Source organism: Shewanella sp. BJSY2023SW001 (genome assembly GCF_047314685.1).
Taxonomy (GTDB): Bacteria; Pseudomonadota; Gammaproteobacteria; order Enterobacterales; family Shewanellaceae; genus Shewanella; species Shewanella indica.
The window spans coordinates 1-177,476 of sequence record NZ_JBKORF010000019.1; the positions used below are offsets into that span (position 1 = coordinate 1).

The following is a 177,476-nucleotide window of genomic DNA, read 5'->3' on the forward strand; positions in this document are numbered from 1 at the left end:
GATAGAGCCTATCCACGTGCGTTAAAAATGAGTAAAAACAAGTATCCCATTAAGCCTAAGAAAAATGCCGTTCACACTAAGTGAACGGCATTAGGGGGACTGCGGACTTTACCCGGACAAGCACTCAGCCATAGCGTCTAATCGCTATGGCTGAAGCTGTAGATTAAGGATTCAGCGGCGCCAGCGCCGAGGCCGAATCAGCCGCCTTGGAGTATTGGCTCTGGAAGCGTTCAAAGGCTTGCAACAGCGCCGGGAAATACTGAGCGGGATCGCTGCCTTGTCTGCCATAGCGACTGGCCTGAATTTTGGCGACCACGACGGCCAACTCAGGTGCCAGTTTAGGCAGTTCATCGAGTGTGACGCTATGGCCCGTGATATCACTGAGTTCCTGTAGCAATGCCTTGAATACCCGGCTCAAGTCCCCTTGCTGACAAGCCTGAGCCAACCCCGGCCGGGTTTCGCTTGTTTGAGCTTGCGGCTCTGTTGACGGAGCGGCTATCGCTTGTTGTTTACGCGCCTTTAGCCACAGCACACAGGTGGCCAGCCACAGCAACGCAAACAGGGCGGTCAACCAAGGCCAGAAGCCGGCACTGAGGTTTGGTTCTTCCTGCGGTGGGTTGATGACGGGCTGTGGCATATCGGCAGCGGGGGCCACCTGGATAGTGCGCGCCGGCAGCAGGGCGAACTCCTGCTGCTTTAAATGCGGATTCCACCAAGGCACCTTGATCTCCGGCAGGGTATAACTCCCCGGTTTGGAGGGCACTATGGCAATGGTTTGGGTCAGTTGAGACACAAGTTGGTTGTCGCGAACGAAGGTCTTGCGCTGCGCCTTTTCCGGATAGCTCTTGAGATTGTCCGGCAAGCTCAGTTTCAGCTCCGGCAGGCTGGTTTCATCGGCATTGGATGCCAGCAGTGTCAGGTTGCGGGTAATAGGGCGACCCACTTCAAAAGTCTGCTTGTCGTCCCATTCCTCTTTGAGCATCACCAGATCCGATACCAGCCAGTCGCCGTGATATTCGGCCGGGATCGGCTTGATGCTGACCAGCATGCTGTCACTCTGGGCCTGCATGGGGCGACTTTCCTGAAAGGCGAACATGCCGCGTCTTGGGGTATCGACCAGCACATCTCCCGAGAAGTTGGCACCGGAAATCGCCAGTTCGCCGGGTTCATCGGCTATGATGCCGTAGCTGCGCTCTATCACCCGAAAACGGCGACCGTTGACTATTTCACTGCTTTCTTTATCCTCGCCGAGCTGTTTTATCTGGGCACCGCTGATGGAGGGGGCCGACAACACTCCACGCTGCAGCTCAACGGCCAGAAAGAGTTTTACCTTGTAGGTGAGCAGCTGGCCGACATAGGCCTCCTTGGCCGAGATACTGGTACGCAGGAACAGGTATTTTTGCGCCTCCGGGCGGCTACCGGCCGGCATTACCTTCAATTCGATGGCATCGCTGCTGACGCCATCGATACTCAGGGCCGGAATAGTGACCTGACCTGTGGTTTTGGGGGTCAGCATCACTTGCCAACGGGTTTCCTTGCGGGCATCAAAATTGATGATTTGGGTACTGCGACTGACGCTGGTGCGGCCGACGATAAAGTCTTTCAACAGGGCCGAGGTGTCCAGTGCCTGGGCTTCGAGTTCATCATCTGCCACCACGGACAGCATAAAGTACTCGCTCTCGGTCACGGGATTGCGATCGACCGAGGCCTGAAGCTGTGTCAGTGCCAGTGCCTTGAGCGGCAGCAGGCACAGAAGCAATAGAGGAATAAGTCTAGTTACCACTGTTCATTGTCCTTGGGTGTCTCGCCGCGCTGGCGGCGTTTTTGATACTCGAGTTGCATCTTGTTGCGCAGCAAAGTGGCCGGGTCATCCACCAATGCCTTCAGCGCCCGCTCCATTTCGGGGGGCAGGGGCTCGGTGTCATCGAGTGACGAGGCGGCAACTTGTGCCTTAACCTGATCATCGCTTTGCTCATCGTTTGGCCCCTGTTGTTGTTCGGCAAGACTCGCCGAGTTGGCCTTGTCGGCATCAGACTCAGAGCCATCCTGCTTAGCTGCACCGTTTTGACCTGCAGCTGTGCTTGACTCATTTTGCGGCTCTTGCTCTTGTGGCAATGAAGCCTGCATCTCAGGCTCAGAGTCTGCGCCGGTGTTATCCTCGGCATTCTGCGGGTTCTGAGCGCCTTCGGCGTCCTTCTCGGCGGCATTGTCAGCAGCATTTTGCGAGTCGGCAGCGGATGGAGCGCTATTCTCTTTGTTAGCGTCTTTATCTGAGCCCTGGTCCGAGTCCTTGCTTGAGCCTTGGTCGGCTTGGCTGTTTTGACCTTGCTCTTTGTCCTGGTTTTGGCCCTGGCTGTTGTCACCCTGGGCGCTGTCCTGACTGTCCTGACTGTCCTGACTGTCCTGACTCTGATCCTTGCCGGACTGAGAACCTTGTTGCTGTTGAGCCTTTTGTTGCTCGCGCAGTTCATCGGCTAAGACCTTATTTGCAGCAGCATCCTGCATTTGGGGATCTTTTTTCAGCGCCTCTTTGTATCTCTTGGCAGCCTCCTCGAATTGGCCAAGCTGCATCAGGGCATTGCCTTGGTTGTATAAGCCTGTGGCACTGCCATCTTGCTCGAAGGCTTGCAGCGCACCCTGATAATCGCCGCTGCGGTAGCGGGCGCTGCCTTGCCAGGCGGGGTCAATAAACTTGTCGGCGGCAGTGGCAAAATCCTCTTGCTTGAATGCCTGCATTCCCTGCTGATCTCGGGTTTGCCAAAGGTCATCCCAGCCGCTTGCCTGGCTAGATGGGCTGACAAGCAGGCCAAGGCTCAAGGGCAGCAATAGCACCGGCAGGCCGCTGCGAAAGCTTAAAAGCAGCGGCAACAACAGCAAGAATGCCAGATAGGGGCCAAGGTCGACCCAGGTATCGCCGGCAAGATCTGTTTCTGTGGCATCCGAGCTGGTGGCGAGCCACTGCACCAGCGTTTGCAGATCCTTGCCGTCGTTGCTGTAGGGCACCAAAATGCCGTTCCCGGCACTCGCCAGCTCGCTGAGCATGCCAAAGTCGGTGGCCGGTACTACCACTTCATTTCGGCTGTCCTTGAGCAGTTGCCCATCCGGCAGCCTTATCGGTGCACCCTGGGATGAACCTATCGCCAGAATGCCCAAGCGGTAGTGACTGCCCTCAATCGCCTGTCTGGCGGCGTTGAGCTGACGGCTGCCGACGCCATCTGTCATCAAGATGATATCGCCCTGCAGGTGGCCGCCCTGGCTGAGCAGCTCCTTGGCTTTCTCCAGCGCCGCGGTTAAATTGGAGCCGCGCACTGGCATGATGGCCGGGCTCAGGGTTGGCAACAGATTGAGCAGGGTGTTGCGATCCCGGGTCAAGGGGCTGATGACAAAGGCGTCACCCGCGTAGGCCAGCAGGGCGGTTTCCCCCTCATTGAGTTGCCCCAGCAGATCCGTGGCGCGGAACCTGGCCTGGGTCAAACGGTTGGGGGCGGCGTCTGTGGCATACATGGACAAAGACATATCCATCACCAGCACCCTTCCTGTGCTGCTGGCAAATACCGGCAGGGGTTTCTTGTAGAGCGCCGGGCCGCTTAAGGCCAGTACCGCCACCAACCAGGCCAGACCAAGCCAGGGCAGGCGGTTTTGGCGACTTTTGCTGCCTTGGGTCAACAGCAGTGGCGCCAGATGCGGCGCAATATAACGATCCCAGTCAGATTGACCCGCTTGGCGGCGACTTTGCAGCACTAACAGCAATGCCAGTGGCACTAAGGCCCACAGCCATTCGGGACGGATAAAGTGCAAACTCATGATTTCCTCCCCCAAGGCCTTGGCCAGACGCTGAGCAACAGGCTTTGCAGCTGCAATAGTACGCTCAGCGCCAGCGCCAGTCCCAGCGGCCAGTAAAACAGCTCGGATTGCGGCCGGTAACTGAGGGCGTCACGGCTGACGGGCTCCAGCTTGTCGATTTCCTGATAGATCTGTTCCAGTTCTTCGGTATTCCGGGCACGGAAATAGCGCCCCTTGGTGGCATCGCTTATCCGTTGCAGCTGGGCTTCATCCAGATCCATCGAGGGGTTGACCCGCTCACGGCCAAACAGGGTGCGACGCTCCATCACATCGGCGCCCACACCTATGGTGTAGATGGTGATGCCGCGCTTGGCGGCAATGGCGGCGGCCTGATCCGGCACTATGCTACCGGCATTGTTGGAGCCATCGGTCAAGAGCACCAACACCCGGTTGCTGTCTTTGACCTTATCGAAGCGTTTTACCGCCAGGGCAATGGCATCGCCAATGGCGGTCTGTTTGCCCACCAGGCCGATTTGAGCTTCCTTGAGATACTGAGCCACAGAGCGTCTGTCCTGAGTCAGTGGCGCCTGCAGGTAGGCGGCATCGGCAAACAATATCAGGCCGATACGATCGCCGGCGCGGCGCTCGATAAAGTCGCTGACCACTTTCTGGATCAGGGTGAATCTGTCTACCGCTTTGCCATCGAGCACCATGTCTTCAATCTGCATACTGCCGGAGAGATCCACCGCCAGCATCAGGTCCCGCCCCTCTGTGGGCAGCTCTATGGGCTCGCCGAGCCACTGTGGCCGGGCGATCGCCAGTAATAACAGGCACCACAACAGCCAGAGACTCAAGGGCGCTCTGCGTTTGCTTTGTTGCTGCTCGCGGGCATGGGCATCGACGCCGGGCAGTTGCAGTTGACCACCGCTGTTGACTGCGGGGCGATAGGCAAGCAGCAGCGGCAATGGAATAAGCAGCAGTAACCAGGGCCAATGGAGGGTCAGCATCTTGGTTTACCTCCCTTGGCAAAGTGTTTCGGTGCGCACTTGAGCCAGCAAACACAAAGCGCCCGCAACTCGGCAGGGGCTGCGCTCGGTTGACCACTGTATTGATTTTCGAGCAAAGAGGCGAAGCGCCCACGCAGCTTGGCTGGCAGTGCGTTATCCAGATACTCGGCCCAGGGGTTACCGCTGAGTCCGGCCACCTGGGCACGCTCACCATAGCTGATGGCGGTGCGTTTCAATAATGCACTCATCTTGGATAGCAGCTCCGGGTCCTGGTCCTGCAACTGCATCAGTTCAGTCATGGCGGCTTGAGCCACCGCCTTGTGAGCCTTGGCTGTCTGCAGGCGCCGATAGCCAAAGAATGCCGCGGCGCCAAGCAGTAACAAGGCCAGCAGCATCAGCAGCCAAATACCGGGAGCCGGAGGCCAAAAGGGCACCTCGGCCGGTAGTTGAATATCCTTGAGCGCACTCAGCGCCGGATTGGCTTGATTGGGATTCATCTTAACAGTGTCAATTGTTGATTGAGGCGCCGGCCGGCATCCAGAGTGCGAACCGGGACCTTGAGTTGTTGCATCAGGGTATCAAACTGCGTCAGGTTGGCGCGCTGACGACCGAGCCAGGCATCATAACCGCTGCGATCCAGGATCAGGCTGCGGCCCGACTCCCGTACCGGCAGGGCAAACTGCCGCGGCAGCTCGAGTGTGCCTTGGCGCATGGGATCTGTTACCACAAAGGCCGCCAGCTCGCAGTGGCGTTTGAGTTCCGACAGCGCCTGCTGACATTCGCTGCCAAAACCGTTGCCGTCTGTGATTATCCAGATAAGGGAGCCGGGTTTGGCCAGTCGTGCCAGACGTTGACAGGCCTGGAGCATTAACGCCTGACCATCTTCATGGGGGCTGTCCAGCGCTTCGAGCTGCGACTTGTGTACCGCCACCAGCGCCGATATCAGTGCCAGGATCCCCTGGTTGCGTGCTCTTGGCTTAAGCTCTCTGTGGGCGCTATCGCCCACCACCAGCGCGCCGAGACGGTCGCCCTGCATGATGGCATTCCAGCCCAAGGTCGCCGCCAGATGCGCCGCCTGTACCGACTGTAATAATAGCTGGGAGCCGAAATAGAGGCTGTGCTTCATATCCACCAACAGCAGAATAGGGCGTTCACGCTCCTCGACAAACAGCTTGGTATGCGCCTTGCCGGTGCGGGCTGTGACCCGCCAATCTATGGTGCGGACATCATCACCCTGTTGATAGTGGCGCACTTCGGCAAATTCCATGCCGCGGCCCTTGACCAGGCTGGCCCTGTGACCGGCCATGGCCGCGCGGGCTTTTCCCTGCCTGTCACCCAGAGCGCGGGCGATATTCTGGCAGGCAAGCAGCTCGGCCTCACACAGGTGGAGGCCGTCGGCAAACAGTGGCAGTGAAGAGTCTGTTGTTGCGGCTTTCATCAGGGAACGGCCACCTGATTGAGCACATGGTCAATCACCTGATCGCGGCTGACCCCTTCGGCCTGCGCCTGATAACTCAGCAGCAAGCGGTGGCGCAGTACATTGGGCACCACGGCTTGAATATCTTCAGGGGAGACAAAGTCACGTTCATATAACCAGGCGCGGGCGCGGGCGCAGCGCTCGATGGATTGGGTCGCCCGCGGGCTGACGCCGTATTCCAGCCACTTGGCCAACTGGTCGCTGTAGCGCTGAGGCTGACGGGTCGCCATCACCAAGTCAACAATATAACGCTCCAGCGGCTCGGCCAGATACAGCTCCAGCGCCTGCTCCCGGGCGAGGAATACTTCCTGCTGGCCTATGGGAGTGACTTTCTCCATGCCGTGGGTCTTGGCTTCGCTGCGGGACAAACGCAGGATCTCAAGCTCAGTGTCTGCTTCCGGGTAATCCAGGTTCAGGTGCATCAGGAAGCGGTCAAGCTGGGCTTCCGGTAGCGGGTAGGTGCCCTCGTTTTCCAGCGGGTTTTGGGTCGCCATCACTAAAAACAGCGGCGGTAACTTGTAGGAGTGCTTGCCCACTGTCACCTGGCCTTCGGCCATGGCTTCCAAAAGGGCCGACTGCACCTTGGCCGGGGCACGGTTGATTTCATCCGCCAGAATAAGGTTGTGAAATATCGGCCCCGCCTCAAATTCAAAGGTCGCGGTTTGGGCGCGATAGATGTCGGTGCCGGTCAAATCGGCCGGCAGCAGGTCCGGGGTAAACTGAATGCGATGAAAGTCGCCTTCAATGCCATCACACAGCGCTTTAACGGCCCGGGTCTTGGCCAGCCCCGGTGGTCCTTCCACTAACAGGTGGCCATCGGCTATCAGAGCGATAAGCAGGTTTTCGGTCAAAATTGGCTGACCTATGATCACTTGATCCAGATAGGTCCGCAGTGCATGAAATCGACTCAAAGGCATGATGCTACTCGTTTTATTTTAAGGCCCAACTATAGACAGCGGTTATGGTAAAGAATTCCCTGCGCCCTTGGCTAGTGTTAAAAAAACAAACAAGTGTTTAAAACCGGCCAACAAGAAGTTAGAATCAGATCACACTTTTAATGGTCAGACCTGTTTAGGGCAGTACGGGTCTCTTATGGAAAAACAATAAAGCGCAGTGTCAGGGCCATTTTCGGCGTGCGCTGCTTAATAAGAGGGTGACAAATGAGTGACAGACAACAGGTAACCAATGCCAGGGGCGAGCGGATTGCCATAGTGGCCGGTCTGCGTACCCCGTTTGCCAAACAGGCGACGGCGTTTCACGGCGTGTCGGCGCTGGATATGGGCAAGATGGTGGTCAATGAGCTGCTCAGTCGCAGTGAATTGGACCCCAAGCTGATTGAGCAGCTTGTCTACGGCCAGGTCGTACAGATGCCGGCCGCGCCCAATATTGCCCGTGAAATTGTTCTGGGTACCGGCATGAATTTGCACACAGATGCCTACAGTGTTACCCGTGCCTGTGCCACCAGTTTTCAGTCCACTGTCAATATTGCCGAGTCGATCATGACGGGCAATATCGAAATAGGCATAGCCGGGGGCTCGGATTCCTCCTCTGTGCTGCCTATCGGGGTGTCCCGCAAGTTGGCCCATGCCTTGGTCGATCTCAACAAGGCCCGTACCCTGGGACAGAAGTGGAACATAGTTCGCCGTCTGGGGTTTAAAGATCTCTTGCCTGTGCCGCCTGCTGTGGCCGAATATTCTACCGGCCTGTCCATGGGGCAAACCGCCGAGCAGATGGCCAAGAGCCACGGCATCAGCCGTGCCGATCAGGATGCGCTGGCCCACCGCTCTCATACCCTGGCGAGCCAGAGCTGGAATGAAGGCAAGCTCAAGGATGAAGTCATGGTGGCTCATGTGCCGCCCTACAAGAGTTTTATCGAGCGTGACAACAATATCCGCGACAACTCGTCCCTTGAGTCTTACGCCAAACTCAGACCCGTATTCGACCGCAAACACGGCAGTGTCACTGCCGCCAACAGTACCCCGTTGACCGATGGCGCCTCTGCGGTGATCCTGATGAGTGAAGGCCGAGCCAAGGCGCTGGGTTACACCCCCATTGGCTATATCAAGAGCTATGCTTTCAGCGCCATAGATGTCTGGCAAGACATGCTGATGGGGCCATCCTACGCCACGCCACTGGCGCTGAAACGCGCCGGTATGCAGCTCGAAGATCTGACCCTGATAGAGATGCACGAAGCCTTTGCCGCCCAGACTTTGGCCAATATGAAGATGTTTGCCTCGAAGAAGTTTGCCGAGGAAAAACTCGGTCAGAGCCGCGCCATTGGTGAAATCGATATGAGCAAGTTCAACGTGCTCGGCGGCTCGCTGGCCTATGGCCATCCGTTTGCGGCCACGGGTACTCGCTTGATCACCCAAGTGTGTAATGAACTGAAGCGCCGCGGTGGCGGTACGGGTCTGACAACTGCCTGTGCGGCCGGTGGTCTGGGTGTGGCAATGATAGTGGAAGTGGAGTAATTGCAGATGGAAAACAGCAACAAGAGTTTTAGCCTCAACCGCCGCGACGACGGCATTGCCATTCTTTCCATGGATGTACCCGGCGAAAGCATGAATACCCTCAAGGCCGAATTCGGCCCTGAGATCAGTGCCTTGCTGAGCGAAATCAAAACAGACAGCAGTATCAAGGGCTTGGTGATCATTTCAGGCAAGCCCGACTCCTTCGTGGCCGGCGCAGATATCTCCATGCTCGATGCCTGTCAAAGCGCCGCCGATGCCCGCGAGCTGTCGAGCTCAGGGCATAAGGTGTTTGCCGAACTGGAAGGGCTGAAAATTCCTGTAGTCGCAGCCATTCACGGCGCCTGTCTCGGTGGCGGCCTCGAGCTGGCACTGGCTTGTCATCTGCGGGTGTGCAGTGACGACAAGAAAACCATGTTGGGGGTGCCGGAAGTTCAGCTCGGTCTGCTGCCGGGCGGTGGTGGAACCCAGCGTCTGCCACGCCTGGTGGGGATCACCACAGCGCTGGATATGATGCTTACCGGTAAACAGGTACGCCCCAAGCAGGCGCTGAAGATGGGGCTGGTGGACGATGTGGTGCCCAAGTCGATTCTGCTGGAGGCGGCGGTTGAACTGGCATTGGCTGGCAAAGCCAAGCGCGGTAAAGGCAAAAATAATCAACCTATGATGAACAAGCTGCTCGAAAGCAACGGCTTTGGGCAGAAAATCATCTTTGATCAGGCCCGTAAACAGGTTGCCAGAAAAACCCAGGGTAACTATCCGGCGCCGGACAAGATCATCGACTGTGTGCGGGTGGGGATGAGTCAGGGGATAGAGGCAGGTTTGGCCACAGAGGCGCGCCATTTCGGCGAGCTGGTGATGACGCCCGAGTCGGCGGCGCTGCGCTCCATCTTCTTTGCCACCACAGAAATGAAAAAGGAAACCGGCGCCGAAGGTGCTGAGCCCAGTCCGGTTCACAAGGCCGTAGTGCTCGGCGGTGGCCTGATGGGCGGCGGTATCGCCTCAGTGACCACTACCAAGGCCAAAATCCCGGTGCGGGTCAAGGATATCAGTGAGCAGGGACTCAGCAATGCGCTGGGCTATGCCTATAAGTTGCTGGATAAGGGCGTCAAGCGTCGGCATATGACCCCGGCGGTGCGCGATAAGCAGATGGCCTTGATGACGACGACTACAGACTATGTTGGGGTCAAGGATGCCGACATAGTGGTCGAGGCGGTATTTGAGGATCTCAATCTCAAGCATCAAATGGTGCGGGATATCGAGCGCGAATGCGGTGAACACACTATTTTTGCTTCCAACACCTCGTCGCTGCCCATAGGTCAGATTGCCGAAGCCGCCGCCAGACCGGAAAACGTCATCGGCCTGCATTACTTCTCGCCGGTAGAGAAGATGCCGTTGGTGGAAGTGATTGCCCACGATAAAACCTCGTCCCAGACGATAGCCACCACAGTGGCCTTTGCCCGCAAACAGGGCAAGACGCCGATAGTGGTGAAAGATGGCGCCGGTTTCTATGTTAACCGTATTCTGGCGCTCTATATGAATGAAGCGGCGCAGCTGCTGCTCGAGGGCAACAGTGTCGAGAGCCTGGATAAGGCGCTGGTGAAGTTTGGTTTCCCGGTCGGCCCTATCACTCTGCTCGATGAAGTGGGTATTGATGTGGGCGCCAAGATTTCGCCGATACTCGAAAAAGAGTTGGGTGAGCGTTTCGCTGCCCCCTCTGCTTTCGATAAGCTGCTCGCCGATGACCGCAAGGGGCGCAAGAACGCCAAGGGCTTCTATCTCTACGGTCCCAAAGCCGGCAAGAAGAAGGAAGTGGACAAGAGTGTTTATCAGGTGCTGGGGATAGCGCCGGGTGTTGGCGCCGAAAATGCCAACCTGGCAGAGCGCTGTGTGGTGCAGATGCTCAATGAAGCGGTGCGGTGTCTGGAAGAGGGCATCATAGCCTCTGCCCGCGATGGGGATATTGGCGCCATCTTCGGCATAGGTTTCCCGCCTTTCCTCGGTGGGCCTTTCCACTATATAGACACCATGGGCGCCGATCAGTTGCTGGCTAAGCTGGAACGCTTCCAGAGCCGCTTCGGCGACAGATTCGCCCCGAGCGAATTGCTCAAGACCATGGCCGCAGAAGGACGACGCTTCTTCGACTGACACTGATTGGAATGGCTGTTCTTCGAATCGCCTTTGAGTAACAGCCTTTGAGTAACAGCCTTTGAATAACAGCGCTGCTTTAGTGTAAAAGCGGCCTCAGGCCGCAAACCTCCAACCAAACGCCCCGGTAAGGCTGTAAATCACCGGGGCGTTTTTTTATATTTTTCGCAGTCTGGAGTGAGCTAAAAATGAGATCGGCACAGAGTAGACAAGGGGAACCAAGACGAAAAAGGGAACCAGGACATCCTCGAAATAAGACTGTGGATGCACTCAAGGCAGAAGAGTTGAAGCAATGGAAGTTGATGAATAACTGCCATCTGCGCTCCTTGTCCGAGAGCGCCATGTATCGCGATAAACAACTTATCAGTGCCAAATTAAGCCTGCGTGATTATAACGGACAGGTGGGTGAAGCATTGGCTGGCGTTAAGGCATTAAACAAAGTCATAAGACTTGGTAGGCCTGTTCGCCCGACAATCTTTTTCAGGAAGGGGAAAACAAGTAAGAAACTGGGCCTAGAACGGCCCAGAACTTGTTACTTAACGTTGGGTTTCATGTTTACCATTGCCATTACCAATATAGCGTTGCGAAAACAAAGTAGTCTGCCATCCACTACTGGTATAGAGCTGTTCCCAGGTATATACCCACCCTCCACGAGTTTGCACTATTGTCCTTTTATCTCCTTCAATAGGAGTGTTTGGAACCGGAACTGAGAGGGTATCCACTTCTTTTGGCGATGATGTGCAAACCTTCCCTGAATAAGTAACCTGGACCTCAATACTTGGGTCAAAGTTTGGGTCGTCTATGCCATCCTGCACGGAGTAACCACTGGCTACAAACTCTGTATCGTTGGTAAGGCAAAGTCTATTGTCGCTCGCTAACGTGGTTTGAGAGAACACAACAGCCGAAATCAATGCCATTGCCACACTTATATTTTTCATATCAACTCCTTATGATTAACTAAAGTGCAACATCATGCTATCCGCTGTATGCTTTTTGTCCATATCACTAAAGTATTATCTCAGTAACACTTTGTATCATCCTACTGATATTTAAGCCCTTTAGCGGATAGCTTTAGTGGCCAAATTAAGGTGATATTCTGATCGGAATAGGTACAAAAAAGAGTACAGCCTCAGAAAGTAAAGGCGCGTAATATCATGAATTAAAATGGTTTTTTGTGAGCGGGCTGGTTTAAATGGCTTTGGTCGTCAAATCCTGAGTCCTGTGGGATCTGAACGGGTAAATCCCTAGGCGCCGCCGCTTCCGTGCCCGACCCAGTAAATGGGGGGAGGACTGGTTTGCTTGTCCTCCCGAAACATAACAGCAGCCAAAAGTAGAATTTTCTCGTGTATTAGCCGCTTGAGTCTCGGCATGAAAAAATCGCAATGTTTCTAACGATATTTCTAACGATGTTTCTAACATAGGATTCGCTATTTCCCAGGAGTGGCACCTTGTATCCTAGTCTGTCAATCTATGCCGAGCATACACAAGATTTGCTGGTATCTTCCCCGCTACTGCCACCCTTACGGCGCCTGTTCTTATCCAGCGGGCAATCGGCGCACATTGGGGTGCAGGGAAGCTTGTGCCGCAGGCAACAGGCGATACGCGGGCTTTGCTGCTGCTTGAGCCTTAGCTTACGCCAAAACGGATGGACAATCGGTGCAACATAGGTACGTGGCTGCAGCTCAGCTTGCTCGAACATCTCTCTTATCAATTGCTTCCGCCAACTGACGGGCAGTGACAACTCACCCAGATACCAATGCACAATATAGGCTTGATGGCTGAAGTGCAGCTTTGATGGCACTGGCCCCAGCGCTGCCAGACGCTCGACAATCGGAATAAGCAACCGCTCTAGTAAGCTTTCCCAACTGGCAAGTTGCCCGGCGGGAGCCGGATGGCTGACATCCGCATCAAGCAGCAGATAAAAAGTTTCTGCCCGGCCGTTATCAAAAGGTTCAAGGTACCAGTTGTCACTGCAAGCTGCTGATGTTATGGCGCGGTTAAGTGCGCTGCCGGGCTGACTGGCAAATAACCACAGCAGTAGGGGTGGCAGTTGCAGGCCGAAAAACCACTGACTCCACATGGAGTGCAGTGCCCGGGCGTCGATCTCGGGCTTTGTGGCACAAGTCGTGGACACCTTGGTTTGATAACTCAGGGCAAATTGCTGCAGCAGCGCCGGGTAATATGCCTGGCTCAAGACCGAGTTCAAGCTGATGGCTTCTTGGGGTAACTGCTCCAGACTCTCTATGGCCTTGAAATGCTCGCCATAGAAGGCGGCTTTTTGCGCCAATAGTTGGTTGAGCTCGCTGGCAATATTCATTCCCATGACGGCAGTCCTCCGGTGGCAGTGTTGGTCGAATCCTCGCCGTCATGGCGTCCGGCAGATCTGGGGCGGGCTCTGGGCCTGGGGATAATCATCGGGCAGTTGGCCTCGGGATCTGTGATTATGCTGGCATTGATATCGAACACCTGTTCCAGTAGGGCCTCGGTCAACAGTGACTCGGGTGCGCCGCAGGCAATCAGCTTGCCATCACGCATCAACAGCAAGTGATCGCCGTAGCGCAGAGCCTGATTGATGTCATGCAGCACCAATACCAAGGTGCGCCCCTGATCCACCAACGCTCGGCAAAAGTCGAGTACTGCCAGCTGGGCGCGGATATCGAGAAACGAGGTGGGTTCATCGAGCAGCAGCAAGTCGGTTTGCTGCGCCAGCACCATCGCCAGCCAGACTCGCTGTTGCTGGCCGCCCGAGAGCTCGGCCACAGGCCTTTGTGCCAGTGTCGTTAACCCTGTGGCAGCCAGGGCTTGGGCAACCGCCAGCTCATCTTGCTCTGACCATTGGTGCCACAGGCTCTGATGAGGGTAGCGGCCGCGACTGACCAGCTCCTGCACATCTATTCCTTCCGGCAATTCCGGCTTTTGCACCAGCAATGCCAGCTCCCTGGCTCTGGCCTTGTTGCTCATCTGCGCCAAAGGGGTGTGACCCAAGATGACCTGGCCGCGTGTGGGCGGCAGTACCTGGCTCAAACACTTGAGCAGGGTCGACTTGCCACAACCATTGGGGCCAAGGATCACCGTCAGCTTACCCTTGGGGATGGCCAGGTTCATGGCGCTTATGATGGGCCTCTGGCCGTACTCGAGATAAAGCTCATGCCCACTGAGGGCAATGTCATAGTCAGGGTATTGGGTCATGATTTTTCTCCTTTCAGTCCCTTGGCCAGTTGCGGTTGTCCCCAGATTTCGCGGCTCAACAGTAGCGCCAGATAGACGCCGCCGATGAGGGCGGTCAATACGCCCACCGGCAGCCTTTGGTTGCCCGGCAGCAATAAGGTGAGGGTGTCGGCCCCTAGCAGCAACAGCGCGCCTATCAGCGCCGAGCGCAGCAGTGCCAGTTGACGATTGCCAAAGCGGGCCAGATGTGGCGCCACCAAGGCGACGAAGGCTACAGGGCCGGCGCAGAGTACGGCGCCCAGCGCCAGCAAGGTGGCAAACAGCAGCGCCAGTGTTTGGCTTTGGCGCACCGGGTTGCCAAGCGCCTGAGCCAGTTCCTGGCCCAAGCTCAGCAGTGACAGACGGCGGGAGAGCAGCAACAGAGCGGGCAGCGCCAGCAGTAACACTGAGGTTATCAGCAGCACATCACCCCAGGTGCGGTGTGCCAGACTGCCGGACAGATACCCCAGCATCTGCTGCGCTTGCTCTCTTTGCACCAGTGTCAGTACAAACTGCACCAGGGCGATGGCAAAGGCGTTGATAGCGATGCCCATCAGCACCAGATTGCGGGAAAACTGCCATTGGCGTCCGAGTCCTGCGAAAAACAGCAGGAGCACAACCCCAGTGCCCAAGAGGGCGCCGGGCAGCAATGGCAGTTCCGGCAGCCATAATAACCAGAGGACGGCGCCGGCACTGGCGCCGGCATTGACCCCGAGAATATCCGGGCTCCCCAGCGGGTTACGGCTCAGACTTTGAAACACGGCGCCGGAGAGTCCCAGCGCCATGCCGGCGCCGAGGGCGCACAGGGCCCTTGGCAGGCGTGATTGCCACAAAAGCCAGTTTTCATAGTCGGAAGCTTCGGCAAACAGGGCCTTGGCAAGGATCACCGGCGCCAGGCCCTGATGTCCCAGCATCAGGCTAAGTAGCAGTGCACCGACAAGCAAAAGTACAGCCAGCAAGGCAGCCCTTATGGCGCCGGTGGAGGGGGCTCTTAAGGTTATCGGGCCCCATTGCCAGATGGGAAAACGGGTGTGTTTCATGACGCCTCCTTGAGGTTTTGGCCTCGGGCCATCAGGTACAGAAACGGCGCTCCCAGTAGGGCGACCATGATGCCGGTCAGCAGTTCGGCCGGCGGCATCAATACCCGCGCCAACAGATCTGCCAGTAACACCATGGCGCCGCCTATTAAAGCGGCTCCCGGTAATAGCAGGCGGAAATTGAGTGTCAGATAACGCCTGGCCAGATGGGTACTGGCCAAGCCGACAAAGGCCAGCGGGCCGACAATGGCGGTGGCTGCGGCGCACAGCAAGGTGGCACCCAGCCAGGCGAGCAGCCCCTGCCAGCCCTGGGAGGCACCGAGCGCCTTGGCGGTATGATTATCCAGCAGCATCAGATTCAGCGCCGGTGCCAGCAGCCACAAGAGTGCCGCGGCGGGCAGCAGATAGGGCCAGAGCGCATGAAACTCCGGCCAGCCCAGTCCGGATAGGGAGCCCGCCATCCAATACCTGAAACCATCAAATAGCTGCGGGTTCAGCAGCACTCTGGCCTGGACATAGGCCCCGAGCACGGCGCTGATGGCGGCGCCGGCCAGGATCAGCCTGACCGCAGCGGATTGCCCCTGGGATTGCTGCGCCCTGGACATCAGATACACCAAGGCGCTGGCCAGCAGTGCCCCGGGCAAGGCCTGCCAGAAGAGACTCAAACCCGCTGTTGCGCTCCACAGCCCCAGAGTGACCAGAGAGGCACTGGCGCCGGCATTGACGCCGAGCAGGCCGGGATCCGCCAAGGGGTTGCGGCACAGCGCCTGGATAACGCAACCGGCCATTGCCAATGCCATGCCGGCCAACATGCCGCACAGCAATCTTGGCAGCCTTGCCTGTAACACCAGCGACAGATGATCGTCTGCGGCCGGTTGCCAGAGCTTGCCCAGCATAGTCAGCGGTAGCGTGCGGGCGCCAAAGAGCAGGTTGGCCAATACCAGCAGCGCCAGAATCGTCAGCAGCCCAAGCAGGGCTAAGGTGTTACGTCCAAGACGGCTCGGGGACTGGGTAGCTCCATGTTGCAGAAAAGTTTTTGGGTGTGTCATCCCGGCCTCCCGTTTTTATTCGATGGCGCGCCTGTATCTGCACCTGAATGGGCGCCTGTATCTGCACCAGTTTGTGTGTCCGACGGTCTGTTTGGGCGAGGGTTTTCTTGTTGCCCTGCCAGGGTTTGTTGCAGTTGCGGCACCAGCTTGGGAATAGCCCATTTAACGCTTAGCAGCGAGCCGTAGGAGCTGGCCATCACCAACGCCGGGTCGGTTATTGCCAGATACCGACCGCGGCGCATGGCGGGCAGACGACGGATAACCGCCATGGCTTCCACCTCGGCTCTGGCCTTGTCCGAGCTGTACCAGCTGAGCAGCAGCTCGGCATCGTCCAGCATGTCGGCGTGCTCCAGTCCTATGTGGGCGGCGAAGTGGCCTCGGCTGGCATTGAGCCCAAAAAGTTGTGGCGGCAATACAAACCCCAGCGCCAACAGCAGATCCACTCTGGGATCGCCTGTGACATAAACCGAGAGATTGCCAACTCGACTGGCGGCATTGATATAGGCCAGGCGCACGCCATTGAACTGAGGATTTTCGGCGGCGACTCGGGCGATATAGGCCTGTTGCTGTTTCAAAAGTGCTTTGGCCTGCGCTTCTTTGCCGAGCGCCTTGGCTATCAGTTCCACCTGCTGCTTAACCGGTGTCAGCCAGGGTTTGTCCGGATAGGCGATGACGGGGGCCAGAGCGCTCAGCTGCAAAAAGCTTTCGCGGGTGATACCGGACTGGGGCGCCAGAATAAGATCCGGTTTCAACGCCAATAATCGCTCCACATCCAGTTCGGGGTAACTGCTGATGATGGCGGGCAGCGGCAGCTCTTGCGCTTCCAATGCCTGGCGAAACCAGGGCAGATAACCCTCTGCATCGCCGCCCCAGTAATGGGGTTCAATGGCGATGGGGACAACCCCTAAGGATAGGGTCCAGTCTTCGGCCCCGGCTCCCAGGGTCACTACGCGCTTGGGCGGCGACTCGATACAGCTGGTCCCGTGGGCCGTGGTAATGCAAACAGGATAACCGTTTTGCGGCGGTGTTTGGGCTTTGGTTTGCTGAGGGTCATAACAGCCCGTCAGCCCCAGGCTCAGAAACACGACAAGCGCCAACAGGCGCCTTGCTTCACACAACATATTTGTTATTCGCCCCGCAGTGCGGGGCGCTCCTTATGATGGATAATTTCACGGCATAACGCGGCTCAGAAACGGTAGTCCAGGGTGACGCTGAAGTTACGCGGCGCGCCGTACTGGTATTGGTCATAGAAGCCGAGCTGGCTGTAATAACTCTTGTCGAGCGCGTTATCCAGATTGGCCCTCAGGCTCAATTGTTCATTGAACTTGTATCTCGCCATCAACTTCACCAGGGCATAGCTGCCTTGTTCCACTTCAACCTTTTTCCCGTCCGGTTTTGAGACTTGGCTATAGATGCGGCTCTGCCAGTTGACCCCGGCGCCCAGCTGCAATCCGTGAAGCCAGCCATCAAATTCATAAGTGGTAAAGAGTTTGAGCTGCCGCTCCGGGTTGGTGGTGTTGATCTTTTGGCCTTGGGGGTTTTCGGTATCAAACTGGGTGTAACCCAGGTAAAGATCCCAGTTGTCATTGATGGAGCCGTTGACCTCAAACTCGAAACCCCGGGTCTTGGTGCCGTCGACACTGAGATAAATAGGAATAGTGCTGTTGGGCAGGCTTTCGCCTGTTCGCTCACCAACATTGTCCTGACGTATCTCAAAGGCGGCCAGTGACAAGTCCAGCGCCTCATCGAACAGGCTGGCCTTGATCCCGGCCTCATAGTTGCTGCCCTTGATGGGGTCCAGGTAACGGCCATCAGCCTGAACCTTATTTTGCGGAGTAAAAATGTCCGTGTAGTTGGCATACAGGGCATATTCGTCGCTCAGGGCATAGGTCAGTCCCAGGTAGCCGGTGAACTCACCATCGACCTTATAGTCATGTTTGGCACCAAAGTTATCCTGATCTGTCTCCCAGTTATCCAGGCGGCCACCGAGCACCATGGACAGGGCATCGGTCAGTTCAAGCTGGGAAGCGACATAGACAGATTGTTGCTTGGTTTCACCCCAGGAGCCGTAGAGCACCTTATCGCTCCATTGCGGCTTTGGGTAATCAAAGCCCGGTTGGCGGAAGTCTCCCAGAGGTGGCCTGGCGCCGAGTGCGCCATAGTAGGGGTTGGCAAAATCCTGTTTTTGTTGATTGGCGCCGGCCACCAGTTGATGGTTGCGGCCAAAGGCGTTGAAGTTGCCGGACAGCTTGAGATCAAAGGTGTGCTGAGTGCGACTGCCGTCGATAAAGGCCAAAGAGCCGGGGACCATGCCTTCATTGGTGACGGGAGCCGGATTTTTCATGGGCCAGAGCACATCAAACTCCAGGCTGTTGTCGCCATAGATATAGCTGCCTTTAAGGGTCCAGTCTGAACTGAAATGATGCTCCAGAGTCACAAAGCTATTGAGCGCATCTGTCTTGGCGGAGGCCCAACTGGGGGCGGTGGATACATGGCGGTCGTAATTGGTGCGGTTGCCATCACTGTCAAACAGCGGCAAGCCGCCGGACATGGTGCCTTCCGGCCTGGTATGCTGGAAATCACTGCCCAGGGTCAGCAGAGTATTGGCTCCCAAATCAGCCTCCAGGATGCCATACAGGGTTTGCCGCTGCTGCTCATATCTGTGTTGCCAGTTCTCCCTGTCCTGATAGGCCAGCACCACTCGGCCACGGATGCTGGCATCCTGATTGAGGCCGCCGGAGAGATCGACCACACCGCGCAGCATATCCCAGGATCCGCTGCTCAGGCTGACGCTGCCTTGAAACTCGGCAGTGGGCCGTTTTCGCACCAAATTGATGGCGGCGGAAGGGCTACCGGCACCCAGCATTAAGCCGGTGGCACCGCGTACCACTTCGATGCGCTCGTAAAGGGCGCTGTCCATCAGGTTATCGCCATAGTTGAAACGGGTGTCATAGGTGGTTGCCACACCATCATAGAGAATGCTGCTGACCGAGATCCCGCGGGCGCTGATGGAGTATCTGTCGTTGTCCGAAGGGCGGGCGTTGATCCCGGCGACACTGGTCATGACATCAATGACAGAGTTGAGCTGCTGATCTTCAATGGCCTTGGCGGTGACGGCTGTGACAGACTGCGGCGTTTCGAGAAACGACAGCTTCATGCCGGTGGCCGTGCTCATGTCGCTCGCCTTGTAGCTTGCGGTTTTGTCTTTGGCACCGACGATTGTCAGTACCTCCATCTCTTTCTCATGGGCCTCACTCTTGTCGGCGGCGAACGCCGGGGCGCTCAATAGCACAGAGCAGAGAAGGGCGATGGGAGTCGGTTTGAAGCCATTGAGGGTTTGCATATTAATATCCATTTCCTGTTACTTCCTGGAAGGGTTATAAGGCCGGGTCTGCAAGACGCTCGGTCTGGGTTGATGTAATGCCAAAGCTGTGGCTGGCGGCAAAGGGGTGCAGCGGATTGTCGATATCGCCGGCAAAGCGCAGGTTCTTCTCCCTGTCTTCGAGATCTATCATCTGCTGGTTGTTATTGAGTTGGATCCGGTTCAGGCAGGTACGGACAAAGGTCGGCTGGAACAGATCGTAGCGGCGATACTTATCGGCAAACTGGGGGTGGGAGGCCTGATAATCACGTACCTTTCCAGCCACCAGAGCCCAGAATCCCTGTTCACTCAGGCTGGTGTGGCTATCGAGCAGCGGCGCCATAAAGCGGAAGATACAGTCGAAAATATCCAGCAGTATGTAGTTGAGTTTCATCTCCTCTTCGAGGGAGACCGCCAGTTGCGCCACTCGTCCCGGCAGCGGCGCACTGCCGTTGAGAATTGCGACTTCTTCGCCTATGTCCTTCATCAATATGGTGACAGGCACCTTGTCATCCAGCACCAGAATAAGGTTCTCGCCATGGGGCATAAACACCAGATCGTAGGCAAAGAAGGCGTGCAGCAAGGGGGTAAGGTAGAGATCCAGCAGCCGGCTCATCCAGTCGTGGGCGCTCAGGGGGGATGCTTTGATAAGCGCCGCCAGCAGGCTCTGCTGCTGGCTATCCTGGTGCAGCAGCGCCGCCAGGGTCATCAGTTGCTGGCCGGGTTTTACCAAAGGCTCGCCCTGGAAGCTCAGAGCATAAGGGCTTTCACGCCACAGTGCCGAGAGCATCTTCTTGTAGGGGGTGTCTTTCTCCAGAGCCTGCTCATAATACTTGTGGTGATAGCCTATGGCAGCGATTTCCCTGAGCAGCACAAATCTTTGCTTGGCAAAGAAAGGGTCGCTGTCGATAAGCTCGGCGACAAAGGCGTTGATCTCCGGGGTGCGGCTCATGTAGTAGGGCGATAAACCCCGCATAAAGCCCATATTGAGAATCGACAGCGCCGTCTTCACGTAACAGCGCTTGGGTTGGCTGAGGTTGAAGAAGGTGCGGATGGATTGCTGCACCTGATATTCATCATGGCCTTGTCCCAGGTAAATGAGGCGATCGCGGGCCAGATCGGCGGCAAATATGCGGCTGATCTTTTCGCGCCACTGCCATGGATGAACGGGCATCAGAAAATAATCGTCCGGGTTTTTGCCCTGTTGCCGTATTTTCTGCTCAAATCTGAGCAGCAAAGCATCGCCCAACTCATCTTGCAGCAGTTGGCGATAGTCGAGCCCAGCTATCAACGCCAGGCTGGTATGTTCACTGCTGACCGCCAGCCACTCGAGTTGCAGCGGTTGGCCGCTCTCCGGCGTAAAGACACGCCAGTCATCGACATCAAAACCTATGCGGCCATTGTTGGCGACAAACACAGGGTGGCCTTCGGTCATGGCCGCTTCTATCTGTTGATAGTCGCAATCCACCAGCTCCTGCACCGGCTTTGCCTGCCAAAGGAGTTTGAAGGCCTTGCTGTAGAGGGTGCTGGTGATCTCTTCAAGATAGGTGGGCAGCAGTGTATCGCTTATGCCGAGTCTCTCCTTGAGGGCGATGATAAGCAGCATGGCGTCCGGCTGTTGCTGCTCGCCATCTTTGAAACACTCGATGGAGTCCGGCGCTATCTGCAGCTGATCCAGCTGATAACGGCGACCGCTGAAGCGGTAGCAGAGCTGGCCATCCCGGGTATCCAGCTTGAGCTGCCAACAGGCCTCTTGCTCTGCCTTTGCTGGCAATAACAGCTCTGGAGCTATTAGCTTTTCATGACTGAATTCACTGAGAATTTTCGCCAGCAGATGGCGGCTTGCCTGGTTCCAGATGGCAGGCGTCAGATGGCTGAAACGGGGCTGTTCGATAATGGATGCTGTCATTGTGTGGCTCCTGTTGCCAGTGCGGCACTGAACCCAGGCAGGGTGCAAAAACCCAGCATGGCTTGTTTGTTTTCCAGTTGAATGGCGTGGCTGTAACAGATGCCTACCGCACGGTTCAGCGGGTGTATCTTGTGGTTGTTGATATCCGGCTCTACCACCAGGCGGGCAAAGCCCAGATGCTGCAGTATCAGAGACGCCACAGCTGTGATGGCCTGGCGGCTGAAACCGCGCTGCGGCTTAGTGGGAGGAGCCAGCAGCAAATGCATGCCGCAATCGCCGTGTTGGCAGTCAAAGTGTTGGCCCACTTCATCAAAGCGGGGATCGTACAGCTCGGTATAGAGCACAGGCTCAGCGCCGCGATAGGCCATCAGGCCAAACTTATCTGCAGCGGGGGCGAGCTCAACGCGGCGCTCGGTGGGCGTCAAGGATTGCATGCCCCAGAAGGCGGCATAGTCGCGGCCGAGCCAGTCGCTCAGGATGTCAAAGTGCTCGCTTTCCTGATAGGCGCAAAAATCAAAGTCGTTGATCTTGAGGCGCTTGCCCGGCGCAAAGCCGTATCTGGCGCTGAAGCCGGCTGTGTCGGCAGCCGGATTGATTGCTGTTTGAGAGGCCATCAGCTGGCCTCCCGCTGCAATGCGTGATTGCTGCTGTGCCGGTGTTTGGGTGCACTGGCGTCTTGCTTGGGAATACCAAAGCTCTGGAAGGCAATTTGCTGCTCTATCTCGTACGGTGCTTGGCCCAGGATCTGCCGCAATATGGTGGCGTTGCGATAGCAGCCCATTCCCAGATCCGGCGAACACAGCCCGTGGGTGTGCAGCCCCAGGTTCTGAACAAAAATTCGCCCGGCCTTGTCTATGTGATAATGACGCTGGACATCGGGATCGCCCTTTTGATCGAACAGCAGCTGCGAGTGGAGCGGCTCGAGAAAGTCCGGCAGTCGGTAGCAGTAGCCCGTGGCCAGCACCAGTGCCGAACTGGTCAGTTCGAACTCCTGTTCAAGCTCCGTATGTTTGCAACTCAGCAGCAGTTGCTGTCCGTCGCTGTGAACGCTTTGCAGTGCCGTGTTGGTCAGCAGCTGTACATCAAAGTCACAGTGCAGGCGTTTTTGGTAAAGCAGATCATAGATGCTGTTGATCAGATCGGCGTTGATCCCCTTATAGAGGCTCTTCTGTGAGCCGATAAGCTCTCGGCGCTGCACCTCGGGCAGGGCGTGGAAATAGTCGATATATTCTGGCGAGGTCATCTCCAGTGTCAGCTTGGTGTACTCAAGCGGGAAGAATCTTGGTGAGCGGGTGAGCCAGCGCAGGCGATAACCGTATTTGTCGATATCCAGCAGCAGATCTTCGAAGATCTCTGCCGCGCTCTGGCCGCTACCGACTATGGTGATGTCATTTTGGCTCTGCAGCGCCTGTTTACGGTGCAGATAGTTGGCCGAGTGCAGTACCCGCTTGTCGGCGCCGGGGCAGAAGTGGGGCATCCAGGGTTGGGTACCGGTTCCCAGCACCAGGTGGCGGGCGCGCAGGCTTAGCTCTTGGCCACTGACTCTGTCCTGCCCCTTGACCAGATAGGTGTCGGTTTCGGCATCGAAACTGACCCGGGTGACCTTGAAATTGAATTTAAGGTTACTCAGCTCGGCGCAGACCCATTGGCAGTAGCGATTATATTCCTGCCGCGGCAGGAAGAAGCTTTCGCGGATGTAGAAGCTGTAGAGTCGGCCTGTCTGTTTGGCGAAGTTCAAATAGCTGTAGCGGCTGGTGGGATCGGCCATGGTCACCAGGTCCGACATAACAGGGGTCTGCAATCTGGAGGATTCCAGCAACATGCCGGGATGCCAGTCGAAACCGGCGCCGGCATCGACAAACAGACACTCAAGACCGTCAAGCGGCTCGGCCAGGGCCGCCAGGCTCAGGTTAAAGGGGCCGATGCCTATACCCAGGATATCGTAAATTTTGGTTTGCATCAGTTCCTCCTCAGGCGCTGCAAAGCGCGCTGGTCTTGTAGTGACGGGCCTGCTCGCGACCGATTTTGCAGATGTCGGTCAATACGGCTTCGATATCCTCGAGTCGGGTGTGAGGGTTGAGCAGGGTAAACTTGAGATATTGGCTGCCGGCCACCTTGGTCGCTGCAATCATGGCGCGGCCTTCGCGGGCCAGACGAGCGCGGATATGGCGATTACATTCATCCAGTTCGGCGCTGCCCAGTGCCGGGTCGTTGAAGCGAAACACCAGGGTGGTCAGCGACGGGCGCTGCGCCGTCTGCAATTCGGGGAAACGGCTAAAGCTTTTATAAAGCTCGGCTGTGGTGGCAATCAGGGTATCGAACATCTCGCCTATGGCATCCGGCCCGGCGGCTCTCAGGCTCAGCCATAGCTTGAGGGCATCAAACCTGCGGGTGGTCTGCAGGCTCTTGTTGACCAGATCCGGTACTCCGGCCTGGGCCTGGGATTCAGGGTTGAGGTAATCGGCATGGTAGGTGAGGTAACCGAGCACGCCTTTGTCCTTGACCAACAGCGCCGAGCAGCACACGGGCTGGAAGAAGGACTTATGGAAATCCAGGCTGACAGAGTCGGCCAACTCTATGCCTTCGAGGCGTTGGCGTTGGGTAGGTGACAGCAACAAGGCGCCGCCGTAGGCTGCATCCACATGCAAATAACAGCTGAACTCGCGGCAAAGGGCAGCGATGGGCGCTATGGGATCTATGGCGCCAAAGTCAGTGGTCCCTGCGGTAGCGACCACGGCGATGGGGATCAGTCCTGCCGCTTTGAGCTGCCTGAGTTTGCCCGCCAGCGCCTTGGGATCCATGCGCCGATTGGCATCACAACCGACACTCACTACCGCCTCGTGTCCCAACCCTAAAAGTGCGGCCGCTTTTTGGATGCTGAAATGGCTGAATTCAGAGCAGAGAATGCGGTAGCGGTGAGCATTGGTAGCCAGACCGGCCAGAACATTGCCTCTGTGACCCGGCTCAAGGCTGCCGGCTAACTCCCTGGCAAGCAGCAGCGCCATCAGGTTGGACTGGGTGCCGCCGGTAGTGAAGACACCGTCAGCAAATCCCTGATATCCCACGCGCTCGCAGGCCCAGTCGATAACCTTCTGTTCAATCAGAGTCCCGCCGGCGCTCTGATCCCAGGTTTCCACCGCAGTATTGATGGCTGAACTCAACAGCTCGGCCAACAAGGATGTGAGCATCACAGGGCAGTTGAGGTGGGCCAGATAATCCGGGTGTTGGAAATAGATGGCGTGGCTGAGATAGAGCTTGTCCAGTTCGGCCAGAACTTGCTTCATGTCCCCGAGGGGGCGGTTGAGATTGATATCGGAAAATGCGCTTTGCAGCTCTTCGGGGCGAATGCCACTGCTGGGGCCATCCAGCCGTTCAAGGCGGTGTTTCAGGGTATCCATGCCCAGTTGCATCAAGCGGGAGTAGTGGTGTTCGGGTGCGATACCAAAGAGTTCAGTGTGGGGAGCGAACGGCAGATGGCCGGCGGCATCATAGCTCGGGTCATTGCTCGCCTGTTCAGGCTCCATGCTGGGGTGGGTCACTTTTGCCTCCTTTGCGACTGACATGAGGTCAGTCATCAATGACAAGTCACCCAGGGATAAGGAACTACTTCGGCCTTTCCCTGGGCCATTCCTTTTTTGCTGTCATCCTTTTCTTAACGACAGCGGCGACAAATTAGCACGCACTCAAATACAAATGCAAATGATTCTCACTTGATTTGTGTAAAGATGTAACCGCCTTGATTGGACCCCTGTATCAATCACAACAAATTGCTCAGATAAAGACTGAATAGAGAGTGGCGGAACTGACTGTGGTGGGATTGCCGGCGATTGAGTCAAGAGTGACGGAGTTGGCGCAATCGGCGGCGAGGCAAAGGGTCGAGTCCAAGGAAGGTGCGCACAAGTCCTATGTGTGCTCTTTGTCGGCTTACAGACCGGAATGCAAGAATTCCCTAATACAGCGGAGCAAGCTTGCGCAAATATCCTTCGAACCGGGCCGACTAAATTCCTCAACATAGGCATGAATGAAGAATTAACTCACTGCCATATAAGCACTAAACTGAGTATATTCATCACAAGAAGAATTTTTGAGGAGCAGGGGATGAAAGCCACAGCCGGTCGTCCTAAAGGCCATTCGGGGGCCCGGGATGCTTTGATAGAAGCCGCGCGCAGTTGCTTTACCGTGAAGGGGTATGAGCGGGTTTCCACCCGAGAGTTGGCGCGCAAGGCGGGAGTGGATGCGGCGATGATCCGTTATTACTTCGGCTCCAAGGCAGGCCTGTTTGAGGCCATGGTCAGAGACACTATCGCCCCTGTACTGGAAGCCTTCAAACACTACAATAATGCCGCGCAAAGTCGTCAATCTGCCTCTGAGGGCTTTGCAAACAGCCCTGAGCTTGGCAATAACAGCCCTGAGCTTGGTAACAATAGCCCTGAGCCGAGCAACAAAGGTTCTGAGCGGAGCAAGATGAGTCTTGATCCGAGCAAGAAAAGGCCTGAGCCAGGTTTTGGCGGGCCATTTGAGTTGATGCAGGTCTATTACCGCGCCATGGCTGCCAACCCGGCCTTGCCCGGGCTTATCATCCAGGTATTGAATCACAGAGAAGGCAGTGAAGCCTTCGATGCCCTTGCCAGCGTGTTCAGTGACATGCTCAGCCGCTCGAGGCTGTGGATCCGCCAGCTTGGGCAAGATCAAGGCCTTAATCCCAACCTGGACCCTAGCTTGGCGCGGCTGAGTTTTGTCAGCCTGATGGTGTTTCCGCTGATCGCCCCGGCCCATCTGATGCGGGACTTCGGCGTCGAATTGAACGAAACCTGGCTCAAACAGCTGGCAGAGCACAATGCCAAAGTCCTGCATCAAGGCTTATTGCGCCAGGATATTGCCGCCAACCCGGGCAGTGAGGAACCCCAATGAACAAGATATCCCTGATACTGACAGCGACACTATTGCTGTTGCAAGCTTGTGGCGACAGCGGCGAAAGCCGCGCCATGGGCACTCTGGAGCGGGATCGTATCCAGCTTTCAGCCCCCGTTGCCGAGCAGATAGCCGATATCCATGTGGCCGAGGGTGACAAGGTCGAGGCGGGGCAGTTGTTGCTGCAATTGGACAGCCGCAGCGCGGCAGCCAGAGTGGCACAGCGCCGCGCCGAATTGGCTGAGGCCGGCGCCAGGCTTGATGAGCTGCAACAAGGTGCCAGGGTAGAAGAGCGGCGGGCGGCCAGAGCCGCCATAGAGGCGGCAACGGCAGCCGCGACCGAAGCCAGACTCAGATATCAGCGCACCCGCGAGCTGTTTATCGCCAAAGTGGTGGGGCAGGCGGAGCTGGATGCGGCCATCGCCGAGCGGGATCACACCAAAGCCTTGGTCGAGCAGGCCAATGAACACTGGCTGCAACTGGAAAACGGTACCCGCAGCGAACAACTGGCCCAGGCCGAAGCCAGAGTGGCAGCCGTAGCGGCGGCGCTCAAGGCCGAGGAGAAAGCCTTGGACGACCTCAGTCTCAGGGCGCCGCTGGCATCAGAGGTGGACATATTGCCCTGGAAGAGGGGCGATCGAGTGGCTCAGGGCACTCAACTTGTCGCGCTTTTGGCACTGGATAAACCCTATGCCAGAGTCTATCTGCCGCAAACGGCCATCAGTAAGCTTTCCCGCGGCGACAAGCTGGAGGTCTGGGTCGATGGGGTGGCGCAGCCGCTCAAAGGCACTGTCAGAAATATCCGTTCCCAACCTGCCTTTACCCCGTTTTATGCCCTCAATGAGCGCGATCGTGCCAGATTGATGTATCTGACGGATATCGATGTCGAGGGCGCCGAGTCTCTGCCCTCAGGGCTGGCGCTGGAGGTACGACTGCCATGACTCAGTCAGCTGATGCCGGTGCTTCTTCGGCCACTCAAGCCACCTTGTCCATTGATTCTTCCAAGGCCATTGAAGCTCCCCTAGCCATTGAAGCTCATGGGCTGACCCGGCGCTTTGGTGAGTTGACCGCGGTGGATAATCTCAGTCTTGCTATTCCCCGTGGCAGTATTTACGGCTTTCTCGGTCCCAACGGTTGCGGCAAGTCCACTGCGATCCGGCTGCTTACCGGCCTGTTGTTGCCGGATGCCGGTGAGGTGACCGTATTGGGAGAGCCGCTTGCCGGTAACGAAGAGGCGCTCAAGCAACGTATAGGTTATATGACCCAGAAGTTCTCTCTCTACGATAATCTGTCTGTGCTGGAGAACCTCAGATTTGTCGCCAGTATTTATGGCTTGTTCGGCCGCCGAGGCAAGGCGCGCATCGAAGAGCTGCTGCATCTGTATAGCCTGGAGGGCAGGGAGTCTCAGTTGGCCGGTTCCATGAGTGGTGGTCAGAAGCAGCGTCTGGCACTGGCCTGCGCCACACTGCACTCCCCCGAGCTGTTGTTTCTCGATGAACCCACCTCGGCGGTCGATCCGGAAAACCGCCGCGAGTTTTGGGAGCGGCTGTTCGATCTCTGCGCAGCCGGGACCACTATTTTGGTGTCAACCCATTACATGGACGAGGCGGAGCGCTGCCATGCATTGGCAATCCTTGAGCGCGGCGCCAAGCGGGCCGATGGCTCCCCGGCCGAATTGATGCAGCAGATGGGCGCCAGCGTGGTGGAAGTTAGCGGTGAGCAGCTAAGGGCGCTCAAACAGCAGCTGGTGGCCTTACCTGAGGTTGTTTCTGCCGCTCAGGTAGGCACCCGGCTCAGGGTGTTGGTGCGGCGTGATGCCACAGATCCCATCGCCTTTCTCAGCCCCTATTGCGATGGGCACAAGCTCGCCATGGCGCGCCCCAGTCTCGAAGATGTGTTTGTATCCTGCACCGGAGGTCGACATGTGGGCTAGGATATTGGCAATCATGCTCAAGGAGCTCAGGCAGTTGTCGCGGGATAGAATGACCTTCGGCATGATAGTGATGATCCCTCTGGTGCAGCTGCTGCTGTTTGGCTACGCCATCAATACCGATGCCAGGCATCTGCCCGCCGGCTTGGTGGATATGTCCGCCAGCAGCTACAGCCGGGCCTTGGTGCAGGCGGTAAAGGCCACCCAAGTGGTGGACTTCAAGGCAAAATATGCCTCTATCGAGCAGGCCGAGGCGGCCATCACCTCGGGGGAAGTGCGCGCCGTGCTCTATTTGCCGGCGGATCTCAATGCCCGTCTGGTGAATCATCCAGCCTTCGACCGTCGTCAGAGCGACAGCCAACTTACCCGGCCCGTGGCCCAGTGGCTGGTGGATGGCTCGGATACGGTTATCGCCGCCGCGATCCGTAGCCTGAGGAGCATGCCGCTGGATGAAGTGGCCGGTTTCAGCAGCCAAAACCGGGTGCCAAGTTTTGAGGTGGTGCAGTATTTCAACCCGGAGCAGCGCACTGTGGTTAACATAGTGCCCGGCTTGCTGGCAGTGATTTTGACCATGACAATGATCATGTTCACCTCTGCCGCCATTGTCAGGGAAAGAGAGCAGGGCAATATGGAGTTTCTGATCACCACCCCGGTCAAACCCATGGAGCTGATGGTGGGGAAAATCATCCCCTATGTGCTGGTGGGGCTTATTCAGGTGAGTATTATCCTCAGCGTGGGCCACTTCCTGTTCGGTGTGCCGGTGCGCGGCGGTCTGGACAGCTTGTTGCTGGCCTCTTTGCTGTTTATCTTTGCCAGCCTCAGCCTGGGCCTGGTGATCAGCACCATTGCCAAGACCCAATTGCAGGCGATGCAGCTGACGGTATTTATCCTGCTGCCCTCTATTTTGTTGTCAGGCTTTATGTTTCCTTACGAAGCTATGCCAATTGCGGCGCAGTGGATTGCCGAAGCGCTGCCGGCGACGCACTTTATGCGTATGGTGCGCGCCATAGTCCTGCGTGAGGCCGATATCCTGATGTTGGCTAAAGATGCCTTTTGGCTGGGGGCGTTCACCCTGGGAGGCGTGTTGCTCGCTTCATTGAGGTTCCGTAAGCGTTTGGGATGAGCGCTGTGGTTCAGCGCTCTTCATCTCGGAGGGGCAGCACTTCATAGCCGGTATCTGTCACCAGTATGCTGTGCTCCCACTGGGCCGAGAGTTTTTTATCCCGGGTCACTACTGTCCAGCCATCTTTCTTGGTCTTTATTTTGGCGCCGCCCTGGTTGCTCATCGGCTCTATGGTAAACCACATACCGGCTCGCAGTTCCAGGCGTTTGGCCAAAGACGATGCCTGTGGCATCAGGTACATCTTGCTGGAGTCGGCAATAAAACCATCTTTTTCGAGGGTAATATCCAGATTGACAATATCGCTGGCCTTCAGCAACTGCTGCTCCGACTGAACCCCGTGACACACGACTTCATTGACCGAGCTGTTGAGCACATAGGCATAGCCGTATTGGCCCTTGCTGGCCGGGCGCGCCTTAAGGAAAGGGCTTAAGGCTTTCTTTAGACAAGCATAAGCAGCCTTGGCTCTCTTTGGGAGGGGGAAGCTGATGGGCGGGACAATGTTAACAAGCCTGCTTGGGGAAGCAGGCTTGAGATTGAGGGGGAAGGTGAAGCTAGAGAAGTGTTTGCTGCTCGCCTTCAGTTGGGCTGAAAGCGAGAGATGGTTTTTAACAGCCCTGATTTTTAACCGCCCTGATATTTAACCGCTTTGGTTTATAACGGCTTTGGTCTTAACTTGTTGCCAGCGGCAGATGGGCCTTGCTGCCCCAGTCGGCCCAGGAGCCATCGTAGAGTATCAGGGCATCGAGGCGTACCTGATAGGCCGCCAGGATCAAAATACAGGCGGTGATCCCTGAGCCGCAACTGAAGATCAAAGGTTTGCCGCTGCGTCTGGCGTCCATGGCACCCAGATGCAGAAAAATCTGCTCCAGTGTCGGCTGAGGTTTCAGGCTGTCGCCCTCCAGCACTTCGGCAAACGGCAGATTCACGGCGCCGGGAATATGGCCGCTGCGCACGCCTTCTCTGGGTTCGGGACTCTGGCCGAGAAAGCGTAAACTGGCCCTGGCATCCAGTATCATGGCCTGCTTGCCTGCCAAGGTATCCAATACCTGGGGGGCGTTACAGACCTTTTCCGCTTGATATTGCCCACAGGCGTTACCGCGCTGAAACTCGGTCGCCGGCTTGTCGGCACAGGGGCGCTGCTCTTTGAGCCATTTGGGCAGACCGCCGTCGAGAACAAACACCTGCTCAAACCCCATGACCTTGAAACACCACCAGCCGCGGGGTGATGAGTAGATACCCTGGTTGTCATAGATGACGACAGTGCTGTCCTGGTCGATGCCGAGCCGCTGCACCAGCTCGGTAAACTGGGCCTGACTCGGCAGGGCGTGTAACTCGCTGGACTGCAGATCTGTGCACTCCCGCTCCAGATCCAGCCGCCGGGCACCGGCAATAAAGCAGGGCTCATCGTAGACTATCGGCTCGCGGCCTATCACCTTGTCCATGCTGGCATCCAAAATGACCAACTTGGGATCAGAAAGATGAGCGGCCAACCACTCGCTGCTTACCAGTGCAGATTGCATCTCGACTCCTTAAAGCTCGGTAATGGCACCAAGCAATGAAACTTGGCCCAAATTACTGGAGCGCTACGGATTTCTCAAGCGGTTACTTTATCAATGGCTAGGTATCTGATGGTTTTATCGCCGTTATGCCGGCATAGACGGTTATGGATTCAGTCTCTGAACTCTTCGTCATAGGCCAGGCCGCTGACATCGGCCAGTTCTTTACCCAGCTCCTGCATGGCGGCCTTGCCCTTACGTCTCAGCAACGTCACTCTCTGACCATCCTTGAGCATCAAGATCAAGTCCCAGTATCTGGGCTCGCCGAAGTGAGGGCAGAGGCAAAATCCGCTGATTTCGGCCAGTGGCACCTTGAGTTGCCCTATGGGGTAGATACTGCGAATGCTGTGCTCCAGCACACAGGTATTTTTGTCTATCAAGATTTTATGGCGACAGAACAGCGCGTGCCAGCCGAGTGTTGCCCCCATGGCCCAACCGAGCAGCAATTCAGGGTTAAGCCCGAAATACACCTGTGCCAGAGTCAGCGCCGCCAGCGGCAGGCCGATTAACCAGGTCCAGCGGCCAAACACCAACTCGGCCCTTTGTGAGGAATACTTGTTCCAGTGCGCCATGGCTCAGCTCCCTAAGCGTGTCATCAGCAGTCCGAGCAGGGCAAAAAGCGGCAGCGGCAGTGCCAGTTTCCACATCAGGTGTTGCTCCCAAATGGGCCGGTACTGACTGCTGGATTGGCCAGTTTGAGTCGCGGCTTTCAGAGGCTTGGTTTCGGTATGGGGGGATTTTGCGGTCTGGCTCTCGGCCTCCGGCGCCGAGTTGCTTGGAGCTGTGTCAAAGGGCACGGCTTTCAACTCGGGCCAGGCAGTGACTTTTTCATAGACTTCAAGTTCATAGACTTCAAGTTCATTGACTGCAAGCGGGCCGGCGCAGCCGCGCAAAAAGCCTATCAATGCCAGTGCTTCAGCCATATCTGTCAGGGTGTGGCGCTGTCCGAGCAGCACCAGCTGTACCCCATTTGGCGTTTGCGCCAGTGGGGTAATATGAATAGAGAGTTGACTGTAGGGCAGGGTTTTGCGGGGCTTGGCTTTTATACGCCACCAGCCGGTGTATTCTTGAATCTCAGCGCTTTTAGGGTCAAACAGCCAACGCCTTCTTACCCCCAAACAGCCAATTGCCAGGGTTAACAACAGCAAGGCCGAGACGGCATGAAATACCTGTGATTTACCTGTCAGCACCACAGCCATTAAACTTGAGGCCGACAGGGGAACCAGCATGATAAAGCCCCAGATTGTAGCCAGGGTTTGCTGTCTGCCAATAAAGTAGGCTCGCCCATGGGCATCCAGCTTTAAGTGCCAACGAGCGCCGCGGGGCAGAGCGCGATATTTTTTGTTTAACTCATCTTCCTTGGACATCAATCAGTTACCCTTTTGAGGTATCAAGCGACAGATGCAAAATAGGGAAGGGCTTACCCATGGCATCGAGTGCCGAGCGGGAGATCTGTTTAAAGCCTCTATGCCGGTAGGATCCTGTCACCATAGGTTATTGCCCGGCTTGCACCATTTGCAGAATTTTGTGGGCCTTCTCAAAGTGATCCAGTTTGTGGGTCTGGATCCACCAGCTAGCGGCCTCCATGAGCAACTCGGGATCATCATTCTTGTTGGCAAAGAAGGCATAGAAGGAGACGCCAACATTCTCGCCCTTCTGGGCGATTTTTTGCTGGCAGACATGGATAACTTTTTGTCGCAGGCTGGCACGCATCTTGATTGTTCCCTCAATCTGAAAAGTCATTTTTAGGTGTTTTGCTGTTGCAACTGGGCTTGTTGCGCCTGGGTCAGTTTACTGACAACCAGAGCGTAGGATGCCTCAATCAGGTCACGGAGCATATCCTCGCTGACCTCACCATTCAAGGTTAGCGTGAACCAATGCTGCTTATTCATGTAATAGCCGGGCACTATCGCCTCAAAGCTATCGATCAGTGCCTGTACGTCGGCAGGTTTGGCCTTGAGTGTCACCCTAGGGGGCGTTTCCTGCTCGGCCAGCAGGGCAAACATCTTACCCATGACTTTATAGACTCTGGCTTCAGGACCAAAAGGATAGTCGGCAGTGGCGTTGGGGCATTGCTGTAACAGTTTCTTGAGTAGTGTCAGTGTCATGGCGTTCTCAGTCATTTGGGGGGAGGAGCATGATAATACCGGCTTCAGTCGACGTTTTGTTGAAGGGGAAGGGCATGTCGCAGCCTGGCCTTCAGCCATTGAAGCGTTTACACATAAAATACCTGTCCGGGCTGCCGGGAATTCCACTGACCGAGCCGACAACTTCAAACCCTTGTTTGGCATAAAATGCCGGCGCCTGAAACGACAAAGTGTCGAGCTGCGCAGCCAGGCACCCCCGTTTGATTGCCTCTTGCTCGCACAGAGCCATTAAGCGGCTGCCAAGACCTGAACCTCTATGCTCCTTCGCGACCCAAACCACCTCAATCAGCAACTGGCGATAGATGCTGCGGCCACTCACGCCACCAATGAGTTGCCCCTCGGAATCGCGGGCGATGGCGGCCAGGGGTTGACTGCTTTCGTTTATATAGCTGTGATTATAGGTTCTGAGTTTGTCGATAAGCTCATTTTGCAGGTCGTCATCAACTTGCTGTAAAAGGTCAATCTGCATACCGATTTCCTTGAGTTGTTATTGGTTGTTTTGGATTCAGTCTTAATTAAATCCGGGGTCAAGGCTGTTGCTCAAGGTTGAGTGTCGCGTTATCTATCAAAGTCAGATATCCCTGATCTTCGGTCAGTTTGATCAAAACCGACAAGGTAATTTCCTTCACTGGCTTGCTCATCTCATCAAGACCTGCATCAATAGAAAAGCTATATTGGGTAGGTGTCTCGGTATTTATCAATGTTTGTACTTGCTGGAAGCTGTTTATTGCCGTATCAGTGAGTGCCAATTGATAATGATTTTGTGCGGGACTGCTGCTGAAAAGGCCCTCATTTTGGGGGATAACTTGAATAGACTCCAATTTGAGTGGGAAACTATACCGGGATACTCCCTGGCTGGTATCCAGTTCCAGGGTCAGTTCAGTGGCATCAATCTTGAGTTTACCCGGTTCATCGATGAGGATCTGCGATCTGATAACTCGCGGGTTTAATTCGGCAAAATCCTGCTCATCGAAAGAACTCAGGCTGAGCATGGTGCCGAGTGGTATATTGGCACAAGCGTTAATAAAAAATATTACCCCAAGGACTGTTAAACTCCTTCTTATCATAATTATTATTCCCTTTAATACGATATTTATAATGATTTTTTGATGTTGGCACCGCGTCCATCTTTTATTAGTGCGTCGCTCAGTTAGCCATAAAAATGATAGCTTGCCAAGCTTCTTTATCAGCAGGTAAGCCGGTTTTATAGACATCAAAATAAATAGTTAAATTCGAAGGAATTCGAAGCAGAGTAACCCTTGCTTCGTCAATCAGTGTGACTTTCCGCTATAGGTATTTGCTTTGTCATAGCGTCACTATCACTAGCATGAACAAGGAACGACAGCTCTGGGAATTAACTGCTATTGTTTGAGGAGCAGGAGGGGATTCAAGCCGGATAAGGGTCTTGATTGGCGTCCAGAAGACTGAGGTAAAGTCTCAATTCAAATTCCAACTGATGATAGTCCGGCTCCATATAGGTGCACAGCTTGTAGAAGGCTTTGTTGTGCTCTTTTTCCTTCAGATGCGCCAGTTCATGTACCACCAATATCCGCAAGAAGGCTTCGGGTGCCCGTTTCAGCCGGGAGGAGATACGGATTTCATTCTTGGTCTTGAGTTTGTGCCCTTGCTTTCGGGCGGCGTAGGTATGCAGCCCCAGCGCCTGATGGCTGAGGCTGATTTTGTCGTCAAAACACACTTTGGCAAGCGGGTTTGATTGACGCAGATAAGTTTGCTTCAGCGCTTGGGTATAGTCCCAAAGCGCTTTATCACTGCGGATCTGGTGTAACTCAGGATGACGTTTTCGCAGGTATTCAGCCAGTTTGCCCGCTTGGCTAAGCTGCTGAACCTGTTGCTTTATCTCGTCGCTGTAGTGGGCCAGATAATCAAAACCGCTCAAGGGCTCAGACCTTCTTGTAGATCCGCATCTGCTGGAAGGCGTAAGCGGCTTCAAAGGCATTCTCCTGGAACTTTTTCAGTTCCAGGCCGCTGAAGTCCACTTGTGGTGGATTGCGTTTCAGCTGCTCTTTAATGCTTTGAGGTGTCAGCATTGTTACCGGTAACTTACCCAGTTGAATGGCCGCCTCGAACTTGAAGCTGACAGAGCTGCCGGCCAGCTTACCCTTGTATTCGCGCTCAATAATCACGACGTGTTCGACCTGATAGTCTTCCATCAGCTTATTGAAGGCGAATTGGAATTCTCTAATTGCTTCCTGGCTGGCAGGGTTGCTCAAGGTAAATGAGTGACGGCGGCAATCAGGAACGTTGAATACGTCCCCCTGGGCGCTCAGTAAACAGATGACGGCTTCGCCGCCTTTTAATTCAACCGCACAAACTTTCATGGTATTCCTTGTAGTTCATCATGCCGCACCGGCGGCTAATGTTAATCTTATGATTCGGAGTCGCTTTCATTGCCGTTATTTACTGGAGCGGGTTTACGCCTCATCGGGGCATCGCCCACATCCACCCCGGTAATAAAGCGCTTGTCTCTGCCTGACTTGGCCTTGCCCGGTTTAGCCGCTGTTTTGCTGCGGCCCTTGGGTTTGCTGGCTTTGGTATTCTTTGGTTTGCTGCTCTGGCGTTTGGGATCGGCCAGGCCACTGAATTTGGGTTCGAGCCCCTCCAGGGAACTGAACTCGAAGCGGCGACCGAGAAAGCTCTGCACCTTCTTGAAGTTGAACCAGTCCTTGGGGCCCACCAGAGACAGGGCGTCGCCCTTGGCGCCGGCGCGGCCGGTACGGCCGATACGGTGGACATATTCTTCGGCAAACTTGGGCATGTCGAAGTTGACCACCAAGGAGACGTTCACCAGATCCAGACCGCGGGAGGCCACGTCGGTTGTCACCAGAATTTGCTGCTGGCCGCGGCTGAACTGATCCATTATCTGGTTACGGGCACTTTGGCGCAGTTCACCACTGAGCGCCACCGCGCTGTAGCCTTGTTGCTTGAGCTTTTCGGCTAATCTGTCGGTATCCTGGCGGGTAGCGGTGAATATGATCACCTGACGCTGTTGTTCGCGCTTTAGCAGTTCAATCAGCAGCGTCTCTTTATGATCCAGATGGTCACAGAGGAAAATCCGCTGGTGTATGTCCTGATGCTCGGCATTGGCGGCGCCAATGGCCACATGTTGCGGGTCATTGAGCAAGGTGGCGGCGATATCATTGACCTCTTCATGTTCCAAAGTGGCCGAAAACATCAGGGTTTGCCGCCGTCTATGGTTGGCGGCGTCGTTGATTGCCTTGAGTTGTGGTGCAAAGCCGAGATCCAGCATGCGGTCGGCTTCGTCAAGAATAAGCAGTTCCAGCCCTTCCAGATACAGATGGCGTTGTGACAGGTGATCGGCAATCCGCCCCGGGGTGGCGACGATAAAATGCGGATCCCGCGCCAGCGCCTTGGCCTGATCGTTGAAATTTTCCCCGCCAAGCACACTGATGGCCCGGTACTGGGTATTGGCAACCAGTAGACGCAACTGAGCGTAGACCTGGTTGGCCAGCTCACGGGTCGGCAGGAGTATCAGTACCCTGGGATCGCGCTTGCTGAGCGCCTTGGTGGAGATCACCCTTTGCATCGCCGGCAGCAAAAAGGCCAAGGTTTTCCCCGAGCCCGTCTTGGATGAGGCCATCAGGTCTTTCCCGGCCAGCGCCACGGGAATCGCTTCACGCTGAATCTCTGTGGGCTCATCGATACCCATATGTTTAAGGGTTTGCAGCAGACGCTGATCCAGCGAAAAATCGGAAAAATGCAAAGGTGAAACTCCTCAATAAAAACGACCGCATATTATAACGGCTTTTACGCTGTGGGGCATGTATTTAGTCAATAGAGTGTCGAAATGGTTGCTGACTGGTTTTAAAATGTCTTGAGTTAACCACAACAGGCTCCAGGGATAAAATCTGGAGCAGCTCCGGCTTCGGGTGTATGCTGCTTTGGCTGATTGAGCTTAGGCTGCGTGATTGGTAGAAAATATTAAGGAGAGAGGATGGCGCAGAGTCATGAACCCTGTATCGGAGTTGCTCTTGGAAGCGGCGCCGCCAAAGGATGGGCCCATATAGGTGTACTCAAAGGCTTGGCAGCAATGGGAGTAAAGCCAGATAAGGTGGCCGGTTCATCTATAGGTGCCCTGGTCGGTGCGGCTTATGCCAATGAGCGCCTCGAAGAGCTGGAAGACTGGGTGCGCAGTTTTTCCAGCTGGGATGTGTTGGGGTTGATGGATATTAGTTGGGGTAAGGGCGGACTCATCAGTGGTGATAAGGTATTCAGTGCCATTCAAGATCGCATCGGTGATCTCCTGATTGAAGAACTTAAGTATCCTTTTACTGCTGTATCAACCGACCTCTACTCAGGGCAGGAGATCTGGTTCCGTCAGGGGGATTTACGCCAAGCCGTCAGAGCTTCCTGTTCCATGCCGGGGATCATGTCGCCAGTGCGTCAGGGGCATCGCTGGCTGGTGGATGGCGCTGTGGTGAATCCCATTCCTGTGTCTGTGGCCAGAGCTATGGGCGCGAGTTTGGTGATAGGCGTCGATTTGCATGGTCATAGGCGCGAGCAACTGCAAGTGTTGCCGGTGGCGCTTAATAGCGAAGAACCTTCATTGCAGAGCAAAGTGGCGGAACACTCCTCTGAGAGTGGTTTTATGGATCTGTTGGCCAAGGGCAAGGATTATATTTCCGGCCTGACCGACAAGTTCTCTCTTGGCAATAAGGCTGAACCCGGTATGTTGGCTGTGATGTCACAGTCGATGGATATTCTGGAGCAGCGCCACAAGCGCGCGCGTTTAATGGGAGATCCACCGGATATCTGTATTGTACCTAAGGTGTCGGATATAGGCACTATGGAGTTCCACCGTGCCAGTGAAGCCATTGCCGCCGGTGAGAAGGCGGTGCAGCAGGCCTCGCATCTGATTGATGCGGCGTTGGGGCGTCTCTGAAGCAGGCGCTTTTTATTAATGCTTGGTGTGGGCACATTTTCTGCGGTGTGGGCACACTTTCTGCATAGTTCAGCACATCATTAGCATCAAGGCGCTCAAAGGGCGTTTTTCTGACATTTCTCAAGCAATTTTGTCTTAAAAACAACCAATAGAACGTCGATATGACGGAAAACTGACATGCAGCCAATCCATTCTTCTGTGGATCCCAGATTGTCCGGGGTCGATGCCTATGGCGTCAACAATCGTTTGACCAGCGGCAGCGGCCTCTCGGTTGTCGACACTGAAACTGTCAGTGACAACAAAAGCAAGGGCTCAACCTCGGCAAATATAGGGCAGGACAGCATATCCCTCTCCAACGATGGCAAAAGAGCCGCACGGGTGCAGGAGTTGGCCAAGGAGTTTTTCGGCTCAGGCCAGTTCAGCAGTGCCGATTTGCCCAAGCTGTTGGCGCGCCTCGGCGAGGAAGGGCTGTTGTCTGAAAGTCAGATGGTCAAATTGCAGGGCAATGGCCTGATGGGAGTTGATACCAAGGATAACGTCAGCCTCAAGGAGTTTATTCAAGGCCAGATTGGTTTGCTCAGACAACAGGCCAGCCAAAGCCCTTTGCTCAATGCACTTGAGGGAGCGGACAGTCTTATGGGCAATATGGGGATGATGTATACCCCATCGAGCTCTTTGGCGGCCAACAAGGTGGCGGCTCAGTTGGATGCCGTGCTCAAGGGCGAAAACCAAACTGCCAAGAGCGCAGAGAGCGGCAATGGCAGCAGCAAGCTAGCGGCCAAGGTCGACTCCGCACTGCAAGAGCCGCAACTGTTATCCCGGCTCAGTGGTGTCAGCGCGCTGATGCGCACCGCTGCAGCCATGGGCAGCCAGCAGCAGGGCAGTGGGCAAATCAACAGTTATCTGGCCTTGGTAAAGAGGTACTGACTAGCGGCCGTTTGGAGCCCGGTCAAGGGAAAAATCTCCACAAGTTGTGCTCGTCGGCACTAATCCCATAGTGTTGTTCATCCTCTTCAATACCATGATCCAGATCATGGTATTGAAGAGCGATTTGTCGCTTAATCTCCACATATAGTGCTTGGTTAATAAAACACCACTATATATGGTGTTAAATAAACAACATGGAGATTAAAGAAATGCCGGTAGTGATTAAGCGGGACGGGTGCCGTACTCAGTTCGACGAAACAAGGATAAGGGATGCGGTGCTGGCGGCCTCTAGCCACTGCGGTATAGAAGATGCGGACTATGCGGCCACAGTTGCAGCTTTGGTCACCCAGGCGGTAACCGACAAGGCCGAGGTCAATATCCAGGAGTTGCAGGACAGGGTAGAAAATCTATTGATGGAAGGGCCGTACAAGCAAGTGGCCCGTAGCTACATAGAATATCGTCATGACAGAGATATCTGCCGTGAATCCAGCAGCCGCCTGAATCTGGAGATCCGCGGCCTGGTCGAGCAGAGTAACGCGACCTTGCTCAACGAAAATGCCAATAAAGATTCCAAGGTGATCCCCACCCAGAGGGATCTCCTGGCCGGTATTGTCGCCAAACATTATGCTAAACATCATATCCTGCCCAAGGATGTGGTTGCCGCCCATGAGGCCGGTGAGATCCACTATCACGATCTCGACTATTCACCTTTCTTCCCTATGTTCAACTGTATGCTGATCGATCTCGGTGGCATGTTGACCCAAGGGTTCAAGATGGGCAATGCCGAGATTGAAACGCCAAAATCCATCTCGACTGCCACTGCAGTTACCGCGCAGATCATCGCCCAGGTCGCCAGCCATATTTATGGCGGCACCACAATCAACCGCATAGATGAAGTGTTGGCCCCCTTTGTGGCCAAGAGCTACGACAAGCATTATCAAACGGCGCTCAAGTGGGGGATTACCGATGCCAAGGCGTTTGCCACAGAGCAGACCAAGAAAGAGTGTCACGACGCCTTCCAGTCGCTGGAATATGAGGTCAATACCCTGCATACCGCTAATGGTCAGACGCCTTTTGTTACCTTCGGTTTTGGTTTGGGTACCAGCTGGGAGTCACGGCTGATCCAAGAGTCTATTTTGCGGATCCGTATGGAAGGCCTTGGCAAGAACCGTAAAACAGCGGTTTTCCCCAAGTTGGTGTTTGCCATTCGTGATGGTATTAACCACAAGGCCGGCGACTGCAACTACGATATCAAGCAGTTGGCGCTCGAATGTGCCAGCATCCGCATGTATCCGGATATTCTTAACTATGAGCAGGTGGTCAAGGTTACTGGCTCATTCAAGACTCCTATGGGTTGCCGCAGTTTCCTTGGCACCTATGAGGAAAACGGCGAGCTGCTGCATGAAGGTCGCAACAACTTAGGCGTCGTCAGCCTGAACCTGCCGAGGGTGGCGCTGGAGGCCAAGGGCGATGAAGCCGAGTTTTATCGCATTTTGGATCAAAGGCTGGAGATGGCCCGCAAGGCATTGGATACCCGCATCGAACGCCTGGCCAACGTCAAGGCCAGAGTGGCGCCCATTCTCTATATGGAAGGGGCTTGCGGCGTGCGCCTGCGCGGTGATGACAACATTGCCGAAATCTTCAAAAATGGCCGAGCTTCCATCTCTCTGGGCTACATTGGCCTGCATGAGACAATCAATGCGCTTTATGGCACAGACACTCATGTGTTTGACGATGAAGCATTGAGGCAGAAAGCGGTTGCCATAGTGGCTCACCTCAAGGCGGCCACTGTGCGTTGGAAAGAGGAAACCGGTTATGGTTTCAGCCTCTACAGCACACCGAGTGAGAGCCTGTGCAGCCGATTTGCCAAGCTGGATGTCAAGCGTTTTGGCCTGGTTGATGGTGTCACCGATAAGGGCTATTACACCAATAGTTTCCACCTGGATGTAGAGAAGAAGGTGAACCCTTACGACAAACTCGATTTTGAACAGCCGTATCCTGAGCTCGCCAATGGGGGGTTCATCTGCTATGGCGAATACCCGAATATGCAGCACAACCTGGAAGCGCTTGAGAATGTCTGGGATTACAGCTATAGCCGGGTGCCTTACTATGGAACCAACACACCGATAGATGAGTGTTACGACTGTGGCTTTACTGGTGAGTTTATCTGTACCAGCAAGGGCTTTACCTGCCCCAAATGCGGTAATCATGAGCCCAGTCGGGTGTCTGTGACCCGCAGGGTTTGTGGGTATCTTGGCAGCCCGGATGCCAGACCCTTTAACCACGGTAAGCAGGAAGAGGTCAAGCGTCGGGTTAAGCACCTCTAACGAAAGGAAGATGTAAAACAGTACTCTGTGTACTTACGCTTGCATTTTTGCCCCTTTCCCTAAATAAAGGCGCCCCTTGGGGCGCCTTGTGGATATAGCTATGAACTATCATCAGTATTACCCCGTGGATGTGGTCAATGGACCGGGCACCCGGGTAACCCTGTTTGTCTCCGGTTGTGAACATCAGTGCCGGGGTTGTTATAACCAGTCAACCTGGGATCCCCGCTCCGGGCATCCTTTTGACCAGGCGATGTCTGACAGGATTATTGCCGATCTCAATGACAGCCGGATCCCGAGAAGGGGCCTGTCACTCTCCGGCGGTGACCCACTGTATCCGGGCAATCTTGACGCCATCAAGGCCTTGCTGTTGCGGGTGCGCGACGAATGCCCGGGAAAGGATGTCTGGCTCTGGACTGGTTATCGTCTCGATGAGCTCAGTCCTGCGCAGCGGGAATTGCTCGGGCTTATTCATGTGTTGGTGGATGGTAAATTTGTGCAGGAGCAAGCGGACCCCTCATTGAAGTTTCGCGGTTCGGCCAATCAGGTGATACACCTGCTCAAAGCCCCTCAATAAGTACAAAAGTGAAAACTGGTTAACACAATTGCTTTTCCCTGCTAAAAAACCCCGTCACCTGAGCTTGAGTTGCTGTTATACTTCTGTCCGGCACATTTACGGCAACCAGGCCGTCCATTCTCAGGGTGCCGGGATTTTGTAAGGTAACAGAATGAATTTGAAGCAGGAGCTGCAACAGCTCAACGATAAGCTGGATCAGTATCGCCGTAAATTGGCCGCCGCAGAGCAACGTGGCGATGGTCCTATCATTGCCCAGTTTCAGCGGGAAATCGCCGCCGTCAGTAAGCGGATTGCAGCCATCAAGGGGCAGCAGAGTCGTCAGCTTGGCAAACAGGGGCAGTCTATTCGCGATCTGCCGTTTAGCCGTGCACTCACCAAGGCCGAACAGGCCGATATGGGCAAGCTCAAAAAGTCGGTTCGGGGGTTGGTCGTTGTGCATCCCATGACAGCGCTGGGCAGAGAAATGGGCATTACTGCCGTTACCGGGTTTGCACCCAAGGCATTTTAACTGCCGCCGTGACAGCAAATAATAACCAATGAATTCACTTGGGTATTTCGGTCGGTGGTAAAAACGCATAAAATGACCGGCCTGAGTACTGAGCGCGCTTCACTATTATCTTGATTTTGAAGGATGTTAACCGTCTCAGGGAATGAGAGCAGTCGTTAAGGTTAATTCATGTCTATTAAATTTATCGCCACCGCCAAATTGCCAACCCCTTGGGGGGTGTTTGCCATGCATGGTTTCGAGGATACCGAAACCGGTAAAGAGCATGTGGCGCTGACTTTTGGTGAGCTCCAAGCCGATAAACCCATGCTGGGACGGATCCATTCGGAATGTCTCACCGGAGATGCCCTGTTCAGCCTGCGCTGTGACTGCGGCTTTCAACTGCAGACCGCGATGCAAAATGTCGCTGAAGCCGGTCAGGGCTTTATTCTCTACCTACGTCAGGAAGGTCGTGGCATTGGGCTGTTGAACAAAATTCGAGCCTACGAGTTGCAGGACGATGGCGCCAATACAGTGGAAGCCAACGAGCGCCTGGGCTTTCCGGCCGATATGCGCAAGTACGATATGATTGCGCCCATGCTGGAAAAAATCGGTGTTCACAAGGTTAGGTTGATGACCAATAATCCGCGCAAGGTGCAGGCGATGAAAGATATCGGCATTGAAGTCGTCGAGCGGGTACCGCTGCAGGTTGGCAAAAACCGTTACAACGAAGCCTACCTCAAGACCAAGTCTACTGAGCTTGGCCATATGATGTCTGAGTATCATTTCACCGAAGGTCATCAGGACTGAGTCGGCAAAGATGAAGTCACCGGGGAAAGCATCAACCCAAGTTGGTTTATTGAGTGTGTCTTCCCTGGGGCTTTTGCTGCTTGCAGCGCCAATCTATGCTCAAGAGTCTCCCGGCCACGCTCGGCCACCGGACAACTCCCATTATGCCTTTGGCAGCTATCTTGGCAGTGGGGTCTATCGCGCATCCGAGCAGGATGCCACAGTCATCAGCTTACCGCTGGACTTTACGTTGGAGCAGAGTGAGGACTCGGAGTTCTTATTGCGCCTGCCTATCTCTGTAGGCTTTTTCAACTACAGCCTTGAAGATGCCGGTGAATTTGAACTGCCATCCAGTGTTGGTACCTTGACCGTGACCCCCGGCTTTGAAAAGCGTTGGCGTCTGGATGAAAACTGGCGCATGGAGGCCTATGGCGATCTCGGTTTTGGCAGTAATTTCGACCAAGGCGGTAATGTCGCCATCATGGCTGCCGGCATCAGTGGCTTACGTCATTTTGAACTGTGGCAGGCAGATTCTTTGTGGGTGACCCGGTTGAAATTTGCCGCCTACAGTGAACGGGCGTTCAGCATTAGCCAGAGCTTTTCCGTATTGCAAACCGGGGTAGATATCGGCTTGCCTTATCACTGGTCCTGGCAGGGGTTACAGATGCAGCCCAGGGTGTTCGCTTTGGGTTATTGGTATTTTGACCAGTTACAGTTTGCCGGCGACCTCAATCAGGACACCTTGGTGTCCGGCAGTATTGAGCTGGGCGCCACCCTGGCCCTTGCCAAGCCCGTACTTGGCATAGACAGATTGGGGCTCAGTTACCGCAGTGGTGATGGGCTGGAGATCTGGCGCCTGCTGTTCAGCATGCCTATCTGAGCGGCATCAGCCCTCAGTGGCAGCATTCTTGTCCTGGTGGGTTTTCTCTTTGATTAAGGCGACCAGTTGACCACTGACGGCGGCTATCTGATCCTGCAGCAGTTTACGCTTTATCTCGGCGGCCTCTGAGTCATCACCATTCAACTGCTGCAACTCCTGCTGCAACTCTTTGAGCTTGTTCTGCAGTTCCTTAATCTTCTTGTCAATTTCAGACATACCCGAGGTATCTTCCTCGGCGGCTTCCTGCGCTTCTGAGGTTTGCGCCGAATTATTTCTGTGCAACTGACCGCCCACATCATCCGCCAGTGCTTTGTGACCGGCAGAAGAGATATTCACTTTATCTTGGCTGTCGGGACTTGTGGCAGCGCTTTCCTTAGCTGTGTCCTTGGCGACCACAGTGACTTCACTCAGGCTTCGGGGACCTGTTCCTTGAGTGGCGAGTTGACCTAAGCCTGCAATGTTCATCATTAACCTCCCTGGCGGCATCTATTCGTGCTGATAGTCGATAACTGCTTATCGGCTGCATTGAGAGAGACTTTAGCAATTTTGAGGCAAAATTGTTTAAAAATATAGCGGGTTGCGTGCTGTATCTGGGCCTGGTTAGTCGGTTTTTTTGCCCCAGATATGGGCATTGGTCTGAGGTTTGTCGGCACAGATTTGTTTGGCCGGCTTTTCCCGTGTTGCCGGGGTTGAACTGTCCAGCAGGTGAGGCGGAATGGGCAAGCCCTTGCTGGTCAGATAGAGGCGTTCCAGTTTTTCCCTGGCCCATTGGGTCTTTCGCAAAAAAGTCAGGCTCGATTTAATGCTGGGATCATGGCTGAAGCAGCGCACTTTTATCCTTTGTGCCAGGCCATCAAAACCGTACTGCTCCACCATTTCTGTGAGTATCGCCTTGAGGGTCAAGCCGTGCAGGGGATCTTTGTTGGTTTGAGGGGAGTTGGGAGCTGTCATCAATGGGCCTTGGTAGCTGGTGTTATAAAAGCGGCGCCAGTATAACCGAGAAGCTTTTCAAATGCCTTGCAAAAAGGTTGAAAAAGTTGCGTCAAACTGTCCGGCAGCTCTTCAGCCAAGGGGAAACCATAGAGAGAGAGGAAAAAGGGGCCGTAGCGACCCCTTGAAAGAGAGATTACTTAAAGTGTAGTGACCAGCTGTCGATGTAGCCTAGGTCACGGCGACCCGAGTCGACGGCCTTGAGCAACCAGGTACCACTGGACTCGACACCTGTCATATCGACCGAATAGCTCTGGTTGATATTGTCTGTGTCTTTGCCTGTGTTGTCGTGCAGCACGGCAATCCGGCCATTGGGGCTGTGCAGTTCAATCTGCAGATCACCAATGTAAGGATGCACTATGCTGACATCCACAGTGACTACGCCCGAATCACCGCTGCGGCTGACACTGATGGGGCTGGTAATGCCAGTGCTGTTGTTGTCGGGAATATCGATATTGTCACCATTGGTGTAACTCGCTGCGCCACCTGGATTTGTGCTGCTTGAGCCTGTGTAGCTAGTCACCAGGCTGGCACCGCCGAAGCTGCTGTAACCGCGAACCATCACATAGTAAGTACCGGCTTGAGGACTGTTGACCGAACAGCTTTCAGTGTTGCCGCTTTTCCAGGGGCGACAATCGAAGCTGCTGGTGGTTGGAGCCGCGCCGTACTGCATGTAAAGGTCGGCATCACCAGTGCCGCCACTCAGGTTGAAGCTGAGATTGGAGGCGCCGGCAGGCACATCGAGGAAGAAGTGCAGTTCATCGTCTTTGGCACCGCTTAGGTTATTGACTGCCACACCGTTTTCCAACTGACCATCGCTTGGTGTGCCGGGATCGCTCGGGCCATTACAGGAGGCATCCAGGTATTCCTTGGCGGCCACGGCATTGACCAGACCATAGCCGGTGCGATCGTCACGGCCGGGCACATCCAGATCTTCGGCGGTAGCTTTCAGTGCCTGACGCACCTGGGCGGCGCTACACTCAGTGTGATAGCTCCATACCAGAGTCGCGACGCCGGATACGTGTGGCGTCGCCATGGAAGTACCGTTGTAGTACTCATAATCTTCGCCAATGGTGTTGGATACGCTGGCCTGCTGACCGATTTGGTTACGCAGCGCCAGACCGGTTTCACGGTCTACCGACACAGATGCCTTGGTCAATTCAGTGTTTGAGTCCACCAAGAAGGGGTTTTGCAGTCCGGGCAGAGTGCTGTTGGAGTAGACAATAGTCGCTGCCGCACCGGCGTTGTTACAGGCGCGAACCGCATTGATCTCGGGATAACCGGCACCTTGGTTTTCCAGACGCTGCACCAAACAGACTTTGCCCGTCATGTTGCCGCAGTTGTAGTTGCTGCCGCTGGTGTCACACTCGGCCAGTTCGCCGCCGGCACTGGCGCTGATGGGCGAGGGCACATAGTTGCTGCCCGATGGTACAAGGCGGTTGTGAGGCACCACGCCTTCGGCAAACAGCGACTGACCGGCAATGACAATATCAGCCAGACGTCCTTCGCCGCGAGTCACGGTTGAGAGGATAGCTTCACCCGGGCCGGAGATTTCGACCTGATTGGTATACTGTGAAAAGGCCGAATGGTCTTTGTTGCTGTCGACCGAGGCCACAGACATTACCGCATCATAGGAAGCCGGGTAGCTGTGGGTATTGTTGCCGGCATTACCGGCTGCAGCAATCAAGAGCACGCCGTTGTTAAAGTGGTTGGTCATGGCATTGCGCTCAGTGGTGCTGGATCTTGGGCCACCCAGGCTCATGGTGACCACATTGGCGCCATTGTCGACACAGGTATCCACGGCAGATACCAATGAAGAGGAGTAACCCCAACCTGACTCGTTGAATACCTTGATCACATGGATATTGGCGTTCTGATTCGGCATCACCCCAACCACGCCTTCATTATTGGCGATGGCGGCTATGGTGCCGGCAACGTGGGTTCCGTGGGCATTGTTATTGCCCGGCTCGAACCAGTTTCCGGTGCCCGAGTTGTTGGTACCTGTGACATTGTTGCCACTGAGATCCTGGTGGGCACGATCATAGCCGGAGTCTATGATACATATGGTGCGATTACCGCTGAGATTATCGGCCAACTGAGTCGAGCCGACATAGGTTTGCCCCCAGGGCGTGGTTTCACTCAACAAGCGGCGGGGCATATCTTCTTCGACATACTCCACATCGGTGCGGGCACGTAGCGCCTTGAGTCCGGGGTTATCCAACTTGACGCTGTAGCTGTGGCTGCGACCAATGCGCTTCATTTCGCGCGCCTTAACGCCGTTAAGCGCTCTGTGCTGGCCGAATACCTGATTCAGTTCGCTTTGACCATTCAGGGTTTGCAGGCCGTTGTTGTCCTTGAACTTAACGATATAGCGTTTGGGCAGGGGCGACTGCTGTGACAGATCATTGGCTTGAGGCTGGAAAGGTGCACCATGAACACCGGCAGAAACTGCCAGGGCCAGCATGGACAGACTCAGGACCAGCTGTTTATTTGTTATTTTTTTCATACTTGTCTTCCGTGTAACAGATCTTGGTTTATTGTCCTCGGGCACTTCAGCGTTCACTTAAATGACCCTTTTGCAATCTACCGTCACGAAAAAACCATGTAAAACAAATGTTAGCGGTATGGTGTTCTGATTTCGTTTTGCTGTATTTCATTTTTTGTGAATAAAAATTCAATCAAGCGTTTAGTGTTACCAAATGTATCATTGTCGGGTGCATGAAATTTTGCCGGTTTTGAATAAGCCTGGATGCGAGGTTGGATAGGGTTGTAAGCTGTGAGGTATGTGTAGTTTATTGATTTGTATGTTTAATTGTGCCAGATATTCCAATTTATCATAATAAATTACTTTTAAGAATAATGGTTGCGAAAAGGATACTTTAGTATGAGGTAAAGGCGGTTTTTTGACTGGAGGTGCATTTTTTGACGCTTGTCCGTTATCTTTGGTTTCTGGCTTTTGTTAATTTTTTGTGTTGACTGTTTTGTAAAAAGGCCCACTTGAGTGGGCCTGGTTGCATGAGTGGCGCAGTAGTTAATGGCTATCTGGTCAGCTAGTTGCCGGCGCTGGCCTTGAGGCTATCATAGCCGCCACCATTGTAGACTTCCTGATAACCGGCTTTTTCCAGTGATTCTTTGGCAATGCCTGAGCGGCGACCGCTACGGCAGTAGACAACCACAGGGGTGTCTTTGGCAATGCCCTGTTTGGCAAAAGCTTCGGCTATCTGCTCAAAGGGGATATTAACCGCCTCTGGCAGATGTCCCTCTGCATATTCCTCCGGGGTTCTGACATCCACCAGCATGGCGCCTTGGGCGACCTTGGTCAGCGCCACCTCGGGAACCATCTGCTCAGCGCGAACACTGAGGCTCAGCAGTACAGCAAACAGCAGAGTTGTCAGCCACAGGAAATGGCGTTGGGTACGGGTTATTATCTTCACTTGCATTCCTTAATCAGTGGCCTTGGCCTGTTCAGCCTCTGTTTTCATACCGAATTTACGCATCAGCATGCTGGCAGGACAAAAGCCGGTAAAAGCACTTTGGAATAGGTTAGCGCCAACAAACAGAGTTAGCCATACAAAATTGTGATGGACAGTGGCGGTTAACAGTAATGACAACATCACCATAAATCCGGCAAAGGCCATAGTGGCACGTTCTACAGACATTTTAAGCTCCTTTGGCCACCTGGGCCTGGTTGATCACTGAGTCGATGCGCTTGCGCATCAGGGCATAGTAAAGTACCGGGATCACCACCAATGTCAGCAGGGTGGAGATCAGGATCCCGAAGATAAGACTGATGGCCAGACCGTTGAAGATAGGGTCATCCAGAATAAACATGGCGCCTATCATGGCCGCCAGGGCGGTGAGCATAATAGGTTTGGCCCGCACGGCGCCCGAGTGAATGACCGCCTGTTCAAATGGCACTCCGGCAGCGGTTTCCTGGTTGATAAAGTCCACCAGGAGTATGGAGTTACGCACTATGATCCCCGCCAGCGCTATCATGCCTATCATGGAGGTGGCGGTGAACTGGGCGCCGAACAAGGCGTGTCCCGGCATGACCCCGATAATGGTCAAGGGGATAGGCGCCATAATGATCAGCGGTACCAGATAGGAACGGAAGTGGGCCACTACCAGGAGATAGATGGCAATCATACCGACCCCATAGGCCAGGCCCATATCACGGAAGGTTTCATAGGTGATCTTCCACTCGCCATCCCAGAGTACGCTGATGGCATCCAGACCATCGGGTTGGCTGAAATAATGCTGGTTGAAGCCAAGGCCACCTTCTGAGTCGATATCTGCCGCCATTTCAAACATGCCGTACAGCGGGCTGTCGAGCGGCCCGGCCATGTCGGCAATCACCATGATCATCGGGATCATGTTTTTGTGAATGATGGGCGCGTCTATCTGCCCCTTGCGGATTGTCACCAATTCGGCCACGGGCACAGTGCCGCCATGGAGGCTGTCGAGGCGCAGGTTGAGTACTGAAGTCAAATCCAGTTTGTTGGCCTCCGGCAGTTCCAGGCGAATGGGCACCGGGCGTTTCTGCATCGGTTTATGCAGCACATTGATATCCTTGCCGCCGACAGCGGTGGCCACCAGATCCACTATGTTGGCGTAGGGTACGCCCAGCAGACTGGCCTTGCTGCGGTCGATAAGTACCTGCCATTTCTGCTGTGCCGCAGGCAGGAAGATATCGATATCCACCACATCCTCGGTCGTCTGGAACAGGGACTGCAGCTCGCTGGCCGCCTGCTGGCGAATATCCTGGCTGGGGCCATAGACCTCGGCCACAATCGGCGACCACACAGGTGGGCCGGGGGGCACTTCCACCACTTTGACATTGGCGTTGAAGCCCCGGGCGATTTGCTGCAGCGGGCCGCGTACTGCCAGGGCTATGCTGTGGCTGTCTCTGTCCCTGTGCTGTTTGTCACTGAGATTGACCTGAATATCGCCAAGCTCCTGACTGTTGCGGACAAAGTAATGCCTGACCAGGCCGTTGAAGTTGATCGGGGCATGGGTGCCGGCATAGAGCTGCAGATGCTGCACTTCGGGTACAGTCACCAGATAATCGGACAAGGCCTTGAGGACTTTTTCCGTCTGCTCTACCGGCGTGCCTTCCGGCATATCCACCATCACCTGGAATTCGCTCTTGTTGTCGAAGGGCAACATCTTGAGCACCACCAACTGGCCAACGGGCAGGGCAACGGCCATGCCTATCAGCACAAACACGCCGGCCGCCATGCCTACTCGGGCCTTGCGGCTCTCGAGGAATGGCTTGATAAGCCGGGTAAACAGCTTGAGCATTACAGGGCTGGCGTTGTCGCTATGCCCCTCGCCACCCTTGTGTCTGAGCAGTTTGTGACTGAGCCAGGGAGTGACCACAAAGGCCACCGCCAGGGAGATCAACATGCCCATGCTGGCGTTGATGGGAATAGGGCTCATATAGGGGCCCATCAGCCCCGAGACAAAGGCCATCGGCAGCAATGCCGCAATAACGGTAAAGGTCGCCAGAATGGTGGGGCCACCCACTTCATCCACGGCGGCGGGAATGAGTTCACTCAGGCTGCGTTTGCCCATGGCCATATGGCGGTGGATGTTTTCCACCACGACTATGGCATCGTCCACCAAAATACCTATGGAGAAGATCAGTGCAAACAGGGATACCCGGTTGAGGGTAAAGCCCCAGGCCCAGGAGGCGAAAAGGGTAATCGCCAGGGTAATGACAATCGCCACACCCACCACCAGTGCCTCGCGCATTCCCATGGTGAACACCACCAGGATAACCACAGCGGCGGTTGCAAAGATCAACTTGAAGATCAGAGTGTTGGACTTGTCAGCCGCCGTCACGCCATAGTTGCGCGACACGGTGACATTGACATTGTCCGGAATAAGCAGGTTACGGCTCTTTTCCACCTTGGCAAGGATTGCATCGGCGACATCCACGGCGTTTTCACCCGGTTGTTTGCCTATGGCTATGGTCACTGCCGGAAAGACGCCTTTAGCTTCTGCTTCGGCGCTGTGACCGTTCTGATGCCAGGCGCCATAGAGGGGCACGTCGGCCTTGAGGCTGATATCGGCAATATCACTGAGGAAGACAGGGGCGGCCTTGCCTTGGCTGTCATTGTGCACCGCGACCACCAGTTGCTGCACATCCTCCAGCGAACGCAGGAACTGGCCGGTCTGCACCTTGATCTCCTGGTTATCCTGCACCAGAGACACGGGCATGGAGACCGCATTGTTGGCGCCGAGCGCCCGGTTGATGGCATCGAAGCTGACACCATAAAAACTCATTTTGGCCGGATTGATGCGCACATTGAGCACCAACTCATGGGACCCCATGGACTCGACATCTCGGGTGCCGGGAATGCGTTTGAGTTCGGTTTCGAGCCCATGGGCCACATGAGTCAGTTGCTGAGCCGAGACACCGGGATCCTCTGACCAGAGAGTCAGGCTGACAATGGGCACATCGTCTATGCCCATGGGTTTTATCAAGGGATCGCCCACACCCGCGGCTCTGGGCAGCTTGTCCAGGTTGGAATAGATTTGATTGTAGAGTTTGACTATCGCCTCGTTGCGGGGCACACCCACCTCAAAGATGACGATGATCATCGCGCCATCGGGCTGCGAGAAGGAGTAGAGGGTATCTATGCCTTTTATCTGCGAGATCACTTCTTCTGCCGGCAGGGTCACCAGCTGCTCGACTTCGGTCGGTGTGGCGCCGGGGAAGGGGATAAACACATCGGCAAAGGTCACATCTATCTGAGGCTCTTCCTCCTTGGGAGTGACCATAATGGCAAACATCCCCAGCAACAAGCCCAGCAGGGCCAGGAGCGGCGTAATGGCACTGAGCTGGAAACTGGCGGCAATGCGGCCGGAGATGCCGGTGTTATTTTCGCTGTGATTAGCCATGAGTTCCCCTTACTTGGCCTGGCGCTGCTCGAGCAGCAACTGATAGGCGTTGGCGGCGACTATGTCTCCGGCTTCGAGTCCTGCCAGTATGGTCACGCCATCGTCACGCACATCTCCCAGACGTACCTGTTGCAGGACAAAGTTATCGCCGCGCTTGAGGTAGACGGCCGACAGCTCATTGACGCTGTAAAGCGCTTCTTTGGGCAGCACTATCTCCTGGCGTTTGTCTATGGCAAAGCGCACCTTAACGAAACTGCCGGGTAGCAGATCGCCTGTGTTGGCCGGCAGTGGCAGTCTCACCTGAAAGGCGCGGCTCTGCTCATCACTGAAACCAAAGACCTTGGGGGTGGTAACGTCAAAACTGCGGCCATCGGCTAGGATAACCGTCATCTTGTCTGTGGCTTTAGCGGCCTGAAGAAAACGCTGCGGCAGCTGCATCACCACCCGCATCTCATCGTCGGCAAAACCGGACAGGAGCGGCTGACCGGGAGCGACTGTCTCTCCCTCTTCCACATGCCTGGCCGTGACTATGCCAGCATATGGTGCGCTGACGACTGTGTATTTCAGTGATTCTTTTGCCTGAATGATCCTCGCCTTGGCCGCGCTGGCCGCTTGGGAGGCTGACTTGGCATTGGCTATGGCCTGATCCATTTGGCCGCGGGAAATCGCGCCCTTGGGAAACAGTTCCTGATAGCGCTTTAGCGTCAGCTGCGCTTCGGTATCCAAGGCTCTGGCTTTGGCGTATTCCGCCTCGGCCGCCGCCAGGGACGCGCCTTGTTCTTCACTGGTGATCTCAAGCAGCGCCGCCCCGGCGGGGACTCGGTCGTTGACATCAAAGTAAAGCTTTAGGATCCGTCCCGAGGTTTGGGCCGACACGGTTGCGGCCTTGACCGCCTCGAGCCTGCCGTCCAGAGTCAGCAACTGGGTGTGCTCTGTCTGGCGGACAGTCACTGTGGCCGGCTCGGCTGCCTTAACGGGTTGAATGAGCAGCAGCGCGGGCAGTAACAGGGTCAATATTGGCGTTATTCTGGGCATGGAACTGTTCTCAAAAAAGCATCTATGAGAAAATTCTAATGAATAAGGTGGTCGCCTGCAACTATTATTAGAAAAATATGATTAAATAAGGCGTGGCTTGAGTAACTGACTAGACCTTGAATACCCAGGCCAGAATATACACAGCCAGAATACAGATACGAAAACAGGCGGCCTTGGCCACCTGTTTATATTGAAAAATCCGTTTCAGGTTTGCGCTTCAAAAGTTCAGTCGTTGAGATAGTAGGTGAGGGTAGAGACGATTCGCACCTTCTTGATGTAAGGCGTATTACTGTCGCGATCGGAAATGGTGAAGGTGCCCTGGCTGGCTTGTTTGATCTTCCCAAGTACCGAGTCTGAATCTTTGGCAAACTTCTCGGCCACTTCACGGGCATTTTGGGTAGCTTCCTGCACCATGGACGGCTTGATGCTGTTGAGTTCGGTAAACAGGAATTCGGTGCGACTGTCATAGTCCTGACTGGCGATTGCAATGCCTTCTTTGGCCAGGGCCAGCAGCTTGTTACGGCTCTCAAGCAGCAGATCCACCTGGTGAGTATAAAGCGACACTGTCACCCGGGCTGCGTAGCGATACTTAACATTGGGATCGACATAACCCTGGGCTTGCCTGTCTTCTATGGAAGGCAGAGAGACAGAGATTTCATCCTTGTTGAAACCTTGCTGTTCAAGAAAAGCTACCACTTTGTCTGTCTTTTGCTGCACTGTCTGATACAAGGTGTTGAGATCGTTATCCACCTCATTGAAGCGAATCGGCCAGATGGCTATGTTGGCCTTGACCTCACGCTCAGCCAGACCTTTGACCGCCACGGTTCGCTCCATACCTTTCATTGCCAGCAGGCTATTTCCAATACTGGTGCCAAGCAGCAGTAAACCGGCACACATAAATCCCCCAAGCAACAGGGCCGCCAGAGAATAATTCTTACTCATTTCGAAATCCTTTTGTGACATAGGAAAGGTACGAAGTACGCCTTATATCCGGCCTTGTAAGTCAGCCGATGCAGCGCAGTTTACACCTTCCATAAGATAACCAAGTCTTGGCGAGAATGCATCTGTGAGCTTGAATGCTGCCTGAACAACTTGTTGTTAATCAACAAAAAAGCCGCCCTGGAGGGCGGCCTTGTCAGCTTAAATTCATTGGAGCTTTGGCTCAGAATTGATAGCTGTACTGCACTGAGTAGTACATGGCTTCTGATTTGGTAATGGCGTTAACCGGGCCAACTACTGCACTGTTTTCTACCAACTCAACCTCTTCACCTTTAACAAAGGCCATGCCGAAGTCGATGGTTTGATGCTGGTTGATGTGGTAGCTCAGGCCTGCAGTGAACCATTGACGGTCAGAGTCTGGAATGGAGATAGAGCTGATTTCATCGACAACACCATTGTCGAACATGTAACCGGCACGCACGGTGAACTGCTCATTGATGTCGTAAGTTCCGCCTACACTCATCAGCCAGGAGTTTTTCCACTGATACTGCTTCAGAGGAGCATTGACATTATTGGCAATCACAGTACCTGTACCATAAATGCTGCTGACACCATCTTTGGCAGTAATTTGATCAAAGTTACCCCAGCGGGTGTATTGAGCCGTGTAATGAACCGCAAAGTTTTCGGTTAACTGGTGGAAACCGGCCAACTGGAATATGTCAGCCAAAGGCACTTCCAGCTCATCAAACAGGGTTGAAGCAAAACTGTTTGTTTGGCCTGGTAAAGGTGTCAGTGTCGCAATATGACCACTCACATCGACATTGGGGCTGTAACGGTAGCTCAGGCCAAAACGGTTGTTCTCATTTAGCTCAAGTGTGGCACCAACAATACCGCCAATGCCCCAACCATCGGCATCCACATCGACCAAAGGCATTTGATTGTAATAGCGATCAAGGTTGCCTTCGCCATAAACCAAATCCAGTCCGACGCCCAAACTCAACATATCATTGATGCGGTAGGAAACACTGGTGTTGAAGTTGATGGTGGTTACTTCGGTATTACCTATCAGATCATAAGGAGCCGCAACTGTTTTGCTATTGACCAATGATGCGCTGTCTGTGCCGGTACCGAAGTTGGAAAAGGCCGCAAAACCGACAGCCCATTTATCGTTCAAAGGCTGGATGTAATAGATGTTGGGGATCCATTTGACGCTGCCTGCATCATCAATACCACCCAGATCCACCTGGCCGCCCATGAAGTTAACGTCTTTGATATCTACCTGGACGTCAACAGTGGTGACACCAACCGAAATAGCGGCTTTGTCAAACAGTGCCATGGCGGCTGGGTTACGGGATAACACGGATGCGTTGTCTGCAATCACGGCGTCACCGGCAAAGGCACGGCCGATACCTGTGGCTGATTGGCTGTTGAGCTGGAAACCGGCTGCCAGGGTCTGGCCACTGATCAGCGCGACAGAAACTGCGATAAGAGTCTTGTTGAAATACTTCATTATTATCTTCTCTTTTATGTTTGCAGGTTGGCTGTCAGTCTTTAATACCCCACAGGCACCCGCTTATTAGTCCAGTGCATCTTATGGATGCTCCAGTGTGTCAACAACTCCGACCAGATGTGAAAAATTGTAATATTTTGGTTAATTTCTGCAAATGTGCTGCGAACGTGTCACGAACTGAAAAGTAGGTAGTTGACAGGAAAAGCAGTGATAACTGTGTTTTCAGCGATTGAAAACAACCATTGACAGTGTTGCCAAGCTGTAAAAGTTAGAGACACAATAAATTACAAACTGCGAACGCGTTTGGCGTACAAGTGTACGCCAAACTATGGCGGCGGCATAAGTATCGTGGTTAGAGGCTCTGTTTGAAGCGACTGAATTGTGTCTGTGTAGCCTCGGATGGCGGCGACAAACGGCTAACTACAATCCCGGCCAGAGTTGCCAGAATGAATCCAGGCAATATTTCATAGAGGGCGAAGATACCGCTTTCCAATTGTTTCCAGATGATTACTGTCAAGCCGCCAACTAGGATGGTGGCAATGGCGCCGTTGCGGCTGTAGCCACGCCAAAACAGTGCCAGGATGACCACAGGGCCAAAGGCGGCACCGAAACCGGCCCAGGCATAGCTCACCAGGCCCAGTACACTGGCTTCCCGATCCAGGGCAACAACCACTGAGATAATGGCAATGGCCAACACGCCGATACGACCGACCAACATCAGCTCCTTGCTTGAAGCCTCGGGCCTGAGCCACTTGCGGTAGAAATCTTCGGTGATCACGCTGGAACATACCAGCAGTTGCGAGTCTATGGTGCTCATGATGGCCGACAAGATAGCGGCGATAAGCAGGCCTCCAATCCAGGGGTTAAAGGCGACCTGAGTCAGATGGATAAATACAGTTTCCGGATTCTTGAGCGGCTCATCGGCAAAGTAGAGCGCGCCGGCAATGCCGGTCGCCAGGGCGCCGATCAGGGAGACAAACATCCAGCTCATGGCGATGCGGCGTGAAACCGGCAGATCCTTAACACTGTTAATCGCCATAAAGCGTGACAGAATATGGGGCTGACCAAAGTAACCCAGCCCCCAGGCCAGAGCCGACAGCAGACCTATCAGGGTCAGCTTATCGCTCCATAACGACAGCATGGCTGGGTCCAGGGTATCCAGGCTTTGGTGGCTCTCTGGTTGGGTAAACATGCTGACCGGGACTATCAACAGGGCGATTAACATCAAGCAGCCCTGGAAGAAGTCTGTCCAACTGACTGCAAAAAAACCGCCGACAAAGGTATAGGCCACTATCACAGCGGAACCTATCAGCAGCGCCGTCAGGTACTCGAAGCCAAAGACATTGCTGAACAGCACAGCGCCGCCCACCATGCCGGAGGAGGCGTAAAAGGTGAAAAACAGTAATATGGTGACGGCAGATACCAGTTTCAGGAGGCCGCCCTCGTCGTTGAAACGCTTCTCAAAAAAGTCTGGCAGCGTGAGAGCATTGTCGGCCATCTGGGTATAGATCCGCAGGCGTTTGGCCACCAAGAGCCAGTTAAGCCAGGCGCCCAGTAACAGGCCTATTCCCATCCAGGCTTCGCCCAGACCGCCGAGATAGACGGCGCCGGGCAAACCCAGCAGTAGCCAACCGGACATGTCGGAGGCGCCGACACTGAGAGCGGTCACCGCCGGGCCCATCTTGCGACCGCCGAGAATATAGTCATCGACCGAATCGGTCGCCTTGTAGGCCCAAAGACCTATCCCCATCATCAGAGCCAAATAGCCCAGAAAAGTTATCATTACCGGGGTTTCAATATGCATGCTGGTTTACACTTTTGTGTTGTTGTTTGGCGCGGATACTAGCAAAAGTTTGCCAAAGCGCCCATTGTTGACGGACTATGTGAAGCAGATCTGACCAGTCCTGGAAAAGATGTTCCGAAAAGTTTGCAGTAGTGAGTGTTAATTTACTCAAAAAAGGTGGGCTTAATTGGCTGAATCTTCACTAGAATTTAAACTTGCGGCTCATATTGACTTGTTTAAGGGCAAAGAGGGACTCTTGGAGCGCGGATACCGGCGTCAGGCTTTTTATATTGCAATTGTTGTATCTGCAATTTGTGCTTTGGGAACCATGCTCTGCCGCCCCGGTACGGATCTGACAGAGATGCAAACCTTCGGCGAAGGATAATATAAGGAGTATGCCTATGGCGCTGCCTCTCCTATGGCTCGGTTCTGCAGCCCTCGGCACCATTTGGCTTGCCGATGAAGGACTGAAGCGTAAGAAGATCGCCCAGAATCGATTACTCAAGGATCTGCCGGTACAGCGCGTCAAGGGTCAGGCGCGGTTGACACCCAGTGAATGGTTTCACAGCCAGAGTGTCAAACGAGTGCAGCCCGGGATGCTGGTGTGCTGCCACGTATTCGGGGTCATTGAACACACAGGTATTTGGCTCGGCGACGGTATGTTGGCCGAGCTCCACGGCAGTGGCCTTGTACGGCCTGTGTCGGTGAAGCGTTTTCTGGCAGGTCGCAGCGGCAGCAAGGTGTTTGTCGCCTGCGATCATCAAAGAATGCCTTTGGTCAGTGAACAAGCACTGGCCCGCGCCGGCGAGAGCCTGTTTCAATATCGGGATTATGACCTGTTTGATAATAACTGCCACAGGTACGTGTGGCACTGTATCAGCGGCAAGCCGCAAAGGGTGAGTAGTTTTTCGCGACTCAATCAACTGTTGGAAGACTTCTTTGGTCAGGGCATCTATTGGGATCAACTGCCGCTGGAACCCTTTGGGGACGAGTGAAGATGATTGTCGCCGCAAGGGCACTTAAAAGTTAACCATGAATTATTCTGCGTGGATCGCCATTTATGCAACTCAATCGCTTTGAAAAATCGATAGTCAGGCATCCGCTGCGTTTGTGGCTGCAAAGGCGGCTGGAGCGGCGGATGTTGCTGAAGCTGTTTGCCAAGCCTTTACCGGCTTTTAGTCGCGCCTTGGAGATAGGTTGCGGCTTTGGTGAGGGAATCGCTCTTGTGCGTCAGGAACTGGGGGCGCAAGAAGTATGGGCGCTCGATTTTGATTCCGACATGGTCAGCCACTGCGCCGGGCGGTATTCGGATCAAAACTGGTTGCATCTGTGCCAGGGTGATGGCAGCGGCTTGCCCTTTGCCGATAGCCAGTTTGATCTTGTGGTCGATTTTGCCGCCTTTCATCATATTCCGGACTGGCAACAGGCGGTGGTCGAAGTGTACAGAGTGTTGCGCCCTGGCGGCTATTTCGTCATGGAAGAGCTTTATCGCGCCGCCATCTGTAATCCTTTGAGTCGACGTCTGTTTGAGCATCCCCAGGAAAACCGTTTCAATCACGCTGAACTCTTGGCTGTTGTTGAAGATAGCGGCAACTTTGAGATTATTCGTCAACACCAGTTGTCGGGGCTGGCGGGCATCATCCTGGCCCGTAAAACCTTCGGCAAGCATGAGCGGGATAATGACGTGTAGTCAGGGAGCGTGCGTGGGCTTTTGCTGTAGCCCAGCTTAACTCTATGAAGGCAGATGTTTGTAACGGATATAACAGTAGCCAAGTGCATATCATTTAAGACAATTTAGCCTAAATTTGCCCTGAAGCATGGTTTGTTCCGCCGCTTTACCACTATAATCGACGTAATATTCAGCAGTAGAATTGGACAAGTAGTTGTTATGGCAAATGTATTGGAATCAGTAGATCAACGAACCCAACTCGTCGGAGAGAATCGGCTGGAGTTACTGCTGTTCAGGATCAGTTCGACTCAGCTGTTTGCCATCAATGTTTTTAAAGTTAAAGAGGTAGTGAAACTGCCGGAACTCTCGACCATGCCAGGCAGCCACCCAGCCATCAGTGGTGTCGCCAATATCCGTGGCGTTTCGATTCCCGTTATCAATCTGCGCAGCGCTATAGGTTTCTCGCCCATGCCTGTGGGCGAAGACGCTAACCTTATCATCACAGAATACAACCGTAGTGTGCAGGGGTTTCTGGTGGGCAAGGTTGAGCATATAGTCAACATGACCTGGGGCGATATCATGCCACCGCCGAAAACCGCCGGCCGCAATCATTACCTTACAGCCATCACTCGGATGGAAACCCAGGGTAAAACTGAGTTGGTGTCGATTATCGATGTAGAGAAGGTACTGGCGGAAATCATCCACTATGACGTGCGTCTCTCAGAAGGTGTGTTGGATGAATCCTTGGTGGCCAAGATGCCGGGACACAAGATTTTAATTGTTGACGATTCGCCCACCGCCAGACGCCAGGTGCGCGATACTTTGGGGCAGCTGGGGCTTGAAGTGATTGAACGCAGTGATGGCCGCGAGGCGCTGACGCTGCTCAAGTCCTGGTGCGATCAGGGGCTCAAGGTGACAGAGCAGATTTTGATGATGATCACCGACGCTGAAATGCCCGAAATGGACGGTTACCGTCTTACCTATGAGGTGCGTAATGACAAGCGGATGGCCGATCTTTTTATTACCCTCAATACCTCCCTCAGCGGCAGTTTCAATAAGGCGATGGTAGAAAAGGTGGGCTGCGATCGTTTTATTTCCAAGTTCCAGCCGGATCTGTTGGTGGAAGCGGTGCAGGACAGAATTCGCCAGCTGGGCTGATTAACGGCTGTTTTCCTGCTCCAGTTCGCGGATAAGTTGCTTTTTGGTGCGTTTGTCCGCGGCGATGTTGAGCCTGGCCAGGCGCACGGCGAAGGCAAATCTGTCGCGGCCGCAGATCGCAGTCAAGGCCTGCAGAAAGTCTTTATCCAGTGCAAAGTTTTTGGCGTAGTGCTCTATGGCGGCAAACACTGAGCTGTAGTGCAAGCCATCGAAGTCAAACCCGGTATTTGGGGTTTCGTCGCTCAGCGGAACTCCCTCGATGCACAGGGGCCAGCCCTTGGCATTGATCCTGTCCCTGGCCACTTCATACATAAACCAGGCGCTGCGTTTAAAACCGCCAAGAATTTTGCAGGAAAACTCAGATTCTTCCAGCTCTTCACGGGTCCAATTCAGCCCTATGGCCAGATGTTTGGCGTAGCGCTTCATCAATGCATCTTTAACTGCAATACGGCACTCGTATATCGAGGTGAGAGTATGTTGGCGGGCCAGCGTCAGGCACTCCTTACAGGCGGGCACGCTCAGTGAGGCATGTTCTGCATGGGGGGAGGCCTCAAAGGTGAAAATGTGCTCGCAGGGCTCGGCACAAAACCAGCAACTGTGACGGCAATTAAAGGGGATGTCGACCAAGGGACAGGGCATAGGGTTGTGCAGATGCTGCTCTGAGTCTTAAAAGAAGTCGGGAGTCTTGGTGACTCCCGACCTGATAAAGCTTATTCGGCTTCCACGTCCACCAGGAACTTGGCCAGCTCTACCGGCTCAACTTCGGGACATTCCTGCTCTGCGCGCCAATCGATACCAATCAATACGCCATCTTCGTTGAGATCTTCAATCCAGAACTCCAGCAGCTCTTCCAGTGAAATCGCTACCGGTGCGAAGTTGACCCACTCCTCGGTGCAATGGCTTTGGGCCACTGCCTGATCAGACCATAAAGGCATGACATCTGTGTCTTCATATTCGCTGGAGTCACACACCACCCAGCCTTCGCCGGAGTCGTCCTGCAAGCCCCACACCTGCTGGTGCGCTTTGACGTTATCGATAAATTGGCTCAGTGCCGGCGCTAAATCAGTCATGATCTCTCTCTTGAGCAAGGGTTAGTGGCGCCATTATACGGCATAAGCACTGGAGTCCAAGTGAATCTTAACCTCAGATGAACAAACAGGAATAAATGCTTAAAAATCGACTCAACGACAGGGAATTATGCCTGCGGGGCTTAAAAAACGCTGAGCGACTGGTTAGGATGGAACTCGATGGGGTGTTTAATTTTTTAAGGAGTCGGAAGGTGTTCAGAGTATTATCCTGGTTTCCCCTGCTGTTGGCCACGCAAACGCTGGCAGCCCCCCAGAATGAGGATCCTGTAGAAGCCCTGATAAAGGCCGGAGAAGCGGCTTTTCCTCAGTGTATTGTGGCGATGCAGGACAAGGCCCTGAAAGAGGGGATCAGTCAACAGACCATCGACTCACATCTTAAGCAACTCAAGTTTGTCCCCAGAGTGATAGAGCTGGATCGCAGTCAGCCCGAGTTTACCCAGACATTTGCCAACTATTTCGATAAGCGGGTAACAGATTGGCGGGTTTCCAAGGGCAGGGAACTGCTGGTTGAACACAAAGCGCTGCTGGATAAGCTCAAGCGCGAGTACGGTGTGCCGCCGCAATATCTCTTGTCTTTCTGGGGCATGGAGACTAATTACGGGGGGTACAAGGGCAAGATGCCGGTGTTGGATTCGCTGGCAACCCTGGCCTGCGACTCCCGCCGTTCGGGCTTTTTTACCCAGGAGTTGATGACAGCGTTGAAGCTGAGCCAGAAATATGGTTTTGCTGCGGCTGATATGCAAGGCTCCTGGGCCGGGGCCATGGGACACACCCAGTTTATGCCCAGTGCCTATGCCAGTTATGCCGTCGACGGTGACGGTGATGGCAAGGCGGATCTCTGGAACAGCATAGATGATGCCCTGACCTCGGCGGCAAACTTTCTTGCTCACCTGGGGTGGCAGCGCAACGAACGCTGGGGCAGGGAGGTTCGCTTACCTGAATCATTTGATTATCAGCATCTGGGGCAGAAAAAGTCTCTCGCCGACTGGCAGGCGCTGGGATTGACCCAGAGCAATGGCAAGGTGCTGCCACAGGCCCAGATGGAAGCCAGACTCTATCTGCCCGCCGGGCACGAGGGACCTGCGTTTCTCGGCTACGATAACTTCCAGGTGATCCAGCGTTGGAACCGTTCTGAGTTTTATGCCATCTCAGTAGGCCATTTGGCCGACAGAATAAGTGGCGCCGGTCGGCTTGCCAAAGCACCGCCGCAGCAAACCCGCTTGAGCCGCGCTCAGATAAAGGCACTGCAGCAAAAGCTCAATGAGCAGGGGTTTGATGCCGGAAAGCCGGACGGTATTCTCGGGCGTAACTCCCGCGCCAGTTTACAGGCGTTTCAGCTCAGCAAAGGCTTGGTGGCCGACGGTTTCCCTTCTGCCGAAACTTTTAAAGCCCTGGGACTCTAGTTCTGCTAATCAAAATGATTGCCGGTAGCCAAGGGATTGGCTAATGTTAGTTTATAAAGGCGCCAAGCAACTGCCCGGATAATGCCGGCAGCAGAGTTTGGCGTTTTCCTGCACCGATTTGAACTCAGGGAATGATATGCGCAGCGAGATGAGCAACATAGACACGTTGAGTCACGGCCAGCGTCAGCGTCTGGCCTTTATCGATTTCAGTTTGCAATATTTTGGTCAGGTCAGTCGTCAGGATCTGATTGCCAAGTTTGCCACCGGATTGGCGGCCGCCACCCGCGACTTCAGCCTCTATCGCGAGCTGGCGCCACAGAATCTTAAGCTGATGCATCCCAGCCGTCATTATCAGCGCCAGCATGAATTCAAGCCCTTGTTTCATCACGATCCTGAAGCCATTCTCTCGGGTCTGGCCCGTGGCTTTGGAGATGGTTTGTCACAGCCCCTGGTGCCCAGCCAGGTATGTTTCGATGCGGTGCGGCTTATTCATCCGGATACCGAGATTATCGCGGCGCTGATGCGCTCGATTCAACAAGGGCTGGCGCTGGCGCTGCAATATGTCTCCACCTCAAGCGGCGAAACTTTTCGTGAAATAGTGCCCCATGCCCTGGTCAACAACGGTCAGCGCTGGCATGTGCGGGCATTTGACAGACTGCATGGCAAGTTCAACGACTTTGTGGTGACCCGTATCAAGCAGGCCAGAGAACTTGAAGGCTCTCCCTTGCCCAAGGAGCAACCGGCAGCCGACAACAACTGGTTGACGCCGGTGGAACTGGTGTTGGTTCCCCATCCGAGCCTGAAACACCCGGAGGCGATTATGCTCGACTATCGTATGGAGGATGGCGAACTCAAGGTGGCCAGCAATGCGGCCTTGGCCGGATATCTGCTGCGCAGCTGGAGTGTGGATTGCTCTGTTAAGCATCAAATTGATGGTGGTGTTTGTCAGTTGGCATTGAAAAACCACCAGGTGCTGGAGCGACTCGAGCACCTGGCGATAGTGCCGGGCGCCGGGCGTTAATCCAAAGCAGTGGAGTGCAGGCGACAGTTTTGTTAAGCTGCGCCGGAATCATGAATACTGAGGACTCAGAATGAGCGTTAAAGAAGATATGGTGGTGCAGTTCAATTACACACTGCGCGATGAAAAGGGTGAAGTGCTGGAAACCAACGAGGGGCACGATCCCATCGCCTATCTGCACGGCCATGACAACATGATGCCTGGAGTCGAGAAAGCCATCGAAGGCAAAGAGATAGGTGCCAAGTTCAGTGTGACCTTGCCTGCCTCTGAAACTTACGGTGAGCGGGTTGAAGGCGCTGAGCAGCGCGTATCGGTAAAACACCTGATGGGCGCCAAAGTATGGAAGCCTGGCATGCGCGCGGTCGTCAATACAGATCAAGGTCAGCGTCAAGTGACTGTGGTCAAGGTGGGCAAGTTTATGGCCACTGTGGACATCAATCACCCATTGGCCGGTCGCGAGCTGACCTTTGATATTGAAGTGGTCTCAGCCCGTGAAGCCAGCCATGAAGAGATAGCTCATGGTCATGCCCATGGCGTCGGTGGTCATCAGCACTGAGTTTGGCCTTAACTGAAAACGCCCGCTTTAGCGGGCGTTTTTGATTGAGAAACCATTGGGAGGAGAGGGGATGAAAATTAACTGCGAGCAGGGGCGATTGCTGCTGAGTCCCAATGAGCTGCAAGTTCGTTTGCCGGCCATGCAGACAGTGTTGATGGCGCTGAGCGACGATATCCGTTTGCTCAAAGGCCCTTGCATTCTGCTGGCCGATGCCGGCGCCGTGCGTTGGCAGCTGCGGCTCGACTCAGATGAACAGCTCGAGCAACTGGCAGACTTTTACGGCCTGACGCCCGAGTGATTTACTATTCCAGTCTGTGGCGTTGATGGCTGCGCTGATAGTCTAACTCGGGGCCCTGGGGCACGATGCGACTGGGGTTTATCTGTCCATGGCTGTAGTAGTAGTGCTGCTTGATATGTTCAAAGTTGACCGTGGCGGCAATACCGGGGTACTGATACAGATCGCGCAGGTATTGGCTCAGCGCCGGGTAGTCTTCAATACGGCGTTTATTGGTCTTGAAGTGACCCACATAGACAGCATCGAAACGGATTAAGGTGGTAAACAAGCGCCAGTCGGCCTCAGTGAGTTGTGAGCCGGTGAGAAAGCGGCGCTCACTCAATTGCAACTCCAATCTGTCAAGGGCACTGAACAGCTGCTCAAAGGCCTCTTGATAGGCTTGTTGTGAGGTGGCAAAACCGGCCCGGTAAACCCCGTTATTGATATTGGGATAGATGAACTCGTTGAGCGTATCTATCTCCTCTCTCAGATGGGGCGGGTAAAAGTCCAGGTTATTGCCGGTCAGATGATCGAAGGCAGAGTTGAACATACGGATGATTTCCGACGATTCATTACTGACTATGGTCTGATGATGTTTGTCCCACAAGACAGGTACTGTCACCCGACCGCTATAATCGGCCGCGGCGAGCTGGTAAATTTGGTAGAGGAATGCTTTGCCAAACAAAGGGTCTTGCTCGGCGCCCTGGATAGGGTGGCCGCCCTTGGGGCCCGCCTCTGTGGCAAATTCCCAACCATTTTCCAACATATGGGGCTCGACCACAGTCATTGAGATAAGCGCCTCCAATCCCTTCAAGGCGCGAAATATCAAGGTTCTGTGGGCCCAGGGGCAAGCGAGTGAAACATAGAGATGGTAGCGGCCCGGTTCGGCCTTGAATCCACCTTGACCACTGGGGCCCGGGCTACCATCCGGGGTGATCCAGTTTCGCAGCTTGGCATCTTCACGGACGAACTTGCCGCCGCTTTTGTCTGTCTGATACCACTGGTCGACCCATTTGCCCTGCTGCAATAATCCCATTTTTCGCTCCTTTAACCGCTTTGCCCTATGGCTCGCATTTCAGTCTAGGTGGTGGTTATTTATGGGTAAAGCGCGAAATACACGTGTTTTTATTCGAATTTTTAGAATGGTGCTGGCAAGGAATTATTAGCCTGATATGATGTCGGTCACATTTTTGCCTATCAAGAAGGATGTTGTTATGTCGTCAACTACCCTGGACGCCGTTGTTATTGAACCCCGGGAGCCGGCCACCGCCTGCGTTATCTGGTTGCATGGTTTGGGTGACTCGGGTGACGGCTTTGCCCCTGTGGTGCCGGCATTGGGACTGCCGGCCGATCACTCAATACGCTTTGTGTTTCCACATGCGCCGGAGCAGGCTGTCACTGTCAATGGTGGCTATGTGATGCGCGCCTGGTATGACATCAAGAGCCTCAATCTCCATGACAGAGCCGATATGGCTGGGGTACTGCAATCCGAGCGTTTGGTTCGACAACTCATAGAGCAGCAAGTCGCCCAGGGCATTGCCGCCAACCGCATTGTGCTTGCCGGCTTCAGCCAAGGTGGGGTGATGAGCCTCTTTACCGCACTGCGCTACCCCGAAGCGTTGGCCGGTATTATGGCGTTGTCCTGTTATTTGCCGGGGGGTGAGCAGCTGCCGGAAGACTTGAGCAGCGCCAACCGTGATACACCAATCTTGCAGTGTCATGGCGAGCAGGATGATGTGGTTGCTCTCAGTGCCGGACGTATGGCCAAAGAAGCGCTCGAGCAGGGAGGATATCGGCTCGAATGGCATACATTCCCAATGGCGCACGGCGTGGTGCCGCAAGAGCTGAATCTCATCAGTCAGTGGCTGCAGGCGCGTTTGAATTAGGGAAGGTACGAATAAGTTCTAGCGACGTCCTTATTGAGAGAGTGGCTGACACAGAATTGGCATTCAAAGCTACTGCCTGAAGGCATACCTGGGGTTTGACTGGGGTGGATAACGCAGAGTACAGGTGGAACTTGTTCACACTTTCCTAATATCCAGTTTTAATTTATTGAAAAATAAGTCGTCCCATAATGGAAACGGCCTTTCAGGGGGTGTTTCCATTATCAAACAATAGCCTGCCGCTGCTAATACTTTAGTTATTTTCATATATATCAGTGCGATAGGTTTTATTGTGTGCCAAGTGCACTTTAATATCAGCAGCAGAATACGCTAAAGTATGAGAGCTCCCTGGAAGCCTATTCTAAATTGTGAACAGTTTGTGTTGTTTCCCGCCTTAAAATCATGCATTTAACTCCTGTTTGTTAATAAAAGTGACATGTTTTTGACTTAATCTTGCTAGTATGTCGGGCGCGGGAAGTTCGCTTCTCCGCTTATTAATGATGATGGTAAAAATAAATAAAAACATGGGGTTGATTTAACAATGTCTAATAAACTGATGAAAGGACTTTTGGCGACAGCCATTCTGGCTGCTCTCGCCGGTTGTAACAGTGATGACAAGGATCCGGCACCGGAAGTCTGCGGCGCCGATAACTGCACCAAGTTCACCATTTTACACACCAATGACAACCATGGCCGCTTCTGGGAAAACAGTGACGGTGAGTATGGTATGGCAGCCCGTAAGACGCTGGTTGAGCGCTTACGCAACGAAGTGGAAAGCAACGGCGGCCAGGCTCTGTTGCTCTCAGGTGGTGATATCAACACAGGTGTGCCTGAGTCGGATCTGCAAAACGCCGAGCCTGACTTTATCGGCATGAACTTGATTGGCTATGACGCCATGGCCGTGGGTAACCACGAGTTTGATAACCCTCTGAGTGTGTTGGATATGCAGCGCGAGCTCGCCGAGTTTCCTATGCTGGCTGCCAACATCTACAAAAAAGATGGCAGCCGTTACTTCGAGCCTTACAAGGTTTTCGATATTAAAGGTCTTAAAGTGGCTGTCATAGGTTTGACCACAGAAGATACCGCCAAGATAGGTAACCCTGAGTTTATCGGCGAGCTTGAGTTTACTGATCCCAAAAAAGAGATCAAAAAGGTCATCAAAGAGCTCAATGATAACAAAGCCGCCGATATCATAGTGGCAACCACTCACATGGGGCACTATGCCGATGGCCAAAACGGCAGCAATGCCCCGGGTGACGTGGCCATGGCTCGCGCCCTGGAAGAGGGACAGCTGCAGGTCATCATAGGTGGCCACTCACAGAATCCGGTTTGTATGGAACCCGGTAGTCAGAGCTATGCCGACTTCAAACCCGGTGATGATTGCCTTCCTGATCAGCACAAAGGCACCTGGATCATGCAGGCCCATGAGTGGGGTAAATATGTTGGCCGCGCCGATTTTGAATATTATGGCGGCAAACTGCACTTGGCCAGCTACAAGCTGATCCCGGTCAACCTGAGAAAACTGGATGCAGAAGGCAAGAAGACAAAGGAACTGGCCGGTGAGCCGATCCCTGCCGATACCACAGTGAAGGCTGTACTGCAGCAATATCAGGACAAGGGTAGTGAAAAACTGGGCGAAATCATCGCCACTACCGATGGCAAACTGGAAGGCGATCGCGGCGTGGTTCGTGGTCAGCAGACCAACCTGGGCCGTTTGCTCGCCATGGCGCAGGCCACCAAGGTAAATGCCGATATCGGCGTGATGAACTCGGGTGGTGTACGTGACTCTATCGCCGCCGGTGATATCAGCTACCGTGATGTCCTGACAGTGCAGCCTTTCGGTAACATGATAACCCTGAGCACTATGACAGGTGCCGAGCTCAGCGATTATCTGGGTGTAGTGGCTACCATGCAGCGCGGTTCAGGGGCTTATGCCCAGATAACGGGCGTGAAAATGACAGTTGACTGTCAGGCCAAGTCGGTCGCTATCAGCGAAGTCAGCGGCAAGGATTACAGCGCAACAGATAGCTACACCTTCACTGTACCCAGCTTCAACGCAGCGGGCGGTGACGGCTATCCCAAGCTGGATCCGGTACAAACTGGCTATGTTGATGCCGAAGTCTTCTACAGCTTCCTGAAAGAGAAACAAAGCATCAAGGCCGTTGATTACGAGCCGGTAGGCGATATCGTTTATGAAAACTCCAACAGCCCACTGGGTTGTGAAGTGCCTCAGTAAATAGCACTTTAAGTCACTTTACAGGCAGCCCTTCGGGGCTGCTTTTTTGTGGCAAAAGAGCAGGGCAGCCATGTGGCTTTGAGTGATTTTTAATCAATTAATTCTACCGACACTTGAAATACTTTTGCCCGACCTTATCTATTGAGTGTCGGCAGGGAAAGTGCCTTGACCGATAAATGAAAGGCCGTGCCATTGGGCGGCCAGTGAAACCTAGGGTGCGATGATTCGGCCCGACACTACATATTGCTTAATCTATGAGGATATGACTATGCGTAACTATGATTTGACTCCCCTTTACCGCAGCGCTATCGGTTTTGATCGTTTGGCCCGTTTGGCCGAACATGCCGCCGCCAACAATGGCAATGCCGGTTACCCTCCATACAATATCGAGCTCTTAGGTGAGAACCGTTACCGGATCACCATGGCGGTTGCAGGTTTTGCCATGGATGAGCTGGAGATCACCAGCGAGGGCGAAAAGCTGTTGGTGAAAGGCACCAAGGGCGAACAGGCTCCGGAGCGTAAATACCTGTATCAGGGCATTGCCGAGCGCGGCTTTGAACGTACCTTCCAGTTGGCCGATTATGTGACCGTCGAAGGCGCCCATCTGGAACACGGCCTGCTCAATATAGATTTGGTGCGCGAGATCCCTGAAGCCATGAAACCGCGCAAAATAGAGATAGGCTCAGGTAACCGCCTGATAGAAGAAACTCAGGCCTGAAACCGCGCTGATAAGCTCGACCCCGGCTTGTAAAGCAGGCCGCTAAAGCAAAAAAGCCAGTCTGATACAGACTGGCTTTTTGTATTCAGGGCCATCATTCCCCAAGGCAGTGCTTAGAGTACCATGGCGGCAATCCAGCCGAAGATCAGCAGCGGGATATTGTAGTGAATAAAGGTTGGAATCACGCTGTCGCGGATATGGTCGTGTTGACCATCGGCATTCAGGCCGGCGGTGGGGCCGAGCGTCGAGTCCGATGCCGGTGAGCCGGCATCCCCAAGCGCTGCGGCGGTGCCGACCAGCGCGATAACCGCAGGCACAGAGAAACCAAAGTTCAGCGCCAGCGGCACATAGATGGTGGCAATAATAGGGATAGTCGAGAAGGATGAGCCAATACCCATGGTGATCAACAGACCCACCACCAGCATCAACAGCGCGCCAAGGCCCTTGTTGTCACCAATCAACTCACCTATGGCACTCACCAGAGTCAGCACTTCACCGGTTTGTTTGACCACGGCGGCGAAACCGGCGGCGGCTATCATGATAAAGCCTATGTTGGCCATCATGCGCACGCCTTGGTTAAAGATATCTTCATCGGCCACATGTTTGAGCGCGCCGCTGAATGAGAAGATCATAAAGCCGACCAGTGCGCCGAAAATCATCGAATCTGTCTGCAGCTGCACCAGCAGAGTCGCCAGAATGGCCAGCACGGCAATGGTGATGTTGCGCTTGCTGAGTCCGGTTTCCGGCTCGGCGGCGAGGATCTGCTCTTCCCGGTACTCTCTTGGCTTGCGATAGCTGATAAACACGGCCGTCAACAGTCCGGCCAGCATGCCGGCGGCCGGAATAAGCATGGCTTGGGGAATATCCCCTGACTGGGCCTCTAAGCCGTTGGACTGCAGGTTTGCCAGCAGTATGTCGTTTAGAAATATGCCGCCAAAGCCCACAGGCAACACCATATAAGTGGTGACCAGGCCGAAGGTGATAACACAGGCGACCAAACGCCTGTCCAGCTTGAGTTTGGACATCAGATGCAAGAGGGGCGGCACCAGAATGGGGATAAAGGCGATATGGATCGGCAGAATATTTTGTGAGCTGATAGCCATGGCCAGCAGCGACAGCAGCAACAGGCTGCGAACCCACTTGAGATTTTGACTATCGGGATCTTTGCCAAGGGCCTTGATCACAGTAGTGGAGATCAAAGTGGTCAGCCCGGAATGGGACAGGGCCACGGCAAAGGCGCCGAGCAGGGCATAACTCAGGGCTATCTGGGCACCTCCGCCCAGGCCGGTATTGAATGCCTCTATGGTCTGGTGGATGTCCAGTCCTCCCATCAAGCCGGCGACCAGGGCACTGATCGTCAAGGCGATCACCACATTGACCCGGGCCAGGCTGAGAGCGAGCATCAGACAGACGGCAATCACAACTGCGTTCATAGTAAAGTCTTATTCGCTAAACAAAGGGGCTATTTTTGACTGGGGGGGCTTGGATGTCCAGCTGCAATCAGTGTTTGCGGGAAAAAATCTCTCTTTGTGAACTGGATCCTGAGGTTATCGAGTCGCTTTGTGAGCCAGGTTATTGCCGTGGCCGCACACTTGCCGATTTCTTACCCAGACAAGCCTTAAAATGCAGCAAAAGCGTGATATTGATCCTAAATAGGTTGTCAGGTGCATGGCACCTCTTATAATGGCTTGTAGTTAAAACGGATTCTGTTTTATTCACAGCTCAATCCATAGATGGAGGTATAAAATGAGCGTATTAGTAGGCCGTCCGGCTCCGGACTTTACTGCAGCAGCTGTTCTGGGTTCTGGTGAAATTGTTGACAGCTTCAACCTGACAGCAGCAATCAAAGGCAAGCCTGCGGTAGTGTTCTTCTACCCACTGGATTTCACCTTCGTGTGCCCATCTGAGCTGATCGCCTTCGATCACCGCATGGAAGAGTTCAAGAAGCGTGGCGTTGAAGTGATCGGTGTTTCTATCGATTCTCAGTTTACTCACAATGCATGGCGTAACACCCCAGTGGAAAAAGGCGGTATCGGCCAGGTTCAATACACTCTGGTAGCCGACGTTCGCCACGATATCTGTAAGGCTTACGACGTTGAACACCCTGAAGCCGGTGTGGCTTTCCGCGGTTCTTTCCTGATCGACAAAGAAGGCATGGTGCGTCACCAGGTCGTTAACGATCTGCCTCTTGGCCGTAACGTCGATGAAATGCTGCGTATGATTGACGCGCTGCAATTCCACGAAGAGCACGGTGAAGTTTGTCCTGCAGGTTGGGAAAAAGGCAAGAAAGGCATGAAAGACAGCCCAGACGGTGTTGCTGCCTACCTGTCTGAGAATGCTGAAGAACTGTAATATAGTTTAAGTCTGCATCTGCAAAAGCAGTCTTAAAGTACAATGCCGTTCAGTTATGCTGAGCGGCATTTTTTATCTCGATTGATTACCTGTGTTGGTTCATTTGGAATGTTATTCGTGGACGGGCGTTCCATTCAACTTAAACGGTTTGACGAGCTGTGGCCGATGCCAGAATGGCAATACTGTCGGCTAATGGATATAGATTATCCATGGATGCGATAGTTTCTGAGTGAGGCTTTGATAACAGCTTCCTCTATTAAGCTCGGTTTGCCCATGCATGTCTTGGTTAATTCATTCAATATTAAAGCGCTTTACCCTTGATAAGTTTGCGCATCCACATCCGGTTGGGATTAAGGCGCTGCAGCAGCGTACTGCCTACCGGCAAGGGTTGATGACAAAGCTCTGATGCCAGAATTTCCGCCGCCAATGGACCTGTGCTGAGGCCGCGTGAGCCCAAACCACCAAGAATATAAAGACCGGGATGCACAGGCGCCAGTGTCTGTTGCCAGTAGCGGGCACTCTCGGGTGTGTGCTGATGTTGCTGATAAGCCTGCATTAGTGCACCGACATCCGGTGCTTGCCCCAACATGGGAAAGTGATCCCGGGTGACCATACGCACCCCTACTCTGGCATCTTGTCCCATCACCAGCCCCCGGTGCCAGTCGGCATCCGGATAACTCATGGCGATTTTTTGCAGGTTTTCTCTCTGCTCGGCGTCGCTGTAGGCCAACTGCTCGGGATCTTTGATATAACTGGCTCCCAGGCAATGAATCCCCTCCCAGGCCGGAGTGAGGTATCCCTTGGCGCACAGCACTGCCTTAAGCGCTCCCAACCCGCCTTGGGTTGCAACTTCACTGACCTGGCCGCGAAAAGGTGAGGCGGGTAGGGCCGAAGTTTGTGGCAGCGCCGTCAGCGAAGCGCCGCTTGCCAACACCAGCTTCTTGAATGGCCCAAAGCGGCGACCATCGGCAGCACTTAACCACCAGAGGTGATCCTCTCTTGAAATCGCCTTGATATGGGTTCGGGGTTGAAAGTCACAGTAACTCGAGTCGACGGCGTATTGGATGGCGGCGCGGCACAGTGCTCTGGGGCAGACCCAGCCACCCAGAGGGTAAAAAAGGCCATCTTCTTCTATATCCAATCCCGCAAGCTCAGTAGCTTCAAAGCTGTCGATCCGGCGCAGAATATCCGGGTGCCAGTTTTGGCCCTCGGCAATCTTATCCAGGCGGGCGCGGCTTCGCTCATCATAGCCCGTGTGTAACACACCGCAAAAGTCATGGGCGATATCGAACCCGGCGGCAGTCAGGGCGGTTATCCGCCGTCGACTGAAGAGAAAACCTTGTTGGAACAGGGTGTTGAGCTCTGATGTTTCCGGCGTCAACAGCGGGTATAGTGCACCTTGTCGGTTGCCGCTGGCACTTTCACCCGCGTTATCCTCGCTGCAAAATACCTGGCTGGCTTGTTGGCGCTCTGCCAATGACAATGCCAGCTGACTGCCGGCCACACCGGCGCCAATAATGGCAATAGATTCATCATCTGCAAGCATAGGCTCCCGGTAGAGCGGCCAGGGCGCCAGTCTGGCATTGCTTTGGCGCCGCAAGGCAAGGCGTTCTGCCTTGGCGATGGGCTCGAGCTCAGTTTGTTGAGTCAAAAGCAGTGCTGCCGGCCCGTTAAAATCTACTATATTGAGCCCGCTATTGACCATAATAGAGGCAAGAGCGCTTCTCTTACTTGGCAGGCACAGCAAGGAGGCGTAGTCTTTAGCCAAGCGCGCCATCTGCCAGACCGCTGCCTGAGAGGGTAAGGACTCTGCAAGCCAGAGCCAGTTGTCTATCCAGCCGTTATGGTTTACCCCAGGCAACTCTTTGAGCAAGGTGGCGTCAAATTCAAGGTAGAGATCCAGTGTCAACCTGCCACCATCGAGCACAAAACGTTGGCAGCCGGGGATTGCCAGAGGTTTACCTGCCTGCAGCTCGGCAAGAAGCGCCATTACTGCGCTTGTTTGATGTTCGGCGAATGCCGTAGCTTCGGTGGTCTGCCATAATGGCAGTTTGCTTTGCAGGACCTTGAGCGATTCTGCCCGGGAATCTTTATCGGCGGCAAACAGCAAGAGTTGTAACACAAGCTTGGGATAATTCTGTCGTAGTTGGCTCCAGAGTTGCAGCAGCGGCAACAGGGCTTCACTGCCTACCGCCGCCAGACAAATTTGCCGCCCGAAGGGCTTGTCACCGAAACGGATTTGTTGGTAGGGCGCAAGAGTCGCCGTCGGGGCTTGTGTTGTTTCCACAGATGTGGGATTTTGACTGCAAGTTTGCGTATTTTCACTGCCGGATGGCCGAAGTTGTTCCTGTTTCACGGGCAATTTTTTACTCTGGAGGCCTTGTTCGGCATTATTTTACCCAAGTTTACGGAAAGCTGACCACTTAAATGCTGTAAAACGGCTAACATGGCGTCAGCAAAAGTAGGTACTGAATTGTACGGAATGGATAGTAAAACATGAAAAGAGTCGTGATCACCGGAATTGGCGTTGTATCAAGTATCGGTAATAACAAACAAGAAGTGACAGAATCTCTCAAGGCTGGCCGCAGTGGTATCACCCACTCAGATCAGTTTGAGGAGATGCAGCTGCGCAGTCATGTCTGGGGCGACATCAAACTCAATCCCGCCGAGCATATCGATCGCAAGGCGTTGCGTTTTATGGGGGATGCCGCAGCCTACGCCTATTTGGCTATGCAGCAAGCTATTGAAGACAGCAGTCTGACCGAAGAGCAGTATTCAGATCCTCGTGTAGGTCTCATTGTTGGTACCGGTGGCGCTTCGTCTTCCAACCAGGTTCAGGCGGCTGACACCCTGCGTGCTAAAGGCGTCAAGCGCGTGGGTCCTTATATTGTGCCGCGGATAATGTCTTCTACTGCCAGTGCCTGTCTGGCGACGCCCTTCAAAATCAAAGGGATGAATTACTCCATCAGCTCAGCCTGTGCCACCAGTGCGCATTGTATCGGCCATGCGGTGGAACTGATCCAGATGGGTAAACAGGATATGGTCTTTGCCGGCGGCGCGGAAGAGATCGATTGGACCCTGACCATGGGCTTTGACGCTATGGGCGCCTTGTCGACCAAGTATAACGACACACCGGAAAAGGCTTCCCGCACCTATGATGCCGACCGTGATGGCTTTGTTATCTCTGGCGGCGGCGGCATAGTGATTGTCGAGGAGCTGGAGCACGCGCTGGCCCGCGGCGCCAAGATTTATGCTGAAGTCATAGGTTATGGCGCTTCATCTGACGGTTATGACATGGTAGCCCCAAGCGGCGAAGGTGCGGTGCGTTGCATGAAGATGGCGCTGGAGTCAGTAGATACACCTATCGATTACGTTAACACTCACGGCACTTCTACCCCTGTCGGTGATGTGCGAGAGCTGGAAGCCCTGCGTGAAGTCTTCGACGGCCAGATGCCGGCGATTGCCTCAACCAAGTCACTGACAGGCCACGCCCTGGGCGCAGCCGGTGTTCATGAGGCTATATACAGCTTGTTGATGCTCGAACAAGGTTTTATCGCGCCATCAATCAATATCGACAACCTGGACGAGGCCGCAGAAGGTATGCCAATTGTGCGTGAATACCGCGACGCCGAGCTCAACACTGTTATGAGCAATAGCTTCGGTTTCGGTGGCACCAACGCTACCCTGGTGATGCGTAAATACAAGTAAACGCCTTGTTTCACTGAATCAAGAAGGAAGCCAAATGGCTTCCTTCTTTGCTTATGAGCTGACACAGAACTTGTTAGTAGCTTCCGCAAATGTGCGCCGGACTCAGACAAGCATCTAGCTCGCTGATAGAATAGCGGTTTAATCCACAACAGAGCAGGAAAGTCGATGAAGTTGGTGGTTGATGAAAACATGCCCTATGTGCAGCCCTTGTTTGCCGAGCTGGGGGAGATAGTAGCCGTCGATGGCCGTCATCTGGATGCGGCCACAGTAGCCGACGCCGATGTTTTGCTGGTGCGCTCGGTCACCAAGGTCAATGAGGCACTGCTGGCAGGCGCACATAAACTTAAGTTTGTCGGCAGTGCCACCATAGGGACAGATCATGTGGACAAGGCTTATCTGGCGTCCCGCAACATCCCCTTTTTCAACGCACCCGGATGCAATGCCATCGCGGTTGGCGAGTATGCTTTTATCGCCATGTTGGAGCTGGCCAACAGATTTGACACTCAGCTTAAGGGCAAAACCGTTGGCATAGTCGGTGCCGGTAACACAGGCTCGGCACTGGCGCGCTGCCTGGAGGCATACGGAGTTAATACCTTGCTCTGCGATCCCTTACTGGCCAAGGCCGGCGACAGCCGCCGCTTTGTTAGCCTGGATGAACTGATTGCCGGTGCCGATATCATTAGTCTGCACGTACCTCTGACCCGAGATGGCGAGCATCCTACTTGGTATCTGTTTGACGAGCAGCGACTGGAAACGCTGAAACCCGGCTGCTGGTTGCTTAACTGTTGCCGCGGTGAAGTGATAGATAATCACGCGCTGATCCGGGTCAAGGCCAAGCGACCGGATCTCAAGTTAGTGCTGGATGTTTGGCAAGGGGAGCCTAATCCCATGCTGGAGCTGGTGCCTCTGGTGGAGTTTGCTACACCGCATATTGCCGGTTACAGCCTGGAGGGCAAGGCCCGGGGCACTTTCATGTTATATCAGTCCTTGATGGCGATACTCAACCGCCCGGCGGACAAGTCACTTGGGGCGTTATTGCCTGAGCGTTGGAGCTCCCGGCTCGATATCAGTAGTTCGCCCGATGAAAAGGCATTATTGTCCTTGTGCCGATTTATTTATGATCTGCGTGATGACGATGAAAAATTCCGGAAAATGCTGAAAAACCCCACAGGTTTTGATGACATGAGAAAAAATCACCGCCATAGGCGAGAATTCAGTGCTTTGACTCTTTCAAATGTCGGCGGTTCTGGGGTAGATTGGTTGTCTCATTTAGGTTTTTCAGGAGTCGGTCTGTAAATGTCGCAGGAATTTAACGTTGTCGTATTGGGTGCTTCAGGAGCCGTGGGTCAAACCATGATAGAAATCCTCGAGGAGCGTAACTTCCCGGTGGCGAATCTGTTTCCACTGGCCAGTAGTCGCAGCGCCGGTGAAACCGTGAGTTTTCACGGTAAACAGGTGGAGATCCTCGATGTAGAAAGCTTCGACTGGACTCAGGCGCAGATAGGCTTCTTCTCTGCCGGCGGTGACGTCTCGGCGAAATGGGCGCCAATTGCGGCCGATGCAGGTTGTGTGGTGATAGATAACACCTCTCACTTCCGTTACGACCTGGATATTCCATTGGTTATTCCAGAGGTCAATCCACAGGCGATTGCCGACTTCCGTAACCGTAATATTATTGCCAACCCCAACTGCTCGACGATTCAGATGTTGGTGGCGCTCAAGCCAATCTATGATGCTTTTGGGATCAGCCGTATCAATGTGGCCACGTATCAGTCGGTTTCCGGTACAGGTAAAAAGGCGATTGAAGAGCTGGCGGGTCAATCTGCAAAGTTGTTGCAAGGCTTGCCTTCAGAACCCAAGGTTTATGATAAGCAGATAGCTTTCAACGTGTTGCCGCACATAGACAGGTTTATGGAAAATGGCTACACCAAAGAAGAGATGAAGATGGTTTGGGAGACCCATAAGATCCTCGGCGACAGCGAAGTTCTGGTGAACCCTACTGCGGTGCGGGTCCCTGTGTTCTATGGACACTCGGAAGCGATTCACATCGAGACGCTGCAGCCGGTTGATGCTGCCGAAGTCAAGGCAGTGTTGCGGGATGCCGAAGGCGTGGTGCTGTTTGAAGATGATGACGATTATCCGACAGCTGTTACTGAAGGCGCCGGTAGTGATCCTGTGTATGTCGGCCGGGTGCGCAAGGATATCTCCCACGATCTGGGTATAGATCTTTGGGTGGTCTCTGACAATATCCGTAAGGGTGCGGCGCTCAACAGTGTACAGATAGGTGAGATCCTGATCCGCGATTATCTCTAAGGAAGGTGCGAGTCAGTCCCACGAGGGCTCTGCCTGTGCTTTCAGACTTACATGCAAGGCTGGAAGCACTTTTCCTAAACGCTTTGTTTCTGTTGAAAAAGCCTGCAGTTTGCAGGCTTTTTTTGTTTTGCAAATGTGAACAGTAGCAGGGCGGACATTTCTGGTTTATAGTAATCTCAATAAATACAAATGCCTAAAGCCAGTCGTCAGCCGGCGAAACCAGCGCTTGAAAGGGAAGAATGGATGAACTTTCGCACTTCATATCTTGTTGGCCTGATGGCCGCTTTTTTTGCCCTGAACCCAAGTAGTCTTATAGAACCCGCCCATGCAGAAGGCCTGAAAATTACCGGTCCCGACGGTCAAGTGCGCCAGCAGGTGCGCCAGTATGGCCCGACGACAACATCGGACACCTTTTGGAGTATTGCCCAGAAAGTCAGACCGGATCCCAGTGTCAGTATCTATCAGGTCATGGCCGCGATTTTTGAAGCCAACCCGCACGCTTTCTCATCCAATAACTACAACAGCCTCGAACGGGGCATGATACTGCTTATCCCTTCCAAGGAGGTGATGCAGGCTATTCCTTTGAGTATGGCCAGAGCTCGCGCCGAACAGGATGATAAGCGCTGGTCTTCCGGTAAGCCGCTAAAAGCAGATAATGGCAAAACTGAAACCGCTAAAGCCCCAGAGCATTCAAGCCAAGCCGTAAAAGAGCCAACGACGGCCACCCAACCTCAACCTGCGACGCAGCTATCCAAGGTGAGTACAAGTGTCAAGGATAACAGTGAGCAGCCCAAAGTCAGTGAGTCATCCACTGAACCCACTCAAGTGGCTTCTACTAAATCCTCAAATACAGTAACAGAAGCAACCCAAGAAACGGCAGACGATAACAGCATTGAAGCATTGCAGAGCCGCAACCTGAGTCTGACCGATGAGCTGGGGCGTGCTCAGGATCAACTCTTGGTGGCCAATACGGATAACCAAGGGCTGCAGGCGCAAATTGATGAGCTGAATCAGCGTCTATCGGTATTGGAAGAGTCACTACAGGCCAGTAAAAAACAGGAACAGCAACTCAAGGCCGAAAATGCTGATCTCAAACAGCAGCTTCAAGTCGCCAATGCTACGGCGAATGAGCCGGACGACCTCTGGCGCAGTTTGATGGATAACCCATTATTGTTGGTGCTGGCTGCCGCAGTACCCGCGGTATTGTTGTTGTTGCTGCTGTGGAGCATGTTGCGCCGCAAGCGTAAGCAGGCTAATGGTCAAGCGCCACAGACAGATGCTGCTCCAATGGCAGCCGCAGCTGTTGCCGGCGCGGCCACGGCCGAGATGGCAAACGCCAACGATGAACTGGCCGTGCGTCTGGACGATGATCCGGACGATTCCATTGATTCATTGCTGGATGTCGACAGCTCAGCGCTGCAGCCTGAGCCGGAAGTTGAGAGTGACAACGAGCAGATGGATATGGCGCAGGAGATGTTCATCGACTCAGGCGAAGGGGATACCAGCCAAGAGGCTGAAGATGAAGGTCAGTCGCTCGATGATCTCTGGGCTGAAGCTATGGGTGAACAAGAGGCCGGTGAGCAGGAAGATGCTGGCGAGGAAGACTTGGACTCATTGCTGGCTGGCTTGGACGATACCGATAAACAGGAAGTTATTCCTGAAGATTGGCAGGCCGAAAGTGTTCCAGCATCAGAGCCTGATCTGAGTGAAACCCTACCGGAAGATGTGACTGCTGCTTTTGAACAGGGTTTTAGCCAAGAACTCGATCAAGAGTTTGCTTTTGAACAAGACAAAGAGGTGATTTCAGAGAGAGAAGCGAAGGCAGAGCTGGATGAAGATCTCAGTGCCGCTATCGCCGCCGAATTGGCCGAAGATGAGCAGGCTGACGAGACTCTGGATGAGACACAGGAAGCCGATATCGATGCGCTGCTGGCCGGGTTTGACGTCAAAGAAGACACAGAACCTCAAATTGAAGCCAGTGCTCAAGTTGAAGACGATAGTAGGGCTGAAGCCGAGGAAGATCTCAGTGCTGCCATAGCCGCCGAGCTGGATGAGGATGACTCAACTGGTACCGAGCTGGGCGAAGAAGCGGACATAGATGCTTTGCTCGCAGGATTCGACTCGCCGGTAGAACTGAATTCTGAAGAGGAAGACTTAAGCGACGTTATCGCCGCCGAGCTTGAAGATGACAAGGTTGCCGTAGACTCCAGCGATACAGAGGCAGACATAGATGCCTTGCTGGCAGGTTTCGATGACTTGGACGAAGCTGTCGAGACTCAAGCAGCAGAGCCGGTTCAAGCTGAGGAAGAGAGTGAAGATCTGGACGCCTTGTTGGCAGGGCTTGCGGATGATGTTGTTGCGCTAGACAACCCTGATGAGGCAATCGCTGAAACAGACGAGGAAGATAGCTCAGAGGTTGAGTCTGATGATGCCACTGAGCGCAGCGATGCCGAATTGGATACCATGCTGGCAGGCTTGTCGCAGGCTGAGGACTTGGACGAGCCTAAGAAGCCTGATGAAACCGATATTTTGGCCGATGAGAGCAGGGATAGCGATAACGAGCTGCAAAGCGGTCAACGCAGCGACAAGGATTCCGGCTTCTTCGACGATCTCAAGGCCGGCGGCAAAAGCCATGATCCCCATATGCTTGAGTGGGAGCCCTCCGCACCCAAAGAGCCCTTGGTTGAGGAAGAGCCTTCAGCGAAAAAAGAGCCCTCGGCGCAAGAAGAGCAACAGCCTACAGCCATAGAAGAGCTCTTGACTCAAGAGGAGCTCTCAAGCCAGGAACAGGCTGTTGAAGTTGAAGACAGCCTAACAGATACCGAGCAGGCTCTGGATATCGGCCTGGCCCAGGATAGTGACGACAGTGATAAGAGTCTGAGCGACGATGATCTGTTGGCCGCTTTCTCTGAAAACGTTGTCAACGAAGCCGAGGTGGATGAAGAATTCAGTCTTGAACTGGATGATGATGACTCGCTGGATCTCGAAGATCATAAACTGACAGTGGATGAAGCGCTGGCAGCCCTCGATGCCAAAGCAAAAGGCAAGGTCGCTTCCAGCATGGTGCCGGAGCACGATCTCAGCGCCTTCCAGAAGGAAAACGGATTTATCGATATTGAGCGCCTGCTCAGTGAAGCCGATGAAGGCAACAGTGATACCGACCCCTACAAGGAACTGGACGTGGATATGGCCGAACTCGATTCCCTCGTTGGCGCCGCCGCTATGGTCGACGTCGATGATGAGGAAAACTCTGTCAACGCCAAGCTGGACTTGGCGCGGGCCTATATCGAAATCGATGACAAAGACAGCGCCAAGGCATTGCTTAAAGAGGTGGAGCTTGATGGTAACGCTCGCCAGCAAGAGGAAGCCGCAGCCCTGATAAAAACCTTGGGCTAGAGCTCAGTCAATACTCAAACGGCGCCCAGGCGCCGTTTTTTATGCAGTCCGTTTATTGTCCGGGCTTTTTCTTGGAGGCGAATGCCTGCTCTGTGGTAGAATTCGCCGCCTTGAGATCAGGGGAGAAACAGATGCGTATTGCGTTGGGTATCGAATATGACGGCAGCGGCTATTATGGTTGGCAGCGCCAGGCCGAAGTGGATTCAGTTCAGGGGCAGTTGGAGCGAGCTTTGTCTCTGGTCGCCAATGAGCCGATAGCACTGCAATGCGCCGGTCGCACCGATGCCGGGGTACACGCCACCGGGCAAGTGGTGCATTTTGATACTTCTGCCATTCGTAAAGAAGGCGCCTGGACCCTGGGCGTCAATGCCAATCTGCCGGACAATATTGCGGTGCGCTGGGCCAAAGAGGTAGACGACAGTTTTCATGCCCGCTTTTCGGCAACTGCTCGCCGCTACCGGTATATCATCTACAACCATAATTTCCGTCCCGGCATTTTGCGTGGTGGCGTCAGCCATTATCACGGTGACCTCGACGAGCAGAAGATGCATCAGGCGGCCCAGTATCTGCTGGGTGAGCGCGACTTCACCAGTTTCAGGGCGATCCAATGCCAGTCGCGCACCCCGTTTCGCAATGTGCACAGGGTCAGTGTGACCCGCCAGGGCATGTATGTGATAGTGGATATCGAAGCCAATGCCTTTTTGCATCACATGGTGCGCAACATAGTCGGCTCGCTGCTGGAAGTAGGACTTGGCAATCAGCCGCTGGATTGGCTGGGACAGTTGCTGGAGCTCAAAGACAGAACCCAGGCTGCCCCCACGGCTAAACCTAATGGCCTCTATCTGGTGCATGTCAGCTATCCTGAGCAATATCAACTGCCCAAGTTGGCCATGGGCCCACTGTTTATGCCGGACTGAAACCATTAGCATGCTGTTGCCGCCACGCTTTTGCTTGCGGCAACATCAAGATTTAAGGGAAGAATCAAATGTCGCAATCATCCGCTCATCTGCCGCCACTACCTGGAGCCGATGCTCCTTTGTCAGTTTGGCTGGACTACCTGCTGGCTATTCATCCGACTGAAATCGACATGGGGCTCGAGCGGGTCACCCAAGTTGCCACCAGGCTCGGGGTGCAGTCACTGGGCAGCACCAAGGTGATCACAGTTGCCGGTACCAATGGCAAGGGTAGCACTTGCCGTATGCTGGAGCAGATCATGCGCGCGGCGGGTTATCGGGTCGGAGTTTACAGCTCGCCCCATATCCTCAATTACAATGAGCGGGTGCGGATAGACGGTGTCGATGCGCCGGATAGCGACTTTATCTCGGCCTTTGAAATCATAGAGGCGGCCAGAGGCGACACCTCGCTGACCTTCTTTGAATATGCCACCCTGGCTGGATTACTGCTGTTCAAGCAGGCCAAGCTGGATCTGGTTATTCTGGAAGTGGGCCTGGGAGGCCGGCTGGATGCTACCAATATCATAGATGCCGATGTCAGTGTGGTAACCGCCATAGATCTTGATCATCAGGCGTATCTTGGTGACACCCGGGAACTGGTTGGCCGTGAGAAGGCCGGCATCTTCCGTCACAACCGCCCGGCGATAGTAGGCGATGCCGAGATGCCTGCCAGCGTGGTTGAGGTTGCCAATGAAAAGGGCGCCTTACTCAAGGCGGTGGGGCAGGCGTTTTGCTACAAGCAAACCAGCACTGGCTGGGATTTTTGCGGTGAGCACTGGCAGTTTGAGGGCTTACCCAGGCCGCAATTACCTCTGCCCAATGCCGCCACCAGCTTGGCGGCGCTGGAACAACTCTGGCCTGAGCTTTCCGAAGCGGCGATTTGCTCAGGGCTCGCCAGTGCCAGGCTCAGCGGCAGAATGGAGCATATCTGCGAGGCGCCGCTGATTATTTTGGATGTGGCGCACAATCCCCACGCGGCCCGCTATCTGGCGCAAAGGCTGGATGAACTGCAGGCCAAGGGGCGAGTCTATGGCGTTTGCGGTATGCTCAAGGACAAGGATATCGAAGGCGTAATGCAAGCGCTGGCGCCTAGCATAGACAGCTGGTTGTTGGTGACCTTGCATAATGAGCGTGGTGCCGATGCCGGCCGTTTGCGAAAAGCCCTGCCGGATGGCTGTGACGCCCGGGAATTTGAACAGATGCAAGATTGCTGGCAATACCTCAAACCCAAACTCGGCGCCGAAGATGTGGTAATTGTCTTTGGCTCCTTTTACACTGTTTCGGGCTTTAAAGCGCTTATCTAAGACTGGAAGGAAGATATTTTGTCGACTCAGTTTCATAACCGTCTGGTAGGTACCGTAGTATTGGTCGCCTTGGGGGTGATCTTTTTACCTGACATTCTCGATGGCAAGAAAGAGCGCCAGCAAGAGCAGTTCACTGAAATTCCGCTGCGGCCGGATACCGAATCGCAATTGGCGGAGCCGGGGGAGTTTCAAACCCTGGATGTCGCCGAGACTCTGGACTTGGCGCAGGAGACAGACGAGCCTCAGGTTGAAGTCGAACCCGCTCCCGAGGTGAAGGCTACCGAAAACAGTGTTTCCAACACCGCCCAATCCAAGCCGCAGGAGGCCAAAAAGACTCCCGAACCCAAGGCCAAACCCAGTGATGCGGCCTGGACTTTACAGCTCGGCGCCTTCAGTAATGCGGCCAATGTCAAAGCCCTGGTGGCCAAATTGCGCAAGGCCGGATTCAGCGCCTATACCTTGCCGGATAAGCCTGTGGACGGCAAATTGACCCGGGTGTTTGTCGGTCCGGATGTCTCCAGCGAACGCATCAAACAGCAACAGCAGAAAGTGGAACAGCTGACCAAACTCAAGGGTAAAGTAGTTCGCTATAACCCACAGGAAAGATGACAGTTTGCCCCGAGTCGGCAAGCAATTATTTACGCCCCGGGGGTGAGAATGCTTGCCTTCTCTGGTAGAATCCCGCCGACTTAAATCTTCACCGGATACTTCTACCCATGGTTTGGATAGATTACGCCATCATAATAGTTATCGGATTATCGACTCTTATCAGTCTGATCCGTGGTTTTGCCAAAGAAGCCATGTCGCTGGTGGTTTGGTTCGCCGCCTTTTTCATCGCCAGCCAGTTTTATCAAGACCTTGCCGTTCATATCACCCAAATCAATGATGAGGTGCTGCGAAACGGGGTTGCTATCACCATCCTGTTTGTTGTCACCCTGATAGTGGGGGCCTTGGTGAACTATTTGATAGGCCAGTTGGTCTCCAAGACAGGGCTCTCGGGAACGGACAGAATTCTTGGCCTGTGTTTCGGTGCGCTGCGCGGCGCATTGATAGTCAGTGCCATACTCTTTTTTATGGATGCCTTTACCGGCGCGCCCAAAACCGATTGGTGGCAGGGTTCGCAACTGGTGCCCGAATTCGGGGTGGTTATCCAGTGGTTTTTTGACTACTTGGAAAATACCTCAAGCTTTGTACCCAAAATATAAAAAATACAATTATCAGAACATCTTACAATGAGGAAGCTTACCCATGTGTGGTATCGTCGGAATCGTTGGCCGCTCGGCGGTCAATCAGACCATCTATGATGCACTGACAGTGCTTCAACACCGTGGCCAGGATGCTGCAGGCATAGTGACTATCGATCAGAATGCCTTTCGCCTGCGTAAGGCCAATGGTCTGGTCAAGGACGTATTTGAACCCAAGCATATGCAGCGGCTGCAGGGCAACGCCGGCATAGGCCATGTGCGTTATCCCACCGCCGGCAGCTCCAGTGCCTCTGAAGCCCAACCGTTTTATGTGAACTCTCCTTTCGGGATCTCTCTGGCGCACAACGGCAACCTGACCAACACACTGCAACTGGCCGAAGGGCTGCGCAACAAGCGTCGCCATGTGAACACCACGTCCGATTCTGAAGTGCTGCTCAACCTGTTGGCCGATGAGCTGGACAAAACCGACAGCCTGACCTTGAGCCCGGATGAAGTGTTCGATGCCGTTTCCCGGGTGCACGCCGATACCCGCGGTGCCTACGCCGTGGTGGCTATGATTATTGGTCAGGGCCTGGTGGCATTTCGCGATCCTTTCGGTATTCGTCCTCTGGTGCTTGGTAAGCATGAGACAGCCTCTGGGACCGAGTATATGGTGGCTTCAGAGAGTGTGGCACTGGATGCCGTTGGTTTCGAAGTGATGCGCGATGTGGCTCCCGGCGAAGCCGTGTATATCACCACGGAAGGTGAGTTGTTTACCCGTCAGTGCGCCGAAGCGCCAAGTTATGCCCCTTGTATCTTCGAATTCGTTTACTTTGCCCGTCCGGACTCCACCATAGACAAGGTGTCAGTCTATGCCAGCCGGGTCAACATGGGTGCCAAGCTGGGTGAGAAGATCCGTAAGGAATGGTATGACCATGATATCGATGTGGTGATCCCTATTCCGGAAACCTCCTGTGATATCGCCCTGGAAATTGCCCGTGGCATGGATCTGCCTTACCGTCAGGGATTCGTGAAGAACCGCTATATCGGCCGTACCTTCATTATGCCTGGGCAGCAGGAGCGCAAGAAGTCGGTCAGACGCAAGCTCAATGCCATCAGCGCCGAGTTCAAGGATAAGAATGTGCTGCTGGTGGACGACTCCATAGTGCGTGGTACCACCTCAGAGCAGATCATCGAGATGGCCCGTGAAGCCGGCGCCAAGAAGGTGTATTTCGCCTCGGCTGCGCCTGAGATCCGCTTCCCCAACGTTTACGGCATAGACATGCCAACCTCCAATGAGCTGATTGCTCATGGCCGTGATGCCGATGAAATCGCCCGTATCATTGGCGCAGATGGCATCATCTTCCAGGATCTGAGCGATCTGGTGGAAGCGGTGCGAATGGAAAACCCGGATATCAAGCGCTTTGAAACCTCAGTGTTTGATGGTCACTACATCACCAAGGATGTGGATCAGGCCTATCTGGATCATCTGACCCAGCTGCGTAACGACGATGCCAAGGCCAACCGCAACAAGGATATAGGTACCAACCTGGAGCTGCATAACGTCTGCCATCCTTGATAAGGGAAGCTGCGAATAAGTCCTCTCTGATAAAGCCAACCCTTGAGGTTGGCTTTTTTTTGTGCCAGTCAGTATGCTGAGCCTCGACTCTTGATGGTGCAGGGAGAGAAGCACAATGGATAAGTACCGGGAAACCGTGGCAACCTTTGACAAAATGGCGCTTTCCTATCGGGATAAGTTTGCCGGCAACGATTGTTATGACTCGGCCCATAACCGATTCGCCTCTTTGCTGAAGCAGTATCAGGCCTGTGCCGGGCGGCGCCTGCGGTTACTGGATATAGGCTGTGGCCCAGGGCATGTCAGCGGCACGTTGGTAGACAGGGTGCCTGAGCTCGAGATAGTGGGTATAGATGCGGCGCCGGCCATGGTGGCGCTTGCCGGTGAATTGTTGCCCGAGGGACGTTTTTATCGGCTGGATAGCCGCAAGCTTGGTTGTCTGACGTCGCTGCTTGAAACTGATGCCGTGCAGGCTATCGCCCCCCTTGATGTGTCTGAAAACACTGCTGCGCCCGTAAGTATTGGGGTTTCTGATGGCTCTAATACCCTTGATGACCTAGAAGACTTAGACACGCCAGAGGGTTTTGATGCAATACTTCTGCTCTTCGTCACGCCTTATCTTGAACGTCAGGACGTGATGGCCTTACTGCAAGACTGCCGTGCGCTACTGAATGACGGCGGGCTCCTGTATCTGGCCTCGATGGAGGATGACTATCAAGCGTCCGGCTATCAAAGCTCCAGTTCCGGAGACAGGGTCTTTATCCACTATTATCCCGAAGTGTTTTTCGTCAGTGAGTTGGCCGCGGCCGGGTTTGAGCTTATTGATAGTCTGCGTAAACCCTATCTGGAGCAGGGCGAAGTCAAGGCCACAGATCTGTTTCTCTACGCCAAAGCCGTGTAAAAACCAAAGGCGTTTCAGAGGCAGATAGCGCCTGGACTTTTCAGGCAAAACATTTGTTTTGCCCATCACTTTGCCTCCGTTAGCGAACCGTTTTACGAATAAACTCCAGCAGGCGGTTGTTGGCGGGCATGGCATGATCCTGACAAAGCTCAAGCCCCTGGGCTGCGGCCAGCATCATGATCCACTCCTGATCGCGAATGCCGCTTTGCGGATCGCGCTGCCTTAACATGGCATCGAACACCCGGTTGGAGTCGCTGCTGTAATCGCCTCGGTAGTTGAAGGGGCCATAGAGGCAGAAACGGCCGCCGCTTTGCAATACTCTGCCTATGCCGGCAAACATCGCCTCTACCATGGGTTGACTCATGATATGCGCAGTATTGGCGCTATAGATGGCATCCGGTGCCGGCTCAGTTGCCGCCTGCGGCCAGGGGGAACACACCTCCAGAGTGATCACCTCGGCCAGATTACTCGCTGGGAGTTTGCTATGCCAGGCGCGGATCCCATCAAGATACTGGGGTTGATCGCTGCATTGCCACACCAGGTGCGGTAACTCTGGGGCAAAGTAGACCGAGTGCTGACCGGTACCACTGCCTATCTCCAATACCCTGCGGCAGCCTGAGAATGCCTGTTTGAGAATCCTGAGTATCGGTTCGCGGTTGTTTTCACAGGCTTGGGAGAAGGGCGCGGGTATCGAAGACATAAAAGATTTCCTGCAATCTTGCCGTCGTGACGGCTGAGTGAGTCTGGTGTTTTACTGTACTTACTTTATAACATTGTCAAAGGCTTAAATCATGGCAAGTTTAATCTGTGAAGAAACATAAAAAGCGCCCCTGAGGGCGCTTGGTTCGTTTTATGTCTCAGCTGACAGCCTTATTGGGCAGGCTTGAGATCTATGCGGTAGACGGCAAAGCCCAGTTCATCGGTACTTAGCTTGGTCATGGTCCTTTGCTGGTTGGCCTGGATGAAGTTGGCGGCCTTGTCACTGTCCTGGGTGACAAAGCGGATGTCCAGAGCAACATTCGTATCTATATTCCTGAAGTCCCAGTTATAGTCAGCCGTGGGATTAACCATGGCGTCATACTTGTCGGTTTCAGGATTGTACTTGGATTGCTCTGTGATGTAAGCCGCCAGAGCTTCACGGTTGGTGTCCGGTAGTTCCAGTACCACGTGCTCGCTGCCGGTGCCGGCAAACTTTCCGCCAAAGGCGCGGTAGTTGTTGGAGGCGACGATAAACTCCTTGGCCGCCAGGGTTTCACCTGTATAAACAGTGCCTTCGTTGTCGGTGAAAGCCAGATCTATAATCCGCGAAGCATCGGCATTGACCAGAGCACAATCGGCGTCGAATTTGCTCGGTTGAGTCACGTCTATCTTGTAGGTCACGCCATCAATAACATCAAAGTTATAGGTGGGGTGGTTATAGTTCACCAGCTCTTGCGGCTCAGTGCTGGCTGGATCTATTTGGTTAAACTGGTTGGCCGAACACTCGAGCCAGTCTTTCAGCTCAGCGCCGTTTAGCTTAACCGCCACCATAGTGTTGGGGTAGAGATAGAGATCGGCGGCGTTCTTGAAGGTCAGCGGCCCTTTGTCCACCATCACATACTGATCGGCATCACTGGTGGTGCTGTGACGGCCACCGGCCTTGAACGGCGCGGCTGCAGAGAGCACCGGCAATGACTTGAGTGCTTCCGGCAGTTTGGCCTTGACGTTGGCTATCTGGGCGTCGGAGACAATTTGCACAGTCGGGTCGTCCTGCACCAGCGTCAGGAAACTGAACATGTCGGCGGCGGCGACCCCGATTGGCTGCTCGACAAAGTCCATAGTGCCCTGGTGTTCCAGCTCAACCGCGTCGTGAATGTCCTTATCGGCTTCCACTAGAGGCGTCTTGTTGGTGCCGTCATAGATGGGGCGTGCCTCGGTGCGGGCCGAGAGCACTGTCCATTTGCCGTCTTTAAGCTGCAGTTTGAAGTCGACCAGGCCCATGTTGTCGCCCCAGCGACCCGGCATCACGGCGGGGACACCGTTAAGCAGGCCTTTTTCCACATCTGTGTTGGGCAAGTCGCCATAGCGGGCATCGGGGAAGATGGAGTGGCTGTGGCCGAACATGATGGCATCAATGCCGTCGACATAGGTGAGGGCATAGGTGGCGTTTTCGGCAGCAGGATCGCCTGGGTTTTCGGTGGAGCCAATGCCTGAGTGCGGAATGGCGATAATGATATCGGCGCCTTCAGCCTTCATTTGCGGCACAAATTTCTTGGCGCTCTCCACTATGCTCTCGGCACGTACCTTGCCGGTGAGGTTCTGCTTGTCCCACAGCATAATTTGCGGAGGCACAAAACCTATATAACCAATCTTGAGCTTGTGGCTGTTGCCGTCAGTGTCCTTAACCTCGGTTTCCTTGATAAGGTATGGGGTAAACAGGTTGTCACCTTTTTTGATCCCGTTCCAGCAATCATCGGCATCACAATAAACGTTGGCGTTGATATAGGGGAACTGCGCGCCGGCGAGGGATTTTTCCAGAAAATCCAGGCCGTAGTTGAATTCGTGGTTGCCTATGTTACCCACGGCATAATCAAGCAGGTTCATCGCCTTGTAGGCGGGGTGCACTTCACCATCGGCGATACCCACTTTGGCCATATAGTCGCCCATAGGGCTGCCCTGCAGCAGATCGCCGTTATCGACCAATACAGTGTTGGTGACTTCTTTGCGGGCGGCATGGATCAGGCTGGCGGTACGGGCCAGACCTATAGTGGGGTCTTCCTTGCCGCTGTAATAGTTGTAATCCATGATGTTGGTGTGCAGATCTGTGGTTTCCAATACCCGCAGATTTACGCTGACCGTTGGTTCATCATTGTCGTCGCTGTTACAGGCACTGAGTCCCAGTGCGGCGGCAATCGCCAGTGTGATTAATGTCTTGGTTTGCATTGTTTACTACTCTTGGTTTTTATTATTGACCCCGGGAGACTTTCCCGCCATCACCTTGTCAACCTGTTGTTAATCATATGATTAACCTGGTTAGGCGAGGCGCAGTATAGCGAAAGGCGAAGACATTTATGTGACATTGGACGGTAAAAGCCAGTGACAATTTGTGACATTGGGCAGGTTGGTGCCACCCGATGCTGTGGCAGGCGCACACTTTTCTTGTCTAGACAGATAAGCCTGAGTTATCGGCGGGACGCATGCGCATTCATATCGAATTGACGGTAAGTGAGCAGAATTTCTTACAGTTAAGTCATTGTCCAAAGAGCGGAAGAGTTGTTAAGGTAGGGGCGGGAATCAACAGGGCTGTTGCCCCGCCGAGACAGGTGTCCCGGGTAGCAAATTATAACAATGGAAGGTGCGAACAAGTCCTATGCAGAATGCCATGAGGACTGATTCGTACCCTCCCTAAGCAATAGCCTGCCGTTAATGGAGTCAAGATGCGTAAGACATTAATCGCCACCGCCATAGGCGCTGCACTGGTGCTGAGCGCCTGTGCCGAACAGCAAACCAAAGAAACTGTCAGCAATACCCAGGTAAAACAAGTGAGTCAAAGTATGCCAGAGGCAAAAAGTGCTGAGCAAACCGCAAGCAATGTGCTGCTCAGCCCAAGTCCGCTGCAATATCATGCGCCGCAGTTCGACAAGATAAAGACAGCAGACTATCTGCCGGCCTTTGAAGCCGGGCTCAAGGAACACAAGCAGCAGATCGCCAGTATAATCAACAACAGCGAAGCCGCTTCGTTTGATAACACTATAGTGGCTATGGAAAAGAGCGGTGCTCTTCTCAACCGCACAACAAGAGTGTTTTTCAGTATGGTGAGCTTGCTTTCCAATGATGAGCTTCAAGCCATTCAAGGGGAAATCGTTCCCAAGCTTACCGAGCACAGCGACAATATTTTCCTCAATCCCAAGTTGTTTGCCCGGGTTGAAGCCGTCTACCACCATAAAGATAGCCTGAGCACGCAAGATCAACGCCTGGTGGACTTCTATTACAATCAATTCGTTCGTGCCGGCGCCAAATTGAGCGAAGCCGACAAGACCCAAATGCGTGAGCTCAACGGTGAGCTGGCTACATTGTCGACCGAGTTTTCGCAAAACATTCTCAAGTCGTTCAAGGATGATGTGATCCTGGTGACCGATAAGGCGCAGCTCAAAGGCTTGAGCGAGGATGAGATAGGCGCCCTGGCCAATGCCGCCAAGGAAGCGGGTAAAGAGGGCTACCTGATAAGCCTGGTGAATACTACCCGCCAGCCACTGCTGTCGAGCCTGGAGGACAGAGGCCTGAGAGAGAAAATTTGGCAGACTTCGGCCAATCGTGCCATGGCCAGCAATGGTCCTATCGTACTCAAGCAGGCACAGTTGCGCGCCGAAAAGGCCAAACTGCTGGGTTATGAAACCTGGGCTGACTATGTACTGGCCGATCAGATGGCTGCTAATCCGGATGCGGTATTTGCCATTTTGGATGACCTGGCACCCAAGGCCGTTGCCAAGGCTAAGGCTGAAGGCAAGGATATCCAGGCGCAAATCAAGGCTAGTGGTGCCGACTTTGAGCTGCAGCCATGGGACTGGGCCTTCTATGCCGAGCAGGTTCGCAAGGCCAAATACGATCTGGATGAGAGCCAGATCAAGCCCTACTTCGAATTCAATACCGTGCTGAATGACGGCATGTTCTACGCCATGCAGAAGTTCTACGGCATCACGATGAAAGAGCGTAAGGATCTGCCGGTATGGCAGGAGGATGTCCGCGCCTGGGAAGTATTCAATGAAGACGGCAGCTCCATCGGGCTTTTCTATCTGGACCCTTACGCCAGAGTGGGCAAGAGCGGTGGCGCCTGGATGGATGAGTTGGTGACCCAGAGTTTCCTGTTGGATAACAAACCTGTGGTCTATAACGCGCTCAATATTCCCAAACCAGCCGAAGGTCAGCCTACGCTGATGACCTTTGATGAAGTGACCACCATGTTCCATGAGTTTGGCCACGGCATTCACGGTTTGTTCTCGCAGGTGAAATACCCAAGCCTGGCTGGTACTGCTACCCCGAGGGACTTTGTTGAGTTCCCCTCCCAGGCCAACGAGGATTGGGCCACAGATCCGGATGTTTTGGCTCACTATGCCAAGCACTACAAAACCGGCGAGCCGATTCCGCAAGCCTTGCTGGAAAAAGTGCGAGCAGCGGCCAGCTTCAACCAGGGCTATGACACGGTAGAGTATCTGGCCGCAGCGCTGCTTGATATGGAGTGGCACTCCCTCAAGGCCGGTGAACAAGTGGCGGACGTTAAATCCTTCGAAGCCAAGGCTCGTGCCAAACATGGCCTGGATTACGCGCCTGTGTTGCCGCGTTACCAGTCGACTTATTTCAGCCATGTATTCGGTGGTGGTTACTCGGCCGGATATTATGCTTACCTGTGGACCGAAGTGTTCGCTGCCGACGCCTTTGCCCATACCATGGCAGAAGGCGGCCTCAAACGAGCCAATGGTGACAAGTATCGTCAGGCAATTCTCTCCAAGGGGAACAGTGAGGATCTGATGCAGGACTACATCCAGTTCCGCGGCCAGAAACCCACAGTGGATGCGCTGCTCAAGCGCCGAGGTCTGGTAGACTGAACCCTTTGATAACACCCGCCAAAAGGCGGGTGTTTTTCTAAGATAAGATGATAAAAGCTATGGAAGCTATTCGTTATCCCATCAAGGGCAGTTGCCAGTGCGGCGCTGTCAGTTATCGCTTGTTGGCGCCGCCGCAGATGGTGGTGGCCTGCCACTGCAAGGAATGCCAGAAGCTGTCCACCAGTGCCTTCAGCATTACGGCGATTGTCAGAGCCGAAGATATAGAATTCAGTGGCGAACTGAGCCATTGGCAGCGTGGTTCGGCCAGCGGCAATATCAGCGCCGCCAAGTTTTGTGGTCGTTGCGGCAATCGTATCTATCACTATAACCCGGCGGAGCCGCAGAGCATCAAGCTCAAGCCCAGCAACCTGGAAGATACCCGTATCATTGAGCCGAGCGCCCATGCCTGGGTCAGTGAAAAGCAGGACTGGTTTGTTATCCCGCCCGGAGTCAAGCAATACACCGGTCAGCCTTGAGAAAGCCCAGTCTTGAGAAAGCCCAGCCCTGAAAAAGTCCAGCCCTGAGAAAGAACAAAAAAGCCGTTCACTCAGCGAACGGCTTTTTTGTTTGCGTGGCTGGGCATTACCAATCCGGCAAGCGTTTATTCCGCCAGCAGGCCGCGGTTGCGCAGTAGTGGCTCAATGGCGGCTTCCTGACCACGGAACGCCTTGTAAAGTGCCATAGGATCTTCACTGCCACCGCGCTCTAGGATGTTGCTGCGAAAAGCCTTGGCGGTAGCCGGGTCAAAAATACCGTTTTCCTTGAAGGCCTCAAAGGCATCGGCGCCAAGAATGTCAGACCAGATATAGGAGTAATAACCGGCCGAATATCCTCCGGAGAAGATGTGGCTGAAGTAGGTGGAGCGATAGCGCGGCGCTATCTCAGAGATCAGCCCCATTTTGCTCAGCGATTGTTGCTCGAAGGCGGCCGCATCCTGAGGTTCGGTGACGTTGCTGCTGTGCCAGTCCAGATCCAGCTTGGTGGCTGCCATGTATTCCACTGTGGCGAAACCCTGGTTGAACTTACTGGCGGCGCGGATCTTGTCTACCAAACTCTGGGGGATCACCTCGCCGGTTTGATAGTGCTTGGCAAAATGCGCCAGCACATCCGGTTGAGTCATCCAATTTTCCATCACCTGTGACGGGAACTCCACGTAGTCGCGGGGCACAGAAGTGCCGGACTGGGAACGATACTCCACCTTGGACAGCAAGGCGTGCAGCGCATGGCCGAATTCATGGAACAGGGTACCGGCTTCATCGAAGGTCAGCAGCGTCGGCTCATTGCCACTGGGACGAGGGTAATTGAGCACGTTGACTATGATGGGCTGCTCGTTGACGCCATCGACCACCGCCTGACGGCGATAGGCATTGGACCAGGCGCCGCCGCGTTTGCTGTCACGGACATAGTAATCGCCAAAGAAGATACCGATAACGCTGCCGTCTTTGTCTTTCACCTCGAAGGTACGTACATCCGGGTGATACTTGGGCAGATCGTCACGCTCGGTGACACTGATGCCATAGAGGCGGTTGGCGGTGTAGAACACGCCCTTGAGGGTGTTTTCCAGCGAGAAGTAAGGCTTGGTCTGCTGTTCGTTGAAGCTGTACTTGGCGACACGTATTTTGTCGGCATAGTACCACCAGTCCCAGGCGGCCAGTTTGAAGTCCTTGCCTTCACTGTCGATAAGCTTTTGCATCTCGGCCTTTTCGGCTTCGGCCTGGGCCAGGGCGGTGGGCCAAATTTTATCCAGCAGGGCATAGACATTTTCCGGAGTCTTGGCGGTACGCTCTTCCAGCACATAGTGGGCGTGGCTCGGATAGCCCAGAAGCTGGGCTCGTTTGGCTCTAAGAGCCGCCAGTTCTGCCAGCACCTTCTTGTTGTCGTGGGCGTTGTCGTTGTTACCGCGCTCGATATAACCCTTGTAGAGTTTTTCTCTCAGCTCACGATTATCGGCATAGGTTAAAAACGGGGTGACGGAGGGGCGTTGGGTGGTAAATACCCACTTGCCGGAATGGCCGCGCTTGATGGCCGCCTGGGCGGCAACGTCAATCACATCCTGCGGCAGACCGGCCAGATCGGCCTGTTTGTCTATCACAAGTTCAAAGTCGTTGGTTTCTGCCAGCACATTATCGCCGAACTCCAGGCTCAGCTTGCCAATCGCCTCATTGAGCTTTCTAAGCTCCGCCTTGCCGGCGTCATCCAGGTTGGCACCGCCGCGGCTGAAGCGTTTGTAGGTGTCTTCGAGCAGTTTCTGCTGCGCCGGGTTCAGTACCAGCTGATCTTTTTGCTGATAGACAGCCTTGACCCGCTGAAACAGGGCGTTGTTCAGGTAAATATCATCGCGACTGGAAGACAACAGCGGGGATACTTCCTTGGAGATCTTCTGCAGCTCGGCGGAGGTGTCGGCGCTGGTGAGGTTATAAAACACCCCTGACACCTTGGTCAGCAAGGCGCCACTGCGCTCCATGGCTTCTATGGTGTTGGCAAAGTCAGCGGCGGCCGGATTGTCTATGATGGCCTGAATCTCTGCCTTGCGCTCGGCAATCCCTTGTTTGAAGGCCGGCAGGTAATGCTCGGACTTGATGCGATCAAAGGCGGGGATTTCAAGGTAACTATTCCAGGGCTGGAAGAAAGGGTTGTCCCGGGTTTGTTCGGCCTTGGCTGCGGCTGGGTTGGTGCCCGTGCCATTCTGGAGCGCAGGCGCTTGGGATTGGGCAGATGTGTCGCTCTGGGATACAGGCTGGTTGTCGCAGGCGCTCAGTGTCAGCGCCAGTCCCAGGGCCAGAGCCACTGGAGAGAGGGTCATTCCCTTCATTGTTATTCCTCTATGCTGGTGTTTATCTCCCGTATGGCGCGGCGGGCCGCGCCGAAGCCGTCCTTAGTAACATGGCGTATTGAAAAAGGCCAATTTTGTCCTGTTTAGTTTGTAACAAAATTTAGCGAATGCAGTATCGAAACTGTATCTGTGGCACACTCTCAGGCCTTTGATAATAAAAGATAACAAAAGCCACCCTGCCATGATGATAAGAACAGTTTCCCGTTTATCCCTGTCGCTGTCCCTGTGCTTGTTCGCTCCTTTTGTAAGCGCAGAGAGCGGCTTTACGCCTCAGGCTTCGAGCCAGACTTCAAGCGTAAGCGCTGCCCAAGGTACTGAGTCTGCATTGAGTAAAGTCTCGCCACTGTCGAAAACCTTGGCCCAGTACAGTCTTGACCGCTACGGCAGCGAGATGGAACAGAGCCTCGCCGAGTTGGTGTACTTCAATACCGAGGCTATCCCAGGGTTGACGCCCGACACCAATCCGGAATTCATCGGCTTCAAGCAGGCGCTCAAGGCCCAAGCGGAGCAGTTGGGGCTGGATTATGCCGATCACGGTTATGTGCTCTTGATAGGCCTTGGCGAAGACAGGGGCGGCGGCGCTAACAAGCTAGGCATTATTACTCACGGGGATGTGCAACCGGCCAATTCAACCCTTTGGCACCAGAGTCCCTATCAACTGGATACTCAATCGCAACCGGGCAAGCTGATAGGCCGCGGCACCGAAGATGACAAGGGGCCGATAGTCACCGCCATGTACGCCATGAAGGCGCTCAAGGACAAGTCGGTAAAACTGAATCGCCGCATTGAGCTTATGGTATATCTGGCCGAGGAGTCGGACTGGGAGCCGCTGAAAGTGTTTCTCAAGGACTATCAAGCGGCCGATATGAATATCACCATAGACGCCGAATATCCTGTGGTCACCGCCGAGAAGGGCTGGAGTCAGATAAAACTCACAATACCTGAAGCCAAAGTCAAGGCGCCTAATTTCGATAAACCGCAGCTGCAGCATTTCAGCGGTGGCTCCTTTGCCAGTCAGATCCCCCAGCAGGCCTTGGCCCTGATCCGCGGAGCCGACAGCGCCATGGTCAGCCGTTTGCAACGCGCCGCAGACTCCCAGCATGGGATGCGCTATGATTTTACCCTGGATTTCGACAGCCTGGAGATCGCCGCCAATGGCAAATCGGCCCATTCCTCAACCCCTGAAGATGGTGTCAATGCAGTAACGCATCTGGCTGCGCTGTTGGAGTCTGAGATATTCGCGCCGAGCCAGTCGGCATTAACCCTGGCATTTATCAATGAAATGATAGGCTTGGACCTCTATGCCCAGCGTTTTGGTGAGCTGGGCTATAGCGATGACTTTATGGGGCCTATGTCGCTGGCGCCGACTGTGGTGGAGTGGGGGCAGGGGGGGACCAGCATTACGCTTAACCTAAGGCGCCCCGTAGGCAAGAGCCCGGAAACTTTGGATAAACAGCTGTCTGCGGCGCTGGCCGGTTGGCAGCAATCCCACGGCGTGACTCTGGTCGATGTCAGCAGCTATTGGGGCGAGCCCAAAGTGATGGATAAGGCGCCGCATCTGCAGACCCTGCTCAATGTGTTTGCCGAGTTTACCGGTATTGCCGACCCTAAACCTGTTGCTATTGGCGGTTCCACCAACAGTAAACTGTTTCCCAATGCCCTCAGTTTTGGTCCGGCCATGCCGGATGTCGAGTATACAGGCCACAGTGAACATGAGTTTATCACCCGCGAGCAGTTGCAGCTGAACCTTAAGATGTACACCGCCGCCATGGTGGAGTTGGCGGTAAACCCGGGATCATAAGTCTCAGCTTTCTAGGTAATCGCTGCTGAGATAACCGCTTCCGAGTCAAGCACCGCTACGCGGACTGGCAGTAGGCGCCTTTATCACAGTGCTGTGCCCTATACTCTTAAACCGGGCCATGCTCCAGGCAGGGCACTTGCTCCAAAGCCTGATCCCAAGCGGCGCGCGCCTGACAAAAAATATGCGCCTGGGGAGTCAGCCCCGGCTCATCGTCCAGGCTGCCTGCGGGTATTTGCAGCAGGCGGCCACCCTCGACCGCTTGGGGCAGCGCCGAGCCGCAAACGGCGCAAAAGTGGCGGCTGTGGCGGGTACCGGGTAGGGTAAACGCAGTAATGGCGTCCTGGCCACTGAGCCAGGTTAACTCGGCGCTGTCTGAAAACAGATTGGCACTGTGGGCCGAACCTGAATCCTTGCGGCAGCGACTGCAGTGACACAAAAAGAATTGCTGCAGCTCAGCGTTGATTTCAAAACGAACCTTGCCGCAAAGGCAACTGCCTCGATAGTGCTTCATACCTCCTCCTTGGTGTTGATAGGTTACTCCCCTTCGAGCCCTTGCCAAAATCTTGGTTGCCCCTCCAGGCTCACTGGAGCAAGGAATAAGCAAACGAGTTCATTCTAATGGCGTCGGTTGCCTGTAGTGTAGGTCACCGAATCAAACCGCCAGTGTTGTACTTTGGCTTTGAATCCGGGTTATCAGTTACCTGGGAGTCACTTTTTACTTCATAGTGTTGAAAAGTAGCTATAAAAAGATTTGAGCTGTGATTAGCTGCCAGGCTTTATTACTCAGCACGATTCTCTGTTTTGCACTAACAATGCACGCGATATGGCGCAAACTCGGACAGCAACCAGTCGATAAACAGCGCCGACTTACGGGGCAGGCTGCTGGACTTGGGGGTTAACAGATAATAGCTGTAGGGGCTGACAAAGGGGGCTTCAAAGGGGATCACCAGAGTGCCGGCCTTGAGCTGATCTTCGATAAAGAAACGCGGGATCAGCGCCGCCCCCATGCCGCTGGCGGCGGCCTGACTCAGCATATAGAAATGCTCGACGCCAAACTTCTGCTCTGTGGTAAGTTTTATCCCCAGTTGCCTGGCCCAGTAAGGCCAAAGCTCAGGACGGGTGGTGTGTTTCAGCAGCGTCACCTGGTTGATATCTTCCAGTTGCTTTAGCTTGGGAGCCAGCAGTGGTGAGCACACCAGACACAGCTCTTCATCCATCAGTTTGATCACATTCACTCCCTGAGGCTCACTGGTGGCGGAGCGAATGGCGATGTCGTAGCGACCGCTGGCAAAGTCGACGGCGAAGTCGCCTATGGTGAGATCCACATACAATTGCGGAAAGCGTGACTTAAATTCCTCCATTCTCGGGATTAACCAGTTGATGGTCAGGCTGGGCAACACATTGATAGCCAGGGTCTGCGCCTTGAGACTTTGACGTTTCAACTCGGCGGTGGCATTGGCCAGGGTCTGCAGTGCCGCCTGCACCTGCGGCAGGTATTGCCGCCCCTCATCAGTGAGCGCCAGTTGCCTGTGTTGACGCACAAACAGACTGAACCCCAGAAAACTCTCGAGTAAGCGCACCTGTTTGCTGATGGCACCGTGGGTCACATACAGCTCCTGCGCCGCCAGGGTAATGCTTTGTAGCCTTGCCGCCGCCTCGAATGAACGCAGGGCATTGAGAGGCGGTAATTCCTGAAACATGTTTTCTCCGCTGTTTATTGTGTGAGAAAATCTCACGTGAAAACGAGAATAACTCCTTTGCCTTTTGCGGGCAAACTGCGTCTAATAGCAATCCTTCAACTCAGTATTCGATAACATAAAAATGGCATTTGAACTCACTCTGCAATTGGCTACGGTTCTGTTTTTGGTTGCTCTGGTGGCGGGCTTTATTGACTCTATCGCCGGTGGCGGTGGCCTGTTGACTATTCCGGCGCTTATGTGGGCCGGACTGCCTCCGGCGACTGCGCTCGGCACCAACAAGCTACAGGCCTGTGGTGGCAGTTTCTTCGCCAGCCTCTACTTTGTCCGTAAAGGAATGGTGAATTTGGGTGAGATGAAACTGGCAATTGGCTGCGCCTTTGTCGGCGCCTCAGTCGGTACGATTTTGGTTCAGTTGATAGATGCCAGTGTGCTGGAGTTGATGCTGCCGTTTCTTATTTTGGCTATTGGTTGTTACTTCTTGTTTTCCAAAAAAATCACCGAAGATGACCGCGCCAGGGTTCTGACACCTGGGGTATTTGCCTTTACCGCCGCACTCGGGGTGGGTTTGTATGACGGCTTTTTCGGCCCGGGCACCGGCAGCTTCTTTGCCCTGGCGTTTGTGTCTTTGGCGGGGTTCGGTCTGGCCAAGGCGACGGCTCATGCCAAGGTACTGAATTTTTCCACCAATATTGCTTCGCTCATCTTTTTTGCCCTCGGTGGCAAGGTGGTGTGGCTGCTGGGGTTGGTGATGCTGGCAGGGCAGGCCGCCGGGGCGACTCTGGGCTCTCGTCTGGTGATCACCAAGGGCAGCAAGATCATCAAGCCGCTGGTGGTGGTCATGTCTCTGGTGATGAGCCTCAAGCTGCTGGCCGATCAATATCAGTGGAGTTTTTAAACCCAAATAAGACAGACGGCTGAGTGATAAGCACTCGGTCGCAGAACCTCGGCAGGCGCATATACTATTGCATTGATTTTGCATACCATAAGGCTCACGTATTCGCCTGCAATCTTAGCGCCCAATGAAATTTATCCATACCTCGGACTGGCATATCGGTCGGCAACTGCACAACGAGTCGCTGCTGGATGAACAAGCTTATATGCTTGAGCAGATAGTGGCACTTGCCGCTGAGCATCAGGTTGATGCCCTGATGGTTGCCGGTGACATATATGACCGTTCGATCCCGCCTGCCAGCGCGGTTGCCCTGCTGGATAAGTTCCTCAATACCCTGCTCAATGAGCATCAAATTCCTGTGCTTATGATAGCCGGCAATCACGACGGCCAGGAGCGGCTGGGGTTTGCGGCGCGGCAAATGGCCGCCAGCGGCCTTTATATTAGCGGCCCTCTGCAAGCGCAGGTTAAGCCGCTTATCCTCAAAGGCCGTGACGGCGATGCCTGTTTCTATCCCATTCCCTATGCCGAGCCGGCGCAGGTAAGGCATGTGCTGGAGGTAGATGCCGGCAGTCATCAGCAGGCGATGGCCTGCTTGCTGGAGCAGGTTCAGGCGCACGACAGCCAAGGCCTGCCCAAGGTAGTGGTGGCCCACTGTTTCCTCGATGGCGGCAATGAGTCTGAATCCGAGCGGCCCTTGAGTATCGGCGGCGCCGATAAAATCGACCCTGCACTCTTTTGCGGCTTTGACTACGCAGCACTCGGGCATCTGCATGGCCCGCAATACAAGGGCGCCGAGCACGTGCGTTATTCGGGCTCGCCGCTGAAATATTCCTTCAGTGAACACAAACAGAAAAAATCCGTGACTCTGGTGGAGCTGAGCGCAGCTAATACCCCCAAAATCACTTTGCTACCGCTAAAACCCAGGCGGGATGTGAGGGTGATTGAAGGCCTGCTCGATGAACTGCTGCAACAGGGCGAAAAAGATCCGGGGCGAGAGGACTACCTGATGGTGCGTCTGCTCGATACCCAGGCGCTGCTGGATCCCATGGGCAAGCTGCGCGGCGTCTATCCCAATGTGCTGCATCTGGAGCGCACGGGCCTGATGTCCCGGCAGCAGGGGCAGGAGATTGGCCGCGACAGAATCAAAAAAGGTGAGCTCGACATGTTCAGCGATTTTTTCAGTCAGGTGCAGGGTGAAGCCATGACAGAGGCGCAGCAGCAGACCATGAGCCGTTTGATTGAAGAGTTGCACAGGGAGCAGGAACAATGAGACCGCTGATTTTGGAAATGCGCGCCTTCGGCCCCTTCGCCGATTGTCAGCGCATCGACTTTACCGAGCTGGGCGACAAGCCGCTGTTTCTGATCAATGGCCCCACAGGGGCGGGCAAGACCACGATTCTGGATGCCATCTGTTTTGCCCTGTACGGCAAGACCACAGGTAACGAGCGGGAAGGCAGCCAGATGCGCTGCGATAATGCCGATGACGGCCTGCTCACCGAAGTGTATTTCAGTTTTGAATTGGGGCAAAAACGCTACAGCATTCGTCGTTGCCCCGAGCAGCAAAGAGCCAAAAGCCGCGGCGAGGGTTTTACCCTGCAAAAGAGCGAGGCGGAACTCAAGCGGCTGATGCCCGATGGCACTGAAGAGTTGCTGGTGGCCAGTAAGGTCACGGATGCCAACGCCTGCATCGAAGAGTTGACCGGCCTGGATGTGGATCAGTTTCGCCAGGTGATGGTGCTGCCCCAGGGCAAGTTCCGCGAGCTTTTGCTGGCAGACTCCAAAGAGCGGGAAAAGATCTTCAGCCAGCTGTTTCAAACCCATATCTACCGCCGCATTGAAGAGCGCCTCAAACAGCAGGCGCTGGAAATCAAGGCAAAGGCCAGAGACTTGCAATCACGCCGCGCCGGGATTTTGGAAACCGCCGGTGTCGAGAGTCTCGAGCAGTTGACCGCGGAAATTGCCGCTCTGACCCCCTCTTTGACCGAGGCGACAGGTAACAAACAAAAAGCCAGCGAAGCCTTGGCCCAGAGTGCCAAGACGCTCGATAACGCCAAGGCGTTAACCGCCGAGTTTGAGCGCCGCAAGCTGCTACAAACCCAGCTTGATGCGCTTGAGCAGCGGCGCGCTGAAATCGAGCTGCACCAGCAGACATTGGAGAAAGCCCGCAAGGCTGAAAAGCTGTTGCCAAGCCTCAAAGAGTTGCAGTTTCGCCAGCAGGAGTGGCAGCAGGCTAAAGCCAAGGAGGCTGACTATGCCAAGCAGTTGCAGAGCGCCGAGCAGCGTCTGAAACAGGCTACAGATGACAAGGCAACACTTGCCGAGTTGGATGAGCAAGCTAATAAGCTGCGACGAGAGCTTGAACAACTCGACAAGCTGCAGCCGGCTATTAATGAGCTCAAGCAACTGACCGAGGAGCATGAGCTTGGCCTAGTGGAGCTTGGGCGCCTTGAACGGGTAGAGCAGCAGAGCCACACTGAGCTGGAACAATGGCAGCAGCAACAACAAAAGCTTAAGTCAGAGGAGAAGGAACTGTGCTCAAGCGCCGAGCGCCAAGGGCCGTTGCATCAAGCTCTGGCGGCGTTGAACACTCGCCTGGAGAAGACGGAGCAGCTCGGGCACATTAAGCAAAAATGGCAGCAAGCCCAAGCTGGCCTGCAGCAGGCCGAGGCCTATGGTCATCAATGCAAGGCTGAAAGACAGAGCGCCGAAACGGAACATCAAAGGTTGCAACTGGCTTGGCATACAGGCCAGGCGGCTATTCTGGCGGCCAAGCTGCAGCCGGGGCAGCCTTGCCCCGTATGCGGCGGCTTGGATCATCCGGCACCGGCCGAGATGGCGCAGGATATTCCGGGTGAAGCCGAGCTCAATCGGGCGAGAGACGCCGAGCAGCAAGCCTCGGCAAGGCATGAGGCGGCCCGCAGTGATTATCGTCATATCAAGCGGCAAACCGAGGAGTTGCAGCTCGAGCTGCAGCGCTTGAGCGCTGAGTTACACGCCTTTATCGCCGCGGATGTTACGACAGGTGATACGGCTGATGTTAAGACTGGTGTTACGGCTGATGTTAAGACTGGTGTTACGACAGAGGTTAAGGCTGACGCCGCTATGGATGCCGACTCCTATGTCAAAGCCGATCTCGCTAGTGAAATAGACAGGCTTGAGTCCCGGCGCAGGCAGCTGCTCAATGAGTTGCAACAGGCCGAAGCGGCTCAAACCCGCCTCAATAACTGCAGGAAGCAATTGCAGCAGGCCGAGCAGCAAGTGGAGCAGCGACTCAAACACAGCGAGACTCAATTACAGCAGTTGCAGCAGCTAAGAGAGCAGTTGAGTCTTGCGGGAGCCCGTAAAGACACGGCGCTTGCTGCTCTGCCCAATGAATATCATGCTCTGGCAGCCGAGGCGGCGCTTGAACTGATGGCGCGGCAACTTGAGCAAAAGCAGAGTGAGTGGCAACAGCTTAAACAGCGACAGCAAGATATCAATCAACAGTATACCGAGGCCGTCAGCCAGCATAAGGCGCTGATGCAGGCCTTGACATCGGGCCGTGAAGACAGCGCCCGGGCCGAGCAGTTTGCCATCAAAGCGCAGCAAACGCTTGATGATGCCCTGAAGCAATCTGGATTTACTGATCGCCAAACTTTGGAACAGGCGCAGCTGGATGAAGCGCAGATGCAGGCATTGGCTGAGAAGATAGAAGTTTGGCGCACGCAGCGCTTTGAGCAGCAGGCGCTGCTCAAAGCCATGGATGAGCGGCTCGCCGGACAAAGCCTGCCTGAGCTTGGGCAGCTTGAAAGCTTCTGGCAGCAACAGCAGCAGCAACTCGCCGAGGCGGAGTCTGCCTGGCAGACGCTCAACAACCGAATGCAGAGCCTTAAAGGCACAGAAGCCCAGCTCAATAAAGAAGCGCTAGCTACGCAGGCGCTGGAGCAGGAATACGCGCTTATTGGCACTCTGAGTGATGTGGCCAATGGCAACAGTCATAGCAAGGTGAGTCTGCAGCGCTTTGTGCTCAGTGTTTTGCTCGATGATGTGCTGCTCGAGGCCAGTCGCCGTTTGGCGCTGATGAGCAAAGGCCGCTACCGCTTGCTGCGCAAAGAGGACAGGGCCAAGGGCAATAAGGCCTCAGGTCTGGAGCTTGAGGTGGAAGATGCATACAGCTCCAAGGTGCGCCCTGTGGCGACACTTAGCGGCGGTGAGAGTTTTATGGCGGCCTTGTCGCTGGCGCTGGGACTCTCTGATGTGGTGCAAGCTTATGCCGGTGGTATCAAGCTCGATACCCTGTTTATTGATGAAGGTTTTGGCAGTCTGGATCAGGACTCACTGGAACTGGCGGTTCGTACCCTGATGGATCTGCAATCCAGTGGCCGCATGATAGGGGTTATTTCCCATGTGTCGGAGATGAAAGAGCAGATAAGCTGCCGTATAGATATCAGCAAGCATGCACTGGGTAGCAGCATTCGCCTGGTTACAGCTTGATGCAAACAGGGCAAATTTGTCGGTCAAATCTGAAATCCACCCAGTAATCATGGGGTTTTGGCGAATAATACTTGTCTCAGGGACTTTTTTTGATATAAGTTTGCAGTTGGCCCCTTGAAAATAGGGGTTCCAGCTATTGGTTTTTTCAGTTTGAACTCGGTGAGGCAACAGTTGCAGACAGATAGAATATCCTGGTTGAGTATAATCCCTATGCGTTTGCAGACCTTACCATCCTTTCACAAGAAGCTGCTGCTCAGCTCTGGGTTATTGGTGGGCGCGGCGCTGCTTTGGCCCGGGACTCATGAAGTCACCCCACAACGTATTCCCTTGCATCTGGATATTGAAGCTCTGCTGCCTCAAGTCGGTACTGAGCCTTCGGTTGTTGAGTTGGCCGGTCCGAACTTTGAACGCGTGATCCAAAGTGGTGACACCCTCAGTGTATTGTTTCAAAAGGCGGGGGTTGGCCTGCAGACCATGTACAAGGTGTTGGAAGCCGATTTGGATATCTTGGCACTCGATACCCTGCAACCGGGTAACAGGATCCGTTTCTGGCTTGATGAACAGGGCAATCTGACCCAGTTGGAACTCTACTTCAACGCCGCGCATCAGGTACTGTTCAAGCGCTTCGACGATGGCGGTTATGGGGTTGAAGAGATCAACATCGAAGGCGTCTGGCAAAACCGGATTGTCAGCGGTGAGATCCAAGGTTCTTTCTATCGCTCGGCGCAGCGAGTCGGTCTGAGCGCCGCCGAAATTCAAAAAATTGAAAGCTTGTTGAAAGAAAAGCTCAATTTTGCCCGGGATCTGCGTGCCGGTGACCACTTTTCTGTGCTGATGAATGATCAGTACATAGAAGGGGAGTCGACCGGTGTCAGCCAGGTGTTGGGATTACGCATTCAAAACGGCCGCAATGAAATCACTGCGTTTCAGAGCACTGATGGCAACTTCTATGATGAGAAAGGGCGGAGTTTGGCGCGGGCCTTCCAGCGGATCCCGCTGGAGAAACGCTATAGGATCAGCTCATCATTCAACCCCAATCGCCGTCACCCGGTCACAGGGCGGGTTTCACCCCATAACGGCACCGACTTTGCCGTACCGATAGGCACCAAGGTAGTAGCACCGGGTGACGGAGTGGTGACTCTGGTGACCAATCATAGATACGCCGGTAAATATATAGTGATAGAACATGGCAACAAATACCGTACCCGATATCTGCATCTGTCCAAACCTTTGGTGCATAAGGGGCAGAGGGTCAGTCGTGGCCAGGTTATTGCGCTTTCCGGTAATACCGGGCGTTTGACCGGGCCGCATCTGCATTATGAATTTCATGTCAACGGGCGGCCGGTGAATGCCATGAAGGCGGATATCCCCATGGCCAGCCAACTCTCCAAAGAGCAGATGCGTGAGTTCAGTCAATTGGTCAGCACCCGCAAGATGATGATGGATCTCGGTTAAGTTTATTAATTATTGGTTTTGCAGTAGCCAGCGCTTAACGGCGCTGGCTTTTTTTATAAGCCAATTTTACCCATCCAGACCCATTTGTTAGGGTGTGGAGAAAACCTGAGTGCAACAGGAGGAAAAATGAAGTTATGGCATGCACTGATATTGGTGTTATTGAGCCTGGCGCTGCCGGTTATGGCGGCTGAAGAGCCCCCAAAACCTTATTCGGAGCAGAGTATTTACGACAAACCCTTGATGGAGCGCTATGTGCTCGATGAGCTCAAGTCGATACGGCAAGATATGCAGTCGCTGGAAAAACGGGTCACGGTAGATATTACCGACCGTGAGTTGGCGGTGGCCGACAAGTCAATGAACTATGCCAATGTGACCGTGACCTACTTCTTCTATCTTATTGCCGCCGCTGTGTCTCTGATCGCCTTGGTGGGGTGGCAGTCACTCAAGGATATTCGCGACAAGACCCAGGAGATGGCCAACGAGAAATTGGAGGCGATTGCCGCCCAATATGAGAAAAAGTTTCAGGAGATGGAGCGTGAGCTGAAACGCAAGAGCCGGATCATTACTGAAAACAACAAGGAAATTGAACGGATCAACGAGATACACAACCTGTGGATCCGTGCTCAACATTCGCAGACGCCGGAGCAGCGAATCGAAATCTACAACGATATTCTCAAAATACGTCCGGGCGATCTCGAAGCCTTGACCTACAAGGCCGATGCCGCCATGGAAATGGGCGAGTATCACTGGGCGATGAGCATCTGTAACCGGGTGTTGGAAGTGGATCCCAAGAACGCCAATGCGCTTTATCAGCGGGCCTGCGCCTTTACCCGCATGGGCTCGGAAGAGCAGGCGATTTCCGATCTGGAATTGGCTGTGGGTTTCAGTGCCTCACTCAGTGAGGCGGCCAAGGAGGAGAAAGACTTTGATTCCCTGCATGGCTACAAACGTTTTGACGATCTGATCAGCGACGACTGACAGTAATGTCGGGCAATTATCTAGTTCTGCGGAAGGGTTAACCTGCCTGCTGTAGCCGCTGCTGATACTTAAGGGCGCAGCGGCACAGTTTGCCCTTGAGTGCCGGGCAGCCGCCGCAGGGGGATTTCTTAAAGGGGCGCAGCGCAAAGCTCATGCTGCCGGTCTGGGGTTTTAGACTGTGAAGCTGCCCAAGAGAAGGTTGATTGGCGGCAATCCAACTGCCGGTACGGTTTTTTAGTTCCGCCTTGAGCAGTTTCTTTTGTGGCTTCTTGAGTTTCTTTTGCCGGGAGAGTTCTGTGGGCAGTTGCTGCTCTAATGCGCTAACCAAGTCTTTGCCAAGGCGTTTGCGGCTGGACTTGCCGAGTGCGGGCAGCGTCTTTTTCAGCGCTTTATTGGCCTGCTTATGGCATATCTTGGAAACATGCTTGCTTATCTTGGGCATAAACCACTCCACATCTAATTGGTATCGTCTGCTAAAACAGAAAAGCGCTGTCATATGCCGACCTGGTTAATCGCAGCATTCAATGACGGCCTGAAAAGTCAGAGTAAAAAAGCAAAGTCGATACCTGGAACTGAAAGTGATTTTAAATGAAAACCATTATCAGTCAATAAAAGATTGTTAATAAACAGAACTCTCCTGTGGTTACTTTTATCTTCAATGAGGGTTTGATAGACGGTTGAAACAGATGACCCGGCAAATGCCGGGTCATAGTTATTCTATCTGACGGGTTATTTGACCTGACAGGTTGAATATCAGATGCAGCGCTGTTTCAGGTTTACTCTTGGGCGAGAGTCACTTCATTCCTGCAAGAGGGGACCGGAGCCGAAAACCCTAACCTTGAATTCGTTTTAGATAATCCAATGCGCCACAAACCGCAGCTACCTGGGCGGCATTGCACTGTTCATCGCTTGCCTGCGGGCTGTCGGGGTAGACTTCCGTGGTGCAGGTGTATGGGGCATTGGTAACCGAGGCACATAAACCAAGCTGCTTGAGCGGATAACGGATAACGCCGTGGTCGACCACAGGAGAGCCGATGATCTTGCCGTCTTTGTCGGCCGGAGCGATATGGGTCACTTTGGCAACAGCTTGGATAATGGCTCGTTGGAATTCAGGTTGCGGCATGGCTTCATCATCTACCACATAAAAACCGTCCGGGATCTCGCCGGGAGCTATGATTTTGCCATCGCGGGCCGCCAGCGCCGGGCGAAACTCGGTTTCATCCGTGTCTGTGGTTTCATGCAGATCGATATGAGCCAGGAAAGGGGCGCCGTGGCTAGCAACCAGAGCCATCAATGCGGCAGACTCTTCTGCCGGGCTGGGTTCAAAGAAGGAGCGGTTGGGATCGATAGCCAAGGGATTCCAACGGTTGATGACTTCGTATCCCCAAGGGCTGACACAGGGGACGACCAGGAGGTTGAAATCCGCTTGATAGCGCTCGGCTTCCTGCTCAAGAAACTGCAGCGCACCTTGAACGCCACTGGTTTCATAACCGTGGATCCCGCCAGTGACCAATACCCAGGGCTTATTTGCCTGTGGTGATTTACTCTGCAGGGCGAGCAGGGGATAACGTTCCGGGTCATAACTTAAGGCGCCGTACCGGCGGCATTCAAAAGCTATGTTGAGGGCATAGATCTTGTCGAGCACCTGTTCACGGTAGCTGCGTTTAATGCTTTGGGTGGCGCGCCAGGCGGATTTTTCGGCCTCTCCCCAGGGAGTACCTGGAGTGCCTATAGGGTATTCTTGACTCATGGATTGCCTCCTTATTTCTTTTATAAAACGTGTATGAATGGCGTATGAATAGCAAAACGCAGCCCATTGGACTGCGTTTATTCTTGAGGAAAATGTTACTGGGCGTTAAAGGCCTGACCGTTTTCCTGCAGGCTGTCGTCGCCCATCAGATATAGATAAACGGGCATTATCTGCTCTGGCGTCTTGAGATCCAGTGGGTTCTCTGCCGGATAAGCCTTGGCGCGCATGCCGGTGCGGGTTGCTCCCGGATTGATACTGTTGGCGCGCACCTGGGTGCCTTCACATTCATGAGCCAGCACCTGCATCATGCCTTCGGTAGCAAACTTGGAGAAGGCGTATGGGCCCCAGTAAGCGCGGCCCTTACGGCCAACACTGCTGGAGGTAAAAATAATTGAGGCGTGCTCGGCCTTGCGCATAACAGGCAACAGTGCCTTGGTCATCATAACTTCGGCCACCACATTGACCTTGAGCAGATCTTCCAGTGACTGAATATCAATATGTTCAAACGGCCCCAAAGCGCCCAACAGGCTGGCATTATGCAGCAGGCCATCGAGCTTGCCGAATTGCTGCTCTATGGTTTCGGCCATGTCGCGGTAGTTTTGTTCGCTGGCACCCTTGAGATCCAGAGGCACAATCGCTGGCGTCGGGCCACCGGCGGCTTCAATTTCATCGTAAACGGCTTCCAGCTTCTTAACCGTTTTGCCCAGCAGGATCACTGTGGCACCATGGGCGGCATAGGTCTTGGCTGCGGTTTTGCCAATGCCGTCGCCGGCACCGGTTACCAGAATCGTTTTGCCCTTGAGAAGATCTTTTGCTGCTTGATATTCCAACATGGGGAGTTATTTCCTCTTCGCGCTAAAGCCCGCCAATACTCGACTCACTACAGCGGTATACATCTGTTTAAAACAAATGACTGTTCATAGTTACTTTTCGTTGCGGTCAACTGTGACAAAAATGTAGCTAACTCAATATTTTTACGTTAACTTGAGACAGGCTGAGTACAGATTTCAGCTCCTCTGGTCACAGTGTCTGGGGTATTGTGACCAATTTCTTGGGGAAAACAAAATTATTACAACAAGATTTGGGGAAAAAAGATGAAAAGACTCATTTTGGGTGTTGCAATCACATCTGCACTTGGACTGACAGCATGTGGTGAAGACAGCTATAACGAACTTAAGGATAAGACCGAGCCGCTCATCCCTGAGTCCCATTTGGTGTTTGATCCTGCCAAAGCTGAAGTTCCCTTGCCAAACGACTTACTGCTCAATGGCACCACAGACGGTACCTTGAATATTCCCGGGGAAGCCTCCGGTGACTATACCAATCCGCAGTTGGCGCTGGGTGCGCTGGATGGTTGGTCAACTACCCAGCCGATAACCATAGATATTGAACCTTCCAAAGACAACAGCGGCAATACCCTGAGCCTGCTGGCATCTTCCGTGGCCCAGCCGGGAGCGGTGAGAATGTTTGAAGCCGTCAGCGGCGGCCCGCTTTCATCCAAAGCCGAGTGCCAGACCAAGCCTTCGGTTTCTGCCTGTGAAGTGGGTGAAGAGCTGGTTTGGGGGGAAGACTTCATCACTCAAGCGTCCGGCAACAAGATAGTTATTGTTCCACTGAAGCCGCTTAAGCCCGCTCAGTCCTATATTTACGCCACCACTAAACTCATCATGGATTCGGCTGGGCGCCCGATAGCGCCTTCCTATACCTATGGTTTGTTGAAACTGGATATCGACACAGCGCCGCTGGAAACCGCCGATCAATTGATGCTGCAAACTCTGGTAAACAGTTATGAGAAGGGCATGGCATCGGCTCACGGCGTTGACAAGGAAAGCATTACCTATTCAGGCCTGTTTACCACCCAGTCGGTGGCCGATGTTTATGAAACGACCAAGCTGCTGATGTTGCAACCCGGCTCACCCTATGCACCCAAGTGGCTGCAAACTCCGACTCCCGCCGGTTATACAGTGGCGATGGCGGCTGGGCTCAGCCCTGCTGATGGCATAGCCTATGCGTTGGCGGATTTGGCCGATGTCTACACTGCGGCCATTGAAGTGCCGGTTTACGGTACTTGTTCATCGGCGAGCTGTGATGGCATTAACGGTTACTGGCAAGCCCAGGGCGACAGCCCGGTATCTGTGTTGCTGGCGTTGCAGGCCGGCACTCTGAGCCAGGAGAAGTTTGCCGCCCAGGCGATGGCGTACAATATAGATCCCGCCGCAGCACTGGCCAATCCTTCCTTGTTGGCCGGCAAAGCGTGGAAGCTGGATGATGGCAGTGCAGTCGATAAGACTAAGCACCTAACCCGTTTTAATCCTATTCCGGCTATTCGCAACTACGAAACTGTGCCTGTGCTTATCTCCATGCCCAACGCCACTAAGCTTGCGGCGTTTTATGCCAGCCAGGGCTTGCCTTTTACGCCACCAACCAGTGGCTGGCCCACCACGATAGCGCTGCATGGTTTGGGTGGCGGCAAAGAGATGTCGCTGGCTTATGCCGGCAGTTATGCCGCAGCCGGTGTGGCTACGGTGGCCATAGATATGCCGCTGCACGGTGCCCGTTCATTTGATGCCAATGGTGACGGCATCTATGAAGTCTCGGCCTCAGGTGCGGCCTATGGCAAGGTTGTCGGTAAGCCGGATGCCTTCCAAAATGGCAATCCGCTGGTATTTGTCAATATAGAAAGCACGCTGTCGGTAAGGGATAACTTCCGCCAGGCGACCATGGATCATCTGGCGCTTAGAGTCGCGATAACAGGTATGTCGGCGCAACTGATCGAAATGGGCGCGCCTCAGGTTTTTGACAATAACCAGATAACCGCTCAGGGGCTTAGCCTTGGCGCCATTGTCGGCACCAACTTCGCGACCTATGCCAGCACAGGTTTGAAAGACCCTGCATCCGGCACAGCCTTGCCTAACTACTATGGCATCAAGGGCGCATCTTTGGTGGCGCCGAGCGGCGGCCTGGCGGGCTCTTTCGCCGGTTCTGCCACCTTTGCACCTTTGTTGTTTGCCAATGTGACGGCTTCCGATACCTTCAAGGCCTTGGTTAATGCGGCCAATAAGCAAGGATATCAGCCGGGCTCGGCCGAATATGAAGCTCTGGTTCAGGAGGTATACGCCGAATTTATCCCTACCTTTGCCTTTGCGGTGCAAACCGGGATAGAGTCAGCCGATCCTATCAACCAGACTGCCATGCTCAAGGCCACGGGTTTGCCGGTTCATCTGGTGGAAATCGTCGGTGATGGCGCTGGTAACAAGGGCGATCAGGTTCTGCCTGGTACTGTCGCGGGCTTCCCGCTGTCCGGCACTGAGCCTTTGATTGCGACTCTGGGGCTTAACTGCGTCGATCAGACCAGCGCTGGTGGCGGCGCCGTACGCTTTGCCAAGGGGCACCACAGCTCGCTCATCGACCCATCTGAAGTTCCGGGCGTGACTGATGGCATGGCGGCTCAGGCGACAGCAGAAATGCAGTCTCAGGTGTCTATTTTTGCCTCTTCTGCCGGTAAAGATGGTGCCAGTATTTTGGTAACAAACCCAGCAGTCTTGCAAGGTTGTGGCGGTTGAAACGTTATTTGGTGCAAGTTTCGCCATGAGCAGACGCAGCACTTGAAGTCGCCAAGTCATGGCAAATGATTTCGCAAAGCACTAAAAAATCCGATGACGATGAGTCATCGGATTTTTTTTATGTGAAGTTTGATTGTCGTTCAGTGTTTAATTCGTATCTGGGAGATAACTTCATCAGGAGTCAAAGCATGATTTAAGCTCAGAAATATGATGAACGCACTGACAAGCGCCATATTGTGGGGGAAGACAACCTCAGTCGATAGCTACATAAAAGTTTACTCGTATCTTCAGATCAAACTACTGACAACAGGTTGTCAGCAGCACAGGTGCATACTTGCTGTTGCCCCGATAGCCAAGTGTGTAAGGGCGCTGGAGGATGAGCCTCCTGTGATAATTGAATCAAGATGGAGAAGAGAAAATGTCAACAGAAATTCCTTTGGTCTGGAGTGAGATCCCGGTTGCCGATATGGCCCGTGCCAAGCATTTTTATCAAGAGGTTTTGGGGCTGCATTGCAACGAAGATCCTATGCCTGATTGCGAGTATGTCAGTGTCAGCAGTACCAGTAGCGATAGTGCGTGTTTAGGTTTGATCAAACACCCACAGATGGCACCTTCATTGACGGCCTCAGTGGTTTATCTCAATCTGGGTGACAGTTTGGGTACCACAATAGGCAAACTGGAAGCGCAAGGGGTGCAGATCCTGTTGCCGCCCATGGCTATCAAGGAAGGTGAATGTGGTTATTGCGCTCAAATAGCCGACTCTGAAGGCAACCGACTTGGCTTGTGGGCCATGCAGCTGTAAGCTCAGCGCAATTATCCTTATCGGGACCGACGCATTGTCGGTCTTTGTATGGCGTCACCCCACTTTGCATCGAAGTTTACTTATTCTGCGAGGATGAAAAGATGGCGAGGCAAATAGGGCAATGGAAGTTTTGTCTGGCTACATCGACATAGGCCAGTGTCGGATGCGCAGCTTTTCAATTCGCACTTCGGTGGTAAATCAAACATTTATAAGGAATGATATAAGTCATGCGCCGTGCTGATCGTTTGTTTCAGATAGTGCAGATACTGCGTCATCGCCGCTTGACCACGGCGGCCGTATTGGCTGAGCGCTTGGAAGTGTCGGTCAGAACCATCTATCGGGATATTCAGGATCTCTGTCTCAGCGGGATCCCCATCGAAGGGGAGGCGGGACTGGGCTATCTGTTGCGTCAGGAGGTGAGTGTACCACCCTTGATGTTCAACGAGGCTGAACTGGAAGCGATCCAACTGGGGATCCGTATGGTGCAGACCTGGGGCGGTAATGAACTTGGCAAGGCAGCCAAACAGGCGCTTATCAAGGTAGAAGCTGTGGTGCCGGAGCGTTTACGTGCGTTGCAGAGTTTGATGTTTTCACCGGATTTCTACCTTGATCAACAAGATTTTGTCTACCTGGATCCGTTACGTATTGCCGCCAGGCTACGCCATTTTGTGCTGCTCGACTATCAGGATGTCAAAGGCAGTGCCAGTCAGCGCAAGATAAGGCCGCTGGCGATCTACTTTTGGCGCGGCACCTGGACTTTGCTGGCCTGGTGCGAACTGAGAGAAGATTTTCGCTCCTTTCGGGTGGACCGTATTGTTAATCTGTCACAGCTGCCGGAGCGTTTTCCTATCACCCCGGGGCAAGAGATGGAAGATTTTGTTCGCCTTATGGAAGCCGACTATCAAAACCAGGTGTAAAGCCAAGATTAACCCTTATAAATGACGCGGCATCTAATAGTTCTTGATATGTCGGCATTATCTTTTTTGCCCCCAGAATGCTGGATTTCTATGCTTAAAGCCTGCTGGCGCAATAATCCATTCCCGGGAGTTTACCGAGTCATTGCCCTGAGTTCGTTTATCACCCCAGGGTATTTATCTTTCCGCCCTGGTAAGCCATTTAAAGCCAATGATATAGAACGTAAGCAGGACTTCAGTGAGACGGTGGCGAGTTATCATGAGATGCAAAAAGCCCATGAGGCTTTCGGTGATGAGTTAATTGAAGTGCCCAGATGGTCGGTTGCGAAGAGAGCCGGTTTCATTTTGCTCAAGGTGAGCGAGGCACTGCAAACGCCTTAAGCCGTCGCTCACATTTTCTTCGTTACTTTCTGTTTCTCAGCCATTCAACCAGAGGTTACGGTTTAATCCCCGGGCTGAACCTACCAAACGCTCAGTTTAAATATTGCTAATATCACAGCAGAGGTCAGCAGTCCAAGACCGCCCAAAACACAAACCACTTTTTCAGGGTAGCGTGAACCCAGTTCGGGAAAGAGGATGGCGCCCAGGCTGAAGCTTGGGATCATCTCGTACAGTAACCCCATTCTCTGGTTGCTTGCCGGTGCAAATGGCGGCAGGTAGAAGTAACAGAGCAGATAAATAGCCAAGGTGACAATCGCGAGCCATTCATAGCCCAGAAAGGGCTCATCGGCCTTGAGCAGACGGCGCAGCAGGATAATCATAATCGCCGCGATTAAAAGTAGCATGACACTTCCCTGTAAATAAATTGGCCGCCACAAACTAAGGGATCAGAGCTGAGCTGACAAGCGCAAAAGAGAAAAAGCGCCGCAGGGGCGACGCTTTTTGAGGCTATTTACCAGCTCAGGTGGTAATTGATGGCAAAAGTGCGGCCACGGCCGTGATAGTCAAACATCTTCTCCGGGCCGTAAGTCGGGCTGTAGAAGTAAGCGGCTCGCTGGCCCCAAAGGGTGCTGTAGTCCTTATCAAGCAGGTTTTCGATGCCATAGCTCAGGTTGCCGACCGCCAGTTCGATGGAGCCGAGCAGATCCAAAGTGGTATAGCTGCCTAACTCACTTCTCTGGCCATCATTTGCCTTGAAGCGATAGTCAGAGTCGGCGCTGAAGCTGTGCTCGGCCTGCAATCTTAACTGCTGGCTGTCACCGTGCCAGGCGATAAAGGCCGTGGCTTTGGAAGGTGAAGCATAGGTGACTGTCTCATCAATCCAGTCGGAGCCATTTTTGATTTCACTGCGAACCAGATGCAGGTTGCTGCCCACCTGCCAGGCACTGCTGATATCGAAGTTCAGCTGAGCTTCCAGGCCATAGGTGCGTTTATCCTTGTCCTTGACTTCTATGGTCAGATCGCTGCGATTGACCTCAATCACCTTATCCGAGATGGCGTAATACAGACTGGCCTGGGCCTGCCAACGGTCGGCCAGATAGCGCCAGCCCAGTTCAAAGGAGTCTGTCTTGATGCCATCAAGGCGGGAATCATTGATATTGATGCTGTTGGTCAGTTGCAGATAACCATCGGCATCGGCCTGATAGCTGCCGCGACCATAGTATTTGGACAGATCCGGCAGCTCAAAGCCTTGCGAGTAGGCGAGCCACAGTTGTTGATCCCGGCTCAGTTTAGCCACCAAGCCCAGGTTAACCAGGCCGACATGGTAGTCTGTGCTGCCGCCCTTGATAATATCGGCGCCCGGCGCCTTACCCTGGGCAATCGCCACCTGTTGGTTATAGCCGATAAAGTCATCGACACTGTTGTCCATCTGCTGATAACGATAACCTGCGTTGAGCACCAGATAGTCGTTGATATCCCAGCTGCCCTGCAGGAAGGCTGCGATGGACTCGACACTGAAGTCGACATATCGGCCTGTGGTGAACAGCTCCTTCATGGTCAAACCGCCACTCTGGTTGGCGGCGTCGAGATCAAAACTCATCTGATCCGAGTCGAAGCTCTCCTTGTCCCAGTCGATGCCCCAGGTGAGTTTGAGGCTGTCGCTGGGTCTGGATTCCAACACGGCTTTCAGGCCATAAATGCCGGTGTTTTGTGATGAGGCCGAGAAGTTGTAAACCCCGAGGGTTTCACTGACATAAGGGAAGGGGTGAAAGTCGAGATCTTCCTTGCGGTAAAAGCCTTGCAGGTACAAGGTTTGGCCGAGAAAGTCAGCCTGGGTATAGCTGAGGTTCAGTAAGGTACGATCGGTTTTGGGACTGCGATCGGCATTCAATCCCTTGCGGCTTTCAAGCTGGGAAGCATCTGAGGTGACGCCGCTGAAGTTTTCCCCCATATAGAGGCCGTGGTCGCCATCGGACTCATTGTTGTAAAACTGCACCAGGGCACTGAGGGTGGCATTGTTTGGCAGGCTCCAATCCAGGTTGGCCATCAGATCATAACCTTGGGTGTACTGCATGCCGGTTTGGGTGATATCCGGCATCACCTGATCGCCGCTGCCGTCGAACCACTGGCCATTTTCCTGCCAGGCGGCACTGAAACGTCCCTTGAGGGTATCGCTGCCACCGGCCACGGCAAAGGCAGTGCGGTAATCCAAGTCATCACTGCCGTTAAAACCCGATTTGAAACCTGCCTCGGCTTCAAAGGTATCCAGGCTGTCGGCGGCTTTTTTGGTCACTATATTGATAGCGCCGCCCAAAGCACCGCCGCCATAGAGGGCCGAGGCGCCGGCCAAGACTTCAATGCGGGCGATGTTAAAGGGATCTATGCTGTCCAGCTGGCGGCTGATCCCCCTGGAGGTGTTCATGGATACGCCGTCTATCAGCACCACCATGGCACGGCCGCGCATGTTCTGACCAAAGTTGGTCCGGCCCTGGCTGGATACGTCCATGGAGGGAACCAGGGCGGCCAGCATCTCTTTCACGCCTTTGCCGCTGTTTATCTGCTCACGGATGCTGTTTTCATCAATTAACCAAACTGTGCCGGAGAGCTCACTTATCTGGGTCGGGGTACGGTTGGCACTGACTACCATACGCTCCATCTGGGCTTCTTCGGCCAAGGCGGCTCCCATCAGCAGCAATTGACTGCAGACAGCAGCGGCAACAAGGCTCATCCGAGCCGTGGATTTGGGCATAACATTCTCCTATAAAAATCAGGGGTTAAATGAGGCACCAGACAGGGATCCAGCAGGCGAACACCAGGCTGAGTGTCTTCTTGCCGGGTTGGTATCCCAAGGCTAAAGACAGCACCAAGGCTGGTGCCAACAGCAGGATCAACAGCCGGGCATCCAGCCCAAAACTGGCCAATACCAGCATGATTGCCAGCAAGACCAATCCCTCACACCAAAGCAGTTGGTTACAGCGCAACAACAGCGGGGACGTTTCCATATTATTTTGCCTCCAGAATGAGGCTATATTTTAATTGCAAATAAAAATGGTTCGCAATTGAATTTACAGTGCGGGGCGGGAATGGGGGTTACTTGTGAATGAGTCTCACGTTAACGCAATTCATCTTACATATATCGCTTTCACTCGCGTTCTTGAAAGATCAAACTTTTAGCCGGAATAGTATAAAATGACCCACCTAATTTCGGTGCAAGGCTAAGTCAGATATCAATATGGGGGTCTGTCTTGATGAAATGCCTTGCTGTCATAGAAGGAGTGTCAGTGCAGCAGAATAATCCTTATCAGGCCTCTTGTCCGGCGCAAATCTGGGTTGATGCCGATGCCTGCCCGGTTGTGGTCCGCGAGATGTTGGTGCGGGCGGCAGCGCGTACCGGCATCAATATCACTTTTGTCGCCAATCAGGCACTCAGGATCACAGGCGCAGCCAGTGTCAAAACCTTACAGGTGCCCAAGGGGTTTGATGTGGCCGATAACGAAATCGTGCGCCTGTGTCAGGCCGGTGATTTGGTGATTAGTAATGATATTCCGCTGGCGGCCGAAGTGATAGACAAGGGCGCCAAGGCGCTCAATAGCCGTGGTGAGCTGCTGAATCGCGACAATGTGCGTGCCCGCCTCAATATGCGGGATTTTCTCGATACCCTGCGTGCCAGCGGTATAGATACCGGCGGCAGTCCCAAGTTGAGCCAGGCAGATAGACAGGCCTTTGCTAATGAGCTGGATAAATATCTGCTGCACTGGCAGCGCGCTAAGACGCGTCAGGGCTAAGCCTGCCAAGCCATAGTTCGCTCAGAGAATCAAAAGCCTGGAAACTTGAAAGCTCAGCGATTCGAAAGTTCAGCGATTCGAAAACATAGTGGCACGCAAGTTTCGCGGCTATGCAGGATTCAGAGCCTACGCAGAATTCGTTTTCTATTTAAGATTTGGCTGCAGCTCAAGACCTGTCATCCATTCAAGTCTTAACGCTCCTTCAAGACTGGGCATCCACTCAAGAGTCGGCCAGATCCGGCGCCTCCGGCAGCGCCTGCTGCAGAAAGTCCAAGAGCAGGCTGACCTTGGGCGACAGATGGCGGTTCTGTGGGTATAAGGCCCAAATCCCCTCCGGCGCCGCCTGGTAAGCCTCGAGCACTGATACTAGGGCACCGCTGGCGAGATCCTCGCCGACATAATAATCGGGCAGTTGCACCAGCCCGAGCCCTTTGCGGGCAGCATCCAATAGCCCAGGGCCAGAATTACACACCAAGCGGCCACTCAAACGCCATTGACGTTCCTGACCCTGCTCGATAAAACGCCAGTAAGGATGGTTACCCAGCAAACATTGATGCCGGTGCAGCTCGCCCAGAGTGTGGGGCACGCCGTGGTTGGCCAGATACTCAGGGCTGGCACAGACATAATTGCGGCGACTGCCAAGACGCCGCGCCATCAAGCTGGAATCCGCCAGCTTACCCAGCCGAATCGCCAAATCATAACCGCCATCAATCAGATCCAGTGTCTTGTTGTTGAGATCCAGTTGCAGATCCAGCTTGGGGTGCAGGCAGAGAAAGTCATTCAGCAGCGGCAGAATAAACTGCTCGCCGTAAGTGACAGGCGCCGTCACCCGCAGCAAGCCCTGCGGGGTTTGTTTCAAACTGCCAAGGGCGCGTTCGGCTTCTTCTATACCATCTTGCAGCAAGCGGCAGTGGCGATAATAAAGCTGACCCTCTTCACTGAGCGACACCTTGCGGGTAGTGCGATAGAAGAGTTTGCTCGCCAGGCGTTTCTCCAGCGCGGCGATTTGGCGGCTTATCTGCGCCACAGACAAGTTGAGTCGCTCGGCGGCGCGGGTAAAGCTCTGGCTCTCGGCCACGGCGATAAATTCGCTGATCCCTTCCCAGTGGTTCATTATTACTTCTCAGTAAAAGTGATTTGTATATTTGGCTGATTATCTTTTATTTTGGAATAAATACAATGTTGGCATCCGGTTTATGAGCCAAGAGGTTCGATACCGAATCAATCACAACAGAAGGAAGCGACAATGACAGACAAATTTATCAAGTCCCGCGCCGCCGTAGCCTGGGCTGCAGGTGAGCCGTTGAAGATGGAAGAGGTGGATGTGATGTTGCCCAAGGCCGGTGAGGTGTTGGTGCGCATTGTTGCCAGTGGTGTGTGCCATACCGATGCTTTTACTTTGAGCGGCGACGACCCTGAAGGCGTGTTTCCGGCCATTCTCGGCCATGAGGGCGGCGGCATAGTGGAGATGGTCGGCGAAGGCGTCACCAGTGTGGCGGTGGGCGATCATGTTATTCCTCTTTACACGCCTGAATGCGGTGAGTGTAAGTTCTGCCGCTCGGGCAAGACCAATCTGTGTCAGAAGATCCGTGAGACCCAGGGCAAGGGCCTGATGCCGGATGGTACCACCCGTTTCTTCAAAGACGGCAAGCCGATTTTCCACTACATGGGCTGCTCGACTTTCTCTGAATATACGGTATTGCCTGAGATCTCCCTGGCCAAGGTCAACAAGTCGGCGCCGCTGGAAGAGATCTGCCTTCTGGGCTGCGGTGTCACTACCGGCATGGGCGCTGTAATGAACACTGCCAAGGTGGAAGAGGGCGCCACTGTAGCCATCTTCGGGCTCGGCGGCATAGGGTTATCGGCGGTGATTGGCGCTGTGATGGCCAAGGCCGGTCGCATCATAGGCATAGATGTCAATGAGTCCAAGTTTGAACTGGCGAAGAAGCTGGGGGCGACCGAGTGCATCAACCCCAAGGACTATGACAAGCCTATTCAGCAGGTGATTGTGGATTTGACCGATGGCGGCGTCGATTACTCGTTTGAGTGCATCGGTAATGTGGATGTGATGCGTTCGGCGCTCGAGTGTTGCCACAAGGGTTGGGGCGAGTCAGTGATCATTGGGGTTGCCGGTGCCGGGCAAGAGATCTCCACCAGACCTTTCCAACTGGTGACCGGCCGGGTATGGAAAGGTTCGGCTTTCGGTGGTGTCAAAGGACGCTCACAGTTGCCAGGCATAGTGGAAGATTATCTGGCCGGTAAGTTCAAGTTGGATGACTTTATCACCCACACCATGGGGCTTGAAGATATCAATGAAGCCTTTGAGCTGATGCATGAAGGCAAGAGTATACGCAGCGTGATCCACTTCTGAGGACCTTCTGATGGAAAATATCAGTAACAACAGGTCGTTTGGAGGCTGGCACAAGCAGTACCGTCATCACTCCAGCAGTCTGAACTGCGAGATGCGTTTCGCCATCTATCTGCCGGAGCAGGCTAATAGCCAAAAGGTACCTGTGCTGTATTGGCTCTCCGGGCTGACCTGTACGGATGAGAACTTTATGCAAAAGGCCGGGGCCCAGCGCCTCGCGTCTCAGCTGGGGCTGGCGATAGTTTGCCCGGATACCAGTCCGCGCGGAGAAGGTGTGGCCGATGCCGAAGATGCTGCTTACGATCTGGGGTTGGGGGCCGGTTTTTATGTCAATGCGACCCAGGCTCCCTGGAGCAATCACTATCGTATGTATGACTATGTGGTAGATGAGTTGCCGGCCTTGATAGAGCAGCACTTTCCGGTATCGGATAAGCGCGCTATTGCCGGTCACTCAATGGGCGGCCACGGCGCGTTGATGATAGCCCTTAAAAATCCGGGCCGTTATCTCAGCGCCAGCGCCTTTGCCCCCATCAGTCATCCTAGCCAGTGCCCCTGGGGCCAGAAGGCGTTTGCCGCTTATCTTGGCAGTGACAGGGAGGCTTGGAAGGCCTATGACACGGTAGAGCTGATAAAAAGTGGTGCCAAAGGGCTGCCGATGCGGGTCGATCAGGGCGAGAGTGATCTGTTTCTGGCCGAGCAGTTACTGCCACAGGCCTTGCAGGCCGCCGCCACTGACGCTGGAATTGCGCTGAGTTTTCACAGCCACCCCGGCTATGATCACAGCTACTATTTTATCGCCTCATTTATCGACGAGCAGCTTAAGTTTCATGCCGGCCATCTGGGCTTGTAAACGCTGAGCCTCTCAAATGCAGCGCCGCCGAGGGTTTGCCCCGGCGGCGCTTTTTTATGGGTTATAGCGGCCATTGCCCGGTATCCGCTTGTTGAGTACTTTCTGGTTTACCCCACTTTTGTCTGAGGGGGATTAACGAGCGCAGGGGTTAATGGGAGGGAGCATGAAAATAGGCAGATGGCAGACACCCTTCGAGCTGGGGGATCTCTATATCACTGGGCTCTTCTGGGGCGGTGATTTCATGTTGCAGCTTCCCGGCGGCAAACGTTATCAAATCAAAAATACGCCCCATCCCGGGGGCGATCTCAGCCTGGAGCTGTTTCATTTACCGAGTGAAGGGCGCTATCGGCTGCATTATCATTCGGTCACTGCGTTTCGTATGTTGGATGAACATGGGTTGCTGGAGCTTTGGCAGGCGCTGAGCGAGCTTGAGGACGAACAGGGTTACAACAGCCGCCTGATTAAAGATCACGCCTGGTCGCGGGAGAGCCCAATCAGTTTCTTCCATGGGCACAGTGACGGTTGGTCACATCTTATCTGCACCGGCGATGAGTGTGTTGAGGTGTTGTGCCCGAGCGCGCCGGAAATCATCTATCTTGGCAAATGTGCTGCCAAGGAGGACTGAAAATCTTTGGGAAACGAGATCAGTTGATCTCGACCTTTTCCATTCCCAGTTGCTGCAGCGCTATCACGGCCTGGGTGCGGTTACGAACCCCTAGCTTTCGGAAGATAGCGGTGGCGTGGGCCTTGATGGTCGCCTCGGATACGCCCAGGTCGTAGGCTATCTGCTTGTTGAGCAGGCCTTCGGCAAACATCTGCAACACCTTGTATTGCTGCGGCGTCAGCTCAGAGAGCTTGCCGGCGACCTTATCGGTATCATTTTCATCATCAATTTCAACCAACTCTATGTCTTGAGGCAGCCAGATATCGCCGAACATTACCGCGGTGATTGCGTCGATAAAGGTTTCCATTGAGGCTGACTTGGGAATAAAGCCGGCGCCGCCGTAGTGCAGGGCACGGCTGATAGTGGCGGCATCTTCATGGGCTGAAATCACTATTACTGGCAGTTCGGGAAAGTGAGCACGTAGATGGATAAGGGTGGAGTAGCCATGGGAGCCTGGCATCTGCAGATCCAGCAGCACCAGATCATAGTCCTGGTGAGTTTGCTCAAGCAGCTTTTGCAGCCCATCGGCACTGTCGGCCTCAAACCAGCGAGTGTTGGAAAAGCCGCTGTTAAGCGCCTGGCGCAGGGCATTGCGAAATAATGGGTGATCATCGGCGATGATAATATTTAAGTTTTCTGGCTTCATGGCTTGTTATGGTTATGGCTCTGCACGCTGAAGAAGGGTCAATGTAACAGAAAAGTGACAAATAATCCTATTGCTTTATCAGGCTTTAAGTGACTTTTTGTTACTGTCGCTTTTAGACTTTAGTCGAGAACGACAGTCAATAAAAGCCTTTTCAGCGGCAAACAGGATTGCCGGATAAAACTTACATAGCCTTTAGCCAGAAACAGGCTCGGATTATGCGAAATAAGCGAACAGGGCCTAGTTGGCTAGATCATCGCTCCAGATCTGGGTCGGCTTTCTGTCTTCATCGACGGCCACGAAGGTGAAGACACCGCGGATAGCGTGCTCGCGCTTATCCTGATACATATCTTCTACAAAAATGTTCACTTCGACTTTCATCGAGGTGTTGCCCACATGGATCACTCGGGCGATCAATTCTGCCAAGCTGCCGGCGGGGATAGGCTTTTTGAAATCGATTCTGTCAGAGCTGACGGTGACCAGTGTCTTGCGACAAAAGCGGGTGGCGGCAATAAAAGCGGTTTCATCCATCCAGGCGAGGGCTTCACCGCCAAACAGTGTGTTGTGATGATTGGTAATGGACGGGAAAACCGCCTTGATCACCCGAGCCTCGGCTTGTTCAATTCGGCGTGCTACGGCCACTTCATATTGGCTCTGTGTCGTTTCTGGCATACGGCAACCTCTGGTTATGCTGGAAAATCAGGGGCGGTATTATAGTTCGACCAAAGGCGGATTGACAGCCTGGGCCAGAAAGCCCTGCATGAAAAATATTGGATGTTCGAAAGTATCCGGGCATGAAAAAGCCCCGGCATCTCCAGCATGGAGATAGCGGGGCGATTCCATTTCAGTGGCCTGTATCTGGGGGGCTTACTTGCCCAGCAGGCGACGTCTTTCCTTGGCGGCAGCGGCCAGATCTCTGAGCAGTTTTTCCGAGTCTTCCCAATGGAGACAGGCATCCGTGATGCTCTTGCCGTAAGTGAGGGGCTCACCTGCAATAACTTTCTGATTGCCTTCCACAATAAAGCTCTCGGCCATAATACCGGCAATGGCGGTGGAGCCGCTGCGCAGCTGCGCCATAATATCTTCGGCGACTTCCAACTGCTTCTTGTGCTGCTTCTGGCTATTGCCATGGCTGAAGTCGACCACTATGCCGGAATGGATCCCAACCGAATCCATCTGCTCTCTGGCTTTGGCTACATCTTGCTCGCTGTAGTTGGGGGTTTTACCGCCGCGCAGAATGATATGCCCATAGGGATTACCATGGGTGCGATAGACCGCCAGTGAGCCGTCCTTGTCCGGAGAGTAGAAGATATGCGGTTCTCTGGCGGCGCGCACTGCATCGACGGCAATATTGATGTTGCCGTCGGTACCATTCTTGAAGCCTACAGGGCAGGAGAGCGCCGAGGCCATTTCACGGTGAATTTGGCTTTCTGTGGTGCGGGCTCCGATGGCGCCCCAGGTGATGAGATCGGCAATATACTGGCCGTTCACCATATCCAAAAATTCGGTGGCGATAGGCAGTTTCAGTTCGGTGATCTGCTGCAGCAACTTACGGGCCAGGCGTAGACCTTTATTGGGGCTGAAGCTGCCGTCCAAGTCAGGATCGGAAATCAGGCCTTTCCAGCCGACTATGGTGCGTGGTTTTTCAAAATAGACCCGCATTAGAATGCACAGATCGTCCTTGAGTTCATGGTGCAGTTTGGCCAGGCGGCCGGCATACTCAAGTGCTGCTTCTGTGTCATGGATGGAGCAAGGGCCTATGATGACCAACAAACGCGGATCGTCACCCTGAATAATGGCTTCGACTTCGCGGCGCTGTTCAATCAGGTAATCTGCGGCTTCCTGAGTCAATGGATACTCAGATGCGAGTTGGGCAGGTGAGATCACTTTACATAAGAGAGAGGTGCGTAATTCGTCTGTTTTAATGGTCATTCATGATACCGGGGGAAATTTCTTGAGCGCTTTGCGCTTATCTTGTGTCGGATTATAACCAATCGAGCCGAGCTGCAAAGTGGCAATTGTCCGATAATTGCCCAAGTGGGCCTTGAAAAAGTGTCAAGACCCACTTGAATCATTCAGGATTCGCACCGTGGTAACAAGTAGTTAGCCAGAAAATGCCAATATGTAACTCAGTTTCAACTCGAGCAGCATTTGTCTGCCGCTAGGGCGTTTTTTAGAACATATGGCGCTCAAGACCTGTGGCGTCGAGGATCTTGGTGGCAATTTCCTCGACCGATTGGTTGGTGGTGTCTATATAAGGGATGCGTTCTTTCTTAAACATCATCTCCACCTCTTTCACTTCGAGGCGGCATTGGCGCAAAGAGGAATAGCGGCTGTTTTCCATCCGGCTCTGACGTATCTCATGCAGGCGTACAGGTTCAATGGTCAGGCCAAACAGTTTGGATTTGTTGCGTTTTAGCACTTCAGGCAGCTTGAGGTTGTCCATGTCGTCTTGAATAAAGGGGTAGTTGGCGGCCTTGATGCCGAACTGCATCGACAGATAGAGGCTGGATGGCGTCTTGCCGCAGCGGGAAACCCCCAGCAGGATAATGTCGGCCTTGTCCATATGCTTCATGGTCTGGCCATCGTCGTTATCCATGGCAAAGTTGATGGCGTCGATACGCGCATCATAACCCGCTTTGGCCATTCCATGGGTTCGATGCAGTGAAGGGCTGGCGGTGACCCCTAATTGTTGCTCCAAGGGGGCGACGAAAGTGTTGAGGAAGTCGTAGTCCAGGCCCTCACTGGAATAAATGATGTCGCGAATTTCCGGTTTGACGATGGAATGAAACACCAGAGGCCGTTCCCCTGTTGTAATAAAACTATCATTAATCTGTTTTTTAACGGCTTCTGCTTTAACGGTATTTTCCACAAAAGGAATGGTAAGTGAATCAAATTCCAATGGAAATTGAGAAAGCACTGCGTGACCAAACACTTCGGCCGTGATTGCTGTTCCATCAGAAATGTAGAATACTTTACGTGCCATGCCGACCTCATGTAGTAATAAAATTACAAATAAAATTATAGATTTACGCTTGTTGCCTCGGAGTGTAAAATGCCGCTGCCCTCGTGTGAAGGGGCCACTGAAATAAACTTGCGGAGATAGAACTGTGCAGCAATACGTACTCTGGTATCAGGAATTAGGCATGGGTGACGTCAACAAGGTCGGCGGTAAAAACGCTTCCCTTGGTGAAATGATCAGTAATCTGGCCAATGCCGGTGTTCAAGTACCTGGCGGCTTTGCGACCACATCCCACGCGTTCAATGAGTTTCTTGAGCAAAGTGGAGTAAACCAGAAGATATATGACATTCTTGACACATTGGATGTAGATGATGTCAACGCACTGGCTAAAGTTGGTGCACAGATCAGACAGTGGGTTATTGAAACCCCATTTCAGCCAGAACTCGAACAAGCGATTCGAGAAGCTTACGAAAAATTAGCCTCTGAAACCCAAGACGCTTCATTCGCCGTGCGTTCCTCTGCCACCGCAGAAGATATGCCCGACGCTTCATTTGCCGGTCAGCAAGAAACCTTCCTCAACGTGAAGGGCTTTGAAGCTGTATTGGTTGCCATCAAGCATGTGTTTGCCTCTCTGTTCAACGATCGCGCTATCTCCTATCGTGTGCATCAGGGTTACGACCATCGCGGTGTGGCACTGTCTGCCGGTGTTCAGCGCATGGTACGTTCCGATAAAGCGGCTTCCGGTGTGATGTTTACCATGGATACCGAGTCCGGCAACAAGGACGTGGTATTTATCACTTCTTCCTTCGGTTTGGGCGAAATGGTAGTGCAAGGTGCGGTTAACCCGGACGAGTTCTATGTACACAAGCCAACCCTGACTGCCGGTCACAAGGCTGTTGTTCGTCGTAATATCGGCAGCAAGCTGATCCAGATGGTGTACTCAGATGATGCATCTCACGGCAAGCAGGTGAAAATTGAAGATGTCGCCAAAGAACAGCGCATGACTTTCTCCATCAATGATGAAGAAGTGATGGAACTGGCCAAGCAGGCGATGATCATTGAAAAGCATTATGGCCGTCCGATGGATATCGAATGGGCCAAAGACGGTAACGACGGTCGTCTCTACATAGTTCAGGCTCGCCCCGAAACCGTGCGTTCCCGTGAAGATGTGCAACTGATTGAGCGTTATCACCTCAAGAGCCGCGGCGAAGTGATCTGTGAAGGTCGTGCTATTGGTCACAAGGTGGGCTCAGGTGTTGCCAAGGTGCTCAAATCTATCGACGAAATGGACAAGATCCAGCCAGGCGATGTACTGGTTACCGATATGACTGACCCGGATTGGGAACCTATCATGAAGCGCGCGAGCGCCATTGTCACCAACCGTGGTGGCCGTACCTGTCATGCTGCCATTATTGCCCGTGAACTGGGCGTGCCTGCGGTAGTGGGTTGTGGCGACGTGACCGACAAAATTGAAAACGGTCAGGAAGTAACAGTATCCTGCGCCGAAGGTGATACAGGTTATATCTATCAAGGCAAGCTGGAGTTTGATGTGATTTCCAGCCGCGTTGATTCCATGCCTGATCTGCCTATGAAGATAATGATGAACGTAGGTAACCCTGACCGCGCCTTCGACTTTGCCCGTCTGCCTAATGAAGGTGTGGGTCTGGCCCGTCTCGAGTTCATCATCAACCGCATGATAGGCATTCACCCCAAGGCTCTGCTGGAATTCGATCAGCAAACCGAAGAGCTGAAAGCCGAGATCACTGAGATGATCGCCGGTTATGAATCTCCGGTTGAATACTATGTTGCCCGTCTGGTGGAAGGTATCTCTTCTATTGCTGCAGCATTCCACCCCAAGAAGGCTATCGTGCGTATGTCTGACTTCAAGTCAAACGAATACGCCAACCTGATCGGCGGTGACAAATATGAGCCAGAGGAAGAGAACCCAATGCTGGGCTTCCGTGGCGCCAGCCGCTACATCTCAGAGTCGTTCCGCGATTGTTTCGCCCTCGAGTGTGAAGCCATTAAGCGGGTTCGTAACGATATGGGGCTGAAGAACGTTGAGATCATGATCCCGTTCGTTCGTACTCTGGAAGAAGGCCGTCAGGTTATTGAATTGCTGAAAGAGCAAGGTCTGGAGCGTGGTAAAGATGGTCTACGCGTCATCATGATGTGCGAACTGCCATCCAACGCCCTGCTAGCGGATCAGTTCCTGGAGATGTTTGATGGTTTCTCCATCGGCTCCAACGACCTGACTCAGCTGACTCTGGGCCTGGACCGCGACTCCGGCATCATCAGTCACCTGTTCGATGAGCGTAACGAAGCCGTTAAGGCGCTGCTGGCGATGGCTATCAAGTCTGCCAAGGCCAAGGGTGCCTATGTGGGTATCTGTGGTCAGGGTCCTTCGGATCATGCTGACTTCGCCGCCTGGTTGGTGGAGCAGGGCATAGACACTGTGTCTCTGAACCCAGACACAGTGATTGACACCTGGCTGTACCTGGCTGAAGCCCACGGCTAAGTCAGAAACAGTTCTTATGAAGGAAGCCGCTTTTTAGCGGCTTTTTTTTGTTTATAATGGCCCGATAACAAAAAATTTATTCGAGCATAAGATGTTACCCTTACTATCACACCAACAAACTCTGGAACCCCTGTATCTGGAATATCTGGATGCGCTGGATCAGCGCGGTTTTCGCGGCGATATCGACAGGCGTTACAGTGCCCGCTTGGCGCAAGCGACGGATAACTCCGTCTATCAGTTTCTGCCACAGGCGGTGCTCTACCCCAGAGACAGCGCCGATATTGCCATGGCGTTGCAGCTCGCCAGTGAGGCAGCTTTTGCCAAGGTGGTCTTCAGTGCCCGCGGCGGCGGTACCGGAACCAATGGTCAGGCGCTGACTCATGGGATAGTGCTGGATCTCTCGCGCCATATGAACCGGGTGTTGGAAGTTAATCCAGAGGAAGGCTGGGTTAGAGTCGAGGCCGGTGTGGTCAAGGATGCGCTCAATGATGCGTTGCGGCCGCACGGCTTTTTCTTCAGCCCGGATCTTTCCACCTCCAACCGTGCCACCCTGGGCGGCATGATTAATACCGATGCCTCCGGCGCCGGCTCGCTGGTGTATGGCAAGACCTCGGATCATGTGCTGGAGCTTACCAGTGTGTTGGTGGATGGCAGTGTGCTGCACACGGATCCGGTGAGCCGCGAGGCACTGGAATCGGGTGAGAAGGTGACTGACAACCCGCTCGGCAACAAGTTGATTACCGAGGTGGCCCGTCGCTGCCGTGAGCAGCGAGAGCTGATTGAACAGCGCTTTCCAAAACTGAACCGTTTTTTGACCGGTTACGATCTGAAAAACGTCTGGGATCAACAGCTGAGTGAATTTAATCTGTCGCGGATCCTCACGGGCTCTGAGGGAACGCTGGCGGTGGTGACTGAGGCCAAACTGGATATCACCCCTTTGCCGGCCAGCCGCCTTATGATCAACATCAAATATGACTCTTTTGAATCTGCGCTGCGCCATGCCCCCGACTTGGTGCTCGCCAATGCCACCGTGGTGGAAACCGTCGATTCCAAGGTGCTGAATCTGGCGCGGGAAGACATTATCTGGCACTCGGTATCCGAGCTTATCCAGGAAGTGCCCGGCAAAATAATCGATGGTCTTAACATGGTGGAGTTTGCCGGAGAACAAGCCCAGGTAGATGAGCGGGCTGAGCGTCTGGCCGCGGCGCTGGATGCACAGATTGCCGCCGGTGAGAAAGGGGTGCTTGGGTATCAGCTCACCCGGGATGCCGGTTCCATCAATAAGATTTATGCCATGCGCAAGAAGGCGGTGGGGCTGCTCGGGGCCACCAAAGGTCGCCGCAAACCTATAGCCTTCGCCGAAGATACCGCCGTACCACCGGAAAAGCTCGCCGACTATATCATGGAGTTCCGTGCGCTGTTGGATAGCCATCAACTGCAATACGGCATGTTCGGCCATGTGGATGCCGGGGTGCTGCATGTGCGTCCGGCGCTGGATATGTGCGATCCTAAAGATGAAGCCTTGTTGCGCACCGTCTCGGATCAAGTGGCGGCACTGACGCAGAAATACGGTGGCCTAATGTGGGGCGAGCACGGTAAGGGGGTGCGTGGTGAGTATGGCCCTCAGGTATTTGGCGAGCAGCTTTGGAGTGAGCTTGAAGAAGTTAAGACGCTGTTCGACCCCCAGAATAAACTCAACCCGGGTAAACTGGTGGCGCCCAAAGGCCAACAGCTTATCTACAATGTCGACAGTACCAAGCGCGGCAGTTTCGATAGGCAAATACCTGTCAGTGTCCGCGATGCCTTCCCGGATGTGATGAACTGTAACGGCAATGGCCTGTGTTTTAACTACAGCCGCTTTTCGCCTATGTGCCCGTCGTTCAAGGTGACAGGAGACAGGATCCATTCGCCCAAGGGCCGCGCCGGGTTAATGCGCGAGTGGCTGCGACTGCTGGAATCCGAAGGCGTCGATGTCAATGAGCTGGCCAAGTCCAAACCCATGGGCTTGCTGCAGCGGCTGCAAAACAGCCTCAATGCCAAGAAAGAATACGATTATTCACATGAGGTGATGGAGTCGCTCAAGGGCTGTCTCGCTTGTAAGGCGTGCTCCGGCCAGTGTCCGGTGAAGGTGGATGTCCCCAAATTTCGGGCACAGTTTTTCAGTATCTATTACCGCCGTTATCAGCGTCCCGCCAAGGATTACCTGGTGGCCGGTGTCGAGGATTCGGTGCAGCTGATGGCCAAGGCGCCCCGGCTGAGTAACTTTGCGGCGCAGAACCCTCTATCCAAGTGGGTGATTAAAAAGGCTCTGGGGTATGTGGATGCGCCTGCGCTGTCTGTACCTACGCTGAAACAGCGCCTCGATGCTCACCCCAGCCGTGGTTATGATCTCAACGCCTTGAGTGCTATCCCCGCCGCTGAGCGACAAAATTATGTGTTGGTGGTGCAGGACCCTTTTAACAGCTTTTACGATGCTGAACTGGTTTATCGCTTTATTCGCCTGATTGAAGCGCTTGGGCTCAAGCCGGTATTGCTGCCGTTCAAGCCCAACGGTAAACCGGCTCATATCAAAGGATTTCTGGAGCAGTTTGCCAAGACGGCACAGACCGCCGCCGATTTTCTCAATCAGGTGCATGCCCTTGGCATGCCCATGGTGGGGGTAGATCCGGCGCTAGTGTTGGTTTATCGCGACGAATACCGTGAAGCGCTCGGCGCCAAGCGCGGCCAGTTCAATGTCCAGCTTGCCAGCGAGTGGCTCAGTACTATGCTCGAACAGTTACCGCAACTGCCTGCAAGCGGGCGTGAGTTCACCTGGTTCAGCCACTGCACCGAATCCAGTGCCCGTCCCGGCACTGCCAAAGAATGGCAAACCATCTTTGCCCGTTTTGGTGCCAAGTTGGGAACCGTGAATCTGGGTTGTTGCGGCATGGCCGGCACCTATGGCCATGAGTTGGAAAACCTGCCACGTTCCAAGGCTTTGTATGAGATGTCCTGGGACGAGGCGATAAAGTCGTTGCCAAAGGAGCAGATACTGGTGTCCGGTTATTCCTGTCGCAGCCAGGTCAAACGCTTTGGCGGCTTCAGGCCCAAGCACCCCATCGAAGCCTTGCTGGAACTGACTCAGGCGTAAGCCTGAGAGCGCCAAGAATAGGGCTCCAAAAGTGTGGAGCCCATGAATAGGGAACCCAAAATAGGAAGCCAGGATGAAACAGTCGGCAGACAAGGTGAGTGAGGCCCTGAAAGGGCTGGGGGCAAGGCCTGACTTATGTCAGCAGCAAGCCCTGTTTGAGATAGATGTTAAAGGCGATTGGTATTATCTCAACTCACCGCTGCCGGCCAAGTTTGCCAGGCTCTTCAGCAGTATTTTGCACTGCATCGAGGGTGAACATCTGTTGCTCACCCCGGCAGAGCGTTTGAGGGTAGCGGTGGCCGATACACCGCTCATCATAGTTGATTACAAGCAGCTGGATATCGAGGCCGAGAGTAGCCGTTTTACCCTGGTTTGCTCCCAGGGTAATGAGTTTGAGGTGCAGGGGCTTAATGCCTTTGAGTGCGCCGAATCCGGGCTATTGGTAAGCTTGCCTCGTGGTCTCAAGGCCAGGCTTGGGCGGGCCTGTTTCTATCGCTTTGCCGAAACCTATTTACTGAGTTAAAAATTAACGGAATCGCTTTGCCATTCAGGCAGATATAAAACCTTTATTTACAGTAGCCTGACTGTAAATGCCCCATTATTCTCCTTTCTTGTGTTAGTGAAATATCCAGCAGGTGGTAGTATTAATACCATTGGTATAGAAGTTTGATTGACTCAGAATCGGGTTAGCCACTCAAGTTTAAGGCGGATTGTCGGCTGGCAATCGTGTACCCATAGGGGAGTCATAAAGCCGTATATTTGGGCAAGTCAATGCGGTTTTATTCCGCTTGAGAGGTCATATGCCGCTTTTCATGCTCCCTGTGTAGGTCAATCAATTTGCGCAGTGGTATAGTTAAACTCGGCAGCGGCATGGCCCGGCGGCAATGAAACAGAATAAGCGATTTTGTTGCATAAAGCGCTAGCCCCTGCCGCTAGCGAACAGACAAGCCCTGAAGTACAGGAGGTGTTGCTTGAACCGCAAAGAGAGTCTCGGTTATCTGGTATCCCATCTGAACGTGGAACTGCAACATGATCTGGATAGCCGCCTGAAGCGTTATCAGCTGGATATTAAACTCTGGCCTGTTTTGTTTGCGCTCTGGCAAGAGGAAGGGATCAGCCAAACCGAGTTGTCACGTCGCTGTGATGTGGCCAACTACACCATGACACGCCTGTTGGATCAACTGCAGGTACAAGGCTTAATCTATCGCCATCAGGAAGAAGACAACCGGCGTGCGTTTCAAATTTTCCTGACCGATCAGGCCAAGGCGATGGAGCAGGACTTGATTCGCGAGGCCGAGCGGGTCAACGAGAAGTTTATGGCGGCCTTGGATGAGCCGGAAAGAGCGCAGCTGCTCATGCTGCTCAACAAGATAAATCATACCGACAAGCGTTAACCCTATGGTTAAATGCGCGATCACCGAATCAAAGATAGACTAATAGTACGCACACCAATCCCCCCAGTAGCAACCAGTGTTGCATATGTGAGTTGTTTGGCTGTTGTTTTCCCTGTTTGAGGCTCGCCAGCAGGCGGTTACACTTGTAGATGCGGCAGATAGTCAGCTCTGTGGTGGGGTCAACCAGAAGTTGCATCCGGCAACGTGCGCCATTACGTAATTCAAAGCTGTGTTCGCTCTTTAGTCCCAGATTGAATTTGCTGGATACCATTTTACCGTCGACAAACAAACGCTCAAATCCATTCCAGTTACTGGCCTGTAATTCAACCTTTTGCTGTTCCACTTCATAGCCGAATCTGAGCATCACTGACTCCCTGACATTCGAGATGACGAGTGTTAAGTCAAGCAGAGGCAGATGACGCTCGCCAGTCTGGGAAAATGAATTTTCTGTTTCCGGCGCCTATCTCTTTGCCGACAAGGGGAAAATTTTTTCAGTAATAAAAAAGGGCCTGAAGGCCCTTTTATGGAATATGACTGAGCTTAGGCTTGGGTACCATTGATGATGGCACGGGCCATCTCATCGGCTACTTCAGCCGTGGTGCGGTTCTGCTCATCGGCCTGCTTGAAGATGGACAGCAGGGTGTTGTAAATCTCTTCAACCTTGGCGGTAGACTTGGCGGCATCATAGTCTTTTTCGAAAGACACGTTGATGATACCACCGGCGTTGATTACATAGTCTGGAGCGTAGAGGATGCCCATTTGCTTGAGCTGCTCGCCGTGGCGGGGCTCAGCCAGCTGGTTATTGGCACAGCCTGCGACTATGCCGGCTTTCAGTTGTGGCAGTGTGGTGTCGTTAAGTGTGGCTCCCAGGGCGCAAGGGGCATAGACATCTACGTCCAGAGCATAGATGTCCTGAGGGGCAACCACTGCAGCACCAAAGTCGGTGGCTACCTTGTCCAGTGATGCCTGATGGATATCGGTTACAAACAGTTCGGCGCCTTCTTCATGCAGGTGCTTGCACAGATAATAGCCCACATGGCCTACGCCCTGAACGGCTATCTTGAGGCCCTTGAGGCTATCTTTGTCCAGCTTGTGCTTAACGGCGGCCTTGATACCCAGGTAAGTTCCCATGGCGGTAAAAGGGGAGGGATCGCCGCTCATACCTTCCAGGCCAAGCACATAAGGGGTTTCATCATGGGCAATCATGATGTCGGCAGGGGTGGTACCCACATCTTCAGCCGAGTAGTAGCGGCCACCCAGGCTGTGAACAAAGCGGCCAAAGGCGCGGAACAGTTGCTCACGATTTTCTGTTTTGGGATCGGCTATGATAACTGACTTACCGCCACCCATGGCCAATCCGGCCAGGGCATTCTTGTAAGTCATACCGCGGGAGAGGCGCAACACGTCAGTGAGGGCTTCATCATCTGATTGGTAGTTCCACATACGGCAACCGCCTACGGCTGGACCCAGGTTGGTGTTGTGGATGGCGATGATGGCACGCAGGCCACTTTCCTTGTCATGACAGAATACTACCTGTTCATGTTCGTCGAATGATACATGATTAAATACAGCCACGTCTGTTCTCCGCTGTGCTTATTGGGGCGGCGCTTAGCGGCCGCCGACCGCTTGTTATATTTATTGCAGAACCATAGCATTTAGCGATACTCTCAACAAAGCTGATGAGCAGAATAATTGTGATCTATCTGGCAATTTTGCTTTCCGCCTTACGTTAACGTAAAGTTGGTTGAAGATTGAAGTCCGCCACCCATAGTCGTCTCATTATGGAGTGGTACTGAAAAAGTCGGCCAGAGGCTTAGTTGAACAGATACAGAATATAAAAACACAATAAAAACAAACAAGAAGAAAGGAAAGTTTATGACTGAACAGACAAGTACACCGCCCAATGCCGAACAGCAGGAAGCCTTGCGCCAGGCGTGGGTGCGTGAACAGTTCCAGAAAGCCAATAAATTTCTTGCAGAGAAAGGGGTGATCCCAAGCAAAGTGCTACCGGCCGAAAGCCGCTATCTGGCGCCTTATGTAGCCATGTGGAAAATCGAATCCAAACAGCCCAGCCACAAGACCTATTGGGTGATGTCCGGTGACTTGCCTTCCGACTATGTTGATGTGAGCGTAGCGGCCACTGCTCGTGAAGCCTTGCGTCACTTTTCGCTAACCTGGCAACTTAAGGCCGAAAACTTAGTGCAATCCGGTGCAACCAAAGACCCAACCCAGGCCAAGTTTGCCCAGTTGTTGGTCTCCAGAGCCGAGAGTCTGTACAAGATCCAAGCGGACGATAAGCTCTGGGGGTGATGTCGCAATCAATTTCTCACTCTCGACTTTGACGATGAACTTCTGATAGTCATAGTGACGCCGGTAGCTTTGGCAGGCTGTTGTTTCCTTCCCTGAGCAGTTCTTCTGCGGAAGAGAGAAAGTGCCGTGGCAGATGTGGGGATCTAGCGTGTAAAGCGTTGTGCCAGAGGCTGCTATTTTGTAAGACCACTAAAACAACAACCCAGCTTACGCTGGGTTGTTGTTTATCAAAGAGAGCTTCTAAGTTCAAAGGCGTCAGGCTACGCCGTCGAACAAGGTATCTTCCAGTGTGCGGCCTCGCATCAGGCTGCGATATTGCCAGCCATTTTGCTTAAGTAGCTGCAGCAGTTCAATATCCAAGGTGTCCTTCTCCGGTTGGTAACGGATAAGGTAGTTTTGTTTGCCCTTGGCCGAGATCTCGTAAACGCCTTCGAGGGCGTAGAGTGCTTCCAGCAGTTTTTCCTGATCACAGTGTTGCATCTGCAGCGTCAGATAGGCTTCGGCGCTGCTTTGCTGCATGGTGACAGACTGGCCCAGTTTACCTTTGTCCAGATACAGCACTCTGTCACAAAGCTTTTCCAGTTCATCCAGATTGTGGGAGCTGATAATAAAGGTGGTATCTGCGCTCAGGGATTCTACCAACTCACGAATTTTGCGGGCGTTGGCGGGATCCAGTCCGGCCGTGGGTTCATCCAGCAGTACCAGCTTGGGGTTGCCTATCAGCGCCTGAGCAATCGCGGCGCGTTTTCCCATACCATGACTTAGAGAGTTGGTTTTTTGATTGGCGACCTCCTCAAGGCCTACCAGCGCCAATACCCGCAGGGATTCAGCCTTGGCGGCTTCGGCGCCCATACCCTGCATGCGGGCAAACAGGCTGAATTGAGTCAGCAGGCTGAAGCCGGGATCCAGGGCGGCGTCCTGGGGCAGGGCCGAGACCTGTCCCAAAAGTCCGGTGCTGCCCGGGCGCTGTCCCATCACAGTGATTTCACCACTACTTGGACGTATATAACCCAGCAGCAGGCTCATCAATGTGGTCTTGCCGGCACCGTTTGGGCCGACCAGGGCGATGGGACTACCGGGCTCCAGTTGCAAGTCGACGCTATCCAATGCCCGCTTGCTGCCGTAGAGTTTGCTCAGGCCTTTACAGTTGATAAGACTCATAGATCACCTCGCTGCATCATGGTGCGGCCTATCGCTAATAATCCAATGGTTTGCAGCAGTGGCAACCAGGCACTTGACAGCGCTGTTAGCGGCTGGGCATTGAGCATGGCATCTATCTGTGCGCCGGGCACCAGATAACCGATGAAAGAGAGCATGGGCAGCTGAGCATTGATAACCGCCATTACTATCATCATGGCGGCAAAGAAAAGCACCGCAAATACGCTGGCCAGTCTGGCGGAGCTGGCCCAGAGTGAGAACAGCGCCATCAGGGCGGTGTAGGGCAGCAGGATCAATACCAGATTGAGTGTCATCATCAAGCCGGAAGTCAGCGCGGGTAGCACCAACGCCATATCCCGGCTCATGGCCAAAACTACGGTTGCTATGACTGTGATGGCAACCAACAGCAATTGGATCAACATCATGCCGAGGAAGCGGCCGAAGAAGAGGGCATCGCGGCCCGAACGCAGGCAGAGAAAGCGTAGTGTGCCGCGGTTTTTGTCCGAGGCGAACTGATCGCCGCAGATAAGAATACTGAACATGGGGAACAGGTAGAGACTGATGACCCAATAGACGGCTTGCTCGGCAACCGGCCAGGCAAACAGTTGATCCAGAGTGCCTTCACCGAAGGCGCCGGTAACAAAATGCTTGAAGTCCGGGTTCAGCAGAAAGCTGGCGGCACTTCGGACCGGATAGGCAAGGATCAGCAGCCACACCAGGGCGAAAGCTATCATCGCCAGGGTGCCACGGCGGTGGAAAATGAGTTTATAGAGTTCAAATCCCGCGAGTTGCAGGGCGTTTTTCAGCCCTCCGGGATGAGTGCTGTGAGTTGCAGTTGTCATGTGGTTCCTTGTTTTGCTCCAAATAAGGAGTCCTTGCGGCGACCGGGGCAAACACTGGGTTGCCGATAAGACGTCAGCCTAACACCATGAGGCCAGGCAGGCCACGCCTGGCCGCTATTTCAAGCAGTAGCTGTCGTCTTTGAAGGCTTATTGTGCCAGTTGCGTCTTAAGCTCGGCCAATGCCTGTTTTAGTAAAGCCAGCTCTTGCTTCATTGTCGCCAGTTCTTGTTCAAGCAAGGCTATCCGGCTCTGGCTTGCCGTTTCAGGCTCACTTTCGCACTCTCTTTCGCACTCTCTTTCGCGTTCACCTTCATGGTGAGCTGTAGCTTGATTGGCAATCTGAGTGGTATCTGCGCCGCCGTAACCTTCAGATACACCATCATTTTCTGTGAAGTTCTCGGCAAAGCGTATCTCACGTTTTCCCGGCTCCCTGGGCAGTTGGCGGATAAAGCCTTTGTCTTTCAGCGCCAGCAGGGTTTGCTCCACTTGTGGCAGGCCGTCAAATTCAAACAGCCGTTGAGCCCGGCTTCTGAGTTCACCTGCGGTTTGAGCGCCGCGCAGCAGCAACAAACACACTATTGCCAGCTCTGCGGGGGAAAACTGCAGCTCGCCAAATTCTGTGTTACAGAATCTGTGGCGGTATTTAATGACCCGGCTGCCAAAGCCGGATTGCTCACTCAGTAGACGTTTTTTACTCAGGCTGTCCAAGGCTTGCTGCACTTCAGACTCGCTCAGTTCCATCACGGGATCGCGGCTGGTTTTTTGATTGCAGGCTTGGGTCAGTGAATTGAGAGACAGGGGATAGAGATCCGGAGTGGTGACTTCTTTTTCCAGCAGGCAGCCAATCACTCTGGCTTCGATGGCATTGAGTTGCAACATAATTGACAGTTCCATTCAAGGCAGATGTCGGCCAACTGACCGACATTTTACTCAGTGTTTTTGAGTTATATCAGAGCCTTGAGCCGATGTCGCGGTTTTCCTCGGCTGCGCCTGCCCTAAATAGAGCAGGCGCGTTATTTTTGCTCAATTCTTGGTTCAGTTCTTTGTTCAATTATTGGCGTGGATACCGTCATCTTCGATGCGCAGTTTTCCGGCCTTGAACAGGCCGCCGATGGCTTTCTTGAAGGCTTTCTTGCTCATGCCAAGCTCTGCGTAGATCACCTCGGGCGAGGTCTTGTCGCTGTAGGGCAGGAAACCGCCGGCCTGAGTTAGTTTCTTCATAATCCGCTGTGATTGCTGATCCAACTCCTGACGGTCGGCCTTTTGCAGGGTCAGATCCAGTTTGTTGTCGTGACGCACCTGTTTGATATAACCCTTGAGCTTTTGGCCAAACTTCAGCTTACGGAACACCTCATTTTGATAGATGACGCCCCAATGCTTGTTGTTGACTATCGCCTTATAGCCGAGATCTGTAGTACCTGCAATGATAAGGTCAACCTGTTGACCATTCTTGTACCAAGCCGGGCTCTTATCGACAAACTTATCGATTTTGGACGAAGCGACAATCCGCTCGTCGGCGCGGTTACGGTGAACATAGACCAGGTAACTGCGGCCCTCTTCGGCCTGCTTATGCTGCTCACCGAAGGGCAGCAGCAGATCTTTTTCCAGTCCCCAATCGAGGAAGGCACCGACCCGACCAATGGAAACCACCTTGAGATAAGCAAACTCACCCACCTGAGCCAGGGGCTTTTTAGTGGTTGCGATAGGCATGTCGTTGGAGTCCAGATAGAGGAATACCTCCACCTTGTCGCCCACCTGACAACCCTTGGGCACCACTTTATTGGGTAATAACACCTGTCCCAACTCATGAGCGTTGAGGTAAACCCCGAAATCAACCTGTTTGACCACTTCCAGGGTGCAACTTTGACCTATTTCTGCCATCTGTTTTTGAACCTGATTAACTTTTTTCAGCTGCGGCGGATTATAACGGATTGCGCTCACCTATGCCCGTGCCTTTTGTTAGGGAGGTGCGAATAAGTCCTCGTGGCCTTCTCTTTTGTAGGGTGTGGCTTGCACAGCAATTGGCGCTCAAGGCATCTGACTGAAGGCATGCCGGGGCCTGTTGAAGTCAGACTTCCCTAAGTTTGAATAAGACTAAAGTTAGCGCTGCTTTTTGCAGCACAACTGGTTAAGCTGAAAATAAAAACCTTTGCCTATGTTCTCTATTTGGTCTGTCAGCCTGCTGGCACTCTTGTATCTCGGGCTGTTGTTTATCATCGCCTGGTGGGCGGATAAATATAACCCCAAACGTTTTCGGGCACTGTTTTACAGCCTGACACTCGGCGTCTACTGTACCTCCTGGGCTTTTTCGGTACCACGGCCCAGGCCGCCAATCATGGTTGGTGGCTTTCATCTGCTGGAGCGCGCGCCTGGGGTGACTATTGAGGAGATCCGCGCCAAGACGGTGGGCTGACTGCATTGCGGTGAATCAGCGCCGGAAATGACCTTTGATTAATTCGCTAAATTGGGTGGCGTTTTTAGCTGCTGCGATTTTTGCTTGAATCGCCAGGCTTCACGATAACAAACCTTTGTTTGAGGGTGAGTTTTCACCCTCGTGTTCCCCAAGGGGGCTGCATTGAATCAAACTCAGTGCCCGAAGCGGTATCTGGCGATCAAAATGGAGAGTCTGAGTATTTAAAAAATCTTGAACAGATAAAATCAGCTTTCAAAGCTCAATTTATTGATATAAATCGAAAAAAACTCGCTTAAATGGCATGGGTGAATATCGCAACTGTAGTTTATATTTCAAAGCCTTGGATAAACTGTGATTCGTGCTTGCATTATGGGGCACAGCAAGGTTTAATTGCGCCGTTTTGAAGGTACATTCAGTCCTGACAGGCAAACGTGAGTAACAGGGTTATTATGGTTCACGAGTCATTAACCGTGTAAATGAACAAAGCACCATTTACACGGGGTTAAGAGGGTTTTAGCTAATGCACAGCCATTCATTTGCCGCACTGGTTCGCCAAGTGCCACAACACAGGTTTTCAACCATTGTCAGCTATGACAATACCGGCTTGAAACATCTCACGTTAATCCGCATCAATTCCGGCCGCGAACAGGCCAATAGTCCCAACTGAGCCCGTCGTCCATCTACGACGATACATTCACTCGGCATTCGTTTTGGAATTGCCGAGGACGGGTTATTTGTCCACCCTTACATTCAACACCAAGAGTTTTAGGTTAAATGCAAGCCAAGAATATTTACTACGAGACACTGCATCCGGCATACGGGCAGTATTTTGAGGTGGAAAAGGTGCTGTTCGAGCAAAAGACCGAACAGTGGCACCTGAGCATTTTTGAAAATGCTGCTATGGGACGGGTCATGGCGCTCAATGGCGCCATCCAGACCACAGAGAAAGATGAGTTTGTCTATCACGAAATGTTGACCCATGTGCCTATTCTGGCCCACGGCGACGTCAAGCGGGTGCTTATTATAGGCGGCGGTGACGGCGGCATGCTGCGGGAAGTGGTCAAACATAAACAGATTGAATCCATTACCATGGTGGAGATTGATGCCGCCGTAGTGGAAATGTGTAAAAGCTATTTTCCAAACCATTCCCAAGGCGCCTATGATGACCCCAGAGTCAACTTGGTGATCAGCGACGGGATGGATTATGTTAGGCAATCACAGCAAAAATTTGATGTGATTATCTCTGACTGCACAGATCCCCTTGGTCCGGGAGAGGTGCTGTTCAGTTCCGACTTTTACGAGGGCTGTAAGCGTTGTCTCAATGAAAATGGGATTTTTGTCGCTCAGAACGGCGTGCCTTTTATGCAGCTGGATGAAGTGCAAAATACCGTCAGACGCATGAGCTCTTATGTGAAAGAGTGTCGGTTCTATATGGCGGCCGTGCCTACCTATGTGGGTGGCAGCATGGCCTTTGCCTGGGCAACCGATGATCTTGAGGCGCGTCAGCATAGCCTGGCGACTCTCGAAGAGCGTTTTGAACGGGCCGGTATTACCACCCGTTATTACACGCCGGCTATCCATCAGGCAAGCTTTGCGCTGCCGGCGTTTGTCGAACAGGCGGTCGCGTCAGCGATGACGGTTACCGCATAACCCATTTTTTGATAACAGGCTAACGAACATGAGTGATTGGTCTATTGACGATGCCCGCGTCGGCTACAATGTCGCATACTGGAGCCAGGGATTTTACGGAATAAGCGATCAGGGTGAGGTGACAGTGTCACCGAACCCTTTGAATCCGGACAGCAAAATCGGCTTGAACGAACTGGCCAAAGACATGGTGAAGGCCGGTGTTAACCTCCCTGTGCTGGTCCGTTTTCCGCAGATTTTGCACCACAGGGTCGATAGCTTGTGCCAAGCCTTTAATCAGGCGATTCAAAAGTACGAGTACAGCGAAGATTATCTGCTGGTTTATCCCATCAAGGTGAACCAGCAGCAGACAGTGGTTGAGGAAATCCTCGCCAGCCAGGTCAGCAAAGAAGCTCCGCAACTTGGGCTTGAAGCCGGCAGTAAGCCTGAGCTGATGGCGGTACTGGCCATGGCGCAAAAGGCCAGCTCAGTCATAGTCTGTAACGGCTACAAGGATAAAGAATATATCCGCCTGGCACTGATAGGCGAAAAGCTGGGCCACAAGGTCTACATAGTGCTGGAGAAGATGTCCGAGCTCAAGATGGTTCTACAGGAATCCCGCGAGCTTGGGGTTACTCCGCGTCTGGGGCTGCGCGCACGTCTGGCGTTCCAGGGCAAGGGTAAGTGGCAGGCCAGTGGCGGTGAAAAGTCCAAGTTTGGTCTGTCTGCTGCGCAGGTGCTGCGGGTGGTCAACGAGCTCAAGAGTGCCGACATGCTGGATTCGCTGCAGTTGCTGCACTTCCACCTGGGTTCACAAATCGCCAATATTCGCGATATTCGCCATGGTGTGGGTGAGGCGGCGCGCTTCTATTGTGAGCTGAGAAAACTGGGGGCCAAGGTCAACTGTTTCGACGTGGGCGGCGGCCTGGCGGTGGATTATGACGGTACCCGCAGCCAAAGCAATAACTCAATGAACTACGGCCTGAGCGAATACGCCAACAATATCGTCAGCGCTCTGAGTGATGTCTGCGCCGAGTACGAGCAGCCGGTGCCGAGAATTATCTCTGAGTCCGGCCGCTTCCTGACGGCGCACCACGCCGTGCTTATCACGGATGTTATCGGTACCGAGGCCTATTCTCCTGAGAATATCCAGCCACCGGCAGAGGATGCCCCACAGCTGCTGCACAATATGTGGCAGTCCTGGAGCGATATCCGCGGCCGCGCCGATTCCCGCGCCTTGATTGAGATTTTCCACGATACCCAATCGGATCTGGCCGAAGCTCACGCTCTGTTTGCTCTGGGGCAACTTAGCCTGGAAGAGCGCGCCTGGGCGGAGCAGACCAACCTGCGTGTCTGTCACGAGCTGCAGGGATTGATGAACAACAAGAACCGTTATCACAGACCCATCATTGATGAACTCAATGAGAAATTGGCTGACAAGTTCTTCGTTAACTTCTCGCTGTTCCAGTCGCTGCCTGATGCCTGGGGCATAGATCAGGTGTTCCCTGTGTTGCCGCTAACCGGGCTGGATACCGCACCTGAGCGCCGCGCCGTGATGCTGGATATCACCTGTGACTCGGACGGTATGGTGGATCAGTATGTGGACGGGCAGGGGATTGAAACCACACTGCCGGTTCCTGCCTGGAGTGCCGAGAGCCCGTATCTTATCGGTTTCTTCCTGGTGGGGGCTTATCAGGAGATCCTCGGTGATATGCACAACCTGTTCGGTGATACCAACTCGGCTGTGGTGCGTCTCGATGAAAGCGGCCTGGCAAACATAGAGTCTGTGTTGTCCGGTGATACAGTGGCCGATGTGCTGCGCTATGTGAACCTGGATGCCGTATCCTTTATGCGCACCTACGAAGAGCTGGTGAATCAGCATATTGCCGAAGACGAACGCACCTCGATCCTTGAAGAGCTGCAATTGGGTCTTAAGGGTTATACCTATCTGGAAGATTTTTCATAAGGTCGGTGCATTCAGCAGGCCCTTCGGGGCCTGCAACAAGTAGAGATAAAAGATGTTTTTTGAAGGTTCAGAAAAAAAAATTGAAGTGATAGTGACGCCGGCTACGCCTTCGCTGCGCTCACTGGGAAAGCCCTTCTGGGAAGAGATGGTGGCCAAGGCCAATGCAGAAATCCTCTCTTCCGTCAGCAATGATTATTGCGATGCCTATCTGCTCAGCGAGTCGAGCCTGTTTGTTTGGGACGACAGATTTTTAATGTTGACCTGTGGTACCACCACTCTGGCGCGCTCGACTCTGCATTTTATCGACTCCCTCGGTGAAGAGGCGATAGCCTTTGCGACTTTTCAGCGCAAAAACGAATATCTGTCGCACCTGCAGGCCAGCTCTTTTGAGCAGGACTTACAGGCGTTGAGAGAGAAGCTGTCCGGCGTGGCGTATCGTATCGGCCATCTGGATTCTCATCACCATTATCTGTTTTGCAGCGACAAGGCTTTCAGCGCCGAGAGCAGTGATGCCACCAGTGAGCTGTTGATGTATCACATTCGTGGTGAAGCGGCTGACTACTTGCGCTCCGATAACCAAAGCTGCGAAGGGGTTAGGCAACTGCTGGCACTGGAAGAGATGCTGCCCGGATTCCAGTTTGATGACTTTCTGTTTGAGCCCTTTGGTTATTCCATCAACGGCATTCGCGGCAAAGAGTATATGACTATTCATATCACGCCCCAGGAAAGCAGCTCTTATGTCAGCTTCGAGACCAATCTGGATCTCGCCGCACAACCGATAGATATCTTCGCCCGTTTGCTGGCTATTCTCAATCCCGGCAGCTGGGATGTCATCGGCTTCAACGCCCAGTTGGATACCCGTGGTTACCCGGAACATTTATGTTTGGGAAGTTGCTCTTTGTCCCTGGAGCAGGGTTATAATGTCAGCTTCAGTCATTATCAGCAGATGTGCCACGAAGTGCTGATCCCTGAGTCCATGTAAATATCGGCATTAGCCAAGTTTTGGAGTATTTATGACCACTTTAGCAGATAAACCTGATTACTCGCTTTATTCAAATGCGTTTGGTTATTTGCGTCAGCCACTGGATTTCAAACCGCTAGAAAGCGATGCGGATGTGGTGGTAATAGGTTTGCCTTTCGATATGGCCGTTACCGGCCGCAGCGGTGGCCGTATGGGGCCCGGAGCTATCCGCAATGCCTCGACCAATCTGGCCTGGGAAGAGAAGCGTTGGCCTTGGGATTTCAGCCTCAGCGAATATATCAAGATAGTGGACGCCGGCGATCTGGTATTTAATTGTGGTGATGCCGCCGATTTTACCGAGCGCACCGAAAACTTTGCCAGCAAAGTTCTGGCCTCCGGTAAGACACTGCTGAGCTTTGGCGGTGATCACTTTGTAACCCTGCCGTTGCTTCGTGCGCACCACAAACAGTTTGGCAAGATGGCGCTGCTGCACTTCGATGCCCACACCGACACTTACAGTGAAGGCAGTAAGTTTGACCATGGCACCATGTTCTATCACGCCCCTAACGAAGGCTTGATCGATCCGGCCCATTCTGTGCAGGTGGGGATCCGCACCGAATACACCAAAGAAGGCCACGGTTTTCAGGTGATTGATGCCGCCATGGCCAATGATATGACCGCCGATGAAATCGTGGCGCAGATCAAGGCTCGGGTTGGCGATATGCCTTTGTATGTGACTTTCGATATCGATTGCCTGGATCCTGCCTTCGCGCCGGGAACCGGTACTCCGGTATGCGGTGGTCTCACCAGTGACAAGGCGCTGAAGATTATCCGTGGTCTCAAGGGCCTCAACATAGTGGGTATGGATGTGGTTGAAGTGGCACCTGCTTACGATAGCGCCGACATTACCGCGCTGGCGGGCGCGACTCTGGGCCTGGAAATGCTGCATGTCTGGGCCTTGTGCCAGGGCAAAGTCAAGTAAGCCGCTTCACGTTAAGCCAACGCTTGCCGTTGGCTTTTCTTTCGCTGGGGCATTACGCCCGGTTCAGGGACAAGGATAGACAATGACAGATTTGAGTGATATTCGCCGTGAATACACCCGGGGCGGCCTCAGGCGCGCCGATCTGGCCACCGAGCCCATGGCGCAGTTTGAGCGCTGGATGGCGCAGGCCAAGGATGCACCTTTGACAGATCCTACCGCCATGGTGGTGGCCACAGTGGATGAAACCGGCCAACCGTTTCAGCGGATAGTCTTGCTGAAGCGTTTTGATCAGCAAGGATTTGTATTTTTTACCAATCTGGAAAGCCGTAAGGCGCAGCAGATTGCCGTCAATGCCAAGGTTAGTTTACTGTTTCCCTGGCATCCGCTGGAGCGCCAGGTGGCCGTGACAGGGGTAGCCGAAGCCCTGTCTGCTACAGAGGTATTCAAGTACTTTGTCAGCCGTCCGAAAGACAGCCAGATAGCGGCCTGGGTCTCGAAACAGTCGAGCAAGCTTAGCGCCCGTCAGGCACTCGAGAGTAAGTTTGCCGAGATGAAGGCCAAGTTTGCCAAGGGCGAAGTCCCCTTGCCCAAGTTTTGGGGCGGCTACCGCATAGTGCCTTCCAGTGTGGAATTCTGGCAGGGCGGTGAGCACAGGCTGCATGACAGATTCCTCTACAGCCGCACAGATGACGGGTGGGAGATCAATCGTCTCGCACCTTGATGGCGATATCGCCTAACAAGAGGGACGGCATCTGCCGTCCCTTTACTTTATCCGTCAGCTATTTTAACCGCACTACGTTTTCTGCCTGCAGCCCCTTTTGGCCTTCAGTCACGCTGAAGCTGACCTTCTCACCCTCTTTCAGAGTGCGGCGGCCGCTGCCTTGAATGGCGCGGTAGTGGACGAACACATCGGCGGCGTTTTCCTGGGTTAGAAAACCAAAGCCCTTTTCATCGTTGAACCATTTAACGGTTCCTGTCACCTGTTGTTCTGACATAGTTTCCTCTTTCAGTAACTTAGCCTAGGCTGTTGCTTTGTATAAGTAGATGTAGGGTAAAGGGGATTTGTTTCACTGGTTTGACACTCTGATTTTCCTTGAAAACCAGAGTTTTTTGCGCTTGGCAACAGGTTTTTTATAGCAAGAAGTGGGGCTGGAATAACAGACCGATAGAGATTGCCAGGGATAGAGTCAATATCAACCCCATCAAGAGTGAGGGAGTAGCATTCTGCTGGTTTATTGGTTGAGAATGCTACTCTTATGAGCCGGGATTAGGACTGATATTTTATTCAGTACAGAAAGACTGACTCAATCTCATTCTTCACTGAGGTAGAAGTAGCCTTTTTCAAGCAGGTTGCACAGCAGCGCAGTTATCACCTCATAGTTCAGCAATGATTCGAGATCTTCGCCGCTGATGCTGGTGCGATTGGCAATAAGCTGCGCCTGATCTTCACTGCCTTGCGGCAATTCAAAAGCTTCCCCATTGATAAACAGTCGGCAGTTGGGGTCCTCTTCCAGCATGAGAATTTTAAGCCCACCTATGCGCTTGAATACAGCGCCTTCGGCCGCGGCTTCTCTGAGCTCCTCGGTACTCATAGGCTCACCCTGGCAAATATCCAGCTCAAAGCGGTTCTGACTCAACAATTTGCCCAGCACGCCCTGATAATAGTCAGGGTTTTCAGTCAGCTCTTTCAGCAGCGCCATCATCCCCTGTTGCTGGCTCTTGGCGATCAGCGCAGGTTGCCCGGCTTCTTCACCCGAAGTGAAGCGTTTGTGGCCGAGATCCTGATCAAGCATAAAGTCGGCCATTTCGCTGATAAGTTCTTGCTGACTCGGTGCCCGGAAACCTACCGAGTAGGACAATGCCAGGGTCAAGGTCTCGCCCCTGTGAGGAAAACCAGGCGGTATATACAGCATGTCACCGGGTTCCAGCACTGTATCTATAATAGGCTCAAAGTCTTCAATCAAAGGGGTATTGGGGTTGTTGCCGCGCTTGGCGTATTGGCCCTTGGCACCGACGGTCCAGCGCCTGCGTCCCTCGCCTTGAATGATAAAGACATCATAGTTGTCGATATGGGGGCCGACACCGCCACCCGGCGTGGCAAAGGACACCATTAGGTCATCGAAGCGCCAGTCCGGCAGGAAGCGGAAGGCTTCCACCAGAGCTTGTGAGTCCGGATACCAGTGGTTGACGGCCTGTACCAGCAGTTGCCAGTTTTCTTCACCGAACTTGTCATAGTCTTCAAATGGGCCTGAGATCACTTCCCAGTCCTGCCCCTTGGTGAGAACTACCCGTGAGGAGATCTCCTCTTCACAGGCGAGGCCCGCCAGCTCATCGGCGGCGATAGGATCGACAAAGTCTTTGAAGGCTTGTCTGATCACCTTGGGTTGTTGCTGCCATACCTCTTTAACAAAGGCGTTGCTGTCTAGAGTCAGCTGGTAAGTGTTCGTCATCTGTTATCCAATCCTTAAACCGTTTCAATGGCAAGTCAGTTATCCCGCTTGCAACGGCATAAACCCCGGGGAGAAAAAAGGCGGTACTGGAAACCAGTACCGCCCGTGACAGCCAAAAGGCTATCAGTTCAAATCATCAACAAAGGCCTCGGCGCGGCCTATGTAGTTGGCCGGCGTCAGTTGCTTGAGTTCGTGCTTCACACTCTCCGGCAGTTCCAGACCGTCGATAAAGGCTGCAAGCTGCTGACCATCGATACGCTTGCCACGGGTCAGCTCCTTGAGCTTCTCGTAAGGCTTTTCGATGCCATAGCGGCGCATGACTGTCTGTACCGGCTCGGCCAGCACTTCCCAGTTGTGATCCAGTTCATCGCGCAGGTGCGCCTCGTTGACTTCCAGCTTACTGACACCCTTGAGTGTGGCCTGGTAGGCGATCAGCGAGTGGGCGATACCCACACCCAGGTTACGCAATACTGTGGAGTCGGTCAGATCGCGCTGCCAGCGGGAAACCGGCAGTTTACTGGCCAGATGCTGCATCAGGGCGTTGGCTATGCCCAGGTTACCTTCCGAGTTTTCAAAGTCGATAGGGTTAACCTTGTGCGGCATGGTGGATGAACCGATTTCACCGGCCACTGTCTTCTGCTTGAAGTGACCCAGGGCGATATAACCCCAGATATCACGGTCAAAATCTATCAGCACGGTATTGAAACGAGCCACGGCATCGAACAGCTCGGCAATATAGTCGTGCGGTTCAATCTGAGTGGTGTAGGGGTTCCAGTTCAGCCCCAGGCTGGTGACAAAGCGCTGTGACAGCTCATGCCAGTTAACTTCTGGGTAGGCCGACAGGTGAGCGTTGTAGTTACCCACGGCGCCGTTGATCTTACCCATGATCTCAACCGCTTCAATTTGTTTGAGTTGGCGTTCGAGACGTACGGCCACGTTGGCCATCTCTTTACCCAGAGTCGAGGGCGAGGCGGGTTGACCGTGTGTACGGGACATCAGAGGCACAGTCTTGTAACGTCTGGCCAGCTCTTTAACGGCATCGACCAGTTTCTGGCAGTATGGCAGCAGTACCTGTTCACGGGCTTCGGTCAGCATCAGGCCGTGGGACAGGTTGTTGATGTCTTCACTGGTGCAGGCAAAGTGCACGAACTCGCCTATGGCAGCCAGCTCGGCATTGTCGGCGATTTTTTCCTTGATGAAGTATTCCACCGCCTTAACGTCATGGTTGGTGGTGGCTTCGATGGTTTTGACTCTCAGGGCATCGGCTTCGCTGAAGTTATCGCGAATATTATCCAGCAATGCCAGAGCTTCTTCACTGAAAGGGGGGACTTCTTCGATTTCAGGGCAGCTGGAAAGCAGTTTCAGCCAGTTGATTTCGACCTGAACACGATACTTGGTAAGACCGTACTCGCTGAATATCCCCCGAAGTTCGGCGGTTTTACTACCATAACGCCCGTCTACCGGTGAGATAGCAGTCAGTGCGGAAAGATCCATTATAAGCTCCTTGATGAACTTGGCTTTATTATAGGGTGAGGCTTTTTTTAGCTGTATCGACGATCGCCTTGCGGGCAAACACCAGATGTCTGCGTTTACCGCCCAGTTGACGCCAGAGTACGGCACTGCGCATTGCTGCCAGCAACAAGGCGCGTATTTTATGTTGAACCAGTGGCCGTTGCAGTATGTTGGGGTTGCCCGAAATCTGGATCTTGGGCCCCAAATTACTGATGATATCGCTGTAGATGCTGGCCAGGTTGGCGATAACCTGCTCGTCGGTTATGGCAAAGTGGCTCAGTTGGCGATGCACTTGATTGATGCGTTCAGACAGCATCCCCAGAGCCGCTTGGTTGCGGCTCAGTTTACGCTCAAGCGCCAGAATGCCGACCAGATAACGGGTGATTTCCACATCTTTCTGGGCACTGTCCCCCAGTTGATTGATAATCCACTTGTAGCCGTTGGCCAGCACGACTTTGTCGGGATAGATCTCATCGATATTCTCGGGATCTGTCACCATAATGCCATCGAGTGCTGCAGCCAACTGCTGCGGATCGCTTTCCCCGTGGCGGGCGATATATTGCACCTGGGCGATTGCCTGCAATATGCCGGCAAATGCCATGGTGCGGTCATGCAATTGCTCGCTCAATGATTACTCCCTAATCAGGGTTTCTATGATGCCGCCACCCAGGCAGACTTCACCGTCGTAGAATACTGCCGACTGCCCTGGCGTGACTGCCGCTACCGGCTCATTGAAGATCACTCTCAGCTCATCATCACCCTGGATATAAACAGTGCAGGGGATATCCTGCTGGCGATAACGGGTCTTGACCGTGATTTTTGCGCCATCGGCAGGGCCTTGCCTGTCGACCCAGTGCAACTGCCTGGCCGTGAGGCCAACCGACATGAGTCTTGGATGCTGGCCGCCTTGGGCGACAACCAATACATTACGTTTCAGATCCTTGTCGACCACATACCAGGGATTGTCGTTGCTGTTTTTCATGCCGCCAATCCCAAGGCCTTTGCGCTGGCCCAGAGTGTGGTACATCAGGCCCTGATGCTCGCCTATCACTTCACCGTCGACACTCTCGATTTTGCCCGGTTGCGCGGGCAGATAAGTGCCAAGGAATTCAGTAAACTTGCGCTCACCGATAAAACAGATACCTGTGCTGTCTTTCTTGTTGAAGGTGACCAGCCCTTGCTCTTCGGCGATGCGGCGAACTTCGGGTTTTTCCAGTTCACCCACAGGGAACAGGCTGCGTGCCACCTGTTGGTGACTCAAGGTGTAGAGGAAGTAGCTCTGATCCTTGTTGCCATCTATGCCGCGAAGCAGCTGGGTTTTGCCGTCGGTATCACGGCGGCGCACATAGTGGCCCATGGCGATATAGTCGGCATCGAGAATGTCATCGGCAAACTCAAGGAAGGCTTTGAACTTGATCTCCTTGTTGCACATGATGTCCGGGTTAGGCGTGCGTCCTGCCTTGTACTCGGCCAGAAAATACTCGAACACATTGTCCCAGTATTCGGCGGCAAAGTTAACCGTGTGCAACTTGATCCCCAGCTTGTCACAGACAGCCTGGGCATCTTTTAAATCTTCGGCGGCAGAGCAATATTCGTCGGTGTCATCTTCTTCCCAGTTCTTCATGAACAGGCCTTCTACCTGATAGCCCTGCTGGAGCAGCAGATAGGCTGAAACAGATGAGTCGACACCGCCGGACATGCCGACAATGACTTTTTTTCCTGATGCATTGGGAGTGTTAGCTGTCATAGATCCTAAAACCGTTGAATTCATTCATGAACGCCCAAAAAGAGAACTGCTGCTTGTGCCCGGTTGTGACAGGCCGTTATTGGCGCGACGCTGGGGTGGACAAACAGCCATAAGGCGCTCAGTTTCTGCGGGGGCGTATTCTATCACGCCTTGGTGCCCAGAGCTAATCACAACAGCTCGCTATTGAGCAAAGATAACGGCAGCCGTTGTCCCTGCAAATAGCTCTCCAGCGTGGCGCTGACCAAGGGGCTACGAAGCTTGGGTCCCAAGGCCGTGATTTCATCCATACTCAACCAATGGGCGGCCTTGATGGCAGCGTCCAACGGCTTGGTACTCTGACATTCAGCCAAGCGGGCACAGAAGGTGAAACGTAAAAAGGCCAGCTCCTTGGAAGCGCTGAACTGATCTATCCGCACCAGGGCTTCAGGGGTGACTGTCAGGCCGGTTTCTTCCTGCACCTCGCGGCGACAAGCGTCGATAAGGCTTTCATTTGCTTCAAGGTGACCGGCCGGTTGGTTGAATTTCTGTTGACCGTCTATCAACTCTTCGACCACTAAAAAACGCTTCTCTGCCTCAATAATGCAGGCCACTGTCACATTGGGGCGATAACGTTCAGTCATCGAGAAGCTCCTTAATCGCCGCGTCGGAAAGAGCGCGATATTCACCGGGCTGCAGGCATTGTCCTTGCTCGGTATCCAGGCTGAGTTCGCCTATGGCATAACGTATCAATCTTAAAGTGGGAAACCCGACATGGGCTGTCATCCTTCGTACCTGACGATTGCGCCCCTCACGGATACAGATCTCCAGCCAAGTGGTGGGGATATTGCGCCGCTCACGTATAGGGGGATTGCGTGGCCACAAAAATTCGGGTGGCTGCAAACGGCGCACCTTGGCAGGCAGGGTGAGGCCATCTTTAAGATCAACGCCCTGACGCAAGGCTTGAATCGCGAGGTCATCGACATCGCCTTCCACTTGTACCCAGTAGGTCTTGAAGGTGTGTTTATTGGGTTGGGTCAGTTTGGCCTGCAACTGACCGTTATTGGTGAGCAGTAGCAGGCCCTCGCTGTCTCTGTCCAGACGACCGGCGGCATAAACACCGGCGATGGGCAGCAGATCTTTGAGCGTGCGTCGTCCGCCTTCATCGGTAAACTGGCATAACACATCGAAGGGTTTATTTAGCAGCACCACTTGGGTTTCTGCAATCGAGAGTCGTGCCACTTTTGGCCGTGATTTTTGAGGACCAGGGCGTTTTTTATTCAGGCCCTGTCTCTTGTTATTGGAGCTCTTGTTACTGGAACTCTTGCTGTTGGGGCTTGGATTGGTGGAGCGCTGACTCTTTTCTCGGCCAAATTCTTTACCGCCAGGGCCCTTGGGGTGACTGGGTTGGCGTTTGGGTTTACGTCTTGGTTGGGAGGCTGGCGAATTCATTGAGATATCCTGGCTGCTTGAGCTGTGTACTCTGACTATTTGTCAGAGATATGCCAGAGTGTAACACCTATGTCCTGCTTGGCGGCAGGGCGGGTTGGTGACTTTTACCCGAGTGTACCCGGCACTCGCCTATAGTGGCATTTGAATCTTGGCTGGAATGCTCTATGATGTTCGCCAAATTGTGATCTGCAACCAATTTTTGCGCCCGTCAACCGGATCTATGTCGACTGTGAACAATGGCGCTATCCTGGGCGGAAAGAGGCAAGGAAATTAAAGAATAACAACACTTATAACAACTCATTTTTATAAAAAGCGTAGGACTGAAAATGACTGATAAAACCCCCACTATCATCTATACGCAGACAGATGAAGCGCCGGCTCTGGCGACCTTATCTCTACTGCCTATCATCAAAACTTTTACCCAGGCAGCCGACATCAATGTCGAAACCCGCGATATTTCTCTTTCCGGCCGTGTGATTGCCGCTTTTCCCGAGCGTCTGACCGAAGCGCAGCGCATTGGTGATCATCTGGCGGAGCTTGGCGAGCTGGCGACTCAGCCTGAAGCCAATATTATCAAACTGCCTAATATCAGTGCGTCCATTCCTCAGCTGCAGGCTTGTATCAAAGAGTTGCAGGCCAAAGGTTATGATCTGCCCGACTATCCGGCCGAAGCCAAAACCGATGAAGAGCGGGAAATCAAGGCCCGTTATGACAAGATCAAGGGCAGTGCGGTAAACCCTGTGCTGCGTGAAGGTAACTCAGACCGCCGCGCCCCGACTTCGGTCAAGAATTATGCCCGTAAGCACCCGCATTCAATGGGTGCCTGGAGCAAGGACTCCAAGTCTCATGTGGCTCATATGCAACAAGGGGATTTCTACGGCAGCGAGCAGTCCGTTACCCTCAAAGATGCCGATACTGTCAGCATAGTGCTGGAACAAAACGATGGCGGCCAACTGGTGCTCAAGCAGGGGCTTGAGTTGCTGGCAGGTGAAATCATAGATGCGGCCGTTATGAGCAAGCGTGAACTGACCGCCTTCTTCGAGCGCGAAATTGAAGCCGCTCGCCAGGAAGATGTGCTGTTGTCACTGCACCTGAAAGCCACCATGATGAAAGTGTCCGATCCTATTATGTTCGGCCATGCGGTGAAGGTGTTTTACAAAGATGTATTTGCCAAACACGGTGAAACCTTGCGTGAGCTGGGTGTGGACGTCAACAATGGTCTGGGCGATGTCTATGCCAAGATAGCCAAGTTGCCGGCCGAGCAGAAAGCGGCCATTGAAGCCGATATCGCCGCCGTCTACCAGAGCCGTCCTGAGCTGGCGATGGTTAACTCAGATAAGGGCATCACCAACCTTCATGTGCCAAGTGATGTGATTATTGATGCTTCCATGCCTGCTGCTATCCGCTCCAGCGGCCAGATGTGGGGCCCGGATGGCCAGTTGAAAGATACCAAGGCGCTAATCCCGGATCGTTGCTATGCCGGTGTATATCAGGAAACTATCGATTTCTGTAAGGAGCATGGCGCCTTCGACCCTGCAACCATGGGCAGTGTGCCAAACGTGGGACTGATGGCACAGAAGGCTGAAGAGTACGGTAGCCATGACAAGACCTTTGAAATCCCTGCGGCCGGTACCGTCAAAGTACTGGACAAGGACGGCAACCTGCTTATGTCCCACGCCGTTGAAGCCGGTGATATCTGGCGCATGTGCCAGGTAAAAGATGCACCTATCCGCGATTGGGTCAAGCTGGCCGTACGTCGTGCCAGGCTGAGCAACACCCCGGCGGTATTCTGGCTCGATGAAAACCGTGCCCACGATGCCCAGGTGATAGCCAAAGTGAAGGCCTACCTGCCTGAGCATGATACCGATGGACTTGAGTTGCACATCATGTCACCGGAAAAGGCGGCCCGTTTCTCCCTTGAACGTATTAAAGCCGGTAAAGATACAATTTCGGTAACAGGTAACGTGCTGCGTGACTACCTCACCGACTTGTTCCCTATCCTTGAGTTGGGTACCAGTGCCAAGATGCTGTCAATCGTCCCGCTGATGAATGGTGGCGGTCTGTTCGAAACGGGTGCCGGTGGCAGTGCACCCAAGCATGTACAGCAGTTTGAACAGGAAAACCACCTGCGTTGGGATTCTCTGGGCGAGTTCCTGGCATTGGGAGCTTCACTCGAGCACCTAAGCCAGACGACGGCCAATGCCAAGGCACAGGTGATGGCTGATTGCCTGGATCTGGCGATAGGGCAGTTCCTGGATAACAACAAGTCACCATCCCGTAAAGTGGGGCAGCTGGATAACCGCGGCAGTCATTACTTCCTTGCGCAGTACTGGGCCAGCGCGCTGGCCAAGCAGGACAAGGATGCCGAGCTGAAAGCTTATTTTGCGCCTCTGGCCGAAGGCCTGGTGGCTGCAGAAGAGCAGATAGTGGCTGAGCTCAATGGTGCCCAGGGCGCTGCAGTTGAACTGGGTGGTTACTACAAGCTGGATCCTGTTAAAGCCGAGCAGGCTATGCGGCCAAGTGCCAGCCTGAATCGCCTTCTGAGCGCGTGATACTGAAAGTTGAATGAGGGAACTCTCCCTCATTCAATTGCCAAGCAAGCATTAAAAAGGCGGGGATGACCCCGCCTTTTTTCATCTCTATTCACCCGGTTATTTAACAGGAGAGATAGCCGAGGCATGCATACCCTTCGGGCCCTTCTCAACTTGAAATTCAACAGGTTGGCCTGCTTTTAGAGTTCTGTAGCCTTCCATTTCAATGGTTGAATAGTGCGCAAAAACATCCTCACCACCTTCATCAGGGCAGATAAACCCGAATCCTTTGGCGTTGTTGAACCATTTAACAGTTCCGCTTGCCATACTTCCACTTCCTTCTATTGTCTGCTTCCCAGTAAGATAGTACAACTTTTGAGCACTTCAGCAGGTGCTCAGATAACAGAATGTAAGTAGTGTTGCTGGATGTCAAGCCGAAATTAACAAAAAAACAACATTGCATATGGTTTCGCTGGAATCTTAGTTTGCCACTGGGAGCTTTTCTTCAATGGAAGTGTCTGGATATTTACTCACTTTATTATATTGAATCAATTTTAACCGATTGAAAAATAAGCATGAGTTAGAAACGCCTTAGACAAGCGCCGCCGCGCCAGAGTATAGTGTGACAAAGGGCAATACCGCCCAGGACCTGCCAAACGGTACTTTGAAACATGGCCGGGCATAGTGTTGGTAGAAGCCAAGTTGAGAGGCTAATATTGAATCATGGGTAAGACTGGACAGATAGAGCGCGTGGAGGAAGGGGTTGAGCAGGAACTGCAACCGCCTCCTATGTATAAAGTGATTCTGAACAACGATGACTATACCCCAATGGACTTTGTTGTGGAGGTACTTCAGCTGTTCTTTCGTAAGAACGAACAGGAAGCCACGGACATTATGTTGACCATACATCATCAGGGAAAAGCGGTTTGCGGTGTTTACCCATTTGGGATAGCCGAAACCAAAGTGGTTCACGTGAATCAGTTTGCAAGACAAAACCAACATCCGTTACTGTGTTCGTTAGAGGAAGCTTAACCAGCCTGTCTCTGTAGTTTTTTAGGGGGTGCATATGCTGAACAAAGATCTTGAAGTGACCTTGAACCTGGCATTTCAGCAAGCCAGAGATGCCCGTCACGAATATATGACGGTTGAGCACCTGCTGCTGGCGCTGACCGATAACCCTGCCGCAAGGGATGCTTTACTCGCCTGTGGCGCCAACATTGACCGCCTCAAAGAGGAGGTCGCCAACTTCATTACCCAGACCACACCTATTATCAGCGATCCCGATGATGAGCGTGAGACTCAGCCGACACTGGGTTTCCAGCGGGTGCTGCAACGGGCTGTATTTCATGTGCAGTCGTCAGGCCGCAATGAGGTGACCGGCGCCAACGTACTGGTAGCCATTTTCAGCGAGCAGGAGTCCCAGGCGGTTTATCTGCTGCGCCGTTACGACATTACCCGTCTGGATGTGGTGAATTATATTTCCCACGGCTTTGCCAAGAACGATGAGGCCGATGCACCAGGGTCGCAGGAAAGCCTGGAAGATCAATCAGAAGCCACAGAAGAGCGCAGCATGCTGGCTCAGTTTGCAAGCAATCTCAATGAGATGGCCAAGCAGGGCAAGATAGATCCGCTTATCGGCCGCGACAACGAAATTGAACGCTCGATTCAAATTCTTTGCCGTCGCCGCAAGAATAACCCGCTGTTGGTGGGCGAGGCCGGCGTCGGAAAGACTGCTATTGCCGAAGGGTTGGCCTATCGGATAGTCAATGAGTCTGTGCCAGAGGTGATCAGCGAAGCAACAGTTTACTCTCTGGATCTTGGCGCGCTGTTGGCCGGCACCAAGTATCGGGGCGACTTCGAGAAGCGCTTCAAGAGTCTGCTTAAAGAGCTGACAGCGGATCAGAATGCGATTCTTTTTATCGATGAAATCCACACCATTATCGGTGCCGGGGCGGCATCCGGTGGGGTGATGGACGCATCCAACCTGCTCAAGCCCTTGCTCTCCAGCGGTAATCTGCGCTGTATGGGGTCTACTACTTTTCAGGAATATCAAAGCATCTTTGAGAAGGACAGGGCATTGGCGCGGCGTTTTCAGAAGGTGGATATTCACGAGCCTTCAGTGGCCGAAACCACCAAGATCCTGCAGGGGCTTAAGAGCCGTTATGAAGAACATCACGGGGTGCGTTATACCCTGGCGGCCTTGGCCAGCGCCGCCAGTCTGTCGGATAAGCATATCAACGATAGGCACTTGCCGGACAAGGCCATAGATGTGATAGACGAAGCCGGTGCGCGGATGGCAATGATGCCACAGAGCAAACGCAAGAAAACCGTGGGCCAGAGCGAGATTGAAACCATCATCGCCAAGATGGCCAGGATCCCGGAAAAAACAGTGACGTCCTCCGAGAAGGACTTGCTGAAGAACCTGGAGCGTAACCTGAAGATGGTAGTGTTCGGCCAGGACAAGGCGATAGAGAGTCTCAGCGCGGCGATTCGGTTGGCACGCAGTGGTCTTGGCAATGAAAACAAACCTGTGGGGAGCTTCCTGTTTGCCGGTCCTACCGGGGTGGGTAAGACTGAGGTGACCAACCAGTTGGCGGCTTGCCTCGGGCTCAAGCTTATCCGCTTCGATATGTCAGAGTATATGGAAAGCCATACTGTGTCGCGTTTGATTGGCGCGCCTCCGGGGTATGTCGGCTACGATCAGGGCGGTTTACTGACTGATGCCGTGATCAAGACGCCTCACTGTGTGGTGCTGCTTGATGAAATTGAGAAGGCGCATCCGGATATCTATAACCTGCTGCTGCAAGTAATGGATCACGGTACTTTGACCGATAACAACGGCCGCAAGGCGGATTTCCGCAACGTGACCCTGGTGATGACCACCAACGCCGGGGTGCAGGAAACTGTGCGTAAGTCCATTGGCTTCAAGCAGCAGGATCACAGCTTGGATGCGATGTCGGAGATCAATAAGGTGTTCTCGCCAGAGTTTCGCAACCGTCTCGACTCTATCATTTGGTTCAACCATCTGGATATGACCATTATCGCCAAGGTGGTGGATAAGTTCCTGGTCGAACTGCAGGCACAGTTGGATCAGAAAGGGGTGACGCTGGAAGTCAGTGATGAGGCCAGAACCTTGTTGGCAGAGAAAGGTTACGACAAGACCATGGGGGCCAGACCTATGGCCAGAGTGGTCAAGGATCTGCTGAAACGACCGCTGGCCGATGAAATCCTGTTTGGCAAACTCGAGTCCGGTGGCATCGCCCATGTGGATGTCAAAGATGGCGAACTGGAGATCAATACGGAAGCGCCGGAGAAGATCTCTTGATAAGCTGAATTACAACAAAAAAAATGGCTGCCAATGGCAGCCATTTTTATTCTGAATCCTGACCCTTATCCGACACATTGATGTCTGGATAGACAACGGCAGGCCAGGTGCGCCTGCTGCGCAGTGGGTCGCCCCCATGGGCTCACCAGCAAAAAAACCGGCACAGCCGGCTTTTGAGAAATAACTGGGATCTTAGCGTGAGCGGAAGACGATACGCCCTTTGCTCAAGTCGTATGGAGTCAGCTGCACAGTGACCTTGTCACCGGTCAGGATTCGGATGTAGTTTTTACGCATTTTACCGGAAATGTGAGCAGTCACAACGTGACCGTTTTCCAGTTCAACCCGAAACATTGTATTTGGCAAGGTTTCAAGGATAGTCCCTTGCATCTCAATGTTGTCTTCTTTCGCCATTAATCAGTTATCCCGTTAGCCTCGAATGTAAAAAACCGCCGTATCATGCCGCAAATTACAGCGGCTGTAAAGGGGAGGCCTCAGTGATTGTCGCTTTTCTGCCAGCCTTGAACGCCGAGGATCTCATAGGGGCGGTAGAGTCGCTTGTAACCCATTTTGTCGTGGTTATCTATTTGATATCCCAAATAGAGGAACGATTTCGACATCAATTTGCCCAGGCGGCATTGCAGCAGTACCAGCAAGATCCCGAGGGAGCGGTCGCTGTAGTCCGGGTCGAAGTAGCTGTAGATGGCTGACAGGCTCTGGGGCAGGAGATCGGTTACTGCCACGGCAACCAGTCGCTGACCGTGCCAAAGTTCGATAAACACCGGGCTGAGCCACTCACAGGCGAGAAAATGCCGGTACTGCTCTTCGCTCGGTGGATACATGGGGCCGTCACTGTGGCGGGCACAGATATAACGCTCATAGAGGGGATAGTGAGCCAAAGCTTCTTTGGTCACAATCCGAAAGTGTAGGTCACGGTTTTTGGCCAGGGTGCGTTTTTGTCTTTTGGACAGGCGAAATTCATCCAGGGGAACTCGGATGGGCTGACAAGCGTTGCAGTGGGGGCAACGGGGCTTGTAGATGGCGCTGCCACTACGACGAAACCCCAGTGCCAACAGGCGCTCAAACAGTGACAAGTCCAGCTCATCCTCCTGGATCACCAATAATTGCTCCTGTTGTCCGCTCAGGTAACTGCAGGCAAAGGGTTGGCTGAGGCCTATGGCAATGGCATGGTTATCAGAGTGCAATTTTGACCTCGTCGGTTTGCCAGCAATCCTTGGCGAGATTGCCGTCCCTGAACTGTCTCAAGAGTACGAGAAAATCTTTGCGCTTTAAACTCTTGGCTCCGAGGCTTTCCAGATGTGGATTCATCACTTGGGCATCAATCAGTCTGAAGCCCTGTTTGAGAGCGTATTGATGCAGGGCGATAAAGGCCGCCTTGGAGGCATTGGTTTTGCGGTGGAACATGGACTCGCCACAAAACACCTGACCTATGGCAAGGCCATACAGGCCACCTATCAGTCGACCATTGTCCCAGACCTCGAAGGAGTGGGCATGACCCAAGTGGTGCAGCTCCTGGTAGGCCAGACGTATCTCTTCGGTTATCCAGGTGCCGGGTTGATCTTTTCGCGGCATGGCACAACCGGCCATTACATCGGCAAAGGCTCGGTCGATACTGACAGTCCAATCCTGCTTTTTCAGATACTTGCGTAGACTGCGGGAGATATTGATGCTGCCCGGAACAAAAACCGCGCGGGGATCCGGTGACCACCAGAGGATGGGATCTTGACTATTAAACCAGGGGAAAATTCCCTCGTAGTAGGCGTTGAGTAACCGCTTGGGATGCAGGTCGCCGCCAATGGCCAGTAGGCCATTGGGATCCGTCAGTGCCAGTTCCGGTGACGGGAAAGGATCCAATTCATGATTTAAAAAAGACAGTAGGTTCACAATTGCGTATGATTCTGCTTAGGGCCTTCTTATAAGTTAGCGGAAAAACAGCTATGTGGAAACTGATACTGAATGCAATGCTGCTGCTCTCATTGTCCCTTGCAGCGGGAACCCAGCCCCTCTATGCCGGTTATGACAGAAACCAGGCACAACCGGTGGAAAAAGTGCTCTACGGCCAAGTGGAGTCGGTACGAAAAATTACCGAAAAACAGCTGATGGAAGACAGAAATCGCGGCTGGAAAACCTTTGGCGGTGCCTTACTCGGTGGCGTGATTGGTCATCAGTTCGGCGGTGGCAGTGGTCAGGATGTGGCAACCGCTCTGGGCGCTCTACTCGGCGCCGGCATTGGTCATCAATATGGTAATAGCAGTTACTATCGTGAGCTCAAGCTGGTGGAGTTGATGATACGCCAGGAAGATGAAACCCAGGTGATGATCATTCAGGATGAAGATCCAGGCATGACGTTCAAGGTGGGCGATGAAGTGCGGGTGGTTTATCTGCAGGGCAGCGTCCGGGTTGACCTGGCTATGTGAGATGACAGTGTAGACTTTGAGCCAATAACAGATAAAACAAAGGCGCCGTTAGGCGCCTTTGTTTTGGATGGAGTAATTAAAAACCGCGAGGCAGTTTGTGATTACCTGCTGCCAGTTTTTCACGCCACAGCTCTTTGGGGGTTTTGCCCCCTTGGCCGTCGGCTAGGGCAGGCGCTGCCGGCTTTGGTGTTGCCTTTATTGCTGGCTTGGCCGCCTTGGGTTTTTCCTGTTTGGCTTCAGCCTTGGCCGGTTTGGCGCTATCCGCCAACATCTGTTCCAGTTCAGCGAAACGAAGTGATTTACCGCCATCGATTTTGTACCAGCTGCCATTTTGCTCAATGGTCACTGCTTTGCCCTGTTGCTTACTGAGGGCTTGCTGCAGTGCGCTGATAACTTCTTCTTTGGTCAGTTTTGCCATAATCATAACCTGTTTATTTTTAGAGTTACTTGGAGGTTTGCGATAATTTTATAAGTCAAAGGTTGGCAATGTCCAATTTGCCGGCCAAAAAGCAACAAACTTGTGCCCAAGGGCGCAGCTTTTGGTCGCTTTGGGGACTGAAACCGGCAATCTGGCTTAAGATTTGTGACCTCAACCCAAGGGCTTGCTGTGCTAGAATAGCGACATATATCTGCAACCGAATCGACAGGGAACCCTATGCAAAGAGAGGAACTCAAACAATATCTGCACGAGTTTTTACAACTGGACCAGTTTCGCGATTATGCCCCCAACGGTCTTCAGGTTGAAGGCAAGGCCGAAATTCGCAAGATAGTCACAGGTGTGACCGCTTGTCAGGCATTGATTGACCGGGCCGTTGAAGCCGGTGCCGATGCCCTATTGGTGCACCATGGTTTCTTCTGGAAAAATGAACCCGAAGTGTTGACTGGAATGAAACAGCGCAGGATCAAGACCTTGCTGCTCAACGACATTAACCTGTTTGGCTATCACTTGCCGCTTGATGCCCATCCCATGCTCGGCAATAACGCCGAATTGGGCCGGGTGCTTGGCGTCATTGAGCCTGAGGCGGTGGAAACCGTCGCTCAAGGTTTGCTTTGGCAAGGCGTACTGGACTCACCTATGACGGCCAAAGACCTGAGTGCCATGCTTGAGCAGTGTTTGGGACAAGTCCCCCTGCATCTGGATGGCGGTGACAGAAGCATACAGAAACTGGCCTGGTGTACAGGTGGTGCCCAGGATTATATCGATACTGCTGCGGCACTGGGAGTTGATGCTTTTATCAGTGGTGAAGTTTCTGAGCGTACCTTCCACAGCGCCGTGGAGCAGGGGATCCATTACTTCTCAGCCGGCCACCATGCTACGGAGAGGTTCGGCATCAAGGCGCTGGGGGAACATTTAGCGCATGAATTTGCGTTGGAGCATGAGTTTATTGATATTCCCAACCCAGTATGACAAGGCGCTAAAGAATGGCAGTATGGTGCATGGGTTGTTTACTGTGCATCACTGCCAGACGTGTGTGAAGCTTACAGTTTGTTGAGAGAGAATTACCAAGGTTCAATTGAACGAAACTGGAAGCTAATCCAGTAAAAGAAAATGCCGTTCAAACTGATTGAACGGCATTATACATCCGGTTGATGCTATCGGGTTTGTTATTTACGAACCCACTTGCCGGAAGCATCCTGCACTATATGGCCTTTGTCGGCGGCAGCAATCGCCTTGGCGCCGGCGAGTTTGGCAACATCATCCACGGAAATCCCGTTTTGACGGGCGATTTTTTCATAGTGTGCCCGGCGTTTGGCATTGACATCCTTAACCAGTGCCGTCACCTCGGCGCTGGATTTGACCACACCCAAATAGCCGTTTTGCTGTTCACCCACCAACCCTTGGCTCTTGGCGTCCTGCAAACCTATGGCAAAGACGCAGAAACTCATCAACAGGGCGGCAGTCAGGGTCATCAACTTGGTTTTCATCTGTGTTTTCCTTTCGCGAATTCTGGCACCTTAGAAGAGTTCATCATTGGTCAGCAGCTGATCCAACTCTTTATCGACCTTAATGCGAATTTCATGTTCGATTTTCACATTCAGGTTGATAACGATTGGCTTATCCGGTGGCTCAATCTTGACCGTTGGGGTACAAGCCGACGCCAGCAGCAAGGCTGCAGCCAGCGGCAGCAGAAATTTAGTCTGTTTCACATTCATGTCCTTTTGTGTCCTCACTGCATGGAAGCTTCAATTTGGGTTTGAAGCTTGTCACCTATGGTCAGACTCCTGAGGAGCTGCAGCATGTTCTCCTCATGAGAGTAGTTCAAGTGGATAGGGCGTTCAATCCCCTCGGCCTGACCTTTTACTTCAACCTTGAGCCAGGCCTCACCATCCGGTGCCATATCGTAAGTGCTGGCCAGGGTAGAATATTGCAGGTGTTCTAGGGTGGAAAAGGCAAAGTCCAGATAGGGTTGTCCGGCGCGCATTTGGGCGACAGCCGGATTATTGCCGACCTTGATAAGTCCGCCGGGGGCACGGGCCGCCAGGCGGCCACCTTTGACCGACACCTGGCCGTCGGTAATAAATACCGGTAAGACACCGTCGAAAATACCGTCGGCGTAGATGCCTTCCTGAGGCTGGATGGCCAACAGTTCTTCCAGGCTCAGGCCCTGCAACACCAAATAAGCATTGGATGGCGCGTTGAGCCGCAAGCGGAAGCTGGGCAGCAGCATTTGTCCCTTGAGTAACTCGCCTTGGCCGCGCACCTGAATATCGGCATCCCGAAACCCGGGCAACAGCTTGGCTTGAGTGCTTTGGTTGCTGTCGAGTTCAGGGGTCAGGCTGAGCTGGCCTTCTAAACCCAGGTTGGTCAACAGCACTCCGGGGTTGAAGGCCTGTACCGAAGCCTTGAGCTGCTGACAGTTGAGTTCGGCCTCTGCCGGCGCCTTGGCTTCCTTGGCCAGTGTCAAGCGGCACAATGCCGACAAGTTGGCGCCTTCAAATGGTAACTGACTGATACTGCCGGAGAGATCCGACAGCAGCGGGTTGAAATCCAGTTGCAATTGCAGCGCTCGCCCAAGCCCTTCGAGCTTGAGGTCGGCAATCATATGGGTCTCGCCCCTGAGTACCAACTCAGGAGGCAAGGGCAGGTTCTTGGCCGCCAGCGCCTTGATATCAGCGAGATCCGTATCCAGGGTCCAGCGACTGTTCAAGCGATAGCCAAGCGGATCTTTGGCCCGCTTGGGCCAGATGGGCATAAAGTCGTGGCGGCTGTGAAGCGGGATATTATCCAGTTGCCAGTTTTCTTCACTGATAAGACGGTTATCCTGCCAGTCAATGGTTTGGCTGAAGCTGCCATAGCCCAGATTGAGCAGGGTTTCGGTGCGAGGTCCGAGCTTGGTATGCCGGGTTTGGCTTAAGTTGAGCCCATCGAAGGCCAGATTCAGACGACTGGCAAAACGCTCATCCAAGAGTTGGCTCAAGAGTGGCAAGTGCCGTTTTTGATTTAGGTTGGCGTCCAGGGTTCGACTGAGTCCGGGGCTCAGGAGTGAGGTTTGGGCAATCGACAGTGCCAGCGGCCCGCTTTTAGCCTGCAATTCACCCAACTGGCTGCTGACCGCGAGTAAAGACAGCTTAAGTTTGCCTTGGTTGAAGCTGCCACTGAACGGGGCCAGCAGTGACAACTTAAAGCCGGAGAGTTGGATACTTTTATCCTCTATACCGGCTTGAATGGCGCCTGTGCTGAAGCCGGGATTGGCTGCGAGGCTGAAGTCCAGTTGTTGCCCTGCGTTTGTCGGCTCCAGGGCAAGCTTACCGCTAAGCACCATTGATGCGCCCTGATTGAGTTGCAATTCAGCTACAGCCGACTGCCAACGAAAACCGCTCGGCAGGGAGGCTTCAAGGCGCCAGTCTGTGCTTGCTTGTTCCAGTGGCAGCTGCTCAAGGCTGAGTCGCAGCCCCTGAATGGCCTGTTGCAGCGCCAGTTCGAGTCGCTGCTCGGCCGACAAGGGCTTTGAGTTTGGTGAACTTGAGCCTGATGAGCCAGAGCTTGAGAAGTCAGAGCTTGAGAAGTCAGAGCTTGAGAAGTCAGAGCTTGATAAACCAGAGCTTGATAAGCCAAAGCCCGGCGAATTTAACCCTTGAGGCTTGGCGCTTTGCGGCAAAGAAACAGACGTGTTTTGCTGTGCTCCTGTGGCTTTTGGCAGTTGCAATTGCAGGTTTTCAAGGGCCAGCAGCAAACTCGGCCGCTTGCCATTACTGAGTGCGGATGGACTCAATTCCGCAATTCTTGGCCGATTAATTGGCGCACCGAACGACGCTTGCTGCTTCTCTGTCATCAGGGCGGGCAGTAGCGGCCGCACTGTCAGATTCGGCAGCGACACTCGCATGGATGTCTCATTGCCCGTTGCCGCATTGCCCTTTGTATTGTTGTCCTTGGCGGGTTTGAATTCGGCGCCGAGGCCCTGATCAAGCGCCAGCTCAATTGCGGCGATAAGGGGGGGAGCTTGGTTTTTTATAGCTGGCTCTTGCGCCAGGACTTGCTGCAGCTGCGCCAATTGCGATTCGAGTTCTGCGGCCTTGGTTGCTGATGCTTGCGCCGATGGGGAGTTTGCTGCGAGCAAGGCAAGCAGCGCTTGGCGCTGAGCCGGAGTGGTTGAAAGCGTGAGTCTCAGCGGCGCCAGCTCAAAAAGCTGCTCGCTGGTGGAGCCCGAAAAGCGAAAGTGTAATCCTGCGTCATCACTATCCTCAACCTCAGCCTCAACCCTGGCATTTGCACTGGCCTTGGCACTGAAACTGGCAGCAGCGTTGGAACTGGGGCACAGAGGGCTATCGGCCAATGAATTGTGTGCCTTAGCTTTAAGAGGCAGCGGCGTTATTTCAAGCGCCACTTGCTCGAGTCCCGGCATGGCAATAGTCGGCGCCGACCAGCAATGGCGCGAGTCTATGTTGCCTTGGGTCAAATCCAGAGTCAGTTGCGAGAAGAGATCTCCGCCAAGGCTCGGCATCAGCTCGGCATGCAATATTTCATCAAGCTTGAAAGCACTGATGAGGGGCGCTGCGGCCGGGTCCTGCTCAACACTTGCCAGCGCCTGTTGCAGCGCTTTGAGATGCAGTTGACTGGTCAGTCGCCAGGCGGGGGCACCGTTGGCGAGTTTGGCTTTCAAGTCGGCGGTTAATGCCAGCAGGGGCGTCTCTTGTCTTGTTTGAGTTCCTGAGTGAGTCTCTTGTTGCCCTCCTTGTAACCGGGTGGCCAGCTCAGTAACCAGTTGCCCGGAAGGGCTTAACTGCAACTTTTGCAGCAGCAGAATAAAGCTTGGGGTTTTACTTGCCTTATCCAAGGTCAGCGACGTATTGGGTGTATCGGATACGCCGGCCACGCGTTGCAGGCTTATTCGGGTCGGCCCCAGGGCTATTTCGGGCACAGAGTTCAAGTCCAGTGCCAGACTCTGACCGCCATCATCACCGCCGGGCAAGAGTAGTTCAGGCGTCAAACTAAAACCGGCGTCTCGATAGCTGACCTTTTGAAGTTGCGCCATCAACCAGTCGATGGAGCCAGGGGGCGGCGTCGATGCTTCGCCTGTCAGTAATTGCCAAATCCGTTTGGCACTGACAGGCGATTTGAGCTGGAGCCTGAGTTGATGAAACTCAAGCTCGCTGCCCTGGTAATCAAGCTTAAGGTAATCGAAGCTCAGTCTGTCCCAGCCTTCAGGCGCCAGGCGCAACTCGTCGATACGAATATCTTGCGCAGCCAGATATTGATTAATATGCGGCAGCAGCCACTGCGGCCTTTCATACAGGGACCAAGCCAGCCCCACAAGCAGGGCACCCGGAAGCAGTACCAGCAGAAGCAACAGGCCAACAGCCCAGACAGTCAGGCGTTTCTTGCTTGGGAGTCGATACCTCATTGGTGTTTCCCGGCCTTGGCCGCTCACTCCTGCCAGCGAATTTCTGTGGTCAGAGTGTGACTCTGTTTGGGGCCGAGCACCAGTTTATCTTCCAGCACATTGGCGGCTTCCAGGCAGACCATAGACAGGTAATCCTGCTCTTGGAAACGGGCCAGCCGCTTGGACTTGTCTATCCAGGGATTCCAAAGTACTGCCGAGTGGCTCTGCTCACGGCTGACAAGAATAGTGCCGTTGGGGGTATGCAGCTTTTGCAGCTCAGACAAGCCGGTGTAAACCCGGTCGGTTTCGCGCTCAAAGCGCACTTCGTCTTCGACTTGTGCATAGGGACCTTCACCAAACTCGATATACTGGCTGCCGGCAAAGCCGGTAGCGCGCAGTTGGTGGATATCGCCGATGGGGAAATAACTGTGCAATGCCTGGGTCAGCGTTACGTTTTGCTCGCTCAGGTTGCGGTTAATCAGGCTGACCCTGAGGCTGTCGCTGAGGACAAAGTCCAGCCGCACCTCGGTATCGTGGGGCCAGTAACGTCTGTCCTCGTCGCTAAGCTTAAGGACAAAGCTCAGCTCTACCCGTTCATTACTGATATGAGTTCGCTCAAGTTGCCACAACCGGGTGCGGGCAAAGCCATGCTGGGGCCAGCCCTCATTGGCATGCATGCCAAACCAGGGCCAGCAGACGGGAATACCGCCGCGAATACCACTGCCCGGTAGATAGTCATCGGCAGGAGAAACCCACAGCAGCGGCGCCTTGCCTTTGGGCACAAAGCTGTCTATCTGGGCACCCTGTAAAAAAATACGGCCGTAGCAGAGTGGGGTATCGATTTCGATATAGTCCAGACCATTGGGGTGTTTGCGGGTGTTGACGCTGGCCATGCAGGATTCCTTTAGCGGGCGAACAGGATAATGCCCCTAGCTTACAAAGTTTTACAGCCCGAGATAAGAGGCTGTTCAAGCGAATTTACGCAGAGCGCTGTTCTTGTATTAAAAAAAAGTGATATAAAACTGGTCAGAGGTGCTGAGTTTTTACTCAGAATTGGCTAAGGTGAGACATCAATCACAGGGAAAAGGAAATAAGCATATGGCAAGTTATCAGCCGCCGATGCGGGATTACCGCTTTATTCTTGAACAGTTACTGGATATTTATCAGCAGCCAAAGCTGCAGGGGTTCGATGAAATTGACCCTGAGTTGGTCAATGCCATTCTCGAAGGCATGGCCGATTTCAGCACTGGGGTGATGCTGCCGCTTAATAGTGTCGGCGATCTGCAGGGTTGTCGTCTGGAAGCCGATGGGGTGAAAACCGCCGAGGGCTTTATCGATGCCTACCGCCAGTATGTGGACAACGGCTGGCCGACGCTGACCTGTGATCCCGAGTTCGGTGGTCAGGGCTTGCCGGAAGTTGTGGGTATTTTTGCCACCGAAATGCAGACCTCCTCCAACATGGCCTTTGCCATGTATCCCGGGCTGACCCACGGTGCTTACAGTGCCATTTTTGCCCATGGCTCCGAGGCGCTCAAGGCCAAATATCTGCCCAAACTGGTGAGCGGCGAGTGGACCGGCACCATGAATCTGACCGAATCCCATGCCGGTACCGATCTGGCGCTGCTGCGTACTAAGGCCGAGCCCAGCACTGACGGTTGCTATCTTGTCAGCGGTGAGAAAATCTTTATCTCCAGTGGCGATCACGATCTGGCCGAAAACATAGTGCACCTGGTATTGGCCAGGTTGCCCGATGCACCGGCCGGGGTGAAGGGGATCAGTTTGTTCGCCGTGCCCAAGTATTGGGTCAAGGAAGATGGCAGCCTGGGCGAGGCTAACAATGTCAAGGCCAGCGGCCTCGAACACAAGATGGGTATTCACGGCAATTCCACTTGTGTGATGCTGTTCGACGGCGCCAAAGGCGAGTTGGTGGGCGAACCCCATCAAGGCCTCAGAGCCATGTTCACCATGATGAACCAGGCGCGCATGGGTGTTGGGGTTCAGGGGCTGGGCGTCTCTGAAATCGCTTACCAGAACGCGCTGGCCTACGCCAGAGAGCGGGTTCAGGGAAGGGCACTGTCCGGCACCAAGGCGCCGGAGCAAAATGCCGATCCTATTCTGGTGCACGGCGATGTGCGGCGGATGCTGCTGTCGCAAAAAGTCTTCAATGAGGGCGCCCGCGCTCTTATCGGCCAGCAGGCGCTGTGGCTCGATGAAGCTGAGCGCCATCAGGATGCCGAACAAAAGGCCAGAGCCAAGGCGTTGGCGGCGTTGTTTACTCCTGTGGTCAAGGGCTTTATCACAGATAGAGGCTTCAGCGCCTGTGTCGATGCCCAACAGGTGTTTGGCGGCCATGGCTATATCCATGAGTGGGGGATGGAGCAGTTTGTCCGTGATGCCCGTATCGCGATGATTTATGAAGGCACCAATGGCGTGCAAGCCCTGGATCTGGTGGGGCGCAAGCTGATGGGTGACAAGGGCGCGGCGCTTAAACTCTGGGCCGCAGAGGTGGAGGCCTTTATCGAAGGCGCCAAACCCAAGGCCGCTCAAGAGCCCCGGTTTGCCAAGGTGCTCGAAGGTTTGGGTCAGGCGGCAACGGATCTGCAGCGCGCTACCCAGAGCCTGATGGAGTTGGCGATGAAAAATCCCGACAACCTGGGCGCGGCCTCCATGCCTTATATGCAGCTGTTTGGCACAGCTGCGCTGGCGTGGATCTGGGCACGGATGGCCGAGCTGGCGCTCGACGGGCTGGCAGATGATGCCGACGGTTTCTATGCCGGCAAACTGGCCTCGGCGGCTTTCTTTATGGACTACTATGTCAGCAGCGCCAGTGGCTATCGGCGTCAAATTGCCGCGGCCAGTGAATCCATCATGGCCTTCGACGACAGTTACTTCGGCTAATTGCGGTAGCTTCAATACCAAAGGGTCGGTGCAACCGGCCCTTTTTTGTGGTACACCAATAGCTTCCAAGCCAATCGATTCGTCAGTATGGAGTGACAAGATGGATCTGAATTACGACAACAACAATATTTTCGCCCGCATTCTTCGCGGCGAGTTGCCCTGTATCAAACTCTATGAAGACGAGCATACTCTGTCTTTCATGGATATCATGCCGCAAACCAAGGGCCACTTATTGGTGTTGCCCAAGGAGTCGGCCGTGACCCTGTATCAGTTGTCCGATGAAGCGGCGGCGGCCTGCATGCGTACCGTCAAACTGATGGGCAAGGCGGTGGAAAAGGCCATGGGGATCCCGGGCTCCACTGTGTTCCAACACAACGGCAGCGCCGCCGGTCAGAGTGTGCCCCATGTACATTTCCATGTGTTGCCCGGCCCGCTCAAAGGCCTGATGGAGCACGCGGCCCATAAGGGGGATATGGATGAGCTGCACACTATAGCCGACAGAATTCGCGCTTGTATTGGATCTTGAGAGTTATTTTCTATGGGGCTGTTGACCCAATCAAAACTTGAAGAAAAGGAGAATAAAGAGTTCCAATAGTTCTTCTTGTTATTTGTTAGGCCGATATTCTCAGTGTTTATCTAAATAAAGCCTTGGCTCAAGTCAAGGCTTTATTTTGCGTTCTTTGCCTTGTCTAGCGTTATCATCTTCAATCCTTGCATTAATTTAACAAATCATCCTGGTTGTTAGCTTGATGGTGATTTTTTCTTGAAATGCATCCGTTTCTGGCAGCAGAAAAAACTATCTCCTTAGTTAATCATTTACTTTATTTTAGTACATATTGATAACAAATGTGTTGTTTGTATCGTTGTGGTGGCGCTTTAATTTGACTGAGTAGGCGAGTTTTATGCGTTGTTAGCCTTTGCCTGCAATTTAGGGGGAAGGAGATTGCCTAAAGAAATTTTTGGTGTCTCATTGTGATGTATCAGCATTGAAACAAATTGTTTTGTGATCTATATCACGTTTTAATGCTCCAGCCATGTTAATTAATGTGTTTTAAATTAACGAAAAATCAAAGTCTATTTTTAGGTTTTCCATCATAATTAGCTGCATATTTATTCGTTTATAAGTTTGCGGGCCACTATCCCTATAAAACAAAACATTAACGAAACATAAATAAAACATTTTGGTTTTTGCCAGATGAAAATCCTGTTATTGACGCTATTGAAACGAGGCGACAGTATCTTGGCAACGCTGCATTAATAAGTGCGGTGAAAATAAAAACAAACCAAGAAGTAAGGGAGTTTAAAATGACAAGAACCAATAAGCTGACCAGCTCAGTAAGATTGGCATTATTTGCTGCAGTATCAACGTCAGCTGCATCTGTCTCTCAGGTAGCTTTTGCTGCCGAAGAGGGAGCCAAGGTAGAACGTATTGAAGTCACCGGCTCACGTATCCAGCGTCAAGATATGGAAACCGCTTCACCAGTGACAGTGATCAGTGCCGACGCCATTCGAGCGGAAGGTTTCACTTCAGTGGATCAATTGCTGCAGGCACAAACCTCCATGGCCGGCGCTGCAGTGGGGTCCAGTACCAATAATGGAGCCGATGGTGTGGCTCAGGTCGATCTGCGGGGCATGGGCGCTGAGCGTACTCTGGTACTGCTCAATGGCCGCCGTATGGTCAATTCCGGCTCTGGTGCCGATAGCGCAGTGGATTTGAACTCTATCCCTGTGGCTATGATAGCTCGGGTAGAAATTCTTAAAGATGGCGCTTCTGCAGTATACGGCTCCGACGCCATCGCCGGTGTGGTTAACATTATCACCAAGAAAGACTTTGAAGGTTTTCAGTTGGATTTCAACGGCAGCGGAACCGATAAAGGCGACGGTGAGAGCGGTGAGCTGAGTTTGTTGTATGGCTTTAACACAGACAATGGTGGTAACTACACTTTTGGTGCGTCTTATTCTGACCGTCGCGGTGTTATTCAGGGGGATCGTGATTGGACCGAACCAGGTGCCAGTTCCTTTATTCCTACCGGCTCTCTGAACGGAATGGTCAAAGACGCCAACGGTAACTGGGTCGAGCGCAGCACAGGTTATGATTATACTCAGGACAGTTGGTTCCAAACGCCTAGTGAGCGCTATAGCTTATTTGCCAACATGATCCAGGAGCTGGGTAATGAGTTGGTGCTGACAGGTGACATACTGTATACCAAGCGTAAGTCCGATCAGCAAATGGCGGCTCAACCAGCCGATATCATGCTGGGTGTCTGTGGCGAGGAAGGTATTGATGCTTCTCGCTGTCTCACGCTGGATCAATCCATGCTGGATGCCGGTATCAAGGCCGATAAGACCGGCCGTGTTAACTACCGTCGCCGTACCAATGACGTAGGACCTCGTATCTATAATCAAGACGTCGATACGCTGCGCGCCTCGATTGCCCTGCAGGGCACGCTGGATGTTCATACCGGCATGACTTGGGATCTGTCTTACACCTATGGCAAGAACAAGGCCGATACCTGGGTTGAAAACTCCATCAATGCCAAAAAGATGGAAAACTCAGTTTACAACAATCAAGGCGCCTGGCTCAGCGGTGCGCCATTGACCCAGGAGATCATCAACGATATCGGTTTCACCGAGCGTAACGATGGTGGTAACGAACAACATCTGGTTGCCGGGGTATTGAGTGGTGAGCTGTTTGATCTCGATGCTGGCCCGGTCAGCTTCGCTATCGGTGCCGAATACCGTTACGACAGCGGTTACTTTAATCCGGATCCTGTGATTGTCGCCGGTGAGGGTACAGCGGCCCAGCAAGACCCAACTGATGGTAACTACGACGTTATCTCTATCTATCAGGAGGTTAGCGTACCTTTTAGCGAAAAACTGACAGGTGAATTTGCGCTACGTTTCGATGATTACTCTACTTTCGGTAAGGCATCGACCTGGAAGATAGGCCTGACCTATGAAGCGACTGATGACTTAATGTTACGCGCCGTGGCAGCCACCGGATTCCGAGCGCCAAACGTCAGTGAACTCTATGGTGGTAACACAGGATCGTACGACTATTTGACCGATCCATGGGGTAACGAGCAAGATCCACAGATTTTGGTGAACTATACCTCGGACGAAAACTTGGAACCTGAAGAGTCTGAGTCTTACACTGCCGGTCTGGTTTACTCACCGCACTTTATTGACGGTATGTCTTTGACTCTGGACTACTGGCGTTTTCGGGTAACCAATGCCATTACCCGTCTGGATGCTCAGAAAGGGCTGAAAGATTGTTACGCCGGCAATCAGCTTGCCTGTGATACCTTCAAGATTACTTCTGACGGCGATCTATCTGACTTTACCAATCCGCTTACCAACGTAGGTAGCCAGAATACCAGTGGTATCGATTTCAACCTGGCTTACAGCTTCGAAGGCCTGGGACTGGACTGGAAGATTAACAACGACCTGACCTACCTTTTGGAGTTTGAGCAGGATGGCGTTTCCTATGATGGTACCATTGACGGTAACTTTGGCGCCTATGCAGAAGTTCGCAATAACTTCAGTATTCAAGCCAGTCGTGGCGACTGGAGCCTGATGTACTACAACCGTTATATCGGTAAGATGGATGATATTTATACTGACTATGATCAGAATGATAATCCATTTACAGCGGTTGCCAAGGCTGATGCCGTTATGTATCACAACATTGTCGGCACCTATCACTTCACTGATGGTTTGACAGCCTCGCTGGGTGTTAAGAACTTAACTGATGAAGAGCCGTCATTTGTATCCAACGGCAGTGATGCCGGAACTGTCCCTGAGGTTTATGACACCATAGGTCGTCAAATCTACGGTGGTGTGACTTACAAGTTCTAAGTCATCTCATAAAATGCCAAAGCGCCTTCGGGCGCTTTTTGGGTTTAATCTACAGTAGTGGCAAATACCGCTTTGACATTAAAAAAGTTGTTGCAATCTCGATAATCATAGTCTCGTTCACAGCAATCGTTTGATTTTGGTATTCATCCCTTGCCATAGTTATTGCGTCACCTATGGGGCGCTGAATGCATATTTCAAGCAGGTAAATTTTGAGTGGTTGGCAAGCTGTAATGAGTGCTTGGATGCTATTTCCCTTGGGCTAACTTACTCAAGTTTTCAGCGAATCATATGCAGAGTTACAGTCCGGTCTTGTCTGTTATGCTTCTTGCAAACGCGCAGGGCTATTTATTGTGAACCACGTCTTGCATCCACCTGTAAGCCCGCGAAGAGCACCAATGGGCCTTTTCGTATCTTCTTCACTGATGTTTGGGTTCAATCCAACTTTTTCATCAGATAAGAGAGGGCTTATTAATCGCCCCTTCTCCACATTATGAGCAAGCTCCTACGGCCTTGATTGAGCCGCTTAAGGGCGGTTTGTGCTCTTTTAATGGCGTTGCTGGCTCTAATTCTAGCTCGCAAATGAAATGATATAGCTCTTGGCTCCCTTCATTTTTGGACAATACCCCCGTTCCTTAAAATCAAAGATCTTATTTATATGCATAGCAGCCTGAGTGGCTTTATTACAGACACATTTACTCTGGTATACAGGCTTGAAGTGCTCTCTCTAAAAGAACAACCTCCGCAGCATAAAAAACTATTGAATAAAAACATATACAAGATGGTGTTAAACAGATTTGTAACATAACCATGCTGCATACCGTTTGTAATATGACCTGGTTAACAGAGATGTCCATGCAGATATACCTAACAGAGCTGGTAGTCAAACACGTCAATGAAGGGTTTTTCTTTGTGATATTGATGGCATATTCGGTATAAGTGTGCTGCAGATCTCACTTTTGATTAATGTAATTGTTGCGCAATTTTGGCTCTTTTAACAAAAAACTAAAGTTATTTTTTGACAAATTCAGCTATTTAAGTTTGTGGTTATATACTAATTCCAGGATAACTGAAGTTCATCAAAAAAATAAACAATATAATTTCAATTTGTTAACAATGCGACCTTTGTCAGATTAAAACTCTGTTATTGACGATTTTGCGACCAGGCGACAGTATCTTTGCTCGCCGCACCTAAAGAGGTCGGCGAACATAAAAACAATTCAGGAAGTAAGGGAGTTTATTATGACAAGAACCAATAAGCTGGCCAGTGCGGTTAAATTGGCGCTGTTTGCTGCTGTGTCAACGGCAACAGTATCTGTCTCTCAGGAAGCTTATGCTGCAGAGGAGGGCGACAAGGTTGAGCGTATCGAAGTCACAGGCTCACGTATTCAGCGCCAAGATATGGAAACCGCTTCTCCTGTAACAGTGATTAATGCCGATACTATTCGGGCAGAAGGTTTTACTTCGGTCGATCAATTATTGCAGGCACAAACCTCCATGGCTGGTGCGGCTATTGGCTCAACCACCAATAATGGTGCCGCTGGTGTAGCTCAGGTCGATTTGCGAGGTATGGGCGCTAAGCGCACCTTGGTACTGCTTAATGGCCGCCGTATGGTCAATTCCGGCTCCGGTGCCGATAGCGCAGTGGATTTGAACTCTATCCCTGTGGCTATGATTGCCCGGGTGGAAATTCTTAAAGACGGGGCTTCTGCGGTATACGGCTCTGACGCCATTGCCGGTGTGGTTAACATCATCACTAAAAAGGATTTTGAAGGTTTACAGTTGGATTTCAACGGCAGCGGAACCGACAAGGGGGACGGTGAAACCGGGGAGTTGAGCCTGTTGTATGGTTTCAACACAGATAATGGCGGCAACTACACTTTTGGCGCGGCGTACTCTGACCGTCGTGGCGTCATCCAGGCTGACCGTGATTGGACAAAGCCTGGTGCCAGTTCTTTCATCCCAACCGGTTCTCTGGCCGGTATGGTCAAAGACGCCAACGGTAACTGGGTTAAGCGCAGTACTGGTTATGATTTCACCAAAGACAGTTGGTTTCAAACGCCAAGCAAGCGCTATAGCCTGTTTGGCAACATGATCCAGGAGCTGGGCAATGAACTGGTATTGTCAGGTGACATACTGTACACCAAGCGTAAGTCCGATCAGCAAATGGCGCCGCAGCCTGCTGATATCATGTTAGGAGTTTGTGGTCAGGCAAGAGTGAATCCTAACCGTTGTATTACCTTGGATCAGTCTATGTTGGCTGCAGGTATAAAGGCGGACAAGACCGGGCGAGTCAATTATCGCCGTCGTACCAATGATGTTGGGCCGCGTATTTATAATCAGGATGTCGATATTCTGCGTGCTTCTCTTGCTCTGCAAGGCACGTTGGATGTTAATACAGGTATGACTTGGGATTTGTCTTATACCTATGGCAAGAACAAGGCCGATACCTGGGTTGAAAACTCTATCAATGCTGAAAAGATGACAAACTCGGTTTACAACAATCAAGGCGCCTGGATCAGCGGCGCACCATTGACCCAGGAGATCATCAATGACATAGGCTTTACCGAACGTAACTATGGTGGTAATGAACAACATGTGGTCGCCGGGGTATTGAATGGTGAGTTGTTTGACCTGGCTGCCGGTCCTGTCAGTTTTGCTATCGGAACCGAATATCGCTATGACAGCGGATACTTTACTCCGGATCCTGTGATTGTCGCCGGTAAAGGAACTGCTGCTCAGCAAGATCCAACCGACGGTAACTATAATGTTATCTCAATCTATCAGGAGATTAGTGTACCTTTCAGCGACAAGCTGACCGGTGAATTTGCCCTGCGTTTCGATGATTACTCTACTTTCGGTAAGGCGTCCACCTGGAAGCTAGGGCTGACCTATGAAGCGACCGATGAACTTATGCTGCGCGCCGTGGCTGCTACCGGTTTTCGGGCACCAAATGTCAGCGAACTCTATGGCGGTAACACAGGATCTTACGACTATTTGGAAGATCCATGGAAGAATGCCCAGGATCCACAAATTTTGGTCAACTATACCTCAGATCTGAATCTGAAGCCTGAGGAGTCAGAGTCTTATTCTGCTGGTTTGGTTTATTCACCAGGTTTTATTGACGGTATGTCTCTGACCTTGGATTACTGGCGTTTTCGGGTAACCAATGCCATTACTCGCTTGGATGCTCAGAAAGGGTTGAAAGATTGTCATGCCGGTAAACAGGCTGCTTGCGACACTTTCAAAATCACCCCATCCGGTGACTTATCCAAGTTCACCAACCCGTTGACCAACGTGGGAAGCCAGAATACTAGTGGTATCGACTTCAACCTGGCTTACAGTTTTGAAGGCTTGGGGTTGGACTGGAAGATCAATAATGACCTGACTTATCTGCTGAAATTTGAGCAGAATGGTGTGGCCTATGACGGTACTATTGACGGTAACTTTGGCGCCTATGCAAAGGTTCGCAATAACCTCAGCATCCAGGCAACTCGTGGTGACTGGAGCCTGATGTATTACAACCGTTATATAGATAAGATGGACGATATCCATACCAAGTACGATAAGAATAAAAAACCTTACACTGCAGTTGCCAAAGCGGATGCTGTTTTGTATCACAACATTGTCGGTACCTATCATTTCACCGATGCCTTGACAGCTTCTCTGGGGGTGAAAAACCTGACAGATGAAGAGCCTTCATTTGTATCCAATGGCAGTGATGGCGGAACTGTTCCTGAGGTTTATGACACCATAGGTCGTCAAATCTACGGTGGTGTAACTTATAAGTTCTAAGCCATCTCATAAAATGAAAAAGCGCCCGAGGGCGTAATGCCGTTCACTTAGTGTGAACGGCATTTTTCTTAGGCTTAATGGGATACTTGTTTTTACTCATTTCTAACGCACGTGGATAGGCTCTATCGCGTTTCCCATCAAGCTTGAACTGCCTCGCATTACGCACTATGTTCAAGACATCTCTCGGGACATTCCCTGGCGTTTGAGATGACAGCTGAGTCAGTTTAAAAATGATATAACTCGATGCATCTCTAAAACTTAATTGGTTCGGATGTAACGACGGTAAGCTTTTAGCCATCAACACCATCTTGTATCTAATGAGGTTATAGGCCAACAGTACCCCCCACAATTCTTGGATAACCAGCTCTGGCAATTGACTGCGTAACGTAAAGCGACTCTCCAGAAGATGCTGCTTCATCTCCCGATAGCCCACTTCAATCTCCCATCGATGAGCATATAAATCCGCTATTTCTGCCCCCGGATAACGCAAGGGGTCCGTTAATGAGGTCAAAATGGAAACCGACTTACCTTTTATCGTTTTCGTCAGTAAGCGAGCTTCAATATTTTCAGGCAGCATAGGCCACTTCTTTCTGGCTTGAGGCGTGGTGGTTAACCGCACCAGTTGGTCGTGTTTTCCTAAAGAGCGTACCACTTCATATTGTGTCCCTTTCTTCAACGGCAGCAGCCAGTGGCTGTTAGGTTGAGCCTGTTGCCAGGCCTGCAAAAGCCCCAACGAATAAAAGCCTCTGTCAAACAGCGTCAGGCTGTTATTGGGGATGCTTGATATCAATTCAGCGGCTAAATTCATTTCACTGACAGCAACAGAATCAAAGGCACTGTTCAATACCAAGTGGCTGCTTAACTCCATCATGCAAACCATACGAATTTGCGGATAGGCAGCATCACCAGAAGCGTTGGCGGTTTTGGCAAAAGCCTGATTGTTTTGCTCACTATCAGGTGTTCGCCACACGACACCATCGCCCCCATAGAGGTTAAGCCCACACCAATGCGGATGCTCTGCTCTCTCATGCCAGGTCTTGGCACTTCGCTTAAACACATCCTGAACAACATCAGAGCCCAGCCGCTTGCGCGCTTGCGTGACAGCACTGCGAGC

At 53.4% G+C, this 177,476-nt stretch carries 153 protein-coding genes and 2 pseudogenes; 73 read left to right on the top strand and 82 right to left on the bottom strand.

The genetic code is table 11. The annotated features are described in order from the left end of the window. Positions 1-163: 163 nt before the first annotated feature. The 6 genes from ACMHXH_RS04110 to ACMHXH_RS04135 are packed head-to-tail and all read right to left on the bottom strand — an operon-like array spanning position 164 to position 7,184. The gene (locus ACMHXH_RS04110; protein WP_413737650.1) at positions 164-1,783 is read right to left on the bottom strand and encodes a BatD family protein; all 1,620 of its coding nucleotides are present in this window, start codon (positions 1,781-1,783) and stop codon (positions 164-166) included. After that, the gene (locus tag ACMHXH_RS04115; protein WP_335911960.1) at positions 1,777-3,804 is read right to left on the bottom strand and encodes a vWA domain-containing protein; all 2,028 of its coding nucleotides are present in this window, start codon (positions 3,802-3,804) and stop codon (positions 1,777-1,779) included. Before ACMHXH_RS04115 ends, ACMHXH_RS04110 begins: the two co-directional genes overlap by 7 nt. Next, positions 3,801-4,790 (bottom strand): VWA domain-containing protein, encoded by a 990-nt coding sequence (locus ACMHXH_RS04120; protein WP_335909989.1) that lies wholly within the window; start codon positions 4,788-4,790, stop codon positions 3,801-3,803. Before ACMHXH_RS04120 ends, ACMHXH_RS04115 begins: the two co-directional genes overlap by 4 nt. After that, positions 4,784-5,287 carry a DUF4381 domain-containing protein gene (locus ACMHXH_RS04125; protein WP_215774235.1) on the bottom strand — a complete coding sequence of 168 codons (504 nt, stop codon included), beginning with the start codon at positions 5,285-5,287 and terminating at the stop codon, positions 4,784-4,786. The genes ACMHXH_RS04120 and ACMHXH_RS04125 overlap by 7 nt, the downstream gene beginning before the upstream one ends. Beyond that, positions 5,284-6,228, bottom strand: a complete 945-nt coding sequence (locus ACMHXH_RS04130; RefSeq protein ID WP_071475927.1) for a DUF58 domain-containing protein — start codon at positions 6,226-6,228, stop codon at positions 5,284-5,286. Before ACMHXH_RS04130 ends, ACMHXH_RS04125 begins: the two co-directional genes overlap by 4 nt. Next, the gene (locus ACMHXH_RS04135; protein ID WP_028780795.1) at positions 6,228-7,184 is read right to left on the bottom strand and encodes an AAA family ATPase; all 957 of its coding nucleotides are present in this window, start codon (positions 7,182-7,184) and stop codon (positions 6,228-6,230) included. The genes ACMHXH_RS04130 and ACMHXH_RS04135 overlap by 1 nt, the downstream gene beginning before the upstream one ends. Positions 7,185-7,427: 243 nt before the next feature. Here ACMHXH_RS04135 and fadI point away from each other — a divergent pair, with 243 nt between their 5' ends. The 3 genes and pseudogenes from fadI to ACMHXH_RS04150 all read left to right on the top strand — a co-directional run. Continuing rightward, positions 7,428-8,738 carry an acetyl-CoA C-acyltransferase FadI gene (gene fadI, locus ACMHXH_RS04140; RefSeq protein WP_044734713.1) on the top strand — a complete coding sequence of 437 codons (1,311 nt, stop codon included), beginning with the start codon at positions 7,428-7,430 and terminating at the stop codon, positions 8,736-8,738. A gap of 6 nt (positions 8,739-8,744) precedes the next feature. Further along, positions 8,745-10,883 carry a fatty acid oxidation complex subunit alpha FadJ gene (gene fadJ, locus ACMHXH_RS04145; RefSeq protein ID WP_335911961.1) on the top strand — a complete coding sequence of 713 codons (2,139 nt, stop codon included), beginning with the start codon at positions 8,745-8,747 and terminating at the stop codon, positions 10,881-10,883. A 233-nt stretch (positions 10,884-11,116) separates the two neighbouring features. Further along, a pseudogene (locus ACMHXH_RS04150) lies at positions 11,117-11,359 on the top strand (IS5/IS1182 family transposase); the annotation flags it as partial. Between the two features lie 60 nt (positions 11,360-11,419). Here ACMHXH_RS04150 and ACMHXH_RS04155 read toward each other — a convergent pair. The 11 genes from ACMHXH_RS04155 to ACMHXH_RS04205 all read right to left on the bottom strand — a co-directional run bounded on the left by ACMHXH_RS04155 (position 11,420) and on the right by ACMHXH_RS04205 (position 24,985). Further along, positions 11,420-11,821: a hypothetical protein gene (locus ACMHXH_RS04155; protein ID WP_234500824.1), complete on the bottom strand. Its 402-nt coding sequence runs from the start codon at positions 11,819-11,821 to the stop codon at positions 11,420-11,422. A gap of 530 nt (positions 11,822-12,351) precedes the next feature. Next, the gene (gene fhuF, locus ACMHXH_RS04160) at positions 12,352-13,206 is read right to left on the bottom strand and encodes a siderophore-iron reductase FhuF (protein WP_082014196.1); all 855 of its coding nucleotides are present in this window, start codon (positions 13,204-13,206) and stop codon (positions 12,352-12,354) included. Next, a complete protein-coding gene (locus ACMHXH_RS04165; RefSeq protein WP_052247900.1) occupies positions 13,197-14,072 on the bottom strand; it encodes an ABC transporter ATP-binding protein in 876 nt (291 codons plus the stop codon). The genes fhuF and ACMHXH_RS04165 overlap by 10 nt, the downstream gene beginning before the upstream one ends. After that, on the bottom strand, positions 14,069-15,130 hold the full coding sequence (locus ACMHXH_RS04170; RefSeq protein WP_335911962.1) for a FecCD family ABC transporter permease: 1,062 nt from the start codon (positions 15,128-15,130) through the stop codon (positions 14,069-14,071). Before ACMHXH_RS04170 ends, ACMHXH_RS04165 begins: the two co-directional genes overlap by 4 nt. After that, a complete protein-coding gene (locus tag ACMHXH_RS04175) occupies positions 15,127-16,176 on the bottom strand; it encodes a FecCD family ABC transporter permease (RefSeq protein ID WP_215773068.1) in 1,050 nt (349 codons plus the stop codon). Before ACMHXH_RS04175 ends, ACMHXH_RS04170 begins: the two co-directional genes overlap by 4 nt. After that, positions 16,173-17,297, bottom strand: coding sequence for an iron-siderophore ABC transporter substrate-binding protein (locus ACMHXH_RS04180; RefSeq protein ID WP_335911963.1), 1,125 nt, complete (start codon positions 17,295-17,297; stop codon positions 16,173-16,175). The genes ACMHXH_RS04175 and ACMHXH_RS04180 overlap by 4 nt, the downstream gene beginning before the upstream one ends. A gap of 65 nt (positions 17,298-17,362) precedes the next feature. Next, positions 17,363-19,531 carry a TonB-dependent siderophore receptor gene (locus ACMHXH_RS04185; RefSeq protein ID WP_335911964.1) on the bottom strand — a complete coding sequence of 723 codons (2,169 nt, stop codon included), beginning with the start codon at positions 19,529-19,531 and terminating at the stop codon, positions 17,363-17,365. Positions 19,532-19,553: 22 nt separating this feature from the next. Next, the gene (locus ACMHXH_RS04190; protein ID WP_335911965.1) at positions 19,554-21,446 is read right to left on the bottom strand and encodes an IucA/IucC family siderophore biosynthesis protein; all 1,893 of its coding nucleotides are present in this window, start codon (positions 21,444-21,446) and stop codon (positions 19,554-19,556) included. Continuing rightward, positions 21,443-22,060, bottom strand: coding sequence for a GNAT family N-acetyltransferase (locus ACMHXH_RS04195; protein WP_335911967.1), 618 nt, complete (start codon positions 22,058-22,060; stop codon positions 21,443-21,445). The genes ACMHXH_RS04190 and ACMHXH_RS04195 overlap by 4 nt, the downstream gene beginning before the upstream one ends. Then, positions 22,060-23,406, bottom strand: a complete 1,347-nt coding sequence (locus ACMHXH_RS04200) for a lysine N(6)-hydroxylase/L-ornithine N(5)-oxygenase family protein (RefSeq protein ID WP_162206252.1) — start codon at positions 23,404-23,406, stop codon at positions 22,060-22,062. Before ACMHXH_RS04200 ends, ACMHXH_RS04195 begins: the two co-directional genes overlap by 1 nt. A gap of 10 nt (positions 23,407-23,416) precedes the next feature. Continuing rightward, positions 23,417-24,985, bottom strand: a complete 1,569-nt coding sequence (locus ACMHXH_RS04205) for a pyridoxal phosphate-dependent decarboxylase family protein (RefSeq protein WP_222116193.1) — start codon at positions 24,983-24,985, stop codon at positions 23,417-23,419. A 559-nt stretch (positions 24,986-25,544) separates the two neighbouring features. Between ACMHXH_RS04205 and ACMHXH_RS04210 the strand changes: the two genes are divergently transcribed. From ACMHXH_RS04210 to ACMHXH_RS04225, 4 genes are read left to right on the top strand one after another with little or no spacing between them, the layout of a single operon-like run. Further along, complete coding sequence (locus tag ACMHXH_RS04210; RefSeq protein ID WP_335911969.1) at positions 25,545-26,357, top strand: TetR/AcrR family transcriptional regulator; 813 nt, start codon at positions 25,545-25,547, stop codon at positions 26,355-26,357. Then, positions 26,354-27,298: an HlyD family secretion protein gene (locus ACMHXH_RS04215; protein ID WP_162206250.1), complete on the top strand. Its 945-nt coding sequence runs from the start codon at positions 26,354-26,356 to the stop codon at positions 27,296-27,298. The genes ACMHXH_RS04210 and ACMHXH_RS04215 overlap by 4 nt, the downstream gene beginning before the upstream one ends. Continuing rightward, entirely contained in the window at positions 27,295-28,290 is a 996-nt protein-coding gene (locus ACMHXH_RS04220) for an ABC transporter ATP-binding protein (protein ID WP_335911970.1), read from the top strand. The genes ACMHXH_RS04215 and ACMHXH_RS04220 overlap by 4 nt, the downstream gene beginning before the upstream one ends. After that, positions 28,280-29,410, top strand: coding sequence for an ABC transporter permease (locus ACMHXH_RS04225; protein WP_044734253.1), 1,131 nt, complete (start codon positions 28,280-28,282; stop codon positions 29,408-29,410). Before ACMHXH_RS04220 ends, ACMHXH_RS04225 begins: the two co-directional genes overlap by 11 nt. A gap of 10 nt (positions 29,411-29,420) precedes the next feature. On the opposite strand, the pseudogene ACMHXH_RS04230 reads toward ACMHXH_RS04225, so the two are convergent. The 11 genes and pseudogenes from ACMHXH_RS04230 to ACMHXH_RS04280 all read right to left on the bottom strand — a co-directional run. After that, positions 29,421-29,828: pseudogene (locus ACMHXH_RS04230) on the bottom strand (M24 family metallopeptidase); the annotation flags it as partial. A gap of 250 nt (positions 29,829-30,078) precedes the next feature. After that, entirely contained in the window at positions 30,079-30,930 is an 852-nt protein-coding gene (locus ACMHXH_RS04235) for a sulfurtransferase (protein WP_144360779.1), read from the bottom strand. Positions 30,931-31,079: 149 nt separating this feature from the next. After that, positions 31,080-31,538 (bottom strand): hypothetical protein, encoded by a 459-nt coding sequence (locus ACMHXH_RS04240; protein WP_039032841.1) that lies wholly within the window; start codon positions 31,536-31,538, stop codon positions 31,080-31,082. A 3-nt stretch (positions 31,539-31,541) separates the two neighbouring features. After that, on the bottom strand, positions 31,542-32,333 hold the full coding sequence (locus ACMHXH_RS04245; RefSeq protein WP_162206248.1) for a hypothetical protein: 792 nt from the start codon (positions 32,331-32,333) through the stop codon (positions 31,542-31,544). Positions 32,334-32,460: 127 nt separating this feature from the next. Then, complete coding sequence (locus ACMHXH_RS04250) at positions 32,461-32,679, bottom strand: DUF6500 family protein (RefSeq protein ID WP_071475993.1); 219 nt, start codon at positions 32,677-32,679, stop codon at positions 32,461-32,463. A gap of 32 nt (positions 32,680-32,711) precedes the next feature. Continuing rightward, the gene (locus ACMHXH_RS04255) at positions 32,712-33,074 is read right to left on the bottom strand and encodes an MmcQ/YjbR family DNA-binding protein (protein ID WP_071475992.1); all 363 of its coding nucleotides are present in this window, start codon (positions 33,072-33,074) and stop codon (positions 32,712-32,714) included. Positions 33,075-33,165: 91 nt separating this feature from the next. Then, positions 33,166-33,582, bottom strand: a complete 417-nt coding sequence (locus tag ACMHXH_RS04260) for a GNAT family N-acetyltransferase (RefSeq protein ID WP_162206247.1) — start codon at positions 33,580-33,582, stop codon at positions 33,166-33,168. Positions 33,583-33,640: 58 nt separating this feature from the next. Then, on the bottom strand, positions 33,641-34,327 hold the full coding sequence (locus tag ACMHXH_RS04265) for a hypothetical protein (protein WP_152608400.1): 687 nt from the start codon (positions 34,325-34,327) through the stop codon (positions 33,641-33,643). A gap of 173 nt (positions 34,328-34,500) precedes the next feature. Next, a complete protein-coding gene (locus ACMHXH_RS04270) occupies positions 34,501-35,010 on the bottom strand; it encodes a M48 family metallopeptidase (RefSeq protein ID WP_039032845.1) in 510 nt (169 codons plus the stop codon). Positions 35,011-35,014: 4 nt separating this feature from the next. Beyond that, positions 35,015-35,452, bottom strand: a complete 438-nt coding sequence (locus ACMHXH_RS04275; RefSeq protein WP_039032846.1) for a DUF3010 family protein — start codon at positions 35,450-35,452, stop codon at positions 35,015-35,017. A gap of 47 nt (positions 35,453-35,499) precedes the next feature. After that, the gene (locus tag ACMHXH_RS04280) at positions 35,500-36,855 is read right to left on the bottom strand and encodes a DEAD/DEAH box helicase (RefSeq protein WP_039032847.1); all 1,356 of its coding nucleotides are present in this window, start codon (positions 36,853-36,855) and stop codon (positions 35,500-35,502) included. Positions 36,856-37,086: 231 nt separating this feature from the next. Between ACMHXH_RS04280 and rssA the strand changes: the two genes are divergently transcribed. The 7 genes from rssA to ACMHXH_RS04315 all read left to right on the top strand — a co-directional run bounded on the left by rssA (position 37,087) and on the right by ACMHXH_RS04315 (position 44,015). Then, positions 37,087-38,034 (top strand): patatin-like phospholipase RssA, encoded by a 948-nt coding sequence (gene rssA, locus ACMHXH_RS04285; RefSeq protein WP_039032848.1) that lies wholly within the window; start codon positions 37,087-37,089, stop codon positions 38,032-38,034. A 177-nt stretch (positions 38,035-38,211) separates the two neighbouring features. Continuing rightward, on the top strand, positions 38,212-38,961 hold the full coding sequence (locus tag ACMHXH_RS04290; protein ID WP_335911972.1) for a hypothetical protein: 750 nt from the start codon (positions 38,212-38,214) through the stop codon (positions 38,959-38,961). A 209-nt stretch (positions 38,962-39,170) separates the two neighbouring features. Then, a complete protein-coding gene (nrdD, locus tag ACMHXH_RS04295) occupies positions 39,171-41,288 on the top strand; it encodes an anaerobic ribonucleoside-triphosphate reductase (RefSeq protein ID WP_039032850.1) in 2,118 nt (705 codons plus the stop codon). A gap of 100 nt (positions 41,289-41,388) precedes the next feature. Next, entirely contained in the window at positions 41,389-41,862 is a 474-nt protein-coding gene (gene nrdG, locus ACMHXH_RS04300) for an anaerobic ribonucleoside-triphosphate reductase-activating protein (protein WP_144360858.1), read from the top strand. A gap of 151 nt (positions 41,863-42,013) precedes the next feature. Beyond that, positions 42,014-42,370 (top strand): YibL family ribosome-associated protein, encoded by a 357-nt coding sequence (locus ACMHXH_RS04305; RefSeq protein WP_039032852.1) that lies wholly within the window; start codon positions 42,014-42,016, stop codon positions 42,368-42,370. Positions 42,371-42,538: 168 nt separating this feature from the next. Further along, the gene (ribA, locus tag ACMHXH_RS04310) at positions 42,539-43,156 is read left to right on the top strand and encodes a GTP cyclohydrolase II (protein ID WP_039032853.1); all 618 of its coding nucleotides are present in this window, start codon (positions 42,539-42,541) and stop codon (positions 43,154-43,156) included. A gap of 10 nt (positions 43,157-43,166) precedes the next feature. Continuing rightward, a complete protein-coding gene (locus ACMHXH_RS04315; RefSeq protein WP_039032854.1) occupies positions 43,167-44,015 on the top strand; it encodes a hypothetical protein in 849 nt (282 codons plus the stop codon). Positions 44,016-44,021: 6 nt separating this feature from the next. On the opposite strand, the gene ACMHXH_RS04320 is transcribed toward ACMHXH_RS04315, so the two are convergent. The 10 genes from ACMHXH_RS04320 to putP all read right to left on the bottom strand — a co-directional run bounded on the left by ACMHXH_RS04320 (position 44,022) and on the right by putP (position 57,199). Further along, entirely contained in the window at positions 44,022-44,483 is a 462-nt protein-coding gene (locus ACMHXH_RS04320) for a hypothetical protein (RefSeq protein ID WP_143078358.1), read from the bottom strand. A gap of 132 nt (positions 44,484-44,615) precedes the next feature. Continuing rightward, entirely contained in the window at positions 44,616-44,966 is a 351-nt protein-coding gene (locus ACMHXH_RS04325) for a VF530 family protein (RefSeq protein WP_319619413.1), read from the bottom strand. Between the two features lie 175 nt (positions 44,967-45,141). Then, positions 45,142-47,511, bottom strand: coding sequence for a S8 family serine peptidase (locus ACMHXH_RS04330; RefSeq protein WP_335911975.1), 2,370 nt, complete (start codon positions 47,509-47,511; stop codon positions 45,142-45,144). A gap of 544 nt (positions 47,512-48,055) precedes the next feature. Further along, a complete protein-coding gene (locus tag ACMHXH_RS04335; RefSeq protein ID WP_039032858.1) occupies positions 48,056-48,445 on the bottom strand; it encodes a rhodanese-like domain-containing protein in 390 nt (129 codons plus the stop codon). Positions 48,446-48,448: 3 nt separating this feature from the next. Continuing rightward, on the bottom strand, positions 48,449-48,664 hold the full coding sequence (locus ACMHXH_RS04340; RefSeq protein ID WP_039032859.1) for a DUF2892 domain-containing protein: 216 nt from the start codon (positions 48,662-48,664) through the stop codon (positions 48,449-48,451). A 1-nt stretch (position 48,665) separates the two neighbouring features. Next, a complete protein-coding gene (locus ACMHXH_RS04345) occupies positions 48,666-51,911 on the bottom strand; it encodes an efflux RND transporter permease subunit (protein ID WP_335911976.1) in 3,246 nt (1,081 codons plus the stop codon). 9 nt (positions 51,912-51,920) lie between these two features. Then, positions 51,921-52,946: an efflux RND transporter periplasmic adaptor subunit gene (locus tag ACMHXH_RS04350; protein WP_162206241.1), complete on the bottom strand. Its 1,026-nt coding sequence runs from the start codon at positions 52,944-52,946 to the stop codon at positions 51,921-51,923. Positions 52,947-53,171: 225 nt separating this feature from the next. Next, positions 53,172-53,888 carry an SIMPL domain-containing protein gene (locus ACMHXH_RS04355; protein ID WP_162206240.1) on the bottom strand — a complete coding sequence of 239 codons (717 nt, stop codon included), beginning with the start codon at positions 53,886-53,888 and terminating at the stop codon, positions 53,172-53,174. Between the two features lie 220 nt (positions 53,889-54,108). Next, positions 54,109-55,395, bottom strand: a complete 1,287-nt coding sequence (locus tag ACMHXH_RS04360) for an OmpP1/FadL family transporter (RefSeq protein ID WP_039032863.1) — start codon at positions 55,393-55,395, stop codon at positions 54,109-54,111. A 352-nt stretch (positions 55,396-55,747) separates the two neighbouring features. After that, positions 55,748-57,199 (bottom strand): sodium/proline symporter PutP, encoded by a 1,452-nt coding sequence (putP, locus tag ACMHXH_RS04365; protein WP_071475906.1) that lies wholly within the window; start codon positions 57,197-57,199, stop codon positions 55,748-55,750. A gap of 166 nt (positions 57,200-57,365) precedes the next feature. Here putP and ACMHXH_RS04370 point away from each other — a divergent pair, with 166 nt between their 5' ends. The 4 genes from ACMHXH_RS04370 to ACMHXH_RS04385 all read left to right on the top strand — a co-directional run bounded on the left by ACMHXH_RS04370 (position 57,366) and on the right by ACMHXH_RS04385 (position 60,005). Next, on the top strand, positions 57,366-57,563 hold the full coding sequence (locus ACMHXH_RS04370) for a hypothetical protein (protein WP_144360788.1): 198 nt from the start codon (positions 57,366-57,368) through the stop codon (positions 57,561-57,563). A 16-nt stretch (positions 57,564-57,579) separates the two neighbouring features. Further along, complete coding sequence (locus ACMHXH_RS04375) at positions 57,580-58,173, top strand: hypothetical protein (protein ID WP_335911980.1); 594 nt, start codon at positions 57,580-57,582, stop codon at positions 58,171-58,173. 65 nt (positions 58,174-58,238) lie between these two features. Further along, positions 58,239-58,868: a class I SAM-dependent methyltransferase gene (locus ACMHXH_RS04380; RefSeq protein WP_071475903.1), complete on the top strand. Its 630-nt coding sequence runs from the start codon at positions 58,239-58,241 to the stop codon at positions 58,866-58,868. Positions 58,869-59,066: 198 nt separating this feature from the next. Beyond that, entirely contained in the window at positions 59,067-60,005 is a 939-nt protein-coding gene (locus ACMHXH_RS04385; RefSeq protein WP_039032867.1) for a chemotaxis protein CheV, read from the top strand. On the opposite strand, the gene ACMHXH_RS04390 is transcribed toward ACMHXH_RS04385, so the two are convergent. Both ACMHXH_RS04390 and ACMHXH_RS04395 read right to left on the bottom strand, forming a co-directional pair. Next, positions 60,006-60,644, bottom strand: coding sequence for a hypothetical protein (locus tag ACMHXH_RS04390; RefSeq protein WP_335911982.1), 639 nt, complete (start codon positions 60,642-60,644; stop codon positions 60,006-60,008). 71 nt (positions 60,645-60,715) lie between these two features. Beyond that, entirely contained in the window at positions 60,716-61,075 is a 360-nt protein-coding gene (locus ACMHXH_RS04395) for a DUF2750 domain-containing protein (protein WP_039032869.1), read from the bottom strand. A 209-nt stretch (positions 61,076-61,284) separates the two neighbouring features. On the opposite strand from ACMHXH_RS04395, the gene ACMHXH_RS04400 reads away from it, so the two are divergent. The 4 genes from ACMHXH_RS04400 to ACMHXH_RS04415 all read left to right on the top strand — a co-directional run bounded on the left by ACMHXH_RS04400 (position 61,285) and on the right by ACMHXH_RS04415 (position 64,368). Then, on the top strand, positions 61,285-62,496 hold the full coding sequence (locus ACMHXH_RS04400) for a lytic murein transglycosylase (protein ID WP_409928932.1): 1,212 nt from the start codon (positions 61,285-61,287) through the stop codon (positions 62,494-62,496). Positions 62,497-62,632: 136 nt separating this feature from the next. After that, on the top strand, positions 62,633-63,517 hold the full coding sequence (locus ACMHXH_RS04405; RefSeq protein ID WP_234500770.1) for a WYL domain-containing protein: 885 nt from the start codon (positions 62,633-62,635) through the stop codon (positions 63,515-63,517). 70 nt (positions 63,518-63,587) lie between these two features. Then, positions 63,588-64,070 carry an FKBP-type peptidyl-prolyl cis-trans isomerase gene (locus ACMHXH_RS04410; RefSeq protein ID WP_039032870.1) on the top strand — a complete coding sequence of 161 codons (483 nt, stop codon included), beginning with the start codon at positions 63,588-63,590 and terminating at the stop codon, positions 64,068-64,070. Between the two features lie 70 nt (positions 64,071-64,140). Beyond that, entirely contained in the window at positions 64,141-64,368 is a 228-nt protein-coding gene (locus ACMHXH_RS04415) for a DUF3389 family protein (protein WP_039036157.1), read from the top strand. A 4-nt stretch (positions 64,369-64,372) separates the two neighbouring features. On the opposite strand, the gene ACMHXH_RS04420 is transcribed toward ACMHXH_RS04415, so the two are convergent. After that, positions 64,373-65,380, bottom strand: coding sequence for a glutathione S-transferase family protein (locus ACMHXH_RS04420; RefSeq protein ID WP_039036158.1), 1,008 nt, complete (start codon positions 65,378-65,380; stop codon positions 64,373-64,375). A gap of 178 nt (positions 65,381-65,558) precedes the next feature. Between ACMHXH_RS04420 and ACMHXH_RS04425 the strand changes: the two genes are divergently transcribed. The 3 genes from ACMHXH_RS04425 to ACMHXH_RS04435 all read left to right on the top strand — a co-directional run bounded on the left by ACMHXH_RS04425 (position 65,559) and on the right by ACMHXH_RS04435 (position 69,181). After that, complete coding sequence (locus ACMHXH_RS04425; RefSeq protein ID WP_071475989.1) at positions 65,559-66,230, top strand: alpha/beta hydrolase; 672 nt, start codon at positions 65,559-65,561, stop codon at positions 66,228-66,230. Positions 66,231-66,768: 538 nt separating this feature from the next. Then, the gene (gene ushA / locus ACMHXH_RS04430) at positions 66,769-68,463 is read left to right on the top strand and encodes a bifunctional UDP-sugar hydrolase/5'-nucleotidase UshA (RefSeq protein ID WP_335911986.1); all 1,695 of its coding nucleotides are present in this window, start codon (positions 66,769-66,771) and stop codon (positions 68,461-68,463) included. 268 nt (positions 68,464-68,731) lie between these two features. Next, positions 68,732-69,181 (top strand): Hsp20 family protein, encoded by a 450-nt coding sequence (locus tag ACMHXH_RS04435; RefSeq protein ID WP_028779347.1) that lies wholly within the window; start codon positions 68,732-68,734, stop codon positions 69,179-69,181. 113 nt (positions 69,182-69,294) lie between these two features. Here ACMHXH_RS04435 and ACMHXH_RS04440 read toward each other — a convergent pair whose 3' ends face one another. Beyond that, positions 69,295-70,614 (bottom strand): Na+/H+ antiporter family protein, encoded by a 1,320-nt coding sequence (locus ACMHXH_RS04440; protein ID WP_054743894.1) that lies wholly within the window; start codon positions 70,612-70,614, stop codon positions 69,295-69,297. A gap of 313 nt (positions 70,615-70,927) precedes the next feature. Here ACMHXH_RS04440 and ACMHXH_RS04445 point away from each other — a divergent pair, with 313 nt between their 5' ends. Continuing rightward, the gene (locus tag ACMHXH_RS04445; RefSeq protein ID WP_025009505.1) at positions 70,928-71,533 is read left to right on the top strand and encodes a peroxiredoxin; all 606 of its coding nucleotides are present in this window, start codon (positions 70,928-70,930) and stop codon (positions 71,531-71,533) included. A 301-nt stretch (positions 71,534-71,834) separates the two neighbouring features. Here ACMHXH_RS04445 and mnmC read toward each other — a convergent pair whose 3' ends face one another. Then, a complete protein-coding gene (gene mnmC / locus ACMHXH_RS04450) occupies positions 71,835-73,820 on the bottom strand; it encodes an FAD-dependent 5-carboxymethylaminomethyl-2-thiouridine(34) oxidoreductase MnmC (protein WP_234500773.1) in 1,986 nt (661 codons plus the stop codon). Between the two features lie 209 nt (positions 73,821-74,029). Between mnmC and fabB the strand changes: the two genes are divergently transcribed. From fabB to ACMHXH_RS04500, 10 genes are all read left to right on the top strand, one after another. Next, positions 74,030-75,241 carry a beta-ketoacyl-ACP synthase I gene (fabB, locus tag ACMHXH_RS04455; RefSeq protein ID WP_071475898.1) on the top strand — a complete coding sequence of 404 codons (1,212 nt, stop codon included), beginning with the start codon at positions 74,030-74,032 and terminating at the stop codon, positions 75,239-75,241. Between the two features lie 165 nt (positions 75,242-75,406). Next, positions 75,407-76,537, top strand: coding sequence for a 4-phosphoerythronate dehydrogenase (locus ACMHXH_RS04460; protein ID WP_039033445.1), 1,131 nt, complete (start codon positions 75,407-75,409; stop codon positions 76,535-76,537). Beyond that, positions 76,538-77,554, top strand: coding sequence for an aspartate-semialdehyde dehydrogenase (locus tag ACMHXH_RS04465; RefSeq protein ID WP_039033444.1), 1,017 nt, complete (start codon positions 76,538-76,540; stop codon positions 77,552-77,554). Between the two features lie 243 nt (positions 77,555-77,797). Continuing rightward, on the top strand, positions 77,798-80,950 hold the full coding sequence (locus ACMHXH_RS04470) for a FimV/HubP family polar landmark protein (RefSeq protein ID WP_335911991.1): 3,153 nt from the start codon (positions 77,798-77,800) through the stop codon (positions 80,948-80,950). A 131-nt stretch (positions 80,951-81,081) separates the two neighbouring features. Beyond that, positions 81,082-81,867, top strand: a complete 786-nt coding sequence (gene truA / locus ACMHXH_RS04475; RefSeq protein ID WP_039033469.1) for a tRNA pseudouridine(38-40) synthase TruA — start codon at positions 81,082-81,084, stop codon at positions 81,865-81,867. A 68-nt stretch (positions 81,868-81,935) separates the two neighbouring features. Continuing rightward, positions 81,936-83,207, top strand: a complete 1,272-nt coding sequence (folC, locus tag ACMHXH_RS04480) for a bifunctional tetrahydrofolate synthase/dihydrofolate synthase (RefSeq protein ID WP_413737667.1) — start codon at positions 81,936-81,938, stop codon at positions 83,205-83,207. An 18-nt stretch (positions 83,208-83,225) separates the two neighbouring features. Further along, a complete protein-coding gene (locus ACMHXH_RS04485; protein WP_071475894.1) occupies positions 83,226-83,816 on the top strand; it encodes an SPOR domain-containing protein in 591 nt (196 codons plus the stop codon). A 107-nt stretch (positions 83,817-83,923) separates the two neighbouring features. Then, positions 83,924-84,412, top strand: coding sequence for a CvpA family protein (locus ACMHXH_RS04490; protein ID WP_335911993.1), 489 nt, complete (start codon positions 83,924-83,926; stop codon positions 84,410-84,412). Positions 84,413-84,455: 43 nt separating this feature from the next. Continuing rightward, entirely contained in the window at positions 84,456-85,970 is a 1,515-nt protein-coding gene (gene purF, locus ACMHXH_RS04495; protein WP_039033440.1) for an amidophosphoribosyltransferase, read from the top strand. 115 nt (positions 85,971-86,085) lie between these two features. Next, positions 86,086-86,868, top strand: a complete 783-nt coding sequence (locus tag ACMHXH_RS04500) for a class I SAM-dependent methyltransferase (protein WP_071475893.1) — start codon at positions 86,086-86,088, stop codon at positions 86,866-86,868. Between the two features lie 79 nt (positions 86,869-86,947). Here the strand turns inward: ACMHXH_RS04500 and ACMHXH_RS04505 are convergent, their stop codons facing one another. Continuing rightward, entirely contained in the window at positions 86,948-87,568 is a 621-nt protein-coding gene (locus ACMHXH_RS04505) for a DUF938 domain-containing protein (protein WP_233962428.1), read from the bottom strand. Positions 87,569-87,738: 170 nt separating this feature from the next. Next, positions 87,739-89,790: a bifunctional 2',3'-cyclic-nucleotide 2'-phosphodiesterase/3'-nucleotidase gene (locus tag ACMHXH_RS04510; RefSeq protein ID WP_039033437.1), complete on the bottom strand. Its 2,052-nt coding sequence runs from the start codon at positions 89,788-89,790 to the stop codon at positions 87,739-87,741. Positions 89,791-90,284: 494 nt separating this feature from the next. On the opposite strand from ACMHXH_RS04510, the gene ACMHXH_RS04515 reads away from it, so the two are divergent. Further along, complete coding sequence (locus ACMHXH_RS04515; RefSeq protein ID WP_039033436.1) at positions 90,285-92,450, top strand: M3 family metallopeptidase; 2,166 nt, start codon at positions 90,285-90,287, stop codon at positions 92,448-92,450. Between the two features lie 59 nt (positions 92,451-92,509). Next, on the top strand, positions 92,510-92,926 hold the full coding sequence (locus tag ACMHXH_RS04520) for a GFA family protein (RefSeq protein ID WP_186299981.1): 417 nt from the start codon (positions 92,510-92,512) through the stop codon (positions 92,924-92,926). A gap of 125 nt (positions 92,927-93,051) precedes the next feature. Here ACMHXH_RS04520 and ACMHXH_RS04525 read toward each other — a convergent pair whose 3' ends face one another. Further along, positions 93,052-95,262 (bottom strand): M3 family metallopeptidase, encoded by a 2,211-nt coding sequence (locus ACMHXH_RS04525; protein ID WP_335911998.1) that lies wholly within the window; start codon positions 95,260-95,262, stop codon positions 93,052-93,054. Between the two features lie 202 nt (positions 95,263-95,464). Here ACMHXH_RS04525 and ACMHXH_RS04530 point away from each other — a divergent pair, with 202 nt between their 5' ends. After that, positions 95,465-97,084 carry a dipeptidase gene (locus ACMHXH_RS04530; protein ID WP_335911999.1) on the top strand — a complete coding sequence of 540 codons (1,620 nt, stop codon included), beginning with the start codon at positions 95,465-95,467 and terminating at the stop codon, positions 97,082-97,084. A 106-nt stretch (positions 97,085-97,190) separates the two neighbouring features. On the opposite strand, the gene ACMHXH_RS04535 is transcribed toward ACMHXH_RS04530, so the two are convergent. Next, complete coding sequence (locus ACMHXH_RS04535) at positions 97,191-97,595, bottom strand: GFA family protein (RefSeq protein ID WP_039033432.1); 405 nt, start codon at positions 97,593-97,595, stop codon at positions 97,191-97,193. A gap of 295 nt (positions 97,596-97,890) precedes the next feature. Next, positions 97,891-98,784, bottom strand: a complete 894-nt coding sequence (gcvA, locus tag ACMHXH_RS04540; RefSeq protein WP_251767074.1) for a transcriptional regulator GcvA — start codon at positions 98,782-98,784, stop codon at positions 97,891-97,893. Positions 98,785-98,905: 121 nt separating this feature from the next. Between gcvA and ACMHXH_RS04545 the strand changes: the two genes are divergently transcribed. From ACMHXH_RS04545 to ACMHXH_RS04565, 5 genes are all read left to right on the top strand, one after another. After that, positions 98,906-99,679, top strand: coding sequence for a TSUP family transporter (locus ACMHXH_RS04545; protein WP_039033430.1), 774 nt, complete (start codon positions 98,906-98,908; stop codon positions 99,677-99,679). 124 nt (positions 99,680-99,803) lie between these two features. Continuing rightward, positions 99,804-100,946: an exonuclease SbcCD subunit D gene (locus tag ACMHXH_RS04550; protein ID WP_335912001.1), complete on the top strand. Its 1,143-nt coding sequence runs from the start codon at positions 99,804-99,806 to the stop codon at positions 100,944-100,946. Beyond that, on the top strand, positions 100,943-104,149 hold the full coding sequence (locus ACMHXH_RS04555) for an SMC family ATPase (protein ID WP_335912003.1): 3,207 nt from the start codon (positions 100,943-100,945) through the stop codon (positions 104,147-104,149). The genes ACMHXH_RS04550 and ACMHXH_RS04555 overlap by 4 nt, the downstream gene beginning before the upstream one ends. 210 nt (positions 104,150-104,359) lie before the next feature. Further along, on the top strand, positions 104,360-105,604 hold the full coding sequence (locus tag ACMHXH_RS04560) for a peptidoglycan DD-metalloendopeptidase family protein (RefSeq protein ID WP_413737672.1): 1,245 nt from the start codon (positions 104,360-104,362) through the stop codon (positions 105,602-105,604). Positions 105,605-105,730: 126 nt separating this feature from the next. Next, entirely contained in the window at positions 105,731-106,582 is an 852-nt protein-coding gene (locus ACMHXH_RS04565) for a tetratricopeptide repeat protein (protein WP_101096749.1), read from the top strand. 37 nt (positions 106,583-106,619) lie between these two features. On the opposite strand, the gene ACMHXH_RS04570 is transcribed toward ACMHXH_RS04565, so the two are convergent. The 3 genes from ACMHXH_RS04570 to ACMHXH_RS04580 form a co-directional block, all read right to left on the bottom strand. Further along, positions 106,620-107,024, bottom strand: coding sequence for a hypothetical protein (locus ACMHXH_RS04570; RefSeq protein ID WP_413737674.1), 405 nt, complete (start codon positions 107,022-107,024; stop codon positions 106,620-106,622). A 390-nt stretch (positions 107,025-107,414) separates the two neighbouring features. Beyond that, positions 107,415-108,332, bottom strand: a complete 918-nt coding sequence (locus ACMHXH_RS04575) for a M14 family metallocarboxypeptidase (RefSeq protein ID WP_413737676.1) — start codon at positions 108,330-108,332, stop codon at positions 107,415-107,417. A 95-nt stretch (positions 108,333-108,427) separates the two neighbouring features. Then, a complete protein-coding gene (locus ACMHXH_RS04580; protein WP_039033424.1) occupies positions 108,428-109,165 on the bottom strand; it encodes a YciK family oxidoreductase in 738 nt (245 codons plus the stop codon). Positions 109,166-109,426: 261 nt separating this feature from the next. Between ACMHXH_RS04580 and ACMHXH_RS04585 the strand changes: the two genes are divergently transcribed. From ACMHXH_RS04585 to ACMHXH_RS04600, 4 genes are all read left to right on the top strand, one after another. Beyond that, entirely contained in the window at positions 109,427-111,895 is a 2,469-nt protein-coding gene (locus ACMHXH_RS04585) for a VolA/Pla-1 family phospholipase (protein WP_144360803.1), read from the top strand. Positions 111,896-112,313: 418 nt separating this feature from the next. Next, on the top strand, positions 112,314-112,697 hold the full coding sequence (locus ACMHXH_RS04590) for a VOC family protein (protein ID WP_039033422.1): 384 nt from the start codon (positions 112,314-112,316) through the stop codon (positions 112,695-112,697). A gap of 227 nt (positions 112,698-112,924) precedes the next feature. Next, entirely contained in the window at positions 112,925-113,614 is a 690-nt protein-coding gene (locus ACMHXH_RS04595; RefSeq protein ID WP_413737678.1) for a helix-turn-helix transcriptional regulator, read from the top strand. 90 nt (positions 113,615-113,704) lie between these two features. After that, the gene (locus ACMHXH_RS04600; RefSeq protein WP_335908396.1) at positions 113,705-113,992 is read left to right on the top strand and encodes a hypothetical protein; all 288 of its coding nucleotides are present in this window, start codon (positions 113,705-113,707) and stop codon (positions 113,990-113,992) included. An 80-nt stretch (positions 113,993-114,072) separates the two neighbouring features. Here ACMHXH_RS04600 and ACMHXH_RS04605 read toward each other — a convergent pair whose 3' ends face one another. The 3 genes from ACMHXH_RS04605 to ACMHXH_RS04615 all read right to left on the bottom strand — a co-directional run bounded on the left by ACMHXH_RS04605 (position 114,073) and on the right by ACMHXH_RS04615 (position 116,994). Next, positions 114,073-114,396 (bottom strand): hypothetical protein, encoded by a 324-nt coding sequence (locus tag ACMHXH_RS04605; RefSeq protein WP_144360806.1) that lies wholly within the window; start codon positions 114,394-114,396, stop codon positions 114,073-114,075. 107 nt (positions 114,397-114,503) lie between these two features. Next, positions 114,504-116,741 (bottom strand): TonB-dependent receptor, encoded by a 2,238-nt coding sequence (locus tag ACMHXH_RS04610; protein WP_144360807.1) that lies wholly within the window; start codon positions 116,739-116,741, stop codon positions 114,504-114,506. A 25-nt stretch (positions 116,742-116,766) separates the two neighbouring features. Beyond that, on the bottom strand, positions 116,767-116,994 hold the full coding sequence (locus tag ACMHXH_RS04615; RefSeq protein ID WP_039033419.1) for a hypothetical protein: 228 nt from the start codon (positions 116,992-116,994) through the stop codon (positions 116,767-116,769). 279 nt (positions 116,995-117,273) lie between these two features. Here ACMHXH_RS04615 and ACMHXH_RS04620 point away from each other — a divergent pair, with 279 nt between their 5' ends. Beyond that, positions 117,274-117,777, top strand: a complete 504-nt coding sequence (locus ACMHXH_RS04620) for a YaiI/YqxD family protein (protein WP_226684014.1) — start codon at positions 117,274-117,276, stop codon at positions 117,775-117,777. Positions 117,778-117,997: 220 nt separating this feature from the next. Here the strand turns inward: ACMHXH_RS04620 and ACMHXH_RS04625 are convergent, their stop codons facing one another. After that, complete coding sequence (locus tag ACMHXH_RS04625) at positions 117,998-118,891, bottom strand: LysR substrate-binding domain-containing protein (RefSeq protein WP_162206223.1); 894 nt, start codon at positions 118,889-118,891, stop codon at positions 117,998-118,000. Positions 118,892-119,023: 132 nt separating this feature from the next. Here ACMHXH_RS04625 and ACMHXH_RS04630 point away from each other — a divergent pair, with 132 nt between their 5' ends. From ACMHXH_RS04630 to ACMHXH_RS04640, 3 genes are all read left to right on the top strand, one after another. Continuing rightward, positions 119,024-120,148: an S-(hydroxymethyl)glutathione dehydrogenase/class III alcohol dehydrogenase gene (locus ACMHXH_RS04630; protein ID WP_028781420.1), complete on the top strand. Its 1,125-nt coding sequence runs from the start codon at positions 119,024-119,026 to the stop codon at positions 120,146-120,148. Positions 120,149-120,158: 10 nt separating this feature from the next. Next, a complete protein-coding gene (gene fghA, locus ACMHXH_RS04635) occupies positions 120,159-120,995 on the top strand; it encodes an S-formylglutathione hydrolase (RefSeq protein ID WP_162206222.1) in 837 nt (278 codons plus the stop codon). A 163-nt stretch (positions 120,996-121,158) separates the two neighbouring features. Next, positions 121,159-121,620, top strand: a complete 462-nt coding sequence (locus tag ACMHXH_RS04640) for a hypothetical protein (protein ID WP_215774270.1) — start codon at positions 121,159-121,161, stop codon at positions 121,618-121,620. A gap of 19 nt (positions 121,621-121,639) precedes the next feature. On the opposite strand, the gene ACMHXH_RS04645 is transcribed toward ACMHXH_RS04640, so the two are convergent. The 4 genes from ACMHXH_RS04645 to ACMHXH_RS04660 form a co-directional block, all read right to left on the bottom strand. Then, positions 121,640-122,305, bottom strand: a complete 666-nt coding sequence (locus ACMHXH_RS04645) for a response regulator transcription factor (protein WP_144360812.1) — start codon at positions 122,303-122,305, stop codon at positions 121,640-121,642. A 237-nt stretch (positions 122,306-122,542) separates the two neighbouring features. Beyond that, complete coding sequence (locus ACMHXH_RS04650; RefSeq protein ID WP_025011189.1) at positions 122,543-122,974, bottom strand: acyl-CoA thioesterase; 432 nt, start codon at positions 122,972-122,974, stop codon at positions 122,543-122,545. Between the two features lie 195 nt (positions 122,975-123,169). Then, entirely contained in the window at positions 123,170-124,234 is a 1,065-nt protein-coding gene (locus ACMHXH_RS04655; RefSeq protein ID WP_039033413.1) for a 3-deoxy-7-phosphoheptulonate synthase, read from the bottom strand. A gap of 241 nt (positions 124,235-124,475) precedes the next feature. Further along, positions 124,476-125,288: a pyruvate, water dikinase regulatory protein gene (locus ACMHXH_RS04660; RefSeq protein ID WP_039033412.1), complete on the bottom strand. Its 813-nt coding sequence runs from the start codon at positions 125,286-125,288 to the stop codon at positions 124,476-124,478. Positions 125,289-125,412: 124 nt separating this feature from the next. On the opposite strand from ACMHXH_RS04660, the gene ppsA reads away from it, so the two are divergent. The 4 genes from ppsA (at position 125,413) to ACMHXH_RS04680 (ending at position 132,306) form a co-directional block, all read left to right on the top strand. After that, complete coding sequence (gene ppsA, locus ACMHXH_RS04665) at positions 125,413-127,782, top strand: phosphoenolpyruvate synthase (protein WP_039033411.1); 2,370 nt, start codon at positions 125,413-125,415, stop codon at positions 127,780-127,782. 91 nt (positions 127,783-127,873) lie between these two features. After that, complete coding sequence (locus tag ACMHXH_RS04670) at positions 127,874-130,912, top strand: FAD-binding and (Fe-S)-binding domain-containing protein (protein WP_335912009.1); 3,039 nt, start codon at positions 127,874-127,876, stop codon at positions 130,910-130,912. 73 nt (positions 130,913-130,985) lie between these two features. Next, a complete protein-coding gene (locus ACMHXH_RS04675; RefSeq protein WP_039033409.1) occupies positions 130,986-131,435 on the top strand; it encodes a DUF1285 domain-containing protein in 450 nt (149 codons plus the stop codon). A 448-nt stretch (positions 131,436-131,883) separates the two neighbouring features. Further along, on the top strand, positions 131,884-132,306 hold the full coding sequence (locus ACMHXH_RS04680; protein WP_335912010.1) for a MarR family winged helix-turn-helix transcriptional regulator: 423 nt from the start codon (positions 131,884-131,886) through the stop codon (positions 132,304-132,306). Between the two features lie 28 nt (positions 132,307-132,334). Here ACMHXH_RS04680 and ACMHXH_RS04685 read toward each other — a convergent pair whose 3' ends face one another. Beyond that, the gene (locus tag ACMHXH_RS04685; RefSeq protein ID WP_039033407.1) at positions 132,335-132,670 is read right to left on the bottom strand and encodes a hypothetical protein; all 336 of its coding nucleotides are present in this window, start codon (positions 132,668-132,670) and stop codon (positions 132,335-132,337) included. Positions 132,671-132,846: 176 nt separating this feature from the next. Then, positions 132,847-133,881 (bottom strand): Glu/Leu/Phe/Val dehydrogenase dimerization domain-containing protein, encoded by a 1,035-nt coding sequence (locus ACMHXH_RS04690; RefSeq protein ID WP_144360815.1) that lies wholly within the window; start codon positions 133,879-133,881, stop codon positions 132,847-132,849. 300 nt (positions 133,882-134,181) lie between these two features. Here ACMHXH_RS04690 and ACMHXH_RS04695 point away from each other — a divergent pair, with 300 nt between their 5' ends. After that, entirely contained in the window at positions 134,182-134,616 is a 435-nt protein-coding gene (locus ACMHXH_RS04695; protein WP_039033405.1) for a DUF4826 family protein, read from the top strand. 255 nt (positions 134,617-134,871) lie between these two features. On the opposite strand, the gene ACMHXH_RS04700 is transcribed toward ACMHXH_RS04695, so the two are convergent. The 4 genes from ACMHXH_RS04700 to ACMHXH_RS04715 all read right to left on the bottom strand — a co-directional run bounded on the left by ACMHXH_RS04700 (position 134,872) and on the right by ACMHXH_RS04715 (position 138,497). Continuing rightward, complete coding sequence (locus ACMHXH_RS04700; RefSeq protein WP_335912011.1) at positions 134,872-135,777, bottom strand: ABC transporter ATP-binding protein; 906 nt, start codon at positions 135,775-135,777, stop codon at positions 134,872-134,874. Beyond that, positions 135,774-136,616 (bottom strand): ABC transporter permease subunit, encoded by an 843-nt coding sequence (locus ACMHXH_RS04705; protein ID WP_039033403.1) that lies wholly within the window; start codon positions 136,614-136,616, stop codon positions 135,774-135,776. Before ACMHXH_RS04705 ends, ACMHXH_RS04700 begins: the two co-directional genes overlap by 4 nt. Positions 136,617-136,763: 147 nt before the next feature. Beyond that, the gene (locus ACMHXH_RS04710; protein WP_234500822.1) at positions 136,764-137,492 is read right to left on the bottom strand and encodes a YceH family protein; all 729 of its coding nucleotides are present in this window, start codon (positions 137,490-137,492) and stop codon (positions 136,764-136,766) included. Positions 137,493-137,663: 171 nt separating this feature from the next. Then, on the bottom strand, positions 137,664-138,497 hold the full coding sequence (locus ACMHXH_RS04715) for a S1 RNA-binding domain-containing protein (RefSeq protein ID WP_234500792.1): 834 nt from the start codon (positions 138,495-138,497) through the stop codon (positions 137,664-137,666). A gap of 274 nt (positions 138,498-138,771) precedes the next feature. Between ACMHXH_RS04715 and ACMHXH_RS04720 the strand changes: the two genes are divergently transcribed. The 7 genes from ACMHXH_RS04720 (at position 138,772) to pdxH (ending at position 145,285) form a co-directional block, all read left to right on the top strand. Then, positions 138,772-139,029: a hypothetical protein gene (locus ACMHXH_RS04720; RefSeq protein WP_039033401.1), complete on the top strand. Its 258-nt coding sequence runs from the start codon at positions 138,772-138,774 to the stop codon at positions 139,027-139,029. 520 nt (positions 139,030-139,549) lie between these two features. Further along, entirely contained in the window at positions 139,550-139,696 is a 147-nt protein-coding gene (locus ACMHXH_RS04725; RefSeq protein ID WP_093983023.1) for a hypothetical protein, read from the top strand. A gap of 107 nt (positions 139,697-139,803) precedes the next feature. After that, positions 139,804-140,679, top strand: coding sequence for a polyamine aminopropyltransferase (speE, locus tag ACMHXH_RS04730; RefSeq protein WP_028779304.1), 876 nt, complete (start codon positions 139,804-139,806; stop codon positions 140,677-140,679). Between the two features lie 28 nt (positions 140,680-140,707). After that, positions 140,708-142,621: a biosynthetic arginine decarboxylase gene (gene speA, locus ACMHXH_RS04735; protein ID WP_039033400.1), complete on the top strand. Its 1,914-nt coding sequence runs from the start codon at positions 140,708-140,710 to the stop codon at positions 142,619-142,621. Positions 142,622-142,673: 52 nt separating this feature from the next. Further along, the gene (locus tag ACMHXH_RS04740; protein WP_039033399.1) at positions 142,674-143,603 is read left to right on the top strand and encodes an adenosylmethionine decarboxylase; all 930 of its coding nucleotides are present in this window, start codon (positions 142,674-142,676) and stop codon (positions 143,601-143,603) included. 31 nt (positions 143,604-143,634) lie between these two features. Then, complete coding sequence (gene speB / locus ACMHXH_RS04745) at positions 143,635-144,564, top strand: agmatinase (RefSeq protein ID WP_039033398.1); 930 nt, start codon at positions 143,635-143,637, stop codon at positions 144,562-144,564. 82 nt (positions 144,565-144,646) lie between these two features. Further along, a complete protein-coding gene (gene pdxH / locus ACMHXH_RS04750; RefSeq protein WP_071475868.1) occupies positions 144,647-145,285 on the top strand; it encodes a pyridoxamine 5'-phosphate oxidase in 639 nt (212 codons plus the stop codon). A gap of 58 nt (positions 145,286-145,343) precedes the next feature. On the opposite strand, the gene ACMHXH_RS04755 is transcribed toward pdxH, so the two are convergent. The 7 genes from ACMHXH_RS04755 to ACMHXH_RS04785 all read right to left on the bottom strand — a co-directional run bounded on the left by ACMHXH_RS04755 (position 145,344) and on the right by ACMHXH_RS04785 (position 151,701). Beyond that, positions 145,344-145,559: a cold-shock protein gene (locus ACMHXH_RS04755; RefSeq protein ID WP_025009621.1), complete on the bottom strand. Its 216-nt coding sequence runs from the start codon at positions 145,557-145,559 to the stop codon at positions 145,344-145,346. A gap of 315 nt (positions 145,560-145,874) precedes the next feature. Next, on the bottom strand, positions 145,875-147,014 hold the full coding sequence (locus ACMHXH_RS04760) for a cupin domain-containing protein (protein WP_335912014.1): 1,140 nt from the start codon (positions 147,012-147,014) through the stop codon (positions 145,875-145,877). Positions 147,015-147,137: 123 nt separating this feature from the next. Continuing rightward, entirely contained in the window at positions 147,138-148,508 is a 1,371-nt protein-coding gene (gene purB / locus ACMHXH_RS04765; RefSeq protein ID WP_039033395.1) for an adenylosuccinate lyase, read from the bottom strand. A 28-nt stretch (positions 148,509-148,536) separates the two neighbouring features. After that, positions 148,537-149,154, bottom strand: coding sequence for a high frequency lysogenization protein HflD (gene hflD / locus ACMHXH_RS04770; protein WP_028781430.1), 618 nt, complete (start codon positions 149,152-149,154; stop codon positions 148,537-148,539). Positions 149,155-149,157: 3 nt separating this feature from the next. Next, positions 149,158-150,273, bottom strand: a complete 1,116-nt coding sequence (mnmA, locus tag ACMHXH_RS04775) for a tRNA 2-thiouridine(34) synthase MnmA (protein WP_071475866.1) — start codon at positions 150,271-150,273, stop codon at positions 149,158-149,160. Positions 150,274-150,440: 167 nt separating this feature from the next. Continuing rightward, on the bottom strand, positions 150,441-150,893 hold the full coding sequence (locus ACMHXH_RS04780; RefSeq protein ID WP_215774274.1) for an NUDIX hydrolase: 453 nt from the start codon (positions 150,891-150,893) through the stop codon (positions 150,441-150,443). Beyond that, positions 150,886-151,701 (bottom strand): pseudouridine synthase, encoded by an 816-nt coding sequence (locus ACMHXH_RS04785; protein ID WP_335912015.1) that lies wholly within the window; start codon positions 151,699-151,701, stop codon positions 150,886-150,888. The genes ACMHXH_RS04780 and ACMHXH_RS04785 overlap by 8 nt, the downstream gene beginning before the upstream one ends. 326 nt (positions 151,702-152,027) lie before the next feature. Here ACMHXH_RS04785 and ACMHXH_RS04790 point away from each other — a divergent pair, with 326 nt between their 5' ends. Next, positions 152,028-154,253, top strand: coding sequence for an NADP-dependent isocitrate dehydrogenase (locus tag ACMHXH_RS04790; RefSeq protein ID WP_335912016.1), 2,226 nt, complete (start codon positions 152,028-152,030; stop codon positions 154,251-154,253). A 99-nt stretch (positions 154,254-154,352) separates the two neighbouring features. On the opposite strand, the gene cspD is transcribed toward ACMHXH_RS04790, so the two are convergent. Next, a complete protein-coding gene (cspD, locus tag ACMHXH_RS04795; protein ID WP_025011178.1) occupies positions 154,353-154,559 on the bottom strand; it encodes a cold shock domain-containing protein CspD in 207 nt (68 codons plus the stop codon). 396 nt (positions 154,560-154,955) lie between these two features. Here cspD and clpS point away from each other — a divergent pair, with 396 nt between their 5' ends. Together clpS and clpA are read left to right on the top strand one after the other, a co-directional pair. After that, on the top strand, positions 154,956-155,264 hold the full coding sequence (gene clpS, locus ACMHXH_RS04800; RefSeq protein WP_413737687.1) for an ATP-dependent Clp protease adapter ClpS: 309 nt from the start codon (positions 154,956-154,958) through the stop codon (positions 155,262-155,264). Positions 155,265-155,298: 34 nt separating this feature from the next. Then, positions 155,299-157,557, top strand: a complete 2,259-nt coding sequence (gene clpA, locus ACMHXH_RS04805) for an ATP-dependent Clp protease ATP-binding subunit ClpA (protein ID WP_335912017.1) — start codon at positions 155,299-155,301, stop codon at positions 157,555-157,557. A gap of 192 nt (positions 157,558-157,749) precedes the next feature. Here the strand turns inward: clpA and infA are convergent, their stop codons facing one another. From infA to aat, 3 genes are all read right to left on the bottom strand, one after another. Then, entirely contained in the window at positions 157,750-157,968 is a 219-nt protein-coding gene (gene infA / locus ACMHXH_RS04810) for a translation initiation factor IF-1 (protein ID WP_005500725.1), read from the bottom strand. Positions 157,969-158,048: 80 nt separating this feature from the next. After that, complete coding sequence (locus tag ACMHXH_RS04815) at positions 158,049-158,759, bottom strand: arginyltransferase (protein ID WP_039033389.1); 711 nt, start codon at positions 158,757-158,759, stop codon at positions 158,049-158,051. Beyond that, positions 158,749-159,459: a leucyl/phenylalanyl-tRNA--protein transferase gene (gene aat / locus ACMHXH_RS04820; protein WP_215774276.1), complete on the bottom strand. Its 711-nt coding sequence runs from the start codon at positions 159,457-159,459 to the stop codon at positions 158,749-158,751. The genes ACMHXH_RS04815 and aat overlap by 11 nt, the downstream gene beginning before the upstream one ends. A gap of 53 nt (positions 159,460-159,512) precedes the next feature. On the opposite strand from aat, the gene ACMHXH_RS04825 reads away from it, so the two are divergent. Continuing rightward, positions 159,513-159,992 (top strand): glycine zipper 2TM domain-containing protein, encoded by a 480-nt coding sequence (locus ACMHXH_RS04825; protein ID WP_101096771.1) that lies wholly within the window; start codon positions 159,513-159,515, stop codon positions 159,990-159,992. A gap of 76 nt (positions 159,993-160,068) precedes the next feature. Here ACMHXH_RS04825 and ACMHXH_RS04830 read toward each other — a convergent pair whose 3' ends face one another. Further along, positions 160,069-160,410 carry a hypothetical protein gene (locus tag ACMHXH_RS04830; RefSeq protein WP_039033464.1) on the bottom strand — a complete coding sequence of 114 codons (342 nt, stop codon included), beginning with the start codon at positions 160,408-160,410 and terminating at the stop codon, positions 160,069-160,071. A gap of 237 nt (positions 160,411-160,647) precedes the next feature. Between ACMHXH_RS04830 and ACMHXH_RS04835 the strand changes: the two genes are divergently transcribed. Beyond that, positions 160,648-161,400 (top strand): Nif3-like dinuclear metal center hexameric protein, encoded by a 753-nt coding sequence (locus ACMHXH_RS04835; RefSeq protein WP_144360823.1) that lies wholly within the window; start codon positions 160,648-160,650, stop codon positions 161,398-161,400. Between the two features lie 197 nt (positions 161,401-161,597). Here the strand turns inward: ACMHXH_RS04835 and ACMHXH_RS04840 are convergent, their stop codons facing one another. From ACMHXH_RS04840 to ACMHXH_RS04855, 4 genes are read right to left on the bottom strand one after another with little or no spacing between them, the layout of a single operon-like run. Then, positions 161,598-161,918, bottom strand: coding sequence for a YdbL family protein (locus ACMHXH_RS04840; RefSeq protein WP_039033385.1), 321 nt, complete (start codon positions 161,916-161,918; stop codon positions 161,598-161,600). Positions 161,919-161,948: 30 nt separating this feature from the next. After that, positions 161,949-162,122, bottom strand: a complete 174-nt coding sequence (locus ACMHXH_RS04845; RefSeq protein ID WP_224866993.1) for a YnbE family lipoprotein — start codon at positions 162,120-162,122, stop codon at positions 161,949-161,951. A 38-nt stretch (positions 162,123-162,160) separates the two neighbouring features. Beyond that, on the bottom strand, positions 162,161-165,835 hold the full coding sequence (locus tag ACMHXH_RS04850) for a YdbH domain-containing protein (protein WP_413737690.1): 3,675 nt from the start codon (positions 165,833-165,835) through the stop codon (positions 162,161-162,163). A gap of 23 nt (positions 165,836-165,858) precedes the next feature. Then, positions 165,859-166,707: a D-hexose-6-phosphate mutarotase gene (locus tag ACMHXH_RS04855; RefSeq protein WP_071475856.1), complete on the bottom strand. Its 849-nt coding sequence runs from the start codon at positions 166,705-166,707 to the stop codon at positions 165,859-165,861. 205 nt (positions 166,708-166,912) lie between these two features. Here ACMHXH_RS04855 and ACMHXH_RS04860 point away from each other — a divergent pair, with 205 nt between their 5' ends. The 4 genes from ACMHXH_RS04860 to ACMHXH_RS04875 all read left to right on the top strand — a co-directional run bounded on the left by ACMHXH_RS04860 (position 166,913) and on the right by ACMHXH_RS04875 (position 176,362). Beyond that, positions 166,913-168,712 (top strand): acyl-CoA dehydrogenase C-terminal domain-containing protein, encoded by a 1,800-nt coding sequence (locus ACMHXH_RS04860; protein ID WP_039033382.1) that lies wholly within the window; start codon positions 166,913-166,915, stop codon positions 168,710-168,712. A 100-nt stretch (positions 168,713-168,812) separates the two neighbouring features. Beyond that, positions 168,813-169,238: an HIT family protein gene (locus ACMHXH_RS04865; protein ID WP_186299982.1), complete on the top strand. Its 426-nt coding sequence runs from the start codon at positions 168,813-168,815 to the stop codon at positions 169,236-169,238. A gap of 779 nt (positions 169,239-170,017) precedes the next feature. Continuing rightward, positions 170,018-172,570 carry a TonB-dependent receptor plug domain-containing protein gene (locus ACMHXH_RS04870; RefSeq protein WP_039033381.1) on the top strand — a complete coding sequence of 851 codons (2,553 nt, stop codon included), beginning with the start codon at positions 170,018-170,020 and terminating at the stop codon, positions 172,568-172,570. Positions 172,571-173,809: 1,239 nt separating this feature from the next. Further along, entirely contained in the window at positions 173,810-176,362 is a 2,553-nt protein-coding gene (locus ACMHXH_RS04875) for a TonB-dependent receptor plug domain-containing protein (protein WP_039033380.1), read from the top strand. Positions 176,363-176,405: 43 nt separating this feature from the next. Here the strand turns inward: ACMHXH_RS04875 and ACMHXH_RS04880 are convergent. Continuing rightward, on the bottom strand, positions 176,406-177,476 hold a 1,071-nt coding region (locus ACMHXH_RS04880; RefSeq protein ID WP_413737692.1), incomplete at its 5' end, for an IS4 family transposase.

What these genes read in the sequence shown, in the direction of transcription:
- ACMHXH_RS04115 (WP_335911960.1), bottom strand. Translation starts at nt 3,804, where the DNA reads ATGAGTTTGCACTTTATCCGTCCCGAATGGCTGTGGGCCTTAGTGCCA.
- ACMHXH_RS04120 (WP_335909989.1), bottom strand. Translation starts at nt 4,790, where the DNA reads ATGCTGACCCTCCATTGGCCCTGGTTACTGCTGCTTATTCCATTGCCG.
- ACMHXH_RS04125 (WP_215774235.1), bottom strand. Translation starts at nt 5,287, where the DNA reads ATGAATCCCAATCAAGCCAATCCGGCGCTGAGTGCGCTCAAGGATATT.
- ACMHXH_RS04130 (WP_071475927.1), bottom strand. Translation starts at nt 6,228, where the DNA reads ATGAAAGCCGCAACAACAGACTCTTCACTGCCACTGTTTGCCGACGGC.
- ACMHXH_RS04135 (WP_028780795.1), bottom strand. Translation starts at nt 7,184, where the DNA reads ATGCCTTTGAGTCGATTTCATGCACTGCGGACCTATCTGGATCAAGTG.
- fadI (WP_044734713.1), top strand. Translation starts at nt 7,428, where the DNA reads ATGAGTGACAGACAACAGGTAACCAATGCCAGGGGCGAGCGGATTGCC.
- fadJ (WP_335911961.1), top strand. Translation starts at nt 8,745, where the DNA reads ATGGAAAACAGCAACAAGAGTTTTAGCCTCAACCGCCGCGACGACGGC.
- ACMHXH_RS04155 (WP_234500824.1), bottom strand. Translation starts at nt 11,821, where the DNA reads ATGAAAAATATAAGTGTGGCAATGGCATTGATTTCGGCTGTTGTGTTC.
- fhuF (WP_082014196.1), bottom strand. Translation starts at nt 13,206, where the DNA reads ATGGGAATGAATATTGCCAGCGAGCTCAACCAACTATTGGCGCAAAAA.
- ACMHXH_RS04165 (WP_052247900.1), bottom strand. Translation starts at nt 14,072, where the DNA reads ATGACCCAATACCCTGACTATGACATTGCCCTCAGTGGGCATGAGCTT.
- ACMHXH_RS04170 (WP_335911962.1), bottom strand. Translation starts at nt 15,130, where the DNA reads ATGAAACACACCCGTTTTCCCATCTGGCAATGGGGCCCGATAACCTTA.
- ACMHXH_RS04175 (WP_215773068.1), bottom strand. Translation starts at nt 16,176, where the DNA reads ATGACACACCCAAAAACTTTTCTGCAACATGGAGCTACCCAGTCCCCG.
- ACMHXH_RS04180 (WP_335911963.1), bottom strand. Translation starts at nt 17,297, where the DNA reads ATGTTGTGTGAAGCAAGGCGCCTGTTGGCGCTTGTCGTGTTTCTGAGC.
- ACMHXH_RS04185 (WP_335911964.1), bottom strand. Translation starts at nt 19,531, where the DNA reads ATGGATATTAATATGCAAACCCTCAATGGCTTCAAACCGACTCCCATC.
- ACMHXH_RS04190 (WP_335911965.1), bottom strand. Translation starts at nt 21,446, where the DNA reads ATGACAGCATCCATTATCGAACAGCCCCGTTTCAGCCATCTGACGCCT.
- ACMHXH_RS04195 (WP_335911967.1), bottom strand. Translation starts at nt 22,060, where the DNA reads ATGGCCTCTCAAACAGCAATCAATCCGGCTGCCGACACAGCCGGCTTC.
- ACMHXH_RS04200 (WP_162206252.1), bottom strand. Translation starts at nt 23,406, where the DNA reads ATGCAAACCAAAATTTACGATATCCTGGGTATAGGCATCGGCCCCTTT.
- ACMHXH_RS04210 (WP_335911969.1), top strand. Translation starts at nt 25,545, where the DNA reads ATGAAAGCCACAGCCGGTCGTCCTAAAGGCCATTCGGGGGCCCGGGAT.
- ACMHXH_RS04215 (WP_162206250.1), top strand. Translation starts at nt 26,354, where the DNA reads ATGAACAAGATATCCCTGATACTGACAGCGACACTATTGCTGTTGCAA.
- ACMHXH_RS04220 (WP_335911970.1), top strand. Translation starts at nt 27,295, where the DNA reads ATGACTCAGTCAGCTGATGCCGGTGCTTCTTCGGCCACTCAAGCCACC.
- ACMHXH_RS04225 (WP_044734253.1), top strand. Translation starts at nt 28,280, where the DNA reads ATGTGGGCTAGGATATTGGCAATCATGCTCAAGGAGCTCAGGCAGTTG.
- ACMHXH_RS04235 (WP_144360779.1), bottom strand. Translation starts at nt 30,930, where the DNA reads ATGCAATCTGCACTGGTAAGCAGCGAGTGGTTGGCCGCTCATCTTTCT.
- ACMHXH_RS04240 (WP_039032841.1), bottom strand. Translation starts at nt 31,538, where the DNA reads ATGGCGCACTGGAACAAGTATTCCTCACAAAGGGCCGAGTTGGTGTTT.
- ACMHXH_RS04245 (WP_162206248.1), bottom strand. Translation starts at nt 32,333, where the DNA reads ATGTCCAAGGAAGATGAGTTAAACAAAAAATATCGCGCTCTGCCCCGC.
- ACMHXH_RS04250 (WP_071475993.1), bottom strand. Translation starts at nt 32,679, where the DNA reads ATGCGTGCCAGCCTGCGACAAAAAGTTATCCATGTCTGCCAGCAAAAA.
- ACMHXH_RS04255 (WP_071475992.1), bottom strand. Translation starts at nt 33,074, where the DNA reads ATGACACTGACACTACTCAAGAAACTGTTACAGCAATGCCCCAACGCC.
- ACMHXH_RS04260 (WP_162206247.1), bottom strand. Translation starts at nt 33,582, where the DNA reads ATGCAGATTGACCTTTTACAGCAAGTTGATGACGACCTGCAAAATGAG.
- ACMHXH_RS04265 (WP_152608400.1), bottom strand. Translation starts at nt 34,327, where the DNA reads ATGTCTATAAAACCGGCTTACCTGCTGATAAAGAAGCTTGGCAAGCTA.
- ACMHXH_RS04275 (WP_039032846.1), bottom strand. Translation starts at nt 35,452, where the DNA reads ATGAAAGTTTGTGCGGTTGAATTAAAAGGCGGCGAAGCCGTCATCTGT.
- rssA (WP_039032848.1), top strand. Translation starts at nt 37,087, where the DNA reads ATGGCGCAGAGTCATGAACCCTGTATCGGAGTTGCTCTTGGAAGCGGC.
- ACMHXH_RS04290 (WP_335911972.1), top strand. Translation starts at nt 38,212, where the DNA reads ATGCAGCCAATCCATTCTTCTGTGGATCCCAGATTGTCCGGGGTCGAT.
- nrdD (WP_039032850.1), top strand. Translation starts at nt 39,171, where the DNA reads ATGCCGGTAGTGATTAAGCGGGACGGGTGCCGTACTCAGTTCGACGAA.
- nrdG (WP_144360858.1), top strand. Translation starts at nt 41,389, where the DNA reads ATGAACTATCATCAGTATTACCCCGTGGATGTGGTCAATGGACCGGGC.
- ACMHXH_RS04305 (WP_039032852.1), top strand. Translation starts at nt 42,014, where the DNA reads ATGAATTTGAAGCAGGAGCTGCAACAGCTCAACGATAAGCTGGATCAG.
- ribA (WP_039032853.1), top strand. Translation starts at nt 42,539, where the DNA reads ATGTCTATTAAATTTATCGCCACCGCCAAATTGCCAACCCCTTGGGGG.
- ACMHXH_RS04315 (WP_039032854.1), top strand. Translation starts at nt 43,167, where the DNA reads ATGAAGTCACCGGGGAAAGCATCAACCCAAGTTGGTTTATTGAGTGTG.
- ACMHXH_RS04320 (WP_143078358.1), bottom strand. Translation starts at nt 44,483, where the DNA reads ATGATGAACATTGCAGGCTTAGGTCAACTCGCCACTCAAGGAACAGGT.
- ACMHXH_RS04325 (WP_319619413.1), bottom strand. Translation starts at nt 44,966, where the DNA reads ATGACAGCTCCCAACTCCCCTCAAACCAACAAAGATCCCCTGCACGGC.
- ACMHXH_RS04330 (WP_335911975.1), bottom strand. Translation starts at nt 47,511, where the DNA reads ATGAAAAAAATAACAAATAAACAGCTGGTCCTGAGTCTGTCCATGCTG.
- ACMHXH_RS04335 (WP_039032858.1), bottom strand. Translation starts at nt 48,445, where the DNA reads ATGCAAGTGAAGATAATAACCCGTACCCAACGCCATTTCCTGTGGCTG.
- ACMHXH_RS04340 (WP_039032859.1), bottom strand. Translation starts at nt 48,664, where the DNA reads ATGTCTGTAGAACGTGCCACTATGGCCTTTGCCGGATTTATGGTGATG.
- ACMHXH_RS04345 (WP_335911976.1), bottom strand. Translation starts at nt 51,911, where the DNA reads ATGGCTAATCACAGCGAAAATAACACCGGCATCTCCGGCCGCATTGCC.
- ACMHXH_RS04350 (WP_162206241.1), bottom strand. Translation starts at nt 52,946, where the DNA reads ATGCCCAGAATAACGCCAATATTGACCCTGTTACTGCCCGCGCTGCTG.
- ACMHXH_RS04355 (WP_162206240.1), bottom strand. Translation starts at nt 53,888, where the DNA reads ATGAGTAAGAATTATTCTCTGGCGGCCCTGTTGCTTGGGGGATTTATG.
- ACMHXH_RS04360 (WP_039032863.1), bottom strand. Translation starts at nt 55,395, where the DNA reads ATGAAGTATTTCAACAAGACTCTTATCGCAGTTTCTGTCGCGCTGATC.
- putP (WP_071475906.1), bottom strand. Translation starts at nt 57,199, where the DNA reads ATGCATATTGAAACCCCGGTAATGATAACTTTTCTGGGCTATTTGGCT.
- ACMHXH_RS04375 (WP_335911980.1), top strand. Translation starts at nt 57,580, where the DNA reads ATGGCGCTGCCTCTCCTATGGCTCGGTTCTGCAGCCCTCGGCACCATT.
- ACMHXH_RS04380 (WP_071475903.1), top strand. Translation starts at nt 58,239, where the DNA reads ATGCAACTCAATCGCTTTGAAAAATCGATAGTCAGGCATCCGCTGCGT.
- ACMHXH_RS04385 (WP_039032867.1), top strand. Translation starts at nt 59,067, where the DNA reads ATGGCAAATGTATTGGAATCAGTAGATCAACGAACCCAACTCGTCGGA.
- ACMHXH_RS04390 (WP_335911982.1), bottom strand. Translation starts at nt 60,644, where the DNA reads ATGCCCTGTCCCTTGGTCGACATCCCCTTTAATTGCCGTCACAGTTGC.
- ACMHXH_RS04395 (WP_039032869.1), bottom strand. Translation starts at nt 61,075, where the DNA reads ATGACTGATTTAGCGCCGGCACTGAGCCAATTTATCGATAACGTCAAA.
- ACMHXH_RS04405 (WP_234500770.1), top strand. Translation starts at nt 62,633, where the DNA reads ATGCGCAGCGAGATGAGCAACATAGACACGTTGAGTCACGGCCAGCGT.
- ACMHXH_RS04410 (WP_039032870.1), top strand. Translation starts at nt 63,588, where the DNA reads ATGAGCGTTAAAGAAGATATGGTGGTGCAGTTCAATTACACACTGCGC.
- ACMHXH_RS04415 (WP_039036157.1), top strand. Translation starts at nt 64,141, where the DNA reads ATGAAAATTAACTGCGAGCAGGGGCGATTGCTGCTGAGTCCCAATGAG.
- ACMHXH_RS04420 (WP_039036158.1), bottom strand. Translation starts at nt 65,380, where the DNA reads ATGGGATTATTGCAGCAGGGCAAATGGGTCGACCAGTGGTATCAGACA.
- ACMHXH_RS04425 (WP_071475989.1), top strand. Translation starts at nt 65,559, where the DNA reads ATGTCGTCAACTACCCTGGACGCCGTTGTTATTGAACCCCGGGAGCCG.
- ushA (WP_335911986.1), top strand. Translation starts at nt 66,769, where the DNA reads ATGTCTAATAAACTGATGAAAGGACTTTTGGCGACAGCCATTCTGGCT.
- ACMHXH_RS04435 (WP_028779347.1), top strand. Translation starts at nt 68,732, where the DNA reads ATGCGTAACTATGATTTGACTCCCCTTTACCGCAGCGCTATCGGTTTT.
- ACMHXH_RS04440 (WP_054743894.1), bottom strand. Translation starts at nt 70,614, where the DNA reads ATGAACGCAGTTGTGATTGCCGTCTGTCTGATGCTCGCTCTCAGCCTG.
- ACMHXH_RS04445 (WP_025009505.1), top strand. Translation starts at nt 70,928, where the DNA reads ATGAGCGTATTAGTAGGCCGTCCGGCTCCGGACTTTACTGCAGCAGCT.
- fabB (WP_071475898.1), top strand. Translation starts at nt 74,030, where the DNA reads ATGAAAAGAGTCGTGATCACCGGAATTGGCGTTGTATCAAGTATCGGT.
- ACMHXH_RS04460 (WP_039033445.1), top strand. Translation starts at nt 75,407, where the DNA reads ATGAAGTTGGTGGTTGATGAAAACATGCCCTATGTGCAGCCCTTGTTT.
- ACMHXH_RS04465 (WP_039033444.1), top strand. Translation starts at nt 76,538, where the DNA reads ATGTCGCAGGAATTTAACGTTGTCGTATTGGGTGCTTCAGGAGCCGTG.
- ACMHXH_RS04470 (WP_335911991.1), top strand. Translation starts at nt 77,798, where the DNA reads ATGAACTTTCGCACTTCATATCTTGTTGGCCTGATGGCCGCTTTTTTT.
- truA (WP_039033469.1), top strand. Translation starts at nt 81,082, where the DNA reads ATGCGTATTGCGTTGGGTATCGAATATGACGGCAGCGGCTATTATGGT.
- folC (WP_413737667.1), top strand. Translation starts at nt 81,936, where the DNA reads ATGTCGCAATCATCCGCTCATCTGCCGCCACTACCTGGAGCCGATGCT.
- ACMHXH_RS04490 (WP_335911993.1), top strand. Translation starts at nt 83,924, where the DNA reads ATGGTTTGGATAGATTACGCCATCATAATAGTTATCGGATTATCGACT.
- purF (WP_039033440.1), top strand. Translation starts at nt 84,456, where the DNA reads ATGTGTGGTATCGTCGGAATCGTTGGCCGCTCGGCGGTCAATCAGACC.
- ACMHXH_RS04500 (WP_071475893.1), top strand. Translation starts at nt 86,086, where the DNA reads ATGGATAAGTACCGGGAAACCGTGGCAACCTTTGACAAAATGGCGCTT.
- ACMHXH_RS04505 (WP_233962428.1), bottom strand. Translation starts at nt 87,568, where the DNA reads ATGTCTTCGATACCCGCGCCCTTCTCCCAAGCCTGTGAAAACAACCGC.
- ACMHXH_RS04510 (WP_039033437.1), bottom strand. Translation starts at nt 89,790, where the DNA reads ATGCAAACCAAGACATTAATCACACTGGCGATTGCCGCCGCACTGGGA.
- ACMHXH_RS04515 (WP_039033436.1), top strand. Translation starts at nt 90,285, where the DNA reads ATGCGTAAGACATTAATCGCCACCGCCATAGGCGCTGCACTGGTGCTG.
- ACMHXH_RS04520 (WP_186299981.1), top strand. Translation starts at nt 92,510, where the DNA reads ATGGAAGCTATTCGTTATCCCATCAAGGGCAGTTGCCAGTGCGGCGCT.
- ACMHXH_RS04525 (WP_335911998.1), bottom strand. Translation starts at nt 95,262, where the DNA reads ATGAAGGGAATGACCCTCTCTCCAGTGGCTCTGGCCCTGGGACTGGCG.
- ACMHXH_RS04530 (WP_335911999.1), top strand. Translation starts at nt 95,465, where the DNA reads ATGATGATAAGAACAGTTTCCCGTTTATCCCTGTCGCTGTCCCTGTGC.
- ACMHXH_RS04535 (WP_039033432.1), bottom strand. Translation starts at nt 97,595, where the DNA reads ATGAAGCACTATCGAGGCAGTTGCCTTTGCGGCAAGGTTCGTTTTGAA.
- gcvA (WP_251767074.1), bottom strand. Translation starts at nt 98,784, where the DNA reads ATGTTTCAGGAATTACCGCCTCTCAATGCCCTGCGTTCATTCGAGGCG.
- ACMHXH_RS04545 (WP_039033430.1), top strand. Translation starts at nt 98,906, where the DNA reads ATGGCATTTGAACTCACTCTGCAATTGGCTACGGTTCTGTTTTTGGTT.
- ACMHXH_RS04550 (WP_335912001.1), top strand. Translation starts at nt 99,804, where the DNA reads ATGAAATTTATCCATACCTCGGACTGGCATATCGGTCGGCAACTGCAC.
- ACMHXH_RS04555 (WP_335912003.1), top strand. Translation starts at nt 100,943, where the DNA reads ATGAGACCGCTGATTTTGGAAATGCGCGCCTTCGGCCCCTTCGCCGAT.
- ACMHXH_RS04560 (WP_413737672.1), top strand. Translation starts at nt 104,360, where the DNA reads ATGCGTTTGCAGACCTTACCATCCTTTCACAAGAAGCTGCTGCTCAGC.
- ACMHXH_RS04565 (WP_101096749.1), top strand. Translation starts at nt 105,731, where the DNA reads ATGAAGTTATGGCATGCACTGATATTGGTGTTATTGAGCCTGGCGCTG.
- ACMHXH_RS04570 (WP_413737674.1), bottom strand. Translation starts at nt 107,024, where the DNA reads ATGCCCAAGATAAGCAAGCATGTTTCCAAGATATGCCATAAGCAGGCC.
- ACMHXH_RS04575 (WP_413737676.1), bottom strand. Translation starts at nt 108,332, where the DNA reads ATGAGTCAAGAATACCCTATAGGCACTCCAGGTACTCCCTGGGGAGAG.
- ACMHXH_RS04580 (WP_039033424.1), bottom strand. Translation starts at nt 109,165, where the DNA reads ATGTTGGAATATCAAGCAGCAAAAGATCTTCTCAAGGGCAAAACGATT.
- ACMHXH_RS04585 (WP_144360803.1), top strand. Translation starts at nt 109,427, where the DNA reads ATGAAAAGACTCATTTTGGGTGTTGCAATCACATCTGCACTTGGACTG.
- ACMHXH_RS04590 (WP_039033422.1), top strand. Translation starts at nt 112,314, where the DNA reads ATGTCAACAGAAATTCCTTTGGTCTGGAGTGAGATCCCGGTTGCCGAT.
- ACMHXH_RS04595 (WP_413737678.1), top strand. Translation starts at nt 112,925, where the DNA reads ATGCGCCGTGCTGATCGTTTGTTTCAGATAGTGCAGATACTGCGTCAT.
- ACMHXH_RS04600 (WP_335908396.1), top strand. Translation starts at nt 113,705, where the DNA reads ATGCTTAAAGCCTGCTGGCGCAATAATCCATTCCCGGGAGTTTACCGA.
- ACMHXH_RS04605 (WP_144360806.1), bottom strand. Translation starts at nt 114,396, where the DNA reads ATGCTACTTTTAATCGCGGCGATTATGATTATCCTGCTGCGCCGTCTG.
- ACMHXH_RS04610 (WP_144360807.1), bottom strand. Translation starts at nt 116,741, where the DNA reads ATGCCCAAATCCACGGCTCGGATGAGCCTTGTTGCCGCTGCTGTCTGC.
- ACMHXH_RS04615 (WP_039033419.1), bottom strand. Translation starts at nt 116,994, where the DNA reads ATGGAAACGTCCCCGCTGTTGTTGCGCTGTAACCAACTGCTTTGGTGT.
- ACMHXH_RS04625 (WP_162206223.1), bottom strand. Translation starts at nt 118,891, where the DNA reads ATGAACCACTGGGAAGGGATCAGCGAATTTATCGCCGTGGCCGAGAGC.
- ACMHXH_RS04630 (WP_028781420.1), top strand. Translation starts at nt 119,024, where the DNA reads ATGACAGACAAATTTATCAAGTCCCGCGCCGCCGTAGCCTGGGCTGCA.
- fghA (WP_162206222.1), top strand. Translation starts at nt 120,159, where the DNA reads ATGGAAAATATCAGTAACAACAGGTCGTTTGGAGGCTGGCACAAGCAG.
- ACMHXH_RS04640 (WP_215774270.1), top strand. Translation starts at nt 121,159, where the DNA reads ATGAAAATAGGCAGATGGCAGACACCCTTCGAGCTGGGGGATCTCTAT.
- ACMHXH_RS04645 (WP_144360812.1), bottom strand. Translation starts at nt 122,305, where the DNA reads ATGAAGCCAGAAAACTTAAATATTATCATCGCCGATGATCACCCATTA.
- ACMHXH_RS04650 (WP_025011189.1), bottom strand. Translation starts at nt 122,974, where the DNA reads ATGCCAGAAACGACACAGAGCCAATATGAAGTGGCCGTAGCACGCCGA.
- ACMHXH_RS04655 (WP_039033413.1), bottom strand. Translation starts at nt 124,234, where the DNA reads ATGACCATTAAAACAGACGAATTACGCACCTCTCTCTTATGTAAAGTG.
- ACMHXH_RS04660 (WP_039033412.1), bottom strand. Translation starts at nt 125,288, where the DNA reads ATGGCACGTAAAGTATTCTACATTTCTGATGGAACAGCAATCACGGCC.
- ACMHXH_RS04670 (WP_335912009.1), top strand. Translation starts at nt 127,874, where the DNA reads ATGTTACCCTTACTATCACACCAACAAACTCTGGAACCCCTGTATCTG.
- ACMHXH_RS04675 (WP_039033409.1), top strand. Translation starts at nt 130,986, where the DNA reads ATGAAACAGTCGGCAGACAAGGTGAGTGAGGCCCTGAAAGGGCTGGGG.
- ACMHXH_RS04685 (WP_039033407.1), bottom strand. Translation starts at nt 132,670, where the DNA reads ATGCTCAGATTCGGCTATGAAGTGGAACAGCAAAAGGTTGAATTACAG.
- ACMHXH_RS04695 (WP_039033405.1), top strand. Translation starts at nt 134,182, where the DNA reads ATGACTGAACAGACAAGTACACCGCCCAATGCCGAACAGCAGGAAGCC.
- ACMHXH_RS04700 (WP_335912011.1), bottom strand. Translation starts at nt 135,777, where the DNA reads ATGAGTCTTATCAACTGTAAAGGCCTGAGCAAACTCTACGGCAGCAAG.
- ACMHXH_RS04705 (WP_039033403.1), bottom strand. Translation starts at nt 136,616, where the DNA reads ATGACAACTGCAACTCACAGCACTCATCCCGGAGGGCTGAAAAACGCC.
- ACMHXH_RS04715 (WP_234500792.1), bottom strand. Translation starts at nt 138,497, where the DNA reads ATGGCAGAAATAGGTCAAAGTTGCACCCTGGAAGTGGTCAAACAGGTT.
- ACMHXH_RS04720 (WP_039033401.1), top strand. Translation starts at nt 138,772, where the DNA reads ATGTTCTCTATTTGGTCTGTCAGCCTGCTGGCACTCTTGTATCTCGGG.
- ACMHXH_RS04725 (WP_093983023.1), top strand. Translation starts at nt 139,550, where the DNA reads ATGCACAGCCATTCATTTGCCGCACTGGTTCGCCAAGTGCCACAACAC.
- speE (WP_028779304.1), top strand. Translation starts at nt 139,804, where the DNA reads ATGCAAGCCAAGAATATTTACTACGAGACACTGCATCCGGCATACGGG.
- speA (WP_039033400.1), top strand. Translation starts at nt 140,708, where the DNA reads ATGAGTGATTGGTCTATTGACGATGCCCGCGTCGGCTACAATGTCGCA.
- ACMHXH_RS04740 (WP_039033399.1), top strand. Translation starts at nt 142,674, where the DNA reads ATGTTTTTTGAAGGTTCAGAAAAAAAAATTGAAGTGATAGTGACGCCG.
- speB (WP_039033398.1), top strand. Translation starts at nt 143,635, where the DNA reads ATGACCACTTTAGCAGATAAACCTGATTACTCGCTTTATTCAAATGCG.
- pdxH (WP_071475868.1), top strand. Translation starts at nt 144,647, where the DNA reads ATGACAGATTTGAGTGATATTCGCCGTGAATACACCCGGGGCGGCCTC.
- ACMHXH_RS04755 (WP_025009621.1), bottom strand. Translation starts at nt 145,559, where the DNA reads ATGTCAGAACAACAGGTGACAGGAACCGTTAAATGGTTCAACGATGAA.
- ACMHXH_RS04760 (WP_335912014.1), bottom strand. Translation starts at nt 147,014, where the DNA reads ATGACGAACACTTACCAGCTGACTCTAGACAGCAACGCCTTTGTTAAA.
- purB (WP_039033395.1), bottom strand. Translation starts at nt 148,508, where the DNA reads ATGGATCTTTCCGCACTGACTGCTATCTCACCGGTAGACGGGCGTTAT.
- mnmA (WP_071475866.1), bottom strand. Translation starts at nt 150,273, where the DNA reads ATGACAGCTAACACTCCCAATGCATCAGGAAAAAAAGTCATTGTCGGC.
- ACMHXH_RS04780 (WP_215774274.1), bottom strand. Translation starts at nt 150,893, where the DNA reads ATGACTGAACGTTATCGCCCCAATGTGACAGTGGCCTGCATTATTGAG.
- ACMHXH_RS04785 (WP_335912015.1), bottom strand. Translation starts at nt 151,701, where the DNA reads ATGAATTCGCCAGCCTCCCAACCAAGACGTAAACCCAAACGCCAACCC.
- ACMHXH_RS04790 (WP_335912016.1), top strand. Translation starts at nt 152,028, where the DNA reads ATGACTGATAAAACCCCCACTATCATCTATACGCAGACAGATGAAGCG.
- cspD (WP_025011178.1), bottom strand. Translation starts at nt 154,559, where the DNA reads ATGGCAAGCGGAACTGTTAAATGGTTCAACAACGCCAAAGGATTCGGG.
- clpS (WP_413737687.1), top strand. Translation starts at nt 154,956, where the DNA reads ATGGGTAAGACTGGACAGATAGAGCGCGTGGAGGAAGGGGTTGAGCAG.
- clpA (WP_335912017.1), top strand. Translation starts at nt 155,299, where the DNA reads ATGCTGAACAAAGATCTTGAAGTGACCTTGAACCTGGCATTTCAGCAA.
- infA (WP_005500725.1), bottom strand. Translation starts at nt 157,968, where the DNA reads ATGGCGAAAGAAGACAACATTGAGATGCAAGGGACTATCCTTGAAACC.
- ACMHXH_RS04825 (WP_101096771.1), top strand. Translation starts at nt 159,513, where the DNA reads ATGTGGAAACTGATACTGAATGCAATGCTGCTGCTCTCATTGTCCCTT.
- ACMHXH_RS04830 (WP_039033464.1), bottom strand. Translation starts at nt 160,410, where the DNA reads ATGGCAAAACTGACCAAAGAAGAAGTTATCAGCGCACTGCAGCAAGCC.
- ACMHXH_RS04835 (WP_144360823.1), top strand. Translation starts at nt 160,648, where the DNA reads ATGCAAAGAGAGGAACTCAAACAATATCTGCACGAGTTTTTACAACTG.
- ACMHXH_RS04840 (WP_039033385.1), bottom strand. Translation starts at nt 161,918, where the DNA reads ATGAAAACCAAGTTGATGACCCTGACTGCCGCCCTGTTGATGAGTTTC.
- ACMHXH_RS04850 (WP_413737690.1), bottom strand. Translation starts at nt 165,835, where the DNA reads ATGAGGTATCGACTCCCAAGCAAGAAACGCCTGACTGTCTGGGCTGTT.
- ACMHXH_RS04855 (WP_071475856.1), bottom strand. Translation starts at nt 166,707, where the DNA reads ATGGCCAGCGTCAACACCCGCAAACACCCCAATGGTCTGGACTATATC.
- ACMHXH_RS04860 (WP_039033382.1), top strand. Translation starts at nt 166,913, where the DNA reads ATGGCAAGTTATCAGCCGCCGATGCGGGATTACCGCTTTATTCTTGAA.
- ACMHXH_RS04865 (WP_186299982.1), top strand. Translation starts at nt 168,813, where the DNA reads ATGGATCTGAATTACGACAACAACAATATTTTCGCCCGCATTCTTCGC.
- ACMHXH_RS04870 (WP_039033381.1), top strand. Translation starts at nt 170,018, where the DNA reads ATGACAAGAACCAATAAGCTGACCAGCTCAGTAAGATTGGCATTATTT.
- ACMHXH_RS04875 (WP_039033380.1), top strand. Translation starts at nt 173,810, where the DNA reads ATGACAAGAACCAATAAGCTGGCCAGTGCGGTTAAATTGGCGCTGTTT.